Annotated in this window: 201 protein-coding genes, 3 tRNA genes, 2 pseudogenes and 1 riboswitch (2 of these 207 running past the window's edge); of the genes and pseudogenes, 67 read left to right on the top strand and 139 right to left on the bottom strand. The window is 69.5% G+C overall.

Annotation, left to right across the window (positions count from 1 at the left end; all coding sequences use genetic code 11):
- The 3 genes in view from gltB to RUR49_RS08965 are tightly spaced (at most 46 nt apart) and all read left to right on the top strand, a layout consistent with a single transcriptional unit that may run on beyond the window.
- Positions 1-4165: the 3' portion of a glutamate synthase large subunit gene (gene gltB, locus RUR49_RS08975; RefSeq protein ID WP_409146016.1), read on the top strand. The gene continues 524 nt to the left of window position 1, outside the view; the window shows 4165 of its 4689 coding nt (coding positions 525-4689); its start codon lies off the left edge, out of view; it ends in the stop codon at positions 4163-4165.
- A 46-nt stretch (positions 4166-4211) separates the two neighbouring features.
- Positions 4212-4811, top strand: a complete 600-nt coding sequence (locus RUR49_RS08970; RefSeq protein ID WP_409146015.1) for a glutathione S-transferase family protein — start codon at positions 4212-4214, stop codon at positions 4809-4811.
- 16 nt (positions 4812-4827) lie between these two features.
- Positions 4828-6255, top strand: a complete 1428-nt coding sequence (locus tag RUR49_RS08965; protein ID WP_409146014.1) for a glutamate synthase subunit beta — start codon at positions 4828-4830, stop codon at positions 6253-6255.
- Positions 6256-6262: 7 nt separating this feature from the next.
- Here RUR49_RS08965 and RUR49_RS08960 read toward each other — a convergent pair whose 3' ends face one another.
- Positions 6263-7222 (bottom strand): DMT family transporter, encoded by a 960-nt coding sequence (locus tag RUR49_RS08960; RefSeq protein ID WP_409146013.1) that lies wholly within the window; start codon positions 7220-7222, stop codon positions 6263-6265.
- Positions 7223-7442: 220 nt separating this feature from the next.
- On the opposite strand from RUR49_RS08960, the gene RUR49_RS08955 reads away from it, so the two are divergent.
- A complete protein-coding gene (locus RUR49_RS08955; protein WP_409146012.1) occupies positions 7443-8300 on the top strand; it encodes a LysR substrate-binding domain-containing protein in 858 nt (285 codons plus the stop codon).
- 96 nt (positions 8301-8396) lie between these two features.
- Positions 8397-8483: transfer RNA gene (locus tag RUR49_RS08950), tRNA-Leu, on the top strand.
- A gap of 1 nt (position 8484) precedes the next feature.
- Here RUR49_RS08950 and RUR49_RS08945 read toward each other — a convergent pair.
- On the bottom strand, positions 8485-9060 hold the full coding sequence (locus RUR49_RS08945) for a pyridoxamine 5'-phosphate oxidase family protein (protein ID WP_409146011.1): 576 nt from the start codon (positions 9058-9060) through the stop codon (positions 8485-8487).
- Between the two features lie 226 nt (positions 9061-9286).
- Between RUR49_RS08945 and lexA the strand changes: the two genes are divergently transcribed.
- Entirely contained in the window at positions 9287-10003 is a 717-nt protein-coding gene (gene lexA, locus RUR49_RS08940; protein WP_409146010.1) for a transcriptional repressor LexA, read from the top strand.
- Here lexA and RUR49_RS08935 read toward each other — a convergent pair.
- Entirely contained in the window at positions 9997-12267 is a 2271-nt protein-coding gene (locus RUR49_RS08935; RefSeq protein WP_409146009.1) for a ComEC/Rec2 family competence protein, read from the bottom strand. The genes lexA and RUR49_RS08935 overlap by 7 nt on opposite strands.
- A gap of 345 nt (positions 12268-12612) precedes the next feature.
- On the opposite strand from RUR49_RS08935, the gene gltX reads away from it, so the two are divergent.
- Together gltX and gltA are read left to right on the top strand one after the other, a co-directional pair.
- Positions 12613-14034 carry a glutamate--tRNA ligase gene (gene gltX, locus RUR49_RS08930; RefSeq protein WP_409146008.1) on the top strand — a complete coding sequence of 474 codons (1422 nt, stop codon included), beginning with the start codon at positions 12613-12615 and terminating at the stop codon, positions 14032-14034.
- 178 nt (positions 14035-14212) lie between these two features.
- Positions 14213-15505 carry a citrate synthase gene (gene gltA / locus RUR49_RS08925; RefSeq protein WP_409146007.1) on the top strand — a complete coding sequence of 431 codons (1293 nt, stop codon included), beginning with the start codon at positions 14213-14215 and terminating at the stop codon, positions 15503-15505.
- A gap of 13 nt (positions 15506-15518) precedes the next feature.
- Here the strand turns inward: gltA and lpxB are convergent, their stop codons facing one another.
- From lpxB to rpsB, 14 genes are all read right to left on the bottom strand, one after another.
- On the bottom strand, positions 15519-16724 hold the full coding sequence (lpxB, locus tag RUR49_RS08920; RefSeq protein ID WP_409146006.1) for a lipid-A-disaccharide synthase: 1206 nt from the start codon (positions 16722-16724) through the stop codon (positions 15519-15521).
- Entirely contained in the window at positions 16711-17580 is an 870-nt protein-coding gene (locus tag RUR49_RS08915) for an LpxI family protein (RefSeq protein WP_409146005.1), read from the bottom strand. Before RUR49_RS08915 ends, lpxB begins: the two co-directional genes overlap by 14 nt.
- Before the next feature lie 5 nt (positions 17581-17585).
- Positions 17586-18395, bottom strand: coding sequence for an acyl-ACP--UDP-N-acetylglucosamine O-acyltransferase (lpxA, locus tag RUR49_RS08910; RefSeq protein ID WP_409146004.1), 810 nt, complete (start codon positions 18393-18395; stop codon positions 17586-17588).
- Positions 18396-18418: 23 nt separating this feature from the next.
- Complete coding sequence (gene fabZ / locus RUR49_RS08905) at positions 18419-18841, bottom strand: 3-hydroxyacyl-ACP dehydratase FabZ (protein WP_409146366.1); 423 nt, start codon at positions 18839-18841, stop codon at positions 18419-18421.
- 62 nt (positions 18842-18903) lie between these two features.
- Positions 18904-19995, bottom strand: coding sequence for a UDP-3-O-(3-hydroxymyristoyl)glucosamine N-acyltransferase (lpxD, locus tag RUR49_RS08900; protein ID WP_409146003.1), 1092 nt, complete (start codon positions 19993-19995; stop codon positions 18904-18906).
- Between the two features lie 108 nt (positions 19996-20103).
- Entirely contained in the window at positions 20104-22497 is a 2394-nt protein-coding gene (gene bamA, locus RUR49_RS08895; RefSeq protein WP_409146365.1) for an outer membrane protein assembly factor BamA, read from the bottom strand.
- 192 nt (positions 22498-22689) lie between these two features.
- Complete coding sequence (rseP, locus tag RUR49_RS08890; protein WP_409146002.1) at positions 22690-23829, bottom strand: RIP metalloprotease RseP; 1140 nt, start codon at positions 23827-23829, stop codon at positions 22690-22692.
- A gap of 29 nt (positions 23830-23858) precedes the next feature.
- Positions 23859-25034 (bottom strand): 1-deoxy-D-xylulose-5-phosphate reductoisomerase, encoded by a 1176-nt coding sequence (gene dxr, locus RUR49_RS08885; protein WP_409146001.1) that lies wholly within the window; start codon positions 25032-25034, stop codon positions 23859-23861.
- 13 nt (positions 25035-25047) lie between these two features.
- Positions 25048-25881 (bottom strand): phosphatidate cytidylyltransferase, encoded by an 834-nt coding sequence (locus tag RUR49_RS08880; protein ID WP_409146000.1) that lies wholly within the window; start codon positions 25879-25881, stop codon positions 25048-25050.
- Positions 25878-26564: an isoprenyl transferase gene (locus tag RUR49_RS08875; RefSeq protein ID WP_409146364.1), complete on the bottom strand. Its 687-nt coding sequence runs from the start codon at positions 26562-26564 to the stop codon at positions 25878-25880. The genes RUR49_RS08880 and RUR49_RS08875 overlap by 4 nt, the downstream gene beginning before the upstream one ends.
- Positions 26565-26698: 134 nt before the next feature.
- Positions 26699-27259: a ribosome recycling factor gene (gene frr / locus RUR49_RS08870; protein WP_409145999.1), complete on the bottom strand. Its 561-nt coding sequence runs from the start codon at positions 27257-27259 to the stop codon at positions 26699-26701.
- Positions 27260-27388: 129 nt separating this feature from the next.
- Positions 27389-28141 carry a UMP kinase gene (gene pyrH / locus RUR49_RS08865; RefSeq protein WP_409145998.1) on the bottom strand — a complete coding sequence of 251 codons (753 nt, stop codon included), beginning with the start codon at positions 28139-28141 and terminating at the stop codon, positions 27389-27391.
- Positions 28142-28161: 20 nt separating this feature from the next.
- Entirely contained in the window at positions 28162-29082 is a 921-nt protein-coding gene (gene tsf, locus RUR49_RS08860) for a translation elongation factor Ts (RefSeq protein ID WP_409145997.1), read from the bottom strand.
- Positions 29083-29208: 126 nt separating this feature from the next.
- The gene (gene rpsB, locus RUR49_RS08855) at positions 29209-30066 is read right to left on the bottom strand and encodes a 30S ribosomal protein S2 (protein ID WP_409145996.1); all 858 of its coding nucleotides are present in this window, start codon (positions 30064-30066) and stop codon (positions 29209-29211) included.
- Positions 30067-30318: 252 nt separating this feature from the next.
- On the opposite strand from rpsB, the gene RUR49_RS08850 reads away from it, so the two are divergent.
- The 5 genes from RUR49_RS08850 to RUR49_RS08830 all read left to right on the top strand — a co-directional run bounded on the left by RUR49_RS08850 (position 30319) and on the right by RUR49_RS08830 (position 34210).
- Positions 30319-30395 (top strand) — tRNA-Val (locus tag RUR49_RS08850).
- Positions 30396-30764: 369 nt separating this feature from the next.
- The gene (locus RUR49_RS08845) at positions 30765-31838 is read left to right on the top strand and encodes a glycosyltransferase (RefSeq protein WP_409145995.1); all 1074 of its coding nucleotides are present in this window, start codon (positions 30765-30767) and stop codon (positions 31836-31838) included.
- A 46-nt stretch (positions 31839-31884) separates the two neighbouring features.
- A complete protein-coding gene (locus tag RUR49_RS08840; protein ID WP_409145994.1) occupies positions 31885-32922 on the top strand; it encodes an acyl-CoA dehydrogenase family protein in 1038 nt (345 codons plus the stop codon).
- Positions 32919-33629: a PIG-L deacetylase family protein gene (locus tag RUR49_RS08835; protein WP_409145993.1), complete on the top strand. Its 711-nt coding sequence runs from the start codon at positions 32919-32921 to the stop codon at positions 33627-33629. The genes RUR49_RS08840 and RUR49_RS08835 overlap by 4 nt, the downstream gene beginning before the upstream one ends.
- Complete coding sequence (locus RUR49_RS08830) at positions 33626-34210, top strand: class I SAM-dependent methyltransferase (protein ID WP_409145992.1); 585 nt, start codon at positions 33626-33628, stop codon at positions 34208-34210. The genes RUR49_RS08835 and RUR49_RS08830 overlap by 4 nt, the downstream gene beginning before the upstream one ends.
- A gap of 127 nt (positions 34211-34337) precedes the next feature.
- Here the strand turns inward: RUR49_RS08830 and RUR49_RS08825 are convergent, their stop codons facing one another.
- The 8 genes from RUR49_RS08825 to RUR49_RS08790 all read right to left on the bottom strand — a co-directional run bounded on the left by RUR49_RS08825 (position 34338) and on the right by RUR49_RS08790 (position 46550).
- Positions 34338-35396 (bottom strand): ABC transporter substrate-binding protein, encoded by a 1059-nt coding sequence (locus RUR49_RS08825; protein ID WP_409145991.1) that lies wholly within the window; start codon positions 35394-35396, stop codon positions 34338-34340.
- A 125-nt stretch (positions 35397-35521) separates the two neighbouring features.
- Entirely contained in the window at positions 35522-36394 is an 873-nt protein-coding gene (locus tag RUR49_RS08820; protein ID WP_409145990.1) for an ABC transporter permease, read from the bottom strand.
- Positions 36394-37131, bottom strand: a complete 738-nt coding sequence (locus tag RUR49_RS08815) for an ABC transporter ATP-binding protein (protein WP_409145989.1) — start codon at positions 37129-37131, stop codon at positions 36394-36396. Before RUR49_RS08815 ends, RUR49_RS08820 begins: the two co-directional genes overlap by 1 nt.
- Before the next feature lie 456 nt (positions 37132-37587).
- Complete coding sequence (locus RUR49_RS08810) at positions 37588-39948, bottom strand: hypothetical protein (protein WP_409145988.1); 2361 nt, start codon at positions 39946-39948, stop codon at positions 37588-37590.
- Positions 39945-42539 carry a cellulose biosynthesis cyclic di-GMP-binding regulatory protein BcsB gene (locus tag RUR49_RS08805; RefSeq protein WP_409145987.1) on the bottom strand — a complete coding sequence of 865 codons (2595 nt, stop codon included), beginning with the start codon at positions 42537-42539 and terminating at the stop codon, positions 39945-39947. Before RUR49_RS08805 ends, RUR49_RS08810 begins: the two co-directional genes overlap by 4 nt.
- Positions 42536-44713: a UDP-forming cellulose synthase catalytic subunit gene (bcsA, locus tag RUR49_RS08800; RefSeq protein WP_409145986.1), complete on the bottom strand. Its 2178-nt coding sequence runs from the start codon at positions 44711-44713 to the stop codon at positions 42536-42538. Before bcsA ends, RUR49_RS08805 begins: the two co-directional genes overlap by 4 nt.
- Before the next feature lie 52 nt (positions 44714-44765).
- A complete protein-coding gene (bcsN, locus tag RUR49_RS08795; protein WP_409145985.1) occupies positions 44766-45833 on the bottom strand; it encodes a cellulose biosynthesis protein BcsN in 1068 nt (355 codons plus the stop codon).
- Positions 45834-46043: 210 nt separating this feature from the next.
- Entirely contained in the window at positions 46044-46550 is a 507-nt protein-coding gene (locus RUR49_RS08790; RefSeq protein WP_409145984.1) for a CreA family protein, read from the bottom strand.
- Between the two features lie 101 nt (positions 46551-46651).
- Between RUR49_RS08790 and RUR49_RS08785 the strand changes: the two genes are divergently transcribed.
- Positions 46652-47104 (top strand): potassium channel family protein, encoded by a 453-nt coding sequence (locus tag RUR49_RS08785; RefSeq protein ID WP_409145983.1) that lies wholly within the window; start codon positions 46652-46654, stop codon positions 47102-47104.
- On the opposite strand, the gene RUR49_RS08780 is transcribed toward RUR49_RS08785, so the two are convergent.
- The 7 genes from RUR49_RS08780 to RUR49_RS08750 all read right to left on the bottom strand — a co-directional run bounded on the left by RUR49_RS08780 (position 47085) and on the right by RUR49_RS08750 (position 53136).
- Positions 47085-48128, bottom strand: coding sequence for a glycosyltransferase family 4 protein (locus RUR49_RS08780; RefSeq protein ID WP_409145982.1), 1044 nt, complete (start codon positions 48126-48128; stop codon positions 47085-47087). The genes RUR49_RS08785 and RUR49_RS08780 overlap by 20 nt on opposite strands.
- The gene (locus RUR49_RS08775; protein WP_409145981.1) at positions 48125-48925 is read right to left on the bottom strand and encodes a UDP-2,3-diacylglucosamine diphosphatase; all 801 of its coding nucleotides are present in this window, start codon (positions 48923-48925) and stop codon (positions 48125-48127) included. The genes RUR49_RS08780 and RUR49_RS08775 overlap by 4 nt, the downstream gene beginning before the upstream one ends.
- 152 nt (positions 48926-49077) lie before the next feature.
- On the bottom strand, positions 49078-49896 hold the full coding sequence (thiD, locus tag RUR49_RS08770; RefSeq protein ID WP_409145980.1) for a bifunctional hydroxymethylpyrimidine kinase/phosphomethylpyrimidine kinase: 819 nt from the start codon (positions 49894-49896) through the stop codon (positions 49078-49080).
- Positions 49893-50633 carry a thiamine phosphate synthase gene (gene thiE / locus RUR49_RS08765; RefSeq protein WP_409145979.1) on the bottom strand — a complete coding sequence of 247 codons (741 nt, stop codon included), beginning with the start codon at positions 50631-50633 and terminating at the stop codon, positions 49893-49895. Before thiE ends, thiD begins: the two co-directional genes overlap by 4 nt.
- Positions 50622-50724: riboswitch (TPP riboswitch) on the bottom strand. Its footprint overlaps the gene before it by 12 nt.
- A gap of 79 nt (positions 50725-50803) precedes the next feature.
- The gene (locus RUR49_RS08760; RefSeq protein WP_409145978.1) at positions 50804-51694 is read right to left on the bottom strand and encodes a sigma-70 family RNA polymerase sigma factor; all 891 of its coding nucleotides are present in this window, start codon (positions 51692-51694) and stop codon (positions 50804-50806) included.
- Complete coding sequence (locus RUR49_RS08755) at positions 51691-52149, bottom strand: carboxymuconolactone decarboxylase family protein (protein ID WP_409145977.1); 459 nt, start codon at positions 52147-52149, stop codon at positions 51691-51693. The genes RUR49_RS08760 and RUR49_RS08755 overlap by 4 nt, the downstream gene beginning before the upstream one ends.
- Before the next feature lie 174 nt (positions 52150-52323).
- On the bottom strand, positions 52324-53136 hold the full coding sequence (locus RUR49_RS08750; RefSeq protein ID WP_409145976.1) for a hypothetical protein: 813 nt from the start codon (positions 53134-53136) through the stop codon (positions 52324-52326).
- Between the two features lie 256 nt (positions 53137-53392).
- Between RUR49_RS08750 and RUR49_RS08745 the strand changes: the two genes are divergently transcribed.
- A complete protein-coding gene (locus tag RUR49_RS08745; protein WP_409145975.1) occupies positions 53393-53629 on the top strand; it encodes an Lrp/AsnC ligand binding domain-containing protein in 237 nt (78 codons plus the stop codon).
- A 14-nt stretch (positions 53630-53643) separates the two neighbouring features.
- Here the strand turns inward: RUR49_RS08745 and RUR49_RS08740 are convergent, their stop codons facing one another.
- Positions 53644-54174: a hypothetical protein gene (locus tag RUR49_RS08740; protein WP_409145974.1), complete on the bottom strand. Its 531-nt coding sequence runs from the start codon at positions 54172-54174 to the stop codon at positions 53644-53646.
- Positions 54175-54292: 118 nt separating this feature from the next.
- Complete coding sequence (locus tag RUR49_RS08735) at positions 54293-54706, bottom strand: Rid family hydrolase (RefSeq protein ID WP_409145973.1); 414 nt, start codon at positions 54704-54706, stop codon at positions 54293-54295.
- Positions 54707-54996: 290 nt separating this feature from the next.
- Between RUR49_RS08735 and hemA the strand changes: the two genes are divergently transcribed.
- Entirely contained in the window at positions 54997-56268 is a 1272-nt protein-coding gene (gene hemA, locus RUR49_RS08730) for a 5-aminolevulinate synthase (RefSeq protein WP_409145972.1), read from the top strand.
- Between the two features lie 104 nt (positions 56269-56372).
- On the opposite strand, the gene RUR49_RS08725 is transcribed toward hemA, so the two are convergent.
- From RUR49_RS08725 to RUR49_RS08690, 8 genes are all read right to left on the bottom strand, one after another.
- Positions 56373-56729 carry a BA14K family protein gene (locus RUR49_RS08725; protein WP_409145971.1) on the bottom strand — a complete coding sequence of 119 codons (357 nt, stop codon included), beginning with the start codon at positions 56727-56729 and terminating at the stop codon, positions 56373-56375.
- Between the two features lie 123 nt (positions 56730-56852).
- Positions 56853-57140 carry a hypothetical protein gene (locus RUR49_RS08720; protein ID WP_409145970.1) on the bottom strand — a complete coding sequence of 96 codons (288 nt, stop codon included), beginning with the start codon at positions 57138-57140 and terminating at the stop codon, positions 56853-56855.
- Between the two features lie 165 nt (positions 57141-57305).
- Complete coding sequence (locus tag RUR49_RS08715) at positions 57306-58361, bottom strand: AbrB family transcriptional regulator (RefSeq protein WP_409145969.1); 1056 nt, start codon at positions 58359-58361, stop codon at positions 57306-57308.
- Positions 58362-58392: 31 nt separating this feature from the next.
- Positions 58393-59172 (bottom strand): N-acetylmuramoyl-L-alanine amidase, encoded by a 780-nt coding sequence (locus RUR49_RS08710; RefSeq protein ID WP_409145968.1) that lies wholly within the window; start codon positions 59170-59172, stop codon positions 58393-58395.
- On the bottom strand, positions 59172-59864 hold the full coding sequence (locus RUR49_RS08705; protein ID WP_409145967.1) for a TerB family tellurite resistance protein: 693 nt from the start codon (positions 59862-59864) through the stop codon (positions 59172-59174). Before RUR49_RS08705 ends, RUR49_RS08710 begins: the two co-directional genes overlap by 1 nt.
- A gap of 25 nt (positions 59865-59889) precedes the next feature.
- A complete protein-coding gene (locus RUR49_RS08700; protein ID WP_409145966.1) occupies positions 59890-60309 on the bottom strand; it encodes an META domain-containing protein in 420 nt (139 codons plus the stop codon).
- A gap of 129 nt (positions 60310-60438) precedes the next feature.
- A complete protein-coding gene (locus RUR49_RS08695; protein WP_409145965.1) occupies positions 60439-61563 on the bottom strand; it encodes a calcium:proton antiporter in 1125 nt (374 codons plus the stop codon).
- Between the two features lie 33 nt (positions 61564-61596).
- On the bottom strand, positions 61597-62127 hold the full coding sequence (locus RUR49_RS08690) for a winged helix DNA-binding protein (RefSeq protein ID WP_409145964.1): 531 nt from the start codon (positions 62125-62127) through the stop codon (positions 61597-61599).
- A 181-nt stretch (positions 62128-62308) separates the two neighbouring features.
- Between RUR49_RS08690 and RUR49_RS08685 the strand changes: the two genes are divergently transcribed.
- The 3 genes from RUR49_RS08685 to RUR49_RS08675 all read left to right on the top strand — a co-directional run bounded on the left by RUR49_RS08685 (position 62309) and on the right by RUR49_RS08675 (position 68138).
- Complete coding sequence (locus RUR49_RS08685) at positions 62309-65935, top strand: hydantoinase B/oxoprolinase family protein (RefSeq protein WP_409146363.1); 3627 nt, start codon at positions 62309-62311, stop codon at positions 65933-65935.
- A complete protein-coding gene (locus RUR49_RS08680) occupies positions 65932-67086 on the top strand; it encodes a DUF3616 domain-containing protein (RefSeq protein ID WP_409145963.1) in 1155 nt (384 codons plus the stop codon). Before RUR49_RS08685 ends, RUR49_RS08680 begins: the two co-directional genes overlap by 4 nt.
- Before the next feature lie 164 nt (positions 67087-67250).
- A complete protein-coding gene (locus RUR49_RS08675; protein ID WP_409145962.1) occupies positions 67251-68138 on the top strand; it encodes a dienelactone hydrolase family protein in 888 nt (295 codons plus the stop codon).
- A gap of 34 nt (positions 68139-68172) precedes the next feature.
- Here the strand turns inward: RUR49_RS08675 and RUR49_RS08670 are convergent, their stop codons facing one another.
- From RUR49_RS08670 to RUR49_RS08645, 6 genes and pseudogenes are all read right to left on the bottom strand, one after another.
- Entirely contained in the window at positions 68173-69129 is a 957-nt protein-coding gene (locus RUR49_RS08670; RefSeq protein WP_409145961.1) for an isopenicillin N synthase family dioxygenase, read from the bottom strand.
- 88 nt (positions 69130-69217) lie between these two features.
- Positions 69218-69892 carry an extensin family protein gene (locus tag RUR49_RS08665; RefSeq protein WP_409145960.1) on the bottom strand — a complete coding sequence of 225 codons (675 nt, stop codon included), beginning with the start codon at positions 69890-69892 and terminating at the stop codon, positions 69218-69220.
- A 598-nt stretch (positions 69893-70490) separates the two neighbouring features.
- Positions 70491-71336 carry a LysR family transcriptional regulator gene (locus RUR49_RS08660; RefSeq protein ID WP_409145959.1) on the bottom strand — a complete coding sequence of 282 codons (846 nt, stop codon included), beginning with the start codon at positions 71334-71336 and terminating at the stop codon, positions 70491-70493.
- A 39-nt stretch (positions 71337-71375) separates the two neighbouring features.
- Positions 71376-75174: pseudogene (gene metH, locus RUR49_RS08655) on the bottom strand (methionine synthase).
- A gap of 16 nt (positions 75175-75190) precedes the next feature.
- Positions 75191-76099, bottom strand: coding sequence for a methylenetetrahydrofolate reductase [NAD(P)H] (metF, locus tag RUR49_RS08650; RefSeq protein WP_409145958.1), 909 nt, complete (start codon positions 76097-76099; stop codon positions 75191-75193).
- Positions 76096-77127: an ArsR/SmtB family transcription factor gene (locus tag RUR49_RS08645; protein WP_409145957.1), complete on the bottom strand. Its 1032-nt coding sequence runs from the start codon at positions 77125-77127 to the stop codon at positions 76096-76098. The genes metF and RUR49_RS08645 overlap by 4 nt, the downstream gene beginning before the upstream one ends.
- 184 nt (positions 77128-77311) lie before the next feature.
- Here RUR49_RS08645 and RUR49_RS08640 point away from each other — a divergent pair, with 184 nt between their 5' ends.
- The gene (locus tag RUR49_RS08640; protein ID WP_409145956.1) at positions 77312-78394 is read left to right on the top strand and encodes a Rieske 2Fe-2S domain-containing protein; all 1083 of its coding nucleotides are present in this window, start codon (positions 77312-77314) and stop codon (positions 78392-78394) included.
- A gap of 24 nt (positions 78395-78418) precedes the next feature.
- On the opposite strand, the gene RUR49_RS08635 is transcribed toward RUR49_RS08640, so the two are convergent.
- Entirely contained in the window at positions 78419-81577 is a 3159-nt protein-coding gene (locus RUR49_RS08635) for an AsmA-like C-terminal region-containing protein (protein WP_409145955.1), read from the bottom strand.
- 258 nt (positions 81578-81835) lie between these two features.
- On the opposite strand from RUR49_RS08635, the gene RUR49_RS08630 reads away from it, so the two are divergent.
- On the top strand, positions 81836-82312 hold the full coding sequence (locus RUR49_RS08630) for a peroxiredoxin (RefSeq protein WP_409145954.1): 477 nt from the start codon (positions 81836-81838) through the stop codon (positions 82310-82312).
- The gene (locus RUR49_RS08625; protein WP_409145953.1) at positions 82309-83127 is read left to right on the top strand and encodes a ferritin-like domain-containing protein; all 819 of its coding nucleotides are present in this window, start codon (positions 82309-82311) and stop codon (positions 83125-83127) included. Before RUR49_RS08630 ends, RUR49_RS08625 begins: the two co-directional genes overlap by 4 nt.
- A gap of 3 nt (positions 83128-83130) precedes the next feature.
- On the opposite strand, the gene RUR49_RS08620 is transcribed toward RUR49_RS08625, so the two are convergent.
- The 4 genes from RUR49_RS08620 to RUR49_RS08605 form a co-directional block, all read right to left on the bottom strand.
- Complete coding sequence (locus RUR49_RS08620) at positions 83131-83781, bottom strand: trypsin-like serine peptidase (protein WP_409145952.1); 651 nt, start codon at positions 83779-83781, stop codon at positions 83131-83133.
- A gap of 95 nt (positions 83782-83876) precedes the next feature.
- A protein-coding gene (gene prfB, locus RUR49_RS08615) for a peptide chain release factor 2 (protein ID WP_409145951.1) occupies positions 83877-85005 on the bottom strand; the annotation gives its coding sequence in 2 pieces (ribosomal slippage) (positions 83877-84935 and positions 84937-85005; 1128 coding nt in all).
- A 105-nt stretch (positions 85006-85110) separates the two neighbouring features.
- The gene (locus RUR49_RS08610; protein WP_409145950.1) at positions 85111-87648 is read right to left on the bottom strand and encodes a penicillin-binding protein 1A; all 2538 of its coding nucleotides are present in this window, start codon (positions 87646-87648) and stop codon (positions 85111-85113) included.
- Positions 87649-87867: 219 nt separating this feature from the next.
- Entirely contained in the window at positions 87868-89280 is a 1413-nt protein-coding gene (locus tag RUR49_RS08605) for an N-acetylmuramoyl-L-alanine amidase (RefSeq protein ID WP_409145949.1), read from the bottom strand.
- A 725-nt stretch (positions 89281-90005) separates the two neighbouring features.
- Between RUR49_RS08605 and RUR49_RS08600 the strand changes: the two genes are divergently transcribed.
- The 7 genes from RUR49_RS08600 (at position 90006) to aat (ending at position 98144) form a co-directional block, all read left to right on the top strand.
- Positions 90006-92675 (top strand): ribonuclease E/G, encoded by a 2670-nt coding sequence (locus RUR49_RS08600; protein WP_409145948.1) that lies wholly within the window; start codon positions 90006-90008, stop codon positions 92673-92675.
- A gap of 198 nt (positions 92676-92873) precedes the next feature.
- Positions 92874-94247 (top strand): M48 family metalloprotease, encoded by a 1374-nt coding sequence (locus tag RUR49_RS08595; protein WP_409145947.1) that lies wholly within the window; start codon positions 92874-92876, stop codon positions 94245-94247.
- 66 nt (positions 94248-94313) lie between these two features.
- Positions 94314-95090, top strand: a complete 777-nt coding sequence (locus RUR49_RS08590) for a DsbA family protein (protein ID WP_409145946.1) — start codon at positions 94314-94316, stop codon at positions 95088-95090.
- A 104-nt stretch (positions 95091-95194) separates the two neighbouring features.
- Positions 95195-95635 carry a type II 3-dehydroquinate dehydratase gene (gene aroQ / locus RUR49_RS08585; RefSeq protein WP_409145945.1) on the top strand — a complete coding sequence of 147 codons (441 nt, stop codon included), beginning with the start codon at positions 95195-95197 and terminating at the stop codon, positions 95633-95635.
- Positions 95636-95660: 25 nt separating this feature from the next.
- Complete coding sequence (accB, locus tag RUR49_RS08580) at positions 95661-96110, top strand: acetyl-CoA carboxylase biotin carboxyl carrier protein (RefSeq protein ID WP_409145944.1); 450 nt, start codon at positions 95661-95663, stop codon at positions 96108-96110.
- A gap of 2 nt (positions 96111-96112) precedes the next feature.
- Positions 96113-97456 carry an acetyl-CoA carboxylase biotin carboxylase subunit gene (gene accC / locus RUR49_RS08575; protein WP_409146362.1) on the top strand — a complete coding sequence of 448 codons (1344 nt, stop codon included), beginning with the start codon at positions 96113-96115 and terminating at the stop codon, positions 97454-97456.
- A 19-nt stretch (positions 97457-97475) separates the two neighbouring features.
- Entirely contained in the window at positions 97476-98144 is a 669-nt protein-coding gene (gene aat, locus RUR49_RS08570; protein WP_409145943.1) for a leucyl/phenylalanyl-tRNA--protein transferase, read from the top strand.
- On the opposite strand, the gene RUR49_RS08565 is transcribed toward aat, so the two are convergent.
- From RUR49_RS08565 to RUR49_RS08545, 5 genes are all read right to left on the bottom strand, one after another.
- Positions 98124-98747 (bottom strand): DUF2155 domain-containing protein, encoded by a 624-nt coding sequence (locus tag RUR49_RS08565; protein WP_409145942.1) that lies wholly within the window; start codon positions 98745-98747, stop codon positions 98124-98126. The two genes, aat and RUR49_RS08565, sit on opposite strands and share 21 nt — an antisense overlap.
- Positions 98748-98881: 134 nt before the next feature.
- The gene (locus RUR49_RS08560) at positions 98882-101608 is read right to left on the bottom strand and encodes a valine--tRNA ligase (RefSeq protein ID WP_409145941.1); all 2727 of its coding nucleotides are present in this window, start codon (positions 101606-101608) and stop codon (positions 98882-98884) included.
- A gap of 149 nt (positions 101609-101757) precedes the next feature.
- Positions 101758-102444, bottom strand: a complete 687-nt coding sequence (locus tag RUR49_RS08555) for a PopZ family protein (protein ID WP_409145940.1) — start codon at positions 102442-102444, stop codon at positions 101758-101760.
- 162 nt (positions 102445-102606) lie between these two features.
- On the bottom strand, positions 102607-104046 hold the full coding sequence (locus RUR49_RS08550) for a TolC family outer membrane protein (RefSeq protein WP_409146361.1): 1440 nt from the start codon (positions 104044-104046) through the stop codon (positions 102607-102609).
- 187 nt (positions 104047-104233) lie between these two features.
- Positions 104234-104896 (bottom strand): protein-L-isoaspartate O-methyltransferase family protein, encoded by a 663-nt coding sequence (locus RUR49_RS08545; RefSeq protein ID WP_409145939.1) that lies wholly within the window; start codon positions 104894-104896, stop codon positions 104234-104236.
- A gap of 202 nt (positions 104897-105098) precedes the next feature.
- Here RUR49_RS08545 and uvrA point away from each other — a divergent pair, with 202 nt between their 5' ends.
- Positions 105099-108017 carry an excinuclease ABC subunit UvrA gene (gene uvrA, locus RUR49_RS08540; RefSeq protein WP_409145938.1) on the top strand — a complete coding sequence of 973 codons (2919 nt, stop codon included), beginning with the start codon at positions 105099-105101 and terminating at the stop codon, positions 108015-108017.
- Positions 108018-108252: 235 nt separating this feature from the next.
- Positions 108253-108492 (top strand): DUF1127 domain-containing protein, encoded by a 240-nt coding sequence (locus tag RUR49_RS08535; protein WP_409145937.1) that lies wholly within the window; start codon positions 108253-108255, stop codon positions 108490-108492.
- 204 nt (positions 108493-108696) lie between these two features.
- Here RUR49_RS08535 and RUR49_RS08530 read toward each other — a convergent pair whose 3' ends face one another.
- From RUR49_RS08530 to RUR49_RS08520, 3 genes are read right to left on the bottom strand one after another with little or no spacing between them, the layout of a single operon-like run.
- Positions 108697-109866, bottom strand: a complete 1170-nt coding sequence (locus tag RUR49_RS08530) for an isovaleryl-CoA dehydrogenase (protein WP_409145936.1) — start codon at positions 109864-109866, stop codon at positions 108697-108699.
- A gap of 53 nt (positions 109867-109919) precedes the next feature.
- Positions 109920-110405, bottom strand: coding sequence for a PaaI family thioesterase (locus RUR49_RS08525; RefSeq protein WP_409145935.1), 486 nt, complete (start codon positions 110403-110405; stop codon positions 109920-109922).
- Positions 110402-111172 (bottom strand): RluA family pseudouridine synthase, encoded by a 771-nt coding sequence (locus tag RUR49_RS08520; protein WP_409145934.1) that lies wholly within the window; start codon positions 111170-111172, stop codon positions 110402-110404. Before RUR49_RS08520 ends, RUR49_RS08525 begins: the two co-directional genes overlap by 4 nt.
- 509 nt (positions 111173-111681) lie before the next feature.
- On the opposite strand from RUR49_RS08520, the gene RUR49_RS08515 reads away from it, so the two are divergent.
- Both RUR49_RS08515 and RUR49_RS08510 read left to right on the top strand, forming a co-directional pair.
- Positions 111682-119412, top strand: coding sequence for an SDR family NAD(P)-dependent oxidoreductase (locus tag RUR49_RS08515; protein ID WP_409145933.1), 7731 nt, complete (start codon positions 111682-111684; stop codon positions 119410-119412).
- Positions 119409-120797 carry an aminotransferase class I/II-fold pyridoxal phosphate-dependent enzyme gene (locus RUR49_RS08510; RefSeq protein WP_409145932.1) on the top strand — a complete coding sequence of 463 codons (1389 nt, stop codon included), beginning with the start codon at positions 119409-119411 and terminating at the stop codon, positions 120795-120797. The genes RUR49_RS08515 and RUR49_RS08510 overlap by 4 nt, the downstream gene beginning before the upstream one ends.
- Before the next feature lie 106 nt (positions 120798-120903).
- Here RUR49_RS08510 and RUR49_RS08505 read toward each other — a convergent pair whose 3' ends face one another.
- From RUR49_RS08505 to RUR49_RS08470, 8 genes are all read right to left on the bottom strand, one after another.
- Positions 120904-121932 (bottom strand): amidohydrolase family protein, encoded by a 1029-nt coding sequence (locus tag RUR49_RS08505; RefSeq protein ID WP_409145931.1) that lies wholly within the window; start codon positions 121930-121932, stop codon positions 120904-120906.
- Positions 121933-122067: 135 nt separating this feature from the next.
- The gene (locus RUR49_RS08500; protein WP_409145930.1) at positions 122068-123378 is read right to left on the bottom strand and encodes a M24 family metallopeptidase; all 1311 of its coding nucleotides are present in this window, start codon (positions 123376-123378) and stop codon (positions 122068-122070) included.
- Complete coding sequence (locus tag RUR49_RS08495) at positions 123375-124241, bottom strand: alpha/beta hydrolase (protein ID WP_409145929.1); 867 nt, start codon at positions 124239-124241, stop codon at positions 123375-123377. The genes RUR49_RS08500 and RUR49_RS08495 overlap by 4 nt, the downstream gene beginning before the upstream one ends.
- Positions 124242-124322: 81 nt before the next feature.
- On the bottom strand, positions 124323-125369 hold the full coding sequence (locus RUR49_RS08490; protein WP_409145928.1) for an ABC transporter substrate-binding protein: 1047 nt from the start codon (positions 125367-125369) through the stop codon (positions 124323-124325).
- Positions 125370-125502: 133 nt separating this feature from the next.
- Positions 125503-126363, bottom strand: a complete 861-nt coding sequence (locus RUR49_RS08485; protein WP_409145927.1) for an ABC transporter permease — start codon at positions 126361-126363, stop codon at positions 125503-125505.
- Positions 126360-127169, bottom strand: coding sequence for an ABC transporter ATP-binding protein (locus RUR49_RS08480; RefSeq protein ID WP_409145926.1), 810 nt, complete (start codon positions 127167-127169; stop codon positions 126360-126362). The genes RUR49_RS08485 and RUR49_RS08480 overlap by 4 nt, the downstream gene beginning before the upstream one ends.
- Before the next feature lie 278 nt (positions 127170-127447).
- Positions 127448-128074 carry a hypothetical protein gene (locus RUR49_RS08475; protein WP_409145925.1) on the bottom strand — a complete coding sequence of 209 codons (627 nt, stop codon included), beginning with the start codon at positions 128072-128074 and terminating at the stop codon, positions 127448-127450.
- A 43-nt stretch (positions 128075-128117) separates the two neighbouring features.
- Positions 128118-129308, bottom strand: a complete 1191-nt coding sequence (locus RUR49_RS08470) for a YbfB/YjiJ family MFS transporter (RefSeq protein ID WP_409145924.1) — start codon at positions 129306-129308, stop codon at positions 128118-128120.
- 88 nt (positions 129309-129396) lie between these two features.
- On the opposite strand from RUR49_RS08470, the gene trmFO reads away from it, so the two are divergent.
- Positions 129397-130842 carry a methylenetetrahydrofolate--tRNA-(uracil(54)-C(5))-methyltransferase (FADH(2)-oxidizing) TrmFO gene (gene trmFO / locus RUR49_RS08465; RefSeq protein ID WP_409145923.1) on the top strand — a complete coding sequence of 482 codons (1446 nt, stop codon included), beginning with the start codon at positions 129397-129399 and terminating at the stop codon, positions 130840-130842.
- An 18-nt stretch (positions 130843-130860) separates the two neighbouring features.
- Here the strand turns inward: trmFO and RUR49_RS08460 are convergent, their stop codons facing one another.
- The 8 genes from RUR49_RS08460 to RUR49_RS08425 form a co-directional block, all read right to left on the bottom strand.
- The gene (locus RUR49_RS08460) at positions 130861-131712 is read right to left on the bottom strand and encodes a phytoene/squalene synthase family protein (protein WP_409145922.1); all 852 of its coding nucleotides are present in this window, start codon (positions 131710-131712) and stop codon (positions 130861-130863) included.
- A gap of 28 nt (positions 131713-131740) precedes the next feature.
- On the bottom strand, positions 131741-132136 hold the full coding sequence (locus RUR49_RS08455; RefSeq protein ID WP_409145921.1) for an Mth938-like domain-containing protein: 396 nt from the start codon (positions 132134-132136) through the stop codon (positions 131741-131743).
- An 8-nt stretch (positions 132137-132144) separates the two neighbouring features.
- Complete coding sequence (secF, locus tag RUR49_RS08450; RefSeq protein WP_409145920.1) at positions 132145-133083, bottom strand: protein translocase subunit SecF; 939 nt, start codon at positions 133081-133083, stop codon at positions 132145-132147.
- Positions 133084-133097: 14 nt separating this feature from the next.
- A complete protein-coding gene (gene secD, locus RUR49_RS08445; protein WP_409145919.1) occupies positions 133098-134708 on the bottom strand; it encodes a protein translocase subunit SecD in 1611 nt (536 codons plus the stop codon).
- 44 nt (positions 134709-134752) lie between these two features.
- Complete coding sequence (yajC, locus tag RUR49_RS08440) at positions 134753-135091, bottom strand: preprotein translocase subunit YajC (RefSeq protein ID WP_409145918.1); 339 nt, start codon at positions 135089-135091, stop codon at positions 134753-134755.
- Positions 135092-135236: 145 nt separating this feature from the next.
- Positions 135237-136151 (bottom strand): hypothetical protein, encoded by a 915-nt coding sequence (locus tag RUR49_RS08435; RefSeq protein WP_409145917.1) that lies wholly within the window; start codon positions 136149-136151, stop codon positions 135237-135239.
- Positions 136152-136330: 179 nt separating this feature from the next.
- Positions 136331-136735 (bottom strand): c-type cytochrome, encoded by a 405-nt coding sequence (locus RUR49_RS08430; RefSeq protein ID WP_409145916.1) that lies wholly within the window; start codon positions 136733-136735, stop codon positions 136331-136333.
- A 134-nt stretch (positions 136736-136869) separates the two neighbouring features.
- A complete protein-coding gene (locus RUR49_RS08425) occupies positions 136870-137607 on the bottom strand; it encodes a cytochrome c biogenesis CcdA family protein (protein ID WP_409145915.1) in 738 nt (245 codons plus the stop codon).
- Between the two features lie 332 nt (positions 137608-137939).
- On the opposite strand from RUR49_RS08425, the gene RUR49_RS08420 reads away from it, so the two are divergent.
- A complete protein-coding gene (locus tag RUR49_RS08420) occupies positions 137940-139346 on the top strand; it encodes a DUF2865 domain-containing protein (protein ID WP_409145914.1) in 1407 nt (468 codons plus the stop codon).
- Positions 139347-139379: 33 nt separating this feature from the next.
- Here the strand turns inward: RUR49_RS08420 and RUR49_RS08415 are convergent, their stop codons facing one another.
- The 4 genes from RUR49_RS08415 to RUR49_RS08400 all read right to left on the bottom strand — a co-directional run bounded on the left by RUR49_RS08415 (position 139380) and on the right by RUR49_RS08400 (position 144007).
- Positions 139380-141047 carry an NAD+ synthase gene (locus RUR49_RS08415; RefSeq protein WP_409145913.1) on the bottom strand — a complete coding sequence of 556 codons (1668 nt, stop codon included), beginning with the start codon at positions 141045-141047 and terminating at the stop codon, positions 139380-139382.
- Positions 141048-141292: 245 nt separating this feature from the next.
- The gene (locus RUR49_RS08410; protein ID WP_409145912.1) at positions 141293-142117 is read right to left on the bottom strand and encodes a DODA-type extradiol aromatic ring-opening family dioxygenase; all 825 of its coding nucleotides are present in this window, start codon (positions 142115-142117) and stop codon (positions 141293-141295) included.
- 113 nt (positions 142118-142230) lie between these two features.
- The gene (locus RUR49_RS08405; RefSeq protein WP_409145911.1) at positions 142231-142554 is read right to left on the bottom strand and encodes a YnfA family protein; all 324 of its coding nucleotides are present in this window, start codon (positions 142552-142554) and stop codon (positions 142231-142233) included.
- 13 nt (positions 142555-142567) lie between these two features.
- Complete coding sequence (locus RUR49_RS08400) at positions 142568-144007, bottom strand: class II 3-deoxy-7-phosphoheptulonate synthase (RefSeq protein WP_409145910.1); 1440 nt, start codon at positions 144005-144007, stop codon at positions 142568-142570.
- 235 nt (positions 144008-144242) lie between these two features.
- On the opposite strand from RUR49_RS08400, the gene RUR49_RS08395 reads away from it, so the two are divergent.
- Positions 144243-144512: a hypothetical protein gene (locus RUR49_RS08395; RefSeq protein ID WP_409145909.1), complete on the top strand. Its 270-nt coding sequence runs from the start codon at positions 144243-144245 to the stop codon at positions 144510-144512.
- A gap of 88 nt (positions 144513-144600) precedes the next feature.
- On the opposite strand, the gene RUR49_RS08390 is transcribed toward RUR49_RS08395, so the two are convergent.
- The 6 genes from RUR49_RS08390 to RUR49_RS08365 form a co-directional block, all read right to left on the bottom strand.
- Positions 144601-145056, bottom strand: coding sequence for a type II toxin-antitoxin system RatA family toxin (locus tag RUR49_RS08390; RefSeq protein WP_409145908.1), 456 nt, complete (start codon positions 145054-145056; stop codon positions 144601-144603).
- Between the two features lie 2 nt (positions 145057-145058).
- Positions 145059-146051: a lipoyl synthase gene (gene lipA / locus RUR49_RS08385; protein WP_409145907.1), complete on the bottom strand. Its 993-nt coding sequence runs from the start codon at positions 146049-146051 to the stop codon at positions 145059-145061.
- A 153-nt stretch (positions 146052-146204) separates the two neighbouring features.
- Entirely contained in the window at positions 146205-146462 is a 258-nt protein-coding gene (locus RUR49_RS08380; protein ID WP_409145906.1) for a GlsB/YeaQ/YmgE family stress response membrane protein, read from the bottom strand.
- Positions 146463-146602: 140 nt separating this feature from the next.
- Positions 146603-146860: a GlsB/YeaQ/YmgE family stress response membrane protein gene (locus tag RUR49_RS08375; protein WP_409145905.1), complete on the bottom strand. Its 258-nt coding sequence runs from the start codon at positions 146858-146860 to the stop codon at positions 146603-146605.
- A gap of 173 nt (positions 146861-147033) precedes the next feature.
- On the bottom strand, positions 147034-148452 hold the full coding sequence (gene lpdA / locus RUR49_RS08370) for a dihydrolipoyl dehydrogenase (protein ID WP_409145904.1): 1419 nt from the start codon (positions 148450-148452) through the stop codon (positions 147034-147036).
- A 264-nt stretch (positions 148453-148716) separates the two neighbouring features.
- Positions 148717-149040, bottom strand: coding sequence for a hypothetical protein (locus tag RUR49_RS08365; protein ID WP_409145903.1), 324 nt, complete (start codon positions 149038-149040; stop codon positions 148717-148719).
- Positions 149041-149115: 75 nt separating this feature from the next.
- Here RUR49_RS08365 and RUR49_RS08360 point away from each other — a divergent pair, with 75 nt between their 5' ends.
- Positions 149116-149409, top strand: a complete 294-nt coding sequence (locus RUR49_RS08360) for a DUF1778 domain-containing protein (RefSeq protein WP_409145902.1) — start codon at positions 149116-149118, stop codon at positions 149407-149409.
- A 12-nt stretch (positions 149410-149421) separates the two neighbouring features.
- Entirely contained in the window at positions 149422-149943 is a 522-nt protein-coding gene (locus tag RUR49_RS08355) for a GNAT family N-acetyltransferase (RefSeq protein ID WP_409145901.1), read from the top strand.
- Between the two features lie 11 nt (positions 149944-149954).
- Here the strand turns inward: RUR49_RS08355 and RUR49_RS08350 are convergent, their stop codons facing one another.
- The 8 genes from RUR49_RS08350 to eno all read right to left on the bottom strand — a co-directional run bounded on the left by RUR49_RS08350 (position 149955) and on the right by eno (position 158327).
- Positions 149955-151421, bottom strand: coding sequence for a pyruvate dehydrogenase complex dihydrolipoamide acetyltransferase (locus RUR49_RS08350; RefSeq protein ID WP_409145900.1), 1467 nt, complete (start codon positions 151419-151421; stop codon positions 149955-149957).
- Between the two features lie 2 nt (positions 151422-151423).
- Positions 151424-151756 (bottom strand): hypothetical protein, encoded by a 333-nt coding sequence (locus tag RUR49_RS08345; RefSeq protein ID WP_409145899.1) that lies wholly within the window; start codon positions 151754-151756, stop codon positions 151424-151426.
- Positions 151757-151772: 16 nt separating this feature from the next.
- Positions 151773-153209 (bottom strand): pyruvate dehydrogenase complex E1 component subunit beta, encoded by a 1437-nt coding sequence (locus RUR49_RS08340; protein WP_409145898.1) that lies wholly within the window; start codon positions 153207-153209, stop codon positions 151773-151775.
- Between the two features lie 15 nt (positions 153210-153224).
- Entirely contained in the window at positions 153225-154181 is a 957-nt protein-coding gene (gene pdhA, locus RUR49_RS08335) for a pyruvate dehydrogenase (acetyl-transferring) E1 component subunit alpha (protein ID WP_409146360.1), read from the bottom strand.
- Positions 154182-154478: 297 nt separating this feature from the next.
- Complete coding sequence (locus tag RUR49_RS08330) at positions 154479-154856, bottom strand: FtsB family cell division protein (RefSeq protein ID WP_409145897.1); 378 nt, start codon at positions 154854-154856, stop codon at positions 154479-154481.
- 78 nt (positions 154857-154934) lie between these two features.
- Positions 154935-156731 (bottom strand): potassium/proton antiporter, encoded by a 1797-nt coding sequence (locus tag RUR49_RS08325; RefSeq protein ID WP_409145896.1) that lies wholly within the window; start codon positions 156729-156731, stop codon positions 154935-154937.
- A 123-nt stretch (positions 156732-156854) separates the two neighbouring features.
- Positions 156855-157022, bottom strand: coding sequence for a hypothetical protein (locus tag RUR49_RS08320; RefSeq protein WP_409145895.1), 168 nt, complete (start codon positions 157020-157022; stop codon positions 156855-156857).
- 21 nt (positions 157023-157043) lie between these two features.
- Positions 157044-158327, bottom strand: a complete 1284-nt coding sequence (eno, locus tag RUR49_RS08315) for a phosphopyruvate hydratase (RefSeq protein ID WP_409145894.1) — start codon at positions 158325-158327, stop codon at positions 157044-157046.
- A 259-nt stretch (positions 158328-158586) separates the two neighbouring features.
- Here eno and rpmG point away from each other — a divergent pair, with 259 nt between their 5' ends.
- A complete protein-coding gene (gene rpmG / locus RUR49_RS08310; protein WP_409145893.1) occupies positions 158587-158754 on the top strand; it encodes a 50S ribosomal protein L33 in 168 nt (55 codons plus the stop codon).
- Positions 158755-158908: 154 nt separating this feature from the next.
- Here the strand turns inward: rpmG and RUR49_RS08305 are convergent, their stop codons facing one another.
- On the bottom strand, positions 158909-159262 hold the full coding sequence (locus tag RUR49_RS08305; RefSeq protein WP_409146359.1) for a response regulator: 354 nt from the start codon (positions 159260-159262) through the stop codon (positions 158909-158911).
- Positions 159263-159591: 329 nt separating this feature from the next.
- Between RUR49_RS08305 and RUR49_RS08300 the strand changes: the two genes are divergently transcribed.
- Entirely contained in the window at positions 159592-159885 is a 294-nt protein-coding gene (locus RUR49_RS08300; protein ID WP_409145892.1) for a DUF3572 domain-containing protein, read from the top strand.
- Between the two features lie 54 nt (positions 159886-159939).
- Here the strand turns inward: RUR49_RS08300 and RUR49_RS08295 are convergent, their stop codons facing one another.
- Positions 159940-161112 carry a trypsin-like serine peptidase gene (locus RUR49_RS08295; RefSeq protein ID WP_409145891.1) on the bottom strand — a complete coding sequence of 391 codons (1173 nt, stop codon included), beginning with the start codon at positions 161110-161112 and terminating at the stop codon, positions 159940-159942.
- Between the two features lie 411 nt (positions 161113-161523).
- Here RUR49_RS08295 and RUR49_RS08290 point away from each other — a divergent pair, with 411 nt between their 5' ends.
- On the top strand, positions 161524-163653 hold the full coding sequence (locus RUR49_RS08290; protein ID WP_409145890.1) for a hypothetical protein: 2130 nt from the start codon (positions 161524-161526) through the stop codon (positions 163651-163653).
- 26 nt (positions 163654-163679) lie between these two features.
- Here RUR49_RS08290 and RUR49_RS08285 read toward each other — a convergent pair whose 3' ends face one another.
- Complete coding sequence (locus tag RUR49_RS08285) at positions 163680-164426, bottom strand: FadR/GntR family transcriptional regulator (protein WP_409145889.1); 747 nt, start codon at positions 164424-164426, stop codon at positions 163680-163682.
- 198 nt (positions 164427-164624) lie between these two features.
- On the opposite strand from RUR49_RS08285, the gene RUR49_RS08280 reads away from it, so the two are divergent.
- Both RUR49_RS08280 and RUR49_RS08275 read left to right on the top strand, forming a co-directional pair.
- On the top strand, positions 164625-165641 hold the full coding sequence (locus tag RUR49_RS08280) for an ornithine cyclodeaminase family protein (RefSeq protein ID WP_409145888.1): 1017 nt from the start codon (positions 164625-164627) through the stop codon (positions 165639-165641).
- 11 nt (positions 165642-165652) lie between these two features.
- Positions 165653-166444: pseudogene (locus tag RUR49_RS08275) on the top strand (dihydrodipicolinate synthase family protein); the annotation flags it as partial.
- A gap of 231 nt (positions 166445-166675) precedes the next feature.
- Here RUR49_RS08275 and RUR49_RS08270 read toward each other — a convergent pair.
- The gene (locus RUR49_RS08270; RefSeq protein WP_409145887.1) at positions 166676-167587 is read right to left on the bottom strand and encodes a TauD/TfdA dioxygenase family protein; all 912 of its coding nucleotides are present in this window, start codon (positions 167585-167587) and stop codon (positions 166676-166678) included.
- Positions 167588-169268: 1681 nt separating this feature from the next.
- Between RUR49_RS08270 and RUR49_RS08265 the strand changes: the two genes are divergently transcribed.
- The 6 genes from RUR49_RS08265 (at position 169269) to RUR49_RS08240 (ending at position 175839) form a co-directional block, all read left to right on the top strand.
- Positions 169269-171236: a PhoX family protein gene (locus RUR49_RS08265; RefSeq protein ID WP_409145886.1), complete on the top strand. Its 1968-nt coding sequence runs from the start codon at positions 169269-169271 to the stop codon at positions 171234-171236.
- 156 nt (positions 171237-171392) lie between these two features.
- The gene (locus RUR49_RS08260) at positions 171393-171731 is read left to right on the top strand and encodes an ArsR/SmtB family transcription factor (protein ID WP_409145885.1); all 339 of its coding nucleotides are present in this window, start codon (positions 171393-171395) and stop codon (positions 171729-171731) included.
- Between the two features lie 81 nt (positions 171732-171812).
- On the top strand, positions 171813-172580 hold the full coding sequence (gene arsH, locus RUR49_RS08255; RefSeq protein WP_409145884.1) for an arsenical resistance protein ArsH: 768 nt from the start codon (positions 171813-171815) through the stop codon (positions 172578-172580).
- Between the two features lie 95 nt (positions 172581-172675).
- Positions 172676-173383, top strand: coding sequence for an acetolactate decarboxylase (gene budA, locus RUR49_RS08250; protein ID WP_409145883.1), 708 nt, complete (start codon positions 172676-172678; stop codon positions 173381-173383).
- Between the two features lie 103 nt (positions 173384-173486).
- On the top strand, positions 173487-174707 hold the full coding sequence (locus tag RUR49_RS08245) for a TauD/TfdA family dioxygenase (RefSeq protein ID WP_409145882.1): 1221 nt from the start codon (positions 173487-173489) through the stop codon (positions 174705-174707).
- Between the two features lie 70 nt (positions 174708-174777).
- A complete protein-coding gene (locus tag RUR49_RS08240; RefSeq protein ID WP_409145881.1) occupies positions 174778-175839 on the top strand; it encodes a GlxA family transcriptional regulator in 1062 nt (353 codons plus the stop codon).
- Here RUR49_RS08240 and RUR49_RS08235 read toward each other — a convergent pair.
- Positions 175760-177544 carry a diguanylate cyclase gene (locus RUR49_RS08235; RefSeq protein WP_409145880.1) on the bottom strand — a complete coding sequence of 595 codons (1785 nt, stop codon included), beginning with the start codon at positions 177542-177544 and terminating at the stop codon, positions 175760-175762. The genes RUR49_RS08240 and RUR49_RS08235 overlap by 80 nt on opposite strands.
- Positions 177545-177780: 236 nt before the next feature.
- On the opposite strand from RUR49_RS08235, the gene RUR49_RS08230 reads away from it, so the two are divergent.
- Positions 177781-178278 (top strand): GNAT family N-acetyltransferase, encoded by a 498-nt coding sequence (locus RUR49_RS08230; RefSeq protein ID WP_409145879.1) that lies wholly within the window; start codon positions 177781-177783, stop codon positions 178276-178278.
- 48 nt (positions 178279-178326) lie between these two features.
- On the opposite strand, the gene era is transcribed toward RUR49_RS08230, so the two are convergent.
- The 7 genes from era to rpoZ form a co-directional block, all read right to left on the bottom strand.
- A complete protein-coding gene (gene era / locus RUR49_RS08225) occupies positions 178327-179262 on the bottom strand; it encodes a GTPase Era (RefSeq protein WP_409145878.1) in 936 nt (311 codons plus the stop codon).
- A complete protein-coding gene (rnc, locus tag RUR49_RS08220; protein WP_409146358.1) occupies positions 179259-179993 on the bottom strand; it encodes a ribonuclease III in 735 nt (244 codons plus the stop codon). The genes era and rnc overlap by 4 nt, the downstream gene beginning before the upstream one ends.
- Entirely contained in the window at positions 179990-180751 is a 762-nt protein-coding gene (gene lepB / locus RUR49_RS08215; RefSeq protein ID WP_409145877.1) for a signal peptidase I, read from the bottom strand. The genes rnc and lepB overlap by 4 nt, the downstream gene beginning before the upstream one ends.
- Positions 180752-180885: 134 nt before the next feature.
- Positions 180886-181302, bottom strand: coding sequence for a holo-ACP synthase (gene acpS, locus RUR49_RS08210; RefSeq protein WP_409145876.1), 417 nt, complete (start codon positions 181300-181302; stop codon positions 180886-180888).
- A 10-nt stretch (positions 181303-181312) separates the two neighbouring features.
- Entirely contained in the window at positions 181313-181894 is a 582-nt protein-coding gene (gene pyrE / locus RUR49_RS08205; protein ID WP_409145875.1) for an orotate phosphoribosyltransferase, read from the bottom strand.
- A gap of 25 nt (positions 181895-181919) precedes the next feature.
- Positions 181920-184085 carry a RelA/SpoT family protein gene (locus tag RUR49_RS08200; protein ID WP_409145874.1) on the bottom strand — a complete coding sequence of 722 codons (2166 nt, stop codon included), beginning with the start codon at positions 184083-184085 and terminating at the stop codon, positions 181920-181922.
- Positions 184086-184166: 81 nt separating this feature from the next.
- Positions 184167-184544, bottom strand: coding sequence for a DNA-directed RNA polymerase subunit omega (gene rpoZ, locus RUR49_RS08195; protein ID WP_409145873.1), 378 nt, complete (start codon positions 184542-184544; stop codon positions 184167-184169).
- Positions 184545-184782: 238 nt separating this feature from the next.
- Between rpoZ and RUR49_RS08190 the strand changes: the two genes are divergently transcribed.
- Together RUR49_RS08190 and RUR49_RS08185 are read left to right on the top strand one after the other, a co-directional pair.
- Complete coding sequence (locus RUR49_RS08190; RefSeq protein ID WP_409146357.1) at positions 184783-185379, top strand: NYN domain-containing protein; 597 nt, start codon at positions 184783-184785, stop codon at positions 185377-185379.
- A 79-nt stretch (positions 185380-185458) separates the two neighbouring features.
- On the top strand, positions 185459-186103 hold the full coding sequence (locus tag RUR49_RS08185) for a uracil-DNA glycosylase (protein WP_409145872.1): 645 nt from the start codon (positions 185459-185461) through the stop codon (positions 186101-186103).
- A gap of 204 nt (positions 186104-186307) precedes the next feature.
- Here the strand turns inward: RUR49_RS08185 and RUR49_RS08180 are convergent, their stop codons facing one another.
- The 3 genes from RUR49_RS08180 to RUR49_RS08170 all read right to left on the bottom strand — a co-directional run bounded on the left by RUR49_RS08180 (position 186308) and on the right by RUR49_RS08170 (position 189928).
- A complete protein-coding gene (locus tag RUR49_RS08180) occupies positions 186308-187456 on the bottom strand; it encodes a polysaccharide biosynthesis/export family protein (RefSeq protein ID WP_409145871.1) in 1149 nt (382 codons plus the stop codon).
- Between the two features lie 242 nt (positions 187457-187698).
- Positions 187699-189045, bottom strand: a complete 1347-nt coding sequence (locus tag RUR49_RS08175; RefSeq protein ID WP_409145870.1) for a hypothetical protein — start codon at positions 189043-189045, stop codon at positions 187699-187701.
- A complete protein-coding gene (locus RUR49_RS08170) occupies positions 189023-189928 on the bottom strand; it encodes a hypothetical protein (RefSeq protein WP_409145869.1) in 906 nt (301 codons plus the stop codon). Before RUR49_RS08170 ends, RUR49_RS08175 begins: the two co-directional genes overlap by 23 nt.
- Between RUR49_RS08170 and RUR49_RS08165 the strand changes: the two genes are divergently transcribed.
- Positions 189909-191252: a malonyl-CoA decarboxylase domain-containing protein gene (locus RUR49_RS08165; protein WP_409145868.1), complete on the top strand. Its 1344-nt coding sequence runs from the start codon at positions 189909-189911 to the stop codon at positions 191250-191252. The two genes, RUR49_RS08170 and RUR49_RS08165, sit on opposite strands and share 20 nt — an antisense overlap.
- A gap of 56 nt (positions 191253-191308) precedes the next feature.
- Complete coding sequence (locus RUR49_RS08160; protein ID WP_409145867.1) at positions 191309-191929, top strand: peptidase C15; 621 nt, start codon at positions 191309-191311, stop codon at positions 191927-191929.
- Here RUR49_RS08160 and RUR49_RS08155 read toward each other — a convergent pair.
- Complete coding sequence (locus RUR49_RS08155; RefSeq protein ID WP_409145866.1) at positions 191899-192801, bottom strand: DnaJ C-terminal domain-containing protein; 903 nt, start codon at positions 192799-192801, stop codon at positions 191899-191901. The genes RUR49_RS08160 and RUR49_RS08155 overlap by 31 nt on opposite strands.
- A gap of 125 nt (positions 192802-192926) precedes the next feature.
- A complete protein-coding gene (locus tag RUR49_RS08150) occupies positions 192927-193370 on the bottom strand; it encodes an RT0821/Lpp0805 family surface protein (protein WP_409145865.1) in 444 nt (147 codons plus the stop codon).
- 21 nt (positions 193371-193391) lie between these two features.
- On the opposite strand from RUR49_RS08150, the gene pdxH reads away from it, so the two are divergent.
- Complete coding sequence (gene pdxH, locus RUR49_RS08145) at positions 193392-194027, top strand: pyridoxamine 5'-phosphate oxidase (RefSeq protein WP_409145864.1); 636 nt, start codon at positions 193392-193394, stop codon at positions 194025-194027.
- A gap of 30 nt (positions 194028-194057) precedes the next feature.
- On the opposite strand, the gene RUR49_RS08140 is transcribed toward pdxH, so the two are convergent.
- The 3 genes from RUR49_RS08140 to RUR49_RS08130 all read right to left on the bottom strand — a co-directional run bounded on the left by RUR49_RS08140 (position 194058) and on the right by RUR49_RS08130 (position 196681).
- On the bottom strand, positions 194058-195038 hold the full coding sequence (locus RUR49_RS08140; RefSeq protein ID WP_409145863.1) for a magnesium transporter CorA family protein: 981 nt from the start codon (positions 195036-195038) through the stop codon (positions 194058-194060).
- 249 nt (positions 195039-195287) lie between these two features.
- Positions 195288-195446, bottom strand: a complete 159-nt coding sequence (locus RUR49_RS08135) for a hypothetical protein (protein WP_409145862.1) — start codon at positions 195444-195446, stop codon at positions 195288-195290.
- A 302-nt stretch (positions 195447-195748) separates the two neighbouring features.
- Positions 195749-196681, bottom strand: a complete 933-nt coding sequence (locus tag RUR49_RS08130; protein ID WP_409145861.1) for an MBL fold metallo-hydrolase — start codon at positions 196679-196681, stop codon at positions 195749-195751.
- Between the two features lie 137 nt (positions 196682-196818).
- Between RUR49_RS08130 and RUR49_RS08125 the strand changes: the two genes are divergently transcribed.
- Positions 196819-196895: transfer RNA gene (locus RUR49_RS08125), tRNA-Pro, on the top strand.
- A gap of 83 nt (positions 196896-196978) precedes the next feature.
- Here RUR49_RS08125 and RUR49_RS08120 read toward each other — a convergent pair.
- Positions 196979-198169, bottom strand: a complete 1191-nt coding sequence (locus tag RUR49_RS08120) for a pyridoxal-phosphate-dependent aminotransferase family protein (RefSeq protein ID WP_409146356.1) — start codon at positions 198167-198169, stop codon at positions 196979-196981.
- 368 nt (positions 198170-198537) lie between these two features.
- On the opposite strand from RUR49_RS08120, the gene RUR49_RS08115 reads away from it, so the two are divergent.
- Together RUR49_RS08115 and RUR49_RS08110 are read left to right on the top strand one after the other, a co-directional pair.
- Positions 198538-198753: a hypothetical protein gene (locus tag RUR49_RS08115; protein WP_409145860.1), complete on the top strand. Its 216-nt coding sequence runs from the start codon at positions 198538-198540 to the stop codon at positions 198751-198753.
- A complete protein-coding gene (locus RUR49_RS08110) occupies positions 198750-199835 on the top strand; it encodes an endonuclease/exonuclease/phosphatase family protein (protein ID WP_409145859.1) in 1086 nt (361 codons plus the stop codon). Before RUR49_RS08115 ends, RUR49_RS08110 begins: the two co-directional genes overlap by 4 nt.
- A 67-nt stretch (positions 199836-199902) precedes the next feature.
- On the opposite strand, the gene RUR49_RS08105 is transcribed toward RUR49_RS08110, so the two are convergent.
- Positions 199903-200559: a hypothetical protein gene (locus tag RUR49_RS08105; RefSeq protein ID WP_409145858.1), complete on the bottom strand. Its 657-nt coding sequence runs from the start codon at positions 200557-200559 to the stop codon at positions 199903-199905.
- 10 nt (positions 200560-200569) lie between these two features.
- Between RUR49_RS08105 and RUR49_RS08100 the strand changes: the two genes are divergently transcribed.
- Complete coding sequence (locus RUR49_RS08100; protein ID WP_409145857.1) at positions 200570-200761, top strand: hypothetical protein; 192 nt, start codon at positions 200570-200572, stop codon at positions 200759-200761.
- Positions 200762-201012: 251 nt separating this feature from the next.
- Here the strand turns inward: RUR49_RS08100 and RUR49_RS08095 are convergent, their stop codons facing one another.
- The 6 genes from RUR49_RS08095 to RUR49_RS08070 all read right to left on the bottom strand — a co-directional run bounded on the left by RUR49_RS08095 (position 201013) and on the right by RUR49_RS08070 (position 206971).
- The gene (locus tag RUR49_RS08095; protein WP_409145856.1) at positions 201013-201408 is read right to left on the bottom strand and encodes a GFA family protein; all 396 of its coding nucleotides are present in this window, start codon (positions 201406-201408) and stop codon (positions 201013-201015) included.
- Between the two features lie 80 nt (positions 201409-201488).
- Positions 201489-201959 carry a nucleoside diphosphate kinase regulator gene (gene rnk, locus RUR49_RS08090; protein WP_409145855.1) on the bottom strand — a complete coding sequence of 157 codons (471 nt, stop codon included), beginning with the start codon at positions 201957-201959 and terminating at the stop codon, positions 201489-201491.
- Positions 201956-202471, bottom strand: coding sequence for a hypothetical protein (locus RUR49_RS08085; RefSeq protein WP_409145854.1), 516 nt, complete (start codon positions 202469-202471; stop codon positions 201956-201958). Before RUR49_RS08085 ends, rnk begins: the two co-directional genes overlap by 4 nt.
- 255 nt (positions 202472-202726) lie before the next feature.
- Positions 202727-204058 (bottom strand): NAD(P)/FAD-dependent oxidoreductase, encoded by a 1332-nt coding sequence (locus RUR49_RS08080; protein ID WP_409146355.1) that lies wholly within the window; start codon positions 204056-204058, stop codon positions 202727-202729.
- Complete coding sequence (gene treZ / locus RUR49_RS08075) at positions 204058-205878, bottom strand: malto-oligosyltrehalose trehalohydrolase (RefSeq protein WP_409145853.1); 1821 nt, start codon at positions 205876-205878, stop codon at positions 204058-204060. Before treZ ends, RUR49_RS08080 begins: the two co-directional genes overlap by 1 nt.
- 226 nt (positions 205879-206104) lie before the next feature.
- Positions 206105-206971 carry a DMT family transporter gene (locus tag RUR49_RS08070; RefSeq protein WP_409145852.1) on the bottom strand — a complete coding sequence of 289 codons (867 nt, stop codon included), beginning with the start codon at positions 206969-206971 and terminating at the stop codon, positions 206105-206107.
- A 337-nt stretch (positions 206972-207308) separates the two neighbouring features.
- On the opposite strand from RUR49_RS08070, the gene RUR49_RS08065 reads away from it, so the two are divergent.
- From RUR49_RS08065 to RUR49_RS08040, 6 genes are all read left to right on the top strand, one after another.
- Positions 207309-207737: an HD domain-containing protein gene (locus RUR49_RS08065; RefSeq protein ID WP_409145851.1), complete on the top strand. Its 429-nt coding sequence runs from the start codon at positions 207309-207311 to the stop codon at positions 207735-207737.
- Positions 207738-207924: 187 nt separating this feature from the next.
- Positions 207925-209235: an EAL domain-containing protein gene (locus RUR49_RS08060; protein ID WP_409145850.1), complete on the top strand. Its 1311-nt coding sequence runs from the start codon at positions 207925-207927 to the stop codon at positions 209233-209235.
- A gap of 2 nt (positions 209236-209237) precedes the next feature.
- Positions 209238-209993, top strand: a complete 756-nt coding sequence (locus tag RUR49_RS08055) for a response regulator (protein WP_409145849.1) — start codon at positions 209238-209240, stop codon at positions 209991-209993.
- 106 nt (positions 209994-210099) lie between these two features.
- Entirely contained in the window at positions 210100-210534 is a 435-nt protein-coding gene (locus RUR49_RS08050) for a DUF1236 domain-containing protein (protein WP_409145848.1), read from the top strand.
- A gap of 96 nt (positions 210535-210630) precedes the next feature.
- Positions 210631-210876 (top strand): hypothetical protein, encoded by a 246-nt coding sequence (locus tag RUR49_RS08045; RefSeq protein WP_409145847.1) that lies wholly within the window; start codon positions 210631-210633, stop codon positions 210874-210876.
- Positions 210877-211066: 190 nt separating this feature from the next.
- Positions 211067-211447 carry a hypothetical protein gene (locus RUR49_RS08040; RefSeq protein ID WP_409145846.1) on the top strand — a complete coding sequence of 127 codons (381 nt, stop codon included), beginning with the start codon at positions 211067-211069 and terminating at the stop codon, positions 211445-211447.
- Between the two features lie 16 nt (positions 211448-211463).
- On the opposite strand, the gene RUR49_RS08035 is transcribed toward RUR49_RS08040, so the two are convergent.
- From RUR49_RS08035 to RUR49_RS08000, 8 genes are all read right to left on the bottom strand, one after another.
- Positions 211464-211883, bottom strand: a complete 420-nt coding sequence (locus RUR49_RS08035; protein ID WP_409145845.1) for a hypothetical protein — start codon at positions 211881-211883, stop codon at positions 211464-211466.
- 67 nt (positions 211884-211950) lie between these two features.
- Positions 211951-212187 (bottom strand): formate dehydrogenase subunit delta, encoded by a 237-nt coding sequence (locus tag RUR49_RS08030; RefSeq protein ID WP_409145844.1) that lies wholly within the window; start codon positions 212185-212187, stop codon positions 211951-211953.
- The gene (locus tag RUR49_RS08025) at positions 212177-213127 is read right to left on the bottom strand and encodes a formate dehydrogenase accessory sulfurtransferase FdhD (protein ID WP_409145843.1); all 951 of its coding nucleotides are present in this window, start codon (positions 213125-213127) and stop codon (positions 212177-212179) included. The genes RUR49_RS08030 and RUR49_RS08025 overlap by 11 nt, the downstream gene beginning before the upstream one ends.
- 7 nt (positions 213128-213134) lie before the next feature.
- Positions 213135-215978, bottom strand: coding sequence for a formate dehydrogenase subunit alpha (gene fdhF, locus RUR49_RS08020; protein WP_409146354.1), 2844 nt, complete (start codon positions 215976-215978; stop codon positions 213135-213137).
- 67 nt (positions 215979-216045) lie between these two features.
- On the bottom strand, positions 216046-217671 hold the full coding sequence (locus tag RUR49_RS08015; RefSeq protein WP_409145842.1) for a formate dehydrogenase beta subunit: 1626 nt from the start codon (positions 217669-217671) through the stop codon (positions 216046-216048).
- Positions 217668-218102 (bottom strand): formate dehydrogenase subunit gamma, encoded by a 435-nt coding sequence (locus RUR49_RS08010; protein ID WP_409146353.1) that lies wholly within the window; start codon positions 218100-218102, stop codon positions 217668-217670. The genes RUR49_RS08015 and RUR49_RS08010 overlap by 4 nt, the downstream gene beginning before the upstream one ends.
- 606 nt (positions 218103-218708) lie before the next feature.
- Positions 218709-219608: a LysR family transcriptional regulator gene (locus tag RUR49_RS08005; RefSeq protein WP_409145841.1), complete on the bottom strand. Its 900-nt coding sequence runs from the start codon at positions 219606-219608 to the stop codon at positions 218709-218711.
- Between the two features lie 148 nt (positions 219609-219756).
- A complete protein-coding gene (locus tag RUR49_RS08000) occupies positions 219757-220947 on the bottom strand; it encodes a reverse transcriptase domain-containing protein (protein ID WP_409146352.1) in 1191 nt (396 codons plus the stop codon).
- A gap of 640 nt (positions 220948-221587) precedes the next feature.
- Between RUR49_RS08000 and RUR49_RS07995 the strand changes: the two genes are divergently transcribed.
- A complete protein-coding gene (locus RUR49_RS07995) occupies positions 221588-222499 on the top strand; it encodes a GNAT family N-acetyltransferase (protein ID WP_409145840.1) in 912 nt (303 codons plus the stop codon).
- Positions 222500-222510: 11 nt separating this feature from the next.
- On the opposite strand, the gene RUR49_RS07990 is transcribed toward RUR49_RS07995, so the two are convergent.
- The 8 genes from RUR49_RS07990 to RUR49_RS07955 form a co-directional block, all read right to left on the bottom strand.
- The gene (locus RUR49_RS07990) at positions 222511-222909 is read right to left on the bottom strand and encodes a type II toxin-antitoxin system VapC family toxin (protein WP_409145839.1); all 399 of its coding nucleotides are present in this window, start codon (positions 222907-222909) and stop codon (positions 222511-222513) included.
- Entirely contained in the window at positions 222906-223157 is a 252-nt protein-coding gene (locus RUR49_RS07985; protein WP_409145838.1) for an AbrB/MazE/SpoVT family DNA-binding domain-containing protein, read from the bottom strand. The genes RUR49_RS07990 and RUR49_RS07985 overlap by 4 nt, the downstream gene beginning before the upstream one ends.
- 65 nt (positions 223158-223222) lie before the next feature.
- On the bottom strand, positions 223223-223540 hold the full coding sequence (gene sugE, locus RUR49_RS07980; RefSeq protein ID WP_409145837.1) for a quaternary ammonium compound efflux SMR transporter SugE: 318 nt from the start codon (positions 223538-223540) through the stop codon (positions 223223-223225).
- Between the two features lie 97 nt (positions 223541-223637).
- Positions 223638-224435: a histidinol-phosphatase gene (hisN, locus tag RUR49_RS07975; protein ID WP_409145836.1), complete on the bottom strand. Its 798-nt coding sequence runs from the start codon at positions 224433-224435 to the stop codon at positions 223638-223640.
- 92 nt (positions 224436-224527) lie between these two features.
- Entirely contained in the window at positions 224528-225157 is a 630-nt protein-coding gene (locus RUR49_RS07970) for an ABC-type transport auxiliary lipoprotein family protein (protein ID WP_409145835.1), read from the bottom strand.
- A gap of 26 nt (positions 225158-225183) precedes the next feature.
- Entirely contained in the window at positions 225184-226845 is a 1662-nt protein-coding gene (locus RUR49_RS07965; protein WP_409145834.1) for an MlaD family protein, read from the bottom strand.
- A gap of 15 nt (positions 226846-226860) precedes the next feature.
- The gene (locus RUR49_RS07960; protein ID WP_409145833.1) at positions 226861-227682 is read right to left on the bottom strand and encodes an ABC transporter ATP-binding protein; all 822 of its coding nucleotides are present in this window, start codon (positions 227680-227682) and stop codon (positions 226861-226863) included.
- Complete coding sequence (locus RUR49_RS07955; RefSeq protein WP_409145832.1) at positions 227679-228824, bottom strand: ABC transporter permease; 1146 nt, start codon at positions 228822-228824, stop codon at positions 227679-227681. The genes RUR49_RS07960 and RUR49_RS07955 overlap by 4 nt, the downstream gene beginning before the upstream one ends.
- Before the next feature lie 166 nt (positions 228825-228990).
- On the opposite strand from RUR49_RS07955, the gene dgcN reads away from it, so the two are divergent.
- Positions 228991-229237 carry the 5' portion of an N-acetyltransferase DgcN gene (dgcN, locus tag RUR49_RS07950; protein WP_409145831.1) on the top strand. It continues 764 nt past the right edge of the window, so 247 of the gene's 1011 nt are visible here — the first part of the coding sequence; its start codon is at positions 228991-228993; its stop codon lies off the right edge, out of view.

Genomic DNA, 229237 nt, shown 5'->3' with positions numbered 1-229237 from the left:
GGGCGCCCACATCGCCGACGCCGACGAGTTCGAGCGCCGCCTCTACGTGCTGCGCAAGGTGATCTCGAACGCCATCTTCACCGGCATCGGCTTCAGCGACACCGACTTCTACGTCGTGTCGCTCAGCTGCCGCACGCTCGTCTACAAGGGCATGCTGATGTCCTGGCAGGTGGGCAGGTACTACCGCGACCTGTCGGACCCGGCGTTAGCCTCGGCGATGGCGCTCGTCCACCAGCGCTTCTCGACCAACACCTTCCCGTCGTGGAAGCTCGCCCATCCCTACCGGATGGTCGCCCACAACGGCGAGATCAACACGGTGCGCGGCAACGTCAACTGGATGGCGGCGCGCCAGGCCTCGGTCGATTCCGAGCTGTTCGGCAACGACATCTCGAAGCTGTGGCCGATCTCCTACGAGGGGCAGTCGGACACCGCCTGCTTCGACAACGCCCTCGAATTCCTCGTGCAGGGCGGCTACTCGCTCGCTCACGCGGTGATGATGCTCATCCCCGAAGCGTGGGCCGGCAACCCGCTGATGAGCGAGGAGCGGCGCGCCTTCTACGAGTATCACGCGGCGCTGATGGAGCCGTGGGACGGGCCGGCGGCCGTCGTCTTCACCGACGGCCGGCAGATCGGCGCGACGCTCGACCGCAACGGCCTGCGTCCGGCGCGCTATCTCGTCACCGAGGATGGCCTCGTGATGATGGCGTCCGAGATGGGCGTGCTGCCGATCCCGCAGGACAAGATCGTCACCAAGTGGCGGCTGCAGCCGGGCAAGATGCTCCTCATCGACCTCGAGGAGGGGCGCATCGTTTCCGACGAGGAGATCAAGTCCTCGCTCGCCCGCGCCAACCCCTACAAGCAGTGGCTCGCCCGCACCCAGATGGTGCTGGAGGACCTGCCGGGCGTCGCTGCCCGGCCGGCGCGGGGCGACGTGCCGCTGCTCGATCGCCAGCAGGCGTTCGGCTACACCCAGGAAGACCTGAAGCTCCTGATGTCGCCGATGGCCGTCACCGGCCAGGAGGCGGTCGGCTCGATGGGCACCGACACGCCGATCTCGGCGCTCTCGGACCGTCCGAAGCTGCTCTACACCTACTTCAAGCAGAACTTCGCGCAGGTGACGAACCCGCCGATCGACCCGATCCGCGAGGAGCTCGTGATGAGCCTCGTCTCGTTCATCGGGCCGCGGCCGAACCTGTTCGACCTCAAGGGCCTGTCGAAGCGCAAGCGCCTGGAAGTGCGCCAGCCGATCCTCACCAACGAGGACCTGGAGAAGATCCGGGCGATCGGCGACATCGAGGACAACCACTTCCAGACCAAGACGCTGGACACGACCTACCTCGCCTCCCGCGGCCCGGGCGGCATGGAGGACGCGCTCGAGCGGCTGTGCGAGCGCGCGGAAGCGGCCGTGCACGGCGGCTACAACATCATCATCCTGTCGGACCGCATGGTCGGGCCGGACCGGGTGCCGATCCCGGCCCTGCTCGCCACCGCCGGCGTGCACCACCACCTGATCCGCAAGGGCCTGCGCACCTCCGTCGGGCTCGTGGTGGAGTCCGGCGAGCCGCGCGAGGTGCACCACTTCTGCGTGCTGGCCGGCTACGGCGCCGAGGCGATCAACCCCTATCTCGCCTTCGAGACGCTGGTCGCCATCCACGACAGCTTCCCGGAGGAGGTCGACGAGCACGAGGTCGTGCACCGCTACATCAAGTCGATCGACAAGGGCATCCTCAAGGTGATGTCCAAGATGGGCATCTCCACCTACCAGTCCTACTGCGGCGCGCAGATCTTCGACGCCGTCGGGCTGTCGTCGGCCTTCGTCAACAAGTACTTCTTCGGCACCGCCACCCTCATCGAGGGCGTTGGCCTGCACGAGGTCGCCGAGGAGACGGTGCGCCGCCACGCGTCCGCCTTCGGCGACGACCCGGTGCTGCGCCGCACGCTGGAGATCGGCGGCGAGTACGCCTACCGCCTGCGCGGCGAGGCGCACATGTGGCAGCCGGACACCATCGCGCAGCTGCAGCACGCGGTGCGCACCGACTCCGCCGAGACGTTTGCCGAGTACACCCGCCTCGTCGACCAGGAGGCCGGCCGCTACACCATCCGCGGCATGTTCCGCCTGAAGAGCGCGGCGGAAGCCGGGCGGGCACCCGTGGCGCTCGACGAGGTCGAGCCGGCTTCGGCGATCGTCAAGCGCTTCGCCACCGGCGCGATGTCGTTCGGGTCGATCTCGCGCGAGGCGCACACGACGCTGGCGATCGCCATGAACCGCATCGGCGGGCGCTCCAACACCGGCGAGGGCGGCGAGGAGGCGGAACGCTTCATCCCGCTTCCGAACGGCGACTCCATGCGCTCATCGATCAAGCAGGTGGCGTCGGGCCGCTTCGGCGTCACGGCGGAATATCTGGTCAACGCCGATCAGATCCAGATCAAGATGGCGCAGGGCGCGAAGCCCGGCGAAGGCGGCCAGTTGCCCGGCCACAAGGTCGACGCGACCATCGCCAAGGTGCGCCACTCAACCCCCGGCGTCGGCCTGATCTCGCCGCCGCCGCACCACGACATCTACTCGATCGAGGATCTGGCGCAGCTGATCTTTGACCTGAAGAACGTCAACGAAACCGCTGATATCGCGGTGAAGCTCGTCTCCGAAGTGGGTGTCGGCACGGTCGCCGCCGGCGTTGCCAAGGCGCGCGCCGACCACATCACCATCTCCGGCTTCGAGGGCGGCACGGGTGCCTCCCCCCTCACCTCGCTGAAGCACGCCGGCAGCCCGTGGGAGATGGGCCTCGCCGAGGCGCACCAGACGCTCGTCCTGAACGGCCTGCGCTCGCGGGTCGGCCTGCAGGTCGACGGTGGCCTGCGCACCGGGCGCGACGTCGTCATCGGCGCGCTGCTCGGCGCCGACGAGTTTGGCTTCGCCACCGCGCCGCTGATCGCCGCCGGCTGCCTGATGATGCGCAAGTGCCACCTCAACACCTGCCCGGTCGGCATCGCCACCCAGGACCCGGTGCTGCGCAAGCGCTTCAAGGGCACGCCGGAGCACGTCGTCAACTTCTTCTTCTTCGTGGCGGAGGAGGTGCGCGTGCTCATGGCCGAGATGGGCTTCCGCACCGTCGCCGAGATGGTCGGCCAGACCCAGATGCTCGACCAGGAGAAGCTGGTCGAGCACTGGAAGGCGGCCGGCCTCGACGCCTCCCGGCTGTTCATGAAGCCGGATGTGGCGCCGGAAGAGCTTCATCACACGACGAAGCAGAACCACCCGATCGCCGACGTGCTCGACCGCAAGCTGATCGCGCAGGCGATGCCGGCTCTCGAGCACCGACATCCGGTGCAGATCGAAGCCCGGATCACCAACGTCGACCGCTCCGCCGGCGCCATGTTGTCGGGCGAGGTCGCCCGCCGCTTCGGCGGCGCAGGGTTGCCGGATGACACCATCCACGTCTCGCTGACCGGCACCGCCGGCCAGGCGTTCGGGGCATGGCTCGCGAAGGGCATCACCCTCGATCTCGTCGGCGAGGCGAACGACTATGTCGGCAAGGGCCTGTCGGGCGGCCAGATCATCGTGCGGCCACCGGCGGAAGCCAAGATCGTGCCGGAGAAGTCGATCATCGTCGGCAACACGGTGCTCTATGGCGCCACCGAGGGCGAGTGCTACTTCCACGGCGTCGCCGGCGAGCGCTTCGCGGTCCGCAACTCCGGGGCGATCGCCGTCGTCGAGGGCTGCGGCGACCACGGCTGCGAGTACATGACCGGCGGCCTCGTCGTCGTCATCGGCGAGACCGGGCGCAACTTCGCCGCCGGCATGTCGGGTGGCGTCGCCTACGTGCTCGACGAGGACGGCTCGTTTGGGTCGCGCTGCAACCTCGCGATGGTCGACCTCGAGCCGGTGCTGGAAGAAGAGGACCTGCTCGAGCGCCTGCATCACCACGGCGGCGACATCGAGCACAAGGGGCGCGTCGACCTCTCGGCCGACATGACGGAGCACGACGACGAGCGGCTCTACCAGCTGGTCGAGAACCACCACCGCTACACCGGCTCGCTGCGGGCGAAGGCGATCCTCGACGGTTGGGACCACTACCGTCCGAAGTTCGTCAAGGTGATGCCGGTCGAGTACCGGCGCGCCATCATGGAGATGCAGCGCCAGCGCCTCGGCCTCGCTGCGGAGTGATCCGCCGCCGGGGCCGCAACGCGAAAGAGGTGGGCGAGCGATGGTGATGCGCGTCTATGGCGACCGCAGATCGGGGAACTGCCTGAAGGTCGCCTACACGGCCGACCGTCTGGGGATCGGCTACGACTGGACCGACGTGGATCTCTCCAAAGGGGAGACGCGGACGGAGGCGTTCCTGACGATGAATCCGGCCGGTCAGGTGCCGGTCGTCGTGCTCGACGACGGCCGTCCCCTCGCCCAGTCGAACGCCATCATCCGCTACCTCGCCCGTGACAGCGCGCTGCTGCCGGCGGACGCCTACGAGCAGGCGAAGGTCGACGAGTTGCTGTTCTGGGAGCAGTACAGCCACGAGCCCTATGTCGCGGTGTGCCGGTACCACATGGTCTATCTCGGGCGCACCGCTGCCGAGCGGGATGCCGACAAGGTGGCGCGCGGGGAGAAGGCCATCGACTTCCTGGAGCGGGCACTGACGGGCCGGACGTGGCTGGTCGGCGACCATATGTCGGTCGCCGACATCTCGCTTCTCGCCTATACCCGCCTCGCGCCGGAGGGCGGCTTCGACCTGTCGGCCCGGCCGGCGGTGACAGACTGGATCGCGCGGTGCGAGGCCGAACTCGGCCTTTCCCCGCTCGCGCACGCGGCCTGAGGATACGGGACGAACGATGGGCAAGGTGACCGGCTTCCTGGAGATCGACCGCCAGGAGCAGAAGTATCAGCCGGCTTCCGACCGGATCCGGCACTATCGCGAGTTCGTGCTGCCGCTGCCGCAGGCGGAGGTGGAGCGGCAGGCGATGCGCTGCATGGATTGCGGCATCCCGTTCTGCCATGGGCCGACGGGCTGCCCGGTGCACAACCAGATCCCCGACTGGAACGACCTGATCCAGGCCGGCGACTGGCAGGAAGCGTCGCGCAACCTGCACTCCACCAACAACTTCCCGGAGTTCACCGGCCGCATCTGCCCCGCCCCGTGCGAGGAGGCGTGCACGCTCAACCTCGAAAACGTCCCGGTCGCGATCAAGACGATCGAGCAGGCGATCGCCGACAAGGCGTGGGAGGCGGGCTGGGTCGTCCCCGAAGCGTCGCCGCACCGCACCGGAAAGCGCGTCGCCGTCGTCGGCTCCGGGCCGGCGGGCATGGCGGCCGCCCAGCAGCTCGCCCGCGCCGGCCACGAGGTGCACGTCTTCGAGCGCGAGCCGAAGGCGGGCGGCCTGCTGCGCTACGGCATCCCCGACTTCAAGATGGAGAAGCACCACATCGACCGCCGCGTCGTGCAGATGCAGGCGGAGGGCGTGCACTTCCACTATGGCGTCGACATCGGGCGGAACGCCAAGCTCCAGACGCTCATCAACGACCACGACGCGGTGCTGCTGGCCACCGGAGCCGAGCGGCCTCGCGAGGCGGGGTTGCCGGGATCGGACCTCAAGGGCGTGCAGTTCGCCATGCCCTATCTCGTGCAGCAGAACCGCCGACTCGGCGGCGAGCCCGTGCGCGAGGAGCCGGTGCTCGCCTACGGCAAGCACGTCGTCGTCATCGGCGGCGGCGACACGGCGTCCGACTGCGTCGGCACCGCCTTCCGCCAGGGCGCCATCCGCGTCACCCAGCTCGACATCCGCCCGATGCCGCCGGCACGGGAAGACAAGCTGCGGATCTGGCCGTACTGGCCGACGAAGTTCCGGACATCGTCGAGCCAGGCCGAGGGCGCCGAGCGCGAGTTCTCCGCCGCGACGCTCGGCATCATCGGCGAGAAGGGCCGCGTCACGCACGTGCAGTGCGCCCGTGTCGACGAGAGCCGCCGGCCGATCTCCGGCACGGAGTTCTTGATCCGCGCCGACCTCGTGATGATCGCCATCGGCTTCGCCGGGCCCCTCCTTGATACCTACGTGGCCGAGATGGGCGACGGCCTGAAGCTCGACAAGCGGACGAACGTCGCCGCCAACACCGACGACTACCGCACGTCTGTCGACAAGCTTTTCGCCGCCGGCGACGGCCGCCGCGGCCAGTCGCTGGTGGTGTGGGCGATCCGCGAGGGCCGGCAGGCCGCACGCGCTATCGACGAGGCGCTGATGGGCGCGTCGACGCTGCCGCGCTGAGGCCGGCTCACGTCTCCGGCTTCGCCGCGGCGCGGCGCGGCCAGCCGCGGGTGACCAGCCAGATGCCGGCGGCGATCGGCACGATGCCGAGGAGATCAAGCGGCACCACCGGCTCGGCGAGAATCAGCCAGCCGAACAGCAGGCCGAGCGGCGGCGTCAGGAATTGCAGCGCGCTGGCGCTCGTCGCCGAGCTGCGGCCGAGCAGGAAGAACCACACCGCGTAGCAGCCGACCGAAACGGCGAGCACCAGCCACAGGAAGCCACCGACCAGTCCGGGCGTCAGCCGCACCGTCGACCAGTCGTCGAGCAGCAGCGCGGCCGGCAGGGTCATCAGGCCACCGAACAGGCACTGCAGCCCGTTGCCGACCCACAGCCCGCCGCCCGGCGCGAGCTTCTTGTAGGCGAGCGTGCCGGCGACGAGCGAGAAGAGGCCGAGCACAACCAGCAGGGTGCCCAGCGGGTCCTCGCCACCGATGCCCGCGCTTCCCATCAGCCGCGAGCGCAGCACCAGCGCCACGCCGGCGAGGCCGAGCAGCAGGCCGACAACCTTCACCACCGTCAGCCGCTCGCCGAGCACCGGCCAGGCGAACGCCGCGACGAGCAGCGGACCGGCGCTGATGATGACGGCGGCAAAGGCCGAGGTGACGGTAGTGAGGCCGGTCCAGCTCAGGCCGAGATAGACGGCGTTGTTGAGGGCGCCGAGGATGGCGAGCGAGACCACGTCCCGCCGCGTCAGCCGCGGCCGGCCGGCCAGCGCCCAGGCGACGGCGACCATCAGCGCCCCGGCAACGAGGAAGCGGACGGTGAGCAGCGTCAGCGGCGGGCAGTCGACCAGCGCGATCTTGGCCGCGGCGAAGGCCGAACTCCACAGCACGCAGAAAAGCGCGATCAGCGCCGTCATGACGAGGCGGGAGGGGCCGCGGGCGGCAGCGGCGACGGATCGCGGGACGGGGCTGGAGATCGTCACAGAGGGCACCGCGGGGCACGAGACAGGAGATGGCGGGACCGTCGGTCGGCTCGCGCCGGCGGCAGCCCCCGCGTCCAAGAGAGACGACATCGCGACAACGCCCAGGATCGAGGATTCGGAGGCTGCTGGAACGAGCATTCCGAACCGTAGGCGCCTCGCCTCCTATTGGGAAATTCAATGTTTCGATCTAATCTAGTGGCGTCCCGAATGGGAGGCCATCGTGCTCGATCTCGATCTTCTGCGCTCCTTCGTCTCGGTCGTCGACTCCGGCGGCTTCACACGGGCCGGCGAGCGGGTGCACCGGACGCAATCCACCGTCAGCCAGCAGATCCGCCGGCTCGAGGAGGCGGTGGGTCGGCCGCTGTTCCACCGCGAGGGGCGCGCCGTGCGCCTGACCGAGGACGGCGAGCGCCTGATCGGCTACGCGCGCCGGCTGTTGTCGCTCGCCGCCGAGGCCCGCGCCGCCGTCGGTCGCGAGCCGCGCGTCGAGGTGGTGCGGCTCGGCGTGCCCGACGACTTCGCCGTCGAGCCGCTGACGGACGCGGTGGCGGCGTTCTCGCGAGCCCGACCGGGCTGTCGCCTGTCAGTGCGCTGCGCGCTCTCGGTCGACCTCGTCGCGGGGCTCGAGGCGGACGAGTACGACGTGGTGCTGGCAAAGCGCGATCCCGGCGCCGGTCCGGCGCTCGCCGTCTGGGCGGAGCGGCTCGTCTGGATCGCCAGCGCCGACCACCCGCTGCCCGTCGACCCGCTGCCGCTCGTCGCCTTCCCCCACGGCTGCGTCTACCGCACGCGCGCCGTCCACGCGCTGGAGCGCTCGGGGCGCGACTGGCGGATCGCCTACGAGAGCCCGAACCTGATGGGCATCCAGGTGGCGATCGCCGGCGGCCTCGGCGTGGCGCTCTTGGAGGAGCGGGCCGTGCGTGCCGGCCACCGCGTGCTCGGCCGCGCCGACGGCATGCCCGACGTGCCCGCGACGGAACTCGCCCTGATGGTGCGCAAGGACGCCGGTTCGGCCGCCACCGACCTCGCCGCGGCGCTCGTCCGCTTCTGTGCCGAGACGGTGCCGAAGGCAGCCTGAGCGGCAGCGGCTGAGGTTCACGGTTGTCGGCGGCCGCACCCAGCCCCTAATGTGCGCGCTGCCCGGGCGCACCTTGCCAAGGTGCCCTCCCCGGCTGCGGACGTGGCGAAACCGGTAGACGCAAGGGACTTAAAATCCCTCGGGGCTTGCTCCGTGCGGGTTCGACCCCCGCCGTCCGCACCACTCACTCGGCCGGAACCGCCACCTCGTCCGAGGGCCAGCCGGTGGGCAAGCCATCGATGCTGACGGTGTTTTCGGCGCGGCGGTAGGCCTCGAGGCCCTCCTCGCCCTTCGCCTCGGCCCAGCGGGTCAATGACGGACGCTCGTCGACATAGTCGAACAGCGGCACGCCGAAGCCGCACGAGGTTTGGACGAGATCGACGGACAGCACGACGATCTGGCGCGCGCCCACCGGCTCGCGGCCGTCGAACGCGCCGGCAAGGAGGTCATCATAACCCGCCGTGCCGCGGCGCAGGACCTCGCCGGCACCGTAGAGGCGCATGATCAGCGGCGGCCCCTCGAAGGCGCACAGCATGATCGTCAGGCGGCCGTCGGCGAGCATGTGGGCCGACGTCTCGTTGCCGCTGCCGGTGCAGTCGAGATAGGCGACCCGGTTCGGTCCGAGCACACGCAGCGACGCCGCGTCCTTCGGCGACAGGTTGATGCGGCTTCCCCGCGCCGCCGAGGCGGTGAAGAAGATGCGCTGCCGCTCGATGAAGTCGCGGTGCTGCTTGCCGATTTCGGCGAACTGCTTGGCCATGGCGTGTTCTCCTGCCGCCGACGCTCGGGGCCGCGGACGGGCAGGCTAGTCCCGGCAGCGCGCCGCCCGCAACCACGGACGGTGCTTCGGCAACAGCGGCATGGGCTTGGCGCTGCGGCAACCGAATATTCACCCTTGAGGAACACAACTAGAACGGATAGCTTGTGTTCGTGATTTGTACGCGATTCGAGGTCGCGGTACCGACGAGGGGGCGCGGGAGACGACGATGCTCACACGCAAGCAGTACGAGCTGCTGATGTTCATCCACGAGCGCCTCAAGGAGAGCGGCGTGCCGCCCTCGTTCGAGGAGATGAAGGACGCGCTCGACCTGCGTTCGAAGTCGGGCATCCACCGGCTGATCACGGCTCTGGAAGAGCGTGGCTTCCTGCGCCGGCTGCCGAACCGGGCGCGGGCGCTCGAGGTGATCCGGCTGCCCGAATCGGTCGCCAGTGGACCGGCTTCGACACGGGCCCGTGGCTTCACCCCGAGCGTCATCGACGGCGACGGGCCGCGCATCCGCCCGGCCGAGCCACGCCCGGCGGCAGCGGGCGAGACGGCGGGCGGCGTCAGCATCCCGGTGATGGGCCGCATCGCCGCCGGTGTGCCGATCGAGGCCATTCAGACCCACACCCATTCGATCACCGTGCCGGTGGAACTCGCCGGCGCCGGCGAGCACTTCGCCCTCGAGGTGCGCGGCGATTCGATGGTCGAGGCCGGCATCTTCGATGGCGACACCGTGGTGATCCGGCGCACCGACGCGGCGACGACCGGCGACATCGTCGTGGCACTGGTCGACGACGAGGAGGCGACGCTGAAGCGGCTGCGCCGCAAGGGCGCCTCGATCGCGCTCGAGGCCGCCAACCCGGCCTACGAGACGCGCATCTTCGGGCCCGACCGCATCCGCATCCAGGGCCGGCTGGTGGCACTGCTGCGCCGCTACTGATCCTCGCCGCCGCCTCGCGCGGCGGCCGTCACCTCGCGGTGCCGCGGCGCCGAGGGGTTCTCTCCAACGGCATCGCCGGTCCGCGACCACGGTCGCCCGTTGGTGCCGGCCGTGACGGGGTCGCTGAGACCGCCGGGCACGGCGGCGTCGAGCATCACCGCGATGGCACCGGTCCGGGCGAGCGTCGAACGGTCGATATAGAGCTGGGGGCCAAGACAGCCGGCGGGCCGCGGCACCGGCGCCACCACGACGGTGGCGGACCGACAGTCCTCGACGAGGGCAACGCCCCTCGTCACGACGGCGACCGTGAGATCGCCGTCCCCGAGCGGCAGCACGCACCCGAGATCGTCGCAGCGGGTGGGTGGGGCGGTGGTGGCCTTGGCGTCTCGGGGGTCGGCATCGGCGGCGAGCCAGGCGCGGACGGTGTAGGCGGACCTGTCGGCGGCGACGACGGCGAGCCTGCCGTCCGGCCCCCGCGCCGCGACAGCGCGGCCATCGCCTGAAACCAGCAGATCCGGGCGGGCGCCGGTCGTCGCCAGGGCGAGACCCGCCAGCAGCGGCAGCACCGCAAGCCGCCGCCACGGCGCTAGCGAGATCGCCACCCACAGCAGCGCCGCCACCATGAGCAGGACGGCGACGAGCGGCACCCGGCCGATCATCGCGCTGTCGCCCGTCCAGGCGGTCGTCGTCTCGGCGACGGCGAACATCCAGCCGAGGCCGATTCCCATCGGCCAGAGGGCCAGTTGCTCCAGCCCGAACGGCAGCAGCACCAGCGCCAGCACGCCGAACGGCATCACCAGCACCGAGACCGCCGGCATCGCCGCGAGGTTGGCGAGCAGGCCGAGTGGCGCACCGCGGTGGAAGTGGTAGGCGGCGATCGGTGCGGTGGCGAGGCCGGCGATCAGCGACGTTGCGGCCAGGCCTGCCACCCCGAACAGAACTGCCCGCCCCAGCCACATCGCCGTGCCGCGCCGCGGCGACGTCGTCTCGCCGCGCTCCCGGCTGCCCCACCACTCGTAGGCGGCGACAAGCGCGATCACTGCGGCGAACGACATCTGGAACCCGGCCCCGAGCACGGCACTCGGCTCCAGTGCCATGACGACCAGCGCCGCCACAGCAACGGTGCGCAAGGAGATTGCCGGCCGGTCGACGAGGACCGCGATGAGGGCCACGGCCATCGTCACGTAGGCGCGCTGCGTCGCGACCTCCGCCCCGGAGATGACGAGGTAGAAGGTCGCCGCGATGAGGGCCACCACCGCCGCCCAGGCCTTGATCGGCCGCGTCAGGGCGAGCGCCGGGATTGCCGCGAGCAGGGCCCGCACCACCCAGAAGACGGTGCCGGCAACGAGCACCATGTGGAGTCCCGAGATCGACAGCACGTGGGCGAGGCCGGACACTCGCATCGCTTCCTCGATGCTCTCCGGGATTCCGCCGCGGTCGCCGACCAGAAGCGCCGCGGCGACCTCCCCGCGCGGCCCCGGCAGCGCCGCACGCAGGCGCTCGGCGATGGTGTGGCGGACCTCCGCCACGGCGCGCGCGGGCGCGAGCGACCAGGGCACGGCACCGAGATCGATGATTTGCGGCCGCCCATAGGCAAAGCCGCTGGCGCCAATGCCGTCGAGGTAGGCTGAGCGGGCGGGGTTCCAGCCGCCCGGCATGTCGGGACCGCGCGGCGGCTCGAGGCGCGCGGTGAGCGACACGCCGTCGCCCGGCAGCAGGCTCGCTGCTCCGGCGGCGGTGACGGTGATGCGCCGCGGCAGGCGGGCGGCCGGCACCCGCTCGATCGTGACCGGTCGGATCGTCAGGCGCGCCCGGCCGCCGGTGCGGCGCTCGACGCGCTCGACGAAGCCGTTGACTTCGGCCGTGCGGGCGCGGTCGAGCGTCGGGGCGGCGACCAGCGTGACTTCGAGCTTTGCCGCGGTCGCACCGGCGCAGAGGGCGGCGGCGAGCGCCAGCGCGGGGAACGCCAACGTCCGTTCGCGCGTCCGCCAGGCCGCGAGCAGGCACGCGAGGGCCAGTCCCGCGAGGGCCCACAGCGCCGGTTCCCGCGGCAGCGCGAAATAGGCGGCGACACCCGCGGCGACCATGACCGGCACCCAGAGGAAGCCCCGGCCGGCGGCCCGGTCGTGGGCAGCGAAGCCGGCGAGCGCCTCGCCGGTCGCGCGCAGGCGTGCCGCGAGCGGCGGCGGTGGCGCGCCGAAGCCGGCAGCAGCGCGGTGGCGCGTGCCGGCCGGCGGCTCTCTCGCACGGGTCTCCGGCCACATGGCCGCGCCCTCCCCCGAGGGGCCAGCGAGCAACCGGGGGGCTCGCCCGCGCAGTTCGATTGCGGGGTGGTCCTTTCTGGTACCCCGCGCAACGATCCCGCCGCGCCGGCTGCGCACCCCGTCTCGTCGATCGACGATCCGGAGGCTCCTTTCGCAGACTTGGGATCGGCCCGCCCGCATGGTACACGAGCGCCCGAACGGTACCAGCCGGCCACACCGAAAGGTGGACACCGGCGTGCCGCCGCAATCATCGCGTCGGATCGTCACCCGAGCCAGAACCGGCCTGCGGCTCCCCGCCTGGCGACGGTGGCGATCGTGATGCCGCTCCGGTCTCGAGAGGTCCGAATGTCCGAGCCCGTCGTCACCCGCTTCGCCCCTTCGCCCACCGGCTTCCTGCACATCGGCGGGGCGCGCACGGCGCTGTTCAACTGGCTCTATGCCCGCCACACCGGCGGCACGATGCTGCTGCGCATCGAGGACACCGACCGTGAGCGCTCGACCGACTCTGCCATCACGGCGATCCTCGAGGGGCTCACCTGGCTCGGCATCGACTGGACCGGCGAGCCGGTGTTCCAGTTCGCCCGCGCCGCCCGCCACCGCGAGATCGCCGAAGGGCTCGTCGCCGCCGGCAGCGCCTACCGTTGCTATGCGTCGCCGGCGGAGCTGACGGAGATGCGCGAGCTCGCCCGTGCCGAGGGCCGGCCGCCGCGCTACGACGGCCGCTGGCGCGATCGCGACCCGTCCGAGGCGCCGGCAGCCGTCAAGCCGGTGATCCGCATCAAGTCGCCGCTCGCCGGCGACACGCCCGTCGACGACCAGGTGCAGGGCCGCGTCGTGTTCCCCAACAAGGATCTCGACGATTTCGTCATCCTGCGCTCGGACGGCACGCCCACCTACATGCTGTCGGTGGTGGTGGACGACCACGACATGGGCGTCACCCACATCATCCGCGGCGACGACCATCTGACGAACGGTGCCCGCCAGACGATCCTCTATCAGGCGCTGGGCTGGCGCGTTCCGGTGATGGCGCACATTCCGCTGATCCATGGGCCGGACGGGACCAAGCTGTCGAAGCGCCATGGCGCCCTTGGCGTCGAGGCCTACCGGGCGATGGGCTATCTGCCGGCGGCGCTGCGCAACTATCTCGTCAAGCTCGGCTGGAGCCACGGCGACGCCGACGTGATGTCGACCGAGGACATGGTCGCCTGGTTCGACCTCGCCGCGGTCGGCCGGTCGCCGTCGCGCTTCGACTATGCCAAGCTCGAGAACCTCAACGGCATCTACCTCCGCGCCGCGGAGCCCGCGGAGGTTCTGGCCGCGCTGGTTTCAGCCCTCCCCTGGCTCGACGGCGCCGACGATCTGCGGGCGGCCTGGTCGCCGGCGCTGGAGGCGAAGCTGCTGGACGCCATGCCGGGCCTGAAGGAGCGCGCCAAGACCCTCGTCGAGCTCGTCGACAACGCCCGCTATCTCTGGGCCGTGCGCCCCCTCGCCCTCGACGCCAAGGCGAGCGACCTGCTCGACGCCGACACCCGCTCGATGCTGGCCGCCCTCGCGGAGCGGCTTGCTGCGGCGGAGGCCTGGGACGCCGGCTCGACGGAGGCGGTGGTGCGGGCCTTCGCGGACGAGAAGGGCCTGAAGCTCGGAAAGGTGGCGCAGCCGTTGCGTGCTGCGGTGACCGGCCGGACGACCTCGCCGGGCATCTTCGACGTGCTGGCGGTGGTAGGCCGGGAGGAGAGCCTGTCGCGGATCGCCGACCTCGCAGCGTAATACCGTCGGCGCTTGCGGCGGTGCGTCAAATGGGATACCCCACCCTCCTCAGGGTCCCAAGCTAACGCGCACCTCCCACCGAGCCTCAAAAGAACACAATAATCTTGGCGCCCCACGGCACGCTCGGACGCTCGCAGCCACGGACCTTCATCGACACGGCTCTGAAGGGGCGAGCGACATGAGCGAAAAGACCGCGAAGCTCAGCATCGGCAACAAGAACTTCGACCTGACGGTGCGACCGGGCTCCATCGGGCCGGACGTCGTCGACATTTCCAAGTTCTACGCCGAAACCGGGATGTTCACCTACGACCCGGGCTTCACGTCGACCGCTTCCTGCGAATCCGAGATCACCTACATCGACGGCGACAAGGGCATCCTGCTCTATCGCGGCTATCCGATCGAGCAGCTCGCCGAGCACGGCGACTTCCTCGAGACCTGCTACCTGCTGCTCTATGGCGAGCTGCCGACGGCGGCGCAAAAGGCCGACTTCGTCAATCGTGTGACCTATCACACGATGATCCACGAGCAGATGACGCGGTTCTTCTCCGGCTTCCGCCGCGACGCGCACCCGATGGCGGTGATGGTCGGCGTCGTCGGCGCGCTGTCGGCATTCTATCACGACTCCACCGACATCGCCGATCCGCAGCAGCGGATGATCGCCTCGCTGCGCATGATCGCCAAGATGCCGACGATCGCTGCCGCAGCCTACAAGTACTCGGTCGGCCAGCCGTTCATCTACCCGCGCAACGAGCTCGACTTCTCGTCGAACTTCCTCAACATGTGCTTCGCAGTTCCGTGCGAGGAGTACAAGATCAACCCGGTGATGGCGCGCGCCATGGACCGGATCTTCATCCTGCACGCGGATCACGAGCAGAACGCTTCGACCTCGACGGTGCGTCTGGCGGGCTCCTCCGGCGCCAATCCGTTCGCCTGCATCGCGGCCGGCATCGCCTGCCTGTGGGGCCCCGCTCACGGCGGCGCCAACGAGGCGGCGCTGAACATGCTGCAGGAGATCGGCACGCCTGATCGCATCCCTGAGTTTATCGCCCGCGCCAAGGACAAGAACGACCCGTTCCGCCTGATGGGCTTCGGTCACCGCGTCTACAAGAACTACGACCCGCGCGCCCGCATCATGCAGAAGACCTGTCATGAAGTGCTGGCCGAGCTCGGCCACCGTGACGACCCGCTGCTGCAGGTGGCCGTCGAGCTCGAGCGCTATGCGCTGAACGACGAGTACTTCATCGAGAAGAAGCTCTACCCGAACATCGATTTCTATTCGGGCATCACGCTCCGGGCGCTCGGCTTCCCGACGACGATGTTCACCGTGCTGTTCGCACTGGCGCGCACCGTCGGCTGGATCGCGCAGTGGAAGGAGATGGTCGAGGACCCGTCGCAGAAGATCGGCCGTCCGCGCCAGCTCTACACCGGCGCCGTGCAGCGGGACTATGTCCCGATCATGCAGCGCCGCTGATCAGAGCCGCAGATCAGGCTTGCCGGGGCTTCGCCCCGGCAACCTCGAGGACAGCCTCCGCCGCGCTGACGCTCGGCGGACGGCCGTCCGGGAGCCGCATGGCTTCATCGAGGCGCGAGAACGCCGCGAGTTGCGATGCCCGCTCCGGGCTGTTGGCCAGCAGCGGCGCGAGTGCGGCCGCGAGCTTGGCCGACGCGGCATCGTCGTCGAGGTACTCCGGCACCGCGTTCTCGCCGATGATGATGTTCGGCAGCACCATCGAGCTGACGCGGGCGATCCGTACGACGCGGTTGAGCCGCTTCAGCGACCGGTAGATGGCGTCGAGCCGGTAGGCGACGACCATCGGCACACCCGCGAGCGCGAGTTCCAGGCTGACGGTTCCCGATGCAGCGAGTGCGGCGTGCGCCCGCCGGAAGGCGGCGTGCTTCTCCCCCTCGGTGACGACGATCGCCGGCGCCACCGGCCACGAACGTGTCCGCTGGCGGATCTCGTCGGCGAGATGCGGCACGGCGGGCAGCACGACCTCGCACGGTCCCACGTGCTCCACCACGGCGGCGACGGCGGCGCCGAAGTCGTCGATTAGGCGACGAACCTCGCTGCGCCGGCTGCCCGGCAGCACGAGCAGCAGCGGCGGCCCCTCCCCCAGCGGTCGCCGCTCTCCCGCACCCGGCCGCAGCACGCCGATGCGTTCCAGGAGCGGGTGACCGACATAGACGCACGGCGGGCCGCCCAGGTGGGCGTGGACCTCCGGTTCGAACGGCAGGATCGCCAGCAGTCGATCGACGAAGGCCGCCATCTTGCGCGCACGCCCCTGCCGCCAGGCCCAGACGGACGGGCTGACATAGCCGACGATCGGGATTGCGGGCGCGAGCTTGCGGATGCGGCGCCCGACACGATGGGTGAAGTCCGGGCTGTCGATCAGCACCACCACGTCAGGCCGCGCGACGACGGCGGCCTCGACCGTCTGGCGGATGCGCTCGATGAGCGTCGGCAGCCGTCCGATGACCTCCGTCATCCCCATGACGGCGATGTCCTGGAGCGGAAAGAGCGAAACCTGGCCGGCCGCCGCGAGCCGCTCGCCGCCGACGCCCGACAGAACGACCGGGCGGTCCGTGATCGCCCGCAGCGACGCTACGAGGGCGGCCCCGAGCTGGTCGCCGGATTCCTCGCCGGCCACGATGAAGACATTCAGCGGAGTGGTGGCGTCAGGCGCGGTCATGATGACCGCCGGTCTCGACCCCGACGACGAAGATGCCGGCCGCATCCGCTGCCGCGCGGGTTTCCTGCCGGCGGACCACGAGGACCCGGCCGCTTTCGGCGGCGATGCCAGCGAGCCCCGCATCGGCGGCGCGGCGGACCGTTTCCGGGCCGATCACGGGAAGATCGACGCGCCGATCCTGCTGGGGCTTCGACGCCTTGACCAGGACGCCGTGCGCATCGCGCGCGATACGGCCGGCATTGCGGACCGACCGGTAGCGATCGATCAGCGCGTCTGTGCCCTCCGCTCCCTCGATGGCGACGATGCGCCCGCCGGCGACGATGGCCGCCTGTCCGACGTCGAAGGGGCCGAGCGCCGCCAGCAACGACAGTCCGCGCCCGATGTCGGCGCGGTGGGCACTATCCGGTGACCGGCGTCCGATCGGACCCAGCGCGAGCACGAGCGCGGGCGCCACGTCGAGGACCGAGAGGACGCGCAGCCCTTCGCTTTCGAGGAGACCAATGACGCGCCGCAAAAGCCCGTCATCCCCGCCGGAGAGGGCGGCGAGAATCTTGGGCAGGCGGCGAACGGTGCCGAAGTCCGAGGCGACGGAGCGAAAGTCCGGCCTGCGGACGACGCCCCCGACGAGGAGGAGGTCCCGACAATGCTCAGCTGCGAGGAGATCGAGGAGGCGCCCGACCTGGCCCCACTCGACCCACTGGGCGCCCAGAGCCTCGATGGCCTCATCGGCCTCGCCTCGGATGCCCACCATGACGACCCTGCGACCAGCGGCGCTTGCCGCCTCGGCGACCTCGAGCGGCAGAGTGCCGCCGCCCGCCAGGATCGCGAGGGGCTCGTCGGCCGTCCGGGACGCCACGTCGCTCAGGCGTCCGCGGCGCTCAGGGGCGTACAGACGGATCGGTCGCCACCACTGCGAAGGAACGCGACGACCCCCTGCACGAGGGCTTCGTCCTCGAACGACCGGGCGACGTCGTCGACCCGCTCGGCGAGCGTCCCCTCATCGGCGAAGAGCATCCGGTAGGCCTTGCGCAGGGCATGGATCTGCTCGCGCGGAAAAGCATGGCGCTTCAGCCCGACGATGTTAAGGCCGGCCAGTCGCGCGCGGTTGCCGATCGCCATGCCGAAGGGGATGAGATCGTGCTCGAGGCCCGACATGCCGCCGAGGAAGGCATGGCGTCCGATGCGGACATACTGGTGGACCGCCGAGCCGCCGCCGAGAATGGCGTTGTCCTCGACCTGGACGTGGCCACCGAGGACGACGTTGTTGACGAGGAGCACCCCATTGCCGAGGCGGCAGTCGTGCGCGACATGGGCCCCGGCGAGGATGAGGCAGCGTTCGCCGATGGAGGTCAGCATGCCGCCCGACTCGGTGCCGGGATTGATGGTGACGTGCTCGCGCATCACCGTGTCGGCCCCGATGACGAGGCGGCTCGGTTCGCCGCGGTACTTCATGTCCTGCGGCGGCTGGCCGATGCTGGCGAAGGGGAAGACGCGGCAGCGCGCGCCGAGCGTGGTGTGGCCCCCGACGACGACGTGGGACTCGAGCACAACGCCCTCGCCCAGAACGACGTTCGGGCCGACGATGCAATAGGGACCGACGCGAGCGCCCGCGCCAACGACGGCGCCGTCGGAGATGATCGCGGTCGGGTGAATTTCGGCGGTGGCGACCATGGCTCCGGCTTCAGGGTGCGCGGTCATTGATCGACCAACATGGCGCTGATCTCGGCTTCCGCCACCTTGGTGCCGGAAACCTTAGCCTCGGCGCGGAAGCGCCAGATGTTCATGCGGCGCTGGACCTTGCGGACGTGGAACTCGACGGTATCGCCGGGGACGACCGGGCGACGGAACTTCGCCTTGTCGATCGTCATGAAGTAGACGAGAGACGGCGGCACACCCTTTCCGCGTGACGCCACGCAGAGGGCACCCGCCGTCTGCGCCATGCCCTCGATGAGGAGCACGCCCGGCATGATCGGCTTGCCGGGGAAATGACCGGCGAAATGCGGCTCGTTGAACGTGACGTTCTTGATGCCGATACCGGCATCGTCGCCGTCCATGTCGATGATGCGGTCGACCATGAGAAAGGGGTAGCGGTGCGGCAGCAATTCCAGCACGCGCATGATGTCCGCCGACTCCAGCGTGCGACCGTCGCTCGAACCGGTTTTCACCTCGTCTTCCACCTTCACGCCTTCGGCTCCTCGTCCAAACCACGTTCGGCCGACGCGGCCGGATCCGACTTCGACCGGCGCTCGCGACCGAGCCCAGTCAGCGCCCGCATCTCGCCCATCCACTGGCGGATCGGCTTTGCCGGCGTTCCCACCCATCGCTCGCCGGCGGGGATATCATCGGCGACGTTGCTGCCGCCAGCGACCTGTGCGCCCTTGCCGATCCGCAGATGCCCCGACAACCCCACCTTGCCGGCGAGCACCACATAGTCTTCGAGCACCGTGGAGCCGGAGACCCCCGCATGCGCAACGATGACACAGTGCCGGCCGATGACGACGTTGTGGCCGATCTGGACCTGATTGTCGATCTTCGTTCCCTGCCCGATCACCGTGTCCCGGTTGGCGCCGCGGTCGATCGTCGTGTTGGCACCGATCTCGACGTCGTCCTGGATGACGACGCGGCCGACCTGCGGCACCTTCTGGTGCCCCTGCGGGCCCATCGCAAAGCCGAAACCGTCCTGACCGATGCGGACCCCGGGGTGGATGATCACGCGGTCGCCGATCAGAGCGTGCTGGACGGTCGATCCGGAGCCGATGTGGCCGCCGCGGCCGATGCGGACGTGCGACCCGACGACGGCGGTGGCGGAGACGACGGTGCCGGCGCCGATCTCGACGTGCGGGCCGATCACCGCCCCCGCCTCAACGACCACGCCCGGCTCGAGGCGCGCACTGGCGTCGATGTGCGCCGCAGGCGAGATGCCCATTCCGCCGACGATGCCCGGCGGCCGCAAGGCATCGGGGTAGAGAAGGCCCACCACCGTCGCGAAGGCACGATAGGGCGCGGCCGCCTCGATTACGGCGCAGGAGGCCGGCACACGGGCGGCGAACTTGGCGGCGCAGATGACCGCCCCGGCCCGCGTTTCCGTCAGCCCGCTCAGATACTTCGGGTTGTCGATGAAGGTGATGTCCGACGCAGCGGCGCCGTCCAGAGGCGCCACCCCGCGGATGACGCGGTCGGCATCGCCGCGTGTCAGCTGCCCCGCAATGGCGCTGGCGATCTCCGCCAAGGACAGACCTGCCGGTACTGGAAAGAATTCCGGCTCAGCCATCGAGTCCTGCCATCGCCGGGGGCTCACCTGATCCCTGCCGCACCGACCCGCATGACCGCGGGCCGGTGGCACGGCCGGGTGGTCCGGCCCGCCAGGAAGCGGCCGTCCTCAGAAGCGCGTGCCGCCACCGAGCCGGAACACCTGCTCCTTGTCGTACTTGTTCGACGTGATCGGCCACGCGAAGTCGGCGCGAATCGGTCCGAACGGCGACTTCCAGCCGAAACCGAAACCGGCCGTCCAGCGGATTTCGGCGTCGTTGGTGCCCCGCAACCGGACCGGGCGGTTCTGGGGCTTTCCGTTGCCTCTGGTGTACCAGCGCGAACTCTTGTCGGTGTCGAAGAGCGTTCCAGCATCCGAGAAGACGGCACCGCTGAAGCCGAGCTCCGACGGAACATACGGAAGCGGGAAAACACCCTCGACAGAGCCCACGACGTAGGCCCGACCGCCGAGCGCGTCGCTGTACTTGACCTTGCCGTTGTTCTTGTACCGGGTGTCGCGCGGGCCGATACCGTCGGACTGGAAGCCACGGATCTGCTGTCCGCCGATATAGAACTGATCCGGAACCTGAACGCGCTCGCCAATGCCCGTAACATAGCCGGCCTCGCCTCTCAGCATGCCGACAAGGCCCCAGTCCGGCATCAACTCGCGATAATAACGCCCCGCGACCTTGTTCCGCAGATACGACACGTCGCCGCCAACGCCGGCATATTCCTGAGTGAAGGAACCAAAAATGCCCGCGCGAGGATCGACCAGGTTATCCAACGTATTGTACGTCAGCTCGTAACCGATGAGCGACGTGAACCGTTCGCCTTCATCCTGCAGGATGGCGATAGACGTATCTTTACGCCACCTCTGCGCAAGAGTGATGTCCCGGCTTTCGATATTGTTGAAAACCTTGAACGTGAGAGCTTCGGTGATCGGGAACGCGAAGCGAATTCCGCCGCCGTACTCGCTCTCGTCGTAGGGACGGTAGCTGTTGCGCTGGGACTCGCGGACGTAGAGGTCGAAGCCCGCGGCGATGCGGCGACCGAGGAAATAGGGTTCGGTGAACGAGAACTCACCGATCTGCTGGTTCTCGCCACCACCGATCATGGCGCGCACGTACTGGCCACGGCCCAGGAAGTTCTTCTCGGTGATGGAGATGTCGCCGATGATGCCGTCGGAGGTCGAGTAGCCGACACCGAACGAGACCTCGCCCGTCGACTGCTCCTCGACGTTCACGAGCACGACGACCCGATCAGGCGCGCTGCCCGGCTCGGAGGTGATCCGGACCGTCTTGAAGAAGCCAAGGTTGTTGAGGCGGCGCTCGGCCCGGTCGATCAGGATGCGGTTGTAGGCATCGCCTTCGACGACATCGAACTCGCGGCGGATGACGTAGTCGCGGGTGCGCGTGTTGCCCTGCACCTCGATGCGCTCGATGTAGACGCGCGGGCCCTCGTCCACCGTGTAGGCGATGGAGATCGTGTGGTTCTCGTAGTCGCGATCCCCGCGCGGCCGCACCTGGGCGAAGGCGTAGCCGAGGCGCGAGGCCTCGATCGTCAGGGCCTCGAGGGACTTCTCCACCTCCGCCGCGGAATAGACCGCGCCAGGCGAGGTCGTCACGACGGACCGGAGCTTCTCGGGATCGAGAGCGGCGAGCGTCGTGTCGACGGAGATGTCGCCGAACTTGTACTGCTCACCCTCTTCGACGGTGAAGGTGATGAAGAAGATGTTCCGCTCGCGGTCGAGGTCGGCGACTGCCGAGATGATGCGGAAATCGGCATAGCCGTTGTTGTAGTAGAATCGGCGCAGCAACTCCTGATCCGCCGCCAAGCGATCCGGATCGTAGTTGTCGGTGGTGCGCAGGAAGCTCAGAAGACCCGACTCGCGGGTGCGGATCACATCACGCAGGCGGCCGTCGCTGAACGACTGATTGCCGATGAAGGTGATCCGTGAAACGCCGGTCTTGTCGCCCTCGTTGATCTCGAAGACGAGGTCGACGCGGTTCTGCGGCAGCTCGATGATCTTCGGATCGACCGTGGCGCGGAAACGGCCGTTCTGCCGATAGGAATCGAGGATGCGCTGCACGTCGTTCTGCACGCTGGCGCGCGTCAGCACGGAGCGCGGCTTCGATTCGATCGTGCCGGTCAGCGTCTCGTCGGAGATACGGCGATTGCCCTCGAAGGAGATCCGGTTGATGACCGGGTTTTCCTTGACGGTGACGACGAGGGAGGAACCGCGCTGAGAAATCTGGACGTCGGCGAACAGACCGGTCGCGTAGAGCGCCCGGATGGATTCGTCGATGTCGGCAGGGCCGAACTGGCGGCCCGGCTTGATCGAGACATAGGTCCGCACCGTCTCGGCGTCGACGCGGATGTTGCCGTCGACGACAATGGTGGAGACCGTCGCAGCCTGAACGGCAACGATCGGCAGCACGGATGTGGTGAGGGCCGTCGCCGACAGGGCGGCAACAATGGCGCCACGGACAAGGGCACGCTCGAAGACGGTCGCCAAACTACGCATGGGGACTTGAGGTCCTCTCGTCTTCCAAGGCCGCGTTACGCGGCATGCCGGTCCGCACGCCGTCGGAAACAGCGTACTGCGTGGCAATGCCATTGGAGGGTATTGCAGGGATTATCCGGAGTGGCAAGCCGATGAACCCCCTTCAGAAAGCGATCGCTGGCGGGCGTTGCGAATGCGCCACGGCCGCTCCACTCATGCCGGCCATACGTGAAGAATGTCATTCCATGTGGCGAAAATCATGAGCAAAAGCACCAGTGTCAGTCCGATCCGGAAGCCAACGTCCTGCGCCCTCTCGCTCAGCGGCCGGCCGCGGGCAGCCTCGATGCCGTAGTAGACGAGGTGGCCACCATCCAGCATCGGAATGGGCATAAGGTTAAGGAGGCCTATACTCACCGACAGCACCGCGGTCAGATTGAGCAGGGCGACGAAGCCGAGCGTCGCGACCTGCCCTGAAATCTGCGCGACGCGAATCGGTCCACCCAGCTGATCGGCGGGCTCCCGGCCGGTCACGACGTCGACGAGATAGTCGACGGTGCGGGTGACGACGTACCAGGTCTCCTTGACGCCCTCGACCACGGCCGCTGGCGGCGAGAAGCTCTCGGTCCGCACGTCCTCGCCGCTGGTGTCCCGGCGGATGCCGAGCACGCCGATGCGGTGGACGTTGCCGAAGCGATCGGTGATCTCGCTCAGCCGGGGGGTCACGGGCAGTTCGACCTCCGCGCCGTCCCGGTCGACAGTGACCTGCAGTTCGTCGTCTGCGTGCGCACTGACGATTCGCTGAACGTCGGAGAATGAAGCGATCGGCTCGCCGTCGATGGAGCGGATGATGTCGCCGACCTGGAATCCGGCCTGTTCCGCAACGCTGCCCGGCTCCATCGAATCGACGCGGGCCTCGGTGATCGGCCGGCCGAAGGATGCGAACAGCACCGCGAAGATCACGATGGTCAGGAGGAAATTGGCGATCGGGCCGGCCGCGACGACCGCGGCGCGCGCCCAGACGGGCTTGGCGGCGAAGCTCGTGCGCCTCTCGTCCTGGCTCATCGCGGCGAGGCGCTCGCGGCTCGGGACGCTCGCGGCGTTGTCGTCGCCAGCGAACTTGACGTAGCCACCAAGCGGGATGGCGGCGAGCCGCCAACGGGTGCCGTGGCGATCGTTCCGCCCGAACAGCTCCGGGCCGAAGCCGACCGAGAACACGTCGACCTTCACGCCGCACCAGCGCGCGACCAGGAAGTGCCCGAGCTCATGGAAGAACACGACGACGGTCAGCACGAACAGGAACGGGATCGCGTAGCCCAAAAAGCCGGACCCTAGTCCGGTTACCCACTCGAGCATCCTGCCCTCCTGCTACGCCCGATGCGGCTTTAGGGCCGCAATGCGGCAACCGTGTGCACGCTCTCGTCGGCGAGTCGTCGCGCCCCCGCATCGAGCGCGAAGACCGCTTCGAGAGAGGTGGGCTCCTGCAGCATGCCGAGCGCGTCGGACCGCTCGATGACGGTCTCCACGATCCGCGCGATGTCGAGGAAACCGATGCGGCCTTCCAGGAAGGCCGCCACCGCCACCTCGTTGGCGCCGTTCAGCGCCGTCGTCGTCCCTTGCCGTCGCCGAAGGGCAGCCATCGCAAGCCCCAGCGCCGGGAACCGGGCACGATCCGGCGCCTCGAACGTCAGGGTCCCGATTGCCGCGAGGTCCAGCCGTCCGACGGGCGTCGCCATCCGCTCCGGCCAACCGAGACAATAGGCGATCGGCGTGCGCATGTCGGGTTTGCCGAGTTGCGCCAACATCGAACCGTCGGCGTAGGCCACCAGGCCGTGCACGAGCGACTGGGGGTGGACGACGACGTCGATACGGTCGGCCACCTCCGGAAACAGCAGGCTCGCCTCGATCACCTCGAGGCCCTTGTTCATCAGCGTGGCGGAATCGATGGTGATCTTCGCGCCCATCGACCAGTTCGGATGCTTCAGCGCCTGCGCGGCCGTCGCCCGTTCCATCTCCTCCATCGTCCAGGTGCGGAACGGGCCGCCGGACGCGGTCAGGAGGATGGTGTCGACCATCGCCAGATTGCGTTGCTCCAGCACCTGGTAGATGGCGTTGTGCTCGGAATCGACGGGTAGCACCCGCGCCCCATGCCGGGCGGCCTCCTGCAGGAAGAGCTCGCCGGCACAGACGAGGCATTCCTTGTTTGCGAGCGCGATGGTGCTGCCGGTGCGGGCAGCGGCGAGGGTCGGCGCCAGACCGGCAGCGCCGGTGATCGCCGCCATCACCATGTCGACGGGACGGGTGGCCGCCTCGAGAACGGCCGCCTCGCCGGCGGCGGAGGCGATCCCGGTGCCCGCGAGCGCATCCCGCAGGGCCGGACCGGCGGCCGCATCCGCGACCACCGCGATCTCGGCGCGCACCGCCTTGGCCGCCTCGGCGAGTTCCTGCGGCCGGCTGCCACCGACGAGGGCGACGACCTGAAACCGCTCGGGCGCGCGCGCCACGAGGTCGAGCGTCGACCGCCCGATCGATCCGGTGGCGCCGAGAACCGAGAGACGCATGTGCCAGGCCCCGTCAGATGGCCGGCGCGAACGCCGGCACCGCGCCGAAGGCGAGGCACAGGAGCCCCGCTGCGACAGCCGCCACCAGCAGCCCGTCGACCCGGTCCATGACGCCACCGTGTCCTGGAATGAGTTTGCCCGAGTCCTTGACGCCGAAGCGCCGCTTGATGGCGGATTCCGCCAGATCGCCAATCTGCGAGACGATCGACAGGATCGCCGCGACGGCCAGAGCGGGCATCAGAGCGCCCCCCGCGATCGTTGCGACGATCCCACCCGCCAGTACGCCGCCGACCAGCCCGCAGATCGCACCCGACCACGTTTTTCCAGGAGACACCCGCGGCCACAGCTTCGCCCCGCCGATGGCGCGGCCACCGAAATAGGCGACGCTGTCCGTCGCCCATACGACGACCATCAGCGCCAGGATCATCCACAGCCCGCCCGGAAGGTCGCGTACAGCCACGAGCGCAACCGCCGGGATCCCGGCGTAGCCGATCCCCAGCGCCGGCCAGACCCAGTTGGCCAGATGATTGCGATGGAAGAAGGCGACGACGGCCGCCCCGGCGATAAGGATCAGGGCCGCGACCACAGGCTGCCCGGCCGCCATGGCGAGCGGTGCAGCGCCAGCGGCGACGGCTGTGATCGTCGCGGCGGGATCGAGCCCTCTGGCGCGCCGGGGGCGGTGCGGCGTCGTCACCGCCCACCATTCCAGCATCACGATCGCCGCGACGACCGCGACAAGGCCCGCGAACAGTAGCCCGCCCAGCCACACCGCGACGAGGACGATCGGTGCCAGCACGAGCGCCGAAGCGGCGCGGCGGACGAGATCCCCTTGGCCCGCGCGCTTCACCCGCCGACCCGCGCCGAGAGGCCGCCAAACCGGCGGTCACGGCCGAGATACTCGGCGACGGCAGCATCGAAGGCCGCCGCGTCGAAGTCCGGCCAGTAGGTGGGCAGGAAGACGAGCTCGCTGTAGGCCGACTGCCACAGCAGGAAGTTCGATATGCGCAGCTCGCCGCTCGTGCGGATGAGCATGTCGGGCGCCGGTAGCCCCGCGGTATCGAGACGGTCGGCGAACATCGCCTCGGTGATCTCCGCCGGCGCGAGCCGGCCGGCCGCCACGTCCTCGGCGATCCTGCGCGCCGCACGCACGATCTCGTTGCGGCCGCCGTAGTTGAAGGCGATGACGAGATCCAGACCGTCGTTGGAGGCCGTCGTGCGCTCCGCCTCGTCGAGAAGCGCGTCAATGGAGGGGTCGAGGCCGGCGCGTTCCCCGATGACGCGGACGCGGACGTTCGCGTCGCGCAGTTCCGCGAGGTCGCGTCGCACGAAAAGGCGTAGCAGCCCCATCAGGGTGCTGACCTCGTCGGGGGGACGCGACCAGTTCTCCGAGGAGAAGCTGAACAGGGTGAGGATCTCGACACCACGGTCGGCGGCATGGCGCACGGTGCGCCGGAGCGCCTCGACGCCCTGACGATGGCCTTCACTGCGCGGCAACCCGCGGGCCCGCGCCCAGCGGCCGTTGCCGTCCATGATGATGGCGACGTGCTTCGGCCAGTCCCGTTCGGGGCCGGTCGGTGCGAGAGCGAGCGACTGATCGTGGCCTGCGGCCAAGTAAGGGCTCCTACCGACCGAGGCGGTCGCCACGCTCCCCTCGGGAACCGAGGTCAGACCTGGCTGATCTCGTGTTCCTTCTGGGCCACAATATGATCGATGTCGGCGATGGCGCCATCGGTGAGCTTCTGGACCTTGTCCGAGAGCGTCCGGTGGTCGTCCTGGCTGACCTTGCCGTCCTTCTCGAGCTTCTTCAGCGTCTCCATGCCGTCGCGGCGGACGTGACGGACGGCGATGCGGGCGCTCTCGGCGTACTTGTGCGCGACCTTGACGAGCTCCTGCCGACGCTCGGCGTTGAGCTCCGGGATCGGAATCCGCATCGACGTGCCTTCGACGACAGGGTTGAGGCCGAGGCTCGATTCGCGGATGGCGCGCTCGACCGCACCCGCCATCGAGCGGTCCCACACCTGCACCGTGATCAGGCGCGGCTCGGGCACGGACACCGTCGCGAGCTGGCTCAGCGGCATCGTTCCGCCATAGGCTTCGACGGTGATCGGCTCGAGCATCGAGGAGGAGGCGCGGCCGGTTCGCAATCCGCTGAGCTCACCCTTCAGCGACTGGATGGCGCCCTGCATGCGGCGATTGAGGTCATCGAGATCGTAGACGCCGCTCATGGTGTCGTCCTCTCGCGGGCCGTCTTCTGAGAGACGGGCTTCATGGCTGCAATGGAATCGCGGTGGAAGAACTCCGCCGCCGTCGGTGGGTCACCCGGTCCCCGGACGCGCGATGCCCAGCGGACCGGCTCATCCGGTCACGACAGTCGCACGGCCGGCGCCGCGCAGAACGTCGACGAACTCCCCCGGCTCCTTGATCGAGAACACGATTACAGGAATGCCGTTGTCGCGGGCAAGGGCGATCGCCGCGGCGTCCATGACGGCGAGGTCGCGCGCCAGCACTTCCTGGTGGGTCAGTGTCTCGTAACGCACGGCAGCCGGATCGTTGCGGGGATCGGCCGAATAGATGCCGTCGACATTGGTGCCCTTCATCAGGGCGTCGCAGCCAAGTTCGGCCGCCCGCAGCGCCGCCGCGGAATCAGTCGTGAAGAAGGGGTTGCCGGTGCCGCCAGCAAACAGCACGACGCGGCCGGCATCCATGTGCTCGACCGCGGCGCGCTGGGTGAAGGTCTCACAGATCGCCGGGACGACGAGGGCCGACAGCACCACGCACGGAACGCCGCGATGAACGAGCGCCGCCTTCATGGCGAGGCAGTTCATCACGGTGGCGAGCATGCCCATGTGGTCGCCGGCGACGCGGTCACCACCGTCGGCGGCGATCTTCGCGCCGCGCACGAAGTTGCCACCGCCGACGACGAGGCCGATGCGGGCGCCGAGGCGGACACCCTCGGCGACCTCGGAGGCGATCCGGTCGAGGACCGCCGGATCGATGCCGAAGCCCCGGCTGCCCATCAGGGCCTCGCCGGAAACCTTCAGCAGCACCTTGTGCCAGCGCAGGCCAGTTGCGCCGGCGGCCGTCTCGCGCTTCTCAGCGTCCGCCATGACGCGGCTCCCGCCGGCGCTCAGCGGGTGCCGGCGGCCGCGGCCACCTCGGCGGCGAAGTCCGAGGTCTCCTTCTCGACGCCCTCGCCGAGCGCGAACCGCACGAAGCCCGTGAGCTTCACCGGCGCACCGACCTGGCCCTCGGTCTCCTTCAGCACCTGGGCGACCGTCTTCGAGCCGTCGTGCACGAAGGGCTGCTCGAGCAGGCAGACCTCCTTGAAGTAGGTCTTGAGGCCGGACTCGGCGATCTTGTCCTGCACGTTGGCGGGCTTGCCCTGGTGCTTCTCGAGCAGGATCGCCTTCTCCCGCTCGATGGTCGCCGGGTCGATGCCGGACGCGTCGACGGCGACGGGGTTCGTCGCAGCAACGTGCATGGCGATCTTGCGGGCGACGTCGGCGAGCGGCTCGACCTTGCCGGTTGATTCGAGGGCAACGAGCACGCCGATCTTGCCGAGGCCGTCGGCCGTCGAGCCGTGCATGTAGCTGCCGACGACACCGGCGCTGACCGAGAGCATCGCCGAGCGGCGGAAGTTCATGTTCTCGCCGATGGTGGCGATCGCCTCGCGCACTTCGTCGTCGACCGAGTGGCCCTTGCCCGGATACCCGGCCGCGGCCGTCGCGTCGCGATCGCCACCGTTGGCGAGAGCGACCCCGGCGATCGTGCGCACGAGCGTCTGGAAGGCCTCGTTGCGGGCGACGAAGTCGGTCTCGGAGTTGACCTCCACCACGGCAGCGCGCGGACCGTCGGACGCAATACCGACGAGGCCCTCGGCGGCGACGCGGCCGGCCTTCTTGGCGGCCTTCGACAGGCCCTTCTTGCGCAGCCAGTCGATCGCCTGCTCGACGTCGCCGGCGGTCTCGGTGAGGGCTGCCTTGCAGTCCATCATGCCCGCGCCGGTCTTCTCGCGGAGCTCCTTCACCATCGTCGCGGAAATGTTCATGGCTCGCCTCTTCGGGGCTCTGTGGTGCTACCGGCAGTGCCGGCATGGCGACACGCAAACGCGGGCCTATGGCCCGCGCCGCGTGCGCCGTGATGGTCGTCCGGGGCCGAGACCCCGGCGGATCGATCAGTTCGCGGCGGCGACCGCCGGCTCCTGCTCCGGCGTCTCGCCGAAGGCCTCGGCCAGTTCGGCCACCTCCTCGGCGGGAGCCTCGGCCGCAACTTCCTCTTCCGGCAGCAGCGCCGGCTCGACGAGAACTTCCTCGGCGGCGCCGACGTCGATGCCCATCGAACCCTGCGAACGCGACAGGCCGTCGATCGCGGCGCGCGCGATCAGGTCGCAGTAAAGGGCGATGGCGCGGCCGGCGTCGTCGTTGCCCGGCACCGGATAGGTGATGCCGTCGGGGTTGCTGTTCGAATCGAGGATCGCCACGACCGGAATGCCGAGGCGGCGGGCCTCGTCGATCGCGATCGCCTCGCGGTTGGTGTCGATCACGAAGATGAGGTCGGGGATGCCGCCCATCTCCTTGATGCCGCCGAGGTTGCGCTCGAGCTTGTCGCGCTCGCGGCTGAGGTTCAGGCGCTCCTTCTTGGTGAGACCCTGCTGGTCACCGGAGAGCAGCTCCTCGAGCTTGCGCAGGCGCTGGATCGACAGCGAGATCGTCTTCCAGTTCGTCAGCATGCCGCCGAGCCAGCGCGCGTTGACGAAGTACTGGGCCGAGCGACGGGCGCCGTCGGCCACCGACTCGGTCGCCTGGCGCTTCGTGCCGACGAGCAGCACGCGGCCGCCGTTGGCGACGGTGTCGCTCACCGCCTTCAGCGCCTGGTGCAGCATCGGCACCGTCTGCGCGAGGTCGATGATGTGGATGTTGTTGCGGGCCCCGAACAGGTAGGGCGCCATCTTCGGGTTCCAGCGGTGGGTCTGGTGGCCGAAGTGGACACCGGCCTCAAGCAGCTGGCGCATCGTGAAATCGGGCAGAGACATGGCTCTGGTGTTCCTTTACCGGTTGTGCCTCCGCGGGTCGTGACGGCGGCCCGGACGGCCGCTTGGTGCACCGGTTGGATGTCGGCCGCGAGCAGCCGATACCCTGATCCCGCGTGTGGAATGGCGCGGGATATACGCGCCCGCACCGCCGAGCGCAAGGCGACCGGCAGAACGGCGGCCAGCGGCGCGCGATCGCATCCTCCGAGGCGCGGCCTTGCCTGCCGGGGAGGAAACTTCTAATCGAAGCCGCGCGGGCGGTTAGCTCAGCTGGTCAGAGCACCTGGCTTACACCCAGGGGGTCGGGGGTTCGAACCCCTCACCGCCCACCAGTCCCCGACCCACCTCGCTTGGCGTCACGCCGCCGCTTGCTGGCACGCTGTCCGGCAGCTCTGTCCTGCGGCCAGGGGGCCGGGAACCGAACGCCCACCTGCAGCATCATTCCGCCGCCGATGCCCGGAGCACGTTCCAAGTCTCCGCTTTCAGCAAAAGCAATCGACCGCCTATTACTTCAACCCGCGACCGATTTCGACGCGCGGTGCCGCATCGAGACAGCAAAACTCGCCGCGCGGAACCTGTGTGGCTGATAGGGCGTTGGGCTACGCTCATCAGCAGGGCGACGTCTCACCCTCCGATCAGGCGAGACAGGCGCGAATGCGAGGTGGGTCTCATCGGCAGTACCAGCGCGCGGAATCCGAATCTTGGAAAAGCCCCGTCTGCTTCACCCCGTGGTGGCGGTTCCGGCTCGCAACGAGGCCGAGCGCCTTCCCGCCCTCCTGCAGTCCCTGGCGCAACAGACCTGGCTGCGCCAGGGCCGGCAGTTGACTGTCGTCATTGTCCTCAACAACTGCGCGGACGCCTCCGCCGCGGTGCTGCACGAAGCCGGCCGCCGTCATCCAGACCTCGACGTGGTGGGGGTGGACGTCGCGTTCGCGGCCGCCGACGCGCACGTCGGATCGGCGCGCCGCATGGCCCTCGAGACCGCCTGGGCGACGACGGGCTTCTCGGCCTCCGCGGTGCTGATCACCACCGACGCTGACGCGCGTCCGACCGCCGATTGGGTGGACGCAAACCTCCGGGCGATCGCGGACGGCGCCGACCTAGTGGGCGGTCACATCATCGGCGATCCCGATGAGGAAGCCCGTCTCGGTCCGGCCTTTCTGCGCCTGTCGGCGAAGCATCTGCAGTACGCCGCGATCGCCGATCGGCTGGCAGCGCTCGTCGATCCTCTCCCCCACGATCCCCTGCCTCGCCACTGCGACCATACCGGCGCGAGCCTCGCCGTTCTCGGTCCGGTCTATGCCGCCGTGGGCGGGATGCCGCCGCTCCCGTTTCGCGAGGATCTCGCCTTCGTCAGCCGCGTCCGGGCCGCCGGCTACCGGCTGCGCCATGCACCAGATGTCCGCGTGCAGGTGTCTGCGCGTCTCGAGGGGCGCGCCCCCGGCGGCATGGCAGATTGCCTGCGCCATTGGGTGTCTGAAGCGGGATCGCAGCAACCGCATCTCGTCGAAGCGCCGGACAGCATCATGTGGCGGTTGCAGAGGCGGCGCGCCATCCGCGACCTCGCGACAGCCGACCCCACGACACGCCGGCAGGTGATGCACGAGCTGGGCCTTCCCGAAATCACGCGTGTTGGTGAGCCGGAGATCGCAGCCCTGTTGGAACGCGTGGTCCCTGACGAGCCGGATGCGGCCGCGACGGTTCCGGTGGACGTGGCGATTGCCGCGATCGAGCGGATCATCGCAATGACCGAGGGCCAGCGTCTTGCAGCATGATCTGAGCTCCCCCCGCGCCGACGAAGTCGCCAGCAAGGCGGCCGCCATGGATGCCGCCGAACGGGACGCCGACGGCGGCTTTCCCGATGCTGCCTTCCGGGAGTTGCGGCGGCTCGGCCTCATCGCCGCGCCGCCGCTGCGTCCCAATGAGATCGGCAGACTTCTGACGCTGCTCGCCGCCGTCGGCCGGGGCGACCTCAGCGTCGGCCGCATCTACGAGGGCCACGTCAACGCGCTGTTCCTGTGTGCGCAGTTCGGCACACCGTCGCAGCGGGCCGAAGTCGACGACCTCGCCCGCGCCGGGCATCTGTTCGGCGTCTGGAACACGGACCTGCCCTCCAACCCTGTGTTGATCGAGAACGGCCGCCTCTCCGGCAGCAAGACCTTCTCGACCGGCGTGGACGGCCTCAGCCGGGCACTGATCACCGCCCCGGCCGATGGCGGGCGACTGATGCTGCTGGTACCGCTCGACGATCGACCCGTCGATCGCAGCTGGTGGCAGCCGCTCGGGATGCGAGCGTCAGGTAGTCACGTCGTCGACTTCACAGGCCTTGCGGTTGAACCCGAATGGGTGATCGGCGGCCCTGACGACTACGTGCGCCCACCCTGGTTCGGTGCCGGCGCCATCCGATTCGCCGCGGTGCAGGTCGGCGGCATGCACGCCGTGTTCGACACCGCGCTGGAGCATCTGTCGCGCACCGGCCGCGCCGCCGATCCGTTCCAAAGCCACCGCATCGCGCGCATGGGCGTCGCCTTGCAGTCCGGCTATCACTGGCTCGACACCGCGGCCGCGGCCTGGCGCGACGCAGCAGCGACCCCCGCCGCAACGAACGCCGGGGAGACGGCGATCGCCGTTGCCAATGCCAGCCGCACCGCCATCGAGGCCGCCGCTCTGGCGGTGCTGGAGGACGCCGAGCGCGCCGTCGGCGCGGCGGGCATGATCGCACCGCACCCGCTCGAGCGGCGCATGCGAGACCTGCGGACCTACCTGCGGCAGCCCAACCCCGACGGCGCGATGACAGCCCTCGGCGGGGCCATTGCACGCGGCGAATGGCGCCCCGGTTCCACCGGTTCAACACGATGATCCCGGCCGTCATCGACCCGCTCGCCGCGCGCAGGGTTCTCGTCGTCGCCCCGCATCCGGACGACGAGACGCTCGGATGCGGCGGCCTGATCGCCCGGCTGGTGGCGGTCGGCAGCGTCGTTCACACCGTCTTTCTGACGGATGGTGGCGCCTCGCATCGCGCCTCGCGCACGTGGCCGAGGCCGCGTCTCGCCGCCTTGCGCGAGCACGAGGCAATCGAGGCGCTGACGGCCCTCGGCGCCGGCGACAGCCCACGCACCTTTCTGCGCCTGAACGATGCCGCGATGCCCATGTCGGGGTCAGCAGCTTGGATAGCCGCACGAGACATGATTGCCGGGGTCGCCGCCGCCCTGATGCCGGATCTCGCCATCCTGCCGTGGCGGCGTGACCCGCATTGCGACCACCGCGACGGATGGCATCTGGCCCGGGAGGCCCTCCGGCAGGCCGACCTCGACCCGCCGATTCTCGAATATGCCATCTGGCTGGACGAGCTCGGCGCGCCCGAGGACTTCCCCCTCGCGGGGGAGGTACAGGCGATCCACGTCGATATCGGGGTCGCGGCAGAGGCGAAGCGGGCCGCACTCGCGGCGCATCGCTCGCAGACCACCGACCTCATCGACGACGATCCGGCGGCCTTCCGCCTGCGTCCCGCCACCATCGAGCGTCTGACCGGCGGGACGGAGCGCTTCTGGCGTGTGACCCCATGAAGCCGATCGACCCCGACGGGTTCGAGCGCCTGTTCCGCACCTCGATCGACCCCTGGAACTACCGGAGTTCGCGGTTCGAGGCCCACAAGCGCCGCGTCCTGCTGCGGGCGTGCGGTACCCGGCTCTACGGTCGCGGGCTCGAGCTTGCGTGCGCGAACGGTGAGACGACACTGCGTCTCGCCGACCGCTGCCTGCGGCTGACCGCCGTCGATGCCTCGCCCACCGCCATCGCCGAGGCCCGCCGGCGGACCCAGGAGCACCCGTCGGTGAGTGTCGGCGTTTCCAGGCTGCCCGACGAGATGCCCCGCGGTCCCTTCGACCTCATCGTCGCCTCCGAGATCGTCTACTACCTGACCCCAAACGACCTCCGACTGCTGATCCCGAAGATCGCAGCCGCCCTGGCGCCCGGCGGACGGGTGGTCGTGCTCCATCACCTCCGCCGCTTCGACGACGCGGCACAGATGCCGGCGCTGGCGCAGGCAGCGGTCCGCCGCGAACTGGCGCGGTCGATGCGGCTCGTCTTCGCGGAGCGCCGCAGCCGGTTCGAAGCCGTCGCCTTCGAGGCGCCGCGAGGGCGGTGACGTTTGCAACGGCTCGTCGCCACCGACAGCTGACGGAACGTCCCCAAAAACGAAACGAGGCCCGCCGCTCTCGCGACGGGCCTCGATCGTGTCACCGGCGGTCAGACCACCGGATGCACCGCAGACCTCAGATCGAGGCCGGGCGCTTCGGCAGGCCGAGGGCCTCCTGGGCGGCCCACGTGTACTTGAAGTCGACGTACTTGCGCCAATCGACGTTCTCCGGAACCTCGCCGGTGATGGCGATTTCCGCCATGAAGCGGTCCATCGCCTCGGCGCTCTCGAAGCCGCCGTCCGGGCTGATCTGGTCGAGCTCGACCTGGTAGAGATCCTCGAAGCTCGCGGGGATCTCGTAGCCGAGGTCGCGCATGGCCTGATAGGCCTTCTGCTTGTTCTCCGGCTTGAAGAGCCACTGGCGGGCCTTGAGGTCGGCCAGCGTGAACGCGTAGGCCGCGTCCTCGTTCGCCTCGAGCCAGCCGCCCATGGCGCCGAAGGCCTCCTGCGGCGCAATGGCGAGCTCTTCGATCAGGAACTTGCCACCGGCTTCCTCGAGCGCCTTGCGGTGCCGCGGGAAGACGCTGGCGCCCTGCACGGTGCCGGCGAGGAGCGCGCCGAGACGGCCGTCCGAACCACCCGACGACGGCACGAAGTTGACGTCGCTCTCCTGCAGGCCGAGCTTCGCCACGAGCTGCTTCTGGACCCAGGTGTTGCGGCCGGCGAGACCACCACCGGTGATGTTCTTGCCCTTCAGGTCCTCGGCGGTGTTGATGCCGGGGGCGACGCCCATGATCCACCACTCGCTGTGGCGATAGATCGAGATGATCTTGATCGGCAGGCCGCTCGCCACGCCGGCGCCGACGAACACCGAGGTGTCGCCGTGGGTGATGTCGAGGCTGCCGCCGATCAGGCCCGGCATGTACTCTTCGGAGAGCGTGATATCGAACTCTTCGATGCCGTGCTCCTGGAAGTAGCCGAGCGCCTGAGCGAGGCGAACCGACCACTGCGCGGCGTAGTTCGGATTGAAGTCGCCGAACCGGATTGCCTTCAGGTTCGACTTGATGTTCTCGATGCTGGGCGTCTGCGCGCCGACCTTACCCGGCAGCGTCGAGGCGGCGATCATGGTGCCGAACACGCCCATCGCGCCGAGCTTCAGGACGTCGCGGCGGGGCAGTGTGATCTTGTGCTTCATCTTGGCGTACTCCCCAGGGATGATATTTGAACGCGGGCTTTCGCGCGTCTTTCAAAAGGCACTTCTTCTTCTGTGCTCGACCGCGTCGTGCGCGGTCGAGCCTTCTTGGCAGTTACCTGACCGCGTCAGACGCGATCGAGGCGGCGCCATGGAGCGACGTAGGCTTCGAGCCAGCGCGTGAAGTTGATCAGCGACAGCGACACGATCACGAGCAACATCAGCACCGCATACATCAGCGACGAGTTGAACGTGTCTGCCGCACGCTGGATCAGGTAGCCGAGGCCGCGCGAGCCGCCGAAGATCTCGGCGATGACGACGCCGATGAGGCCACGGCCGATACCCTGCTGGATGCCCGAGATGATGAAGGGCAGCGTGTAGGGGAACACTACCTTGCGATAGAGGTCCCACTTGCTCGCGCCGAAGACGCGCGCAGCGGAAAGCAGCGACTTCTCCGTCGTCTTCACGCCGGCCCAGGCGTTGATGATGATCGGAAACACGGCCGACAGCACGATGATGGTGATCTGCATCTTCATCGTGAAGCCGAGGAAGAGGATGAACAGCGGCACCAGAGCGATACGCGGCAGCGAGGCGAGTGCCCAGATGTAGGGGCTGAGGATCGTCTCGACGGCCCGGTTTCCACCCATCAGCAGACCGGCCGGGATGCCAATCACGCACGCGATCGCGAGCCCGGTGAACAACGTGGTCATCGAGTAGCCGAGGTGATCGAGAATGCTGCCGGAGATAACGGAGCCCGGCGGCGCAGTGGTCGTCATGCCGACATAGAGCGTCTCGAACATGCCCGACGCAGTCGGCAGGAAGAGCGGGCTGATCGCACCGGAGCGGGCGAACAGCTCCCAGATGATGAAGAAGCACGTCAGGTTGATGGCGGTAATGAACCAGGACCCCCAGCGCCGCCAGAACTCGGCGAATGTCCACTGGGCGTCGGTGTACCGGCCAGAATCGGCCGGCGGGGTGGCAGATGAACTCTGGACCGTCATCACTTTCCTCCGCGGGCGGCCTGCAGCGCCTCGTCCTTCACGAGACGCCAGATGTGCTCACGTAGCTCGCCGTATTCGGGAAGCGCCTTCACGTCGTAGCTGAAGCGCGGGCGCGGCAGGTTCACCGGAACGATCTCTTTGATCTGTCCGGGCCGGTAGGAGATCACCACGACGCGATCGCCGAGCATCACCGCTTCGTCGATCGAATGGGTAATGAAGACGACCGTCTGGCGCGTCTCGGTAACGAACCGCTCGAGTTCGCTCTGCATCGCCTCGCGCGTCATCGCATCGATGGCGGCGAAGGGCTCGTCGGCAAGCAGGATGTCCGGCTCAGTCACCAGCGCCCGGGCGATGCCGACGCGCTGCTTCATGCCGCCCGACAGTTCGTAGGGGAACGACTTCTCGAAGCCGTTGAGGTCGACGAGCTTCAGATAGCGGCGGACTCGCTCGTCCATCTGCTCCTTCGACAGCCCGAGGTTCTTGAGCTCGAACGGCATCCGGACGTTGGCTTCGACGGTGCGCCAGGGCATCAGCGCATAGTCCTGGAACACCATCGCGCGGTCCGGCCCGGGCCCTGAGACGGGCTTGCCGTTGACTTCGACGCTGCCCTCCCACGGCTGCACGATGCCGGCGATCGCGTTGATGAACGTGGTCTTGCCACAGCCCGACGGACCGACGAGCACGACGAACTCGCCCTTGTTCACCGTCAGCGTAATATTCTTGAGGGCTGTCAGCAACTTGCGCTCGCGGTGCAAGCTGTAACCGATCGTCAGGTTCTCTGCGACGATGACGGGTTGCGCAGACGCACTTTGCGCGCCCGGTTCTGTTGCGGAGATCGTATTCGCCAATGCCATTGCGCAGCCTTCCTGAAGGCGGACATTCCACACACTCGAGGGAGAATGTTGCAAGCCGTCGCCGCGTGCGGCGCGCCGTCTCCTCCCTGCGGAACCCGTTCTGACGACGGGCTTAACTGCACTGACAGTATTCTCGTAGCATGGTCGGGTCAAGCAATCGTTTGCATAACCCGGGAGAGCACCAGCCGCGATAGCGAAGACAACCCCGACTTGCAGAAATCGGCCCAATAATCAGATGGTTCGAACGCGTCACCGATGCTCGACGGCCGCTGCCCCCAGTGATCCGGCCATTTTGCACATCCCGCGCGAAAACACGAACACGCGCCGAACCGGCGCGCTCTACTGGTCTCGGAAGCTGCGCGGCGTCATCCGGAGATTGACGGTGTTGAGGGCGCGGCGCGTCGCCGGTGTCGGGGCGACGGCATCGACCGCCTCGAACATCTGGCGCGCCGAGATGAAGTCCCCCATCTCGTAGTGCGACCAGCCGCGGAGCATCATCAGGTCGTTCTGTTCGGGCGCCAGCGCCCGGCGCTGGTCGAGCGCCTCGAGCGCCTGGGTGAATTTTCCACGCTGATAGGCGTCAGTGGCCACCTGGGTGACGAGACTGGTCTCGATCTGGTGGCGACGGGTCGCGTCCAGCGGCGCCCGGGCCGCCGCGAGCGCCGCATCGCGCGTCAGCCCCATGCGCAGGTATGCGAGGGCCGCGCCGAAGGCGGCTTCACCACCGCCGGCTTGCGAGAAGGCCTGGGCCGCCTCGAAGGGCCTGTCCTGCTCCATCAGGCACCAGCCAGCCGCGAGCGTGCCCGCCCCTGCCCCGCCGCAGCCGATGCCCTGTGTCCGGCGTGGTCCCGGGCCAGCGCCATCGGCGGTGTCTCCGAGCATCATCCCGCCGCCTTGCGATCCGGAGGATTCGCCCGCAGCTGGCGATACGAGCCGAAGCGCTTCGTCGGCGGGCGGGCGCCGCCGGGCGGCGCGGTCGTCGGCGAGGCCGAGCTCGCGCAGGATCGATTCGGCTTCCGCCGACATCGGCACGCGGCCGGGCGCCGTCGCGATCGCCCGACCGCCTGTTCCGCCGCGCTGAGCGGTACCCTGGGCAGCGCCCTGGACGTAGAGTTCGGGCAGGCGCGGAAACGTCGCGACCCATGTCCGCAACACGTCCTGGAACCCCGCACCGTCGTCGAGCGCACGATAGGCAAGGCCGAGCCCGTACGCGGCGACCTCGGAGGGGTGCCACTCGAGCGACGCCGAGAACCAGTCAGCCGCGACCTCCGCCTGGCCGGCGTTGTAGGCGTACCAGCCGAGAGCCTGGGCGCCGAGCGGCGAGCGCTGCTCTGCGACGGTTTGCGAGAAGCGGTCGAGCAGCGGCTGTTCGATGCGTGCGGTGTCGTCCGTCGTCAGGGCCGTCGTGATCGCCGTGAGATAGGCGGCCATGTTCTCCCGGGCGGCGTTGCGCCACTCGAAGGCCACCGGCTCCGCCTCGATCTGGCGGCCGAGGTCCTGCATCGCCAGCACGTAACCCTCGGCTGCCTTGGCGCCGCCGCCCCGCTGCAGCGCATACAGGAACCATCCGGTGGCGCCCTGCGCATCGCCGTGACGGTAGGCATAGAAGCCGAGCAGCAGCGCGTCGTTGGCCCCGCCCTCCCCCTGTGCCGCGGTGGCGAGACGGGCGAGCGCGTCCGGTGGCGCCGTCTGGGACGGGTCGTCGTTGGCAGCCGATACCTGCCGGCGGGCGATTTCCAGCCTGACGACGTCGAAGGCCGGATCGGATGCCGGTGGATCGACGGCACGCGCGAGCAACGCCTCGACGCGGGCGAGCGGCAGGAAATCGAGGGCCTTCTGGAGGGCCGCCACCTTCGGAGCCGCACCCGGACAATTCTCGACGATGTAGGTCTCAGCGTCGACGGCACGCTGCTCGCTGCCGGTGCGGGCGAACGCCTCGGCGACCCGCCAGAGCACCTCGATGTTGTCGCACGTCAGCATCGCCGGCGCGCTGTCAGCGATGGCGAGGACCGTCTCCCACTGCTCGACGTCGGCGGCATTGAGCAGCCTCTGGCGCTCTCCAACCTGGTCGAGCGCCGCGACCAGATCGGCGGGGGGCGTCCAGCCGGGCTCGGCCTCCTGGCGGTCGGCGATGGCCTTGCGGGCGGCGGCATAGTCGCCGGCGCCGTAGAGGTCCCAGATCGGCTGGACGTCGCTCGGCATCGGGGCGTTGGGATCGAACAGGTTCGCCGGCGGCTCCCAGTTCGGATAGAGCCGATGCAGGCGCTGCATCTCGGCCTGAGCCCGCCGCGTGTCGCCTTGCTGCAGGAAGTAGCGCAACGCGCTGTCATCGACTTCGGGATCGGCCGTCGCCGACGTAGCGGATTGCGCCGATGCGGGTGCAACTGCCGGCTGGGCGGGCGTCGGCGGTGCTGCGGGCGGCGCGGGGGCGGCGGCTGCATCGGCGGCGCCAACCGCTGCCGACGTGGACTGACGCTGCGGGACGATCAGCGGACCTTGCGCGACGACACTGTCCACGGCCTCGGGCCGGGAATTCGCGGCCGGGGCGCCGGCGTCCGTTGCCCGCCCGACGGCGTGGGCGACGAGCACCGTGGCGGCGGTCGCCACGGCGACGGCCGCACCGACGAGCACGCCGATCCTGGCGCGGTGCGAGGCTGGGACGGCCGGCATCGGCTGCGGACTGCGCTCCTTCCCGCTCACGGCTCGGCCTTCCTGCCGAGCCGGCGCAAGAACATCCAACTCGTCACGCCGACGCACAAGATCATCACCGCCACCACCCACACATAAACGGCGATGTTGATCGAGAACCAGTTGGCCGAAACCAGCCGGACGTTGGCGAGCGAGAAGGGCTGGGTCGCCATGTCGACGACGGCGGCGGGAGGATAGGTCGCGACGGCTCCGGTCGCCTCGTCGTAGATCGCCGTCGCGCCGGCGAGCCGCAGCCAGGTGGTCGGTGCCGTCACCACGGCGGTGGCGGTCGCCAGGGCGGCGTCGTTCGCGCCAGTCAGGAGCGTCCAGGGAGCGGGTGCGGCGTCCGCCCAGAAGAATGATCGCCAAGTCGGCGGGGAGGCCGGGGCTTGTGCCAGCGCGAGCGAGCTGCGGGGCGACAGCCGCACCGGCCCGCCACCGCGACCGACGCTGCCGAACACGGCCGTCGCCTCGTTCAGCCACTGCCGGATCCATTGCAGCACATCACTGGTGGCGTCGTCGCCGACCTGCCGCCGCCACTGGTCGTAGAGGGCACGGGTGCGCTCGGGATTGCCGATGTCGATCGGCGGACCGGCGGGTCCGGCCGTGGGCGAGGCCGGCTGCAACTGTTCGAGCCGCCGCATCGCATCGGCGAACGCCCCCGACGCCGCCGGTGCCGTCTGTGACTGGGACGGTGTGCGAACGACGGCGGTCCGCCAGGACTCGATCGCCAGCGACAGGCCGGTGGCCGTCACCACCGAAGGCGGCACCTCGGCCGCGGTCGCGACGATGAGGGCGGGGCGCCCCGCGAGTCCCGCCTCGTCGGGCACCACCTCCGCTAGCAACGGCTTTCCCGTGTCGACGGAGAGGCGCGCCAGCAGCGTCGCCGCCGCCGGCGCGGCCGCAGCACTTCCGCCGAGATAGACCGCCAGCGGCCGGTCACGGCTGATCCCGTAGGGGAACGCGTCGGCGGAAAACGCTGCCAGATTGGGCCACGAGCCGAACCGTGCGAACTCCGGCACCTCGAAGACGCTGGAATCGAACAGTACGAAGCGGTCCTCCCCCGTCCCCGACATGCCGGGCGGGCACTCGAGGTCCGACTGCGTCACCAGCACGGTCTCGAGTTCGATGCGGTTGTAGCCCGGACGGAAGAACTGCATGGGCACGTTGATGCGGCGCTTGTCGAACAGCCCGCCCCGCGTCGTCGCGAGCCGCAGGCTGAGCGCCACCTGACCGTTGACGCGGATGTTGATGACGCTGCCGGGGCCTACCTCCTCGGTGAAGGCGGCATCGAGACGAAGCCTCGCCGTACCGCTGCTCGCCCCGTAGAAGTCCGCCGGCAGCAGGAAACTGAAGCTCTCGGCGAAGCGACGTCCGGAGACCTCCTGCGTGCGCAGTCCGAGTTCGGCGAAGCTGCGCGCCTCGCCACCGTCGAACTCAACCACCTCCGGGAAGCGCCAGTGACCCGGCCCTTCGCCGGGATAGACGGCGTCGGCAGCGGTCGCCCGCAGGCGCTCGATGGCGGTCTGCACGTCGGCGGGTGACGGACCGCTGACGACGAGCGTCGGAACGCCGGTGGCGGGGTCGGAGGCGAAGGCGACCGTCGGCCCCTTCTCCGCCTCGACCGCCCCGACGGTGGTGAACGGCAGGATCGCGATGGCCGTGCCGACAACGACGGCGAGCCGGCCCGGCGATCGCCGGCCGGGGCGGTCGCCGGCGCCGGGCTCGACCACCGGATGACCGAACCGGCCGAGCACCGCGGCGGCGCTGGTCACCGCGGCGACGGACGCGAAGCGGGCTCCGAACGGCCCCTCCTGGAAGGGGCCGAGCAATACGAGGCTGGTGGAGCCGGTGTCGGAGACCCCGACCGCCGGCAGGTCGGCGAGGCCGGACAGCGCCACCGGGCCGCCCTCGAAGCTGAAGCCGGTGGTCGCCGGCTGCAGCAGCGACCAGAGCTCGAATGTCGCCGCGACGGAGCAGTCGACCCGGTGGCGCTGCTCGACCGCGATGCGCACCCTGTTCGGTCCGGCCCGTAAGACGCCCATCGGCAGGCGCGTCTGGTAGCGCCGGACGCGGCCGGCCGAGGTGATCGGCTCGGCCATCACGGGTTCGCCGTTGACCGTCACGGTCAGCCGTGACGCCTCCGGCATCACCACCACCGCCGACAGCATGCCGACCGACAGCGTTGCCGGCCGGGCGGCCTCGGCAGCGCTGAGGTAGACGGTCTCCGTCACCGAGGCGTTCTCGCCCGAGAGGCTGATGTCGGGAGCAGAGAGGATCGGTCGGTCGACGGCGACGCTGCCGCTCGCAGCCGCCGGCGGCGGGGCCGGTGCCGCAGCGGCAGGAGCAGCCGGCTGCGCCGGCTGCGTCGGTGGGGCCGCGGGCTCGCCGCTGCGCATCTGAAATGGTGCGACCCGGGTGCCCGAGGGAGTGGAGGGGGCGGCGGGAGCGGCTGGCGGGGCAGCGGGAGTGGCGGCCGGGGGCGCACCGCCGGCTCCGCCGTCTCGGGGCGGCCACGGCATCTGGGCGGCGGCGACCACCGTTGCCGCCAGCAGCATCGCCGCGGCGAGCCCGACAGTCGGTCGGCGCCAGCCTCCCCTCATGCCACCCGCCTCCTTTCGGCGCGGCGGGAGGCGCGGGTGCGGTAGATGTAGCTGATGCCGCGGATGGCGTGCACGGCGGACGTGAAGATGACGAACAGCGTGCCGCGAATCACCCCGACCTCGACGCGCCGCTTGATCAGCAGGGCCTGCCAGCGGGCGGAATCCGAGAAGACGAGGTCGGCGAGCAGCCGGTCATGCACCGGTTCGGTCGGGTCGGAGCTGCAGCCGAGCTGGACGTCGCCGTTGCTCATCAGGCCGACGTCGCGCACGACGATCGGCATGCGGTCCGACGGCAGCGGCTTCGACGGCGTGAAGCGAAGCTCGCACCGCGAGCCCGAGGCGATGTTGCCAATGCCGCCACGCTTCACGAGCAGGCGCACGCCGGACATCGAGCCGTCCTCGATCATCACCGGCACGGTCGTCTCGCCGACGATCAGCTCGCCCGGACGAGAAACGTCGACGCGCGGCGCCTGCCGAAGGTTGCGCCGCTCAGCGACCACGCCGAGGGCGGAACCGGCTAGAAGGAGGTTGAACAGGTTCCAGCCGCCGACGACGAGCGTAACGTCGTTCGACAGCGGCTCCGTCACGACACGCCACACGGTGGCGACGAGGCCTGCCACCAGAAGCGCGAAGATGCCGTAGAAGGGCCAGCCGAGCGACGAGATCTGATCCCGGTCCGTGGTCTGGCCCTTGTCCGTCACCTTGAAGACGGGACGTCGCGGGCTGCCGATCACCGACAGCACTGCGCGGCCGAGATAGACGGACTGGAGATATTCGTAGATCTCCGACATCCACGGCCAGCGGAACTTCCCGTACAGCGCGTTCTGCATCAACAGGTTAATGATGATGTAGACCAGCGTATAGGCGAAGAACTCATATCCGCTCGTATCGAAGATCTGCAGTCCAAAAAACAGATACAGAAGCGGCGAAAACAGGAACGCCGCCCTCGAGAACGGAAACAGCCAGTAGAGCAGGCTGGACATGTAGCAGATGCGCTGCGGGAAGGAGAGGCCGCGCTTGAACATCGGGTTCTTCAGGATCATGACCTGCGTCATGCCCTGCGCCCAGCGAGAGCGCTGGGTGATGAAGCTGGTGTAGGTCTCGGGCTGGAGGCCGGCGACAAGCGGTTTCTCGACATAGACGCTCGTCCAGCCGCGCGAGTGCAGCTCGAGGGCCGTCTCACAATCCTCGGTGATCGAGAGGCCCGAGAAGCCATTGCTCTCCCGCAAGGCTTCTCGCCGGAGCACTGCCGCCGAGCCGCAGAAGAACGACGCGTTCCACTTGTCGAGTCCGCGCTGGACCATCCCGTAGAACTGGTCGTTCTCGGAGGCCATGCGGTTGAAGGTGTTGAGGTTGTACTCGACCGGGTCGGGATTGATGAAGAAGTGCGGCGTCTGCACGAGAAAGAGCTTCTTCTCGCGCTTGAAGAAGCCCACCGTCTCGGTGAGAAAGTCGCTGGTCGGCGCGTGGTCGGCATCGAAGACGGCGACGAGTTCCCCGTTCGTGACACCGAGCGCGGCATTGAGGTTGCCGGCCTTGGCGTGCTCATTGCGGGCACGCGTCAGGTAGACCGCGCCGAGACCCGTAGCGAGTGCGGTCAGTTCCTCACGCCGCTCCCTCGCGGCTTCCGCCTCGAAGCGGTTGGTGGAGTTGCACTTCTGCTCGGTGCCGCCGTCGTCGAGCAGGTAGACCGTCAGCTTGCCGTCCGGGTAGTCCATCCCCTTGGCGGCGGCGACGGTCATCGCCAGCAGCGCCTTCTCCTCGTTGTAGGTGGGAATGAAGACGTCCACCGTCGGCAGGTCTTCGTCCGACAGCCGGGGTGCCGGCGGGCGCTTCAGCGGGTCGGAGACGACGAACAGCGAGATCGCCAGGATGCCGACGCTGTACATCTCGGCGACGTAGAGGATCATGCCGGGGATGAAGTTGGCGAGCGGCTCGACGGGGGGCAGCGACGAGGTGGTGCGCCAATAGACATAGCGCAGCACGACGGCAGTTCCGAAGGCGAGGAAGATCGAGCGCCACAGCCCCATCGGCCGGAACATCTTGATGATGGCGATGGCGGCGATCGCCACCAGCCCGACCGCCAGATGCGTCGCCATGCTGATCGGCTGGGCAAGCAGCCCGATCAGCAGCACCGAGCTGGTGATCCACAGAAGCGCCCAGACGACCGTCATCGCGCCCTCCCCGCCCCGTGCCGACGGACGCCGGAGATCATCGCCGACGCGATCACGGCGACGCCCTCGGGGCGGCCGGGACGACGGTGGATGGCGCCGGTGCCGCCGGTGCCGGCGAGGCCGGGACAACCTGGCGGACCGGCTGCTGTCCGGCCCCCGGCGCCGGCGGAACCGTCGAGCTCGGCTGCGGCGACGGCGAAGCGGCGGGCGATGCCTCGCTCAACGCCGGCGGCATGCCGAGTTCGGTCGGCGCCGACGTCGGGCTGGACGGCCGCACCATCGTCGGCTGCGCCACCGGCGTGGGCAGCCGGTCGGAGGGCTGCCGCACCGTGCGGACGGGCGCCTGGGTCGCCTCGGGCCGCCGTGTCGTCCGTGGCGGCGCCGCGACGACGGGGGCAATGCCGACCGGCGGCGGAGCAGCGGCTGCGGCCCGCGAAGCGGCGGCCTGGTCGGTCAGCGGATTGATCGATACGCCGCGCTGGCCGATTTCCGGATCGGCGGGCGGCGGCGTGCCGAAGGGGTTCCAGTTCGGATTGGGAAGGGTGGCGACGAAGGCGAAGCCGTACATCACCGCCAGCAATTGCGCGTCCGTCACGCCGCGGCGGCAGAGCCGCAGCCTGAGACTGATCTCCCCGCGCGCGCTCGGCTCCTGGAAGATGTTGCGCTGGGCGTGGATGCGCTGCCACGCATAGAGGCAGCGGCCGTTGGCGTTGCCGCCGAAGGCGAAGCCGAAGGGGCCGTAGCTGTTCTGGGCATAGTCCGGCGAGATCGCCATCGGCAGCGGGATCTTGCGCCGCATCTCCGCGCCGATCTCGGTCAGGGTGCCGGTGTCCCGCTTCAGGTTGCCGGCATCGGGCGGCGCCTTCAGCGGACCGTAGAAGGTGACGTCGATCGTGTTCTCGCCGGAAACGCTGCCGTCGGTCTGCAGGATGATCGTCTGCCGGACCGCGTTGCGGTAGGTGCGCTGGATCACGCCGATGACGGTCGGCCCACCCACCGGCGGCGCGACGAAGGCAGCTTCCGGCCCGAGCATCCGGTCCTGCGCGAGGGCGATCGGCTCGACCCGCTCGCCGTAGGGCGCCATGACGCAGCCGGCCAGCGACAGTGCACTTACGAGCACGACCGTTCCGCCGCGCATCCGGGGCCAAAACTGCAACACCATACGCCCCATCCGGCGCCCCTGCCCATCGCCCTTAACCGAACGTTAGGCACATTGGCGGAGGTTGAGGGGTTGCGTAAAGCACCCAGCCGGGGCGCTCAAGCGCGCATGCGGGCCAGCGGGAAAATATCCCCTGTCACTTTGCCGGCATCCGCCCGAGCGACTGCGCTCTCAGTCGACGAAGTCGGCGCAGCGCGGCGCCGGCGCGGCGCCCCAGGGCATGATCGGCACCGACGAGGTCGAGTTCTTCGGGCTGCCCTCGATGATGCGGTCGGAGTAGACGAGGTAGACCAGCACGTTCCGCTTCGTGTCGCAGCCGCGCACGATCTGCATCCGCTTGAAGACGAGCGAGCGTCGCTGGCTGAACACCTCCTCGCCCTGCTCGAACTTCTCCTTGAACGTGATCGGGCCGGTCTGACGGCAGGCGAGCGAGATGTCGGAGACCTCCTCGGCCAGGCCGAACATGCCCTTGTACCCGCCGATGTAAGGCAGCGTGTAGTGGCAGGCGACGCCCTCGATCGCGGGATCGTCGATGCCGTAGACGACGAGCTTGGCGTCTGGCGAGAGCATCCGCCAGACCGTCGTCTTCTCGAAGATCTCGTCCGGCCCCTGGGCCAGGGCGGGGGACGCAAGAAAGAGGGACAAGGCGGTGGCGGCGGCGAGGCGGAGGATGGACATCGGCGATCCTTCGTGAAATGGCGTCCGGCATCGATATAGGAAGCGGACGGCGCAGTTGCGACGGACGCGGGCGGCCCTCGTCGGGCCGGCGGGGGGTGAGCATGATCCCGGTTCTCATCGGCACGCTCGCGTGCCTGATCGCGGTCGCCATTCATACGACCGTGGTCAGCGCGGTGATCGTCGCCTCGCCCCGGCTCGCCCGGGATGCCACGCGACACCGCTTCTTTCGTATCGTCCGTACGGTCCTGCCGTCGGCCATCACCCTGCTCGTCGCCCACATGCTCGAGATCATCGTCTGGGCGTCGATCTACAAGCTGCTCGGCGTCACCGCCGACGGCGACGCGTCCTTCTACTTCGCCTTCGTCAACTACACGACGCTCGGCTACGGCGACGTGCTGCCGACGTCCGAATGGCGCCTGCTCGGGCCGATGGCGGCCTGCTGCGGCATCCTGCTGTTCGGGTTGTCGACGGCGGCGCTTTTCGAGGTGCTCCGCCAGACGGCGCTGACCGTCGAGACGGTGGACGAGGCCGCGTCTACTCGGCCGCGGCCCTGAGCGGCAGATCGGGCAGTTCGTGGCCGATCGCCGCCAGCATGTTCTCGAGGAAATTGCGGGCCGAAGCCTCCCACGAGAAGCCCAGCGCATAGGCCCGGCAGCGGGAGCGGGGAATCTCGAGCGCCGCCAGCGCCGCCTTGCGCAGGTCGTTGTCGAGCACGCCCGTGCGGCTGTCGCCGATGACGTCGATCGGCCCCATCACCGGGAAGGCCGCCACCGGAACGCCGCTCGCCAGCGCCTCGATGACGACATTGCCGAACGTGTCGGTGAGGCTCGGGAACACGAAGACGTCGAGCGAGGTGAAATGCTCGGCGAGCTCGCGGCCGACCTTTGCGCCGGTGAAGACGACGTCCGGGAAGCGGCGCTGCAGATCCGCGACGGCCGGCCCGTCACCGACCACGACCTTCGAGCCCGGCAGGTCGAGCTCGAGGAAGGCCGAGAGGTTCTTCTCGATGGCGACCCGGCCGACATAGCCGAAGATCGGCCGCGGCAGGTCCAGGACCCGGCGGTGATCCGGGTTGAACAGGCTGTGGTCGACGCCCCTGTTCCAGCGCACGAGGTTGGTGAAGCCACGAGCCGCCAGGTCGCGCTCCAGCGTCGGCGTCGCCACCATGCAGGCGGCCGCCGCGCCGTGGAAATAGCGCATCCACGCATACGTCCAGTCTAGCGGCACGGGAATGCGGGCCGCGACGTACTCGGGAAATCGGGTGTGATAGCTCGTCGTGAAACGGACGCCGTTCCGCACGCACCAGCGCCGGGCGAGCACGCCGAGCGGGCCCTCCGTCGCGATGTGGATGAGCTCGGCGCCAGAATCACGAAGCCTGCCGTACACGGACCACGGCGTGGCCAGCGCCAGCCGGATCTCCGGGTAGGTCGGACAGGGGATCGTCTTGTAGTCCGCCGGGGTGAGCGTCTCGCAGGCGACACCGAACGTCTCGAGCTCCTCGAGCGTGCGCTCGAGCGTCCTGACGACGCCGTTGATCTGCGGGTGCCAGGCGTCACTGACGAGCAGGAGTCGGCTCATGCGGCGGCGCGTGCGCCGGGGGCTGCGACGGGGACGAGGCTCCGGGAAGAGCTCGCCCAGTAGACGAGCTCAAGCGTTCCATCATGGGATTCGATCACAGCGGTGCAGCTCTCCACCCAGTCGCCGGTGTTGATGTAACTCACACCGCCGAGGTCGTGCAAAGCGGCATGATGGATGTGGCCGCACACCACCCCGTCGACGGCCCGCCGTCGCGCCTCGGCCGACAAGGCATCCTCGAACTTCCCGATGAAGTTCACCGCGTTCTTCACCTTCAGCTTCGCCCAGGCGGAGAGCGACCAGTAGGTGAGGCCGATCTTGCGCCGGCCCACATTGAGCCAGGTATTCATTCCGAGGGCGGCAGTGTAGGCCCAATCCCCGAGGAATGCGAGCCACTTGGCGTGTCGGACGACGATGTCGAACTGATCGCCGTGGATGACCAGGAGCCGTCGGCCGTCGGCCGTCTCGTGGATGGTCGAATCGACAACCTCGACGCCGCCGAAATGCGTGCCGAGATAATCCCGCAGGAACTCGTCGTGATTGCCCGGGACGTAGACGACCCGGGCGCCCTTGCGCGCCTTGCGCAAGAGCTTCTGCACGACGTCGTTGTGTTCCTGCGGCCAGTACCACGCCCGCCTGAGGCGCCAGCCGTCAATGATGTCGCCGACGAGGTAGATCGTCTCGGCATCATGATGGCGCAGGAAGTCGAGCAGCAGGTGCGCCTGGCAGCCTCGTGTCCCCAAATGCACGTCGGACAGGAAGATGGTGCGGCACAGACGCGTGGGAGCGTCGTCGCTCATGGCTGGAACCTTGCTCGCGCCGGCCGACCTGGCAGCCGCCGCCACCGGAGGGCAGATTCGGCGGAACGAGCGGTCCGGAACAACTTCGCCGGCGCGCTCGGCCGCCGAGAGACACGATTCCGATTTCAGGATTGTGACGAGGTTCCCGGCTGTCAGGCGGGCCAGTGCGCATGGAAGTGGTGCACGGGGCCGTGGCCGCGGCCGATCGTCAGCCGGTCCGCCGCGGCGATGGCGGCGGCGATGAAGCGCTTGCCCTCGCCCACGGCCTCCTCCAGGGCGGCGCCCTTGGCGAGCCCGGCCGTGATCGCCGAGGACAGGGTGCAGCCGGTGCCGTGGGTGTTGCGGGTCGCGATCCGCGGCGCCCGGAACCAGACCGGATCGCGGCCCGACTGAACGAGCACGTCGGCCGATTCGTCGCCCGTGGCGTGGCCGCCCTTGACCAGCACGGCCGCCGGCCCGAGATCGAGGAGCGCCGTCCCCTGCGCCACCATCTCGGCCTCGTCAACCGCCGGCGAACGCCCAAGCAGCCGGGCGGCCTCGAAGAGGTTCGGGGTGATCAGCAGCGCCATCGGGAAGAGCCGCCGCGTCAGCACCGCCACCGCCGCGTCGGCGATCAGCGGGTCGCCCGAGGCTGCCACCATCACCGGGTCGAGGACGATGGGCGGCCCGGCCCAGGCCTCCAGCCCGCTGGCCACCGCCTCGATGACCGCCGGTTGCGACAGCATGCCGATCTTCACCGCCGCGACGGCGAGGTCCGAGAAGACCGAATCCATCTGCGCGCGAACGAACGCCGGCGGGATCTCCTGGATCGCCTGCACGCCGGTGGTGTTCTGGGCCACCAGCGCGGTGACGACGGTGGCGCCATAGACACCGAGGGCAGAGAAGGTCTTGAGGTCGGCCTGCAGGCCGGCGCCCGCCGTCGGGTCGGTGCCGGCGATGGAGAGCGCGATCGGCGTCGTCGGAACAGTCATGCGGAGGCCTCGGCACGGGCAGCATCGACGGCGCGGCGGAGCGCTCTCGTGGCAGCTGCAGGATCGGGTGCGGCACAGACTGCGGAGATGACGGCGACACCGTCCATCCCCGCGGCGATGACGGCGCCGGCATTTTCCGCGGTGATGCCGGAGATGGCGCCGACGGGCATCGCCCTCACGCGCCGGCGGACGGTCGCGGCGATCTCGGCAATGCCGGCGACGCCGATCGGCGGCGGTGCGTCCGCCTTGCTGCCGGTGGCGAAGGCGCACTGGCCGCAGACATAGTCGAGGAGGTCGAGTTCGGCCGCCTCTGCCTCGGCGACGGAGTTCAGGCTGAGGCCGAGGATGGCGTCGGGACCGAGCAGCCGGCGCGCGTCGGCGACGGCCATGTCGTCCTGGCCGACATGCGCACCGTCGGCGCCGGCGGCGAGCGCCACGTCGATGCGATCATTGACGACGAGCGGCACGCCCGAGCCCGCCAGCACGGCGAGGAGCGCCCGCGTCGTCTCGACCATTTCGCCGGTGGATGCGTGCTTGTCGCGGTACTGCAGGAGGGTGGCGCCGCCCGCCACCGCGGCGCGGGCGATGTCGGTCAGCGGCCGACCGTTCGAGGCCGACGGGTCCAGGACAATGTAGACCGAGTGGTCGACGCTGCGGCGCGCGCGAGCCCCGGCCGGCAGAGGCGAACCACCCGGACCAGCGGTTCTCGACAGTGTCTGTGCGAGGTGAGCAGCCATCCCATTCCCTCCGCCGGAATGACCCGGTTCAGGTTCGAGGGGTTGGTCGCGCACGACCTCTCAGCCCGGACGGGCACCCCCATGAGGAGGCGGCACCGTAGCCGCGGCGGCAGGCGGATGTCAAAGCGCTGAACCAGGGCCAACGCCCCCGATGCGACCCGCGTCGACCTCTACGGCGGCGGCACGTGCGAGAGCTTGTCGGGGTTGCGGACGACGTGGATGGCGGTGATCAGGCCGTCCTCGATCTCGAAGGCGGTGGTCTGCAGGGTGCCGTCCGCGTGGCGCGTTACATAGCCCGGCAGGCCGTTGATCCGCGCCTCGCGGACGACGCCCGGTCCGAGCGGCGCGCGGGCGAGCCGGCTGAAGAAGCGCGCCACCGCCTCGCGGCCGACGAGCGGATCCTTCACCGCCGAGGCGCGCCCTCCACCATCGGCGGTGAGCACGACGGAGGCGGCCAGCACCTGCGAGAGCGCCGATGCGTCGCCGCTGTCGGCGGCCGCGCGGAAGGCGCGCGCGATGCGCTCGCTCTCTTCCGTCGGCACGGGGAAACGCGGCCGCTCGGAGCGGACATTGCGGCGGGCGCGGGTCGCGAGCTGGCGGCAGGTCGCCGGCGATCGTCCCAGCGTCGCGGCAATCTCGTCGAAGCTCGCATCGAAGATGTCGTGCAGCAGGAAGGCGGCACGCTCCAGCGGCGACAGCCGCTCGAGCGCCAGCATCAGCGCGACCGACAGGTCGAGGGCTGCATCCTCCGCGTCTCCGCCGCCGAAGGCATCGGCCTCGAGCACGGGCTCGGGCAGCCACGAGCCGACATAGGTCTCCCGCCGCGCCCGCGCCGACTTCAGCCGGTCGAGGCAGAGCCGGGTGACGACGCGCGACAGGAAGGCGCCGGCATCGTCCACCGCGGCCCGGTCGGCTCCGTGCCAGCGGAGGAACGCGTCCTGGACGACGTCCTCGGCATCGGCGACCGAGCCCAGCATGCGGTAGGCAAGGCCGCGCAGCCGGCGCCGGTGCGGCTCGAAGCCATCCGCCGGCGCCGACGACGGGGGCAACGTGGCGTTCACGCCGCACTGCGCTCCTCGACCGGATGCACGGCACGAACGCCGACGTTGAGCCGGTTCCAGCCGTTGATCGCGACGATCAGCATGGACAGGCGAACGATCTCGGCCTCCGAGAAGTGGCGGGTGAGCTCGTCGTAGACATCATCGGGCACGCCTGACTCCGGGAGACGCGTCAGCGCCTCGGTCCACGCCAGCGCCGCGCGCTCGCTGTCGCTGAAGAGCGGCGATTCCCGCCAGGCGCTGAGGAGATAGAGCCGCTGCTCGCTCTCACCGTGCTTGCGTGCATCGCGGGCGTGCATATCGAGGCAGAACGCACAGCCGTTCAGCTGCGAGGCCCGCATCTTCACGAGCTCCATCAGCGATGTCGGGAGGCCGCTCGCCCGGACATAGGTCTCGAGGCCCATCATGGCCTTGATGGCGTCGGGGGCGGATTTGAACAGGTCGATACGGGGGGTCATCGTCGTCCTCTCGTTGCCCGGATGAGCCCGGGTTCGGAGACAGGACGAGACAGACCGACGAGGTGTGACACCGATCCGCAAAAATGTTGCCGACCGTCCACGTCGGCGCGGCCGCGGGTCGCGGCCGACCTCAGACCATGCCGACGGGCAGCAACCACCCATCAGCCTCGTCGATCAGTAATATTCCTCTTCCGAAGTGCCGCGGTAGAGGTTCATGATAGTGTTGCGCGTCCCGACCGAGCCAGCGAGCGTCTCGGTGCCGTGCCAGCTCTTCTTGCCCTTGCGATTGTTGACCGCAAAGGCGTATCCGGTGTTCGGCAGGAACTCGAACTTCTTGAACTTCTTCAGCGAGCGGCGCGTCAGCTTGGCGATGAGCGAGCCGTCTTCCTCATAGAGAACGGTGCCGATGTCGCGCTGGCTCTCGTCAGGCGGCAGATAGATCTGCATCGTGACGATCTTCTCGAGACCGTCGGTGTGCGGCTTGATGCGGTAGCCCTCGGTGTCACGCAGGAGCGTGCAGCGCGGCCAGGCCTGGATGTCGCCGACCTTCGCAGGCGTCGTGTCGAAGCGCAGCGCGATGTCGGTGGCGAGCTTGCGGAAGACCGCCTGCTTCAGCTCCGGCGAGGTCAGGATTTCCGTCATCTCGCGCCAGAACTGCTTCAGTCCCGGCGGCAGGGTGTCGAGGGCCTCGCGCGACAGGAAGAAGCGGTCGCGCGTGCTCTCGCCGTTCGGCCGGCGCCAACGCTCGATGTTGATGGGCGAGTAGACCGACTTCTCCGGCAGGCTCGCGAGGATGTCGCGGTAGAAGTCGGCGGGGAACAGCTCCCGCGCGTAGAAATACGAGAACGGGTGGTCGCTCGATTCCGCCTTGTCGACGGCCGCCACCATGTGGGCGATGACCCGGCGCTGGCGCTCGGTGAGCGAGCGGGGCATCGGCACGACGACGGACGAGGACGCGGCGGCGGCGTTCATGGCAGGGGACGGCATCGGATCGGCTCCGGGTCTGTGGGCGTTGCGCTCGTCCAGCCACTGGAAGTCCGCGGCCCGGACGATCCGCCTTTCCTCTCTTTTGCGCGCGTCGGGGGGTGGATGGCAAGAGTCCGCAACAGATGCGAGTGAAAATCAGAAGCGCCTCTTTCCCCACCCCTCCCCGGACGGGCCTTGCCTCTTGCTCCTTGGGCGGGCTTCCGGTTCAGTCCGATCGATTGCAGCGGCCCCGCTCCGGGGCGTGCCGGAGTTGCCCATGAAGCCCTTCTTCATTCTGGTCAAATGCCAGCTCGGCAAGGCCTACGACGTCGCCAACCGCATCGCCGACGCCGAGATCGCCTCCGAGGTCTACTCGACGGCCGGCGACTACGACCTGCTGGTGAAGATCTATGTCGAGGAGACCGCCGACATCGGCCACTTCATCGCCGAGAAGGTCCACACCATCGACGGCATCCAGGACACCAAGACGATCGTGACGTTCAAGGCGTTCTGAATGGCTCCGGGACGTCACCCGTCCGCGAGAGGCAAAAGCGTAGCGTGCCTGATCGGGAGCGAGCAGGCCGTGATGAAGCGTGTGACGGCGGCCTTGGCTCCTGTCACATTGCCGTTCACCGCGACAAGGACGCCGGCTGCTTCACTTGATATTTCCACATGGACAGATCGTTTCGCATCATGAATGTCATCGATCATGTGCAAGGCGAACGCCATACTCTCAGAGACAAACACAAACGTGTCAGCACTTGGTCGGCGTAATCTGGCGTCACTCCCCACGTCGTAGCCGCCGTCCGTCTTCATGGTGAAGTTGTATTTCTTTCCAGGAGATGCATTAATCGATTTTCCCTTGTAAACAAAGGAAAACGACAGAACACCAGAAGATGTGCATGTTCCCAGAATATATGCACTGGTTGATAGCACCCCACGCAACGACGCCTTCTGGCTCCCAGCGCTGCCGTCTTTTTCGACCGAGGTGGTCCAATCGCCACGTGCAATGCCAGTCGAGAGCATTACCAAGATTAGGATACACACTGGCAATCGCATGCTTCCCCTCCGCCGCAGCGAGCTGAATACCAACCCGTAGCGCAACCTACAGTCGCGTCAAGCCGGAGAAGATGAAGGGCAGATGCGACGCGGGTTGGCTCACCGCGGCACCGCCCTTTCACCCGGCGATTACCGCCATCGCCTCCACCTCGTAGACCGCACCCGGGATCGCCAGCGCGGGCACGGCGACGGTTGTGCTGGCGGGCGGGTTGGCGAGGTTGACGTAGCGGTCGCGCACGGCGCGGTAGGTGGCGAGGTCGCCGGCGATGTCGACGAGGTAGTTGTTGAGCTTGACGACGTCGGTGAAGCTCGCCCCCACCGCCTCGAGCGCGCGCTTGACGTTTTCGAAGGCGGCGACCGCCTGCCCCTCGAAGTCCGCGGGCATCGTGCCGTCCGGGCGGAAGCCGATCTGGCCTGCGATCATGATGAGCCGCGCCGGCCCACGCACGTCGACGACGAGCGAATAGCCGCCCGGCCAGGCGATGCCCTCTGGATTGCTGAACGTGATCGGGGACGGGGCAGTGCTGGACATCGGTGCGGCTCCTTGCGGTGGCGCCCGACTATGGCAGGCCGGCGCCGCAGGGCAACGGTTCCGGCGAGCCGACGCGCCCCGTCCGTCCGTCGCTGCACCGGTTCCTTCCTGGAACTGATCCAGCGCAATGCCGCCCGCAGCCGGACGGTCATTCTCCGCCCTCGCCACGGCGCGGCAATGCGTGCTTTCGACAAGCCGGCCGTCGGACGCTAGATTTGGCGCAGGTCGAAGGGTGTGGCGCGGGGGTGTGGTCGAGACGGGCGCGGCCGCGTGCAGGTGGAAACGGACGAATGAACTACAACTCGGTGTTCGAGACGGCGCTGACGGCGCTGAAGGACGAGAAGCGCTACCGCGTCTTCGCCGACATCGAGCGGATCGCCGGGCGCTTTCCGCACGCTCTGATGCGGCGTGACGGCGAGACCCGCGACATCGTCGTATGGTGCTCGAACGACTATCTCGGCATGGGCCAGCATCCGGCCGTCGTCGGCGCCCTCAAGGAGGCCGCCGACCGGATGGGCGCCGGCGCCGGCGGCACCCGCAACATCTCGGGCACCAACCACCCGCTGGTCGAGCTCGAGGCCGAGCTTGCCGACCTGCACGGCAAGGAAGCCGCTCTCACCTTCACGTCCGGGTTCGTCTCCAACGAGGCGGCGATCTCGACGATCGCCCGTCTGCTGCCGGACTGCCTGATCCTCTCCGACCAGCTCAACCACGCCTCGATGATCGCCGGCGTGAAGAGCTCCGGTGCCGCCAAGCAGCTGTTTCGCCACAACGACGTCGAGCATCTCGAGTCGCTGCTGAAGGCGGCCGGCCGCGAGCGGGCGAAGCTGATCGTCTTCGAGTCGGTCTATTCGATGGACGGCGACGTGGCGCCGATCGCCCGCATCGCCGACCTCGCCGAGAAATACGGCGCGATGACCTACATCGACGAGGTGCATGCGGTCGGCATGTACGGCCCGCGCGGCGCCGGCATCTGCGAGCGCGACGACGTGATGGACCGCATCGACGTCATCGAGGGCACGATGGCGAAGGCCATCGGCGTGCTCGGCGGCTATATCGCCGGCCGGCGTTCGGTCATCGACGCCGTGCGCTCCTACGCGCCAGGCTTCATCTTCACCACGGCACTGCCACCGGCTCTCGCCGCTGCGGCGACGGCCTCGATTCGCCACCTCAAGGGGTCGTGGCGCGAGCGCGCCGGACAGCGCCGCCAGGTCCGGCACACGAAGGAGGCGCTGGCCGCCGCCGGCCTGCCGGTGATGCCGTCGGACACCCACATCGTGCCGCTGTTCGTCGGCGACGCCGAGCTGTGCAAGGCGGCGAGCGACCGCCTGCTGGAGCGGCACGGCATCTACATCCAGCCGATCAACTACCCGACGGTGCCGCGCGGCACGGAGCGGCTGCGCATCACGCCGACGCCCTTCCACGACGACGCCCTCGTCGAGGCCCTGCGCGAGGCTCTGGTCGAGGTCTGGACGGCGCTCGGTCTGCCTCTCGGCGGCAGCGTCACCGTCCGGGAAACGGCCCTCGTTCCCTACTCCATCTTCCGGGCAGCCGGCGGCTGAAACGCCCAGCTCTCGGCCGTGACTCAAACAGGCCGCCGAGCGCCTCGGCGGCCTGTCCCACTTCACGTCGGCGCTCCTCGTTCGCAGCGCCCGATTCTGCCGCGTCAGCGGCAGACGACTGTCTTCTGAACCGTCACATTGCGCCGCTGCACCGGATCCCACGCCTTGACCTTGCGCACGCCGCAGTTGGAGCGATAGGCGGGCGGGCGGTAGTAGACGCGCGGCGCAGGGGCGACGTAGGCGCCACGTGGCGCGACGTACACGCCGCGAGGCGCGTAGTAGCCGGGCTGCGACGCCGCCGCGCCGACGATCGCGCCGGCGGCGAAGCCGGCCGCAGCCCCGGCTGCGATCTTCGCATCGCGATTGTTGTGCCACCGGTCCGCGAACGCCGGTGAGACGAACGAGGCGACCGCCAGTGCTGCGGCAAGGCCGGCGACAGCGGATTTCCGGGCGATGGACATCTCAGGTCCTCCTTCGTTGGTCGGCTGGGAAACGTGTCCCGCAGCGCATCGTTCCAACTGGGAAGTCCCGCCCTCTGCCGAAGAGCGAACCGCAATCGCGAAAAAACCAGCAAGTATCGGCGGTCAGCGCGCGCAGACGGTGACGATTTCCACGTGGGCCGGATTCGTCGGGGACTGCACCCGCTCGCGTACGCAGACCACCCGTCCGTCACGCTCCCGGTTCGGGTAGACGCCGGGCGGCAGACCACCCGGAAGGCTCCCCTTGCGCGCGGTGTTCAGAGCCACCTCGTCGGAGAGCTGAAGGGCCTGGAGCGCGACGTCGCGCTGCGTGCGACCGTTCTCGGCGAAGGCGGGAGACGCGGACAAAACGGCGACGAGCGCAATCAGCAGGCACTTCGGTATCGACATCATGCTCCCCTTCCCCGGGTCGCCGCGCGCAGATCCGCGAACGGCGGTACGCTTGCTCTCCCCTCGCCGGTCGCCGCTCCCGGCGAGGCTCAGCCATCCATGCCGCATCGGCCCGAATCGGGCAACGGTGGTCGGAGTGTTCAACTCACCGGAGACTTTGAGCCGCGGTCACGTGCGGCCGATGCCGGCGAGGCGGGCCGCCAGCGGCAGCGTCAGGGCGATGATGACGAAGCGCGCCAGTTGGTGCGTGGCGACGAAGGCCGGGTCGATGCCGAGCAGCAGCGACAACACGATCATCGCCTCGAGGCCCCCCGGCGCGAAGGCGAGCAGCGCCTGACCGAGGCTGGTATCGGTCAGTGCCACGACGGCGAGCGCAGCCACCACGGACACCGCGACGCTGACGGCGAGCCCGCCGAGCGAGGCGCCCGCCAGCGCCAGGAGCGTCCGCGGTGTCGTGCCCGCGAACCGTGCCCCGATCACGACGCCGAGGGCCACGAACGAAGGCACCGTGAGCCACCACGGCAGCCCGGTCGAGACGAGCCCGGAGCCGTGGGCGGCCGCACTGGCGAAGAACGCCCCGGTGAGCAGGCCAGCCGGCACACGCACCTTCGCCGCGAGGATGCCGGCGAGCGCGCAGCCGCCGATCAGCGCGAGGATCTCGCCGAGGCCGCCGACGGGCGGCAGTTGCGGCGGCACCACCTCCTGGACGCTGCCGATGACGAGCGGCAGCACCGCCACCAGCGCGAAGACGCGGATGCTCTGCGCCGTCGCCACCTTCGGCAGGTCGGCGCGCGAGGTGACGGCGAGCGCGAGCACATAGGACAGCGCGCCCGGTATCGCGGCGAAGAAGGCGCTTTCCCGGTCCCAGCCGGAGACGCGGCGGAAGTAGAGGAAGCCGGCGGCGATCACCGCTGCGATGAACACCACCAGCACCGCCAGCGAGACCGGCCAGTGGATCGCCCGCTCCAGCGCCTGCGGCGTCACGCCGGTGCCCATCGAGACGCCGAGGAGCACGAAGGCGACGTCGCGAAGGCGCCCCGGCAGACCGATGGGAAAGCCGGCGATCGCCGCGGCGGAGACAGCGACCGCCGAGCCGGCGAGCCAGGCGGCGGGCAGGCCAGCGAGGTGCGCGAGGCCGCCGCCCGCCGCGGCGATCGCCAGCGACAGGACGGTGGTGCGGATGGCGGCGGCAGCCGGGGGCAAGGCGGCGGGTGGCGTTCTCACGCTGCGCCTATACACGCCGCCGGCGGTGCCGTCAGGCCCGCATCGCGCCGCCGGTCGCCACGGCCGGAAGTGCGTCCGACAGCCGCTTCAGCGTCACCAGCGTCGAGCGGTCGGCGACGCCGTCGACCCGCGCCGGACGGAAGTGGCGCTGGAAGGCGGTCACGACGGTTTCGGTGCGCTGGTCGAAGACGCCGGTGAGCGGCAGGCCGTAGCCATAATGCGCCAGCATCGCCTGCAGCGCCGCCACCGGCTGCCCCTCGTCGCCCCGCTTGAACGCGAGGCCGGGCGTGATCGCCTCAGGCTCCACCCATTGCCCGACGCCGGCGGCCGCGAGGCGGTCCCACGGGAACAGCTCGCCCGGATCCTGCTTGCGATCGGGCGCGACGTCGGAGTGGGCGAGCACGCGCTGCGGCGGGATGTGCCAGCGCGCGAGGACGCCGCGCGCCAGCGCCGTCACCGTCGCGATCTGGGCGTCGGGGAACGCGCGGTAGCCGTGCTCGTGGCCGGGATTGACGATCTCGACCCCGATCGAGGCGGAGTTGATGTCGGTGGCGCCCGCCCAGAAGGAGACGCCGGCATGGTGGGCGCGCCGGTCCTCCTCGACGAGCCGGTAGAGCGTGCCGTCCTCGTCGACGACGTAGTGGGACGATACCTTGGCGACGGGATCGCAGAGCCGCTCCAACGCCGCCGCGGCCGACGGCATCCCCGTGTAGTGCAGGAGCAGGATCGACGGCGCGACGCCGTCGGCCCGCGGCCCCTGGTTCGGCGACGGCAGGTCGATCATCGGCGGGGTGTCGTCGGGCGACGCCATCACAGTCCTCGCTCTGTTGAGATCTGCGCCCAGGCGGCGTTGACGACGGCGAGGCGGTCGTTGGCGATGCGCACGAATTCCGCCGGGACGCCGCGGGCGATCAGCATGTCGGGATGCAGCGACCGGACGAGTTCGCGGTGGCGCGCCTTCAACGTGACCGGATCGGCGTCCGGCGAGATGCCGAGGACGACGTACGGATCGTCGGGATCCTGCACGAAGTGCGCCTTGATGCGGCGGAACGCCGTCGGTGACACCTGGAAGAGCTCGGAGACCCGCTCGAGGAACACGAGCTCGCTCTCGTGCAGCCAGCCGTCCGCGGCGGCGATGAGGAAGAGCCCTTCGAGGACGTCCTCGCGCACCGTTGGCTCGTCGGCGAACAGGGCGCCGATGCGGCGGGCGTAGGTCTCGTAGCCGGCGATGTCGGCCTGTGCGAGGGCGAACAGGCGGCGCACCGACGGCTCCTCGCCCGGCGCCACCGAGAAGTAGCGGCGGAAGGCGGCGACCTCGTCGTTCGTCACCTTGCCGTCGACCCGCGCCATCTTCGCCGACAGCGCCACCACCGCGACGGTGAAGGCGACGCCGCGCCGCTGCTCGCTGGTGCCGAGCACCGCGGCCACCAGCCGGTCGAGCAGGCCGGCGCTGCCTGCGCCGACGGCCTGCAGCACCTGGGCGATGCGGGACCAGATCGTCATGGGTTGCGACGCCGGCGTGCTGGCGTCAGGGCGCGCGCGGGCCGAGCAACAGCTCGGTTCCGGCGTTGCCGTCGCCCATGAGTGCGAGGCGCCCCTCGACACGCTGGTCGGCCCGCCGCGTGGTGCCGAGCGCGCGCATCATCGCCACCTCGCGCCGCATCTCGACCTCCGGGCAGCCGCGCCGTGTCATCCGCAGCGGCAGGATGGTCACGCCCGCTCCGCGCGCCTCGTAGCGACCGGAGAAGGAGTTGCAGCCGGTGGAGCCGGAGACCGCGCCATCCACTGTGAAGGTGACGGTGAGGCCTGCCTCGGCCGCGATCGCCTCGTTGCCGATGGCCAGCACCGACCAGTCACCGACAACGGCCGGCGCCTGCGCCTGTGCGGGGCAGCAGAGGGCACCGGCGATCAGCGCAGCGGCGGTCACGGCCGTCAATCGGCGTCGCATGGAAGGCTCCGTTCGACCCGCGCGGGCGTTCGCCGGGCCCCCTCTCATAGACCGAACCGCGCGCGGCCGCGACCCGGCGGGCGACGTGAAGGGCAACGGGCGGATCTGCCGGCAAGGCTCGGGGCAGGCTCACGGGTCGAAGATCAGCACCACGTAGACGAGGAACAGCACGAGGTGGACGGCACCGAGCAGGACGTTGGTGCGGCCGCTCGAAAAGGTGAGCAGACTGGCTGCCAGCGTCAGGATGAGAAGCACCTGCTCCTGCGGATCGATGCCGAGCTCGACCTGCTGCCCGAGGATGAGCGCCACGACGAGCACCGCCGGGACCGTCAGTCCGATCGTCGCCAGCGCCGATCCGAGGCCGATGTTGACGGCGCGCTGGAGCTCATTGGCGAGCGCCGCCCGCAAGGCACCGGCACCCTCCGGCGTCAGCACGAGGATGGCGATGAGCAGGCCGACGAGATCGGGCGGCGCCCCGGCCGCCTCGACGGCGCGCTCGACGAACAGCGAGAACTCGTGGGCCAGGAAGACGATCGGCACGAGCAGCATGACGAGAAGCGCGATGTGGGCACCGAGCGGCAGCGCCTCCGGCTCGTCGTGTGACCGTGCCGGAGGTGAGTCTGCCGACGTCGGCTCCTCCGGGCCGGCCAGTGGCGGCTCCGCGAAATAGGCAGCATGCCGGACCGTCTGGATGCCGAGGAAGCAGCCGTAGAGCAGCAGCGTCAGCACCGCCGTCATCACCGCCTGAACCGTCGACAGTGTCGGCCCCGGCGTCGTGACCGTGTGGTTCGGCAGCACCAGTGCGATCACCGACAGCGGGATAATGACGGCCAGAAAGGCGCGCGCGCTTTCGAAGTTGTAGCTCTGCTCCCGGTGCCGCAGCCCGCCCAGCAACAGCGACAGCCCGGCGATGCCGTTGAGGGTGATCATCACGACGGCGAGCACCGTGTCGCGCGCCAGCGTCGCCGAGCCACCGCCGATCATGACGGCGGCGATGAAGGAGACCTCGATCACCGTCACCGACAGTGTCAGCACCAGGGTGCCGTAGGGCTCGCCGAGACGGTGGGCGATCGCCTCGGCGTGGCGGACGACACCGAAGGCGCCGGCGAGGATCGCCGCGAACAGCCAGAGGAAGAAGATCGTGCCGAGCCACAGCGGCACGGCGCGGTCGAGCCATGCCTCGCCGAACACGGCGAACAGGGCGGCCGTCACCCAGACCAGACCGAGCGGCCACTCCCTGCCGAGCCTGATCAAGCGCCCCTCCCCGCTTGCCGCGATCCGGCCGACTCACATCGCGGCGGCGGCCCTGGCTGCCTGATCGTACTGGCCCGAGAGAGCGCGGAGAAGCGCGGCGAGCTTCGACATTTCGGCTGCGTCGAGCCCCGTCTCTACCACCGAGGCGACGAGCAGACCCTCGCGGATCGAGCGGTAGGCGCGGCTCGCCTCCTCTCCGGCCGCGGTGATCGCGACGGTCTTCTCCTTGCCGCGGCGGCCGGAGCGCACGAGCCCCTGCGCCTCGAGCTTCTTCAGCGCATAGGTGACGGTATGGGTGTCCTCGATCGCGAGCACCAGGCAGAGGTCGGCCAGCGTCTTCGGCCGCTCGCGGTGGTGGACCTGGTGGAGAACCAGCACCTCCAGCGGCGACAGGCCCGGCACGCCAGCCGCGGCCATGCCCCGCACCATCCAGCGATGGAAGGCGTGGTTGGCCATCGTCAGTGCGAATTCGAGCTCCGACAGCGGCGGCAACCGGCCATCGGCGAGATGGGCCGCCGAGACGACGGGGCCGACGACGCCACGATCCACTGTTGGGTCCGTCATTCTCGCTGCCTCCGCGCCGCACGCCCTCTCCACGGCGAGCTCTCGCGCAAATTATCGACAAATTCTCGATGACAGGCTAGGGCTGATCGCAGACGGCAGGACGGAGTGTGGCCCGATGACCGCGACGGATCCCGCAGACGCGCCCATTCCGGAACCGACGGTGGATGCTCGGGCGGCCGACATGGGCCGCTGGAGCTTCTGGATCGACCGCGGCGGCACGTTCACCGACATCGTCGCCCGCCGCCCCGATGGCACCATCGATGCCGCCAAGCTGCTCTCGGAGAACCAGGAAGCCTATGCGGACGCCGCGCTGGAAGGCATCCGCCGCTTCCTCGGCGTGCCGCCCGACGCGCCGATCCCCGCCGATCGCATAGACGCCGTCAAGATGGGGACCACCGTCGCGACCAACGCACTGCTCGAGCGCAAGGGCGAGCGGACGCTGCTCGTCGTCACCTCCGGCTTCCGCGACGCGCTCCGCATCGGCTACCAGGCGCGCCCGGACATTTTCGCCAAGCGCGTGGTGAAGCCCGAGATGCTCTACGAGAGCGTCGTCGAGGTGGCCGAGCGGGTCCGGGCCGACGGCTCCGTCGAGCACGCGCCCGACCTGACGCTCGTCCGGCACGATCTCGAACGGGCGTTCGCGACCGGCATCCGCTCGGTCGCCATCGTCTTCATGCACGCCTACGCCTTCCCGGCGCACGAGAAGCTCGTCGCGGCGCTCGCCCGCTCGATCGGCTTCGCGCAGGTGTCGACGAGCCACGAGGTCTCGCCGCTGATGAAGTTCGTTGGCCGCGGCGACACCACCGTGGCGGACGCCTACCTGTCGCCCATCCTGCGCCGCTATGTCGACCGCGTCGCCGCCGATCTCGGCGCGTCGGACGGGAGAACGGCGGGTGACGGACCGCGGCTGATGTTCATGATGTCGTCCGGCGGTCTTACCGCGGCGAGCCTGTTCCAGGGGCGCGACGCCATCCTGTCGGGCCCCGCCGGCGGTGTCGTCGGCGCCGTCGAGACGTCGCTGATCGCCGGCGCCGACCGCGTCATCGGCTTCGACATGGGCGGCACCTCGACCGACGTGTCCCACTATGCCGGCGAATACGAGCGCGCCTTCGATACCGAGGTCGCCGGCGTCCGCCTGCGCGCGCCGATGATGCGCATCCACACGGTGGCCGCCGGCGGCGGCTCCATCCTTCATTTCGACGCCGGCCGCTTCCGCGTCGGCCCGGATTCGGCAGGCGCCGACCCCGGCCCGCGGGCCTACCGGCGCGGCGGCCCGCTGACGGTGACGGACGCCAACGTCATGGTCGGCAAGCTGGTGCCGGCGCAGTTCCCGGCGATCTTCGGCCCCGACCAGGCGCAGCCGCTCGACGCCGACGCCGTCCGCGCCGGCTTCGAGGCACTCGCCACCGAAGTCGGCGGCGGCCGGTCGCCGGAGGAGATCGCCGAGGGCTTCCTCACCATCGCCAACGAGAACATGGCAAATGCGATCAAGAAGATCTCCGTTGCCCGCGGCCACGATGTCTCGTCCTACACGCTTGCCTGCTTCGGCGGCGCCGGAGGCCAGCACGCCTGCCGCGTCGCCGACCGCCTGGCGATGACGCGGGTGCTCCTGCACCCGCTATCGGGCGTGCTGTCGGCCTACGGCATGGGTCTCGCGGACGTACGCGCCACCCGGACGCGCACCATCGCCCGCCCGCTCGACGCCGCCGGGCATGCCGAGATCCGCACCCAGGCGGCCGTGCTGGCGGCAGAAACCGGGATTGAGCTCGAACGCCAGGGCATCGCGCCGTCGGACGTTGAGACCGAGATCCGGGTGCATCTGCGCTACGCCGGCACCGACACCCCCATCCCCGTTCCGTTGGCCGAGCCCGAGACAATGGCGGCAGCGTTCGCGGCTGCCCACAGGCGCCAGTTCGGCTTCGTCTTCGACGGCCGCGCGGTGTTCGCCGAGGCGGTCGAGGCGGAGAGCCGCGGCGGTGGCGCCGGGCGCGAGGAGCCGGTCCACGCGACGGTCGAAGGCCCCGCACCAGCGGCTGGCACCACGGCGATCTTCACCGACGGCGCGTGGCACGAGGCCGCGCTCCACCGTCGCGAGGACGTCCGACCGGGCCAGACGATCGACGGTCCGGCGCTGCTCGTCGAGCCGCACCAGACGATCGTCATCGAGCCCGGCTGGCGGGCGCGGATCACCGTCCACGACCACGTCGAGCTCACCCGGGTCGTGCCGCTGCCGGCACGCACCGCCGTCGGCACCGAAGCCGACCCGGTGATGCTGGAGGTCTTCAACAACCTCTTCATGGCGATCGCCGAGCAGATGGGCGTCACCCTGCAGAACACCGCCTACTCGGTGAACATCAAGGAACGCCTCGACTTCTCCTGTGCCGTCTTCGACGCCGAAGGCCAGCTCGTCGCCAATGCCCCGCACATGCCGGTGCATCTCGGCTCGATGGACAGCTCGGTCGAGACGATCATCCGGCTGAACGAGGGGCACATCCGGCCCGGCGACGTCTTCGCCCTCAACGCCCCCTATAACGGCGGCACCCACCTGCCCGACATCACCGTCGTCACACCCGTCTTCGGCGACGACGGCACGGAACTGCGGTTCTGGGTGGCGAGCCGTGGCCACCACGCCGACATCGGCGGCACGGCCCCTGGCTCCATGACTCCCCGCGCGACGACGGTGGAAGAGGAAGGGGTCCTCATCGACAATTTCAAGATTGTCGATCAAGGCACTGCGAAGGAAGATGAATTCGTCGAGCTCCTGACACTCCATCGTTACCCGGTTCGCAACGTCCAGCAGAACCTTGCGGACCTGCGGGCGCAGGTGGCGGCGAACGAGCGCGGGGTGCACGAACTCGGAAAGATGGTGGCGGAGTTCGGCATCGACGTCGTCCGCGCCTACATGAACCACGTCCAGGACAACGCCGAGGAGAGCGTTCGCCGCGTCCTCGACGCCCTGCACGATTCCTCCTTCACGGTGGAGACCGATCAGGGCGCCGTCATCCGTGTCGCCATCACCGTCGACCGCGAGCGGCGCGAGGCGACGGTCGACTTCACCGGCACGAGCCTGCAGCAGCCGAACAACTTCAACGCCCCCGAGCCGGTGACGCGGGCGGCCGTGCTTTACTGCTTCCGCGTCATGGTGGACGGCGACATCCCGATGAACGCCGGCTGCCTGAAGCCGATCCGCATCGTCATCCCCGACGGGTGCATGCTGAAGCCGCGCTACCCGGCCGCTGTCGTGGCCGGCAATGTCGAGACGAGCCAGCAGGTGACCAACGCGATCTTCGGTGCCCTCGGCGCGATGGCGGCGAGCCAGGGCTCGATGAACAACCTCACCTTTGGCAACGACCGCTACCAGTACTACGAGACGATCTGCTCCGGCACGCCCGCCGGCCCGGGCTTCGACGGCTCCGACGGGGTCCACACCCACATGACCAACTCGCGCCTCACCGACCCGGAGATCCTGGAGTTCCGCTTCCCGGTGCTGCTCGAGGACTTCCATATCCGGGCGGGGTCCGGCGGGCGCGGCCGCTGGCGCTCCGGCGACGGCACCAGCCGCACCATCCGCTTCCTCGAGACGATGGATTGCGCAATCCTCTCGTCGCACCGCCGCGTCCGTCCGCACGGGCTCGCCGGCGGCGAGCCGGGCGAACTCGGCCGCACGCTGGTACGGCGGCGCAACGGGCGCATCGAGGAGCTCGAGGGCTGCGACCAGACGGTCGTTGAGGCCGGCGAGTCGGTGACGGTCGTGACACCCACCGGCGGCGGTTACGGCCCCGCTGACGAGAGGGAGACCGACGCGTGACTTCCCCCGCGCGGCGCACCCTGCCCCGCATCGGCCAGATCGCACTGGAGTTCAGCGCCCCGGACGGAGACGGCGAGCCCCCGCGCGAGCACCTGTCGTGCGTCGTTGCGTCGGCGGACGGCCGGACGCTCTGGCTCGCCTCGGACGAGACAGCCACGGTCGAGCGCCTCACGCTGTCGGACGAGGGCACGCACTTCGCTGCCCATGAGAGGGTACCCCTGCGCGACCGCCTCGGCCTGCCGGGTGCCGACGACGAGGAGGCCGACATCGAGGGCCTCGCGCTGCGTCACGGCTACCTCTGGGTCGCCGGGTCGCACAGCCTGGCGCGCCGACGGCCGAAGAAGGCCGATGACGCCGAAGCGGCGCTGTCCCGGCTGACCAACGTGAAGCTCGAGGCAAACCGCTTTCTGTTCGGCCGCATCCCGCTCGCGAAGGGCGACGGCAATGCCGCCCAACTCGCCGACAAGGTGAAGACCGACGAGGGCGGCAAGCTGCGTGCGGGACGACTGTCGATCGCCGAGAAGCAGAAGCATCTGAAGGCGGCGGCCACCCGCAGCGCCTTGTCGGCCGCCGTCTGCGCGGACGAGCACTTCGGCCCGTTCATGGAGGTGCCGGCCAAGGAGAACGGCTTCGACGTCGAGGGCATCGTCGTGCTGGACGATCGCATCTTCCTCGGCCTGCGCGGCCCCGTGCTGCGTGGGCACGCGACCGTCCTCGAGATCGCCGTCGCGGAGGGCAAGCGGGGCTCTCTCGCGCTTGCTCCGGTCGGAGAAGACGGCGCCGTCTACCGCAAGCACTTCCTCGGCCTCGACGGGCTCGGCATCCGCTCGCTGATGCCGCACGGGGACGACATCCTCATCCTCGCCGGCCCGACCATGGACCTCGACGGGCCGGTGCGGATCTATCGCTGGCGCCAGGCGGCATCGAGCAGCGCCCCGCGGGCCGCCGGCGTCTACGGGGGCGAGGACGTCGCCTATCTCGGCGACCTCCCGTTCGGCGATGGCGACGATCACGCCGAGGGCATGACGATGCTGAGATTGCCCGGCTCCAGCGTCGCGCACCTGCTCGTCGTCTATGACGGCCCGGCCGCGGACCGACGGCGCGGCGCCCATGGCGTGCTGGCCGATCTCTTCGCCCTCCCCGGCTCCTGAACCTGAACACACCGCCACGGCGTGACGTCGATCACAGCCGCGAGATCGCCCGTGCGGCACAAGGGCGCCGCACTCGCCGACCGGCGTCGCGCGTGGCAGGCTGACCGATCAGTCGCCACCGCGGACCGCCGCACAGTGGCGGGGCGGCTGACGGGGTTATCGACATGCACCGCCTTTCGACCATTGCCGCCCTTGCGGCCGCCTTCGCGTTCGCCACACCGGCCATCGCCGCCGATGCGCGGTCACCGGACACGACGCTGAGCTTCAAGAGCGCCGACGGCAAGACGACGCTCACGGGCTATTTCTGGAACGCCAAGCGGGCCGGCGCGCGTCCTGCCGTCGTGCTGATGCACGGTTGCGGCGGCGCCTATTCCTCCGGCGCCGATTCCTTCGACGCCGCCACCGTCGCCTCCCAGTACCGCGAATGGGGCGGCCGCCTGTCGGCGGCCGGCTACGGCGTGCTCCTCGTCGACAGCTTCGGCCCGCGCGGCCACGGTGGCGGCGTCTGCGACATCCCCTACGAGGATCGTCCGGCGAAGCTGAACGAGGTGACAGTGCGGCCGCTCGACGCCATCGGCGCCCTGCAGGCACTGCGCAAGCAGGACCGCGTCCGCCAGCGGCCGGTGGCACTGGTGGGCTTCTCCAACGGCGGTAGTGCCGTGCTGTCCACCGTCGCCAAGACCGGCCCCACGGTGTGGAAGAAGAACGCCGCCAAGCCGTCGCCCTGGTTCGCCGGCACCGCCGCCTTCTATCCAGGCTGCGGCCTGCAGGGCGACTTCAACGGCGAATGGGAACCGACGATCCCGACTCACCTTTTTGTCGGCACCGCCGACACCACGACCCCACCCTCGCCGACGTGCGATGCCCGCTACACCGAGGCGCTCGAGCGCCAGGCGCCGGCGATGATGGCGACCTATCTCGGTGCGACCCACGGCTTCGACCGGGCCTCGTCGGGGAAGACGGACTTCGCCAGGGCGGCCAATGCCGCCGCCAAGGCGTCGGCCCTCGCTACTATGGACACGTTGTTGCGAAGCTGGCTGAGGAAACCCTGACGAAGTCTTTGAAAAGTCGGGATTTCGTGACGACTCAGGCTGTCTTCTGGCGAAAGGCATAGGTCGCGTCGAGGCGCTCCGACAGATAGTCGCCGGCGCTGATCGGGGGATAGCGGGCGGGCCTCGTCGGCGACACGCATCCGGGCAGCACCGCCACCTCGGCGTCCGGGTTGGCGTCGAGGAAGAACGCCACCGACGTGCGCTCCCGCTCCGGCGGCCGCACCCGGTGCGGTGTCGAGACATAGACGTCGTTCGTCCAGCGCATCAGGCAGTCGCCGATGTTGCAGACGAAGGTGCCGGGGATGTGCGGCGCGTCGATCCAGCGGCCGTCGCGCGTGCGCACCTCCAGACCGGCGACGCCGTCGACCATCAGGAGCGTGAGATTGCCGTAGTCGGTGTGCTCGCCGGCGCCCGCCTGACCCTCCGCGATTATCGCCGGCCGTGGCGGATAGTGCAGCAGCCGCAGGATCGCAGCCGGCCGCTCGAGCGCGGGGGCGAAGAAGTCCTCCGGCAGTCCGAGGTCGATCGCGAAGCCGCGGTGCAGGCGGCAACCGAGGTCGAGCACGGCGTCGTAGTAGGCGAGCATGGTGGCGCGGAAATCGCCATCGTCGGGCCACTGGTTGAGCCCGCGAAACGGCCGGCCCGCCGCCACCTCCGGATCGTCCGGCGGCAGTTCCAGGCCGATGTTGAAGGCCTCTTTCAGGTCGGCCGGCTTGCTCGGGTCGAGGCTCTCGCCGCCGAGCCCGACATAGCCGCGGTTGAACGGCGACTGCTCGATCGACAGCTCCGCCTTCTCGGTGACCGGACGGCCGAAGAACACATTCGCCTGCGCGAACACGGCTTCCAGCGTAGCGGGCGCGATGCCGTGGCCGGCGACGTAGAAGAAGCCGATGCCGCGGCACGCCTGGCCGATCTCGGCGGCGACGCGGCGTCGGTCCGCTTCGTCCGCAGAGGCGAGCGGTGAGACGTCGATGACGGGAATGGTGTCCATGCTCGCTTTTCCCAGAGGTTTCGGCGACGGCGGCGCATGCAGTTTGCGCGCCAGCGCGTGACCCGGCCACGCCCCCGGCCGCGGCGCCTCAGCGGCAGTAGCGGTAGGTGTTCTTGCGGACGTGGCGGGCGAGATCGAGGTGCAGGTGGTCGCGGTGGGCCCGGTCACCCTCGGGACCGATGACGGTGGTGAAGCGGTCACAGGCCCCGCGGTGGACGGCGCGCAGGAAGCGACCCTCCTCCACGGTGCCCCACCAGCCACCTTCGACGGTGATGCGGCGCCCGTCGGCAAGGGTGAAGGAGGAGATGTCGAGGGCGTTCGCGAAGGAGTGCTCCGACAGCGGGCCCTTGCTCGAGCCGTTGCGGCCGCGGCAGACATAGGATCCGGCGTTGCCGACCTCGACGACGGGCTGCCCGAAGTACTGCAGGGCGGCCGGCTGCACCGTCTGGGCGAACCATCGCTCGGTCGAGACCACCATCGGGCAGTCGAGGGTGGCCGGTGTCGAGAAGGCGACGCGCCCGCCGAGCGCCGCTGACATCACGAACGCGCGGTCGGCGCCGCAGATGCCGGGGCCATCGACGGCCCGGCGCGGGCGCACGAAGGCCGTCGGCTGGACGAGGCCCGAGCGCATGCACGCCGCGGACGCCTGGGCGCGCCAGGCTTCGCGCGGTTCGCTGCCGCGGTAGCCGAAGAAGCCGCACCCGGCCAGCGCGGCCGAGAGCAGCGCGACGGCGGCGAAGCGCAGTGCGAGGCGGCGTTCCATGCCCGCACCATCGCGCCCCTCTTCCGAACCGGGCGTTAACGCGCAGACGACCGTTGCAGGCGGATTGGCGGCCGAGAGGCCCCTGGTCCTCGCCGACGCCTTTGGCCGCCTTTCCCCACTTTATGGCGAGTCTCGGCACTTCCACCGGCTGGCAGAACGGCGTTCCCCGAATGCCCGCTGAGGCGGGAGATTTTTTCGCGGCAGCCGCCATTCTGGCTGACCTAAGCGATTGCGCCAGTAACACGACTTACTCTATCGTCATTACAAAGCCGCTCGAATTGTGCGGCGCACAACGTTTGGTCGGTTCCCACGGACGGCGAACAGGGTTACCTTTTCGTTAGGTAGGGCACCTGCAGGAGGCGACGATGACTATCGGCAAGAGCCTCAACGTGTTCCTCGTCACCGCGGCGTTCGTGTTCATCGGAGCGATCGCCGTCGGCCTGTTCTGAGTCCGCCGTGCACTGAAACGGCGTCGACCTGTCCGGCATCACTCGCCGTCGAGGCGAGCGCCTTGGTTTTGTAGCGTCATCTCGTACTGGGTCTGGGAACCGCGGGCTCGCCCCGGACGCGTGATCGTACGCCTCAGGTGCGCCCGAGGTCAGGCGTCGCTGAGGTGGACGGCCGATAAAGCCTCGTCCACCCAGCGTTGGGCGGCCGCGAGCGGTGGCGCGGGCGCCGAATCGGCTGGCAGCGCAAGCCAGATCTCGTGGGCGAAGACGACGTCCGACACAGGATGCACGGCCGGCTCTCGACGTCCGATGAAGACGGGCAGAGGCGATCGTCCCACCCCTTTCGTCACCGCCACGAGGGCCGTCGACCACTCGGCGACGCGCACCGAAACCTTCGCTCGTGACACGTTGTCGGCCATCCAGCGGGTGTGCGGCATCGGCTCCTCGCGCGGTAGCAGGCCGACCCATTCCTCACAGTCCGGACGGGCGGCGGGGGCGTAGACCCGGAACGGCATGACGGCGACACGGCGCACGACCAGTCCCTCGTCCTCCGGCCGCGATTCGTGTAGCGCCAGGTCGCAGTCCGCGGCGAGAAGGCTGCCTGCGGGACGCGCCGCAAGGTCGACCTTCAGGCCCGGATAGCGGCGTGACAGGCCGCCCAGCGCCGGCGCCAGGACATGGTCGATCAGCAAGGGCGTCGCGGCGATGCGAACCGTCGTCTCGGCGATGGCATTTGCCGCGGCGAGCGCGACACGGGCCGCGGTAACCGCCTCGTCGACCTGGGCGAGGCGGCTGACGAAGACTTCACCGGCAGGGGTCGGCACCAGCCGGCCCCCCCTGCGCATGAACAGCTTCACCGCCGCGGCTTGCTCGAGGCGCGCGATGCGCCGGGAAATGGTCGCCTGATCGAGGCCGAGGGCGGCGGCCGCACGCTCCTGCGTCCCGGTCCGCCAGACTTCCAGCACCGTCTCGAAGTCGTCCCATCGCACCTTCATGCGATGAAGCATAGACTTCATGCTGAAATGCGTAAATGCCTATTCAGCGGCCTGGCGCATCCGCAGGGGATCGTATGCGAGGATCGGGGCGAGCCAGCGCTCCGCCTCTTCCACCGGCCAGCCCTTGCGGACGGCATAATCCTCGATCTGGTCGCGCTCGATCTTGCCGACGCCGAAATAGTGGCTCTCGGGGCGGGCGAAGTACAGACCGGAGACCGACGATGCCGGCCACATCGCGCAACTCTCCGTGAGGCGGATGCCGATGGCGCTTTCCGCATCGAGGAGGCGGAACAACGTCCGCTTCTCGGTGTGGTCGGGCTGCGCCGGATAGCCGGGCGCCGGGCGGATGCCCTGGTAGCCTTCGGCGATCATTTCGGCGTTGGTCAGTGTCTCATCCGGGGCATAGCCCCAGAGTTCGCGCCGCACCTTGGCGTGCAGGGCCTCGGCGAAGGCCTCGGCGAGTCTGTCCGCCAGCGATTGCGAGAGGATCTTCGAATAGTCGTCGTTGGCGCGCGCAAAGCGCTCTGCGACGACATCCTCGCCGAAGCCGGTCGAAACGGCGAAGCCGCCGACATAGTCGGCGACGCCCGCCGAAACCGGAGCGACGAAGTCCGACAGAGCGGCGTTGCCGCGGTCGCTCGCCCGCGCCATCTGCTGGCGCAGTGTGTGCAGCGTCGCGAGCCGCTCCCGCCGCTCCTCGTCGGCATAGAGGACAATGTCGTCGCCGTCGGCGGCCGCCGGCCAGAAGCCGACGACGGCCCGCGGCGTCAGCCAGTCCTCTGCGACCATCTGGGTCAGCATCGCCCGCGCGTCGGCGTAAAGCGCCCGCGCCGCCTCGCCCACCTTGGCGTCCTCGAACAGCAGCGGATAGGTCCCCTTGATCTCCCAGGCGGAGAAGAACGGCGTCCAGTCGATGAAGTCGACGAGATCGGCGAGCCGCCAGTCGTCGATGACCCGCGTGCCGAGGAAGCTCGGCCGCACCATCGGCTTCGTCGCATCGAGCTTGATGCGCTTTTCCCGCGCTGCCTCGATCGACAGCCGCCGGCGGTCGGCCTGGCCGCGGGCGTGCACCTCGGCAATGTTGGCGTACTCGGCCTTCACCTCGCCGAAGAAGGCGGTCCGGTCCGACATCAGCCGCGAGACGACGCCGACGGCGCGGCTCGCGTCCGTGACATAGACGGACTGGCCGCGCTGGTAGTTCGGATGGATCTTCACCGCCGTATGGATGCGGCTCGTCGTGGCGCCCCCGATCAGAAGCGGCATGTCGAAGCCCTCGCGCTCCATCTCGGCGGCGACGTGGCACATCTCGTCGAGCGACGGCGTGATCAGACCGGAAAGCCCGATGATGTCGACGTTCTCGTTGCGCGCCGTTTCCAGGATGCGGGTCGACGACACCATCACGCCGAGGTCGATCACCTCGAAATTGTTGCACTGCAGGACGACGCCGACGATGTTCTTGCCGATGTCGTGGACGTCGCCCTTCACCGTGGCGAGCAGCACCTTGCCGGCGGCTGACCGCTGGTCGAGGCCGGAGAGGCGCTTTTCCTCCTCCATGAACGGCATCAGGTAGGCGACCGCCTGCTTCATCACGCGGGCCGACTTGACCACCTGCGGCAGGAACATCTTGCCGGCGCCGAACAGGTCGCCGACGACGTTCATCCCGGCCATCAGCGGCCCCTCGATGACGTGCAGCGGCCGCTCGACGGTCAGGCGCGCCTCCTCCGTATCGACCTCGATGAACTCGGTGATGCCGGCGACGAGCGCATGCTCGAGGCGCTTGGCGACAGGCCAGGAGCGCCAGGCCGCATCGACCTCCTTCTTCTGGACGCCGTCGCCCTTGAAGCGCGCCGCCGCATCGACGAGGCGCTCGGTGGAATCCTTGCGGCGGTTGAGGACGACGTCCTCGCAGAGCTCGCGCAGTTCGGGGTCGATGTCGTCGTAGACCGTCAGCTGGCCGGCGTTGACGATACCCATGTCCATGCCGGCGGCAATCGCGTGGTAGAGGAACACCGAGTGCATCGCCGCGCGCACCGGCTCGTTGCCGCGGAACGAGAACGACAGGTTGGAGACGCCGCCGGAGACGTGCGCGCCGGGCAGGTTCTCGCGGATCCAGCGCGTCGCATTGATGAAGTCGACGCCGTAGTTGTCGTGCTCCTCGATGCCCGTGGCCACCGCGAAGATGTTCGGGTCGAAGATGATGTCCTCGGGCGGGAACCCGACCTCGTTGACGAGGATGTCGTAGGAGCGCCGGCAGATCTCGATCTTGCGCTGGTAGGTGTCGGCCTGGCCCTTCTCGTCGAAGGCCATGACGACGACGGCCGCGCCGTAGCGCAGCACGCGCCGCGCCGCCTCGCGGAAGGCTTCCTCGCCCTCCTTCATCGAGATCGAGTTGACGATGCCCTTGCCCTGCAGGCATTTCAGCCCGGCCTCGATGACCGACCACTTCGACGAATCGACCATCACCGGCACGCGGGCGATGTCCGGCTCGGCGGCGACGAGGTTGAGGAAGGTCACCATCGCCTGCTCGGAATCGAGCAGGCCCTCGTCCATGTTGACGTCGATGATCTGGGCGCCGTTCTCGACCTGCTCGCGCGCCACCTCGAGGGCGGTGCCGTAGTCACCCTCCTTGATCAGCTTGCGGAACCGCGCCGAGCCCGTGACGTTGGTGCGCTCGCCGATATTGATGAACGTGGCCGTGCGGGTCATTCCGGCGAGCCTTTGAGATCAGACGGGGTCTTGGGGAGGCGGAACGCGCGAGCGCTCACGCCGCGAAGGGCTCGAGGCCGGCGAGGCGGAGGCGGTGGTCGGCCTTCGGGACTAGCCGCGGGGGCTTGCCCTGAACTGCCGCGGCGATCGCCGCGATGTGGTCGGGCGTGGTGCCGCAGCAGCCGCCGACGATGTTGACGAGCCCAGCGTCGGCGAACTCGCCTATGAGGGCCGCGGTCGCCGCCGGGCTCTCGTCGTACTCGCCGAACTCGTTCGGCAGGCCGGCATTCGGATAGGCGCAGACGAGAGTGTCGGCGACGCGCGAAAGCTCCGCGATATGGGCGCGCATCTCCTTGGCGCCGAGCGCGCAGTTGAGGCCGATCGAGAAAGGCCGACCGTGCCGGACGGAGTACCAGAACGCCGTCGGCGTCTGGCCCGACAGGGTGCGGCCCGACAGGTCGGTGATGGTGCCCGACACCATCACCGGGAGCCGGAAGCCGACCTCTTCGAAAACCTCCTCGATGGCGAACAGCGCCGCCTTGGCGTTCAGCGTGTCGAAGACGGTCTCGACGAGGATGAGATCCGCCCCACCGTCAACCAGCCCCCTCGCCGCCTCGCCATAGGCGATGCGCAGATCGTCGAAACTGACGGCGCGGAAGCCGGGATTGTTGACGTCCGGCGAGATCGAGGCGGTGCGGTTGGTCGGGCCGATGGCGCCGGCGACGAAGCGCGGACGCGACGGATCGCGCGCGGTGACGGCGTCGGCGACCTCGCGGGCGAGCCTCGCGCCCTCGAAGTTGAGCTCGTAGGCGAGCGCCTGCATGCCGTAGTCGGCCATGGCGATGGTCGTCGAGGAGAAGGTGTTGGTTTCCACCACGTCGGCGCCGGCCTCGAAATAGGCGGTGTGGACGGCGCGGATCGCATCTGGCTGCGTCAGGCTGAGCAGGTCGTTGTTGCCCTTCACGTCGCTCGGCCAGTCGGCGAAGCGGCTGCCGCGGAAGTCGCCTTCCGAGAACTTGTAGCGCTGCAGCATCGTGCCCATCGCGCCGTCGATCACAAGGATGCGGCGGGCGGCGATCTCATTGAGCGTTGCAGTCGCGCGCGACGCGGCGGCGGCACGGGGATGGGTCATCGTCGTCTCCTGCGCCTCAGGCTGCGGCCGCCACGCTGTCCGGCCTGAGGCCGAGCAGGTGGCAGATGGCGTAGACGAGGTCGGCTCGGTTCAGCGTGTAGAAGTGGAAGTCGGTGACGCCACGGTCGACGAGGTCCATCACCTGCTCGGCCGAAACGGCGGCCGAGACGAGTTGCCGGGTGGCAGCGTCGGCCTCCAGCCCTTCGAAGCGGCGGCGCACCCAGTCCGGCACCGTCGCGCCGCAGCGCTCGGCGAAGCGGGTGACCTGCGCGAGGCTCAGCACCGGCATGATGCCGGCGACGATGGGGATGTCGATGCCGGCATTGCGGGCCCGCTCGACATAGGCATCGTAGAGATCGTTGTCGAAGAAGAACTGCGTTATCGCCCGAGTCGCGCCGGCATCGACCTTGCGCTTCAGCGCGTCGATTTCCGTCGCCCAGTCGGGGCTCTCGGGATGGCGCTCCGGATAGGCGGACACCGAGACCTCGAAGTCGGCGATGCGGCGCACGCCAGCGACGAGTTCATCCGAGAAGGCATAGCCGTCAGGATGGGGCGTGTAGCGCGCACCGACGCCCTCGGGTGGATCGCCGCGCAGCGCCACGATGTGGCGCACGCCCGCCTCCCAGTAGGAACGGACGACAGCGTCGACCTCGTCGCGGCTCGCCGCCACGCACGTCAGGTGCGCGGCCGGCTTCAGCGGCGTCTCGCGGATCAGCCGCTCGACGGTGGCGTGCGTGCGCTCGCGCGTCGAGCCGCCCGCCCCATAGGTGACGGAGACGAAGCTCGGCGACAGCGGGGAGAGCCGCCCGATCGAATCCCACAGACGCCGCTCCATATCCTCGGAGGTCGGCGGAAAGAACTCGAACGAGACGCGGAACGGCGCTTCGCCGCCGGCGCGGCTGAGGCGGGTGATCGGGTTCGTCATGCCGTCGTCTCCAGGCGTCGGGTCTTGTCGCCGGCGACCTCGAAGCGCGGGTCGCGGGCGAGCCAAAGCGTCACGGTGAGTTGCCCGTCCGATCCGGCGGGGGGCGCGAGATCCTCGATGCGCACGACGTCGAGGCCGGCAGACCGCAGCCACCCCTCCACCTGCTCGTGCGAGAAGCCGAGCCGGCGGTGGGCGTGCTCGGCGCGCAGGAACTCGAGGTCGTGCGGCGCGAAGTCGACGACGAGCAACCGCCCGCCTGGACGGACGGCGCGCGCGGCTTCCGCGACGGCGCGGGCCGGATCCTCGAGGAAGTGCAGCACCTGGTGGATCGCGACGACGTCGAAGCTGCCGTGCGGCACCGCGAGCGCATAGACGTCGCCGTGGCGGACCTGGACGTTCGTCACGCCGTTGTTGTCGAGATTGGCGCGGGCCACCGCCAGCATCGGCTGGCTGGCGTCGATGCCGACGCCGCGCTCGTAGAGGTCGGCGAAGAGCTCCAGCATCCGCCCGGTGCCGGTGCCGAGGTCGAGAAAGCTGCCGAAGGGGCGTGTGCCGACGGCCCTGCGAATGGCTGCCTCGACCGCATCTTCCGGAACGTGCAGGGAGCGCAGGCGGTCCCACGAGGCGGCGTTCGCGGCAAAATAGGAGGCCGCCGTCTCGGCATGGGCACGCTTCACCGCCTCCAGCCGCTGCCGGTCCCGACTGAGCACGCTGTCGGCCGTATCGAGTCTCTGGACGAGCGTCGCGCCCAGCGCGCCAGCCGCATCGTCTTCGGCGAGGCGGTAGTAGGCCCAGGCCCCTTCGGGGTACCGGCGGACGACACCGGCCTCGACGAGCAGCTTCAGGTGGCGCGAGATGCGCGGCTGGCTCTGCCCGAGGATGGCGGTGAGGTCCTTGACGGTGAGATCGCTCGCCGCCAACAGGGCGAGGATGCGCAGGCGCGACGGCTCACCCGCCGCCTTCAGGCAGGCGACCAGCGGGTCGAGGGCGAGCGGCGCGTCCTTCGTCAAGTTCGGGCTCCAATCCATATAAAGATATGTTTATCTCTTTCGGAAACGTCGTTCAAGGGCTGACGCCTTCTGAACGTATCGTGATCGACCCTCCAGCAGCGGCGGGGCCGATTGACCGGCGGACGCCGGCGCGGCCAGATGCGTGGGCGCCGCCCGCCGGGGTGCCGAGCCGGCGAGCCCGATAGCCGCGGGGGGAACCGAAATGACCGAGGCGAACTGGACCGACGTCGGCAGCGTCGAAGAGCTCGCGGCCAAACCAGTGTCGGCGGTCAAGGCGGCCACCACCAGGCTCGCGGTGTCCTGCCGCGACGGCGTCTTCGGCGCCGTCTCCAACGCCTGCAATCACGTCGGCGGGCCGCTCGGCGAGGGCACCCTCGACGGTGACTATGTCGTCTGCCCCTGGCACCAGTGGAAGTTCCACCGCGTCACCGGCCGCGGCGAGCCGGGGTTCGAGGCGGACCAGGTCCCGGCCTATCCGGTGCGTGTCGAGGCGGGACGGGTTCTCGTCGACGTCGCCGCCGGCACGCCGCGCACGAAGTCACCTCATGAGCCGCACCCGCTGGAGCGGCCCGTCGTTCGCGCCCCCGGTCCAATCCGGGTCCTCGGTCTGTCGACCACCGCGATGGACGGGGGTGCGCCCCGCTATTCGGGGTCCGACGACCTCCTCGCCTCGGCCCTCGCCGCCGCCGCGGCGGACGGGTGCGAGACACAGCTGATCCGCCTGAACGACCTCTCCTTCGAGGCCTGCAAGGGCTACTATTCGAAGGCGGCGCACGCCTGCACGTGGCCGTGTTCCGTCACTCAGATGCGCCCCGAAGACGGTCTGACGCCGGTCTACGAGGCGCTCGTGCACTGGTGCGACGCCGTCCTCGTCGCGACCCCCATCCGCTGGGGTCAGGCGAGTTCGCTCTATTTCCGCATGGCCGAGCGACTCAACACCATCCAGAACCAGGTGACGATCCGCAACCGGGTGCTGATCCGCAACAAGGTCGCCGCCTTCATCATCGTCGGCGGCCAGGACAACGTGCAGGGCGTGGCGGGCCAGATGCTCGGCTTCTTCGCCGAGCTCGGCTTCCATTTCCCGCAGTTTCCTTATGTCGCCCACTCCCGCGGCTGGACGGCGGAGGACATGCAGAACAACGTCACAGCGGTGAAGAACTCCCGCCCGCTCCACGCCGGCGCCGGCGAACTGGCGGTGCGTGCCGCCGAACTCGCCCGCCGTCTCCTCGATGCCGAGGCCCGCGACCACGTCGCCCGCGGCGGCCGCAAGGCTCAGCCGGTCTGAGATCCGGCGAGGCGGCCGTCCGCCTCACTGGTACTCGAAGATCCGCCGGAAGATGCCCGGGGTGATCGACGAGATCGGATTGAAGGAGAGGGCCGGGTCGGCGATCGGCCCGTCGAGCTTGAAGGTGATGCCGAACAGGCCGCCGTCCCGCCCGCCGCCGAGGATCTCGCCGAGCACGGGAATGCGGCCGAACAGGTTGTTGATCGCGAAGATCGGGATGTAGGTCCCGGAGATCGAGATTCGGCCGGTATCGAGGCGCACGGTGCCGGTGGCGGTGCCGCCCGATCCGGGCCCGCGCAGGACCGCATCCTCGATCGAAAGCACGCCACCGGCGAGGCGGAAGTCGAGCGTCAGGCGATCGAAGCTCGTCGCCGATGCGGGAATCTGCGTCTGGCCGCCGCCATTGCCGCCATTGCGACCGCTGCGTCCACCACGGCTCTGGGCGGCCGTCTCGATCAGGCGTGCGAGCTTGGGATCCTCGACGATCTGGAACTCGCGGATGGAGGCACGCCCCTGCGTTCCCCCCTCCGTCATCCTCGCCTCGACCGTCCCTCGCCCGCCGCGCATCTTGCCGTAGTAGTCGAGGAATCGCAGGAGGCCACCGGCGTCACCGGACGTCACCGAGAGGGTGCGGGCGTCACCGTCCGGCTTGAGGGCGATCTGCATGTCGGCGCCGCCGATGCGCCCTGAGACGGTGACGCTGCGGGGACCACTTCCCTGCACGCGCGCCTTGGCGCGCAGACCGTCGATGCTGACGCCGTTGTAGCCGATAAGCCGCTCGAGCTGGGCGTCGACCTCGATCGGCATCGCCAGCTTGTCCTTACCGCCCTTTTCGGCCGCCCCCATCTGCTTGATCAGCCCGCGACCATCGAAGCGGGCGCCGCGGACCGTGATCGCGTAGGCGCCACCCTTGCCGCGCTGCACGTCCACCGATGCGCTGTCACCGGGACGCAGCGAGAAGGTCCCGAACGTCGCCGCGGTGAGGCCGCCCTTGGCATCGAGCGAAGCGGAGCCTGCGACGCGCACACCCTCGGACTGGAAGACGAGGTCACGGATGTCCTTGGCGCCGTCACGGCCAACCAAGCGGAACGTGGCGTCGGCCGCCACCCCGGCCCCCTTCGTCCAGCCGATTCCCGGGATCGTCAGGCTCGCCTTGGTGAGATCGACGATGATCGACTGGCCGTCCGCACCCGCGTCGGCGACCTCGACGGATATTGCCCCCTGCAGGATTCCGTCGAAACCCGGCGCCTGCGCCTTGAGCTCCTTTTCCGACAGCGTGAACGTCACGCCGCGCGTCGCTGCCCCGCCGCCCGAAGGCTGCACGACGTCGATGTTGGCTCGGATGCCGTCGATGACCGCTGTCCCCTTGGCCGACATTGTCGCCTTGTCGGCGACGATCGCGAGGTTGGCGTCGGCGATGCGGTGCCCGTCGATCGGCGTCGTGGAGGCGACGTCGCGCAGCGTCGCGTTCAGCGTCCAGGTCAGCTGGCTCATGTCGAGCCGTGCATCCATCGGGCCGTGCACCGAGAGCTCAGCCCGCGCCTCGCCGGACAGCGCCGCGGGATCGATCTTCAGCGCCGACATCGCGCGCATCGGGTCCGAATTGGCCAAGGACGCGAGTGCCGCAGCGGAACCGCTGATCGTTGCGGTGGTGGTGGTGACGAGCGGCTGGATGCGTAACTCGTCCACCGTGACCTTGGCCGGAGCCACCGTGGCGTCGCCGCCGACGGATGCGGCGAGCGTTCCTCTGGTCACGTCGACGGCCAGCGTCGGCCCGAGGATGTGACCTTGCCCGGCCGCTGCCGTCAGCGGCGGCAGGGACCCGACCATCCGCAGGGCACCGCCCTCGAAGCCGAATCGGATGTCCGCCGGCGGCTGGCCGGGCTCGCTGGTCATCGGGTCCGGATCGAGGTCGAGGGGGCCAAGGTCGACGTCGATGGTGCCGCTGACGAGGCGCCCGGCGAGGACGTTCTGGATCATCCACATGCGCGCCGGCGGCACGACCGGTCGCGGCCAGACGCGGATGAAAGTTCCGAAGTCGGTCGGAGACGTCACCTGAAAGAGCAGCCGGACCTTCGGCCCGCCTGGCCCCAGCACGATGCGACCCGAGCCTGCACCGCTTCCCGTTGCGGCCTTCACCTCGACGCGGTCGAGAGTGATGACGATGGTGCGCGGATCGAAGCTGCCGTCGGCCACGGCCGATTCGATCTCGACCGGCGTGCCGGGCACGTCGGGCGGCGCGAGAATGGCGCGCGGCATCGTCAACTGGAAGCGCCAGAGCGGGTCGGTTGCTGATGCGGCCGTCAGGGTACCGGCGATCAGCAACTGCCAGCCGTCGAACTCGAGCGGCGACGGATTGAGGGCGAAGTCATTGGTCTGCGGCCGCCAGACGAGGTTGGCCTGGGCCCGCGCGAGCTCGACCGAGGGCGCGTTCCGGACCGCGATCTGGCCGGGTCCCACATCCACGGTGAGCGAGGCTGCCGAAGCGCGTCCCTCGGAGCCGAATTCGGCGATGATTCCGGCCCCGACGACGAGATCGGGTGACACCAGCTGGGTCCCGAGCACCTCGGCGATGCCGATACCGTCGATCGAGGCGGCGAACCGCGTGCCGGCCGGCGTCGGGCTCCGCGAGATCGCGCCGGTCCACTTGCCGGTCCCGACCTGAGCCTCGGCCCGCACCTCGACGGACCCGCTGCCGGCCGCCTCCGCCCGGACGGACACCGCAGCCATCTCGAGCGCCGGCAACGGGTCGGGTCGGTCGAGGCGGACCCGGCCGTCATGCACCTCGATCAGTTCGACACCGTTCTGGGCCGCGACAAGCGCAACTCGTCCGAGTCGCTCGTCGATGTTCTCGAGCAGTTCGATCGGCTCCGGCTGGCCGAACTCCCCCGGCTGCAGAGGCGCGAGATCGACCGACGGACCCTCGATGATGAGCGCGTGGACGCGGACGCGCTGGCTGATCACCAGCGCATCGGCGTCGATGTCGATGACGATCGAGGGAACCTCGGCTTTCCCCGTCGGACCCTCGAGGCGGATGTCGTCGAGCTCGAGCACGATCCCCATCGACTGGCGCCACGAGAGCGACGCCGTGCCGACGCTGGCGGTTCCCTCGGCGCCGACGAGCGTCTGCAGGATCGACTGCGCCTCCCGGGCCGCCATGGCGATGCCGATCGGTGCCATCATCAGCCGGATGGCGATACCGGCAACGGCGAGGACCAGGAGTACGGCGATGATCGCGCAGGACCACGCGATGCGGCGTCCCCGCCGTCGCCGGCGTTTTGGGGCAACTGCGTGAGCCGGGCGCTGCTCCGCCAGGTCCCCCGGCGCGTCGTCGTGGGGTTGCGTCGGCGTCATCGCGGCTGCAGAAATCCGCCGCCGTTCACCTTGCGTATCGGCACCGCGGATGGTTCAAACGCCCCCTGAAAACCCAAGGACGCCCAGATGACCGCCATCGTGGAAGGCACGGCCGCTCCCGATTTTTCGCTGCCAACCGACGACGGCGGCGCGTTCCGACTTTCCGATCATAGAGGTAGTCCGGTCGTGGTCTACTTCTACCCCAAGGACGACACGTCCGGCTGCACGCGCGAGGCGGTCGACTTCACGCAGCTCGGCGGTGATTTCAAGGCCGCCGGGGCCGTGGTCGTCGGAATTTCCCCGGATTCGGTCGCGAGCCACAAGAAGTTCCGCGCCAAGCACGAACTCAGCGTCGTGCTCGCCGCCGACGAGGCGAAGGAGACGCTCGAGCGCTACGGCGTGTGGGCGGAAAAGTCGATGTACGGCCGCAAGTACATGGGCGTCGAGCGGACCACCGTGCTGATCGATGGGGCCGGCAAGGTCGCCCGCGTGTGGAGCAAGGTGAAGGTGCCGGGCCACGCCGAGGAGGTGCTCGCCGCCGTGAAGGGGTTGGCGAAGGCTTGACCACTCCCCCGCCGTCGCTCGCCGCTGCGGCGCGCACGATCGTCGCAACCGTCGATCCCGCGGGCAAGGTGGAGATGGCGACAGAGGTGGCCGCGTTTTGGCGCGCCCACCGGCTCTCCCTCGTCCGGCCCACCCTCGATCCCCCCGTCCCGGACCGCCCGGGGCGGCCGCCGCGGCCCTTGCTGCTGGCGCCGCGCGACATGCCGAAGCGCTCCGGCTCCGCAAGCGGCCGCATCGCCTACCTGCACGCCATCGCCCATATCGAGCTCAACGCGATCGACCTTGCCTGGGACATCGTCGGCCGCTTCGCCGATGCCGGCATGCCGCGCTCGTTCTATGACGACTGGGTGCGCGTCGGCGTCGAGGAGGCCGGACATTTCCGCCTGCTCGCCGCCCGGCTCGCCGACCTCGGCGCCGCCTATGGCGACCTGCCGGCCCACGACGGCTTCTGGCAGGCGGCCGCGGAGACCGGTCATTCCCTCGCCGCGCGGCTGGCGATCGTGCCACTGGTGCTCGAGGCGCGCGGCCTCGACGTCACGCCCTCGCTGATCGCCAAGGCGCAGGCCGAGGGGGACGTGGCGACGGCCGACATCCTGAAGACCATCTACGAGGACGAGAAGGGCCACGTCGCCGTCGGGGCGAAGTGGTTCCGCTTCCTCTGCGACCGCGAGCGCACCGCGCCGGAGCCACGCTTCCACGCGCTCGTGCGCCGCCATTTCCGCAGCCCCCTGAAGCCGCCCTTCAACGATCGCGCCCGATCGGAAGCCGGCCTGACGCCGGGCTTCTACCGCCCGCTCGAGACGATCCGCACCTGAATCTCAGGGGCTCGGCGCTGACGCCGCTTCGAGCTCGATCGCGGCGGCATCCACCGCCAGTGTGCGCAGCGTCCCCTCGTGGCGCTGGCGGGCGACCTGCAGGCCGAGCACCATCCCGGGGTCGTCCGCGGACAGCAGCGGGCCGCCGGAATATCCGTCCGGGGCAACGCAATCGGTGGCAAGCACAGCGGCGTCCTGCGGCACATGGCCGGTGACGAGGCAGTTCGCCAGCACGGTCGGGACGTAGGGCCGCCCCCGTCCGTACCCGACCGCCACCAGGCGCGTCCCGGTCGCCGCCGGCTCGCGCGCCAGCCGCAGCGGCACGATCGTCGGTGGTGCCGGCTCCGCCAAAACGATGACGGCATAGTCGGCTCCGACCGTCCCCTCCCCGGGCCGGTAGCCGTCAGCGACACGGTAGGAAGCGGCGCGGCCGTGGAAGAGATAGTCGCCGCGCGCGAAGCCGAGCAGGACGTGGATCGCCTCGGCCCTGAGGAACACCCCCGTTCGATCGTTGAAGACGCAGTGGGCGGCCGTCACGACGCGATCGGGCGCCACCAGCACGCCGGTGCAGCTGCCGCCGACGCTGTTGTTGACGCGGCCGATCGAGGACCACGGCGGGGCCGTCGCATCGACCGTCTCGCCGACAGCCGGCACGACAGCCTCGCGCGCCGATCCGGGTGCGCCGGCCATTCCCGCCGCGGCGATCGCAAGGACCGCGGCGGCTGAAACGAGCGGGCGCCGGGGCGTCCTCAATCGACGTCCGAGATCGCCTTGGTCTCGCCGCTGACGCGCTGGGCGAGCGCCGCCTCCATGAAGGCGTCGAGGTCGCCGTTCAGCACCGCCTGGGTGTTGCTGGTCTCGACGCCCGTCCGCAGGTCCTTCACCATCTGATAGGGCTGCAGCACGTAGGAGCGGATCTGGTGGCCCCAGCCGATGTCGGACTTGGTGGCCTCCGTCGCCATCGCCGCCTCCTCGCGCTTTTTCAGCTCGAGTTCGTAAAGGCGGGCGCGCAGCATCTTCCAGGCGGTCGCGCGGTTCTTGTGCTGGGAACGCTCGTTCTGGCAGGCGACCGCGATGCCGGTCGGCAGATGCGTGATGCGCACGGCCGAATCGGTCGTGTTGATGTGCTGACCGCCCGAGCCGGAGGCGCGGTAGGTGTCGATGCGGCAGTCGCTCTCGTTCACCTCGATCTCGATGGTGTCGTCGACCACCGGATAGACCCAGACGCTGGCGAAGCTCGTCTGCCGCCGCGCGTTGGCGTCGAACGGCGAGATGCGCACGAGCCTGTGCACGCCTGACTCGGTCTTCAGCCAGCCGTAGGCGGCTTCGCCCTTGACCTGGATCGTCGCGGACTTCACGCCGGCCTGCTCGCCGGCGTTCTCCTCGATGAGTTCCACCGACAGGCCGTGCTGCTCGGCCCAGCGCGTGTACATGCGCAGGAGCATGAGAGCCCAGTCCTGGCTCTCCGTGCCACCGGCGCCGGCGTGCACCTCGAGGAAGCTGTCGTTACCGTCGGCCTCGCCGGAAAGCAGCGCATCGACCTGCCGCTTGGCGAGGTCGGCCCGGAGCTGCCGCAGGATGTTCTCGGCATCGGTGACGACCGAAGCCTCCCCCTCCTCCTCGCCCATCGCGATGAGGTCGACGGCGTCCTGCGTCTCCCGCTCGAGCTGCTCGACGGCACCGATCTGGCGATCGAGGCGCTGCCGCTCGGTCATCAGCTTCTGTGCGCGCTCCGGGTCGTCCCAGAGCGACGGGGACTCGGCGGCGGCGTTCAGTTCGGCGAGGCGGATCTTGGCGCGATCCCAGTCAAAGATGCCTCCTCAGCAGGCTGATCGCCTGCTGGATCTCGTCGACGATCGACTCGATCTCTGCGCGCATGAAGAACCTTCTTGCGACCGATGGGTGGATGGATGGCGGACGCGGTCGCGCCGCCGGCAGCCGCCGGCGCCGAAGCGCCAGGCGGCCGTGCTCAGTGGTGCGTGCTCAGTAAAGGCCGCCGGTGCCGGAGTAAACCGCCCGCTCGGCCTCCGGCGACACCCGCCGGTTCTGCCCGCCGCCTTCGCCCGTGTAGGAGAAGTCGCTGACGATCGAAACGCCCTCCCCCGGAGCCGTGCCCGGCTTAAACGCCTCGATGACGACGTTGCCGCCGCTGCCCGATACGCGCTGCCCGGACGTGCGGTCGATCGGCACGAGCTTGATGCCCTCGGGGATGCGGAAGGCGACCGACGGCTTGTCGGCGAGCGCCTCCTTCATGAACTCGGTGAAGATTGGCGCCGCCAGGACACCGCCGGTCGCCCCCTTGCCCATCGGCTGGGGCTGGTCGAAGCCGATGAAGACGCCGGCGACGAGATCCGGCGTGTACCCGACGAACCAGGCATCCTTCTCCTCGTTCGTCGTGCCGGTCTTGCCGGCGATCGGCTTGCCGACCTGCTTCACGACGGTCGCCGTGCCACGCTGGACGACGCCCTCCATCATCGAGGTGATCTGGTAGGCACTCATCGGGTCGAGCACCTGCTCGGACTCGTCGATCAGGGTCGGCTCCGGCTGCTCGGCCCAAGTCTCGGCCACGCAGCCTTCGCAGATGCGCGCGTCATGCTTGTAGATGGTGTTGCCGTAGCGGTCCTGGATGCGGTCGATCAGCGTGGGCACGATCTTCTTGCCGCCGTTGGCGATGATCGCATAGGCCGAGGTGAGCCGCAGCACCGTCGTCTCGCCGGCGCCCAGCGCCATCGGCAGGTAGGGCAGCAGGTCGTCGTAGATGCCGAAGCGCTTGGAGTACTCCGCCACCAGCGGCATGCCCATGTCCTTGGCGAGCCGAACCGTCATCAGGTTGCGCGAGCGCTCGATGCCGAGGCGCAGTGTCGAAGGACCGCCGTACTTGCCGCCGTAGTTCTTCGGCGACCAGACGCGGCCCATGCCGTCGGCGATCGAGATCGGCCCGTCGACGATGACGCTCGCCGGCGTGTAGCCGTTGTCGAGCGCCGCCGCGTAGACGAACGGCTTGTAGGAGGAGCCGGGCTGCCGCCACGCCTGGGTGGCGCGGTTGAATTCGCTGTCGCCGTAGGAGAAGCCACCGACCAGCGCCAGCACGCGGCCGGTGTGGGGGTCCATCACCACCATGGCGCCCGAGATGTTCGGTACCTGACGCAGCCGCCAGATGTCCTCGCCCTCCTCCGGCACCTTCTCGACGTAGACGACGTCGCCCGGCGACACGGCCTGCGACATCTTGTTGATGCCGGCATAGGTGAACTGGTTCGGCGGCACGCGCCCGGACGGCCGTCCGACGAGCTTCTGCGGATCGGTGCGGTAGAGCATCCGCCGCTTCCATGACATCGTCGACAGCGTCACCCGGCCGGTATCGCGCTCGCTGGCGATGGCGCCGGACACCTCGACGTTAGGGCGCAAGCCGATGACCGCGTCCTGGTCGGACACCGACAGCACCACGGCGAGGCGCCACTCCGGCACGTCGATCAGCGGCGGCACCTTGGAGAGCGGGATACCCCAGTCACCGGTGGCGAGATCGACGCGCTCGACCGGGCCGCGCCACGAGCCGCGCTGCACGTCGAACTTCATCAGGCCGGCGTTGAGGTTCTTGCGCGCCAGCACCTGCAGCTTCGGGTCGAGCGTCGCCCGCACCGACATGCCACCGCCATAGAGGCCGCTCTCGCCGTAGAGCTGGTAGATGCGCCGGCGCACTTCCTCGGCGAAGTAATCGGTGGCGACGAGGTGCGGCCCGGTGTGGCGCGGCGTGACGCGCAGCGGCTCGGCTCGCGCCGCATCGGCGGTCGCCTTGTCGATGACGCCGTCCTCCTCCATCCGGTCGATCACCCAGTTGCGCCGCTCGATGGCGCGGTCGGGGAAGCGGAACGGATGGTAGTTGTTCGGCGCCTTCGGCAGCGCCGCCATGTAGGCGGCCTCGGCGACGGTCAGCTCGTGCACCGACTTGTCGAAATAGACGAGGGAGGCCGCGGCGACGCCATAGGCGCCAAGGCCCAGATAGATGTCGTTGAGGTAGAGTTCGAGGATCTTGTCCTTGGTGAACGCCGCCTCCATCCGCATCGACAGGATGGCTTCCTTGATCTTGCGGTCGACGGTCGGATCGTTGGTCAGAAGAAAGTTCTTGGCGACCTGCTGAGTGATGGTCGACGCACCGACCGGCCGGCGACCGGAGCCGCGGTTGCGGACGTTGGTGACGATGGCGCGGATGATGCCCGACGGATCGATGCCGTTGTGCTGGTAGAAGTTCTTGTCCTCGGCCGACAGGAACGCCTGCTTGATGAGGTCAGGAACCGCCTGGATCGGCAGGAACAGGCGGCGCTCCACGGCATACTCGGCGACGAGGCTGCCGTCGGCGGCGTGCACGCGGGTCATCACCGGCGGCTCGTATTTGCGCAGCGCCGTGTAGTCCGGCAGGTCGGAGCCCATCGAACTCACATACCAGGCGACACCGGCGGCGCCGATCAGCGCGAACACGGATCCGATCCCGAACAGGTATCCGATCGTGCGAAGAAGAAACGTCATCGCGTCAACTCGCGCTTCGAGGCCGGCGGCCAACTCGCTTCACGCCGGACGCCCGCGGGGGGGCATCCGATCACGTCATTCCGGCGCAGCGATCACGACCGTCTCGACCGCTTTCCGCAATCCGACCGCCGCATGCCTCACCGACCCGTTGCCCCAGCGCGTCAGTTACGACGCGGCCCTTTCGGAGGCAACCCCGCACCATCGGGGAGACAGCCCGGCTCACCGCGCAGCGGCCAGATCTCCCCCCTCGCCCGCCGGTCCGCGGACCGGGGCCGCGTCGTTCGCCGGAACTCCGCTCCCGACGACGACACTCTCCCCGTCCAGGGCCGGAGACGGTGCTTCGACAGCAGCAGCCCCGGCGCCGGATGCGGCGAGCCGCGGCTCGAAGAAGCCGCGAATCGCCTGAACCATCGCCTCGGCCGTGCCGTCGCGCCATTCCTCGGACAGCATCAGGGCTTCATCGTGGCGGTTGGTCATGTAACCGAGTTCCACCAGCACCGACGGCACGTCGTGGGCTCGCAGGACCCGGAAGCCGGCGTAGCGGTGAGGGTTCGAATTGAGCTTGGTGTGCCCCGCGATCGACGAGATCATCGCCTCCGCGGCCCGGTGCGACATCGTCTTGGTCTCGCGGCGGGCGAGGTCGATGAGGATGTCGGTGACATCGTCGGAGGTTTCGTCGAGATCGACGCCGGCGATCACGTCCGAGCGGTTCTCCTGCGCGGCAATGGCGGCCGCGTCGGCATCGGAGGCGCGCTCGGAGACGGTGTAGACGGTCGCGCCGCGAACATAGGACTGCGGCGCAGCGTCGGCGTGAATGGACACGAAGAGGTCGGCCGCGACCTGACGGGCGAACGCCGTGCGGTCGTCGAGGGCGATGAACACATCGTCGTCGCGCGTCAGCCGCACCTCGAACAGCCCCGTCGACTCGAGCTTGCGCTTGAGAAGGCTCGAGAAATCGAGGGTGATGTTCTTCTCCAGCGTGCCGTGCACACCGGCGGCACCGGTGTCGATGCCGCCGTGCCCGGCATCGAGCACGATCAGCGGCCGAACGCGGGCCTGGCGGAGGGCGGCTGCCGCCGCGCCGCCGTCGCTCTCTCGCGGCGTCGTGCGGGCGTCCCTCGCCCGCGTTGCCTCCGCCACGAAGGCCACTTCGTCGACGGCGACGAGGTCGATCACCAGCCGCGCCGGCTGCGCATCGACGGGGGGCAGCACGAACGCCTTGTCCACCGCGGCCGCACGCGCGAGGTCGATGACGACGCGCGACTTGCCGACGGCGAGAAGGCCGTAGCGCCAGGACGCGACGAGGCCACGGCCCTGACGGCCGGCTTCCGGACCAAGGGCGAAGCGCATCTGCGGAAGGTCGATCACGATCCGGTGTGGATCGGCGAGCGGAAACACCGCGAACCCGACCTCCGAGGTGAGGTCGACGACGAAACGGGTGCGCATCGCATCGCCAGCGATCCGCGCCGTCGTCGCGACGAGTTCTCTCGCCTCGGGTGGCGGCGTTGGCTCGCCGGCGTCGAAGGCCGTCGTTTGCCGTGCCTCCACACCGCCATTGTCCTGGCCCGCGACCCGGCTTGTTGCCGTCGCAGCGAGAATCACCAGGGCCAGAAATGCGAGGGTGCGCAGCATGCCAGTCCGCTGTCGGCGATCGGTGCCGTCGTCCGTTGATCGTTCATACCCGATAGGCGCACCCGCGTTAACCGCCGGTTGACCGGCTGTGGCTGCTATCCGGAGACGGCGCGCCGAACCGCCGTGCTTGCCAACGCAAACACCTGTTCGTAAATAGAGACGGTTGCGTAGGATGCACTTCACCTCTGCGCACCGATCCGCGACACGCGGCTCCGGTTCCGCAATCCGGTCGATTGATCGGTTCGCCCTTCCGGGTCGCCCCTCGCGCCCATTCTCCGCCGCGGATGACCGCCGGGCCAGCCACTCCTTCCGGAATGTTCCGGTAAGGATCTCGGACCAGCGGGCCGCGCTCCCAGCGACGGCCCCTTGCCGTCAGTCGCGGAGCGATCATCCCGTCGGACCGCCGACGGTGCGCCGCGAACCCGTTCGCCTGCACTGCAACGATAGCTGCCGCGGCACCCCTTCGGTGCACGGCGCCCCTGGGGAGAACGAGCGCCACGCTCGCTTTGTACTGGACGAATGACGCGCCGCCCAAGCCCGCTCCACGCACCCGAGCTGCCAGCCATCGCTGGCCGGCTCGCGTGGGCGACGCGCGCGCCCCGTCCGGTCTCCCCGCCCCCACACCATCCAGGATCCCGTCCCGGGATCGCCCCTAGAGCCGGCCCGCCGCGTGGCTGCACGCTCACATGCGTGCACAGCGGCCGCGGCCGTGGAGACTTCCCCCCATGGCAAACAAGATGCTCGTCGATGCAACCCACCCGGAAGAGACCCGGGTGGTCGTGGTTCGCGGTAGCCGCGTCGAAGAGTTCGATTTCGAATCCGCAACCCGCAAGCCGCTCCGCGGCAACATTTATCTAGCGAAGGTAACGCGGGTCGAACCGTCGCTGCAGGCCGCCTTCATCGAGTACGGCGGCAACCGCCACGGCTTCCTCGCCTTCAGCGAAATCCACCCCGACTATTACCAGATCCCCTTCGCCGACCGTCAGGCGCTCCTCGAGCAGGAAGCGGAAGACGAGCGGTCAGCCGCCGACGACCACCACGACATGCCCGAGGCCGCCGAGTCCGGCCCCATGGCCGAGGACACCCACGCCGAGCGCACCTCCGAGGCCGACACCAGCGACGACGGCGGCACCGTCGAATCCGTCGAGACGAGCGAGTCGGTCGAATCCGTCGGCGCCGAGGACGCGCTCGAGGAGGTGCCCGAGCGGCGCCCGCAGCGGATGCGTCGCTCCTACAAGATTCAGGAAGTGATCAAGCGCCGGCAGGTCATGCTGGTGCAGGTCGTCAAGGAGGAGCGCGGCAACAAGGGTGCGGCGCTCACCACCTACCTCTCGCTCGCCGGCCGCTATGCCGTGCTGATGCCGAACACCGCCCGTGGCGGTGGCATCAGCCGCAAGATCACCTCGGCTGCCGACCGCAAGCGCCTGAAGCAGATCGCCACCGACCTCGAGGTGCCGGAGGGCATGGGCGTCATCCTGCGCACAGCCGGCGCCAATCGCACCAAGGTCGAGGTCAAGCGCGACTTCGAATACCTGCTGCGTCTGTGGGAGAGCGTCCGCGAGCTGACGTTGCAGTCGGTAGCGCCGACGCTCGTCTACGAGGAAGGCAGCCTGATCAAGCGGTCGATCCGCGATCTCTACAACAAGGACATCGACGAAGTCATCGTCGCCGGCGACGACGGCTACCGTGAGGCGAAGGACTTCATGCGCATGCTCATGCCGAGCCATGCCAAGAACGTCCAGCCCTACCGGGAAGCCTCGCCGATCTTCACGCGTTTCGGCGTCGAGGCGCAGCTCGACGCGATGTTCTCGCCGCAGGTGACGCTGAAGTCCGGCGGCTATCTGGTGCTGCACCAGACCGAGGCGCTGGTCTCCGTCGACGTCAACTCCGGCCGGTCGACGCGCGAGCACAACATCGAGGACACCGCCCTCCAGACGAACCTTGAAGCCGCCGACGAGGTGGCGCGCCAGCTTCGGCTGCGCGATCTCGCGGGCCTCATCGTCATCGACTTCATCGACATGGAGGAGAAGCGCAACAACCGCGCCGTCGAGAAGCGCCTGAAGGAGGCCCTGCGCACCGACCGGGCGCGCATCCAGGTCGGCCGCATCTCCCACTTCGGCCTGATGGAGATGTCGCGCCAGCGCATCCGCACCGGCGTCGTCGAGAGCTCCACCCAGGTCTGCCCGCACTGCTTCGGCACCGGCGTCGTGCGCTCCACCGAGTCGGTCGCCCTGCACGTTCTGCGCGTCATCGAGGACGTGCTCTTGAAGAGCGCCGCCAACAACCTGCACGTCCGCTGCCGAACGTCCGTCGCCCTCTACATCCTCAACCAGAAGCGCCGCCACCTCGCCGACATCGAGGGGCGTTTCGGCGTGACCATCACCATCGCCGCGGACGAGAGCCTCGGCACGCAGTTGCACGCCATCGAGAAGGGCGAGCCGGCGACGCGCCCGGTGCAGGCGCCGACGCGCCCGGCCGACAGCTTCGTGAAGGTCGATTCGATCGAGCCGGAAGACGAGGACGTCGACGTCGAGGAAGACGAGGAGCAGGTCGAGGAGGCTGTCGCCGAGACGACCCGTCCCGAGCGGCCGCAACACCAGCCATCGCAGCCGCGGCAGGCTGCCGCGACGGCAGAGGGCGAGGCACCGCGTCGCCGCCGCCGTCGCCGTCGGCGGCGGGGCGGCGACCAGAACGGCAACGGCAACGGCAATGGTAATGGCGACCGTTCCGATCACGCCGAACACGATGAGCAGCATGAGGCGGATGGCGGCAACGACGCCCCCGAGATGACGGAGGGCACGTCCGCTCCCGACACCGCACCGTCGCCGTGGGCCCAGCCCGCAGCAGAGGCAGCCGCAGACGCCGAGGCCCCGCAGGCCGACGCGCAGGCGAGCAAGACCGGTGCCGCCGAGGCGTCGTCGTCCGGCGAGGAGCCCCCCACTGACGCCACCGAGGGCGATAGCGGTGAAGACAAGCGCCGGCGCCGCCGTGGTCGCCGTGGCGGCCGCCGCCGGGCCGAGGACGAGAGCGCAGCCGAGGAGGCGGTGAGCACCGACGGGGCCGCCGTCGAGACCACTGACGCCGAAGCCACCGCTTCCGAGACCACCGTCCACGAGACGGCCGCGGCGGAGCCGCAGCCGGAGCAGGCGGAAACGCCCGCCGCCGAGCCGACGTCCCAGGTCGAGCCGGTTGCGGCTGCTGCGGAAACGCCGGAGACGGAGAGTGTCGAGGCGCAGCCGGAACCGGCGGCACCGGTGGAGGCGGCCGCGCCACAGCCGGCCGAAAGCGCCCCCGCGGTTGCCACCCCCGAGCCCGTCGCCGCCCAGCCGGCCCCCGAGCCGGACGACGGCCGCCCGAAGCGGTCCGGCTGGTGGCAGCGGCGCTCGTTCTTCTGAGCGGGCACGAGCGTCAGAGCGGCGAGCATCAATGCCGGCTCTCCCCCACCGGGAGGGCCGGCATTGTCGCGGGAACGCCGTGCTACCGCCGCATTTCCTCTCTTCGGTGCTCGCGGCGACGCAGCGAGGTGCGAAGACGAGGCGCGGATGGGGGTAGATCGCCTTTTCCGGCGATGGCGCACGGCCTGTAGCAGCCTCTTGAAGGCTCGCCGGACCGGTTTCGCCGGTGCCGTGCTTTCGGCCATCGCCGCTGCGAACCTCATCGCGGTACCGGCGCACGCACAATCCGGCTCGATTCCCCTCGTGCGCGACGCCGAGACCGAGGGCCTGTTGCGTGACTATCTCGCGCCGATCCTGAAGGCGGCCGGATTGCCGGGCGGCACCACAGAGGTCGTGCTCATCAACAAGCGTGACTTCAACGCCTTCGTCGTCGACAGCCGCCGCATCTTCATCAATGTCGGGGTCATCACCGCCTCGGACACGCCGAACGAGGTGATCGGCGTCCTCGCGCACGAGACCGGCCACATCGCCGGCGGCCACCTGGTGCGCATGCGGGACGCAATGGCCAAGGCGCAGGTGATGGCGGCGATCGGCATGATCCTCGGCATCGGCGCCATGGCCGCCGGGGCGGGCACCGGCAGCGGCGAAATGAGCCAGGCCGGCATCGGCATCGCGGGTGCCGGCATGCAGACCGCCCAGCGCAGCTTCCTCGCCTACCAGCGCGGCGAGGAGGAGTCGGCCGACCGCGCAGCCCTGAAGTATCTCGAGAAAACGAAGCAGTCCGCCAAGGGGATGATTCGTGTCTTCGAGCGCTTCGCCGATCAGCAGTTGCTGTCGGCGCGGTTCGCCGACCCCTATGCCCAGAGCCACCCGATGCCGCGCGACCGCATCGCGCAGCTGGAGGAGCGAGCCCGCAAGAGCCCCTTTTTCGATGCGGTCGACCCGCCCGCCTTGCAGGCCCGCCATGATCTGGTGCGCGCCAAGCTGATCGCCTTCACGGAGGCGCCCGCCGCGGTCGCGCGCCGCTATCCGGCCGCCGACCAGAGCCTGCCGGCGCAGTATGCTCGCGCCGTGCTCGCCCACCGCATGCGAGACCTGCAGGGCACCCAGCGCCAGCTCGACGCGCTGATCAAGGCGCAGCCGAACAACGCCTTCTTCTGGGAACTGAAGGGGCAGACGCTCCTGGAGAACGGCCGCCCGAAGGAGGCGGTCACGGCGCTGCGCAAGGCGGTGTCGCTGGCGCCGAACGCTCCGCTCATCCGCACCATGCTCGGCGAGGCGATGGTCGCATCCGGCGACCGGAAGCTCGCTGACGAGGCCGTGGGGCAGCTGAACCGCGGGCTCGCAACCGACACGCTCGGCGGCTTCTCCTATCGCCAGCTCGCCACCGCCTATGCCCAGCGCGGCGAGATCGGCATGGCCGACCTCGCCACCGCCCGCGGCCTGATGGCGGAGGGCAATGTCGATGCCGCCCGCCGCTACGCCGCGCGCGCCCAGACGAAGTTGAAGCCCGGCTCCCCCGCCTGGCTTCAAGCCGACGACATCGTGTCGTATAAGCCGCCCAAGCCCTGATCTCGCGCAGAGCCGGCACGGTCCCCGGTCTCTGCATTTCATTTTGGACCGACGGAAGACTTCATCATGCGCGCATTCATGGCCGCCGTCGGCGCCATCGTCCTGGCCGCCGGCGCGGCACTCTCTCTCGCCGGACCCGCGGCCTCGCAGACCGCCGATACGCCCGCGCCTCTCGACCGCGCGGGTGTCGAGACCATCGTGCGCGAATATCTGCTGGCCAACCCGGAGATCCTGCAGGAGGCCTTCGCTGCGCTCGAGCGCAAGCAGGCTGCCGAGCAGGAGGCGCAGCGTGTCGCCGCGATCACCGAGCAGCGCGACATCATCTTCAATTCGACCCGTCAGGTCGTTCTCGGCAACGTCGACGGCGACGTCACCCTCGTCGAGTTCTTCGATTACAACTGCGGCTACTGCAAGCGCGCGATGGGTGACCTCGTGCGCCTCCTGAAGGAACACCCCGACTTGCGCGTCGTCCTGAAGGAGTTCCCGGTGCTCGGCCGCGGTTCCACGGAGGCGGCACAGGTCGCGATCGCCGTCAACGAGGTCGCCCCCGAGCGCTATCTCGACTTCCACATCGCGCTTCTCAGCCACGAGGGCCCGATCGACCGCGCCGCGGCCCTCGACGTCGTCGAGAAGCTCGGCCTGCCGCTCGACAAGATCTCCGAGGTGATGGCCGGCCCGATCGTCTCCGAGACCATCGAGGAGGTCTACGGCCTCGCCAATGCACTCGGCATCAACGGCACGCCGTCCTACGTCATCGGCGACAAGGTCCTCGTCGGCGCTGTCGGCTACGACACCCTCGCTGCCGATGTGGAGGACGCATGCTCCGGGACGACCAGTTGCTGATCGGTCGTTCACACGACGTCCGCAAGCCCCTATAAGCGGCGCACCCGAGGGCGGCCCACCGGGCCGCGCCTCGCGTTCTGCCCAGACAACAAGCGCGGCTTCGGATGGCTATACCGGTCCTCGTCCTCAACGGCCCCAACCTCAACCTGCTCGGCTTGCGTGAGCCGGGCATCTACGGCAGCGCAACGCTTGCCGACATCGAGGAGCTCTGCCGCCTCACCGGCGAGCGACTCGACCTCGAGGTGGACTTCCGGCAGTCGAACCACGAGGGCGAGCTGGTCGACTTCATCCATGCCGCCCGCACGACGGCGCGGGGCATCGCGATCAACGCGGGCGCCTATACCCACACGTCGATCGCTCTCCATGACGCGATCCGCGCCGTGGCGCTGCCGACCGTCGAGTTGCATCTTTCAAATGTGCACGCTCGCGAAAGCTTTCGTCACCATTCTTACCTCGCACCGGCTGCGACGGGCGTGATTTGCGGGTTCGGTCCCCGCAGCTACGTGCTCGCGCTGGAAGCGCTCGCCGGCATTCTCGCCGGCTGACCAGCGCCGACTGACAGAGAGATCCATGTCCAACGCCAAGCCAACCATCGATTCGGCCCTCATTCGCGAGCTCGCGGACCTCCTGAAGGAGACCGAGCTCACCGAGATCGAAGTCGAGCAGCCGAACCTGCGCATCCGCGTTTCCCGTGCCGCGCCGGCGGCCTCCGCGGCGGTGACCGTTCCCGTCGCCACCGCAGCGCCCGTGGCACTCGCCCCCGTCGAGGTCGACGCGCACCATCACCCCGGCGCGGTCAAGTCGCCGATGGTCGGCACCGCCTATCGCGGCCCCGAGCCGACGGCGAAGCCCTTCGTCGAGGTCGGCGACCGTGTCGCCGCCGGCCAGACCCTGCTCATCGTCGAGGCGATGAAGACCATGAACCAGATCCCGGCCCCGCGGGCCGGCACGGTGACCGCGATCCTCGTCGAGGACGGCCAGCCCGTGGAATACGGCGAGCCGCTGGTCATCCTCGAATGACGATGTTCTCGAAGATCCTCATCGCCAATCGGGGCGAGATCGCGCTTCGCGTCCTGCGCGCCTGCAAGGAGCTCGGCATCGCCACCGTGGCGGTCCACTCCACGGCCGATGCCGACGCCATGCACGTGCGCCTTGCCGACGAGAGCGTCTGCATCGGCCCGCCGCCCGCCCGCGACAGCTACCTCAACATCCCCTCCCTGCTGGCGGCGTGCGAGATCACCGGCGCCGACGCGGTCCACCCGGGCTACGGCTTCCTGTCGGAGAACGCCCGCTTCGCCGACATCCTCGCGGCCCACGGCGTCGCCTTCATCGGTCCCTCGCCCGAACACATCCGCATCATGGGCGACAAGATCGAGGCGAAGCGCACGGCGATGCAGCTCGGCATCCCGGTCGTTCCCGGCTCCGACGGTGCGGTCACGTCCGAGGTCGAGGCACGCCGCATCGCCGCCGACATCGGCTATCCAGTGCTGATCAAGGCCTCGGCCGGCGGCGGCGGCCGCGGCATGAAGGTGGCGCACACGCCCGAAGACCTCGAGGTCGCCCTGGGCACGGCCCGCTCCGAAGCGAAGGCCGCGTTCGGCGACGACGCCGTCTACATCGAGAAGTACCTCGCCAAGCCCCGCCACATCGAAATCCAGGTCCTCGGCGACGGCAACGGCAACGCCGTCCACCTCGGCGAACGCGACTGCTCTTTGCAGCGTCGCCACCAGAAGGTCTGGGAAGAGGCATTGTCGCCGGCTCTCAACGAGAGCCAGCGACAGGAGATCGGCGAGACGGTGGCAGCCGCCATGCGCAAGCTGCGCTATTCCGGCGCCGGCACGGTCGAGTTCCTCTACGAGGACGGCGAGTTCTACTTCATCGAGATGAACACGCGGCTGCAGGTCGAGCACCCGGTCACGGAGATGATCACCGGCATCGACATCGTCAACGAGCAGATCCGCGTCGCCTCCGGCTCGCCGCTGTCGATGCGCCAGTCCGACATCACCTTCAACGGCCACGCCATCGAGTGCCGCATCAACGCCGAGGACCCGCGTACCTTCGCCCCCTCCCCCGGCCGGATCTCCTACTTCCATCCGCCCGGCGGCCTCGGGGTGCGCGTCGATTCCGGCGTCTATCAGGGCTATGTGATCCCGCCCTACTATGACAGCCTGATCGGCAAGCTGATCGTACACGGCCGCAACCGCGTCGAGTGCATGATGCGGCTCAGGCGCTGCCTCGACGAGTTCGTCGTCGACGGCATTCGCTCGACGATCCCACTGTTCAGGGCCCTCGTCGACGATCCGGACATCGCCAACGGCGTATACGACATTCACTGGCTGGAGAACTGGCTCGGCTCTCACGATTGACGGGCCACGGCGGAAGGCGATGACCGGCAAGAACGACGTCGTCCTCGAGATCACGCCGCAGGTGCTGCTGAAGGCCTATGCCTGCGGCATCTTCCCGATGGCCGAATCGGCCGACGATCCGGGGCTCTACTGGATCGAGCCGGACCGGCGCGGCATCATTCCGCTCGACCGCTTCCACATCCCGCAGCGGCTGGCGCGAACCGTGCGCTCCGACCGGTTCGAGATCCGCGTCGACCACGACTTCGCCGGCGTCATGGAAGGATGCGCGGCGCCCGTGCCGGGCCGGCGGAAGACCTGGATCAACACCCGCATCCGCCGCCTCTACGGCGACCTGCACGCCATCGGCCACGGCCACTCGATCGAGGCGTGGCGAGACGGCCGCCTCGTCGGCGGTCTCTACGGCGTGCGGCTGGGCAAGGCCTTCTTCGGCGAGAGCATGTTCAGCCGCGAGCGCGACGCATCGAAGGTGGCGCTGGTGCATCTCGTGGCCCGGCTCGTCGCCGGCGGCTTCACGCTGCTCGACACCCAGTTCGTCACCGACCACCTCGCCCGCTTCGGCGCGCTCGAGATCGGGCGGCGCGACTATCAGCGCATGCTGGACGTTGCTCTCGACGGCTTCGGCGACTTCACGCGCGCACCGCGCACGCTCACCGGCAACGAGGCGCTCTCAATCCTCGGGAGCGTCTGAATCCGGGCCTGGCGAATCGGCCACCGGCGCGTCGGTGCTCGGCGGAATGATCAGCGGCTTCGGCAGCGGCAGCGGGAACCAGCCGGGCGGCCGCTCGATCAGTTCCACCTCGTCTTCCGAGAAGCGCGACATGTCGAAGCCTTCCGGCGGCGCCACGTCGGACGAGGCGCGGCAGTCGGTCAGCCAGACATCGTAGATCGCGTGATCGACGGCGTTGAGCCCGGGGCTCGCAGCGAACATCCAGCCGGTGAAGATGCGCTGGATGCGGTTGTCGAGCGTGATCTCGTCGACCTCGACGAAGCCGTCCGTCTGAGGCGTCTCCGAGGAGGGTCGCGAGTAGCAGACGCGCGGCGTCACGCGCAGGGCGCCGAACTGCACCGTCTCGTCGATGTAGACGTCGAAGGCGATGATTCGGCCGGTGATCTTGTCGAGACCGGCGAACACCGCGACCGCGTTCGAGAGCTTGGTGTCGCGCGGAGGCGCCGGCGCGGCGGCCTCCGGCTCGGGCGGAATTTCGACGACCTGGGCCGCCGCCGGGCTCAGGGCACCCGCGGCCGCCAAGAGAACACCGGCGAACCGCCCTGCCGCGCTGAGACTTGCCATCGAAACCCGTCGGTGGAACGCCGGGGCGGCCGATCTGGCCTCCCCTCGGCGCCGCTTTAGCACTGCGACCCGGCAGAGAAAAGGCGCATCGGCCGGACGCGCCCGGAATCCGGTGCCCACCGCCCCACCATCGCTCAGGTGAGACGGTCGAGAGCCTCGACCACCTTGGCGCGGCGCTGCAGGGCCTCTTCCCGCTTCTCGCGTTCGCCCTCGACGACTTCCTCGGGGGCGCGTGCGATGAAGTCGGGCTTCGAGAGCTTGGCATCGATGCGCGCCACGTCGCTGTCTATCTTGGCGAGTTCCTTCTCGAGCCGCGTCCGCTCCGCCGCGAGGTCGATGATGCCGGCGAGCGGCAGGCAGGCAACGGTCGCGCCGATGACGATCTGCGCCGACTGCGGCGGCGCCGCCTCAGCCAGTTCGATCGCCTCGATGCGTGCCAGGCGCTTGATCTCAGCGTCGTTCGCGGCGAGCCGCCGGCGCGTCTCGGCGTCGGCCCCGACGACGACGAGGGGCACCATCGCCGCGCCCGGCACGTTGGTCTCGACGCGCACGGAGCGGATGGCGCTGATCAGGTCGATCAGCCAGTTCACCTCGGCGGCCGCCGCATCGTCACCGCCGGTGACGGCCGGCCATGGCGCGTGGGCGAGAAGGCCATGATCACGCAACGGGCCCGCCTCGCCGGTGCGCATCCACAGCTCCTCGGTGACGAAGGGCATGAACGGATGCAGCACCGCGAAGATCTGGTCGAGCGCCCAGGCGGTGACAGCCCGGATCTCGTCCTTCTCGGCCCCGTCGGCGCCGAGCAGCGTCGGCTTGGCGAGCTCGACGAACCAGTCGCAGAAGGTGTTCCAGGTGAAACGGTAGACGGCACCGGCGGCGTCGTTGAACCGGAACGCCTCGAGCGCCGCCGTCACCTCGGCCGTCGCCTTGCCGGTCTCGGCGACGATCCAGCGCGCCAGCGTCGTCTTCGCCGTCGACGGGTCGAAGCCGTCGACGCGGACGCAGCCGTTCATCTCGGCGAAGCGCGCCGCATTCCAGAGCTTCGTGGCAAACGAGCGGTAGCCCGACACCCGTGCCGTCGACAGCTTGATGTCGCGCCCCTGCGCGGCCATCGCGGCGAGCGTGAAGCGCAGCGCGTCGGCGCCGTATTCCGACATCAGGTCGAGCGGGTCGATGACGTTGCCCTTCGACTTCGACATCTTTGCGCCCTTCTCGTCGCGGACGAGGGCGTGGATGTAGACGGTGTCGAACGGCACTTCCTTCATGAAGTGCAGCCCCGCCATCATCATGCGGGCAACCCAGAAGAAGATGATGTCGAAGCCGGTGACGAGCACCGAGGTCGGATAGTAGCGGGCGAGTTCCGGCGTCTCGTCGGGCCAGCCGAGGGTCGAGAACGGCCACAACGCCGAGGAGAACCAGGTGTCGAGGACGTCCTCGTCGCGCGTCAGTGGCGTCGGCTGGCCGAACTTCTTCTCGGCCTGAGCGAGCGCCTCGGCCTCGCTGCGGGCAACGAAGCAGCTGCCGTCCGCGGCGTACCACGCCGGGATCTGGTGACCCCACCAGAGCTGCCGGGAGACGCACCACGGCTGGATGTTCTCCATCCACTCGAAGTAGGTCTTCTCCCAGTTCTTCGGCACGAAAACGGTGCGGTCGGCGCGCACCGCATCGATCGCCGGCTTCGCCAGCGTCTTGGCGTCGACGTACCACTGGTCGGTCAGGAACGGCTCGATGACGACGTTCGAGCGGTCGCCGTGCGGCACGGCGTGGGTGTGGTCCTCAATCTTCTCGAGGAGGCCCCGCGCCTCCATCATCTCGACGATCGCGGCGCGCGCCTTGAAGCGGTCGACGCCGTGCAGGGCGAGCGCCTCGGTGAGGTCGCTCGAGACCGGCAGTCCGGCGAGGAACGCCTCGTTGCCGTCGAGCGCCATCCGCGCCTCGGCGTCGAGCACCGAGATCAGCGGCAGGCTGTGCCGTCGGCCGACCTCGAAGTCGTTGAAGTCGTGCGCCGGCGTGATCTTCACCGCGCCGGTGCCCTTCTCGGGATCGGAATACTCGTCGGCGACGATCGGGATAGGACGGCCGACGAGCGGCAGAACGACGTGCGCCCGGCCCTCCACCAGCGCCGAATAGCGCTCGTCCTCGGGGTGCACGGCGACGGCCGTGTCACCCAGCATCGTCTCCGGCCGCGTCGTCGCGACGACGACGAAGCTCGACGGATCTTCGGCCGAGAACGTCCGCCCCTCGATCGGATAGCGGAAGTGCCAGAGCTTGCCCTTCACCTCGACCGGGATGACCTCGAGGTCGGAGATCGCCGTCTGGAACTTCGGATCCCAGTTGACGAGGCGCTTGTCGCGATAGATCAGCCCCTGCTCGTAGAGGGTGACGAAGACCTCGAGGACAGCCTTCGACAGGCCCTCGTCCATGGTGAAGCGCTCGCGGCTCCAGTCGCAGGAGGCGCCGAGGCGCTTCAGCTGGTTCTGGATCGATCCGCCCGACTGCTCCTTCCAGGCCCAGACGCGACGGACGAACGCCTCGCGCCCGAGGCCGCGCCGGGTCTCGCCACTCTCGGCGAGCTGACGCTCCACCACCATCTGCGTGGCGATGCCGGCGTGGTCCATGCCCGGCTGCCACAGCACGTCGCGCCCGCGCATCCGCTCGAACCGGCACAGCACGTCCTGCAGGGTATTGTTGAGCGCATGGCCCATGTGCAGGGAGCCGGTGACGTTCGGCGGCGGGATGACGATCGTGAACGGCTTCGCGCCCGGCTTCGCGCCGGCTCCGGCGGCGAAGGCGTTATTGTCGTCCCATAGCGTGGAAATGCGCGGCTCGATCGCGGCCGCGTCGTAGGTCTTGTCAAGCATCTCGAATTCTTGATCTAGCGTGCGTCAGGCGGTGCAAGTGCCCGCAACGGATGGCGCGAGTCAACCGCCGCGGCCGCGCCGTCGGCCGTCACGATCACGGGTGCCCGGCATTGGCGCGGCGTGGCTGAATCCGGCGCAGTCGGGGACGCTCAGCGCTCTCCGCGCGAAATCCGGTCGATCTCCTGCTTGACCATGCGCTCCACCATGCGCGGCAGGTTCTGGTCGAGCCAGGTCCGCAGCATCGGCCTGAGCAGGTCGCGGACGAGATCCTCGAGCGTGCGCGGGTTCTGCGAGAGGATGGTGCGCGACAGCGTCTCGAAGGACGCACCGACGGAGCCGTTCGCCTGATCCGACAACAGCTTGTCCTCCTCCCGGCTGTCGGCGGAGGGGCGGGCGGAGGCCTCCGCCGATCCGCGCGGAGCCGCCTCCGGGCGTACCGCCGAGACCGTGGCGCGCTGCTGTTCCGACATCCTCGTCTCCACCTTCTGCTCCGTCGCGATGAGAGCGACATCCTCGGGCCCGGCGGCGAGCCCGTCAACGAACCGGCGACCGACCCGCCGCTCGAGCGGCTCCGGCTCGGGTGTCACGGCAGCAGCCGCGACGGCGGTCCGAACCGTCTCACCGAGGACGGCCGCGACCTGAGCCGCCATCCAGTCTTCCGTGTCGCTCGCGTCGTTCGGATCGCCGGCGGCAGAGGTCACCGGGGCGGCTGCGGACGAGGGAGAAGCGAAATCCGGCGTCGCAGGTCCCGCCGCGCCGCCATCGGCGATCATGCGGTGGATAGAGGCCAGGATCTCGTCCATCGTCTGGTCACGCATGGCGCTCGCAGCCGGCATCGTTCCCCCTCCGCGCAAAAATCGGCGTTGCCGCCACTCCCCTCGAATCGCACGTTCCCGAGGGATGGTACCGGTGCCGGGCTTCGACGGGAATTCGGCATGTCGAAACGGGCACCGCCGTCGACGCGGCGGCGCCCTCTAGACTGTGGATGGAAGCAAGCCTCAGCGGCCGTCCGGCGTGCGCAGGCCGTACCACTGGTCGCGCACCGCTTCATAGTGCTGGCGCGGCTTGTAGATCGGTACCGGCAGCTTCAGCGCCTCGGCGTTGAGGCGGCCGACAGCCTGGATGAGGGCGTAGAGAGCCACCACCTTGTTGCGCTCGGCGAAGACCAGCGTCGTCTGGGCGTCGATCAACAGGCTCTGCTGCTGCAGGACGTCGAGGGTAGTGGCCTGGCCGACCCGCTGTTCCTCGACGACACCGTTGACGGCGAGCTGGTTGGCGACAACGGCGGTGCGGGCCGAATTGATCGCAGCCTCCGCCGCATCGAGCTGATACCAGGCGGAGACGACCTGCGAGCGCACGTTGTCGCGGTTGAGGTCGACCTGGATGCGGGCGCCACCGAGGTCTTCCTTGGCCTGGCGCACCTGTGAGGAGACGAGGCCGCCCTGGTAGATCGGCACCGTCATGTTGAGCTGGACGGAGGCGGTGTCGGTGTAGCGCGGCGATCCCACGGAAACGCCGCCATAGGTGTAGTCACGGTTCAGCCCGGCCTGCAGGTCGACCTGCGGCAGCGTCTGGCCCTCCAGCGCCTTCACGTTGAAGATCGCCACGTCGACGTTGTGCACGGTCGCGAGGATCGCCGGATGTTCCTTCTGGGCCAGCGTCAGCGCCGCGTCGAGCGCCTTCGGCCGGACCTTGTCGCCGACGGGCTGGAGGACGAGCCTCTTCGCCTCGAGGCCGGTGATGGCGCGGAACTGGGCGCGCGCGGTCTGCACGTCGGCGCGGGCGGACGCGAGGTCGGCTTCCGCCTGGGCCTCGCTGGCCTGTGCCTGGGCGACGTCGGTCTGGGTGCCCTCGCCGACCTGGAAGCGGTCCTGCGAGGCCTTCACCTGCTCCGACAGGAACTTCAGGTTCGCTTCCTGCAGCCGGACCAGCGCGAGGTTCTGGATGACGTCGACGAAGGCGGTCACCGCGTCGAGCATGATGCCCTGCTCGGAATCGCGGAGGACCTCGCGCTCGGCAAGCACGGACGACTCCGCCGACCGGACAGAGTTCTGCGTCTGGAAGCCACGGAAGATCGGCTGCACCAGGTTGATGCCGATCGAAACCGGATAGGTGCCCGTGCCTCCCCTGCTCTGGGTCCGGGTCTTGGAGGTGACGAGCCGGCTGTTGGTGCCGACCGCGCCCGCCGACACCGTGCCGTTGATCTGCGGCCGGTAGTTCGACAGCGCCTGGGGAACGCCTTCGTCGACAGCCCGCAGCTGGGCCCGGGCGGCGTTGAGCGACGGATTGTTCATGTAGGCGGCAGCGAGCGCATCGGTGAGGGTCTGCGCGGAGGCGCCGACGGGCGCGATCGCCATCGAGAACACGGCAGCGAGCAGGAAACCACTGCGCCGGTGCGAGCGTTTCAGATCTGTCGAACGAACGGCTTCGAGAACCACAGCCAACTCCTCGATTCTCCGCTCCGGACGACGTGCAGCGCGACGGCCGTGCGGCGTCCGGGCCGTTTACGCGGCCTTAACCTATAGGCTGGTTCAGGCCTTGGACAAAGACGCGGAGTGGCTCTCCGCGACGCCGGGAGGCGACCTGCGGCGCGAATGCAACAGGCGGGCAGACGGCACCACCAGATCAGAAGACGAAGGTCGGCGCCGGCTCGAAACCGGGCAGCGGCTTGGCCGCGGCGTTGAAGGCAAAGCGTCCGCCTGCTCCGGTGGCAGAGCGCACATAGAGCCGCGCTGTAGCGGCCCCTCCGAGACCCTCGACAACGGCGAGCCTGCCCCCGTCGCGCAGCTGGTCGGTGAGGCCGGCGGCACTGGTCTGCGTCGCACCCGCGACGATGATGGCGTCATAGGGCGCCTCCGCCGGCCATCCCTTCTCGAGCGGCCCCACGACCACGGCCGCGCTGTCCACCTGAAGACGCGCCAGCCGGTCGGCCGCGGTCCTTGCGAGATCGGGATCACATTCCAGCATCACGACGGAACCAGCGAGACGAGCGAGCACCGCCGCCTCGTAGCCGCTCGCCCCGCCGATCAGCAGCACGACGTCGTCGGGGCCGATCTCGGCGAGCTGCACCAGCTTCCCGAAGGTCGCGGGACGCATCAGGAAGCGGCGGCCGTCGCTCGATTCGACCGGCAGGTCGTCGTCGATGTAGGCGAGCGCCGCCCGTGACGCCGGCACGAACGATTCGCGCGGCACGGCGCCCATCGCCTTCAGCAGCTCGTGATCGGTCACGTCGTTGGTGCGCAACTGGCAGTCGACCATCTTGCGCCGCGCGTCCGCATAGTCGGCCATGCTCTCGTCCCCGTTGCCGGTCGTGCTCGAAGTCCTGCCCAAGCCTGACCGACCGAATATCGGCCACCGCCGCGACGCGCAAGCGGCGACGTCGCCGCGGCGGGGGTGCTTGCTTTGTTCCGTTCGTCGCTTACCTTTACGGACCGCTGACCGGCCCTGCTGAGGGCGATCCGCCTCCCACTCGTCTACAGGACCGCTCCGCATGGCCGATCCGCACGGCTCGTCCGCCGCCGCCACCGCTGGAAAACGCATCTCCATCCGGGGGGCGCGCGAGCACAATCTGAAGAACGTCGACCTCGACGTGCCCCGCGACGCGCTGGTCGTGTTCACCGGCCTGTCGGGCTCGGGCAAATCCTCGCTCGCCTTCGACACCATCTATGCCGAGGGCCAGCGCCGCTACGTCGAGAGCCTGTCGGCCTACGCGCGCCAGTTCCTCGAGATGATGCAGAAGCCCGACGTCGATCAGATCGAGGGCCTGTCGCCAGCGATCTCGATCGAGCAGAAGACGACCTCGCGCAATCCCCGCTCGACCGTCGGCACCGTCACCGAGATCTACGACTACATGCGCCTGCTGTGGGCACGCGTCGGCGTACCGCATTCACCGGCAACCGGGCTGCCGATCGAGAGCCAGACCGTCTCGCAGATGGTCGACAAGGTTCTGGCGCTGCCTGAGGGCACGCGGCTCTATTTGCTCGCCCCGATCGTCCGCGGCCGCAAGGGCGAGTACCGCAAGGAACTCGCCGACCTTCAGAAGAAGGGCTTCCAGCGCGTCAAGGTCGATGGCGCCTACCACGAGATCGACGAGACGCCGGCCCTCGACAAGAAGCTCAAGCACGACATCGACGTGGTCGTGGATCGCCTGGTGGTCCGTCCCGACATCGCCGGCCGTCTCGCCGACAGCCTGGAGACGGCGCTCAGGCTCGCCGACGGCATTGCCGTCGCCGAGATGGCCGACGCCAAGGGCGCCGACGGCGAGCCGCAGCGCATCCTGTTCTCCGAGAAGTTCGCCTGCCCGGTCTCCGGCTTCACCATCGCCGAGATCGAGCCGCGGCTGTTCTCCTTCAACAGCCCGCACGGCGCCTGCCCGAAATGCGACGGCCTCGGCACCACCCTCGAGTTCGAGCCGGACCTCGTCGTGCCGGACGCGTCGCTGTCGCTCTCCGACGGAGCCGTGCTGCCGTGGGCGCGCACCGGCAATACCTCCCCCTACTACGCCCAGGCGCTGCAGGCGATCTGCCGACACTTCAAGGTGTCGATGGCGACGCCCTGGCGCGAGTTGCCGGAGACCGTGCGCGACGCCATCCTCTATGGCTCGAAGGGCCAGCCGATCACCTTCGTCTATGACGACGGGCTGAAGGCCTACGAGACGCGCAAGCCGTTCGAGGGCGTGATCGGCAACATCCAGCGCCGCTGGCACGAGACCGAATCGCAGTGGGTGCGCGAGGAGCTGTCGCGCTACCAGTCCGACCATCCCTGCGAGGCCTGCAACGGCTTCCGGCTGAAACCAGAATCGCTCGCGGTCAAGGTCGCCGGCCACCACATCGGCGAGGCCGGCGTGCTTTCGATCCGCGCCGCGCACGAGTGGTTCGACGCGCTTCCCGACCGGCTCACCCCGAAGCAGATGGAGATCGCCGGCCGCATCCTGAAGGAGATCAGGGAGCGCCTGGTCTTCCTCGTCGACGTCGGCCTCGACTACCTGACGCTCGGGCGCGGCTCCGGCACGCTGTCGGGCGGCGAAAGCCAGCGCATCCGCCTCGCCTCACAGATCGGCTCGGGCCTGACCGGCGTCCTCTATGTTCTCGACGAGCCGTCGATCGGCCTGCACCAGCGCGACAATGCCCGCCTCATCGAGACGCTGAAGCGCCTGCGCGACCTCGGCAACACGGTCATCGTCGTCGAGCACGACGAGGACGCCATCCTCGCCGCCGACTATGTCGTCGACGTCGGACCCGGTGCCGGCGTCCACGGCGGCCGCATCGTCTCCGCCGGTACGCCGGCCGAGGTGATGGCCGACCCGGCCTCCCTCACGGGCCGCTATCTCACCGGCGAGCTCGACGTTCCGGTGCCGGCGAAGCGGCGGGCGCTGAAGAAGGGGCGGTCGCTGCGGATCTTCGGGGCTCGCGGCAACAATCTGAAGAAGGTCGACGCGGAGATCCCGCTCGGCACCTTCACCTGCGTCACCGGTGTTTCCGGCGGCGGCAAGTCGACCCTCCTGATCGACACGGTGTTCCGCGCTGCCGCCCGGCGCCTCAACGGCGCCCGCGAGGCCCCCGCCCCGCACGACCGCATCGAGGGCTTCGAGTACCTCGACAAGGTCATCGACATCGACCAGTCGCCGATCGGCCGCACGCCGCGCTCCAACCCGGCCACCTACACCGGCGCCTTCACGCCGATCCGCGACTGGTTCTCCGGCCTGCCGGAGGCGAAGGCGCGGGGCTACGAGCCGGGCCGCTTCTCCTTCAACGTCAAGGGCGGGCGTTGCGAGGCGTGCCAGGGCGACGGCGTCATCAAGATCGAGATGCACTTCCTGCCGGACGTCTACGTCACCTGCGACGTCTGCAAGGGCCGCCGCTACAACCGCGAGACCCTCGACGTCGCCTTCAAGGGCAAGTCGATCGCCGACGTGCTCGACATGACGGTCGACGAGGGTGTCGAGTTCTTCGCAGCGGTGCCGGCGGTGCGCGACAAGCTCGAGACTCTGAAGCGCGTCGGGCTCGGCTACATCAAGGTCGGCCAGCAGGCGACGACGCTGTCGGGCGGCGAGGCGCAGCGCGTCAAGCTCGCCAAGGAGCTGTCGAAGCGGGCGACCGGCCGGACGCTCTACATCCTCGACGAACCGACGACGGGCCTGCACTTCCACGACGTGGCAAAGCTGCTCGAGGTGCTGCACGAGCTCGTCGACCAGGGCAACACGGTCATCGTCATCGAGCACAATCTCGAGGTCATCAAGACGGCGGACTGGGTGGTCGACCTCGGCCCGGAGGGCGGCGACGGCGGCGGCGAGATCGTCGCGGCCGGTCGGCCGGAGGACATCGTCCGCGCGCCGCGCAGCCACACCGGACGCTACCTCGCCGAGTTGCTCACCAGGCGGCCTCGACGGGGCGCCGTGGCCGCCGAGTAGCGCCCACTTCTTTTGCACTGCAGCGTAAGCGGGGCGGCGCCGTCAGACAGCGCCGCCCTTCATCATTTTTTAGGGTATTGCTGGAGTTGGCGGCCTTCGGGCGCCTGCCGACAAATGTGGCCGACGGCGCCTCTGCCGTCCGAATGGGCACACTGCTGCTGCTTTGCACAATTGGCAGGGCAGCCATGCGCAGCCGCCTCTGCCTCAATCGAAAGCAGTCGCCTATCTACGCGTCATGCCGAACGCAGCGCGGCGCCCCGGTCGTAAAACCGGCCGGCGGGTGCCCTGCAAACCCGGCGACGGACGCAAAACCTCTGGTGTTGAAATGATCGACTCTCTCGTGAAAAGCTATCGCTCCTGGCGGAAGTATCGCTCCACTTATGAGGAGCTGATGAAGCTCTCCAGCCGTGAGCTCGACGACCTGGGAATCACCCGGGCCGAGATCCCGAACATTGCGCGCCGCGTCGCGCACTGATCGGATCGACTGAAGAAGATCTAGAATCCACGGGCCGCGGCGATCCCCTCCCCCGCGGCGGCCCTGGCTCGGCCGGAACGGTTCCCCTCCCCTCGTTCCGGATCCGAAAGTGACGCCCGCCGGGATCCCCTCCCCCTCGGCGGGCGTCCGCTTTTTCAGGCCCCGCTCGGGCCGCCGCCGCGGCAGCAGCGCCCCGACGCGCGCTCAGGCGGTCTTGCCGAACAATTCCCGCCCGATCAGCATCCGCCGGATCTCGCTCGTCCCCGCGCCGATCTCGTAGAGCTTGGCGTCGCGCAGGAAGCGGCCGGTCGGGTAGTCGTTGATGTAGCCGTTGCCGCCGAGGCACTGGATCGCGTCGAGCGCCACCTGTGTCGCCTTTTCGGCGGCGTAGAGGATCGCGCCGGCCGCGTCCTCGCGCGTCGTGCGACCGCGGTCGCAGGCCTTCGCCACGGCATAGACGTAGGATCGGCAGGCGTTCAGCGTCACGTACATGTCGGCGAGCTTGCCCTGCATCAGCTGGAAGGTGCCGATCGGCTGGCCGAACTGCTTGCGCTCGTGGACGTAGGGCAGCACCACGTCGAGGCAGGCCTGCATGATTCCGAGGGGCCCGGCCGCGAGCACCGCTCGCTCGTAATCGAGCCCGGACATCAGCACCCGCACCCCGCCGTCCACCGTCCCGAGCACATTCTCCTCCGGCACCTCGCAGTCCTCGAACACGAGTTCGCAGGTGTCTGAGCCGCGCATGCCGAGCTTGTCGAGCTTCTGCGCGGTCGTGAAACCAGGCATGCCTTTCTCGATCAGGAAGGCGGTGATGCCGCGCGGGCCGGCATCCGGGTTCGTCTTGGCGTAGACCACCAGCGTCTCGGCGATCGGGCCGTTGGTGATCCACATCTTCGAGCCGTTCAGCACGTAGCGGTCGCGGCGGCGGTCGGCTCGTGTGCGCATCGATACGACATCGGACCCGGCCCCCGGCTCCGACATCGCCAGCGCGCCGACGTGCTCGCCGGAGATCAGCTTCGGCAGATAGCGTTGCTTCTGCTCAGCGGTGCCGTTGCGCCGGAGCTGGTTGATGCACAAGTTCGAGTGGGCGCCATAGGAGAGGCCGACCGAGGCCGAGGCCCGGCTCACCTCTTCCATGGCGATGCAGTGCTCGAGATAGCCGAGCCCGGAGCCGCCATCCTCCTCTTCGACGGTGATGCCGTGCAGCCCCAGCGCCCCCATCTCAGGCCACAGATGCCGTGGGAACGTGTTGCTGCGGTCGACCTCGTCGGCGATCGGGGCGATCCGGTCGGCGGCGAAGCTGCGGACGGTCTCGCGCAGCATGTCGGCGGTCTCGCCGAGAGCAAAATCGAAGCCCGGCAGATCGTTGCGCATCGCTCACCCTCCTCGCGGCCCGGCGCCGGCGACCCCGCCGTTCCGCCGCTGTCTCAGTCCTGGAACCCGTCGACGCTCATCATCGTCAGGAGCGCCGTCGCCACCTCCGTCACCCGCTCGCCGTCGACAGTCTCGACGTCGGCCCGGCACACCGTCAGGGTCCGGCCCGGCCGGATGACCCGTCCGTGCGCCACCAGCCGCTCGCCGCGCGCGGGCGCGATGAAGTTGAGCTTGAACTCCACCGACAGCACACCGACCTCCGGCCGCATCATCGACAGGGCGGCGTAGCCTGCGGCCGTGTCGGCGAGCGTCGCGATCAGGCCGCCGTGGAAGAAGCCGTGCTGCTGCGTCAGCGCCTCGGCATGGCGGACCGACAGCGTCACGTGCCCGGGGGCGAGTTCGTCGATCACCGCCCCGCAGTGTCTCAGGAACCCCTGGCGGACGAAACTGTCGCGGACGCGGCGCTCGTAGTCGGGGTCGCGCGCGACGAAGGTGCGGCGTTCCCCCGGCCCCATCCCGGCGCCCTCGTCAAGAATCATCCCTCCGCTCCCCCGCTCGTGCCCGCCTGGCCCGCCGCGGCCTCGTCTCCGGCGCGATGGCCGCACAGCGCGAGCGCGGCCTTCATGTGAGCCGGCACGGGGGCCGTCACCGTCACTGCCGGACGCGCGCCAAGCGCCGGCAGCCGGATGGTGCGGGCGAGGAGCTGGAGGCGAGCCCCGTTCGCCGGCGCCCGCCCATAGATCGGATCTCCGAGGATCGGGAAGCCCGCATGGGCGGTGTGCGCCCGCAACTGGTGTGTCCGGCCGGTCACCGGCACGAGTTCGAGCCAGGCGACGCCGGGGCCTCGCCCCAGCACCGTCCACCGTGTCTCCGAGGCCTGCCCGTCGGCGGACACCATCATGAACCAGCCACGGTGCTCGTCGCGCTTGGCGAGCGGGGCATCGATGGTGCCGGCCTCCTCCGCCGGGCCGCCACGCACCACCGCCCAGTAGGCCTTCGAGACGGTGCCGCCGGCGAACTGCCGGCCGAGGGCGGCGAGCGCCCGGCGGCTGCGCCCGAGCACGAGGCAGCCGGCGGTGTCCTTGTCCAGCCGATGGGCGAGACCCGGCCGCTCCGGCAGGCCGAACCGGAGGGCCTCGAACCCGTCCTCCAGCACCGGCCCGCCCTTCGGTCCCTTGTGCACCGGCACGCCCGCCGGCTTGTCGAGCACGAGCACGTCATCGTCGCGATACAGGATGCGCTCCGGCAGACCGAGGTCGTCCGAGGCGTTCGTCGAGGCGCTGGATCGGGGTGCAGTCCGCGGCATAAGGGACTGTGTGGCGCCGCGCGCGGCGGGACGCAAGCGCCGGCGCGGACCCGATCGCCTGCGCGCTGCTGTCCCTGCTCGCGCCCCGCGGGGGTGCGCGGCGGCGACGGGCGACGCAGCTGGCCGCGTTGCGAGGCGGACGACCGATTCGCGGCGAGCCCCTGCAATCGTCCGGACATTGCGCGAAGCTGGTCCGAACGAGCCAAACTGCCGTTTCGCTTGATCAATTCCGATTGCAGTTCCGTTGCATTCGGTGAGCACGCCGCATTTCTGCGTCGGGGAGCTGCCATTCTTAGAGAAAGCCGGAAAAACAACGGGAGTGCGGCTGCGCTGACGCCCTTCGAGCCTCCCGCAAGCCCCCCGAAGCGGCGCCGCTAGAGCCCGAATCGAGCTCTCGAAACGCCTTCCTCGTAACTCAATTTTTCTATTTCTCTCAAATATTTACGAAGCAAACGTGCGATCCGGCGTCGGGCTTGGCTCGTTCCTTGCGCACCCCCGATCGATACAGTATGAGCAGCTTTCGGGGCTGGAGTGGATCCTCGACGACCCGTACCGACTCGGGAACGACCGACGCCTTCGCAGTCGCCGGTTGGTCGCTGCAAGACTTCAAGTGGTGCCAGTACCGCCGACCGGACCAGAGACGATGCGTTACGACGGACCCGATGGCTGAAACCTTCGACGATATCGCAATACTCGGCTACGCCTGCCGCCTCCCGTCATCGGCAAACGCCTCCGCGTTCTGGGAGGTTCTGGCCGAGGGACGCTGCGTCGTGTCCGAAGTTTCCGGAGACCGATGGGCGCGTGAGCGCTTCGGTCACCCGGACCGCAGCGCCCCCGGCAAGACCTACACCTGGGCCGCCGGCCAGATCGACGACGTCTGGGGCTTCGACCCGGGCTTCTTCGGCATCTCGCCCCGCGAGGCCGTGCAGATCGATCCGCAGCAGCGCCTTCTGCTGCAGGTGACGTGGGAGGCCCTCGAGCACGCGGGCCTGCCGCCGAGCAAGCTCGCCGGCAGCCGGACCGGCGTCTATGTCGGCGCCTCCTCGCTCGACTACGGCAACCAGTTCCTGTTCGACCCGGCGGCCGCCGACGTCCAGCTGATGACCGGCAACACGCTGTCGATCGTCTCCAACCGCATTTCCTATGTACTCGACCTGCGCGGGCCGAGCTTCACCGTCGACACAGCCTGCTCCTCGTCGCTCGTCGCCCTGCACGAGGCGCTGGAGGCGATCCGCACCGGCCGTATCGACACCGCTGTCGTCGGTGGCGTGAACCTGCTCCTCAGCCCGCTGCCGTTCGTCGGCTTCGCGCGGGCGTCGATGCTCTCGCCGTCCGGCCTCTGCCGCGCCTTCGACGCCGACGGCGACGGCTATGTCCGCTCCGAAGGAGCGGCGGTGCTGGTTCTGCGCTCGGCGAACGCCGCCCGCGCCAACGGCGACGCCATCCGCGGCCTCATCGTCGGGTCCGGCATCAACGCCGACGGACGCACCGTCGGCCTGTCGCTGCCGTCGAGCGAATCCCAGGCGGATCTGCTCGAGGAGGTCTACAGCCGCTTCGAGATCACCCCCGATTCCGTCGCCTTCATCGAGGCGCACGGTACCGGTACGCGCGTCGGCGATCCCGCCGAGGCGATGGCGCTCGGCGAGATCATCGGCAAGCGGCGCAAGTCGCCGCTGCTGCTCGGCTCGGTGAAGACGAACGTCGGCCACCTCGAGCCGGCTTCCGGCCTGGTCGGGCTCCTGAAGGCACAGCTCGCCCTCGAGAACGACCTGCTGCCGCCGTCGCTCCACTTCAACACGCCGAACCCCGACATTCCGTTCGCCGCCCTCAATCTCGAGGTGGTGACGCACGCCCGTCCGCTGCCGCGCGGGTCGGCGCCGCGCTATGCCGGCGTCAACTCCTTCGGCTTCGGCGGCGCCAACGCCCATGTCGTGCTGCGCGACGCCGATCCGGTCCCGGCCGGCCGCTCGCCGGTGGCCGACGCCGCCGCCCCGCTCGTCGTTTCGGCGCAGACGCGCGAGGCGCTGGCGGAGCTCGCCAAGCGCTATCGCGACCGCATCGAGGAAGCCGACGAGACGCAGGCGGCCCGCATCGTCAACGCCGCGGCCTATACCCGCGACAGGCTCGAGCACCGGGCGGTCTTCCTCGGCCGCACCAAGGCCGAGCGCCTCGCCGCCATCGACGGCTACCTCGGCGGCACCGCCCATCCGGCCGTCGCCGATGGCCGCGCCATCGCGCGTGGCTCGCAGGTCGCCTTCCTGTTCTCCGGCAATGGCGCGCAGTGGCCCGGCATGGGCCGCTCCGCCTATCAGGCCGACCGTGACTTCCGCCTCGCCTTCGACCGCATCGACCGCGTCTTCATGGGCATCGCCGGCTGGTCGCTGCTGACCGCGCTGTTCTCGCCCGAGCTCGACGCCGAGATCGAGCGCACCGAGATCGCCCAGCCGCTGCTGTTTGCCATCCAGGTGGCGCTCGCCGAGGCACTCGCCCGGCGCGGCGTCACGCCGGCGGCCGTCGCCGGCCACAGCGTCGGCGAAGTGGCCGCTGCCTGCGTCAGCGGCGCCCTGACGCTCGACCAGGGCGTGCGCGTCATCCACGCCCGCTCCACCCACCAGGAAGTCACCCGCCACCTCGGCGGCATGGCCGCCCTGTTGATGCCGGCCGAGCAGGCCGCCGCCGCGATCGCCGATCCACGCTTTGCCGGCATCGAGATCGCCGCGATCAACAGCCCGCGCAGCATCACGATCTCCGGGCCGAGCGAGCTTCTCGACGTCTTCGCCAAGCACGCGCGCAAGCAGCGCTGGGCCCTGAAGCGCCTCGACCTCGACTATCCCTTCCACTGCGCCCTCGTCGAGCCGATCCGTGATCCGCTCGTCGGCGCCCTGTCGGGCCTCGCGCCTCGCGCCGGCCGCGTGCCCTTCATCTCCACCGTCACCGGGGCGGAGACGCCCGGCACGGGCCTCGACGCCGAGTACTGGTGGCAGAACGTCCGCCGGCCGGTTCGTTTCGAGGCGGGCGTGCGCACGCTCGCCGGCATGGGTTACCGCCTGTTCCTGGAGATCGGCCCGCGCCCGGTGCTGACCGGCTACGTCAACGACATCCTGCGCACCATGGACGTCGCGGCGAACGTGCTGAGCTCGCTCGATCGTGGTGACGACAAGCCCGACGTCGTCGGCCTCATCGCCGCCTCGGTGCTCGCAGCCGGCGGCTCCGTCGACGAAGCCGCGATGTTCGGCCCACGCGTCGTCCCCTCCTCCGATCTGCCGACCTATCCGTGGCAGAACAAGCCCTACCGCATCGAAACGACGTCGGAGGCGATCGGCGCCATTTCCGGGCGACCGCACGCGCTGCTCGGCGCGCGCCTGCGCCGCGAATCCGTCGAGTGGTTCAACCACATCGACAGCGCCCTGGTGCCTTGGCTCGCCGACCACAAGGTCGAGGATTCCGTGGTGCTGCCGGCCGCCGGCTTCGCGGAGATGGCGCTGTCCGCGGCGCGGTCGTGGCTCGGCGTGCAGGCCGTCGAACTGGCCGACTTCGACGTCGTCGCCCCACTGATCGTCGAGGCGGATGCCGCCCGCGAGACGATGGTCCGCATCTCCCCGGACGACCACGTCATCGAGATCGTCAGCCGCAGCCGCCTCACCACCGACGACTGGACGATCCACGCCCGCGGCGCCATCACCCGCTCGCCCGGCCTGCCGGACGTGACGGCGCCGGCGCCGACAGAGGGCGGGCGCCGCGTCACGGCCGACCGTCTCTACAAGCTCACCGAGCGCTTCGGCCTGCGCTATGGCCCGGTGTTCCGCCGCGCCCACGCGGTCGTCATCGAATCCGACAGCGTCGCCACCGTCGAGCTCGCCCCGCCGGATCCGGCCACCGCCAATGCCGGCTTCGCCCTCGATCCGACGCTGCTCGACGCCTGCTTCCATGGCCTGTTCGCGCTGCTCGACGGCCGTGCGGGACTGGACGGCCGCGATGGTTCCACGGTGCTGCCGGTCCGCTTCGGGTCGCTGCGCATTGCCGCCGCCGGCAAGACGCCGACGTCGGCACGCCTGGTCGTGACGCGCGCATCGGTGCGCTCGGTCACCGCCCGCATCGAGATGTTCGACGCCGGCGGTGCCCTGGTCGCCGTCCTCGACGGCGCGCGCTTCCAGCGCGTCAAGCTGACGACTGCAGACCGCCCCGACGACCTCGCCTACCGCGTGCTGCCGAAGCGCCTCGTCTCCCGCGACGGTGTCGATCCGTTCGCCACCGTCTGGCCGGCCGGGCCGGAAGTCGCCCTGCGCACGCTCGGTCTCATCACCGACGAGGCGCCGGAGCTCGAGGAAGGCGCCCTTCTGGTCGAAGCCGCCGCGCGCTCGGCTGCTGTCGAGGCGCTGCGCCCGCTGCTCGCGGGTGGAGAGCCGGTGACGCTCGACGCCATGGTGCAGTCCGGGCGGCTCGCCGAGGACGCCCGCTCGCTGGCGGCCGGCCTGCTGATCGCCCTCGAGGAGTACGGCATCGTCGGCGAGACCGACGAGGGCTGGGCGATCGAGGACGACACGGATCTTCCCGACGTCTCCCACATCGTCCGCACGCTGATCGCCGAGCATCCCGACCGTATCGCCGAGGCAACGCTCGCGGCCCGGCTACCGGTGGTGCTGGCCGAGCGCCTCGCCGGCGGCCTCGTGGAAAGCGCGGACGACGTCTTCTCGAGCGGCACGCTCGACCACCTCGCCACGGCCTCGCCAATGGCGCGGCCGCTCGGCGACGCCATCGGTGCGCTCGCCGCCACCATCGCCTCCGCCTGGCCCGAGGGCGCGCCGCTGCGCATGCTCGCCGCCGGCGCCCACGACGTCGACCTGCTGCGCCGCCTGATCGCCCTCGTCGACCCGGCCTACATGTCGGTCACCGTCACCGACCCGAGCGGCAGCGTGCTCGAGCGTGCCCGCCTTCGCCTCGGCGACGGCACCGGCGCCCGCTTCGCGCCGATCGCCGACATCGGCACCGAGAGCAACGCCTACGACCTGGTGCTGTCGGCCGGCCGCCTCACGCACTTCGCGCCCGAAGGACTGTCGGCGCTCGCCCGTGCAGCAGCGCCGGGTGGCCGCCTCGTCGCCATCGAACTGTCGCCGACCATCGTGCTCGACGCGATCTGCGGCGTCGGTGCCGACTGGTGGCGCACGGGGCTGTCCGCCGATCAGGGCATCGGCCGCAATGCCACCGCCGACGAGTGGAAGACCACGCTCGCTGACGCCGGCTTTGCCGCCGTCACCGCGCTGCCGCTCGCCAGCGACCTCACCGACGCCCTCGTGCTCTGCGCCGATTGCACCGCCGCGTCCGTCGAGGCGCCGGCCGCCGAGACGCTCGGACGCGTCGTCGTGATCGCTGATGCGGAAGGACCGGGACGCTCGCTCGCCGATGCCGTCGCCACCGCGATGCGCTCGCGTGGCCGCACCGTCACCCTCGCCGTCGTCGACGGCGCGGTCGAGGCCGGCGACATCGACGTCGTCGCGCTCGACCTCGCCCGCTCCACCGACGCGGGCGTGCTTGACGAGCTGATGCGCGGCGAGGGCCGCTGCGACCTCGTGTTCGCGCTCGGCGCCGCCGACGACCGCGTGCCGCTCGCCGCCATCACCCGCCGCCTCGACCGTCTCGGCACGCTGCTCGTCAAGATCGCCGAGGCCCGGCCGCGCCTCTGGGTGCTGGCGCCCGGCGCCGCCCAGTCGATCGCCGGCGGTCCCGGTCATCGCCCGTCCCAGGCGGCCGCCTGGGGCTTCGGCCGCGTCGCGCTCAACGAGTTCCCGGACGTCGAGCTCCGCCTCATCGACCCGGCGCCGTCGCTGCAGCCCGGCGAGATGGCGGTGCGCATCGCTTCCGAGATCGCCGACCCGATCGCCGAGCGCGAGATCGTCCTCGACGCCAACCGCCGCACCGGCCTGCGCATCGAGCGCGGCGGCGTGATCGCCGACGCCGGCGAGGAAACGGGCGGCGCCGAGCCGGCCTTCGTCCTCGAGACGACGCGCGTCGGCATCGACGGCCTCGCCTGGGTGCGGCGTGCGCGTCGCGTTCCTGGCCCCGGCGAGATCGAGTTCGCCGTCGACGCCGCCGGCCTCAATTTCCGCGACGTCATGTGGTCGCTCGGCCTCCTGCCCGAGGAGGCGCTGGAGGACGGCTTCGCCGGCCCGACCATCGGCATGGAGTGCTCCGGCACGATCGTCCGCGTCGGCCCTGGCGTCACGCGCTGCGCCGTCGGCGACCGCATCATCGCCTTCGCCCCGGCCTGCTTCGCGACCCACGTCACCGTGGCCGAGCGTGCCGTGGCGCCGATGCCCTCCTCCGTCGCCCCGGAGGCGGCCGCGACGATCCCCGTCGCCTTCCTCACCGCCTACTACTCGCTCGTCGAGCTCGCCCGCATCGACGAGGGCGAGACGGTGCTCATCCACGGCGGCGCCGGCGGCGTCGGCCTCGCGGCGCTGCAAATCGCCAAGTGGCGTGGCGCGACCGTCATCGCCACCGCCGGCTCGCCGGAGAAGCGAGCGCTGCTGCTCGCGCTCGGCGCCGACCACGTCCTCAACTCGCGCGGCCTCGAGTTCGCCGACGAGGTGATGGCAATCACGGGCGGCGTCGGCGTCGACGCGGTGCTGAACTCGCTTGCCGGCGAAGCCATGGAGCGCAGCCTGGCGGTGGTGAAGCCGTTCGGCCGCTTCCTCGAACTCGGCAAGCGCGACTACTACGCCAACACCCGCATCGCGCTCCGCCCGTTCCGCCGCAACGTCTCCTATTTCGGCATCGACGCCGACCAGCTCCTGATGAACAAGCCGGCGCTCGCCAACCGGATGTTTGCTGATCTGGTGCGGCTGTTTGAGGACGGCACGCTGACGCCGCTTCCCTATCGCCGCTTCGAGGCCGATGCGGTCGGAGAGGCGTTCCGGCTGATGCAGCAGTCCGGCCACGTCGGCAAGATCGTCGTTGTGCCTCCGCCCGTCGGCGCGATCCGCGCGGAGAAGCCAGTCGGCGTGCAGATCCGCCCCGACCGGACATACCTCGTCGCCGGTGGCGTGGGCGGCTTCGGCCTCGAGGCCGCGCGCTGGCTCGCCGGCCGCGGCGCCCGCAGCCTGGTGCTGGCGAGCCGCTCCGGCAAGCTCGACCCGGCGGCGACGGAGCGCGTCGAAGCCCTGCGCGCATCCGGCTGTTCGGTCCGCGTCGCCGCCTGCGACCTCGTCGACGCTAGCGCCGTGGACCGGCTGGTCGCGTCGCTCGCCGCCGCGCCGGCGCCGCTCGGCGGTGTCCTGCACACGGCCATGGTGCTCGACGACGCCTTGATCCAGAACCTCGACGCCGACCGCATCGGCTCTGTGCTCGCCCCGAAGATCACCGGCGCCGACAATCTCGACACCGCCACCGCCGACCTGCCCCTCGACTTCTTCGTGATGTTCTCCTCGGCCACGACGCTCGTCGGCAATCCTGGCCAGGCGAACTACGTCGCGGCGAACGCCTATCTCGAGGCTCTGGCGCGTCGCCGTCGCGCCGCCGGCCGGCCAGCCCTGGCCGTCGCGTGGGGCGCGATCGCCGATGCGGGCTACCTCGCCCGCAACCAGGAGGTCAGCGCGCTGCTGTCGCGCAAGCTCGGCCGCCACGCGCTCACCGCCGAGGAGGCGCTCGACGGGCTCGGTCGCCTGCTGGCGCTCGATCCCGCTGATCCGGCGCTGGCGATGGTCGGCTACGGCCGCATCGACTGGGCGGCGGCCCGCAAGGACCTCGCGCTCCTCGCCACGCCGCTCGCCGAGCGCATCGCGGTCGGCGGCGGCGACGCCGAGACGGGCAGCGCCTCGGTCGACCTCAAGGCGCTCGTCGAAGGCATGGACGCCGACCGCGCCATCGAGACGGTATCGCGGCTGCTCGCCGGCGAGATCGCCCGCATCCTGCGGCTGCCGGCCGACGAGATCGACCGGCACCGTCCGCTCGCCGCCATCGGCATGGATTCGCTGATGGCGCTGGAACTGCGCATGGCGGCCGAGCAGCGCATGGGCATCGACATCCCGCTGATGTCCCTTGCCAACGGTGCCACGCTGACCGACATCTCCCGTCGCATTCTCGCCCGTATCGGGGGCGAGGACTTCGACAGCAACCTCGGCGAAGACGCCGAATCGCTGGCCAAGAGCCATGTCGGCGACAGCGACGCTGAAAGCCCCGACGCGGCTGCCATCGCCAGCGCCGTCGAGGAGCACAGCCGGAAGATCAGGAAGATCATCGGATGAGTCGCGGACGCGGTATCGACGGACTTTCGGGGACGGACAAGGACAAGCTGCTGGCCGGCGTGCGCGCCACGCGCAAGGCCGCCAAGGGTCGGCGGCCGACGGAACTCGCAGCCGTTCGCGACGCCAAACGCCGCACCGCGTTCGACTTCGGCGAGCTTCAGCCCGTGCGGCAGATGCGCATGCAGCGCGCCGCCGCCGATCTGCTCGGCATCGAGAACCCCTACTTCCGCTCGCACGCCGGCATCGCGGGCAACCGCACCACGATCGGCAACCGCGAGTACGTCAACTTCTCCTCCTACGACTATCTCGGCCTCAACGGCCATCCGGCCGTGATCGACGCCGCCAAGTCGGCCATCGACCAGTACGGCGTCTCGGTGTCTGCGAGCCGACTCGTCGCCGGCGAGCGGCCGATCCACCGCGATCTCGAGCGCGGCCTCGCCGAGTTCCTCGGCGTCGAGGACTGCGTGGTGATGGTGTCCGGCCACGCCACCAACGTCACCACCATCGGCCACCTGCTCGGCCCGAAGGACCTCGTCCTCTACGACGCTCTGATCCACAACAGCGTCACCGAGGGTGCGCGCCTGTCGGGCGCGACGCGCCGGACGTTTCCGCACAACGACCTCGACGCGCTCGAGGACATGCTCACCCAGATGCGCGACCGTGCCGAGCGGGTGCTGATCGTCGTCGAGGGTCTCTACTCGATGGACGGCGACATGCCGGACCTGCCGCGTCTGCTGTCGATCAAGCGCCGCTTCGACGCCTGGCTGATGGTCGACGAGGCGCACTCCCTCGGCGTCCTCGGCGCCACCGGCCGCGGCCTCGCTGAACATTGGGATGTCGACCCGAACGAGGTCGAGATCTGGATGGGCACGCTGTCGAAGACGCTCTGCGGCTGCGGCGGCTACATCGCCGGCTCGACGACCCTGATCGAATACCTGAAGCTCTCCGCCCCAGGCTTCCTGTATTCCGTCGGCATGCCGGGCGCCGTCGCCGCGGCGGCCAAGGTCTGTCTCGACCTCCTCGAGCGGGAGCCGGAACGGGTCGCGCGCATCCGCGAGAACGGCCAGCGCTTCGTCGCCCGCGCCCGCGAGCGCGGCCTCGATGTCGGTCCGAGTGCCGGCTACTGCGTCGTGCCGGTGATCGTCGGCGAATCCGTCAGCGCCGCGATGCTGTCGCAGCGCCTGCACGATGCCGGCGTCAACGCCCTGCCGATCATCTTCCCGGCCGTTGCCGAGCGCTCTGCGCGCCTGCGCTTCTTCATCACCGCCGCCCACACCGACGAGGAGATCGACACGACCGTCGACCTCACCGCCGAGGCGCTGGCCGAGGTGCGGGCCGCCGGGTCGCAGTTGAAGAAGCTCGTCGGCGACCGCGTCCGCTCATAAGCGGCGCACGCTCCTTTCGACCAGCGAAAACAAACGGCCGGCCCATCGATGGTGGGCCGGCCGTCTTGTTTCTGGCGTCAAGGCGCGGGCGCAGACGCGCCGGTTCTCACCGTGCCTCGACGGCTGCGATCAGTCGGGCGGCGTTGCCCTCGAGCACGGCCTGGGTATCGTCCTCAGGCAGCTCCGCCTCGCGCACCGTCGTCAGCGGGTCGGGATCGGCCATGTCGAACGGATAGTCCGTCCCCATCACCACTTGCCCGGCCGGAACCTCGCCATAGAGGAATCGCAGGCCCGAGGCCGAGTGCGTGACGGTGTCGATGACGAAGCGTCGGAAGGAATCCTCGACGCTGCCCTTCAGCGCGCCCTTGGTCTCCGGTCGGATGGCATGTCCCCGCTTCAGACGGCCGAGGTTGTAGGGCAGGAAGCCGCCGCCGTGGACGAGCAGGATCGTCAGGTCCGGATGGCGCTCCATCACGCCGCCGAAGATCAAATGCGCGCCGGCAATCGCCGTCTCCAGCGGATTGAGCACCAGGTTCTGCATGTAGAAGCGGGAATACGCCCCGACGGGCGGGCCCTGCGGCGGGTGCAGCATGACGATGGCGCCGAGCTTCTCGGCCTCGGCCCAGAACGGCTCCAGCTTCGGATCATCGAGGAAGAGCTCTGCGGTCGGCGTGGTCGAGGCCTCGACGCCGAGCAGGCCATGCACCGTCATGGCGCGGCGCAGCGCCTCGACGGCGACCTCGGGGTGATGCAGCGGCACGCCGCCGAAGCCGCGGAAGCGGTCCGGATGCGCACGGACGATGGCGGCGATCTCGGCGTTCGTCGCCTCGACCACCCAGGCGGCGTCTTCCGCACCGAGGCCGAGGCCGCAGAGCTGCACCCACGGCGACAGGATCTGCACGGCGACGCCCTGCTTCTCCATGTCGGCGAGGCGCAGCGCCATGTCGGTCATCGCCGGCATCAGCGGCGGGTTGACGACGCGGCCGCCGAGCACGACGCGCCGCCGCCCGCCCTCGGCCTGCTCGACCCGGAAGTTCTCCCGCTCACCCGCCTCGAAGCGCGCCAGCAGCGATTCCGGCACGATGTGGGCATGGACGTCGATCGGGCCGCTGCGCAGCGGCGGAAGCGCGCTCATCGGGCTCTCCCCACGTCGTGACGGAGGGCGAGGCAATCGTTTCTGCTGATGTCGTGTCGCAAGGGTGGTCCTTCCGCGTGGGAACTTGAGTGGCGAACAGAGAGTAATGGGCCCATCAGGCCGGCCAGCGAGGCCTCAGGCGCCGCGACCCGCGACGACGAGCTCGAGCGGGAACTCGTCGACGCACTCGCTGCCCGTCTCGGTGACGATGAAGGTGTGGCCAACGAACATGCCGAGCATGCCATCCGCCGAGATCGGGTTCGGCTCGGCCATGATCACCATGCCCGGCTTCATGATCTCCTCGAACGGCTCGACGTCGATGTGATCGGCATAGACGTGCGGCCCGTCGGTGACGAGGTCGATGCCGTGGCAGTGCACCGGGCGCGACTGCACCCCCTTCTCGCGGAAGAACTGGCCGGCGATGCGCAGCGCGTCCACCGGATTGCCCGGCTTGATCTCGGCGGCCATCTTCACGAAGCCGGGCTTGGCGATCTCGTCCCAGAAGCGGCGGATCGGCTCGAGCGGCTCGCCCACGCAGATCGGCGAGCCGACCTGGGCGCTGTAGCCGCGGTAGCCGGCGGCGAGCTCCATCAGGATCAAGTCGCCATCCTCGATCTTCCGCCACGACGGCCGCGGATTGCCGAACACCTGCGCCGGATCGGACATCGGCGTCGTGCCGATGATCAGGAAGTCGATGTCGCCACCGCCCTCGAGGATCGCCGCACCCGCCGCGGCCCGCAGCTCGTACTCATGCACGCCCGGCCGGGCCCGCGCCGCGATGGCGTTCATGGCGTTGGTGCAGAGCACGCCCGCCTTGCGCACGCAGTCGAGCTCCTCGGCGCTGTGGATCGACAGCAGCTCGTGCATCCACCCCTCGGTGAAGACGATCTCCGCATCCGGCAGCTTCTCGCGCAGCACGTTGAACTGGTTGACGGGCAGGTAGTCGCCGTGGCGCGGGTCGATCTCCAGCAGGCCGATCCGGCCCTTCCCGAGCCCCAGCTCCTGGATCCGCTCGACCATCACCTCGGCGTACCTGCCGTTGCGGCTATGGCGGACGTCGGAGATCGCCGCTGCCGTCACCCGCCGCACCGCCTCCGCATGGGTGCCCCCCATGGCGTAGACGAGCGTCGGATCACCCTCCAGCGGCACCACGAGATAGGCCGCCAAGGCGTGCCATTCCCAGTGGCCGGTCAGCCACAACATGCCGCCGCCGAAGCTCCAGTGGCTCGGGCCGCCCGGCACGATGGCGACGTCGATCTTCGCGTCCCGCATCTTGTCCCGGAACAGCTTGTAGCGGCGCGCGTATTCGGCCGCCGAGAACTGCTCGTAGACCGCCTCGCGGAAATAGGGCGTGCCCGACATGGCGCCGAAGCTCGGGCCGTGGTCGAGCTTGTGGCGGACGTCCTCCCAGGCCTTCAGGCCAGGCTTCGGGGCGATGATGGTCATGCGTCGTCTCCTTGAGCGATTGTCGGTTGGCCAGCGGCGGCGGGACGAAGCGTCCGAGCCAGCCAGTCGACCACCGCGTCGGTCACTGCGGCCTCGCGGCCGACATAGAAATGGTTGCAGTTGGCGAGGATTCGGGCCTCCGACGGGCCGCCGGCGCGGGCGGCGAAGCGCTCTGCCGGATAGAGGTCGGCCGGCTCCTCGTCGCCGACGATGAACAGCGACGGGCAACGGATCTCCGGGGCGAGCGCGAGGACGTCCGGCAGTTGCGTCATCCGGTCGATGAAGCTCTCCGCCGTGGTGACGTACCACCAGCCCGGCATCAGCATCAGGTCCTGACCCCGCCCCGCATCGACCAGCGCCTGGGCGTGGGCCGAAAGTTCGGCGAACCGATTGCCGGCAAGCAGGCCGATGCTGCTCGACCGGCGCATCTGGTCGGCGCCGCCATGTGCCGACAACAGCACCAGGGCGGGCGTCTCGGGATGGTCGGCGACATGCTGCACCGCCAGCATGCCGCCGTTCGAGTGGCCGATGATCACCGGGGCCGCGAAGCCTCGCTCGGCCATCCAGCGCGCGGCGATGCGATTGTCCTCGATCGCCTCCGCCGTCTTCTGGAAGGCGGCGCCTTCGGCGGCGCGGCTGTTGCGGATGCTCATGATGTCGTGGCCGCGCCGGTTGAAGGCGAGGCAGGCGTATCCCATCGCCGTCAGCGCCGGCGGCAGAAACCGCGGCGCGCCGGTGTAGAAGTTCATCGTGTTGCCGTGGAAAAGCAGCACTCCGCCGGCGGTGGCGCCGCCGTCCGGCTCATGGAACGCCCCGTCGAGCGGCGTGGTGTCCGTCTCGATCGTGACCAGTTGCGTCCGCATCGTCCCCCTCGCTGCCCCATCCCCCGAGACGGCGCCGCCCGGCCCTTTCGGGGCCGGGCGGACCGTCCGATCACTATCGACTCAGAGCTTGCACTCGCCGATCTCGATCGGCCCGCCCACCTTGGCCAGCGCGTCGGCGCTGATCGAAAGGTCTGCGAGTTGTTCGAAGGTCGGCTTCTTGGCCTCTTCGACGTCGCCGTTGCGGACCGAGTTCTCGATCGACCACTCGGCGCGGGCCTTGTCGAAGCCAGTATTGACGGTCCACACGCAGTTGTCCGTCAGATACGTCCAAGCATACTCAACCGCCTCGGGCGGCTTCTCCGTTGCCTCGATGATGATCGGCAGGACCTTCTCCTTGTCCGTATACATCATCCGGCTCGCTTCCGTCATCGCAGCCGCCATGTTGACGAGTGTCTCACGGTTCTCGGCGATGAAGCTGTCACTGGCGCCGTAAACGTTGAACACGTAGTCCGGCATCATGTCCGCGAGCTGCACCAGCACGTGTGCGCCGGGCTTCTTCTCCTGGGCGATGAAGACGTCCTCGGGATGCAGCGCGACGCCGTCGAGCTGACCTGTCAGAAGGCCCGGCAGCCGGCCGGCGGTGCCCTGCGAGATGAACTGCACGTCGTCGACGGACATGCCGTTCTTGTCGAGAATCTCGCGCGCCATCCGCCAGTTGAAGCCGCCGACGCCGCCGCCGGCCGCGCTCAGCCGCTTGCCCTTCAGGTCCTGCGGCGTCTTGATCTCCTCGACGACGAAGTAGGCCTGCGGCATGCGCGGGGCGAGCGCCCAGAACTGCTTCGCCCGCATGCCGTTGCCGATGGCGACCTCGTTGATGCTGCCGACCGCCGTCCCCTGCGCAACGGCGGTGGTCGCCGTCGCCGACTGGCCGCCCTCGAAGTGCATCAGCGTGGCGTCGACGCAGTATTTCTCGAAGAGGCCGAGCGCCTTGGCGACGTGCGGCGTGGTGTGCACGACGTTCGGCGGTACGACGGCGATGCCGATGTTGATCGGCAGCATCTTCTCGCACTTCTGGTCCTGAGCGCTCGCCGTGCCGGCCAGAGCGAGGATGGCTGCGCCACCGAGCGCCGCCGACGTCATCCAATGGTGCAGACGTTTGCCCGACATTGTGTGTCTCCTCCTGGCGATCCGCTGATCGCGCCCGTCCGTTCTTCGCGGCTCCGGGGTCTTCGCTCCGGCGGCCCGTGCGGCCACCATCGGGGCGAGAGCCGCGCCGTGGGGCGGCGCGGCCTCGCCGTCGTCAGTCGCGCTGCTGCGCCGTCCAGGGCGCCACCCGCCGTTCCAGCAAGCGCAGCAGGCCGGTCATCGTGACCCCGAGGACTCCGAGCGTCATGATCGGCACGAACATCTTGTCTACTTGGTAGGTCGAGGCGGTGCGCACGATCAGGTAGCCGATGCCGGAGATCGCCGTGTAGAGGTCGGCCAGCACCATGCCGATCAGACCGCGGCCGACCGCCAGCCGCAGCCCCGTCACGATGAACGGCAGCGCCGCCGGCAGCACGATGTTGAACCAGAGCTGGCCCTCGCCGCAGCGGAACGCCTTGCCGACCTCGAGAAGTTTAGGGTCGACGTTCTTCACGCCCTGGTAGGTGTTGATCACCATCGGGAAGAAGGCGAACAGGAACAGGATGACGACCTTGGCAGCTGTGTCGAAGCCCGCCCACAGCACGATCAACGGCACCAGCGCCACCGTCGGCGTCGAGTAGAGGAAGGTGACGTACATATCGAGCGCGACGTCGAGGATCCAGAAGCGGGCGAGCATCAGGCCAAGGAAGATGCCGGCAACCGCCGCCAGGAACAGGCCGATCAGCATGACCTGCAGGCTCGGCCACAGGTAGTGCCAGAGTTCACCGGAGCCGATCATCACCACCGCCGCGTTGAAGACGGCGATCGGGGTCGTGAACAGGATAGGATCGATCTGCGCACCGAAGACCTGCCAGGCCGTCAGCACGACCACCAGCGAGACGACGCGGATGACGAGCTTCTGGTAGCCGAGCTTGCGGCGGCGCAGTTCGGCGACGCGCTTGGCCTGGTCCTGCTCGGCCCGGGCATCCGAGATCGCTGTCTGTCGGGCCGAGACGGCCTGGGCGTGGTCGCTCATGCAGCCCTCCCTTCCAGCGCCGGCGGACGTGCTTTGAGCTGGTGCCAAATGTGGTTGCGGAACTCGGCGAAGCGCGGGTCCGTTCGGATGGCCTCGACGTCACGCGGCCAGCCGAACGGCATCTCCAGGACCTCGATGATCCGCCCTGGCCGGGCACTCATTACTGCGATGCGATCGCCGAGCAGGATCGCCTCATCAATGGAATGGGTGATGAACACCATCGTCTTGCGCTCGTCGGGGCGTTCCATCAGCTGCAGCAGTTCCTCCTGCAGCGTCTCGCGGGTCTGCGCGTCGAGGGCAGCGAACGGCTCGTCCATCAAGAGGATGGAGGGGTTCATGGCGAGCGCCCGCACCAACCCGACGCGCTGCTGCATGCCGCCCGACAGCTGGTAGGGGTAGTGCTTCTCGAAACCGGTGAGGCCGGCGAGCTCCAGATAGTGGCCGACGCGCTCGCGGATCTCAGCGGCCGGCGTGCGCCGCATCGCAAGCCCGAATGCGGCGTTGTCGTAGACGGTCTTCCACGGCAGCAGGCCGAAGTGCTGGAACACCATGGCGACGCCGTCCGGCGGACCGGTGACGGGCTTCCCTTGCACGAGCAGCGAGCCGGAGCTGATGTCGGTGAGGCCGGCGATACAGCGCAAGAACGTGGTCTTCCCGCAGCCGCTCGGCCCAACGATGCACAGGATCTCGTTGGCCTGGATGGCGATCGACAGCTGATGGAAGGCCACGACTGCACCATCGAGGAACAGCTTGCTGGCACCATCGGCAACGATCGCCGGCTTGCCGGTGTCGACCGTGGGCTCCATGCGGACACCTTCTTCCCTATCGCCCGACCGCTTGGCTATTTTTGTATGCGATCGTTTGCACAGGAATACTCCTCTCGCATGCCGGGCGAGTCAAGCCAACTTCGGGTCTGAGCGCTCGAGTTGTATGACAGCCAGCAATCCAGCACCCGGCGGCCTGAAGGGCAAGCGCGGCCGCGGGGCAGGTAGCCCTTCGACAGTCGTGCAGGGAGTTTCGCGCTGGCGTCCCGCGGGCAGCATCCGCCCCCTCGACGGCGCACCGTCTGCGTCGCGCGGCTGCCTCAGTCCCGCCAGGGGTAGGAGGCGAACCAGCGCTGCAGCGTCATCACGTCGGGCTTCACGCCGTTCGCCTGCGGCCAGGAATCGACCGCCCACGGCTTGCCGGTGGTGTCGTCGACGACGACGGCGGTGGCGTGCGGATAGCGCCCGTCGAGGAAGAACCCGCGCGCCACCGGCGAGGCGACCGTGTGATGGCGCAGCAGCTTCCACGATTGCAGCAGCAGCAGGTAGCTCGTCGTGTTGGTGGACTCGTCGATGCAGTCCATCTGGCCCGGCACGCCGGCGTTCCACAGGTCGAGACCGCCGACGTCGCCACCGGAGCCGACCGGCCCGGCGACGCGCCGCTCGAACCACGAGATCGCCTCGGCGATCGCCCTGCGCTCCGCCGCCGGCGATGCGGTGCCTGCCTTCATGATGCGTGTGAGCTTGGCACGGTCGGCGGCCGTGACGGTCACCGGCGTCCGGATGGCGCAGCCGAAGGCGTGGCAGACGAAGATGCGATCGCCGGACGGCGGCGTGCCGCCGTGCGCCCGGTACCAGGAAAGCGGCTGGCCGACGTGCTGGCCCGCGCAGCCAGCCACCAGCGCCGCCACGACAACGGCGCAGCCGAGTCTGCTGCGCAGGCTCATCCGCAGGCTTCCCCCTGTCGCGTCACGCCTCTGGTCCGACGAATCACGGGCGCTCCGGGGAAGCGGAGACCGGTTTCTGCAGCAACGCAACCACCGCCGCGAGCGCCATCAGCGCCCCGGACACCGTCAGTCCCGCATCGAGGCCGCCGAAGCGGTCGCTGACGACGCCAGCGAGCCAGGGTCCGATCGTCTGGCCGACGCCGAAGGCGACGGTGAACACCGCGATGCCCGCCGGCCACCCGACCGGCGCCACGCCCTTGCGCACCAGCGACGTCGTCGCCGCCACGACGGACAGCATGGCGACGCCGGTGAACAGCGCCGAGGCGAACACGCCGATGAGCCCGCCGACGATCGACAGTCCGACCCCGGTCGCCATCATCGCGCACAGGACGGCCATCGCCCGCCCGTCGTCCGCCCGGTCGAGCAGCCGCTGCCAGATCCACGGACCCGGGAAGCTCGCGACCGCAAGGCAGACCCAGAATGCAGTCACGACCGCTGCCGACGCGCCGTCGGCGACAAGGTCGGCGACGACGAAGGTGAGGTAGCCGATCATGCCGAGCGCGTAGACGAAGTAGCTCGCCAGCGCCGGCACGAAGCGCGCCATCCCGGGTCGGGTGACCGTTCCCGGCGCCGCACGTGCGGGCGCCGGGACTTGCCGCGCCGCCAGCACGAACGCCGGCGTCAGCACCGCCGCTGCGACCGCGGCGGCTACCCAGCCCCAGCGCCAGAGGTCCGGGCGATCGTCGACGAGACCCGGCAGCAGCAATCCGGCGATCGCCATGCCGACGCCGGGTCCGACATAGAACAGGCCGATCAAGAGGCCGCGGCTTCCGGGCCGCTCGGCGGCGAGCCGCGCCGCCATAACGCCTCCGGCGACGAACACGAAGGCGCCCGACAGCCCCGGCAGGAAGCGCAGCACACACAAGGCGAGGAAATCGCTGACGAGGCCGGTTGCCGCCGTCGTCGCCACCGTCACGACGAGGCCGATGACCGCCGTGCGGCGGGCGCCGAAGCGGCCGATCGCGGCCGCCGAGAGCAGCGCTCCGACGAGATAGCCAAGGGCGTTGGCAGCATTGGCGAGGCCGGCCTGGGAATAGCTCCAGCCGAGGTCGCCCTGCATCGCCGGCACCAGCAGGCCGTAGCCGAAACGGGCGATGCCGAGCGCCACCGCCGGGCCGGCGGCGAGGCCGAGCGCCGTGGCAACCTCTCGTGCCGCTTCCCGTCGCTCCGCCACACTGCTCTCCCGACACCGCGGCTCTCGCCACCACGGCGTTGCCGGCCCGGCCGTTGACGCTCACCGGGCGGCGATCCATACCACGGCCATGAACACCGATGCCCCGAAGACCAGCTCCGACCCGCGCCGTCCTGTCCACATCGTCGGCGGCGGCCTCGCCGGCTGCGAGGCGGCCTGGCAGCTCGCCCGCCGCGGCGTTCCGGTCGTGCTGCACGAGATGCGGCCGGTGCGGATGACCGATGCCCACCACACCGACCGCCTCGCCGAGCTCGTCTGCTCGAACTCCTTCCGGTCCGACGACGCCGAGACCAACGCCGTCGGGCTGCTGCACGCCGAGCTCCGCCTCGCCGAATCGCTGGTGATGGCCGCGGCCGACCGCAACCAGGTGCCGGCCGGCGGCGCGCTCGCCGTCGACCGCGAGGGCTTCGCCGCCGCCGTCACCGCCGCGATCGAGGCAGAGCCCCTCGTCACCATCCGTCGCGAGGAAGTGACCGAGTTGCCGCCGGAGGATGCCGACCTGGCGATCGTCGCCACCGGCCCGCTGACGTCGGGTGCGCTCGCCCGCGCCATCAGCGCCCTCACCGGCACCGACCAGCTCGCCTTCTTCGACGCCATCGCGCCGATCGTCCACCGCGACACCATCGACTTCGACACCGTCTGGTTCCAGTCCCGCTACGACAAGGCGGGACCCGGCGGAACCGGCGCCGACTACCTGAACTGCCCGATGGACCGCGAGACCTACGACGCGTTCATCGCGGCGCTGGTCTCGGCCGAGGTGACGTCGTTCAAGGAATGGGAGGCGTCCACCCCCTACTTCGATGGCTGCCTGCCGATCGAGGAGATGGCGGCGCGCGGGCCGGAGACGCTGCGCCACGGCCCGATGAAGCCATTCGGCCTCACCAACCCGCGCATGCCGCAGCCGAAACCCTACGCCGTGGTGCAGCTTCGCCAGGACAACGCCCTCGGCACGCTCTTCAACATCGTCGGCTTCCAGACCAAGCTGAAATATGCCGAGCAGGTGCGCATCTTCCGGATGATCCCGGGGCTCGAGAAAGCCGAGTTCGCCCGCCTCGGCGGCCTGCACCGCAACACCTTCCTGAACTCCCCCGCCCTCCTCGACGGCACGCTGGCGCTGAAGGCGGACGGGCGGATCCGCTTCGCCGGCCAGATCACCGGCTGTGAGGGCTATGTCGAATCGGCCGCGATGGGCCTGCTCGCCGGCCGCTTCGCCGCCGCCGAGCGGCTCGGCCAGCCGGTGAGCCCGCCGCCGGCGACGACGGCGATCGGCGCCCTCCTCGCCCACATCACCGGCGGCCACCTCGGCGCCGAGGAAGGCGGCCGGCGGACGTTCCAGCCGATGAACGTCAACTTCGGGCTGTTCCCGCCGATCGAGGCCCCAACGTCCGAGGGCGGCGTGCGGCTGCGCGGCACAGCGAAGTCTGTCGCCCGCAAGCGCGCCATGAGCGCCCGTGCCCTCGTCGACGCTCGCGCCTGGCTCGGCCTTGGTGAGACGGCCGCAGCGGCCGCGGAGTAGCCCGGCCGGTCGCGACCCTCAGAGCCGCCGCGACGGCGCCCGGGCGACCCGCCAGAGGCGCCATTGATCGCGGAGCGGTGAAGGCGCCAGCACCGTCTTGAACGGATCGCGCCCCGGACGCGTCAGGGACGCGAGACGGCCGCGCAGCGGCGCGAGGTGCAGGAAGGCCGGCAGCACCGCCGGCGCGACGTCCGCGAGCCCCGCGCGCACCGCGTCGAGGTGCGACCGCGCCGCATCCGCGAGTTCGGCGAGAGTCGCCGCCAGCGCCGGGGTTGCGCGCCCGGCGAGAAGGTCGGCCACATCGGCGCCCTGCCGGTCCAGCACGTCGAGCGGCAGCTGGCAGCGCCCGCGCGCAGCCTGCACAGGCATCTCTGCGATCGTCCGCACGAGCGTCTCCGCGACGCCGGCGTGACCGGCGATCGTCCCGGTCCCGGGGTCCTGGCCCTCGGCGAGCACGATCGCCGCGAGCTGCGTCAGCGTGCCGTCGGTCTCGCCGGCATAGCCCTCGAGGTCGGTCAGCGTCGCGAAAGGGTCGTCATAGAGGGTGAGGCGGCGCGCCTCGACGGTGTGCACGAGGGCGGCGAGCGGCAGATGCCAGCGCTGCGCCGCGGCGCGGACGCCGTCGAGCACCGGGTTCCCGCTCGCCGGCTCCGCCGGACCGGCCGACAGCCCGTCGTGCCACCACTGCAGGCGGATCTCGCCGAGCATCGGTTCGCGCACGACGTCGCGAACGCGCGCGGTCTCGCCGCCGAAGGCCGCGAGCGCGAACAGGGCCGGTCGCGCCGGCGCGGGCGCGAACAGCGCCGCGAGGTAGCGATCCCGGTCGAGGGCGCGGGCAGTGTCTCGATTGGCGTCGGGGGGCTCGCTCATGCCGCAGGAGATAGGGGGCCGGTGCCGGTCAGTCGACGGGCAACAGCGCGGCGCCGACGGCGCGGTCCTCCGCGAGCAGGATGTTGTAGGTGCGGATCGCGGCCCCGGTGTCGAGCGCCTCCAGCCGGAGCCCGACCTCCTTCAGGCGCCAGCGCAGCCAGTCCGGCGCTGCGGCGAGCACCGCCCCCGTCCCGAGCACCAGGAGCTCGAAGCCCGCCGCCTCGGCGACGACGCGGTCGAAGTCCCGCTCCGACAGATCGCCGAACGGACCCGGCACCCAGCCGTGGATGCCGCTCGGCAGGCAGAGCACGCCGCCTTTGTGCGACATGCCGGCGAAGCGGAAGCCACCGCCGCCATAGGCATCGATCGGTGCGCGGCCCGGAAAGTGGGCGTCGCGCGGCGTGGCGTCGCGAAGCCCCTTCATCGCGCAGGTCAGGTGGCCGTGGCGGACTTGGACGTTTCGTCCGCCGCCGGCTTCGACGGCCGCAGGCCGAACAGGATCAGCGCCGGCGCGGCGACGAAGATCGACGAGAACGTGCCGACAATGATTCCCCAGATCATCGCCAGGACGAACGAGCTGATCACCTCGCCGCCGAAGACATAGAGCGACGTCAGGGCGAGCAGCGTCGTCACCGCGGTGATCGTCGTGCGCGACAGCGTGTCGTTGATCGACATGTCGATCAGCTCGCGAAGCGGCATCTTCTTGTATTTTCGGAGATTCTCACGGATTCGATCATAGACGACGACGGTGTCGTTGAGCGAATAGCCGAGAATGGTGAGGATCGCCGCGATACTCGACAGGCTGAAATCGAGCTGGAGGGCGGCGAACAGGCCGATCGTCATGATGACGTCGTGCGCCGTCGTCAGCACCGCGCCGACAGCATACTGCCACTCGAAGCGGAGCCACAGGTAGACGAGAATACCGAGGAGCGCGACGCCGACGCCGATGACACCGTTGCGGGCGAGCTCGGCAGAGACGCGCGGGCCGACCACCTCGGTGCGGCGGAAATCGACGCTGTCGCCGAAGGTGTCCTGCACCAGCGCAATCACCCGCTGCTGCGCCTCGTCGCCGCCCTCCTGGCGCTGCACGCGGATCAGCACGTCGTCCGGCGCGCCGAACTCGACAACCTGCACGTCACCGAGGTTCAGCGCATCGAGGGTGGTTCGGATCTCGCCGATATCGGCCGGGCCGTCCTTCGTCTTGATCTCGATGACGGTGCCGCCCTGGAAATCGATGCCGTAGTTGAGGCCCACGGTAAAAAACAAGGCGATCGAGATGACGGTCGCGACGATCGTCAGCGGCACGGTCACCACCGTCCACCGCATGAACGGCACTTTTGTGTTCGCCGGGAAAAGCCGGATCAGGCCCATCTGCGAGACTCCGGTCAGATCGGAATGGCGGTCGGGCGGGTGCGGCGCACCCACACCGCCACCATCAGGCGGGTCACCAGGAAGGCGGTGAAGATCGTCGTCAGGATGCCGATGGCGAGCGTCACCGCGAAGCCTCTGACCGGGCCGGAGCCGAGATAGAACAGCACCACGGCGGCAATCAGCGTCGTGATGTTGGCATCCAGGATGGTGGCGAGGGCGCGCGTGAAGCCGGTGTCGATCGACGAGATCGCGGAGCGTCCCGCCCGCGCCTCCTCCCGGATGCGCTCGTAGATAAGCACGTTCGAATCCACCGCCATGCCGATCGTCAGCACGATCCCCGCGATGCCCGGCAACGTCAGCGTCGCCCCGAGCAGCGACATCACGCCGAGGATCAGCACCACGTTGACGACGACGGCAATGTCGGCGAGCACGCCGAGGAAACCGTAGACGGCGATCATGAAGATGATCACCGCGATCGCTCCGACGATGGCGGCGATGACGCCGGCGCGGATCGAGTCGGCACCGAGACCGGGGCCGACGGTGCGCTCCTCGAGGATCGTCAGGCGTGCCGGCAGCGCGCCGGCCCTGAGCAGGATCGACAGATCGTTCGCCGTTTCGACCGTAAAGCTGCCCGAGATCTGCCCGGCGCCGCCGGTGATCGGCTCGCGGATGACCGGCGCCGAGATCACCTCGTCGTCGAGCACGATGGCGAACGGGCGGCCGACGTTCTGGGCCGTCACGGTCCCGAACTTGCGCGCGCCGGTCGTCGACAGGCGGAAAGACACCACCGGCTCGTTGGTGTTGCTGTCGAAGCTCGGCTGCGCGTCGATGAGATCCTCGCCGGTCAAGAGCGGCGTCTCTTCGACGATGTAGGGCTGCGGCGGATCGTCGACAGAGTTGAGCAGGATCGTGCCGGGCGGCGACCGCCCCTGCAGCGCGTCCGACATCGACGAAGTGACGTCGACGAGATGGAAGGTCAGGGCCGCCGTCTGGCCGATCAGCGCCTTCAGGCGCCCCGGATCCTGGAGCCCCGGCGCCTCGACGAGGATGCGGTCCTCGCCCTCGCGCTGGATGCTCGGCTCCGTGGTGCCGAGTTCGTCGACGCGGCGGCGGATCACCTCGATCGACTGGTCGACGATCGAGCGGACCCGCTGCGCCATGCCGTCTTCTGTGAAGGTGAACCGGGCGACACCGTCGGTGCCCATGGCGACGGCGAACTCGTCGACGGGCGAACCACCCATCAGCGTCGAGGTCAGCGGGTTGCGCAATTCCTCGAGGCGCTGCCGGGCGTCCTCGAATCGCTCGCTGTCACGAATGCGGACCTGCACAGCGTCGCCCTGGACGCCGAGGCCGGTGTAGCCGATGCGCGGCTCCCGGCGGAGCGTGTCGCGGATTTCGCCCACCAGCGTCCGCAGCCGCTTCTGCTCGTAGTCCTTGCGGTCGACCTCGTAGAGCAGATAGGCGCCGCCCTGGAGGTCGAGGCCGAGCACGATCTGCCGCTTCGGCAGGAAGGGCGGCCACTCGGCGACCGTCGAAGCCGGGAAGAAGTTCGGCAGCATCGCGGCGAACCCGGCCAGAATGACGGCGAGGATTGCGACGATCTTCCAGCGGGCGAAATAGAGCATGGCCTGGCTTTGTCTCTCCGCCGGCGACCGGCGCGTCGGGTACGTCAGGCGTTGTCGTTGACCGGTTCGCCCTTGGCGCGCACCTCGGTGATGGTCGAGCGGATGACGCGCACGCGCACGCCCTCGGCGACCTCGAGCTGCAGTTCGGTGTCGTCGACGACCTTGGCCACCTTGCCGATCAGGCCGCCCGAGGTCACGACGGTGTCGCCGCGGCGGATGTTCTTCACCAGCTCCTGGTGCTGCTTCATGCGCTGGCGCTGCGGCCGCAGGATCAGGAAGTACATGATCGCAAAGATCGCGACGAACGGCAGCAGCGACATCAGAATGTCGGTGCCACCGCCCATTCCGCCGGGCGCCTGCGCGAAGGCTTCGGTTACGAACATCGGGCGTCCTCGTTCCTCGGGTCTTGGCCGCCGGCGGCCAGATCCAGTGTGTCTGTTTTCCCCGGCGCGCAGGCCTTGGAAGCGGCGCGGACTATAGCCACCGCCCCTCGCATTGCAAGCCGACGATCGGGCCGCGCGCCGCCCTTTACGGCGCGGACGCGGCGAGCGCGCGCGCCGCCGTCAGGACGGGGCCGTCGAGGGCGATCGCGACCGTCTGGCTGCCCGTCTTCTCGTTGAACGGCGCCCCTTCGAGCCGCTTGTTGCGCCACGGGCCGGTCGCCACCGTGATGGCCCGCAGCATCAGCTGGCCGCCGATGCGCGTCATGTTCATTCCGCCCGAGGAGGATCCGGTAGCGTCGCAGTCGGTGCGCAACTGCGACGGCGCCGACGGCGAAGCGGACGGCACCACGCGCCGCACCGTGCAGCCCTGGACGACCGGGATCCCCTTGTCGACCTCGCGCGCCATGCCGGCCGGGTGGGCGGTGACGACGATCAGCGCCTCGCCGGCACGGGCCGGCGACACAGCGACCGGAAACGGCACCGCCCGCGGCACGGGCTCCATCAGGCGGACCACCACGAAGTCCTCGGCCGATCCCGCCTTCGGGAGCTTCGCCCCTAATCGCACCGCCCCGGAGGACAGGTCGAGATCCGTGTAGAAGGGCTCCGGGTCCTGGGTACGGAAGAAGCACTTCGAGCGTGGGCGGCCATTGGGCTCGAACAGGACGTGCGCCACCGTCACCACCTGGCGGTCGGTGAGGAAGAGCATTCCCGACACCATCGACGGCGGGTTGGACAGGCAGCCGACGAAGCCGGAGACGCGGCGGATGCGGGCGATCTCGGCGGACGACAGCCCAAGGCCCGGCCCGAGTTCCAGCAAGGAACCACGGTCGTCGCTGCCGTCGATGATGTTGATGGGGGTAAACAGCGGCCCGGGCAGCGCCCGCTCTGAGCCGTGGGTCGTGGGGTTAGCGCTCGCCGCGCCGCTGGTCGTGGCGAGCGTCGACGCTCCGTGCGCGACGCCCGATCCGGTTGCGAAGACGAGCGCCGCGATCGCCGTCACGACGCACCTTCGCAAGCCCGCTCTCCTCTGGCTCCTGGCCCGCCGTACGGGCCCGCGGAAACCGCGTTCTCCCGCCGTCAACCGGCGCCCGCCGAAAGGGCGTTGCCCCCTGTGCAGGCTGATCCGGCCTTCCCCGAGGGCGGCGCCGCCCGTGGGCGACGCCGCCCTTCCGGACCGTCCTACTGCTTCTCGCCGGCAGCGTTGAACTGCGAGAGATAGGCGATCACGTCGGCGCGCTCTTCCGGCTTGCGGAGGCCGGCGAACGCCATCTTGCCACCCGGGATGATCTTCTTCGGCGCCTCGAGATAGGCGTCGAGCGTCGCGACATCCCACATCTTGCCCTCGGCCTTGCCGGCGAGAAGCGGCTTGGAGAAGGCATAGCCCTCGACGTGGCCCCAGGGCCCACCGACGACGCCGTTCAGCGGCGGGCCGACCTTCGCCTTCGCGTCCGGGCCCACGGCGTGGCAGGCAGCACACTTCTTGAAGACGGTCTCACCCTTGGCCGGATCGCCGTCCGCCCAGGCCGAAGATGCCGCCACCATCGCAATCGCGGCACCGAGTGCCGCTCCGATCCTTATCCGCATCGACCGTCTCCTCTCCATGTCTCGGCTCCGGACGCGCCGGCCCCCGCCCCACGCTTGTCCGCCTGGAGCTGTTCTAGGGGAGCGAAAGGTGTCGGCAATGCCGTCGGCGCGCAAGTGGCGAACCGCCGCGCCTCTCAACCGATCAAACCGAGGGCGGGGAAGGTCTCCAGCAGCCAGAACGACAGCGCCGTCATCTGTCCGGTCAGGAACAGCACGCCGGTGACGACCAGCAGGCCACCCATCGTCTTCTCGACCGTGCCGAGGTGGCGCTTGAAGCGGTTCATGAAGCGGATGAACGGCCCCGACGCCGCAGCGGCGACGAGGAATGGCACCCCGAGCCCGAGGGCGTAGACGGCGAGCAGCAGCCCGCCGGTGCCGACGCTGTCGGAACTGCCCGCCACCGCCAGCACCGCGGCGAGGACCGGACCGATGCACGGCGTCCAACCGAAGGCGAAAGCGAGCCCGAGCACGTAGGCACCGAGCAGGCCCGGCGGCTTGTGCTGGACAGTCACGCGCGCCTCGCGGCTGATCAGGCCGATGCGAAAGACGCCGAGGAAGTGCAGCCCCATGACGATGATGACGACGCCGGCGACGATCGACAGCGTCGGCAGGTGGGCCGCGAGCATGCGGCCGAGCAGCGAGGCGGTGAGGCCGAGGGTGACGAATACGGTCGAGAAGCCGAGCACGAAGGCCGCGGCCGCCGCCAGCGTCCGTCGCACCGCCGTCCGGTCGCCCTCCCCGGCCGTCAGGGAGTCGAGGGATGTCCCGGCGACATAGCAGAGGTAGGGCGGCACCAGCGGCAGCACGCAGGGCGAGGCGAACGACAGGAGGCCGGCGAGAAGAACGCCGCCGAGCGTAACGTTGAAGTCCATCGGGTCCCCGTGCGCCTGCCGGCCGTTGCGCCACCACTACGACGGCCGGGCCGCCCCGGCCAGTGACCGCGGCAGCGCACCCCGGACGGTGCGGACGCCGCGACCACGGTCACGGTTCTTGCCGATCGAAAGTGGCTTAACCACGTCTCACGCACGCGTCACGGTGGGGTGATAGGGGAGCGGAAGCGGCTTGATCCGACCGGGGCGACGTAATAGGCCTTTGAGTGTCGACGGATCAGGGATGCCGCCTTGCTGGCGGCAGGAAGCGTCCGCGCCGGACCCGGCGTTCGCCTGATGTTGCGACCGGGGGCGAGGACCAGAGGGCCTCGACGATGTGGAAGACGGGTAGCGTTCTGGTCGCGGCGACGGTCGCCGGCTTCCTGCTGACCGCGGGTCCGGTACGCGCGCAAAGCTGCGCCGACCTGCAGTCGCAGCTCAATGCGGTGTCCGGCGGCGGCGGCGGCAACCTCGCAGCGGCGCGCAAGCGTCTCGCCACACTGCAGCGCCAATCGAAGGCCAACGGCTGCCAGGGCTCCAACAGCATGGGCCGGCCGCGGGCCTGTGCCGGCATCGACTCCACCATCCGAACTGTTTCCGGCCAGATCGCCGCCATCGAAGCGCGCGGCGGCGCCGGTGACCAGAATCGCCGCAAGCGCATTCAGGCGCAGATGGCCAAGCAGAAGTGCGGTCAGGCCGCTCCGGCCCGGCAGCAGCAGGCCCGGCCGGCAGCGCCGGCACCCGCCCAGGCCGCACCCGAGCGCAGCGGCGGGCGGCCCGACTACGTCGTGCAGAACAACCGCATCGTCTCGACGAAGCGCACCGAGGGCGGCGGGCTGTTGTCGCTGCTGTTCGGCGGCGGCCGGGCGGCGGATCCGCGCGGCCTGGCGGCCGCCGGCACCGAGGCGACGACCGTCCGTCTGCAGCCGGGAGCAGCGACGACCGGGCGCACTGGCGAGCGGCCGGCGACCGAGACCGACGGGAAGGTCACCTACGCCCGCCATTTCTTCGGCGGCGGGTCCTACCGGACCCTCTGCGTGCGCTCGTGCGATGGCTACTATTTCCCGATCAGCACGGTGACGACGCGTGGCAACTTCGCCCGCGACGACGCCGTCTGCCAGTCGCTGTGCCCGCAGGCGGCGCTCTACGCCCACTCCTCCGGCTCGGAGTCGGAGAACATGTACCGGGTCGCCGACGGCCGCTCCTACAAGGAGCTCGAGACCGCCTTCGTCTACCGCAAGACCTACAATCCGTCGTGCTCCTGCACCTTCGAGGCGAAGATGATCGTCACGGCCGACGGTCAGGAACTGATCGACGTCGAGGGCTCGCGCGCCGCCTACTCGCCGGCGATCACCTCCGACGCCGCCGCCGCCATCGACGGCCTCACGATCGCCGGCGGCGTCGGCAGCGAGATCACGGCGGTCGTGGCCGAGCCGGCGATCATCGAGGGCGACGCATCGGACCTGCCGGCTGCCATCGACGCGAGCGCAGCCGGGCCGGCCGCGCTGATCAAGATCACCACGACCGCATCGCCGTCGCCGGCCGCCGTCCTTTCCGAGGCACAGCCCACCGCTGACCCGATCGCGGCGACTGCAGTCCACTCCGACGATGCTGCCGCCGAGGTACTCTTCACACCGGCGGCGTCGACGGCGACCGCGCCCCGCGGCGCGCCGATCCCGGCGAGCACGCCGGAGCCTCTGCGCGTCCGCACCATCGGGCCGGAGTTTCTCCAGAGCCCGTGATTTTCCGCACCCGCGGCTCGCGCCGCGCGGCTGCTAGGCGGGATCGCGGAAGCGGTTGGTGATCGGATAGCGGCGGTCGCGGCCGAAGTTGCGCTTCGTCACCTTGACGCCCGGGGCGGCCTGCCGGCGCTTGTATTCCGCGAGCGTCAGCAGCCGCTCGACGCGCCGCACCGTCGCCTCGTCGAAGCCTTCCGCGACGATCTCAGCGACGCTGCGCTCGCGCTCCACCAGCCGCTCCAGCACCGCATCGAGGACGTCGTAGGGTGGCAGAGAATCCTGGTCGGTCTGGTTCTCGCGCAACTCCGCCGTCGGTGCCTTCGTCAGGATGCGCTCGGGGATGACGACGCCGCCCGGCCCCATCGCGTCGGCCGGTTTCCAGGCATTGCGCAGTGCCGAGAGACGGTAGACCTCGGTCTTGTAGAGGTCCTTGATCGGATTGAAGCCGCCGTTCATGTCGCCGTAGAGGGTGGCGTAGCCGACCGACATCTCCGACTTGTTGCCGGTGGTCACCACCATCGGACCGAGCTTGTTGGAGATCGCCATCAACAGCGTGCCGCGCGCCCGCGACTGCAGGTTCTCCTCGGCCACCCCGCGCGCCATTCCGGCGAACAGCGGCGCGAGCGCCGCCTCGAACGCCTCGACCACCGCCCCGATCGGGACGCTGTCGTAGCGCACGCCCAAGGCGTCGGCGCACGCCGCGGCATCGTCGAGGCTGTCGCAGGAGGTGAAGCGGTAGGGCAGCATCACGCACTGCACCCGCTCCGGCCCGAGGGCGTCGACCGCGAGCGCCGCGCAGATTGCCGAGTCGATGCCGCCCGACAGGCCGAGGACCACGCCCGGAAAGCCGTTCTTGTTGACATAGTCGCGCAGCCCCAGCATGCAGGCGCGGTAGTCGGCGCGCTCGCCGTCGTCGCGCACCGCCTTCGGCCCGTCGGCGCAACGCCAGCCGTCGGCAGTCCGAAGCCACTCGGTCAGCACCACCGCCGTCTCGAACGCCGGCAAGGCGACCGCCAGCGCGTGATCGGCGTTCAGCACATAGGACGCGCCGTCGAAGACGAGCTCGTCCTGGCCGCCGACCTGATTGACGTAGACGAGCGGCAGGCCGCTCTCGGCGATGCGGGCCGCCGCCACGTTCGCCCGCTCGTCATAGACGGTGCGCCGGTAGGGCGAGCCGTTGGGGACGACGAGGATCTCCGCCCCGGTCTCGCTCAGGCACTCGACGACGTCCGGGCTCCAGATGTCCTCGCACACCGGCACCCCGAGCCGCACGCCGCGAACCATGACTGGTCCGGGCAGCGGACCGGCTGCGAAGACCCGCTTCTCGTCGAAGACGCCGTAATTCGGCAGGTCCACCTTGAAGCGCACCGCCTCGACACGGCCGCCGTCGAGCACTGCTACGGCGTTGTAGACTTCTCCGCCCTCCGCCCAGGGCGTGCCGACGATCACCGCCGGCCCGCCGTCCGCCGTGTCGGCCGCGAGGTCCTCGGTCGCCCGCCGGCAGGCGTCCTGGAAGGACGGGCGCAGCACGAGGTCCTCCGGCGGATAGCCGGCGAGAAAGAGCTCGGTGAAGACGATCACGTCCGCCCCCGCGGCGGCAGCCTCCGCTCGCGCCGACCGCGCGAGCGCGAGGTTGCCGGCGACGTCGCCGACGGTCGGGTTCAACTGGGCGAGCGCGAGGCGGAGCGTATCGGGAGTGGGCATGCGTTCCGTCTAGCGCGGCGGCGCGGCGGCGGCAACGGGACACGTCCCTCCCCTGCCAGGGGGAGGGACAGACCGCGCAGCGGTCAGGGTGGGGCCTGTGAGATCACGGGCTCGACCTCGATTGGCGTCGCACTCCGGAATGACGGGCCCCACCCTGGCGACCTGCGGTCGCCTGTCCCTCCCCCTGGCAGGGGAGGGACGGATGTCGAGCCAGATCCAGCTTCCGCGTCCAAAGTCTGCAGCCCTCACGCCGCCGCCGCGCGCGTCTCCGCCTTCGGCCACCAGGCGTAGGCGTCCATCATCAGCGAACCGTGCTGTCCGGAGGTGTGGATGCGCTCAGGCCGCGCCCCCTCCCCCGCCGCGCCGAGGGCGACGTAGAGGGGCAGCAGGTGGTCGTCGTGGGGATGGTTGCGGACCGCCTCCGGCGCCTGCCGCCGGTAGTCCGTCAGCGCCGCCACGTCGTTCGCGGCGATCCTGTCCGCGAACCAGTCGGCGAAACTCGTGGCCCAGGCATCGATCGGCCCCTCGAGCGGGCGGAAGCCGCCGCGGCGCCGGTCGAAGACCTCGCCGAGATTGTGGGTCAGCGATCCTGAGCCGATCACCAGCACGTCCTCGGCGGCGAGACCCGCCAGCGCTCGCCCGACGGCGAGGTGATGGGCGGGATCGGCGTTAGGCTGAATCGACACCTGCACGACCGGGATGTCGGCGTCCGGATACATCAGCGCGAGCGGGATCCAGGTGCCGTGGTCGTATCCGCGCTTCGGCGCAACCCGCGGACCGAGCCCCGCCGCCTGCAGGCGCTCAGCCACCGTCATCGCGAGGCTGGGCTCGCCCGGCGCCGGGTATACGATCTCGAACAGCCGCGGGTCGAAGTTGCCGAAGTCGTAGATCATCTCCGGCGCCGGGTCGGTGACGACCACCGGCATCGGCGTCTCGAAGTGTGCCGAGGCCACGACGATCGCCTTCGGACGCGGCAGGCTCCGGCCGAGGTCGAGCAGGAACCGCCGCGCCGGCGAATCCTGCAGGGCGATCATCGGCGAGCCGTGGGAGAGGAAGAGCGTCGGCAGCATGGCCAGACTCCGGATTGGATACTGGCACAGAGATAATCGCGCGCGCCCGGCGCTGCGAGGTCGCCCTGGCTGAACAATCCGTCCGCCGGTGCCGAACGGCCCGGCTGCGCCGGTCAGCCGCGCGGGCCCCAGAGAATGACGAACGTTCCCGCCACTGCGAGTGCTGCTCCGGTGACGTCCCAGCGGTCCGGCATCCGCCCCTCGGCGAGCCACAGCCAGAGCAGCGCCGCGGCGATGTAGATGCCGCCATAGGCGGCATAGGCGCGGCCGGCGAAGTCGGTCTCGACACGCGTCAACGCGAAGGCAAACAGTGCCAGCGCCAGCGCACCGGGCATAAGCCACCAGGGCGACCGGTCGAGCCTGAGCACGGCCCAGGCCGCAAAGCAGCCGGCGATCTCGGCGACGGCGGCGACGACGAACCAGGCGATCGTCGTCACCGCCCCGTCGGCCTCAGCCGACCGCGACGGCCGGCGCGTGGCGGCGCCGGTCCTCGCGCTCCTTCTTGAGGTTCTCGGCGATCAGGAAGGCGAGCTCGATCGCCTGCTCGGCGTTGAGGCGCGGATCGCAATGCGAGTGATAGCGATCCTGCAGGTCTTCCGCCGTGATCGCCCGCGCGCCGCCGGTGCACTCGGTGACGTTCTTGCCCGTCATCTCGATGTGCACGCCGCCGGCGTGGGTGCCCTCGGCGCGGTGGACGGCGAAGAAGCCCTCGACCTCGCGCAGGATGCGGTCGAACGGCCGCGTCTTGTAGCCGTTCATCGACACCGTGTTGCCGTGCATCGGATCGCACGACCAAACTACCGTCCGGCCCTCGCGCTCCACCGCCCGGATCAGCCGCGGCAGGTGCTCGAGCACCTTGTCGGCGCCGAAGCGGGCGATCAGCGTCAGCCGGCCCGGCTCGTTGTCGGGATTGAGCAGGTCGATCAGGCGGATCAGCCCGTCCGGCTCGAGGCTCGGGCCGCACTTCAGGCCGAGCGGGTTCTTGACGCCGCGGCAGAACTCGACGTGAGCGTGGTCCGGCTGGCGGGTGCGGTCGCCCACCCACAGCATGTGGCCCGACGTGGCGTACCAGTCGCCGCTCGTCGAATCGACGCGGGTCAGAGCCTGCTCGTAGCCGAGCAGCAGCGCCTCGTGGCTGGTGTAGAGGTCGGTCGAGCGCAGCTGCGCCACCGAATCCGAGCTGACGCCGCAGGCGCGCATGAAGGCGAGCGACTCGGTGATGCGGTCGGCGATCGTCTGGTAGCGGTGGCTCTGCGGACTGTCCTTGACGAAGCCGAGCATCCACTGGTGCACGTAGTCGAGGTTGGCGTAGCCGCCCTGGGCGAAGGCGCGCAGAAGGTTCAGCGTCGCCGCCGACTGCCGGTACGCCATCTCCATGCGCTGCGGATCGGGGTAGCGCCCCTCCGGCGTGAAGGCGATGTCGTTGACGATGTCGCCGCGATAGGCGGGCAGCTCGACATCGCCCTGCTTCTCGTTCGGCGACGAGCGCGGCTTGGCGAACTGGCCGGCGATGCGGCCGACCTTCACCACCGGCTGCGCCGCCGCATAGGTCAGCACCACCGCCATCTGCAGGAAGACGCGGAAGAAGTCGCGGATGTTGTCGGCGTGATGCTCGGCGAAGGATTCGGCGCAGTCGCCGCCCTGCAGCAGGAAGCCCTCACCGGCGGCGACGCTCGCGAGCTCCGCCTTCAGCTTGCGCGCCTCGCCGGCGAACACCAGCGGCGGATAGCTCGAAAGCCGCGCCTCGACGGCGGCGAGCGCCGCCGGGTCCTGGTAGTCCGGCACCTGCTGGATCGGCAGCGAGCGCCACGTGGTGGGGTTCCACGCCGGCTGGCGCGTCGCGCCGCCCTGCCCCGCCACCGGCTTCACCGGGCTCGCCTTGTTGATCATCGTCGCATTCCTCGATGGCATTCGCCACGCGCGGCGAGGCCGGGCATGGGTGGCGGGCGTTATACACACCGATTACGGCCCGCGCCACCACGCCGCACAGGACCTTTCAAGCCCAGCGAATAGGCAACCGTTCGATCTGCATATTCTTTGATCTTCAATGATTTAGGGCGCCCCGTGGGGAACGTGGACGCGACAGCAGGCGTTGATTGGGTGCGGGGCTTGAGGAGGATGGACCATGACGAACCAGAACCCGGACCAGCGTCGCGACCAGCAGGGTGGCCAGGATCAGCGCAGCGGCCAGCAGAGCCAGCAGCCGGGCCAGCAGCCCGGGCGCGACAACCAGCAGGGCGGCCAGGGTGGCCAGCAGGGCGGCCAGGACCAGCGCGGTGGCCAGCAGAGCCAGCAGCCCGGTCAGGCCGGCCGGGATCACCAGCAGGGCGGCCAGCCCGGCACCGAGCAGAACCGCCACCTCGACACCGAGCAGCAGCGCGACCGTCAGCGCTGATCAGCCCCACGACGTTCGGCAGAGCCCCGGGCCATCGGCCCGGGGCTTTTGCGTTTGCGCCCAAGCCTTCTCGCGGTCAGCGTTCGCCTCAGGCCCGTCCGTAGACCTCGTCCGCCCGCGCCTCGAAGGCCTCGGCGAAGCGGCGGAACGCCTGCTCGAACACCGCCCCCATGATCGCCGCCAGCGCCCGGTTCTGGAACTCGTAGGAGATGTAGAACACCACCTCGCTGTGGCGCTCGTCGATCGGGTGGAAGCGCCAGCGGTTCTCGAGGTGGCGGATCGGTCCGTCGAGATAGGTCACGTCGATCTGCTGCTTGAGCGGATCGAGCACCACGCGGGAGGTGAACGTCTCGCGGAAGACCTTGTAGGCCACCGTCATGTCGGCGACGACGATCTCCGTGCCGTCGTCCTGGCGCTTGCGGCCGCGCACCACCAGCGACTGGCAGAGCGGCACGAAGCGCGGATAGCTTTCCACATCCGCGACGAGGGCGAACATCTCGTTGGCCGCATGGGAGACGCGGCGTTTCGTTTCGAAGCGTGGCACGATCAGGCGTGCGCCGCGACCGTCTGGGGCGCGGTCGTCCCCAGCCGCGCAAGCCGCGCCGCCTTCAGGCGCTCGAAGTCCTCGCCCGCATGGTGCGAGGAGCGCGTCAGCGGGCTCGACGACACCATCAGGAAACCCTTCGTGTAGGCGACGGTCTCGTAGCCCTTGAACTCGTCGGGCGTGACGAACTTGATGACGGCGTGGTGCTTGCGCGTCGGCTGCAGGTACTGGCCGATCGTCAGGAAATCGACCTCCGCCGTCCGCAGGTCGTCCATCAGCTGCAGCACCTCGTTCCGCTCCTCGCCGAGCCCGACCATGATGCCGGACTTGGTGAAGATCGTCGGATCGAGCTCCTTCACCCGCTGCAACAACCGGATCGAGTGGAAGTAGCGCGCACCGGGGCGGACGGTCAGGTAGTTCGAGGCGACCGTCTCGAGGTTGTGGTTGAAGACGTCGGGCTTCGCCGCCACGACCACCTCGAGCGCTCCCGCCTTGCGCAGGAAGTCCGGCGTCAGGATTTCGATCGTCGTACCCGGCGCAGCAGCGCGGATCTCGCGGATCACGGCCGCGAAGTGGGCCGCCCCGCCGTCGGCGAGATCGTCGCGGTCAACCGAGGTGATCACGACGTGGGCGAGGCCGAGCTTCGCCACCGAGTCGCCGACCTTCGCCGGCTCGGCCGGGTCGAGCGGCCCGGGCATCCCGGTGCGCACGTTGCAGAAGGCACAGGCGCGCGTGCAGGTGTCGCCCATGATCATGAAGGTGGCGTGCCGCTTCGACCAGCACTCGCCGATGTTCGGGCAGCCGGCCTCCTCACAGACGGTGACGAGGCCGTGCTCCTTGACGATGTCGTGCGTTTCCTTGAACGCAGCCGACCCCGGCGCGCGAACGCGAATCCAGTCCGGCTTGCGCAACAGCGGCGCGTCGGGCCGGTGCGCTTTTTCCGGATGGCGCGGGCGGGCGCTCGCGCCGCTGACGGTGTCGAGGACGGTGACCATGCGGGGAAAGCCTCCTGTCACCGGTGTCTTAGCGTCGGTGGGGCGGTCCGTCGAGGGTGGCGGCGGCATGGCTGTCGCGCAGAGGGCGCAACAGCTGATGCACACCCCGGGCCGGGGCGAGCCGCCGCGCCAGCGCGGCGGAGTGTTGCCGTTTCACTTCCGCCAGATCAGCCCGACGATGAACAGCAGCACGATCGCGCCGATCGTCGAGATGATCAAGCTCGGCACGAAGCCCGAACCGAGGGGCGAAGACGTGAAGACGTTCTCGAGCAGGAATTTGCCGATCACCGAGCCGATCAGGCCGACGATCAGGTTGGTGATCAGCCCGTGCGAGCGGCTCATCACCCGCTCCGCGATCCACCCGGCCAGAATGCCGATGATGATCGTCAGAAACCAGCCCACACCAACCATGTCCTGCTCCCGTTGTACCTAGACCGCTCGGGCGCCTCGCCCGCCGCGACCCGCTATATGGTGATTATCTCGCAGCGCCGCGACGGGGGCCGCCCGCCGCAACGCGCCGGCCGGGCCCGTCGTTCCCGCCGGCGCAGTTGTCAGGCGATGATGCGCGCGATGACCACGACGATGATCGCGCCGATCGCCGCGACGACGATCTGGTCGATGATCGGGTTGCCGAGATTGAGCTTGATGCCGGTCAACCGCACCAGGATGCCGCCGACGATCGAGCCGAGCAGGCCCCAGAGGATGTAGCTGAAGATGCCGCCGCCGCCGACAATGAAACTCGCGAGCCATCCGGCGATCAAACCGATGATCACCCAGACGACGATATCCTTGACCTGGATCGACCCCATTCTGCCCTCCCGCTCCCGAACCGGGTGGCAGGCTCCGATGGGGGCCCGCCGTTTCCATTCACATCAACATCGGCGACCCCGCGCAAGCCGGTCCTTGCAGGATCGACGAGTGCGCCTCCGCGCGGCGATCCCGACTTCGGATGCGGAGCCGTGTTTGGTTGCCGAAACCTGCCTCAGGCGTGGATCACCTTGCCGTACGCATCAAGCACGCTCTCGTGCATCGTCTCCGACAGGGTCGGGTGCGGGAAGACGGCGTGCATCAGCTCGGCCTCCGTCGTCTCGCAGTTCATCGCCACGACGAAGCCCTGGATGAGCTCGGTGACCTCGGCACCGACCATGTGGGCACCGATGAGTTCGCCGGTGTCGGCGTCGAAGATCGTCTTGACGAGGCCCTCCGGCTCGCCGAGCGCGATCGCCTTGCCGTTGCCGATGAACGGGAAGCGGCCGACCTTCAGCTTGCGGCCGGTCTCCTTCGCCTTCGCCTCCGTCAGGCCGACGGACGCGATCTGCGGCGTGCAGTAGGTGCAGCCGGGGATCTTCGCCTTCTCCAACGGGTGCGGGTGCAGGCCCTTGATCGCCTCGATGCAGACGACGCCCTCATGCTCGGCCTTGTGGGCGAGCATCGGCGGGCCGGCGACGTCGCCGATCGCATAGACGCCCGCGACATTGGTGCGGCCGAAGCCGTCGGTGACGATGCAGCCACGGTCGGTCTTGACGCCGAGCGCCTCGAGGCCGAGGCCCTCGATGTTGCCGACGACGCCGACGGCCGAGATCACCCGGTCGACCGTCATCGTCTGGGTCTTGCCGTCCTTCGTCTCGATCGTCGCGGTGACGTCGTTTCCGCCCTTCTTCAGGCCCGTCACCTTCGCCTCGGTGAGGATCTTGATGCCCTGCTTCTCGAAGCGCTTGCGGGCGTGGGCGGCGATCTCGGCGTCCTCGACGGGCAGGATCTGCGGCAGCACCTCGACCACCGTCACGTCGGCGCCCATCGTCCGGTAGAAGGACGCGAACTCGATGCCGATTGCGCCCGAGCCGACGACCAGCAGCGACTTCGGCATCGCGTCCGGCACCATCGCCTCGAAATAGGTCCAGACAAGCTTCTTGTCGGGCTCCAGCCCCGGCAGCACGCGCGGCCGCGCGCCGGTGGAAACGATGACGTGCTTGCCGGTGTAGGTGCCCGCGCCAAGCGCCCCCTTCGGTGCCCCGTCGGCCGCCGCCACCGTCACCTTGCCGCCGCCGGCGAGCGTGGCGGAGCCCCAGATCACGTCGATCTTGTTCTTCTTCATCAGGAAGCCGACGCCGGTGTTGAGCTGCGCCGAGACGCCGCGCGAGCGCTTCACCACCGCGCCGATGTCGAAGCCGATGCCGCTCGCCGACAGCCCGTAGTCCTTGGCGTGCTGCATGTAGTGGTAGATCTCGGCCGAGCGCAGCAGCGCCTTGGTCGGGATGCAACCCCAGTTGAGGCAGATGCCGCCCAAGTGCTTGTTCTCGACGATCGCCGTCTTGAAGCCGAGCTGGGCGGCGCGGATCGCGGTGACGTAGCCGCCGGGACCGGCGCCGATGACGATGACGTCGTAGGAAGTGTCGGCCATGGCTCGGATCGTTTCCTCTTCAGGGCTCGCACCGCTCTGCGGCAGCGCGTCACAAACCTATAGGTTGGCGGCGAAATCTCCAGCGACCGTGCGCGCGGGACTGGTCTGCACGGCGGGCGGGACCGAGAGCGGACGGCACCGCCACCGCCCGGGGAACGGGTTGTGCAAACGTTCGCACGCTGCATGAGTGCCGTGTCGCGCGACGGCGGTCAAGGCTGCGAGCGTTCAAGCGGCTCTTGCCGTGCTGTCGCGGTGTCCACCGGCTCAAGGGCAACTCAGGGCGCCGACGCGGACGTCGAACTGCCGAGGCCCCGGCATCGGTTCGCCATTCGGCGGCGCGTCGGTGATCGCGACCTCCAGCGTGCAGCCGCCCGCCTTCACCACATAGGCATCCGGCCCGACCGCCTCGATCGCCTCGATCGGCCCCCTCGCCTCGAGCTTCTCGGCTACGGCGGCATGGCCGGCGATCGCCTGCATCTCGGTGACCCGCTGCCAGTAGGGCGAGAGGACGGCGTGGGCGGGCGTGACGGTCGAACAGACGCCGATCCACATGGCCACTGCCATCGCAGGCACCACGATCTTCCTCATCCATTCCCCCAGCGTTGAGCCGTAGCGCAAATTGCGCTACGTTCGCACCGTTCACCCTTCGAGGCCCGACGCACAATGACCGCCGCCCAGAGCAAGAAGGACCATCCCCTGTCGATGCGCCTGCCGGAGGCGGATATCGCGCTCATCGATCGGGCGGCAGGCCTGCGTGGCCGGTCGAGAACCGAGTTCGTTCGCGACGCGGCGGTGCGTGCTGCAGAGGAGGTGCTGCTCGACACCGCGCTGATCCGCATGAGCCCGGAGAACTTCGCTGCGTTTCGCGCTTCGATCGAGGGGCCGGCCAAGGTTGTTCCCGAACTCGTCGAGGTGTTGAGCCGCCGCCCCCCCTGGGCGAGCCGGAACGACGATTGAAGAGTTCCGGCGGTGGACCTTTCCACCCCTGAGGCACTCACTGCCGATCACGACGTTGCCCCCTTCTCCTGTGGCAAGCCCGCCCTCGACCACTGGCTGAAGACGCGCGCGCTCTCGAACCAGCAGCGCGGCTTCACGGCCGTCGTCGTCGTCCACGATCAGGGCCGCGTCGTCGGCTTCTATGGTCTCGCGCCGACCGCAGTCGTTGCTGACAGCCTGCCCCGCGCGATCCGCACGGGTCAGCCGCCCGAACCCGTTCCGTGTCTCTTGCTCGGCCAACTCGCCACCGATCTCGAATGGGCTGGACGCGGCGTCGGCTCCGGCTTGCTCGCTCACGCCCTCGGTCGGTGCGCCGCCGCGGCGGAGCTGATCGGCGGCCGCGCACTGCTCGTTCGCGCCATCGACGAAGAGGCCGCCGCCTTCTGGCGCCGCAAGTCCTTTGTCCCCACACGGCACGATGCGATGCTGCTTGTGAGGTCACTGGAAGACGTCAGGGTGTCGATCGGCGCTGTCCGCTCGACCCAAGTCCGCTGATTGCCCCCCACTCACACCAGCATCGCCATCGGCTTCTCGATCAGCGTCCTGAACGCCGCCAAGAGCTCCGCCCCGAGGGCGCCGTCCACCGCGCGGTGGTCGGTCGACAGCGTCGCCGACATCACGGTGCCGACGACGATCTGGTCGCCCTTCACCACCGGCCGCTTCTCGCCCGCGCCGACGGCGAGGATCGTCGCGTGCGGCGGGTTGATGACGGCGGCAAAGTCCTTCACGCCGAACATGCCGAGGTTCGACACCGCCGTGGAGCCGCCCTGGTACTCCTCGGGCTTCAGCTTGCGGGCGCGGGCCCGCGCGGCGAAGTCCTTCATCTCGTTGGCGATCACCGACAGCGTCTTGAGGTCGGCATCGCGCACCACTGGCGTGATCAGTCCGCCGGGGATCGAGACGGCGACGCCGACGTCGGCGACCTTGTGCTTCAGCATGCCGCCGTCGGTCCACGACACGTTGGCGTCCGGCACGCGCTTCAGCGCGAGCGCGAGCGCCTTGATGACGAAGTCGTTGACCGAGACCTTGTAGGCCGGCTTGCCGTCGACCTCGGGGGCCGCCGCATTGACCTCTTCACGCAGCTTCAGCAGCGCGTCGAGCGAAACGTCGACCGTCAGGTAGAAGTGCGGGATCGTCAGCTTCGATTCCATCAACCGGCGCGCGATCACCTTGCGCATGGAATCGTGCGGCACGACCTCGTAGCTGCCCGGCTTGAACAGCTTCATCACCGCCTCGTCGGACGCACCCGTCGGCAGCGCCATCGGCGCGGCAGCGGGCGCCGATCCGGCGCCTGCTTGCGGAGGCGCAGCCGGGGCTGCCGCCGCGGGCGCCTTCGCGCCGCCGGAAGCGACCGCCGCCTCGATGTCGCTCTTCACGACGCGGCCATGCGGCCCGGAGCCCGCGACGGCCGAGAGCGCGATGCCGGCATCCTTGGCGAGACGGCGGGCGAGCGGCGAGGCGAACACGCGCTCGCCGTCGTGGCCGTTCTTGGCGGCAGAGCCCGTGGCCGCCCCCCCTCCGACCGCGCTCCGCGCGGCCACCTCCCCCGCGAGGGGGGAGGGTTTTGCTGTGGCATCTGTTGAAGGTCCAGCGGACGTCGCACCTTGCTGGACCCCGGCAGGGGACGAACCCTCCCCCCTCGCGGGGGAGGGCTGGGAGGGGGGGGCCGCGGGCGCGGGCGCCGCTTTGGCACCACCGCCGGCAGCACCCTTCCCACCCCCCGCCTTCTCGCCATCGGCGAGCAGCGTTGCGATCGGCTGGTTGACCGGCACGTCGGCGGTGCCCTCGGCGACGAGAAGCTCGCCGACGGTGCCCTCGTCGACGGCTTCCACTTCCATCGTCGCCTTGTCGGTCTCGATCTCGGCGACGACGTCGCCCGACGACACCTTGTCGCCCGGCTTGACGTGCCACTTGGCGAGGTTGCCCTTCTCCATGGTCGGAGACAGCGCGGGCATCAGGATCTCGATCGGCACCGTCAGGCGCTCCCCTTCTTGATCTGCAGGCTCCACCAGCGGCGGGCGAGCCCCAGTCCGAGTCCGGTCGATATGAACACGAAGAACAGGTAGCGCGCCCACTCCTCGATGATCTGCTCGACCCTTTCGTTTTCCGTCACCCTGGCGATATCGAAGTAGATGGTCAAAATGCTGAGGCTCGTCAGCAGAAACGAGACGAGGTCGAGGCGGGCCAGGAGCACGTCCGCCTCGGCGATGCGCCCTGCCCTCACCCGCGCCCTGAGCGTCGCCGACGCCCAGACGAGACAGATCATCCCCATCACCGGCCCGACCGAAAAGATCGCCCAAGCCGGCATCGGGGCCTCCGCGCGCTTACCGGTACGTCACCGCCCGCACGGCCTCGATCACCTCGCCGACGTTCGGCAAGGCGAGCTTCTCGAGGTTGGCGGCGTAGGGCATCGGCACGTCCTTGCCGGTCACCTTCAGCACCGGCGCGTCGAGCCAGTCGAAGGCGAGTTCCATCATCTTCGAGGCGATCTCCGAGCCGATCGAGCAGACCGGGAAGCCCTCCTCCACCGTGACGCAGCGACCGGTCTTCTTCACCGAGGCGACCACCGTCTCGATGTCCATCGGGCGGATGGTGCGAAGGTCGATCACCTCGCAGTCGATGCCCATCTCGGCCAGCGCCTCGGCGGCCTTCGTCGTGTAGGTCATGCCGATGCCGAAGGAGACGAGCGTCACGTCCTTGCCGGGCCGGGCGATGCGCGCCTTGCCGATCGGCAGCACGAAGTCGTCGAGCTTCGGCACCTGGAACGACTGGCCGTAGAGGATCTCGTTCTCCAGGAAGACGATGGGGTTCGGGCTGCGGATCGACGCCTTCAAGAGGCCCTTGGCGTCGGCGGCCGAATAGGGCTGCACCACCGTCAGGCCGGGGATCGCCGCATACCAGGCGGCATAGTCCTGGCTGTGCTGGGCGGCGACGCGGGCGGCGGCACCGTTCGGGCCGCGGAAGACGATCGGACAGGTAATCTGCCCGCCCGACATGTAGTGGGTCTTCGCCGCCGAATTGATGATGTGGTCGATCGCCTGCATGGCGAAGTTGAACGTCATGAACTCGACGATCGGCTTCAGCCCCGCCATCGCCGCACCGGCCGCGAGGCCGGCGAAGCCGTGCTCGGTGATCGGCGTGTCGATGACGCGACGCTCGCCGAATTCCTGCAGCAGCCCCTGGGTGATCTTGTAGGCGCCCTGGTACTCGGCCACCTCCTCACCCATGACGAAGACGTCGCCGTCGCGGCGCATCTCCTCGGCCATGGCGTCGCGCAGCGCCTCGCGCACCGTCATCGTCACCATCTCGGTGCCCTCGGGCACGTCGGGATCGGCGGCGGGCTCGGCCGACTTCGGCTGGGCCGGCACTGTGCCGCCGGCGGCCGGCGCGACGTCCTTTGCGGCCGGGGCCGCGTCCGCAGCGGCTTCCTTCGGCGGCGGCGCGACGGCCGCGTCGCCGGCGGGCTTCGCATCGGCCTTCGCCTCAGGCTTGGCTGCAGCCACGTCGCCGGGCTTCTCGTCCTCGCCGATGAGCATGGCGATCGGCGTGTTGACCTTCACGCCCTCGGTGCCGGCCGGAACCAGGATCTTGCCCATCCGGCCCTCGTCGACCGCCTCGACCTCCATCGTCGCCTTGTCGGTCTCGATCTCGGCGATCACCTCGCCGGGGGCGACCATGTCACCCTCGGACTTCATCCACTTGGCGAGCTTGCCCTCTTCCATCGTGGGAGAGAGCGCCGGCATCAGGATCTCGATCGGCATCGCGGTTCCCTTTGCTCAGCGTACGATGTCGGTCCAGAGCTCGGACGGGTCCGGCTCCGGATCGTGCTGGGAGAATTCCGCCGCCTCGTTGACGATGTCGCGGACCTCCTTGTCGATCGCCTTCAGCGCGTCTTCGTCGGCCCAAGAGTTGGCCAGAATGCGCTGGCGGACCTGCTCGATCGGGTCGTGCTCGGCCCGCATCTTGTCGACTTCCTCGCGCGTCCGGTACTTAGCCGGGTCCGACATCGAGTGGCCGCGGTAGCGGTAGGTCAGCATCTCCAAGATGTAGGGGCCTTCGCCGGAGCGGGCGTGGGCGACGGCACGCATCGCAGCCTCGCGCACGGCCCGCACATCCATGCCGTCGACCGCCTCGCCGGGGATGTCGAAGGACCGGCCGCGGTGGCAGAGGTCGGTCGTCGAGGAGGCGCGGTTGACGCTCGTCCCCATGCCGTACTTGTTGTTCTCGATGACGTAGACCACCGGCAGGCGCCAGAGCTTCGCCATGTTGAAGCTCTCGTAGACCTGGCCCTGGTTGGCCGCGCCGTCGCCGAAATAGGTGACGGAGACGTTGTCGTTGCCGCGGTACTTGTTGGCGAAGGCGAGGCCGGTGCCGAGCGACACCTGCGCGCCGACGATGCCGTGGCCGCCGAAGAAGCCCTTCTCGACGCTGAACATGTGCATCGAGCCGCCCTTGCCCTTCGAGTAGCCGCCGCGCCGGCCGGTCAGTTCGGCCATGACGCCCTTCGGGTCCATCTCGCAGGCGAGCATGTGGCCGTGGTCGCGGTAGCCGGTGATCACCTCGTCGCCCGGCTTCAGCGCCATCTGCACGCCGGTGACGACGGCTTCCTGGCCGATGTAGAGGTGGCAGAAGCCGCCGATCAGGCCCATGCCGTAGAGCTGGCCGGCCTTTTCCTCGAAGCGGCGGATGAGCAGCATCTCGCGATAGGCGGCGAGTTCCTCCGCCTTCGTCATCGGCGCCGGGCCGTTGCCGGCGGGCGTGGCCGATCCGTTCGACGCCTTGGTCTCGTCCGCGGCCTTGCCGCGGCCGCTGGACTTCGCCGATCGGGTGGCGGTCGCGGCTTTCGCCGCCATGCCGCGGGCGCCCGATTTCGCTGCCGTCTGGCGCTTTTGCGCCGCGGCTTTGTCGTCTGCGGCCATGTGTCCTCCCGCGAGCGTACTTTTCTGGGCCGCGGGAACCTTAGCCGACCGGGAGCGGCAATGGAAAGCGCGCACGCCGGCCGTCAGGCCCGCGCAACGAGCAATTCACTTTCAACGGGAGAGAAAGGATGGGTCCTGACTGTTGCCGATGGAGGCGACCGGCAGGGCCGCGCGCTCCGACCCGCGGAACACCACGATCTCGTCGGGATGGGCGTAGCCGAGCTGCATCCGGGCGCGCTCGTCGGCGAGATCGGCGTCGATCTTGTCCGGGCGCAGCAGCTGCACGCGCGCCTCGAGATGCTTGCGCTCCACGACGAGCGCGGCGTGGGTCGCCTGCAGGGCCTTCTTCTCCGCTGCCATCACCTCGCGGGCGCGCATGCCGAGGTCGCCGTTGACGAGGTGATAGGCGAAATAGGCCAGCACCGCGACGAGCACGGCCGGCAGGACGAGCTTGCCGAGGAAGGAGCTTCTGCGCTGGCGGGTCGCCATGGCTGGGTGGTTCCGTTCGGATCGCGCACGCCGCCGCCGGGCGAGCGGCAGCGGTACCGCACTCTCGCGCAGCCATGCTTAAGGAAGCGTTTTTCCGCCGGCGTGCACGCCGACGAGCCGTCCGAGGCGGCTCAGCCGGCTCGGCCGTGGCGGCGCCGGCGGCGGGGCGTCCGGATCGACCAGAACGAGGCCGACCTCGGCGACCTGCCCGTCGCGCAGCGTCCGCGCCAGCAGCCGCGCACCGCCGAGCTCGACGGTGTCGCCCTCCGCCACGGCGCCCTCGAAGCGGCGGTCGAACAGCGCTGCGACGGTGAGGTCCGCCTCCTCCTCGGGGACGGCGCCGCCATAGAGCGCCGCCACCACCGCCACCTTGGCCCCGGCGTCGATCGGCAGGATCGGCAGCTCGCGCGCCGCCCGGCCGCTCTCATCGGCGGAGAACAGCCGGTCGAGGTCGGCGGCACGGTCGGGCGGCGCCAGGAAGTAGGCGTAGTCGCCGGCGACCGGCGGGCCCGAGGCGGCCGGGTCGAACACCTGGCCGGCGCGGATGACGAACACCGGCCGAGCCCACCGCGGCACCATCGACGGGTCGACGACGGCGCTGTCGGCCGTCACCGGGTAGCCGATCACCTCGTGGGCGAACTGGCCCGGCAGGTCGATCTCGACCCGGTGAACCGGCCGCGCCACGCCGGGCATTGCGAGGCCGAGCCGGCGGGCGAGCGGCGTCAGCGTCCACCCCTGCACCATCAGCGAGGCGAGCACGACGACGAAGGTGGTGTTGAAGATGAGCTCCGCGCCGGGGATGCCGACCAGCATCGGGATCGTCGCGAGGAAGATCGACACCGCCCCGCGCAACCCCACCCAGCCGACGAACACCTGTTCGCGCCACGGGATGCGGAACGGCGTCAGGCAGAGGAGGACGGCGAGCGGCCGCGCGATCAGCGTCAGCACCGCCGCCACCGCAAGCGCGGGCAGGAGCAGCGGCAGCAGCTTCGACGGCGTCACCAGCAGGCCGAGCAGCATGAACATGGCGATCTGGCAGAGCCACGTCGCCGCGTCGTGGAAGTTCGCCACGCTCGCCGAGGCGCGCATCGGCCGGCTGCCGACGGCGAGACCGGCGAGATAGACGGCGAGGAAGCCAGACCCCTCGAGCACGGCGGCGAGCGAAAACACGGCGAGCGCCGCAGCGATGACGAAGATCGGGTGCAGCCCGCCCGGCAGGTCGACCCGGTTGAGTAGCATGCGGATGGCTGCCCCGCCGACGAGCCCGATGGCGGTGCCGAGCACCGCCTGGCTGAACAGCAGCCACAGCGTCTCGAAGCCGGGCCGGCCGTGCGCGAGGATGATCTCGACGATGAGCAGCGTCAGGAACACCGCGACGGGGTCGTTTGTGCCCGATTCGACCTCGAGGATGGCGTTGACGCGGGCGCGCAGCTTGAGGCCGCCGGCTCGCACCAGGAAGAACACCGCCGCCGCGTCGGTCGACGACACCACCGCGCCGAGCAGCAGCGCCGTCAGCGGGTCGAGGCCGAGCATCAGCCAGGCCGCCCCGCCGACGACGGCGCCCGTCACCACGACACCGATCGTCGCCAGCAGGATCGCCGGCGCCAGCGCCCGCCGCACACCGGTGTGGCGGGCGCGCAGCCCGCCGTCGAACAGGATGATGGCGAGCGAGATCGAGCCGACGACATAGGTGAGCTGGTAGTCGGCGAACGCCACGCCGCCCGGGCCGTCCTCGCCGACCAGCATGCCGACGACCAGGAAGACGAGCAGCAGCGGCGCCCCGAAGCGCTGCGCCACGAGGCTCGACAGCACGCCGACGAGCATCAGCCCGGCGACGAACAGGATGAAGGCGTTCGGAGCGACGAGCTGCTCCACGGCGGGCTCGTCCTTTCATGGCAGGAGGTCCGGACAAGTGCCGGATTTGCCATGAGAATGCGCCGCCGGCGGGGCGAAGCCAACCGGCGGCGGGAGAACGTGGTGAAGAGCCGCGGACAGCCTCTACTGAGGCGGCTTCAGCGCGTGCGGAAGAAAGACGGGCTTTCCCCGCCATTCGACGTTCACGTCAGCGCCGAGCGGAAGCGGCGGCGGCGGCACCCGCGACCGCGCCTCCAGCGCTGTCGTCAGCGCGAGTTCCAGAAGCAGCAAGATGACGGTGAGCGTCGACACTGGACCCGCCGCAGCCGCCGATCAGCCCGCGAGCGCCTTCAGCGCCGCCCGGCCGGCATAGCGGCCCGACGGGCCGAGTTCCTGCTCGATGCGCAGGAGCTGGTTGTACTTGGCGAGCCGGTCGGAGCGGGCGAGCGAGCCGGTCTTGATCTGCCCGCAGTTGGTGGCCACCGCCAGGTCGGCGATGGTCGCGTCCTCGGTCTCGCCGGAGCGATGCGACATCACTGCCCGGTAGCCGGCCTTGTGGGCCATCTCGACGGCTTCCAGCGTCTCGGTGAGCGAGCCGATCTGGTTGACCTTGACGAGGATGGCGTTGCCGACGCCCTTGGCGATGCCGTCCGACAGCCGCGCCGTGTTGGTGACGAACAGGTCGTCGCCGACGAGCTGGCAGGTCGCGCCGATCTTGTCGGTCAGCAGCTTCCAGCCGTCCCAGTCGTCCTCGGACATGCCGTCCTCGATCGAGACGATCGGGTAGTCGGCCGCGAGCGAAGCGAGGTACTGCACCTGCTTCTTGATCTCCCGCGTCTTGCGCTCGCCGCCATAGACGTAGGCGCCGTCCTTGAAGAACTCGGTGGCGGCGCAGTCGAGCGCCAGCATCACGTCCTCGCCCGGCTTGAAGCCGGCCGTCTCGATCGCCGTCATGACGAAGTCGAGCGCCGCCTTCGCCGACGGCAGGTTCGGGGCGAAGCCGCCCTCGTCGCCGACGTTGGTGTTGTGGCCGGCCTGCTTCAGCGCCTTCTTCAGGGTGTGGAAGATTTCCGCCCCGGTGCGCAGCGCCTCGGAGAAGCTCTCCGCGCCGACCGGCATGATCATGAATTCCTGGAAGTCGATCGGGTTGTCGGCGTGCACGCCGCCGTTGATGATGTTCATCATCGGCACCGGCAGCGTCCGCGCCGCCGTGCCGCCGACATAGCGGTAGAGCGGCAGGCCGGCCGCATCGGCCGCCGCCTTGGCGACGGCGAGCGACACGCCGAGGATGGCGTTGGCGCCGAGCCGGCTCTTGTTCGGCGTGCCGTCGAGCTCGATCATTGCGCGGTCGATGGCGATCTGCTCCTCGGCGTCGCGGCCGCCGATGGCGTCGAAGATCTCGCCGTTGACGGCGTCGACTGCCTTCTGCACGCCCTTGCCGAGGTAGCGCTCGCCGCCGTCGCGCAGTTCCACCGCCTCGTGGGCACCCGTCGAGGCGCCCGACGGCACGGCGGCACGGCCGCGCGAGCCGTCCTCCAGCACGACGTCGACCTCCACCGTCGGGTTGCCGCGGCTGTCGAGGATCTCGCGGCCGATGATGTCGATGATGGCGGTCATGGCAGCCTCACTGTCAGCGTCGAGGATGGGCGCCGAAGTGCGCCACGGAATGGGGCGCCGGCCCCGGCCGGCCGGCTCGCGGCGTCACATAGCCGAACTCGCCGGAGGCGCCTAGGGGCGGCAGCGTTTCGACAGGCCCGGCGCCCCGCCGCGCTTGACTTTCCAGCCCCGCTCGGCCAGTGATGCCGGCAATTCAGGGATCGGCATCGACGACGCCTCGCACGTCGCGGGCGATGCTGTTGTCGCAGGGATCAGAGACATGGCCAAGGCCAACACCATCAAGATCAAGCTCGTGTCGACCGCCGACACCGGTTACTTCTACGTGACGAAGAAGAACTCGCGCACGATGACCGACAAGATGACCAAGAAGAAATACGACCCGGTCGCCAAGAAGCACGTCGAGTTCAAGGAATCCAAGATCAAGTGAGCCGCGGCGGCCGCACGGCCGCCGGCATCACCACGGTCTTCACGCCCCGCCTCGGCGGGGCGTTTTGATTCCAGGCCCCCGGCTCGATACGAGGCGCCCTGCCGGGGCAGACGCCCGCCGGATACGGGACCCGCGACGGCGCCGTCAGAGTGGCTCAGCCCTCCAGGAAGCCGCGAATCGTCTCGAGGAACTTCGCCACCGAGATCGGTTTCGACATGTAGGCCTCGCAGCCGCCGGCGCGGATGCGCTCCTCGTCGCCCTTCATGGCGAAGGCAGTGACGGCGACCACCGGGATGTGGCGCAGCTCCGGATCGCGCTTGATACGCTGCGTCACCTCGAGGCCGGACACCTCCGGCAGCTGGATGTCCATGACGATCAGGTCCGGCCGCTCGGCGCGTGCAAGATCGTACGCCTCGCGGCCGAGGCGGCACTGCAGCGTGCGGTAGCCCTGCGCCTCGAGGAGGTCGTGGAAGAGCTTCATGTTGAGCTCGTTGTCCTCGACGATCATCACCGTCTTGGGACGGCTGCCTCCCGTCGCCGGTCCGTCGTCGTCGGGACTGCTGCTCTCGGCCCGTCGGCCCGCCTCGTCGCTCTCGGCCATCGCTCGTCCCGCTCGTCCGCGTGCGGACTTCCCGCCCGGCGCGAACCGGGCCACACTCGCGCCGCGACGATCGACGTCGCCGCGCGCCACGCGCACCGCCGGCCGCGTCGAAGGAAGACGCGGCCGCCACCGGCACGTCGGCACAGTCGTCCGAACGGAGGGGCCATGCAAGTCGGGCGGGACGAACGCCACGTTCGGATCGGGAGTGCGGGCCGGGTGACGAAGGGCGGGCCGCGATGAGGCCGGGCAAGGCACCGCCGATGAACCGCGAGGCTGCCGAATCGCTCGGCGTCGACGCTCTCGTCTTCCTGGCCGACGACGAGGACCGGCTCGACCGCTTCCTCGCCCTCACCGGCCTCGCGCCGGGCGACCTGCGCGGACTGTCGACGTCGCCCGGCTTCCTCGCCGGCGTGCTCGACCACCTGATGAGCGACGAGCGCCTGCTCGTCGCCTTCGCCGAGGAGCACCGCCTCGACCCGACGACGATCGCCCGCGCCAGCGCGCTGTTGAACGGCGGATACGAGGGCTGAGCGTGCCGATGGTCGCCCGCGCGAGGATCGCGCGGGCCGGACCGGCGGCGCGCCTCAGCAGCGGGTCGGGTAGTCCCGGCAGGCAGCGTCCATCAGGAACTTGATGTTGCCCGACGTGAACGGCGACGCGCCCTGCACCTTCACAGTCGTGTCGACATAGCCCCAGCTCGTCACGCCGACGACGACGTTGCGGCCCGCTTCGAAGCCGACCGAGGTGCCGTTCAGCACCGGCGCGACGCCGAGGTTGACCACCCACGGCCCGCCGCTCGAGCCGCCGGTCATCAGCGAGCCGATCAGCTGGTTGCCGGCGAGGTTGGCGCGGACGACGCCCATCGAAGCGTTGCGTTGCATCAGGTTGCCGCCGTCGAGCGTGGCGGGATAGCCGAGCTGGTCGATTTGGCTCGCCCCCGTGCCGTAGCCGAAGCCGTCATAGCCGTAGCCGAACCAGCCGGTGGTCGTGCCGGGCAGCTTGTTGCGCTGTGGCACCACAACCAGCAGGGCGACGTCGTTCTGGCAGACCACGCCGGCGGCGGCGCAGGCATCGCTGCCGTCGAAGTAGCTGGTCAGGAGATAGACCCGCTCCGCCTTCCAGCGGCCGAACGGCGCCTTGCCGTTGTCGAAGGCCGGGACGAACTCGAAGCTGCTGTAGAGCGTCCGCGTCCCGAAGGAGGCGACGCAGTGGGCGGCCGTCAGCACGACGCCCTTCCCCACCATCGCCCCCGAGCACCACGCCGACGAGGCACCGACCCGGAAGAACAACCGGCCAGCGGCGCTGAACGGAAACTGCACCTGCGCCGTCGAGTTCGACGCGCCTGTCCGGACACGACTCGTTGTGAAGGGCATGAGCCCCGTGCCGAAGTCCTGCGGCGCGGACGCATCGGGGATGCTCATGCGGGTGGTCGGCAGGCGCAGGGCCTCGACCCCGGCATCGGCCGGGTCGCCGGCGCGTCCGGGCACAAGACCTGGGGCGCGGCCCGGCACCTGTCCCGGCCGGCCGATCGGCGCAGCGGCGTCCGCAATCGCGCCCTGCAGCGTCGGCAGCGCGAGTGCCAGCGGCGGCAGTGGCAGCGGCAGCGGTTTCGCCGATGCGTCTTCGCTCGGCCGGTGCGTCTGGGCGACCGGCCGGCGCGTGATGTCTGCCGCCGAGGCTTCGATCGCGCCGACGACGACAAGCGGGGCGAGCAGGGAAAGACGTCCCGCCAAGGTGAACTTCGACAACGACTTCATCACGATCCGTCCCGGCAACCGCTCTTCGAGCATCAGTCAGCAACCACGCCGCACAGCTAGCGCCCGCAACTGCGCGCGAGCAAACGAAGATCATTCCGGTTTCCATGTCGATTTGGGATGGATCATAACGATGTGGACCCACGTCTCGCAGTTCGCCACGGGGATCGGAACGACAATCCCCGGCCGGCGCCATGACCCGGCACACTTCTGAATTGCGTGATGCAGCGGGTGACGCCGACGTGTTAGGTTGGCGTTCCGCTGTTGCACAGCGCGAGAGTCAGCGCTGGGCAACGAAAGGTCGCTTTGGCCGCACGGCCCGGTGAACGTCGCGTAGGGAAAAGTCTAGCCGGGGAGCGAGGAATGGCACCAATGCAAAAAGCGTGGGTCGCCCGTGTGGATACCCGGTCCGCGGTGATCGTCGCCGCGGCGTTTGGCGCCGCACTCGCCTTGGCGGCGCCTGTTTTTGCCGCACCACAACCGTTCAGTGTGGAGTTCGCGCCCGAGTCCCGCCCCTGTTGCTACCACCGCTCCGGCAACGGCGACAACACGCCGGACGACACCCCGTTGATGCGCGGCGTGACCGTCGCCGGATCAGAGCTGACGTTCGACCTGCTCGGCCCGGACGACGACGTCATCCTACCCCTCGGCAGTACGACGGCGGGCAGCGACGGCCGCTTCCGCTTCCAGTATCCGCAGCTCGAGAACGGGCTGCTTCGTGTACGTGCGACGGTTTGGGAACCGGAGGCTCAAAGAAGGCGCAAGCACCTCCTGAGTTTCACCGTGGATACCGTGCCACCTGCCACTCCGCCGGACGTCTTCGCGCTCGGCCCCAAGCTCGAGCAGCCGGCGCCAGCCAAGACGGCAACGGATGCGCTGGAAGTCGTCTTCACGTTTCGACCCAGCGAGGAACCCGATGCCGGCCCCATGCTGCTGTTTCGCGACGGCGAGGCGGTCCGCCCCCAGTGGGTGATCGGTGGGCGGTCCGTTCGAGTGCAGCTTCCCGAGAACGAGACCCACACCTACCGGATGGCGCACGTCGACTGGGCCGGTAACGTCGGGCCGGCCTCGAAGCCGATCACCATCACTCAGGAAATATCGCGCACCGCCATCGACACCGTCGACGTCAAGAGCCTGCGCAGGAGCGAAGGCCTGACGATCCTGCGCGCCACCCCTCGCAAGCCCTATTCGCTCGGACAGCTCGCCTCGGCCGCCGGCGACTTCAATGGCGACGGTGTGGACGACGTCGCGGTTGCGGCGCGGGAGAGCTACGTCGCCGTCGTTTACGGCGACAAGCGCAAGAAGCTCGCCGACGTCGTCGACGTCGCCTCCCTCGATGGCCGCAATGGAATGCGCATCCTCTCAGACGTGGAACACGTGGCAGGCGGGGGCGATTTCAATGGCGACGGCATCGACGATCTTGTGCTCGGTGGCGGCGACGGACACGTTCGTGTCGTCTTCGGTGCGGCGGGCAACAGGAAGTTCGTGACGCTGGACGAGCCGGACAAGCGGCTCGGCCTCGTCGTCGAGCATCGCTGGTCCAGCGACAGCTTCGCGTTCGTCGTCGAGGGATTCGGCCAGACCGTCGCGATGCTGGGCGATGTCAATGGCGACGGCGTCGACGACATTGGCATCGGTGCCCGTGGCCAGATCTACCAATGCTGCACCGAGGACCACCGCCGGCCCGGACTGGCCTTCGTCGTCTTCGGGCGCCGCGACGGCCGCTTTCCGGCCGTGCTCAACGTCAAGGACCTCGATGGCAAGAACGGTTTCCGCATTGACGGCGCTGCCAAGAGCGACCTCGCCGGAGAGCTCGTCGCCGCGGCCGGAGACGTCAATGGCGATGGTCTTGCCGACTTCCTCGTGGGAGCCCCGGGATCAAAGCCCGACGGCCGGAAGGCGGCGGGGACGCTCTACGTTGTGTTCGGCAGCAAGAAGGGTTTCCCCCGCCGCCTGGCGCTGGGGGACCTCGATGGTCGTGACGGTTTTGCCATTCCCGGGGTGTTGCCGGGCGACCGACTGGGACGGAAACAGTGGGGGCTGGCCTCCGCCGCCGGCGCCGGAGATGTGAATGGCGACGGCGTCGACGACATCGTCCTGACGGCTGAAGACGAGGACGCCGCTCGAACCGCATTCGTCGTCTTCGGGCGGAAGAGCAAAAAGGTTTCCCGCCGGTTCGATCTCAAGGCGCTCGACGGATCGAACGGCTTTCGGGCTCGGATGAGTTCCGGTGAGGTGGCAGGTGTCGGCGACGCCAACGGCGACGGCATCGACGACGTGATGTTCGGAGGCGGATCGGAACCGCTGAGCGGCTACCTCCTGCTCGGCCAGCGCAAGCGCTTCCCGAAGCTCGTCGAGTTCGACCGAACGGACCAGGTGTCGGTCATCCGCATCACCGGCCTCGACAGTCCGGGCCCGGTTTCCGCGGCCGGCGATCTGGACGACGACGGGCGCGACGACATCCTGCTTGGTGCTCCCAAGCTGAAGGACGACCTCCCCGACGGCGGTGGCTACGTGCTGTTCGGGCAGGACTGGAACCGGTAGCGGCAGACGGCAGACCGCCCTGCCGCTCAACCGTACTCGCTGCCCGAAGACGCCGAAGCATTCGCCCTGTCGTGCCCGGCCGCGTGCGTCGCGATGCGCTGCCAGGCGCTGTCGAGGTGGGCGCGCATCGCTGCTCGTGCGGCGGTGGGGTCGCCGGCGCGGATCGCCTCGACCACCCTGCCGTGCTCCGCCTCCACCGCCAGCTTGCGGGCGAGGAAATCGCCCTCTCTCTCCGGCGACGGCTTCATCGCCGTCGCCAGGAAGGCGGAGATCAACTCGAGCACCCGCAGGAAGTAGTCGTTGTGGGCGGCGCGGGCGACGGCGAAGTGGAAGGCGAGATCCTCGGCCACCCCGTCGCGCGCGGCGGCGCGCTGGAGCGCCATCGCTTCACCGAGCGCGTCGAGGTCGGCCGCCGTACGCCGCACCGCCGCGAGTTCCGCCGCGCCCGATTCCAGGTGGCCACGCAGCTCGAAGATCTGCCGGACCTCATCGAGCGAGCCCGTCTCCCAGCGCGACACCCTGAGCGCCGGCGGGCGCGGGTCGTGGCTCGTGTAGAGGCCGCTGCCACGGCGCGATTCGACCAGCCCGCTCGCCTTCAGCTGCGCCAGCGCCTCGCGCAGCACCGGCCGGCTGACGCCGAGGCGTGCGGCGAGGTCGTGCTCCGACGGCAGGCGTGAGCCGGGCGGCAGGCCGCCACCACGCAGCCAGGTCTGCAGCGAGGCGACGACAGTATCGGTGAGGTTCTCGCGCGGCTTCGGCGGTTCGAGGTGCATCGTCGGCTTCCGGATCGGCACCGCAACTTGTCTTACAACTCTGCGGGCGGTAGATTTGTCGTCACCGTACCATCGTTCGGTTGGGCCCGCTCTAGGGTCCGATCGCCGCCGGTGGCCGGCCGGTGGGGGGGGGGGGGACAAAGTCGTGTCGCGACAGGATCGAGTGGCGGCGGCAGCGCCGGCCCGCAGGAGTTCGCCGTGACGGAGGCCGGCGGCGTGCCGCTCTACGTGCCGACGGACGTCGTCGAGCAGGTGCTCGCCTGGCCGGAAATGGTGGAGCGTCTCCGCGCCGCCTATGCCGCAGACGTTTCCGATGCGGCCAACCCGCCGCGCGTCGTCGCCCGCGGCGACAAGACGTGGTTCCGGGCGCTCGCCTCGGCGCCGGCCACCTCGCGCTACATGGGTGCGAAGGTGTTCGGCATGTCGCGGGAACGCGCGGTCAGCTACGTCGTGGCGCTGATGGACCAGCAGGAGGGCGGTTTCGCCGGCTTCGTCGACGCCTACCGCGTCACCGCCTGCCGCACCGGCGCAACCTCGGCCGTCGCCGTCGACAAGCTGGCGACGCCGGGTCCGAAGTCGCTCGCCGTGCTGGGCAGCGGCACCGAGGCGACCTCGCACGCCCTCGCCTTCGCCGCTGTCCGGCCGCTGACCGGGATCACCGTCTTCTCGCCGACGCCGGCGAACCGGGAGGCGCTCGCCGCCCGCCTGTCGCGCGAACTCGGCGTCCCCGCCCGCGCCGCGTCTTCGCCCGAAGAGGCGGTGGCTGGTGCCGACATCGTCGCGGCGTGCGCGCGGGCGAAGGGCGAGGTGCCGATCCTGCACGGCGACTGGCTCCGGCCCGGGACCGTCGTCGTGTCGATCGGCTCCACATTGCCGGAGCAGCGCGAGATCGACGTCAGCGTGGTCGAGGCGTGCGACCTCATCGTCTGCGACATGGTCGAGGAGGTCGTCGAGGAGACCGGCGACATGATCGCCGCCGCGGTCGCGGGCCTCGACTTCCACGGCAAGCTCGGCACCCTCAACGACCTCGTGCGCGGCCGGCTCGACGAGCGCGTCGCCAAGGCGCGGCTGCCGATGTTCAAGTCCGTCGGCTCGGCGATCCAGGACATCGTCATCGCGGAACTGGCCTTCGAGAAGGCCGTCGAGCAAGGCCTCGCCTTGCCGTTTCCCGCCCCCATCCACGTCAAGCGGCCAAAGCCGCCCGCCAAGCCCTGAGGACCGAACCGATGCCGAGCTACAGGAAGTCCGAGGCGCGCGAGTGGGCGAAGGCGAATCTCGTCGGCTGCTCGAACGTCGTCATCCCCTCCTACACCGCCGACCTGAAGGCCCTGAACGAGGCGGGCATCCGCCACGACATCCGCAAGGTCATCGAGTTCGGCTTCTCAGGCACGCTGCTCGTCTCCGAGGTGGCGATCACCCTCGAGGAATACCGCCAGTTCTTCGAGTGGGCGAACGACGAGGCGGCCGGCCGCATCCACCTCATCCACCACGCCATGTTCAACACGCTGGCGGAGAACATCGAGGCGGCCAAGATCGCCGAAGAGAACGGCGCCGAGCTGGTGCTGCTCTGCTATCCTGTCAACTTCTACGCCGAGAATGACGAGGACATCTACCGCTACACCAAGGCGTTCTGCGACAACACGAACCTCGCGGTGATGCTGTTCCAGGTGCCGCACTGGGGTTTCCAGCGCGTGCACGGCTCCGACATCCGCGCCTCGCTGCTGCGCCGCCTCATCGACGACTGCCCGAACCTTTCCGCCATCAAGGCCGAAGGCGGCATGCCCTCGATCATGGGTTTCGTCGAATGCCACCGCCTGTTCGGCAAGGAGGTGGTCATCTCCAATCCGCTCGAGAAGGACATGATCCCGCTCGCGCAGCTGGTTCCGATCCAGTATTCCGGCACCAGCAACACCGAATATTTCGGCGCGACGATCCCGGCCATCCACAAGATGCTGCAGGACGGGAAATACGACGAGGCGACGGATCTCTACTGGAAGATCAATCCGGCCCGCAAGGCGAACGCAGCGGCAAGCGCCTCCAATGCGCAGACCGGGGTGATCAACCGGCTGCAGTGGAAGTACCAGGGGTGGCTCGCCGGCATGAACGGCGGGCCGCTGCGGCAACCCTCGGCCCGTCTCCTCGACGTCACCGCGGCGCAGCTCAGGAACGGCCTCGTCCGCTCCGGCCTGCCGGTCACCGAGGATCACGACCGGCAGTTCTTCATCGGCCGCCATCCCGCCCCGCCCGCTTCAGAACGGCCGGTCGCCGCGGATGGTGATGCGGTGCATGACGCGGCGCTCGGTGTAGTCCGAGACCGCGTAGTGCTGCGTCACGCGGTTGTCCCAGACGGCGAGATCGCCCTTCCGCCAGCGGAAGCGGACCTGGAACTCCGGCACGCGGGTGTGCTCGAACAGGTAGCCGAGCACCGCGTCGCTCTCCTTGCGGGAGACGCCGAGGAGGCGCTCGGTGAAGCCCTCGTTGATGAACAGCGCCTTGCGGCCGGTGACAGGATGGGTGCGCACGACGGGATGCTCTGCCGGTGGTAGCGCCTGCAACTCCTGCAGCCGCTTGCGGCCCTTCTCGTCCTTCCAGAGGTTGGAGCGGATGTCGTCGCCGAACGCCTTGATGGTGCGGTGCTCGGCCTGCATGCCCTCGAGATAGGCCTTCATCTTGTCCGACAGCGCGTCGTAGGCGGCGTAGCCGCTCGCCCAGATGGTATCGCCGCCGGCCGACGGCGCCTCGAGGCAGTAGAGCACCGAGCCCATCGTCGGCATGGCCCGGCCGGAGAAGTCGGAGTGCCAGAGCTCCTGGGTATTGTAGGGCCGCCGGCCGCCGCCGAAGGCGAGAACGTCGATCTCGGGAAAAGCCTCATCCTTGTCGAAGGAGGATTCGTTCGCCGGCTGCGGCTCGCCGAACAGGCGGGAGAAGGCTGAGAGCTCAGCGTTCGTCAGGGTCTGGTCGTGGAAGAAGACGACCTGATGGGTGTGCAGGGCGTCGAGGATGTCCTGCTTCTCGTCCGCCGACAGCGGCTTCGAGAGATCGACGCCGAAGAGATCGGCGCCGATCGCCGGCGTCGTCGGGCGCACGACGAGGCCTGAGCAGAAGTGCGGCGGCGCGTCGATCGGGGCAGTGGGGCTCGCGGCAGAGCTCGCAGCAGTCATGGGCGTTTCCTTCCCTGAGGTCCTCGGCGCCTTGGCGGCGTCGTTGTTCTGAGCGGCGCCAGGGCGGGCGCCGCGGAAGGGTGCATCATCCTCGTGCCCGCCGCCGCCGGCACCCCGACGGCGTGCAACGCTGCGGGGCTGGCGATGGAACGATGGGTTGAAGCGGGCGGGACCTTGCCGATGTGGCCCACCCTCCCCCTGTGGGAGGGTCGGGCCGCGTAAGCGGACCGGGGAGGGCCGTCGGCGGCGACAGCCGACGGCGGGCGGCGGTTCGGCAGTCGCCAACGCCGTACCGCCGCGCTCGCGCGCGGCGGCCCCCTCCGGCGGGCTTCGCCCGCCACCTCCCCCACGAGGGGGGAGGGGGCGCGCGCTTCGGGCGCATGCGTGGAAAACCGCGTCGCATTTGCTGCCGCTGTCCACCAAGCTCTTCCACCCCGGCAAAACACCGCCACCCCCGCACGGTCTCCCGCCGGGGTTTTGGCCGTGGTCTCCCCCTCCGGTGGAGGGGACGGGGCGCCGAAAGGCGCAATCCGTAGTGGTGGCGGCGGATCGCTCCGCCGCAGGGTGCCTTGCGGCACCCGCGCCTCTCGGCGCCCCGTATCTGCGGTGTTGCCTGGGTCCCGGTGCTCCCCCTGGCGGTCTGCGGGCCGGCGCGCTTTCCTCGCCTAAGTCGCCGCAGGCGCTACTCCCTGGCGCCCCGTTGCCGGTGACGCTGCCTCCGCCCTCGCGGAGGCCCGGGACGCCGCTCGTGGTGGCGGCGGGAGGCTTTACCCACGATCCCCCCGGGGAAGGAGTTTGCGCGTCTTCTCCAGCCGCGGGTCACCGCCGTCCACCCCGCGGGCACCGGTACGCCCCCGGCTGCGCCCCTGCGAGTGGACGAGGGAGAGTGTGGATGGGGATGGTGTCCGTTTCAAGGGTTTTATTCCTATTGCGGGGGCTGGGGGCGGGTCTTTCGGCAGTCGGCAGTGGGCAGTGGGAAGTGGGAAGTGGGAAGTGAAAATTGGGCAGCGGCGTTTGCGGCGGTCCCACCCTCCCCCTGTGGGAGGGTCGGACCGCGGAGCGGTCCGGGGAGGGCCGCCGGCGGCGTCAGCCGACGGCGGGCGGCGGTTCGGCAGTCTCCGGCGCCGTACCGCCGCGCGTTGCGCGGCGGCCCCCTCCGGCGGGCTTTGCCCGCCACCCCGGATCAAGTCCGGGGCAGGCTCTCCCCCACGAGGCGGGAGGGAAACGCACGCCTCCCCTCGGCCGTCATCCCGGACCAGCGAGGCGGAGCCGAGCGCCTGATCCGGGAGCCAGGAGACGACACGTCGCGCGGGACGCGCGACGCCAAAGCCGCGCCTGCGGCGCGGAGTCTGACGCTGGGCCCCGGATCGGCGCTCGCCTTCGGCTCGCTTGTCCGGGGTGACGATTGAGGGCGGCGGCAGAGGCTGACGGCGTCCGTCCCTTCGCGGGCGCGTGACACAACAACAACGGATTTAACACCTCAATATCCGCCACAACATCCAGACGATAATCACTGAATTCCCGCCTGTGACCCGCCTAAACAAAAATTGTTCAGTAGAAATGCCCCTTCATAATTCCGTCATGTCATCCAACCGTCAGACTGGAACCATATCAGTTCGAGCCTAGCAGCGGCGAATGCTGAGCCGCGCAAGCTTCTTCTGATTGTGGTGGAGTCCGAACGATGACCGAGAACCCGAACGCGTGGTCGGCTGAGGCCCTCGAGGCGAATGACGACGTGGCGTCGAACGCCTCGTCCAACCCGACGATGGGCGACATCATCGCGGTCCGCATGTCGCGTCGCGACATCCTGCGCGGCTCGCTCGCGGTCTCGGCGATCGCCGCCACCGTCTCGCCGCTGGCGCTCGCCGCTGGCCGCGCCGAGGCGGCCGAGATGCCGGCCGGCTCCACCTTCAACTTCGCCGAGATCGAGGCCGGCGTCGACGAGACCCATCACATCGCCAAGGGCCACTCGGCCGACATCCTGATCCGCTGGGGCGACCCGGTGCTGCCGGGGGCGCCGAAGTTCGACCCGCAGGCGCAGTCGGCCGCCAAGCAGGCGCAGCAGTTCGGCTACAACTGCGACTTCGTCGGCTACGTGCCGATCGACGGCGCCGACGACCGTGGCCTGCTCTGCATCAACCACGAATACACCGAGCCGGACATCATGTTCCCCGGCTATGTCGACCTCGCGTCCCAGACGAAGGAACAGGCCGACATCGAGATCGCCGCACACGGTGGCTCGATCGTCGAGATCAAGCGGGCGAGCAGCGGCAAGTGGCGGGTAATCCGCGCCTCCGCCTTCAACCGCCGCATCACCGCCGCCACCCCGATGACCTTCACCGGCCCGGCGGCCGGCAGCGACCGGCTGAAGACCTCGGCCGACACGACCGGCCTCAACGTCCTCGGCATGCTCAACAACTGCGCCGGCGCGATGACGCCCTGGGGCACCTGGCTGACCTGCGAGGAGAACTTCAACGGCTACTTCGGCGGCACGCTGCCGGTCGATCATCCCGAGGCGGCGAACCACCGCCGCTACGGGGTCTCCGGCACGACCTTCTACGCCTGGAGCCGCTTCTACCAGCGCTTCGACCTCGGCCAGGAGCCGAACGAGCCGAACCGCTTCGGCTGGGTGGTCGAGATCGACCCGTTCGATCCGAATTCGGTGCCGAAGAAGCGCACGGCGCTCGGCCGCTTCAAGCACGAGGGCGCCGCCAACATCATCAACAAGGACGGCCGCTTCGTCGTCTACCAGGGTGACGATCAGGCGTTCGACTACGTCTACCGCTTCGTCACCGAGGCGAAGGTCGACCGCACGAATACCGCCAACAACCTCGACATTCTCGACGAGGGCACGCTGTTCGTCGCGAAGTTCCGCGAGGACGGCACCGGCCGCTGGCTGCCGCTCATCTTCGGCAAGGGACCGCTGACGCCGGAGAACGGCTTCAATTCCCAGGCCGACGTGCTGATCGAGACGCGCCGCGCCGCCGACCTGCTCGGCGCCACCAAGATGGACCGGCCGGAGGACATGGAAGCCAATCCGGTGACCAACAAGGTCTACCTGATGCTGACCAACAACAACTCCCGCACGGCCGAGCAGACCGACGCGGCCAACCCGCGCGCCCGCAACGCCTTCGGCCACGTCATCGAGATCACCCCGGCCGACGGCGACAACCACGCCCGTCCCGAGTTCACCTGGGACATCCTGCTGCGCTGCGGCGATCCGGCGATCGCCGAGGTCGGCGCCACCTTCAACGCCGCCACCAGCGAGAACGGCTGGTTCGGCATGCCCGACAACTGCGCGGTCGACCACATGGGCCGGCTGTGGATCACCACCGACGGCAACAGCCTGTCGGCGACCGGCCGCGCCGATGGCGTCTGGGCGATCGAGACGGAGGGTGAGCTCCGCGGCACCTCGCGGCACTTCTTCCGCGTGCCGGTGGGTGCCGAGATGTGCGGCCCCTACTTCACGCCGGACGACCGCACGCTCTTCCTCGCCGTACAGCATCCGGGCTCCGGCGGCGGCTCGACCTTCGAGGCGCCGACCACCCGCTGGCCGGACTTCAAGGACGGCATCCCGCCCCGCCCGTCGGTGCTGGCGGTGACGAAGAACAACGGCGGGCCGATCGGCGGCAAGCCGCGCCAGGCCTGATCCGACGCATCGATCGTCGGTCTTTTGCGGCCCGGGGCGCTTTCGCGCTCCGGGCCGTGTCGTTTCGGGGATGGTCTGCTCGCCTGGGCCTGGTGTTAATTCGGTATCCCTAGAAATACCGTTGACAGCCTCGTGCCGGCCGCCGATGGTGCGGCCATGAACATCGACGATGTCGCCGGCCGCCTGGAGGCGCTCGGCAATCCGACGCGGCTCAGGATCTACCGGGCGCTGGTGCGGGCCGGCGACAGCGGCCTGACGGTCGGCCGCCTGCAAGCGGAGGTGGGCATCGCCGCCTCGACGCTGTCGCATCACCTTCAGAAGCTCGTGCTCGTCGGGCTGGTGACGCAGGAGCGGCGGGCGACGACGCTGATCTGCCGGGCCGACTACCCGATGCTGTCCTCCGTCATCGCCGCCCTCGTCGAGGAATGCTGCGCCGGCCTGCCGGACGGCGAGCGCGACGACCGCCGCGCGGCGCTGTGGAGCGGCTGCCGGTGAGCGCGGCCCCTGCCCTGCCCGCAGTCCCCTTCCCGCTCACCTTCCCGCACACCTTCCCGCTCCTGGCCGTGGAGACCGCAGATGGCTTTGAGAGAGGTCGCCGACCTCGACGTGTTCCCGGCGCTCGACCGGCGCGTACTGGAAACCCGCCCAGCCGCCACACTTGCCGACCCGCTCGGTCATCCGGCGCGCATCCTGCTGCTCTACGGCTCGCTGCGCGACCGCTCCTATTCGCGCCTCGTCGTCGAGGAGTGCGCCCGCCTCTTGACGCTGTTCGGCGCGGAGCCGCGCATCTTCGACCCGTCGGAGCTGCCGCTGCCCGACCAGGTGAAGGGCGACGACCACCCCGCCGTCCGCGAGCTTCGGGCGCTGTCGATGTGGTCGGAGGGGCACGTCTGGTGCAGCCCGGAGCGGCACGGCGCCATCTCGGCGGTGATGAAGGCGCAGATCGACCACCTGCCGCTGAACAGCGGCGGCATGCGGCCGACGCAGGGGCGGACGCTCGCCGTGATGCAGGTCTCGGGCGGCTCGCAGTCGTTCAACGCCGTCAACACGCTCCGGCTGCTTGGGCGCTGGATGCGGATGGTGACGATCCCCAACCAGTCCTCCGTCGCCAAGGCCTTCCAGGAGTTCGACGAGAGCGGGCGGATGAAGCCGTCGAGCTACTACGACCGCATCGTCGACGTGATGGAGGAACTGGTCCGCTTCACCGTGCTGCTCCGGCCGCACACGGACCTCCTCACCGAGCGCTATTCGGAGCGGCGCGAGGCGCTGGCGAAGGCGGACGCGGCGGCCGCCGCAGACCTCTCGGCGATCGCCACGGCGCACCAGCGCGTCGGCGCCGGCTGAGAGCGCTGCTGGGAACGGCGGCGGCTGGCGCCCACGCGGCGCGTCGGCTACGGAGGTGGGGTCGCGAGCCGAACCCGCCTGCCGGAGCCCCGCCGATGCCCCCTCGCCCGCCGGTCTACCTCTCCGCCCCGATCGCCGCCCTGGTGGAGGGCATTCTCCGCGAGGACACCACGATCGGCACCGTGCGCGCCCACGGCGACCACGGTATCGGCACCTTCAACGACCTCGACGGCGAGATGGTGCTGATCGACAACGTCGTCTACCGGCTGAGGCCCGAGGGTGGCGCCGACGTCATCGGCGACGAGGTGCAGACGCCGTTCGCCTGCTCGACCTTCTTCCACGGCGACACCGAGGAGCGGCTGGCCGACCCGATCGCCGGGGACGACTTCGAGCACCACCTCGCCTCGATGCTGCCGTCGAAGAACCTCGTCTACGCGGTCCGGATCGACGGGCACTTCGACCACGTGCGGGCCCGCTCGGTGCCGAAGCAGGCGAACTACCGGCCGCTCGTCGAGGTGGCGAAGATCCAGACGGTGTTCGAGTTCTCCGACATCGCGGGCTCGATGGTCGGGTTCTGGACGCCGTCCTTCCTGCAGTCGGTGCACGTGCCGGGCTTCCACCTGCACTTCATCTCGGCCGACCGGACGCGCGGCGGCCACGTGCTCGGCATCGCCAGCCGCGACGTGGTCGTGCGGCTGCAGCACGCGCCGAAGGTGGAACTCGGGCTGCCGCTGACGCTCGATTTCCTGACGATGGAGCAGACGCGCGACGTCGATGCCGACGTGGCGAGCGCCGAGCGCTGAGGCGGACGTCGCTTTTCGTTATGGACGTGTCGCCCGGCGCCATGCGGTGAGGCGAGCACGGCCTCACCCTCGGGGCACACCGACGCCCTGGGGAGGGATCGCTATGTCCGCCGCTGCCGCTGCCGCCGCTTCCACCGCCCTCGCCGAGCCGCCCGTGGCGGTGGAGACCGTCGCCGACTGGCGGCCCTTCGTCACCCGCCACCAGATCATGGCGGCGCGGCGAGAGGGCGACGACGTCGTCGTCGCCTGGAGCGACGGGCGGCAGAGCCCCTACGATACGCTGTGGCTGCGCGACAACTGCCCGTGCACGACGTGCGTCAATCCGGTGACGCGCGAGCAGGTGTTCGAGATCACGGCGGTGCCGGAGGATCTCGCACCGGATCGCATCGATGCGGCGCCGGGGCGGATCACGGTGCACTGGGCGGACGGGCACGTCTCGCCGTTCGAGGCGGGCTTCCTGCGCGTGCACGCCTATGACGACGCCTCGCGGGCGGAGCGGCGGCGCGTCAAGCGGCCGTGGCGGGCGGAGCGGCTTTCGGCGATCCCGACGTTCTCCTGGGCCGAGGTGACCGGTAGCGACCGCGGCCTGCTCGCCTGGCTGACGGCGCTCGAGGCGGAGGGCCTGACGAAGATGGTCGGCGTGCCGACGGAGCCGGGCACGGTCGGGCGCATCGCCAACCTGATCTCGTTCATGCGCGAGACCAACTTCGGCATCATCTTCGACGTGATGACGAAGCCGGAGGCCGACAGCAACGCCTACACGTCGCTGCAGCTGCCCTTCCACACCGACCTGCCGACGCGCGAGTTGCAGCCGGGCGTGCAGTTCCTGCACTGCCTCGTCAACGATGCCACGGGAGGCGAGAGCCAGTTCGTCGACGGCTTCGCGGTGGCGCAGGCTCTGCGCGAGGAGGACCCGGCGCTGTTCGAGATCCTGTCGACGACGCCGGTCGAGTTCCGCAACAAGGCGCGGCGCTCCGACTATCGCTGCCGGGCGCCGGTGATCGGGCTCGATACCGAGGGCGAGGTCTCGGAGGTGCGGGTGGCGAACTTCCTGCGCGCCCCATTCGAGCTGCCGGCGGCCGAGATGCGGCCGTTCTACCGGGCCTACCGGCGCTTATCGGAGCTCACCACCGACCCACGCTTCCTGGTGGAGACGCGCCTCGACGCCGGCGAGATGTGGACGTTCGACAACCGCCGCGTCCTGCACGCCCGCGCCGAATTCGACCCGACCTCCGGGAACCGCCACTTCCAGGGCTGCTATCTCGACCGCGACGAACTGCTGTCGCGCATCCGCGTGCTGGAGCGCGAGGTCGGAGCGGGCTGAGCGGCATTGCAGAAAGCGACGCTGCCGTCGCATTCTGTAGCGGTGGGCAAGGGCGGCGGGGGGCCGCGGGATGTTTCAGGCTTTCGAGGGTGACGGTCCGGAGCCGATCGGCTTCCTCTTGGTGCCGCGCTTCTCGATGATGGCGGTGACCTCGGCGATCGAGCCGCTGCGCGTCGCCAACCGGCTCGCCGGGCGGACGCTGTTCTCCTGGCACCTCTATTCGCCCGATGGCGCGCCGGTGCCGGCCTCGAACGGACTGCCGATCGTCGTCGACGCGGCAATCGAGGCGTTTGCCGGCGTGCCGACGCTGGTCGTCTGCCCGAGCTTCGACCCGCAGCTGTTCGAGACGAAACCGCTGCTGGCGGCGCTGCGGCGGATCGCGCGCGGGGGCGTGACGATGGTGGCCGTCGACACCGGCGCGCATTTCCTGGCGCGGGCGGGGCTTCTCGACGGCGTCCGGGTAACGATGCATTGGGAGGCGGTGCCGGGCTTCCGCGAGGAGTTTCCCGGCATCGAGGTGTCGGAGGAGCTCTACGAGATCGCCGGGCGGGTGGTGACGTGCGCCGGCGGGACCGCGGCGCTCGACATGATGCTCGAGATGATCCGCCGGAAGCACGGCGAGGCGCTCGCGGTGGCGGTGTCGGAGCAGTTCATCCACGACCGCATCCGCGACCGCGCCTCGGCGCAGCGGTTGCCGCTCGCAAGCCGCCTCGGCACCGGCAACGGCAAGGTGGTGCGGGCTGTGGCGATGATGGAGGCGGCACTGGAGCGGCCGGTGGCGACGCAGGCGCTCGCGGCCCGTCTCGGTGTCACCGCCCGCCAGCTCGAGCGCCTGTTCCGCGGCCATCTCGGCACGACGCCCGGCCACCACTATCTCGGGCTGCGGCTCGCCCGCGCCCGCCAACTGCTGCAGCAGACGGAGATGACGATCTCAGAGATCGCCGTGGCAACGGGGTTCTCGTCGGCATCCAGCCTGTCGCGCGCCTACCGCGGCCGCTTCGCGGTGCCACCCCGCCTCGACCGCCGACTTGCGCCCCGATCTCCGGCTGCGACTAGTGCTGGGGCTGCGCGTCGGCCGGAAGCCGAGGCTCGAGCTGGGACTGCGGCGCGTGCCGGACCGGGTCGTACATGACGAGGCGGTTGCGGCCACCCGACTTGGCCGAATAGAGCGCTGCGTCCGCCTTGGCGGCGGAGACGTCGATGCCGTGGGAGACGTCGACCATGCAGGCGCCGATGCTGACGGTGACGGTGACCTCGCCGCCATCGTCCAGGGCGACCGGCGTGCGGCGGATCGCGACCAGCAGGCGCTCGGCGAAGCGGGAGAGCGCGAACTCGTCGCATTCCGACACCAGCACGACGAACTCGTCGCCTCCCCACCGGCCGCAAATGTCCTGACGGCGCATCGAGCGGGTGATGCGCCGGGCGACCTCCGTCAGGGCGCGATCACCGGCGAGATGGCCGCGACTGTCGTTGATCTCCTTGAGGGCGTCGAGGTCGACCAGGAGCAGGCCGAGGTCGGTGCCGTTGCGACCGGCCCAGCTGCGTTCCGCCTCCACCGCCTGCTCGAAGCCGCGGCGGTTCAGCACGTCGGTCAGCGGGTCGAGATTGGCGAGGCGCTCGAGCTGCTCGGTGCGCTCCTCGACCATGCGCTCGAGCGTCTTCTTCTGGTCGAGCACCGCCGCCGCCATCGCGGCGAAGGCCTCCGAAAGCCGGCCGATCTCGTCGCGTCCGCCGTCGGGAACGACGGTGACGGCATCGCCGGATCGAAGCCTGCGCACCGCTCCCTCGAGCCGGGCGAGCCGGTCGAGGACCTGGCGCTTGAAGAGCAGCGTGACGAGCACGGCGGCGATGGCGAGCATGGCGGCGAGCAGCGCGCCGATCGGCAGGAACAGCCGCCGGTCGATGATGGTGTCGATGTCCATCAGCGTGACGTTGAACCAGCCGATCTCTCCGAGGTAGCCGACTCCGGCCAGCATCGGCTGGCCTTCGACGGTGAGGAAGGCGGAGCGGACCGGCACACGGCCGCTCTTCACGTCCGCCATCATCGCCACGAGGGTCTGGCGGTCGGCCTCGTCGTCGAGCTGCAGGAAGATCGTCTTCTTCGCCTTGGTGTCCTTGGTCAGGCTGTGGAAGTCGACCATGTCCGGGTCGCGGTGCGCCTGGATGGCGCCGCTGTCGTCGACGAACAGGCTCTGCACGCCCGTCTGCGGGATCGCGACGACATCGCGGATGAAGGCGGTGAGGTCGATGCCGGTGCCGACGACGCCGAGCACCTCGCCGCCGACGCGAACGATGCAGTTCACCCACACCTTGGTGACGCGGATGTTGTCATCGTGGTCGACATTGAGCTGACAGGTCGGCTCGCGGGCGATGGTGCTGAAATACCAGCCGTCGCGCGGGTTGGAGCGGTCGATCCGGTACCGGAGCTCCTGGCCCGTGTAGGTGCCGTCGCGGTCGTTGAAGTAGTAGTCGCCCGTGCCGTTCATGACGAGGAAGACGCTGCCGTCGGCGAAGGCCTGACGGTAGTGCTCCATCTCGGCGAGGCCGCGCGCCCGAACGGCCGGGTCGTTCTCGTTCTGCGCCCAGGCGACGATCGCGGGAGAGCGGGCGAGTGTCTCGGCGAGCGAGGCTTCGCGGAACAGGGTTTCCAGGCCGCGGTATCGGTCGAACAGGATCTGCTTCTCGGCGAACAGGGTGCCGAGCGTCATGGTCGTCCTGCCGATGATCCAGTCGAAGGCGACATAGGCCGGAACGGAAACGCCCACGAAGACCGCCAGGATCAGCAGGAAGACACGAGTCTTCAGGCTGCTCGCCACCGCGCCGCGCATGCCGCTCATCGTCCGGCCGCCACCGCCGCCAATGGCGCCACCCGTTGTGGGCGACGTCCGTCGGCGGCACCGATCGCGCCCGGCGACACCTGCCGGCCGCCGGTCCAATTCATCGGAAAGCTCCCCGCTCCACCCTTGTCAGCGCCGACTTACACAAGTCTTAGTTGAATTCAAGTTCGCCGCCCGGTTATGACTATGGCGGTAGACACGACAAGAGGCAACGCCACATGCCCTCGGGGGAGGTTGTGGTTCGGGCCGCGGAGCCGGGGGACGAGGGCGCCATCGCCGACACCCTTGCCCGCGCGTTCGACCGGGACGACGAAACGGTGCTGGTGCGACGGCTCCAGGACGGGGGGACCGCGGTCGTTTCGCTGGTCGCGGAGGTCGGCGGCGTGGTCGTCGGCCACGCGCTGGTGAGCCGCGTCGAGGCCCGCATCGACGGCCGCAGGATCGAGGTGATGGCACTGGCACCGGTGTGTGTGCGGCCGACCCACCGGCGCCGGGGTATCGGCACCCGCCTGGTCGAGGCCGCGATCGGGCGCGCGGCCGACGCCGGCGCCGAGGCGGTGATCGTCAGGGGGGACGCCGACTTCCACGGCCGCTTCGGCTTCTCCGAGGGTCGGGCGCGAGTGTTCGTCACCAGCCGGTCCGGCGACGCCCTGCAGGCTCTCGAGATCGTTCCGGGCGCCCTGTCGGGGGAAAGTGGCACCGTGGACTTTCCACGCACCCGCACCGACGCCTGAACGCCCTGCCCCGTTTCCCGCGCGGAGGTCGCGCCGCCGTGCGCCGGGCTAGTCGTGGAAGTCGAGACCCATCTCGCGGTAGCGCTCGGGATCGTCGGCCCAGGCGCCGCGCACCTTGACGAACAGGAAGAGATGGACGGGTCGCTCGACGATGCCGGCGATCTCCTGGCGGGCGGCCGAGGAGATCGCCTTGATCGTCTCGCCGCCGTTGCCGATGACGATCTTCTTCTGGCTGTCGCGCTCGACATAGATCGTCTGCTCGATGCGGACGGAGCCGCCGCGCAGCTCCTTCCACTGCTCCGTCTCGACGTGCGCCTCGTAGGGCAGCTCGTCGTGCAGGCGCATCATCAGCTTCTCCCGCGTCACCTCGGCGGCGAGCTGGCGCAGCGGAATGTCGGATACCTGGTCCTCGGGATAGAGCCAGGGACCGGCCGGCACGGCACCGGAGAGATAGCCGAGGAAGTCCTTCAGGCCATCGCCCGTGAGGGCCGACACCATGAAGGTGCGATCGAACGGGATGCGGGCGTTCGCATCGGCCGCGAGCGCCAGCAGCGAGTCGCGACGGACGAGGTCGATCTTGTTCAGCACCAGGAGCTTCGGCAGCTTCACCTCGGCGAGGACGTCGAACAGCGCCGCCGCCTCGTCGTCGATGCCCTTGCGGGCGTCGATCAGCACGGCGACGAGATCGGCGTCCTTGGCGCCGCCCCAGGCGGTCGTCACCATGGCGCGGTCGAGCCGGCGTCGCGGGCGGAAGATGCCCGGTGTGTCGACGAAGACGATCTGCGCGTCGCCTTCCAGCGCGATGCCGCGCACCAGCGCCCGCGTCGTCTGCACCTTGTGGGTGACGATCGACACCTTGGTGCCGACGAGGGCGTTGACGAGGGTCGACTTGCCGGCGTTCGGCGCGCCGATCAGGGCGACGAAGCCGCAGCGGGTGGCCCGGGGAGCGCCTGCGTCCTCGGCCGGAACGTTGTCTTCACTCACTCGGGTGCCTCCGTCGGGGGCCAGATGCCTTCGCGCACGAGAAGGGCGGTGGCGGCGCCCTGCTCGGCCTCCCGCTTGGAGCGGCCGAGCCCTTCGGCCGGATCGAGGCCGTCGACGCGCACCATCACGGTGAAGCGTGGCGCATGGTCGGGGCCGCTTCGGTCGACGGCCTCGTAGGCGGGCGCGGCCAGGCTGCGGCCCTGGGCCCATTCCTGCAAGGTCGTCTTGGCGTCGCGCCGCCCGGCGAGGAAGCCGAGCATGCGCGGGCGCCAGTAGCGGTCGACGAGCGCGGTGGCCGCCGCGAAGCCGCCGTCGAGATAGACGGCCGCCAGCACCGATTCACAGACGTCGCCGAGAATGGCGGTCTTGCGGCGGCCGCCGGCCTGGGCCTCACCCGCCCCGATCCGGACGGCGCGGTCGAGACCAAGCTCGATGGCGACGTCGGCGCAGGTCTCGCGGCGGACGAGGTGGTTCAGGCGCCGGGCGAGTTCGCCCTCGTCGGCGGCGGGAAAGGCCTCGAGAAGCATGGTGGCGACGGCGATGCCGAGCACGCGGTCGCCGAGGAACTCGAGGCGCTGGTAGCTGTCGCGGGCGACGTCGCTGACGCCGGCGGCGCTGGCGTGCGTCAGCGCGAGGTCGAGGAGGGTCGCATCGGCGAAGACGTGCCCGAGCCGGGCCTCGAGCGCGGCCCGCGCCGGGAGCGCCGTCGCCGCTTCGCCACCGGCGTTCAAAGCGGGTCGAAGATGCGGTTCCAGCGCACCGTCCACGGCCACAGCCAGACCTTCCACAGCGGCTCACCCTCGGCGACGGAGAAGAAGATCACCTGCGCCTTGCCGACGAGGTTCTCGAACGGGACGTAGCCGACGCCGTCGAGGTAACGGCTGTCCTTCGAGTTGTCGCGGTTGTCGCCCATCATGAAATAGTGGCCGGCCGGCACCTTGTAGACCGGCGTGTCGTCGTAGAGGTCGCCGCTGCCGTATTCCAGCGTGTCGTAGGAGACGCCGTTCGGCAGCGTCTCGAGGAAGCGCGCCGTGCGGCGCTCGACGCCATACTGGTCGACCTCGACGAAGTCGGCGATGCGCTCGCGCTTCACTGCCGTGCCGTTGATATGCAGCACGCCGCCGATCATCTGGATGGAATCGCCCGGCAGGCCGACGACGCGCTTGATGTAATCGGTCGAGTTGTCGGTCGGCAGCTTGAAGACGACGACGTCGCCCCGCTCCGGCTCGGCCGCCCAGACACGGCCATTCAAGGGCACGATGCCGAAGGGGAAGGAGTAGCGGCTGTAGCCGTAGGAGAACTTCGAGACGAACAGGTAGTCGCCGATCAAGAGCGTGTTCATCATCGAGCCGGACGGAATGTTGAACGGCTGGAACAGGAACGTGCGGATCACCAGTGCCAGCAGCAGCGCCTGCACGACGACCTTGACGATTTCGGAGAAACCGCCCTGCTTGCCCGCCTTCACGCTCTCCGCCTTGTCGCTCGCCACCACCGTCTCGCTCTCGCTGGAATGTCGCGGGGCACCGGGTCTACGGGGCGCGCCGTCGGGTGAGGTCTAGATAGAGGGTCGCCGGCGCCCGCGCAACGCGCGGGCGGATATCACCGGCCTGCCGCGGGACGGGATCAGGCCGGGCGCACCCAGTCGGCGGGCCAGGCGGAGATGACGACGAAGGCCTGGGCCATCGGCCAGTCGTCGGTCATCGTGAGATCGATGCGGGCGACGAACCCGGGCGGCGTCATGGCCGCGAGACGCGCCGCGGCACCGCCGGCGAGCACCAGCGTCGGCTTGCCGCTCTTCTCGTTGACGACGCCCATCTCCCGCCAGGCGACCCCCATGCGGATGCCGGAGCCGAGCGCCTTCGAGCACGCCTCCTTGGCGGCGAAGCGCTTGGCATAGGAGGCGGCGCGGGTGGCGCGCGGGTCGGACTTCGACCGCTCCACCTCGGTGAATACGCGATTGGTGAAACGCTCGCCGAAACGGGCGAGCGTCTTCTCGACGCGGCGGATGTCGATGAGGTCGGTGCCGATGCCGATGATCATGGGCAGCCCCTCAGGCGAGGCCGCGGCTACCGGGCTTCACCGCCGGGATGGCAGCGAGCTCGGGTGGCAGCGCGTCGGGGGCATAGGCGGGCACCTTGTACTCGCAGAGCGCTACCAGCGGCACGCCGACGTCCGCCTCGCCGGCGGAGCGGTCGATCAAGCAGGCGCAGGCGACCACCTCGGCCCCGAGCGCGGTGATGGCGGCGACCGTCTCGCGGCTCGACAGGCCCGTGGTGACGATGTCCTCGACGATGACGACGCGGGCGCCGGGCTCGATCTCGAAGCGGCGCAGGCGGAACTCGCCGCCCTCGCGCTCGACCCAGACGGCGGGGATACCGAGGTGGCGGGCCGTCTCGTAGCCGGGGATAAGGCCGCCCAGCGCCGGCGAGACGACGTAGTCGATGCGGCCGGGCACGGCGGCGCGGATCTTGTCGGCGAGCGCCCGGCAGAGCTTCTCGGTCTGGCGCGGGTACATGAACACCCGCGCCTTCTGCAGGAACACCGGGCTGCGCAGCCCCGAGCTCAGGATGAAGTGGCCCTCGAGCACGGCGCCGCACTCGCGGAACACGTCGATCACCTCGTCACGCGTCATCTGTCCTCTCTCGCCGTCCAGGATTTCAGCCGTTCACGCGCGACACGGTGGAGACGGTCGGGCGGGCACGCAACTGCGCGATGATGCGGTTGAGGTGCTTCAGGTCGAACACTTCCAGGTCGATCGCCATCTCGTGGGCGTCCTCGCCCTTCCGGATCATCTTGATGTTGTCGATGTTGCCGTCGTTCTCGCCGATCACCTGGGCGATGCCGGCGAGCGAGCCGGGCTCGTTGATCGATTCGACGATGATCTGCGCCGGGAAGCGCTCGTCGGCGTCGGGCTCGACGTCCCAGCGCACGTCGACCCAGCGGTCCGGCTCGTCGTCGAAGGCCTTCAGGGCGGGCGACTGGATCGGGTAGATCGTCACCCCCTCCCCCGGCGTCAGGATGCCGACGATGCGGTCGCCGGGCAGCGCGCCGCCGTTCGGGGCGAAGCGGACCGGCAGGTCGCCCTTGAGGCCGCGGATCGGGATCGACGGGCGCTCGGTGGTCGTGCGGCGACGGGGCGGCGGCGGGCGGCGGGAACCGTTGGTGCCGGCGCCGCCGGCGGCGTCCGGGTCGACGGCGCGCAGCACGTCCTCGGAGCGCGCCTCGCCGCGGCCGACGGCGGTGAGCAGGTCGAGCACCGAGGGCTGGCCGAGGCGCTGCAGCGCCGGCTCGAGCACCTCGAGGGAAAAGGGCTTGCCGGCGCGCTCGAAGGCGCGCTCGAGAATGTGGCGGCCGAGCCCGCCATACTGGCGGCGCACCGCCTCGCGGGTGGCGCGGCGGATCGCCGACTTCGCCTTGCCGGTGACGGCGATCGATTCCCAAGCCGCCGGCGGCGTCTGCGCCTTCGAACGGATGATCTCGACCTCGTCGCCGTTCGCGAGCTCCGTGACGAGCGGCATGATCCGGCCGTTGATCTTGGCGCCCACGCAGGTGTTGCCGACGTCAGTGTGGACGGCGTAGGCGAAGTCGATGGCGGTGGCGCCGCGCGGCAGCGCGATCAGCATGCCCTTCGGGGTGAAGCAGAACACCTGGTCGTGGAAGAGTTCGAGCTTGGTGTGCTCGAGAAATTCCTCGGGCGTGTCGCCCTCGCTCAGCATGTCGATGGTGCGGCGCAGCCAGGCGTAGGCGCGGCTTTCCTGGGTCAGCCGGACGATGTTGCGCCCGCCCCCCTCGCCGTCCTTGTAGAGGGCGTGGGCGGCGATGCCGTACTCGGCGACCCGGTTCATCTCGGCGGTGCGGATCTGCAACTCGACGCGCTGCCGGCTCGGGCCGACGACGGTGGTGTGCAGCGAGCGATAGTCGTTCTGCTTCGGCGTCGAGATGTAGTCCTTGAATCGGCCCGGCACGCTCGGCCACGTCGTGTGGACGATACCGAGTGCCCGGTAGCAGTCCTCGAGCTGCGGCACGATCACGCGGAAGCCGTAGAGGTCGGAGAGCTGTTCGAAGGCGACCGACTTCCTCTGCATCTTGGCGAAGATCGAGTAGGGCCGCTTGCGCCGGCCGTAGACCTCGGCGGCGATGCCGCGCTCGACGAGGCGGCGCTTCAGCTCGGTCTCGATCTCGCCGCTGAGGCCGTGGCTGCGCTCGCCGAGACGGGCGAGCCGCTCGGAGATGGTGGCGTAGGCATCCGGATTGAGGTTGCGGAAGGAGAGGTCTTCCAGCTCGTCGCGCAGGTCCTGCATGCCCATGCGCCCGGCCAGTGGCGCATAGATCTCCATCGTCTCCTCGGCGACGGCGGCGCGCTTCTCCGGCGGCACGTACTGCAGCGTGCGCATGTTGTGGAGGCGGTCGGCGAGCTTGACGAGCAGCACGCGCACGTCGTCGGCGACGGCCAGCAGCAGCTTGCGGAAGTTCTCCGCCTGCTTGGCGCGCCGGGTGACGAGGTCGAGGCGGCGGATCTTGGTGAGACCGTCGACCAGCTTGCCGATCTCGACGCCGAAGACGGTGTCGATCTCGGTGCGGGTGGCGTCGGTGTCCTCGATGGTGTCGTGCAGCAGGCCGACGGCGATCGAGGCGTCGTCGAGGCGCAGATCGGTGAGGATCGCGGCGACCTCGAGCGGGTGCGAGATGTACGGATCACCGGAGGCACGCTTCTGCGTGCCGTGCTTCTGCATGGCGTAGACGTACGCCTTGTTGAGCAGCGCCTCGTCGGTGTTCGGGTTGTAGCGCGTCACCCGCTCGACGAGTTCGTACTGACGCATCATCCCCGCAACGCCTTTTCCGCGCCGCCGAGCGCCGCTGGCCGATGCCCCGCGGCGTCAGGAACGCGGCGGCGACCCGACGCGTCAGATATCGTCCGTCTTCTCCGGCGGCACCAGCCCCTCGAGGCCCTTCAGCAGCTCTTCTTCCGACATCCGGTCGAAGGCGATGTCGCCGTCGTCGGCACCGTCGGCGGCCGTGATCGCGGCGACCGGCTCCGGCTCGGGCTCGTCGACCTCGACGTACTTCTGCAGGGAGTGGATCAGGTCTTCCTTCAGATCGTCCGGGACGATCGTGGAATCGGCGATCTCGCGCAGGGCGACGACCGGATTCTTGTCGTTGTCGCGATCGATGGTGAGGGCCGAGCCGCTGGCGATCATGCGAGCACGATGGCTCGCGAGCATCACGAGCTCGAACCTGTTCTCAACCTTGTCGATGCAATCCTCGACGGTCACGCGGGCCATCGGTTGACTCCGTTTCGGGGGGATGAGTAATCCTCTTAGGTGGCGCGCGGCAGAATGGCAAGGTCCGCGTCGTGCGCCGGTTTTCGGACAGCGGTCCGCGGATGTGATCGGTGGGAGCACCAGCGGGGGCGAAGCTCCGATCCAGACGTCGTGCGACGGCTTTCCGTTGTTCCCCCGAACCCTATCTTTTCGCGCTATCGCCCGTATATTTGCCTCCGGACCCCTGGAAAACGCCAAGATGTTTGACCCTAGAGAAAAGATCGCACTTTTCATTGACGGCGCCAATCTTCACGCGACGGCACGCTCCCTGAATTTCGACATCGATTACAAGAGGCTCCTTGAGGAGTTCAAGTCCAGGGGCTATCTTCTGCGCGCCTACTATTATACGGCGTTGGTCGAAGATCAGGAATACTCGTCGATCCGGCCGCTGATCGATTGGCTGGACTACAACGGCTACAAGGTGGTGACGAAGCCGGTGCGCGAATTCGTCGACCAGTCCGGCCGCCGCAAGATCAAGGGCAACATGGACATCGAGCTTGTCGTCGATGCCATGCAGATCGCCGAGCAGTGCGACCACATCGTGCTGTTCTCCGGCGACGGCGATTTCCGGCCGCTGGTGGAGGCGATCCAGCGGCGTGGCCGCAAGGTCAGCGTCGTCTCGACGCTGGCGACGCAGCCGCCGATGATCGCCGACGAACTGCGCCGCCAGGCCGACCACTTCATCGAACTCGCGACGCTCTCCTCGCGGATCGGCCGTGACCCGGCGGAACGGGCCGCGCGGCAGGCCGAGCGGTTCGAACGGCAGGCGCGCGAGTCCGTCCCCGCCGCAGACTGATGCGGAGCGCAGGGATGAAGGCGGTCCGCCGCACGCAGCGGCGGGCCATCACAAGTCCGTGTCGCGCGCCGGCGCCGGCATGAGCGTCGTCGAGCCGGGGCGCGACTGCCCGCTCTGTCCGCGGCTGGTGGCGTTCCGCCTCGAGGCCCGCGCCAAGGAGCCCGACTGGTTCAATGCGCCGGTGCCGACCTTCGGCAGCGACACGGCGCGGCTTCTGATCGTCGGGCTCGCCCCGGGTCTGCGCGGGGCGAACCGCACGGGGCGCCCGTTCACCGGCGACTATGCCGGCGAGCTCCTCTACGCCACCCTGACCACCTTCGGCTTCGCCCGCGGCGACTATCGCGCCGATCCAGGCGACGGCCTCAGCCTCGTCGACACGGCGATCACCAACGCGGTGCGCTGCGTGCCGCCGCAGAACAAGCCGACGGGCGACGAGATCCGCACCTGCCGCCACTACCTCGCGGCGACCATCGCCGCCATGCCGCGGCTGACGGCGATCGTCGCGCTCGGACGGATCGCCCACGACAGTGTCGCCTCCGCCCTCGCCCTGCGGCGGGCGGGCGTGCCGTTCGGACACGGTGCGGAGCACGAGATCGGCGGGGGCCGCCGCCTCTACGACAGCTATCACTGCAGCCGCTACAACACGAACACGGGCGTGCTGACGCCGGCGATGTTCGAGGCGGTGTTCGCCCGCATCGCCGCGCACCTGCGCACGCTGGACTGAAGGGCGTCGAGGCCAGGGAGCGTCGGGAGGATCGACCCTGGCGATCCGGCCGGCGGCGAACCAGGCACAGACCGCGTGGGCAGCCCCTGTCAGGCGCCGAGATCCGGCGCATTCCCGAAACGGCGCCTGTCCAGGAAAGATGCCGATGCATCGACGGCCCGTGGGCCGCCGTGCGCCCGTCCCCGGAAGGACGGGCGGCCGGGCTCAGTTGCCGAGGCGGTCGAACCGGTACCAGGTGTCCGCGAGGTTGCGGGTGGCCATCGTCACGCCCTGCACGACCTTCAGGAACTTCAGGAGGTCCACGGTCGGGCTGTTGGCGATGTAGACGAGGTCCTTGTCCTGGATCTCGATGAAGCGCGCCAGGAAGAAGGACGACGGATTGGTGAGGTCGAGGCGGTACACGACCGGCACGCGGTAGCCCGGACGGATGAGCTTGCTATCCGGCCGCAGCTTGGCTGCGGTCGCCGATGTCTCGTAGCGGAACAGGAAGACGCCGCCGGGGTCGGCGGTGTTGTCGTCGAGGCCGCCGGCGCGCGCGAGCGCCTCGGCGAGCGTCACCGCGCGGGCGTCGAACTTGAACAGCTCGGTGGCGCGGGCGGCGCCGAACACCGTGAACGTCCGCGGGAAGTTCGCCACCATGATGGTGTCGTCGGCCTTCAGGTAGACGTTGTTCTGCGGGATCTCGAACAGGTCATCGAGGAGCACGGCGCCGGTCTGGCCGCCGCGCTTCAAAAGCACCAGCGTGTCGTAGGTCGGGAACTTCGAGCCGCCCGCCTGGGCGACGAGATCGAGCACCCGCGTGCCGTTCGGCGTGATCGGGAAGCGGCCGGGCGAGCCGACGTCGCCGAAGACGACGACGCTGTTCGTCAGGTTGGAGGAGACGACCACCTGCACCTGCGGCTGGATCGCCTTGTCGGCGAGTGCCTGCTGGATTGCGATGCGGACGGACTCCACCGTCGACCCGGCGGCGCGGACGCGGCCCACATAGGGGACGAAGATGGTACCGCTCTCGTCGACGACGGAGTGCAGCGTGTTGTTCTTGCCGGCGTCGCTGGAGAACAGCCCGTTCGGCCCGGCCTCCCAGATGTTCACCGTCACCGTGTCGCCGACGCCGATGCGCTGCACCGTCGAGGCGGATGGTATGGAGAACCGCTCCTGGAACTCGCGCGAGCGGACCTTGCCGACGATCTCGGCGACCGTCGGGTCGATGTCGACGACGAGATAGCTCTCGTCCTGCGGCTCGGCGACGGCCTTCGTCTCGATCGCGACCGCAGACGGGCCGCGACCGGGCAAATCTGAGCATCCAGCCACGAACGCGGCGAGGAGCAGCACGGAAATCTTGAACGCAGTCATGCCGTCGCGCGAGTCGACCAAACGGAAGCGTTGCTTAGCACCAGCCCATTCCTTCCGCCATCGCCGATCCCGCCGCAGGGGCAGAGTATCCTCCACCGTGGCGGCGCGAGTGACGTTTGTATCACACACGGTAAACGCCGCCTTTCCGGGGAGGGCGGCAGACGAGAATATTCGCGGCCGAGCCGGCCGCGGCAGAACACCGGCAGCCGGCCGGGTCGCCCCGGCCGGCGAGCGTGACGCCATTAGACGAAGTGGTCGCGCACGCCGGCGATGATGATCGAGAAGATACCCCAGACGATCAGGCACACACCGAACACGACGGCGGTCCACCGCAGCCCCTGCGGATAGAGCGCCTCCTCGGCCGACCGGGGCGAGACGAAGACCGCGAGGTAGCGCTGCTTGCGGTCGGCCTCCAGGCGCGCCCCTTCGAGGGAAGCGAGCGAGGACACATAGGCGCGCTCGGCGAACTCCCGCTCGGTGAGAAGCTCCTCATAGCGGGTGAGCCGCTGCGTAAGGGCGGTGCCGGTGGTCCCGCCCCGTTCGAGTGCCACCTTCTGGCGCTCGACGTCGGCCTGCTTGCGTACGGCGGCCAGCTGGCTCTCGAGCTGCACGACGGGCGGCGCCGAGGCCGACATCGTCTGGCGCAGGGCGTTCAGCTGCGATTCGATGCCCGTAGCCTGCCCTTCGAGCTGCGTGATGACGCCCTGCTGGGCGGCGGCGGCGGCGGCCGGATCGATCTCCGACTCGCTGCCGCGGAAGGTGGCGATCATCGCCCGCGCCAGCCGCAGGCGCTGCTCCGACTTGGCGACCTCGGCGCGCGATTCCCGCAAAGAATCGTCACGCGCCCGGCGGGACAGTTCGTTGACGAGACGCTCGCTCGCAGCCAGCACGTTTTCGGCGACCAGTTGTGCGTCCTCCGGCCGGAAGGCGCGCACCGTCAATGTGACGACGCCGCTGAACGTGTCGAACTCGGTCGAGATCATCGTCCTCATGTAGTCGACGAAGTCCTCGATCGGCTTCGTCGGGTCAAATCGGTAGTAAAAATCCGCCTCGGGACGATCGTAGATCTCACGCAGGTTGATGCGCTTGTCGAGTTCTTCGATGAGGTCGCGGGAGTGGATGTAGCTGAGGATGATGTAGGTGTCGGCCGTCTCGCTGGAGGCGGTGGTGGCGAAGAGACCGAGCATGTCCGCCGGGCCGGCGGCGCCGGCCGGCCCGCGCACCGCGAACTGGCTGACGGTCGAGTACTGGCTCGTCGCCAGGAACATGTAGAACAGCGCCGTCAACAGCGTCGGCACGACGACGGCGATCACGAAGGACGTGATGCCGAAGGCGCTGTCGGCCATGCGCGGCAGTACCGCACCGATGGGACGACGGGCCGGCTCCTCGCTCTCGGCCGGCTCGGGATCCGTGCGCGGCTCAAGCTCGCGGCCGCGATCGGTGTGCGGCTGCAACTCCCCGCGCGACCGTTCGGCCCGCATGTCGAGGTCGAGCGGCACGACGCGGTCGTCGTCGCCGTCATAGGCGACGAGCGAACGAGACCGCCGGCCTTTGCGGCCGTTCGCTCTAGAAGAGCGCGTTTCGCTCATCGTCGCCCTCGTCCTCGGTTTCGTCCTCGAGATCGTCCATGTCGGGTTCGGACGGCTTCTCGTTGAATGCAGCGACGGCCGCGGCGACGCTCATCATCCGCAGCTTCCCATCTTCCAGAATCGCGCCCATCTCATGGCAGGGATGGATGAACTTCACCTTATTGGTGATCTGGATGAGATCGGCGGTGCGCAGCCGCTCCGCCAGCGCCGCTTCCCAGCGGGCCCTGAATTCCTTGTTCGAAATCACCACTGATTTGTCAAGGATGTAGCAGTCGAACTCGATAGCCAGCACGAGCGCCAGCGGGAAGTACCGCTTCTGGTCGGGGGGCAGGTTGCTCATCGGCTGGTCGTATTCTTTGCCGATCCCGAGCATCTCGCGGATGAACTCGGAGACACTGCGCGTGCTCTCTCCATAGAGGCGGGCGATGAACAGCGCGTTCTCCCGCATGCTGAAGTCAGTGGAGATGTGACCAGCGAAGTTCATTGGCCACGACATCTGCACGTTGCGGGAGATCTGGCCGATGCGCGGATTCTCCATCCCCGTGAGAAGCCGGATCAGCGGCTTGATGCCGCTGTCGCGATTGCCGAGAACGACGGTGTTGCGGCCACGCGGGAAGGTGGCCGACATGTCGTCGAAAATCTTGACGGTGCGGCCGCGCTCCTTGATGCGCAGCGTCACGCCGTTGAGGGTGAAGTTCGGGCGCTGGGCCTCCGGTCCGAGATCGATGCGACGAGGATGCGCGGCGACGGACGCCGACCTTCCCGTCATGGTGTCGATGTTGACCATTGTCACCCGTGAGTGCGCGCCCCCGAGCCGGCGCCGCCGGGTTCCGGCATAGCGCATTTTCGCGAAGGAGCCCACTGTGAACACCTCCTTCTTCAACGAGTTGCTCACGGCGGTGGCAGAGCGCGGGCGCGCCCTGATCGAGCCCCGACGCGAGCGGCGGGACGGCACGCGCACCTTGCCGGCGCTCGTCGCCGCCCTGCTCTCGGAGCGCGGAGAGGCCTCGGGCGCGGCGATCGCCGCCGACATCCTCGCCACCTACCGCGGCCTCGACGCCGAAGGTCGGGCGGCGGCTTTCCGGCTGATGCGCGACGAGCTCGGCGCCGATCCCGACGCCCTGCGGGCGGCGGCGAACGCCTATCTCGAAGAGCCGACGGAGGGTGCCGTCGGCGCGCTCTATGACGCCGCGACGCCGCGCCGGCTCGAGCTCCTGCGCCGCCTCAACCTCGCCCCCGAGGGAACCCGCGCCCTCGTCGACATGCGCGCCGACCTTCTGGCCGAGCTCGCCTCCGACCGCAGCCTCTCCGGCGTCGACCGCGACTTCGAGCGCCTCTTCGACGTCTGGTTCAACCGCGGCTTCCTGGTGCTGCGCCGCATCGACTGGTCGAGCCCCGCCTCGGTGCTGAGCCAGATCATCGCCTACGAGGCGGTGCACGAGATCCACGACTGGGACGATCTCAGGCGCCGCATCGATCCGCCCGACCGGCGCTGCTACGCCTTCTTCCACCCCGCGCTCGTCGACGAGCCGCTGATCTTCGTCGAGGTGGCGCTGACCCGGTCGATCCCGGAGGCGATCGGGCCCATCCTGGCGGCCGAGCGGGAGACCGTGCCGCCGGGCGAGGCGACGACGGCGGTGTTCTACTCGATCTCAAACTGCCAGGTCGGGCTGCGCGGCGTCTCCTTCGGCAGCTTCCTGCTGAAGCAGGTGGTCGAGGAGCTGGCGCGCGACTTGCCGGGTCTGAAGAGCTTCGTGACGCTGTCGCCCGTGCCGGGCTTCGCCGCCTGGCTCGCCGGCGTGGCGGCGGACGCGGACCACCCCCTCGCCGAACCGGCGGCGCGGGCGGTGGCGGCGCTGGGCGAGCCGGACTGGCAGCTCGGGCCGAATGCTGCGGCTCTCGGCAAGACGGTGCTGCCGCTCGCCGCCCACTATTTCCTGCGCGAGCGCAGCGCCGGCGGCCGGCCACTCGACCCCGTCGCCCGCTTCCACCTCGGCAACGGCGCGCGGCTCGAGCGCCTCGACTGGCTCGCCGATCCGTCGCCGAAGGGGCTCGAGCAGTCGCACGGGCTGATGGTGAACTATCTCTACGAGCGCAGCGAGATCGAGGCCAACCACGAGGCCTATGCGCGCACCGGCAAGGTCGCCGCCGCCCCGGGGGTGAGCCGCCTGCTGCGCTCCCTGCCTTCACCGCAGCCGGCCGCATGAGAGCGGGGCAACGGCCGTCGGTCCGGCAGAATGGCCGTGCGGGGACCGGCACGCCTGTGCTGGTCACCGGCTTCGGCCCGTTCCCCGGCGTGCCGGTGAACCCGTCGGAGGCGATCGTCGCGCGGCTCGGTACGGTCGTGGGCGCGCGGCTGGTGCGTCGGCGGCTCGAGACCACCTGGGACGGCCTGCCGGTGCTCGACGGGCTCCTCGCCAGCGTCCGCGTCGCGGTCCACGTCGGCGTGGCGCCGCGGTCGCAGCGGCTGCGCATCGAGACGACCGCCGTCGACGGGCGCGACCGCGCACCGGACGCGGACGGGCGGCTGCCCGACGCCGCGGCGGACCGGCCGGGCGCCGTTCGCCGCAGCCGCGCCGTCGCGTCGCCGCTGGTGGCGGCGGCCCGGCGCGCCGGCGTGCCGGCGGCGGTCTCCGGCGATGCCGGGCGCTATCTCTGCAATGCCCTCTATTTCCGCTCGCTCACGGCCGCCCGCGGGGCGACGCGGCCGCATCTCGCGGTGTTCGTGCACGTACCGCCGCCGGCCCTGCAGCACGGGCGGCGGCTCGGCGACCTGACGGCGGCGGTCGCGGCGGTGATCGCCGCTCTCCTCGTCCAGACCCGGCCGCCGCGGCCGAAGCCGCGGGCGTCTCGTCAGCCGAAGTCGCGGTCGCGGGCGCTGTAGCGGCCGGCCGCCCGCCAGGCCTCCATAACCGCGTCGAGGCGCGGGTCGCCCTCGGCGGGCAGCACGATGCGGACGGTGGCGAGCAGGTCGCCGCGGCCGCCCTCGCGCGTCGGCAGGCCTTTCTCGCGCAGCCGGAAGGTGCGGCCGCCCGATGTGTTCGGCGGAATGCGCAACTCGACCGCGCCCTCGAGCGTCGGCACGCGCACGCGGGCTCCGAGCACCGCCTCGTCGAGCGTCACCGGCAGGTCGAGGCGGACGTCCTGGCCCTCGACGGTGAAGCGCCGGTGCGGCGCGAACTCGACGGTGATGATGGCGTCGCCGGCGGCACCGCCGTGGTGACCGGGCTCGCCCTGGCCGCGCAGCCGCACCCGCTCGCCCGGCTCGACGCCCCGCGGCAGCGTCACCTCGAGGGTGCGCCCGCCCGGCAGCGAGACGCGCGGCCTGGCGCCGGCGGCGATCTCCTCCAGCGTCGCGGTGACGGTGCCGACGACGTCGGCGCCGCGCTCGGGCGGCCGTCGGCCGGCCCGCCCGCGAGCACCGAGGATCTCCGACAGGATGTCGTCGATGTCGCCGCGGCCGCCGCGGAAGTTGAAGCCGCCGTCGGCGGCGCCGAAGCCGGCGTCGCTGCGGCCGAAGCCGTAGTTGCGCGGCTTGCCGTCGGCGTCGATGGCGCCGCGGTCGAACTGCTCGCGGCGGGCGCGGTCGCCGAGGATCTCGTAGGCGGCGCTCGCCTCGGCGAAGCGCTCCTTCGCCTTCGGATCGTCCTGGTTGCGATCGGGGTGAAGATTCTTGGCGAGCCGGCGGAAGGCGGACTTGATCTCCGCCTCGCTCGCCGATCGCTTCACGCCGAGAATGTCGTAAGGGTCGCGCATCCACACTCCCCGCCCGCACCCCCAACGGGTACGGCAGATCCAGCGCGATGCATATGGGAAGTCGGGGGCCAACAGGAAGCCCCGATCGCGTCGGTGCTTTCGCAGGGCTGTCGGGAAACGGTCGCTCAGCCGCCGGCGACGGCGGGCGCCAGGCCCTCGACGGCGAAGCTGCCGGCCGCATCGCGGCAGGCGATGCCGGAGAGCGCCCGCACGCCGTCGACGGCATTGACGACGGTGGCGAAGGCCCGGCAGTCGTCGCCGCCGGGGCCGGCCACCACCCGCACCGAGGAGATGCGGCCCTGGCTGCCCGATTCGACGTTGGCCCACACGAGATCGCCGGAGCGCGGATGGGGCGTCGAGAGGGCGCTGCCGATGGCGACGAGGTCGTCGCTCGACAGGCCGCCGAGGCCGGGCAAGGACGACTGGGCGGTGGCGGCGGTCGCCTCCAGCGCCTGCGGCGGCAGGGTGATGCCGGCGCAGGCCGAGACCGTCACCGCCGACGCGACGACGAGCGTCACCGCCAGCGACTGGCGGCCCCCCCTGACAACGCTATAACTGGCTTCCCGCACGATCGGCTTCCCGGACGCACCATGGCCCCCGACCAAGACCCTTCCACGCAGGTGTTAACGACTGGTGACTTCACCGACGCCGACGACCCTTTGCGGCTGTTCGACGCCTGGCTTTCCGACGCCGCGGCGAGCGAACCGAACGATCCGAACGCCATGGCGCTCGCGACCGTCGACCCCGACGGCTTGCCGAACGTGCGCATGGTGCTGCTGAAGGGCCTCGATACCGGCTTCGTCTTCTACACGAACTTCGAGAGCGCCAAGGGCCGCGAGATCCTCGCCTCCCACAAGGCGGCGCTGTGCTTCCACTGGAAGAGCCTGCGCCGGCAGGTGCGGGTGCGCGGGCCGGTGGCGGTGGTCGACGACGCCGAGGCCGACGCCTACTACGCTTCGCGGCCGCGCGGCTCGCGCATCGGCGCCTGGGCGTCGAAGCAGTCGCGGCCGCTCGAGGGCCGCTTCGCGCTGGAGGCGGAGGTGGCGCGGACCACCGCCCGCTACGGCATCGGCGAGATCCCGCGGCCGGCGCACTGGTCGGGCTTCCGCCTGACGCCGGTTTCGATCGAGTTCTGGCATGACCGCCCGTTCCGCCTGCACGACCGGGTGCAGTTCACCCGCCAGGCTGCGGGCGAGCCGTGGTCGAAGGCGCGCCTCTATCCGTGAGGCGGGCGCCGGCCCGCCGCCGAGGGCTGCTCAGAGCCAGTGCTTCAGGCGGAACAGGCCGTAGCTGAGGGCCGCCGAACCGGCCATCAGGGACAGAGCGAAGGGGTAGCCGAGAACCCACTTGAGCTCCGGCATCACATCGAAGTTCATGCCGTAGATCGAAGCGATCAGCGTCGGCGGCATGAACACGACCGCCAGCACCGAGAAGATCTTGACGATGGCGCTCTGGTCGAGATTGACAAGACCGAGAACGGCGTCGAGCAGGAAGTTGATCTTCCCGTCGAGCGACGAGCCGTGATCGGCGAGCGCCTTGACGTCGCGCGTCATCATCTTGAACGTTTCGTTGTCGGCCGGCGTGAACCCGGCCGTCTCGATGTGCTGCGAGAGGAAGAGCAGCAGGCGCGACTGCGAGGTGAGGCTCTCCATCGTGCGGTTGGTGAGCATGCCCTGGCGGCCGATGCGACGGATCACCTCGTGGAAGTCGGTGGCGCCGCGGCGGTCGGACATGTGCTCGTCGAACACGGTGCGCGAGAGCGTGTCGATGTCGGCGGCGATGTGCTCGAGGATGTCGGCGGTGCGGTCGATCACCGAATCGAACAGCGTCAGGAAGACGTGCTGGCCGCTGACGCAGTGGCTACCGGCGCGCTGCATGCGCGACACCGCGATCGGGAAGGACTTCGGCTCGTCGAAGCGAACGGTGACGAGGCGCTTGCCGGCGAGGATGAACGTCACCGGCGTCGTGCCGGGGCGCCCCTCGGTGATGCCGCACAAAAGCGTGGCGGTGAGGTAGACGGCACCGTTCTCCGCATAGAGGCGGCTCGACGGCTCGATCTCCTGCATGTCCTCGCGGGCCGGCATCTCGACGCCGACGAGGGCTTCGGCGCGCGCGGCCTCCTCGCCCGTCGGCGCGACGAGATCGATCCACACCGCATCGCGCGGGATCGGCCCGAGGGCAGCACTCGGCTCCCGCCGCTCCAGGCGCTCGTCGCCCGCGACGTAGTATGTGATCATCGCCCCTCCAGTCCGCCACAGCCGAGCCGCCCGGCCTCCACTGAAGGCATCGGCGCGCGCGTCCGGTCAAGCCGGCCGGTGCGGAAATGCACCGGCACGGCCGATCACCCGGTGCCCCGGGGGCGATGTCGGGACGATGACGGCATCTGGAGGCGGGACTTCGGAAGCGAAAGCGGGTCCGGCGCTCCTCCGCACCCATCCGCCCTTGCAGGCCCTGTCGTCACTCAGGCCCCGGAGGCCGCTTTTGGCTCAGCGCCGCTGGGGCGTCGCTTCGGTCTTGCCGGTCCGCCGCGGCGTGCACAGCGCCGCCGCCGTGATCGCGCCGATCGCCACCGGCTTGTAGTGCTGCTGCAAGTTGGGCCGTCGCTCTCGCGGCTCCGCCTGGTCGCTGCTCGGGCTCTGGCTCATCTGGGGCGCCCGGGTGCCCCGCTGCTGACTGTACATGTCCCACTCTCTCGGCTCGTCCGACCATTCGGCGGCTAGAGCCCGCACTTACGGTTCGAACACGTCGGCCCTGTGTTCCGTTCTGCGGCGCATCGTCGAATGCGCCGCCACGTCTTTTTCTGCAGGGTTCGACACGACGAGATAACGCTTGACCGTCAATTGCGGCAAGAACAGGAAAGACACAATTTCGTCACTGAGGCGCCGTTCACGCTTCTTTACCGAATGATAACTTTTAGTGAAGTGTGACCGGCGGCACAGACGCAGCACTATTCCTGCGGGCCGAGGTGGAGCGGGGACAGCGGCCGGTAGCAGGCGGTAAGCGTCGGCAGTGGATCGGCGGCGACGAGGCCGCGGCCGGCGAGATCCTCGAGATGGGCGAGCACCGACAGCCCAGCCGCCGGCTCCAGCGCCGGATCGAGCCCGACATAGACGGCCCGGACGATGGCCGGGATCGTCTCGTCGCCCGCGGCGAGGCGCTCGCGAATCGCACGCTCGCGTCCCCGGCGATGGGCGGCGAGCGCCGCCACGTAGGCCGGGGCGTCCGTGACGGCGCCACCGTGTCCGGGCAGGTAGGCGCGCTCCGGCCGCGCCGCGAGGCGGGCGAGCGAGGCCATGTAGTCGGCCATGGCGCCATCGGGCGGCGCGACGATGGAGGTCGACCACGCCATCACGTGATCGCCGGAGAACAGCCACGCCTCGCCATCGAGGGCGAAGGCGAGGTGGTTGCCGGTGTGGCCAGGAGTCGCGACCGCCGTCAGGGTGAATCCCTCGCCCTCGACCACCGCGCCGTCGGGCAGCGCGATGTCCGGCACGAAGTCGGTGTCGCCGCCGGCGTCGAGGCGGGCGGTCTCGTCGGGGCGCGGCGGACGGGCGGGATGGTGCGGCCCGGCGGCGAGCCGCGGCGCGCCGGTGGCCTTCGCTAGCGCCGCCGCACCCGGCGAGTGGTCGCGATGCGTGTGAGTGACGAGGATGTGGGAAACGCGGGCGCCGCCGATCGCAGCGAGGAGCGCGGCGAGATGGCGCGGGTCGTCCGGCCCGGGGTCGATGACGGCGAGCGAGCCGGCATCGCCGACGAGATAGGTGTTGGTGCCGTGGAAGGTGAACGGGCCCGGATTCTGCGCCGTGATCCGGCGCACGCGCGGCGCCACCGGTACGGCTTTGCCCCACTGCGGCTCGAAGGCGCGATCGTGCTCGAGCATCGCCCTTCCCTCCCCAGCCGCGGCTACTGGCCGCTGCATTCGCCACCGGTCCGCACCCGACCGCACGGTCACGTTCGCTCTCGCCGCAAAGACGCCTTGCGGCCCCCCGGAGGCCCCGTTATAAGCACGCCGCACATCGGAGTGTAGCGCAGCCTGGTAGCGCACCTCGTTCGGGACGAGGGGGTCGCAGGTTCAAATCCTGCCACTCCGACCAATCTTTCCCGAGACTTAGCCGCAAGGGCGAACCCGCGAGGGTGGACGCTCGCGGCTGCGACCCCAACCGGCGAAACGCTCAGCTCAGGCAGCCGGCGCGAAGTGGCGGGCGAGCGCGGCTGTCGCGGCCTCGAGACCGCCTTTGCCATGCGGCAGTCCGAGCGCCCTCAGCGCGACTTCCGTGGCGCCCAGGGTGCCCAGCACCATCGGCGCGTTGGCGTAGCCCATGTGGGCGATGCGGAATGCCATCCCCGTGAGCTCGCCGATGCCCGAGCCGAGGACCACGCCGAGGTTCTCGCGGGTGAAGTCGCGCAGACGTTCCGGGTCGAAGCCCGGCGTCAGGATCGTCGTCACCGCGGCCGACCGCTCGGCAGGCTCGAGGATGTTGAAGGCAAGCGCGCCCTGCTCCGCCCAGACCGCGACGGCGGCCTGCACCGCGTCGGCCAGGGCGACGTGGCGGGCCCAGGCGTTCTCGAGGCCCTCCTCGAAGAGAAGCTCCAGCGCCGTGCGCAGGCCGAACAGCATGTGCTCCGGCGCCGTGCCGCAGAACTTACGATAGTTTTCCGGCAGGTCGCGCGCCGTCCAGTCCCAGTAGGCGGTACGTAGGCCAGCCGTTGCGTGAGCCACCTTCGCCCGGGTCCCCGCGCCCACGAACGAGAGCCCGGGCGTCATCATCAAGCCCTTCTGCGAGCACGTCACCGCGACGTCGACTCCCCACCGGTCCATCTCGAACGGCATGCAGCCGATCGAGGCGATGCCGTCGACCATCAGCAGGGCCGGGTGGCTTGCGGCGTCCATCGCCGACCGGATCGCCGGGATGTCGTTGACGACGCCCGACGCCGTGTCGATCTGGACGACCAGGATCGCCTTGATGGCGTGCGTCGCATCCGCCTTCAGGCGCGCCTCGACGGCGGCCGGGTCGACGGCGCGGCGCCAGTCGCCGTGCAGGATCTCGACCGCGAGCCCGAGCATGTCGCCCTGCTCGCCCCACCCCTTCGCGAATCGCCCGCTTTCGAGGACGAGGACGCGGTCGCCGCGCGACAGGGTGTTCGTCAGCGCGGCTTCCCACGCGCCGTGGCCATTGGCGATGTAGATGTAGGTCGAGCCCTCGGTCCGGAAGACGGCCTTGAGGTCCTGCAGGCACTGCTGCGTCGTCTCGAGGAGATCGTCCGCATAGATATCGACGGCGGGCCGGTGCATCGACCGCAGCACGACCTCGGGCACGTTGGTGGGGCCCGGTATGGACAGGAACTCACGGCCCCGCGCGAGCGGCACCCCGCGTGCGCCGACCGGCGATACCCGGCTCGAAGCTCCATCGTTCTGCATCAGTGACAAGGCTCTCGCTTGAAGGGACCGGCGTTGCGCTGATTCCAGCTATGCAGAGAACCCGCCGGCGCCACAACACGGCTCTCGCTCGCAGCCTTCGGGAAGCGAGGCGATGGCGCTTTCGGTCCTGATGCGCACCGCCAGTTCCGGTGCCTCGCGACCGGACCCCCGGCAAGCTCACACTCGCGGTTCGCAAGCCCCCTTACCTACCCAACCTGGGTGGCCACTTCGGGCATGCCGGGCTGTCGGGGCATTGTTCCCGGTGTTTCCTGAAACGGATCGCTCCCGGCGGCGTTTGCCTTCTGACGAAGGGGACCATGTCGACACGATCCACATCCTTGCTGGTGCTGCTCGCCTGCCTTGCGGCGCTTCTCGTCGTGCCCGACGTCCTGCTGATCGTCTTCGCCGGAATCCTCCTCGCGGTGCTTCTCCACGGTGGCGGCCATCTGATCGCCGCCCGGCTCGGGGTCGCCGACGGATGGGGCGTCGGGCTCTTTCTGCTCGGGCGGGCATCGCGGAGCCCATTCGGATGAGGCGCGCGTCGATCCGATGGGTCGGACGGGGTGCGGCGCTCGTCTGCCTGATGATGGTGACCGCCACGGCGCTGGCCCTGATCGAGACCGACGTGTGGTGGATCCGCGTCCTCGACTTTCCGCGCCTGCAGATCGCCGTCGTGCTGGCGGTCGCGCTCGTGGCGTTCTGGTGGGCCGGCGCGCGTGACGCTTTCGCCGGCGTCATCGCCATCGCCTCCCTCGCCGCCCTCGGGTGGCAGGTGTTGATGATCGCGCCCTACACGGCCGTGTGGCCGCGGCAGATGCTCGCCGCCACGGCCTGTCCCGAGGGTGCGCGCGTGCGCTTCCTGATGGCGAACGTCCTGCAGGACAATCGTGGTTCACAGGCCGTGCTGCAGCTCGTCCGCGATACCGATCCGGATGTCGTGCTGCTGACGGAGATCGACCAGTGGTGGGCGGACGAGATGGCGGGCCTGACGGCCTCCCACCCGCAGACCATCCTCGAGCCGCGCTCCAACACCTACGGGATGGGGCTCTATTCCCGCCTTCCCCTGCAGGACGGCGCGGTGCGCTACCTCCTCGAAGACGACATCCCCTCGATCCGCACGCGCGTGGCGCTGCCGGACGGGACCATCTTCACCGTTTGGGGCGTGCACCCGGCGCCGCCGCGGCCGGGCGACGACACCGACGAGCGCGACGCCGAGCTCCTCATCGTCGCCAAGGAAGCGGCGGAGGCGTCCGGGCCGGCTGTCGTCGCGGGCGATCTCAACGACGTCGCCTGGTCGTCGACGACGACGCTCTTCCAGAAGATCAGCGGCCTGATCGACCCCCGCATCGGCCGCGGCCTCTACGCCACCTTCAACGCCAACTGGCCCCTGATGAAGTGGCCGCTCGACCACTTGTTCGCCTCGACCGAATGGACGCTCGGCGAATTCCGCCGCCTGCCCGACATCGGCTCCGACCATTTCCCGATGCTCGTCGAGCTCTGCCACCAGCCGCAGGCCGCGGCCGTGCAGGAGCCCGTCGAGCCGGAGCCTGGGGATGCCGAAGAGGCGCAGGAACACATCGGCGAAGGTCGCGAAGCCGCGACGGAGGACCCGTGAGCGGGCCGGCATAGATCGGGCGCCGGGGCCGGCGACACGGCCGGCCCCGAGCTGGCTCGTGTGGCGCTCAGAAGCCGCCGACGGGGAGCTTGCCGCAGAACTTCTGCTGCTGCTCCGTGGTCGGGAGGTCACCGCCCGCCTTGGTGACGAACGTGGTGCCCGGCGGCACCGGCAGCGCCGACAACACGTCCTCGCCGATCGGGCAATGGCAGGTGGCGAGGGTCACGGTCGTCCCGTCCTCGCTGGTCACCGTTCTCACCTTGTCGCAGGCGAAGCTCCAGCAGTTGACGAACTGGTCGGTGGGAGCAACCTGCGCGTTGCAGGCGTCGTTGACGACGGCGGCGTGATAGTTCCAGCCGTAGACCTTCTGCGGGAAGGTCGTGACGGTCGAGTAAAGCGACCAGACGCCGTTCTTCGGCGGCTTGCAGGAGCCCTGCATGTTGCCGCCGGTGACGTTGGCGAAGGCGCCCGTGTCGCCCGCGGGCAGCACGGGACAGGTGCATTCGGCCTCGGGGAAGTTGCGCGTGCCGCCCTCGGGCGTGTTGACGGCGATCTTCTTGCCCGTCGCCTTGCAGGTCGAGGCGGCGCAGAGCGCATAAGGCGTGTTCTTGCAGAGCTTGATCTCGGTGTTCGACTTGCCCGCCGCACGACTTTCACCCGGCGCGAATGCGAGAACAGGCAGCACGGCCATCACAGCCACCGCAAACAACTTCAACAACTTCATGAATACCCCCATGCAGACTGATCTTCAGACTTCAGTCAACACCTTGATCTTACTTGGCGAACCCGTCAGGCGTCAACAACACGTGAATGCATCGCATGGAGATATCTGCACCATTCTGGAAGATGAAGGTGCCAGTCTGGAACTATTGGAAGTGAATCCGGGGGATGGTCCGCGTCCGGCGACGCTGCCGTTGGCCGGGTAGGCCTGATGGTCGTCATCACGGCAGGGCGAGAAGCGGCGTTCGCGGAAGCGACGCTCATAAAAATGGCCCGGTCCCTTGCGGGAGCCGGGCCGAAGGTCTTCGCAGAGGGCAAACTCGCGAACGTCACCGAACGGGCGTCGCAGCGGAAGGTTCCGCATCGACGGTGACGAAACGAAGATTTTTTCTCGGACATGCGACCCAGCCGGCGCGAGACCGTGGCGGCGGATCGTTGCACCCGATCGAAGTGGGCTTCAGTCCTCGGTCCGGCTCTCCGGGTCGTCGCGGTCGCGGTCGTAGTGGTGGGCGAGCGGGAACGGCGGCAGCCAGGCTTCGCGGCGCACCGTCCAGCTCTCGTAGGTCGGGCGGAACTGGTCGGGCGCGTCGAGGGAGCCGAGGTTGATCTCGATCTCGTCGCCGGTTCGCGCGAACACCGGCGACCCGCACCGCGGACAGAAGAAGCGGCCGGCATAGGACCGCGTCTCGCCCTCGACCGTCACCGCGTCCTCGGGGTAGATCGCCGAGGCGTGGAAGAGCGCGCCGTGATGCTTGCGGCAATCGAGGCAATGGCAAAGCCCGACCCGCCAGGGGCGACCCGTCGCCACATAGCGCACGCCGCCGCACAGGCAGCCACCGGAGACCTGGTCCACGCCCCTCTCCTCTCCTGAGACGGCCGCCCCCAAACGGGGCGGGCCGTGACGATCATCCGCCACCCGTCGGCTCCCTGCCATCAGCTCCCTGCCGTCGCCCGCACGTCCTCGTTGGCCGGAGCGGCGGGCGGCTCGCGTCCGACATCGGTGACGACGAGATCGCGCGCCGCCCCCGTGCGCGTCAGCCAGCGCATGCGCTGACCGGCCGACAGGCCGACGAGGGCGGCGCCGATCGGCGTCAGCACCGAAACGCGGCCGGCGGCGATGTCGGCCTCCTCGGGATAGACGAGTTGCACGGTGCGGCTCTGCTCGGTCGAGCGGTCGGTATAGGTGACCCACGTGCCGATGTTGACCGCGTCGCGCGGGAACTTCGCCGACGGCACGACGCGGGCCCGCTCGATCTCGCCGAGGAGGAACGTCGCCACGTCCGGCATGCGATCGAGCGCCACCTCGGCGAGGTGGGCCAGCCGATCCGCGTGAGCGGCGTCGACGACGATTGCCGGCAGGGCGCGCGCCCGGCCGGTCCGATGTTCGGTCTGCTTCGCGGTCATGGCCATACCTCCCGGTCGCTGCCTCGGTTGTCGTTGGCCGGCGACACCGCGGGCAGCGGCCGTGTGCTCGACTGATAGAGAACGCCGTGGATGGTCAGGCGTTCGATGGTGCCATCGTGGCGGGGCACGCCGGTCTCGGCGCCCTCGCGCATGCCGAAGGCGGCGATGCCGAGGCGCGTGCGGAGCGCGATGCGGCCGAGCGGGGCCGCCTCCTCGTCCCACGGGGCGAGCACGGCCGATTCGACGGGCCGGTCGCCGAGGCCGAAGGCGAAGCGGGTGCCGAGGCCGACACGGTCGTGCGGGCGGTCCGCAGCGGCGAAGACGCGGGCGAGGGCGAGCTTGGCCCGGGCGACGGCCGTCACCCAGGGGTCATGGCGGGCGGCGTGGTCGAGCCAGGCGGCCAGCGCCGCGCGGTCCTCCTGCGCCAGGGCGCACGCGGCGGCGGCGTGCCCGATCTCGGGGTCGAGGGGCGGAAAGCCGCGCCGGGCGCGGTCGAAATCAACAGGACGCATGACAGCCTCCAGGGCGCGACCCACCGCAATCGCGGGGGGCGCCGTGCCAGAACGTGGGTGCTTGGAGGTTCCCCGAGCCGGGGCGAAGCGGAACGCGCGCGCCTGGCCCGGGGCTAGGCGCCTTCGATAGTCTGACCCGCGTGAAGCAGGTCTCGGGCGAAGGGGCGCGCGTTCATCGGGCCAGCATAGCCGGTCGGCGGCGGAAACGCCAATCGCCGGCCACCGCGGCACCGCCGGGCGAGTGTCGGGATCCGGTCAGTCGTTCGGCGGCACGGAGGGCGCGGCGACCTTCATCTCGCCGTCCGGCGCCTCGACGCGGTCGAGCGTGATCAGGCGCGAGCGGCGCTGGTAGGTGAGGTAGTTCCACACCCAGTCGAAGGCGACGCCGAGGCGGTTGCGGGTTCCGATCAGGAAGTAGACGTGGACGAGGCTCCAGAACAGCCAGCCGATCGTGCCGGTCAGTTCGAGCCGGGAGAGCTTCACCACCGCCGAGCGGCGGCCGATGGTGGCGAGGTCGCCCTGGTGGCGGTAGCGGAACGGCGCCGGCGCCGGCCGCCCGGCGACGCGGGCGCGGATGACCTCGGCGACGTACTCGCCCATCTGCTTGGCGGCCGGCGCGATGCCGGGAACCCGCTCGCCGTTCTCGTCCTGGACAGCGGCGGTGTCGCCGATGACGAAGACGGCGGGATCGTCCGCCAGCGACAGGTCGGGCCCGACCTCGACCCGACCGGACTTGTCGTGCGCCGCACCGAGCCAACGGGCGGCCGGCGAGGCAGCGACGCCCGCCGCCCAGATCACCGTGTCGGTGCCGATGACGGTGTCGCGGGTCCGGACGCAGTCGTCGTCGATCGCCTCCACCGGGTCGCCGGTCACGATCTCGACGCCCCTGCGCGCCAGCACGCGCGCCGCATAGGCCGACAGGTGCTCGGGAAGAGCCGGCAGCAGCCGCGGCCCGGCTTCGATCAGCAGGATCCGCGCGTGCTGCGGGTCGATGCGGCGGAAATCGAGCGGCAATGAATGGCGCGCGAGCTCGGAGATCGCGCCCGCGAGTTCGACCCCGGTCGGTCCGCCGCCGACGATGACGAAGGTCAGGAGCCGGCGCTGCTCGTCGGGATCGGTCGCCACCTCCGCCCGCTCGAAGGCGAGCAGCAGCCGGCGGCGGATATAGGCGGCATCCTCGATCGTCTTCAGGCCCGGGGCGAAGCGCGACCACTCGGGGTGGCCGAGATAGGAGTGCGTCGCACCGGTCGCGATCACGAGATAGTCGTAAGGCCACGATGCCGGTCCCGCATGCACCACCCGGTTCGCGCGGTCGATCCCGGTCACCTCGGCGAGTTGCACGGTGGTGTTCGGCTGCGCGCCGACGATGCCGCGGATCGGCCAGGCGACGTCGGAGGACGTCAGGGTGGCCGTGGCGACCTGGTAGAGCAGCGGCTGGAAGCAGTGATGGTTCTGCCTGTCGACCAGCGTCAGGTCGACGTCGGCGCGCCGGAGGCCCTTGGCGACCTCGATGCCGGCAAAGCCGCCACCGATGACGACGACGCGCGGCCGGCCGGGGTGGAGATCGTGTGCGCGCGGCGCGGACATCATGCCGTGACCGACCAGCGAACCGCCCATGGCCCCCGCCGCCCCTCCCCGTCACCGGGGCCCTCCTGCCAGATGACCCGGCCCGGCAGCGGCGGGAAGCCGTCCACCGTGCGTGCCGACAGGTTCGCGTGCAATGTCAGATCGGACCCGTCCGCGAGCGTCCAGGCGACGACGACGGCGCCCTCCCCCAGGACCTCGTAGCGGCCCGCCGAAGCCCCGCCTCCCCTCAGCCGCGGCACAACTTCGCTTTGCCGCAGCCTCAGCAGCCGCTGGTAGAAGGCCAGCCACTCCCGGTGCGGCTCGCGCTCCGGCTCGCTCCAGTCGAGCTTGGCAGCGAGAAAGGTCGCTTCGGCCGCGGGGTCGGGGATCGTCTCCCGAATCTTCGGGTCGCGGAAGGCCGGGAAGCGTTCGAACTCGCGGCGACGCCCCTCACGGACCTTCTCGGCAAGGTCCCCCTCGAAGCCGACGAAGAAGGGAAAAGGCCGCGCCGTGCCCCACTCCTCACCCATGAACAGCATCGGAATCTGCGGCAGGAGCAGATAGACGGCGGCTGCCGCCCGCACCGCCTCCGGGCTCGCCAGCACCGCGATGCGCTCGCCGGTCGCCCGGTTGCCGATCTGGTCGTGGTTCTGCAGGAAGGCGATGAAGGCAGTGGGCGGAAGCCCGGCGCTCGGCTCGCCGCGAGGCGAGCCGCGATAGGCCATTTCCTCGCCCTGGAATGCGAACCCTTCAGCCAGCGCCCGCCCGAGGAGGTCGGTCCGTGCGAGGTAGTCGGCATAGTAGCCGTGCCCCTCCTCGGTGAGGGCGGTGTGCAGGACGTGGTGGACGTCGTCATTCCACTGGGCCGTATAGGCGCCCGGCGTGACGGCGATCGGGTCAAGCCGCGAGGCCTCGTTCTCCTCGTTCTCCAGGATGAGATGGATCGGCCGCGAGGTCACCGCCGCACGGATTCGGTCGGCGAGCTCCACCAGGATCTCCGGGGTGCTGTCGTCGAGGATGCCGTGCACCGCGTCGAGCCGCAGGCCATCGAAATGGTACTCCTGCAGCCAGTAGAGCGCGTTCTGGATGACGAACTGGCGGATCCAGTGGCTTCCCTCGCCATCGAAGTTGATGGCCGGTCCCCACGGCGTCGTGTGGCGGTCGGTGAACAGCGGCGCATAGAGCGGCAGGAAGTTCGCCTCCGGCCCGAGGTGATTGTAGACGACGTCGAGGAACACCATCAGGCCGAGCCGGTGGGCGGCGTCGACGAAGGCCTTGAGGTCTTCCGGCCGCCCGTAGGCGGAGTCCGGGGCGAAGAGGAGCACGCCGTCGTAGCCCCAGTTGCGGCGCCCGGGAAAGTCGGCGACCGGCATGATCTGGACGGCGGTGATGCCGAGCTCGGCAAGATGGGGAAGCTTCCCGGCCGCCTCCGCGAACGTGCCGCCGGGCGTGAACGCCCCGACGTGCAGTTCGTAGATCACGGCCTCCTCCCACGGCCGCCCGCGCCAGTCGCCGTCCGTCCAGGCAAAGGCGGCGGGATCGACGACCTCGCTCGCCCCGAAGGCGTCGTCGGGCTGGAAGCGGGAGGCGGGATCGGGCACCTGCAGGCCGTCCGGCAGCAGGAAGCCATAGCGCAGGCCGGCGCCGCCCGGCACGCGGGCCGTGTGCCAGCCGTCCTCCGCAGCCTGCATCTCCAGCGGCGCGCCGTCGTCGACCACGAGCCGCACCGGCCGGATGGCGGGCGCCCACAGCCGAAACTCGACAACTCCGTCACGGCAGACGGTGCCGAAGCTCATCGGCTCGCTGGGCACGAAGGGTCGCGGACGGGGTTGATGCTGCATTCGCTTCAGTCTCGCCAAAGGGGTCGGGGCCGCGCGCCGGCTGACCAGTGGTGCAGAGATTGGGGACGGGTCGACCTCCTCCAACACCCCACCGCCGCAGGTTGTTCCGACGGCGGGCACTGGTCGCCGGGATCGGTACCGAGACGGGCGCCGGCCCGACGGTCGTTCCCGACGATGCAGGGATCAGGCCGGCTGGCGTCCGGTGCGGCGCGCAGCCAGTCGCGCGCTACGCTCCAGGGCGTGTGCCGATCCGGCTCGCGGTGATGCCGGCGACGGTGGCGCCCAGCACGACGGCCATGCCGGCGAGTTGCAGGGCCGAGAAGCGATCGCCGACGACGACCGCGCCGAGGATCGTCGCGACCACCGGGGTGAGCAGGCCGAGGAAGGCGACGACGGCGCCGAGGCGGGTGATGCCGCGCACCCAGACCCAGTAGGCGAGCGCGGTCCCGACGAGGACGAGGTACCCCATGCCGACGAGGTTTTCCGTCGTCGGTACCGGCGGCGCGCCCTCGATCGCCACGGCGAGCGGCACCAGGAGCAGGCCGCCGAGGGCGAGCTGCCACGCGGCAAGCTGCAGCGGCGTGCCGAGGCGGCCCCACTTGGCGATGAGCACCGTGCCGAGCGCCATCGACAGGGCCGCGCACAGCGCCGCCCCGACGCCGACGAGGTCAAGCGTGTCGGTCGGCGCCATCACGAGGAGCGCCACGCCGGCGACGCCGATCGCCGCCGCCACGACCTGCAGCACGGTTGGTCGCCGCTGCAGGATCGCCCAGGCGAGAAAGGCGACGATCAGCGGCTGCGTGGCGCCGAGGGTGGCGGCGAGCCCCGCCGGCAGTCGTGCCGCGCCGACGAACAGGAAGCCGAAGAACAGGCCGATGTTGAAGAGGCCGACCGCGGCGAGTGGCAGCACGGCGCGGCGCGGCGGCAGCCCTGCGCCCAACAGCATCAGGAGCACGCCAGCCGGCAGGGCACGGAAGGCGGAGACGAGCAGCGGATAGTCGGTCGGCAGCAGCTGCGTGAACACCACGTAGGTGCTGCCCCACAGCGCCGGCGCGAGCGCCGTCGTCAACACCAGAAGACCGCGCCCACCCAAATCCGTTCCTCGCGCCCCGCCGAATCCGATCGGCGCGGACCCTACGGTGCGCGAACCGGCGGGGGAAATGACTTGAAGTGATCCGTGGCAGGCGCAGCGGTGATCGTGCCGACCTCCGCTCGATGGGCCGAGACAGCCGCCACCCGGACCCAAGCTTCGCGACAGCCGGCACCTTCACAAAGACGGGCTGTCGAGAAGGGCCATCACGTCCCGCGTTGCGACGTCGCTTCTGCTCCGACGCCAGCATGGGCGGGCTGCGCGTGGGCATCGCCGGCCGGCGGCCCGCATCCACGCCGTTCGCCAAACTGCTGCCACGCCGGCGGGCGATGCTCTGGCCATGCCGACCCTGGAACGCGCCATCACCATCGCCTGCGAGGCCCACAAGGGCCAAGTGGACAAGGCGGACGAGCCCTACATCCTGCACGTGCTGCGCGTCGTGCTGGGGGTGGAGGGTGCGGACGAACAGATCGTCGCGGCCTTGCACGACGTCGTCGAGAAGAACCCGCAGTGGACGCTCGAGCGCATCGCGGTCGAGAGCTTCCCGCCGGAGATCGTCGAGGCCGTCGACGCACTGACGCGCCGCCCGGAGGAGAGCGAAGAGGCCTTCCTCGCCCGCGCCACGTCTGATCCGCTCGCCCAGGCGGTGAAGCGGGCCGACCTCGCCGACAATCTGGCCCAGATCCGGCGACGCGATGCCGGCAGAGGCGACGCTGAGCGCGAGGCGCACTATCGCGCCACCCTGGCGCGTCTCGGCACGGCGGCCTGAACCGCCACGTCCACGGCGCACCCCAGCGCCACCGCAACTGCCTGGAATTTAGGCCATTCCCGCCCGGTTGCGGCGCGGATTGGCGCAAAAAGTCGCCGATCGGTCCCGATACGGAACGGTTCGGGCCTGTTTCCTACGCGATCGACCACTACTTTCGGACCGATCGCGGCGCCGTGATCGCGGCGCCGTGATCGACTGCGTCGACGTGGCTGCCGATGTGGGGCGCGACGCGCCCATCGTGGGGACGATGATGGCCATCCCGAATTCAGAACGAGCGCCCCGCCGGGGTCTGCGGGTCGGCATCATCGATGACGACCATGCGCTGGCGAGCGAGTTGGGCGATGTCCTGCGGGCAACCGGGCACATGGCGGAAGAGATTCCGGCGGCCACGCTCGCCCACGCGCTTTCCTGGTCCGACCAGGACGTCGTGATCCTCGACGTGGTGATGCCGGGTGTCGACGGCCTGGACGTGCTCGACAAGCTCTCCCGTTGCGGACGCCCCCCCGCCGTCATCCTGATGAGCGGCCATGGCGAGGCGGTGCTGCGGGGGGCGGCAGAGGCCGCACGGCGCAGCGGGCTGACGGTCGTTGGCGGCCTCGCCAAGCCGTTCCAGTTCGAGGAACTCGACCGTCTCATCGAAGGCGCACGTGCGCCGCCCGAACCTCCGGCGGCCGCGACCCCGGGTCCGTTCGCGATCCGGTCGGCCGTGGCGAGGGCGATCGCCGACGGCACCCTGGCGATCAACTTCCAGCCCGTCCTCCACGCCGACAGTTTTGCCTTCGCGGGAGCGGAGGCTCTCCTGCAAGGCGTGTTGCCGGGGCTGCCACCCGTACCACCGGCGAGGATCGTCGAGGCGGTCGCCGCCGACGATGACCTGCTCGCCGCCCTGTCGTGGGTGGTCGTGCGGCAGGCGGCGGAGGCGGCCCGGTGCTGGACCCTAGCCGGCTACCAGGGACCCGTCGCCGTCAACATGCCGGCGAGCGTCCTGCGGGATCCGGAGGCCGTCGAGATGCTCCAGCTCATCGTCGGCGGCGCCGGCCTCAAGCCCGGGCAGATGGCCCTCGAACTCATCGAGGAGAACGTCTACGACGGAGCGGCCACGACGCTTGCCACGCTCGTGAAGCTTCGCGTCGCGGGCTTCGGCCTTCTCCTCGACGATGTCGGCCGCCGGGAAAGTGGTCTGACCCAGCTCTCGGCGCTGCCGGTGACGGGGCTCAAGATCGATATCGAGCTGTTGCGCGCCGCTCGCAGCTGGGAGAAGCCCCGCTTCATCTTCGCAGCGCTGGCAAGGCTCGGCGCAGACCTCGGCCTGACGGTCACGGCGGAAGGCGTGGAGACCCGCGCCGATGCCGAATTTGCCCGCAATCAAGGCGCGACCCACCTTCAGGGTTATCTGTTCGCACGGAAGCTGCCGCTGGATGATCTGATGGCGGCCCTGCCGCACCTGCAGTCGGCCGCCGGGGCGGCGGCCACAGGACGGCCGGTGGTCCTCGCTTAGCGATGCTGGCAAACCCGTTTCGAACTCTCATTGTCGATGACGACACCGACCTTCTCGAGGAGCTCTCGGAGGGTCTCAGGCTCGAAGGCCTTGCGGTGTCGACGTGCACCTCCGGTCAGCAGGCGCTGCAGCTCATCGCCACGCAACCCGACATCCGCGTCCTCGTCACCGACCTCGCGATGCCGGAGATGGGCGGTATCGAGCTGCTGCGACGCCTGGCGACACGCAAGGTCAGCCCGGGCGTGAAGGCGATCGTCCTCACCGGCGAGGCGACACTCGACGGGGTGATCGACGCGATGCGGCTGAAGGTCTCCGAGTTCCTGTACAAGCCGGTGACGGCGGACGAGCTCGCTTCGGCGGTGCGGCGGGCGGCCGGCACCCGCCACGACGCCGTCGACCCATCTGCCGCGGCAACCGCACCGACGGGTGCCGATCCGTTCGCGAGCAGGCTCGACCTCCTCCTCGGACTGTACGAGGACCGCAAGGCGGCCTTCGGGGCCGAGCTCTTCCACAATCACCGCTGGGACCTGCTGCTGAGGCTGGCCGCATCACCGGAGGCCGGAGCCGTGCCGCTGCGCGATCTCGCCCTGCCATTCAGGAAGACCCCGCGCGCCGTCCGTCGCTGCCTCCGCGACCTCACCGCGGCCGGTCTCGTCGAGGAGGCACCGGCGGGGGACCGGCGGCGGCGTGCCTTCCGGCTGACGGCCGAGGGCCGGCGCCAGACCACCGCGTTCCTCGCCCGCCTCGCCGCGCGTTGAGGCCGGCCAGACCGGCGATGGCGCGCCGGACAAGGGGGGACGGCTGCCGGACTGCCCGCGGAACCCTCACCGTGCGGGATCGTTGGGACCGCACAGGAGGAATTCCATGCGATACCAGACGACGACCCTGATGGCGGCCCTCGCCGCGCTCGCCCTGGCGACGGCACCGGCTACCGCGCAGAACGCCGGCGATCCGACCGATGCCGGCCGTGGGACGGGCTCGACCCAGACTGACGCCACCAGTCCCGCCCCCGACCCTCGCAGCGACCAGCCGGGCCGCTCGCAGATGCTCGCACCAGAGGAGATGGAGCAGATCGCCCGCATCCTTCTCGCGGACGGCGCGCCGATCGAGAGCACCGGAATCGATGACGTTCGCCCCGGGGCCGTCATCCCGCGGACGACGGTGATGAGGCCGGTGCCGGCCGAGGTGGTGGAGATTGCGCCGGGCTACGCCGGCTACAGCTTCGTGGCTCTCCAGGGACAGATCTGCATCGTCGACCCGCAGACGCTGGTGATCATCGCGGTCCTGCCAGCCGCCTGACCACGGCATCCCGGCCGCCGCGGCGCCGTGTCCGGTGGACCGGCGCCGCCGGCGCGTGCAAGCAGACGGCAGCGGACGCAGCCGGACGACCCGACGATGACGCAGCACACCTCGCGCCTTGCAAACTGGCTCTGGCGAGCCGCCTACCTGATGTGGCCGCTCACCTACGCGATCCTGGTCTACGACGACCTCACCCACCACGAGACGTGGCACCAGCGGCTGATGCCGATCTTCACGCTGGACGTGCTGTTCGCGCTGTTGTGGCCGGGCATCTGGGTCTACTGGATCATCCAGGGGTTTTTGCAGCACGCGACGGCCCTGAGCCGCCTGCTGGGGTTCTGAGGCGGGAGACGAGCGGCCTTCGGGCGGAGGCGGTCGATCGGCGCATTCGGATAGGGTCGCGCACGGGGCGCCTGCCTGCCCGAACCAGAATCGTCGCCAAGCCTGCACCCGTCGCCAAGCCCCCAGCCAGCGTCTACAATGCGGGAGCACGCGCGGCGGGGGCGACATGCGGCAACGAACTTTCCTTCTGGTGACACGCACTCTGTCGGCGGCGCTCCTCGTCGCGATGGCGTTCGTGCCCGATGGCCCGGCCGCATCGGCCGCCGGCGCGGACCCCGCGCAACCGTCGATCATCACGGCGTCGTCGCCGGCCGAGTTGCAGGAGAAGTTCTGCGCCGCTGACGCGACGACCGAGCACGTGCTGGTGCTGCCGGCGGCGATGTTCGTCGACAGCGAGGAGCTGATCTGCCCGGTCGGGCCCTACAAGCTCTACCGCATCCTCGAGCACAACGATCCGGACGACTTTGAATACTACCTCGACCCGCCCTTCGGCACGACGGGTCGCCTCGGCTGCGACGGCAAGGGCGGACGGGACATGAAGTTCGTGGCGGTGAATTGCCGGCCGGAGTGAGGGCGGACGAAAGGCGTCAGACTTCGTGCGCCGCCCCGGAAGCCAACGGACCGCTGCGCGCGCTGGCGGCCCAGCCAGGCTTGGCGCCCGGCCAGATTCTGCCGATCAGATCGCCGCGCAGAAAGATCTCCACGACGACGTCGTGTTCGCGGTCATTGAGCCACCGGAACGAGACATCAGAGGGGTCGCACGCAGGGGCTGGGTGAGCCAGAGTGCGAACGTAGCGCGCCGGGTTGAGGAAGGGAGCGGCCGACACGTCGTGCCATTCCGGTTCAAGTGGCGTGGCGGCGCGGTTGTAGAGCCAGACGTCCGCGATGATCTGGTCCGAGCTGTCCATCAGGTAAGCGTAGGCAACGCGCCCGTTGTCTTCGAAATCCACGCTCAGACCGAAACCAGGGTTCGTCTCGGTATGGAAAACGCCTGCTTCATCCGTCATTTGCATGGTCTTGGTTCAATCGGCCCGCATCGCCTTGCAGACAACCTATCAAAACCCTGCGAGCCCCTTAAGCCCCCGCCTCCACAGACAGCCGCTCCACTGCCTTCTTCACCAGCGGGTCGAGCCCCTCGCCGCCGGTTGCACCGTGGGCGATGATGGCGCTGCGCATGCGCGGGTCCCAGAAATCGTCGAGGTGCTTGGCGATCGCCGTCACCGCCGTCTCGTCGGCGTCCGGCCCGTGGCCCTGGTGGGCGAAGAAGGTGCCGATCTGGTTGGCCATGCGGACGAGCTTGTCAGGCGACATGAGAGGCCTTTGCGAGGGGCGCGGCTGGTGACGAAACGGGCGACGACTCGGCCTCGTCGCCGGGCGGCGCGAAGCCGGCGATGCGGCGGGCATGGGTGAAGACCTCGAACTCGCCGCCGCGGGCGATGCCGATGAGGGTCATGCCGGCCGCCTCCGCAGCGCGGATGGCGAGCGCGGTCGGCGCCGAGACGGCGACGAGCACGCCGCAGCCGGCGACCGCCGTCTTCTGAACCATCTCGACGGACAGGCGGCTCGTCACGACGATCGCACCGGCGGCAGCCGCGATGCCCTCGCGCGCGAGCGCCCCGACGAGCTTGTCGAGGGCGTTGTGGCGGCCGACGTCCTCACGTAGCGCCAAGAGCCCACCACCGGCGGACCCGGAGCCCGGCGACGAGCCGGCGGACGACGGGCCGCCCGACGTCTGGCCGGACTTGGCCGGGCGCCAGAAGCCGGCCGCGTGGGCGGCGCGCGTCTCGCGGCCGAGCACCTGGGCGGGGGCGATCGCAGCCACCGCCGCGGCGATCTCGGCGGGCGTCAGCACGAGCGAAGCCGACACCGGCGGAACACTCCGCATCGCTTCCTCGAGGCTCTCGATGCCACAGAGGCCGCAGCCGACGGGCCCGGCCATCCGCCGCCGCCGCTCGGCGAGACGGGCCATGCGGTGCTCGGCGATCCAGAGCCGCAGTTCGATGCCGATCTCGAGATCGGCCACCTCGATGCTCTCGACGTCGGCAGCCCGCTCGATGATGCCCTCGGTCAGGGCGAAGCCGACGGCGAAGTCCTCGAGGTCGGCCGGCGTCGCCATCATCACGGCATGGCCGGAGCCGTTGAAGGTCAGCGCGACGGCCGTCTCCTCCGGCACCCGCCGGGTGCCGAAGCCGAGTGCGCCGGTGCGGTCGAGCGCGAGGCGGGGAACGTCGACGGAGACCGGCCGCGTCACGCCCTGCTCACTCCGCCGCTTCGGGCAGCGCAATGCGCCGGCTCGCGTCGGACAGTTCCTTGTAGTGGCGCTGCCACTCGCTCGGGCCGTTCGACGGCGAGATCTGCACCGCCGTCACCTTGTATTCCGGGCAGTTGGTCGCCCAGTCGGAATAGTCGGTGGTGATGACGTTCGCCTGCGTCTCCGGATGGTGGAAGGTGGTGTAGACGACGCCCGGCGCGACGCGATCGGTGACGGTGGCGCGCAGCGAGGTCGAGCCGGAGCGGCTGTCGAGCTTCACCCAGTCGCCGTCGCGGACGCCGCGCGCCTCGGCGTCGTGCGGGTGGATCTCCAGCAGGTCCTCGCCGTGCCAGGCGACGTTCTCGGTGCGCCGCGTCTGCGCGCCGACATTGTACTGGCTGAGGATGCGGCCCGTGGTCAGAAGCAGCGGGAAGCGTGGCCCGATGCGCTCCTCGGTCGGCACGTATTCGGTCAGCATGAACTTGCCGCTGCCCCGGACGAAGTGGTCGACGTGCATGATCGGCGTGCCCTCGGGCGCTGCCGCATTGCACGGCCACTGCACCGAGCCCAACTCGTCGAGCTTGGCATAGGAGACGTCGCGGAAGGACGGCGTCATGGCGGCGATCTCGTCCATGATCTCGGACGGATGCTTGTAGTCCATGCGGTAGCCGAGCGCGTTCGACAGCGCCATCGTCGCTTCCCAGTCGGCGAGGCCCGCCTTCGGCGCCATCACCTTGCGGATGCGCTGGATGCGCCGCTCGGCGTTGGTGAAGGTGCCGTCCTTTTCGAGGAAGGTCGCGCCCGGCAGGAAGACGTGGGCGAAGTTCGCTGTCTCGTTGAGGAACAGGTCCTGCACGACGAGGCACTCGAGCGCCTCCATGCCGGCGACCACGTGCTTGGTGTCCGGGTCGGACTGCACGATGTCCTCGCCCTGCACGTACATGCCCTTGAAGGTGCCCTCGACGGCGGCGTCGAACATGTTGGGGATGCGCAGGCCCGGCTCCTCCTGCAGGGCGACGCCCCACAGCTTCTCGAAGGTCTCGCGGGTGGCGTCGTCGGAGACGTGGCGGTAGCCGGTGAACTCGTGCGGGAACGAGCCCATGTCGCAGGCGCCCTGCACGTTGTTCTGGCCGCGCAGCGGGTTCACGCCGACGCCGCGGCGGCCGAGGTTGCCGGTGGCCATGGCGAGGTTCGCCATCGCCATCACCATCGTCGTGCCCTGGGAATGCTCGGTGACGCCGAGGCCGTAATAGATGGCGCCGTTGCCGCCCTTGGCGAAGAGCCGCGCCGCGCCGCGCACCAGCGCCGCGTCGACGCCGGTGAACTGGGCGACCGCCTCCGGGCTGTTGCGCTCCTCCGCCACGAACTCCGCCCAGGCCGAGAAGTCGGCGAGGTCGCAGCGCTCCCGCACGAAGGCTTCATCCACGAGACCCTCGGTGACGATGACGTGGGCGAGCGCGTTCGCCACGGCGACGTTGGTGCCGGGACGAAGCGGCAGGTGGTAGTCGGCCTCGATGTGGGCCGAGCGCACCATGTCGGTGCGGCGCGGATCGATGACGATGAGCTTGGCGCCGTCGCGCAGGCGCTTCTTCATGCGCGAGGCGAACACCGGATGGCCGTCGGTCGGGTTGGCGCCGATGATCATGACGACGTCCGTCTCCTCGACGGAATCGAAGTCCTGGGTGCCGGCGGAGGTGCCGAAGGCGGTCTTCAGGCCATAGCCGGTCGGCGAGTGGCAGACGCGGGCGCAGGTGTCGACGTTGTTGTTGCCGAAGCCGGCGCGGATCAGCTTCTGGACGAGGTAGGTCTCCTCGTTGGTGCAGCGCGAGGAGGTGATGCCGCCGACGGCGTTGCGGCCATACTTGTCCTGGATGCGGCGGAACTCGGACGCCGCATGGCCGATCGCCTCCTCCCACGACACCTCCCGCCAGGGGTCGGTGATCTTGGCGCGGATCATCGGCTTGGTGATGCGGTCGCGGTGGCTGGCATAGCCCCAGGCGAAGCGGCCCTTGACGCACGAGTGGCCGCGGTTCGCCTTGCCGTCCTTGTAGGGCACCATGCGCACGACCTCGTCGCCGCGCATCTCCGCCTTGAACGAACAGCCGACGCCGCAATAGGCACAGGTGGTGACGACGGAGTGCTCGGGCTGGCCGATCTCGATCAGCGACTTCTCCGACAGCGTCGCCGTCGGGCAGGCCTGCACGCAGGCGCCGCACGACACGCACTCGCTCTCGAAGAAGCTCTCGTGCATGCCGGCCGAGACGTGGCTGTCGAAGCCGCGGTGCTCGATCGTCAGCGCGAAGGTGCCCTGCACCTCCTCGCAGGCGCGCACGCAGCGCGAGCAGACGATGCACTTCGACGGGTCGAAGGTGAAGTAGGGGTTCGATTCGTCCTTCGGCTGGCCGAGGTGGTTGTCGCCGGCATAGCCGTAGCGGACGTCGCGCAGGCCGACGGCGCCGGCCATGTCCTGCAGCTCGCAGTCGCCGTTCGCGGCACACGTCAGGCAGTCGAGGGGGTGGTCGGAGATGTAGAGCTCCATGACGCCCTTGCGCAGCTTCTTCAGCCGCGGCGTCTGGGTCTTCACCACCATGCCGGCCGCGACCGGCGTCGTGCACGATGCCGGCGTGCCGTTGCGGCCCTCGATCTCGACCAGGCAGAGCCGGCAGGAGCCGAAGCTCTCCAGCATGTCGGTGGCGCAGAGCTTCGGCACCGAGACGCCGGCCATCTTCGAGGCCCGCATGATCGAGGTGCCCTCGGGCACCGTCACCGCGAAACCGTCGACCGTCAGCGTCACCGTCTTCTCGGACTTGGCGGCCGGCGTGCCGTAGTCGACCTCCTCGATCAGCGCCATCGGCGGCTGGTGGTGGTCGTCGCCCGCATGGGGATCGAACTCGTGGCGGTCCATGATCGGGCCCTCCTCACTCGGCCGCGGCGGCGAGCGCCGGGCGGTCGAAGTCTTCGGGGAAATGGCGGACGGCGCTCATCACCGGATAGGGGGTGAAGCCGCCGAGGGCGCACAGCGAGCCGAACTTCATCGTCTCGCAGAGGTCGGCGACGAGCGTCAGGTTGGCGGAGGCGTCCTCGCCGGCGACGATGCGGTCGATCACCTCGACGCCGCGCGTCGAGCCGATGCGGCAGGGGGTGCACTTGCCGCAGGATTCGATGGCGCAGAACTCGAAGGCGAAGCGCGCCTGCGCCGCCATGTCGACGCTGTCGTCGAACACCACCACGCCGCCGTGACCGACGAGGCCGTCGCGGGCGGCGAACGCCTCGTAGTCGAACGGCGTGTCGAACAGGGCGCGCGGGAAGTAAGCCCCGAGCGGCCCGCCGACCTGCACGGCCCGCACCGGCCGGCCGCTGATCGTGCCGCCGCCGATGTCGTCGACGAGCTCGCCCAGTGTGACGCCGAAGGCGGTCTCGAACAGGCCGCCGTGCTTGAGGTTACCGGCGAGCTGGATCGGCATCGTGCCGCGCGACCGGCCCATGCCGAAGTCGCGGTAGAAGGCGCCGCCGCGGGCGAGCACGGTCGGCACGGTGGCGAGCGAGACGAGGTTGTTGATGACCGTCGGCCGCCCGAACAGGCCCTTGTGGGCCGGCAGCGGCGGCTTCGGCCGCACCGTGCCACGCTTGCCCTCGAGGCTTTCGAGCAGCGCCGTCTCCTCGCCGCAGACATAGGCACCGGCGCCGACGCGCACTTCCATGTCGAAGGCGTGGGCCGAGCCCAGCACGGAGACGCCGAGCACGTTGGCGCGCCGGGCGATCTCGATCGCCGCATTCAGCGTGCGGATGGCGTGCGGGTATTCCGAGCGGACGTAGACGTAGCCCTTGGTGGCACCGACCGCGATGCCGGCGATCGCCATGCCTTCGACCAGGGCGAAGGGGTCGCCCTCCATGATCATGCGGTCGGCGAAGGTGCCACTGTCCCCCTCGTCGGCATTGCAGACGATGTACTTCTGGCCGGGGGGCGTGTCGGCGACGGTCTTCCACTTGATGCCGGTCGGGAAGCCGGCGCCGCCGCGGCCGCGCAGGCCGGACGCCGTCACTTCTTCCACGATCTTGGCCGGGCCTATCTCGATCGCCCGGGCAAGGCCCGCGAGCCCGGCCCCGGCCTCGCCGCCGTGCGCCTTGTAGTCGGCGAGCGACAGGGGATCGACGATGCCGCAGCGGGCGAAGGTGAGCCGCGTCTGGCGCTTCAGCCAGGGGATCTCCTCGGTCGGCCCGAGCGCCAGCGGCCCGCCGGCGGTGCCGTCGAACAGGCCGTCGGCGACCAGCCCCGCCACGTCGGCGGGCGCCACCGGGCCGTAGGCGACGCGGCCGGCGTTGGTCGCCACCTCCACCATCGGTTCCAGCCAGAACAGGCCGCGCGAGCCGTTGCGGACGATCTCCACCGTCCGGCCCGCCGCAGCGGCGGCCGCCGCGATCGCCGTCGCAACGCCGTCGGCGCCGACGGCGATCGCCGCCATGTCGCAGGGCACGTAGATCCGGACGGCGGCGGAGGTCGCGGACGGGGTCATTCCGGCGGGGTTCATGTCCGGCACGCTCATGTCGCCATCACCCCGGTCACGACGCCGTCGAGGCGGGCGGCGTCCAGACGGCCGATCGGCGCGCCGTCCAGCAGCGCGGCCGGCGCGGTGGCGCAAAGGCCGAGGCAGTAGACCGCCTCCACCGTCAGCCGCCCGTCCGGCGTCGTGCCGCCCCAGTCGAGGCCGAGTTTCGCGAGCACGTCGCGGTGCAGCGCCGCGCCGCCGACGGACTGGCAGGCCTCGGCCCGGCAGAGCTTCAGGACGTGGCGGCCGGCCGGCTCGGCCCGGTAGTCGTGGTAAAAGGTGACGACGCCATGCACCTCGGCGCGGGAGAGGTTGAGCGCGTGGGCGATCAGGGGCTTCGCCGCCTCCGGCACGCAGCCGAAGTGCTCCTGCAGGGCGTGCAGGATCGGCAGCAGGGCGCCGGGAACGCCGTCGAAGCCGGCGATGATGGTGCGCGCCTCGGCCTCGTCCCACGGCGCATGGCGGCTGGCAACGCGGCCGGTGGCGGGACCGGCACCCGCACCGTGGCCGGCTCCGCCGCCGGCAGAGGTGGCACCGGGTGCGGCGTGAGCGGCACCACCGCGCCCAAGGGTGGGGCTGGGGGCCGTGGAGAGGCTGGTCATCTCGGCGTCGCTTCCTCGTCTCCCGCCCGGTCGGCACGGAACGGCGTCCCGTCCCAACCGGAAAGCCCGGGTCACGCGGGGCTCTCATGCCACCGCGCCCCGGCAGTCTTGATTGGTTCGAATCTAGGCCCGCGCGAGCCATGGGTTCAAGCGGGCGTCCGGCGTGCCGCGATAGAAGACGTCTATCGTTGGGGATGCCACCGAACCTCCCTATGGGGTCATTCCCGGCCTTGTGCCGGGAACCCATGCGAGGCCAGCCGGCGGCACGACGGGAGGCTGTCTTCGCCGCGAGGTATGGGTTCCCGGGACAAGCCCGGGAATGACTATGGAGAGGGCGGAGGATCGGCGCTCGGCTGCGCCTCGCTTGTCCGGGATGACGACGGAGGGGTGAGCGACCCCCGCCCGCTCTAACCCACCTTGATGCCCCGCCCCCTACCCCGCCGTCTCCAGCGCCTCCGACAGGCGCCGCGCCTCCGTGAGCAGCGCCGCCGCCATCGCCGTCGCCGGCTCGCGGACCGGCACGATCAGGCCGATGGTGTGGACGGCCTCGGGCTCGGTGATCGGGATCGACTTCACCTCCGCGTCGACCAGCAGCGTCGCGGCGAGGCGCTCCGGCAGTACGGTGGCAAGGCCCCCCGCCCGCACGTGGGCGGCGAGCACGATGACCGAGTTCGATTCGAGGATCGGGTCGGGCTCGGAGCCAGCGCCGCGCAGCAGCCGGTCGACGATGCGGCGGTTCTGCATGTCGGGCGGCAAAAGCCCGAGCGGCACCTCGCCGACCTCCCGCCAGGTGACGGTGGCGCGGTCGCCGAGCGGGCCGTCGGCGGTCGTCAGCAGCCGGTAGCGCTCGCGGTAGAGCGGCACCGTGCGCGAGCGGCCGACCGGCTCGTTGTCGAGATAGGAGAGCCCCGCCTCGATCTCGAGGTTTTCGAGCAGCGTCAGGATCTCCTCCGACGTGCGCGAATAGACGGTGAAGCGCAGGCCCGGATGGCGGGCGCGCAGCGGCGCCGTCAGCGCCGGGACGAAGCCGACCGCCGTCGGCACGACGCCGAGACGGAGGTGCCCGGTCAGGCCCTGGCGCAGCGCGGCGACGTCCTGGCGCATGGCGCGGCTGTCGGCGACGATGCGCCGGCCCCATTCGAGCACCCGCTCGCCCTCGGGCGTGAAGCCGATGAAGCGGCTGCCGCGCTGCACGAGCATGACGCCGAGCTGGTCCTCGAGGCTGCGCACGCCGGCCGACAGCGTCGGCTGCGTCACCCCGCACGCCTCCGCCGCCCGGCCGAAGTGCCGCTCGCGCGAGAGGGCGAGGAGGAATTCGAGCTTGTCGATCAAGGGCGCGGTCCCCCGGGCGATGCCGCCCGGGAAAGGGTTGTAAGGGGTCGGGGCGGCGGCGTCACGCGGTGGGGTGGGGCTGGACGCAATCTAAGGCCAAGGTGGACCGGGAGTCTCTCACTCGGCTCCACAGCACGCCATCAAGCTCTCAATATTCAAGAAGCGAATAATATCCTGGAGGCTTAATATTAGACAGGCCGTACCGAAAATAATACTTTCTCGCAACTCGCCAACTCCTCACAAAGCTGGGAAGCTGCGCATTTGCCGGCAGACTAGGATAACTATACCAAGTGCCTTCTATCAACTTTTTTCTCGACAGCTTTGGCAAGGTCACACCAAAATTGGACTTCAGTACTTTCAAACGCTCGGCATGAGCGCGCTCTATAACATTCACCAACCATCCATCCAGCACCCTCAATTGCTGCATGTCGGTGACGAGCGGAAAAAAGGCCATCAGCCCTCGTACATGAGGAGGCGGCTTGTCATCGTCCAAGAACTCCGAAATCTGCGACTCATGCAATCCTCCATATATATATTTACGAATCTCATTTAGACAAGTCAGTAAATCCCAATCAAAAAACCCAGGACCAACTCTGCTTCTACTGAATTTCCCTGAACTTCCGCGCCGGTGAAGGAAAAGGTGCTTATGAATGATACTTGAGATTCGTGATTTTATACGAGCCATCGATCTTCTAGGAAGACAGACGCCTTCTCCAGTAAATCTATGCCCGAGATAGTCGATGAAGTTAATGGTATCGAGTTTATCGCCATCACCAACATCGAGAAAGAAAGTTCGCCTTTCCCTCTCTGGCCCTCCGCCAAGGAGCATTATCCCCGGCGATTTTTTGTAATTAATCTGCAATCCCGCTGCATTACAATGATGCCTAAAGGCAGAAGCGATTGCGGTTGCATCTGTGTAACTGTGCGCAACGGCAACTACATCGTCTGCGAACCTAAAAAACGAACCATTGAGACGCTCAAGCCATAAATCCAGCACATGGGCCGCTATGTTTGATAAAAACAACGACAAAGAACTTCCCTGAGGAACCCCCTTATCACGAATGTCAAATGATCCTTTTTCATATGTCGTGATATGCGCAAATCTGTGAGACATGAATGATCTAATTGCGGATCTTTCGGCAGCAGTGAGCAGAAAGAGTCTTTTTTCTAGAATTATTTTGGTTAGATAAGAGTGATCTATTGTATCAAAGTATTTTGAGAAATCGTATTGAATGATATAGGATTTTGGGGACTCAAGTGATCGAGACAGATTGACAACTGCATCAAAAACATTCTGATCAGGTCGATAAGCATAGCTAAATCTCGAGAATAGCGATATATTTCTTTTAGTTGCCGCCCTGTGTACAACATTGGCAGCGCCGAGTCAGGCACCGAAAATGCCATGATCTTGCGTGAAGTGCCGTCTGCTTTTGGCAAATCGAATTGAATTGCGGGGACAGGTGTGTAGGAGTCTGCTTGGAGCTTTCTCCAAATAGTTTTGCTTATGTACTTGGCATGGGTGATGCAATAGCAGGGATCAAAATGCGGGTGGAACCGCCACCACGTCGGAGCAGACGTCGAGGGCAGGCCAGCGGTTTCACCTGTTCGCTTATTGTATCGGTCTGCATTCTTTAACGCGACGGCGTTCGACGCTTTAATACCATTCAGTACAGAGCGTGCCTTCCGGACGATCGCTTCTTCAATTAACTCTTGCACCCAGATCTCCCCCCGTGGAACTGCCCCCGTGTCTCCACGAGGGCAGTCACCACAGATGGAGAGTCAGGGATTCGTTTTGCGGTTGGCGAAGAGCCCTGCAGGGCTCAACTGCAAAGTAATTTCCCAACCGTGGCTAGCGCGACACGCGCATGAGATAAGTCACCACCATCCGGCTGCCGCGTCAATAGTCTTGTTTGTGCAGAGTATGTAACTTGGGAGCACTGCCTCCCTAGGAATCTCCAATTCTTCGCGCCAGAGCCACCATGCCCCCCTCCCCCCTCCACATCCGCCTCATGCTTCCCGCCGAAGTCCCCCTCGCCGTCGACTGGGCGGCCGGCGAAGGCTGGAACCCCGGGCTCGAGGATGCCGGGCCGTTCGCCGCAGCCGATCCGGACGGGTTCCTGATCGGCACCATCGATGGCGAGCCGGTCGCGACGATCTCGCTGGTCGGGGCAGGCCCGGCGTTCGGCTTCCTCGGCTTCTACATCGTCGCCCCGGCCTTCCGCGGCCGCGGGCACGGGCTCGCGATCTGGAACGCCGCGCTCGCGCGCCGGCCGTTCACCACCATCGGGCTCGACGGCGTCGTCGATCAGCAGCCGAGCTACCGGAAATCCGGTTTCGTGCTCGTCCACCGCAACGTCCGCTACGGCGGCCGGGTCGACCCGGCGGCGCTGCTGACGATGGACGGGGCCGTCGCCGGCGGGCTGGGGTCCGCAGCCGCCCTGCCCGCCCCCGGCGGCGGCGTCATCCTGGCCGTCGACGCCGCCCTCGCCCCGGCGGTCATCGCCTACGACCGGCCGTTCTACCCGGCCGACCGCTCGGCCTTCCTCTCGGCCTGGCTCGCGCCGACGGCGACGCGACAGGGGCTGGCGCTGGTGCGCGACGGCGCGGTCGTCGGCTATGGCGTCGCCCGGCGCTGCCGCACGGGCGCCAAGATCGGGCCGCTGTTTGCCGACGACGAGGCCGGCGCCGAGGCGCTGTTCCGGGCGCTGGCGGGGCGGTTCCCGGAGGGCGATATCTTCCTCGACCCGCCGGAGCCGCACGCCGCGGCCACCGCACTCGCCCGCCGTTTCGGGCTTTCGCCCGTCTTCGAGACCGCCCGCATGTACCGCGGCCCCGCCCCGGACCTGCCGCTGGCGCGCACCTATGGGATAACGACGTTCGAGCTCGGGTGAGGTGAGTGACTTCAGGCCGGCAGGCGCGCGGCGATGCCGTTCGCCTGCAGCGAGTCGACCGCCTTGCGGTCGAAAGAAAGGAAGACGTCTCCGCCGAGCCAGGCACCCTCGTGAGCGATGACGCCGTCCGCGAAGTCGCCGCCAGCGGCCAGGATCGCCAGGCCCGCTTCGGCGGCGGCCCGATCGACGGCGACATTCTCCGCGCTCACCAGCCGGCGGACCGCCTCGTGGACGTCATTCGGCGACAGCCTGTAGGCGCGCGTCAGCACCCACACGAACTCGCAGAGCGCCGGCAGGGTCAGCGCGACGGTCTCGGCCGTTGCAAGGGCGTCGCGGGCGAGGCGCCCCTGAGCCGGATCATCGTCGACGACGGCGCGCACCAGAATGTTGGTGTCGGCCGTCAGCCTCATCGCCGCCCGGCCCAGCCGTCGGCGGCAGCCTCGCCGATCTCCTCGATGGTCAGGCTGATGCCCCCGGGCCGCTTGAACATGCCGAAGGCCTCGGTGATCGAGCCTTTCGGCCGGACCGCCCGCAGCGCCACGGATCCGTCCGGCAGGACGTCGAAGGTGATCTTGTCGCCGGGTCCGACGCCGAGGTGCCGCAGCACGTCCTTGCGCAGAGTCACCTGGCCCTTGGACGTGATCGTCAGTTCACCCATCGGAACCTCCTTCCATCCCAACGAAAGTAAGGGCCTTATGCCTTACTGACAAGGGCGGCCCTCCCTCACGGCGAGGCGAGCTTCAGCCCGACGAGGCCAATGAGGATCAGCGCGATCGAGCCGATGCGCAGGAGGTCGGTGCTTTCGCCGAGATAGAGGATGCCGAAGAGCACCGTGCCCATGGCGCCGATGCCGGTCCAGACGGCATAGCCGGTGCCGAGCGGGATGGTGCGCAGCGCCAGCGCCAACAGAAAGATAGAGGCCGCCATCGCGGCGGCCGTCCCCAGCGACGGCCACAACCTGGTGAAACCCTCGGTGTACTTGAGCCCGACCGCCCAGCCGACCTCGAAGAGGCCCGCGACGAAGAGGATGAGCCACGCCATGAACGACGCTCCCGGTTCCGGGGGCCGTCCCCTCGGGTGTGGAGAATGCGCCGGGTCGTCCCGGCTCCCGCGAGCCTCGACGACGGCGGCGCCAGCGTCAATCCGGAACCCGACAGTCGAGCAGCGTCAGCGCGGCTTCCAGCAGGCGCTCGGTGGCGGCGGCGACGACGCGGCCGCCCTTCGTCGCCGGGCCGCCCTCCCAGGTGGCGACGACGCCGCCGGCGCCCTCGATGATCGGGATGAGCGGGGCGATGTCGTAGATCTCGAGGCTCGCCTCGACGACGAGGTCGACCTGGCCGGCGGCGAGCATGCAGTAGGCGTAGCAGTCGGCGCCGTAGCGCACGAGGCGGGCCTTCTCGGCGACCCGGCCGAAGCGGGCGAGGTCGTCGCCCTCGAACATCGCCGGCGCCGTCGTCATCAGCGTCGCCTCCTGCAGCGAGCGGTCCTGGCGCACCTTCAGGGCCGAGCGGGCGGTGCCGCGGCGCCATTCGGCGTGGTCGCCGTCGCCGAGGAAGACCTCGCCCATGTAGGGCTGGGACATCATGCCGACCGCCGGGCGGCCGCCGTCGACGCGGCCGACGAGCGTGCCCCACAGCGGGATCCCGGTCAGGAAGGAGCGGGTGCCGTCGATCGGATCGATCACCCAGATGCGGTCGGCCGTGCCGCGCTCGGTGCCGAACTCCTCGCCGATGATGCCGTCGCGCGGATAGGCGGAGCGCAGGATGGCGCGGATCGCCTCCTCGGCCGTGCGGTCGGCGACGGTGACGGGGTCGTACTGGCCACGGCTGCCCTTGTCGTCGGCCGCCACCGAGGTGCGGAAGTGCGGCAGCACCACCTGCCCCGCCTCCGCCGCGATCTCCGCCAGGAGATCGAAATCCGCCGCACCGCTGCCCATGCCCACGCCCCAGAATGCCCGCGTCAAAAATGAATGGATGTCCGATCGGACCCGCCCGCACCGGGCCCCGCGATCAGGCTGCGCCGATGACGTCAGATCTCCGCCACCACCCAGCGGATCAGGTCGTCCAGCACCTGCTTGAGGGCGACGTCCATCGCCGCCACGGCACTGTCGACGCCGTCGCCGGAGGAGCGCGCCTCGGCACGGAAGACGCGCGAGGCGACGACGCGGCCGTTGCGGTCGTCGAGGATCTTGGCGGCGATCTCGATGACGGCCGTCGGCGCGCCGCCGCTCTCGAGCTGGAAGTTCCGGATCTCGATCGGCAGCTGATAGTTGATCAGCAGGCCCTCGCCGGGGAAGCCGACGGCGTGGACGCGGCCGGTGTCCTCGAAGGACTGGACGATGCGCGTCTGCAGCACCCGCGGCAGCCGGTCCGCCCACTGCACCCGGCCGTAGTAGCTGATCGTCTGGGCCGACGGCTTGACGGCGATCGAGTTCGTGTTGAGAGCCTGAAGCGCTCGCGGTTCCGGCACGAGGATCTGCACGCCGGCGCGGGCGCGGCCGGTGCCGGCCTCCGTCGCCGTGGCGGTGAGGTCGTAGATCGCCGTGGTGGCGGCGCTGCCGCCGCCGCAGCCGGCGACCGCCAGCGCCACGAGCATCAATGCGAGCGCGCGCACGCCGCCGCGCCGCTCGTCCGCTCGCTGCTCGAAGCCTGCTCGCACGCTCTGCCCTTCCCTGTTCACGGCCGTCAGCGCCGCTGCGGCTGGTAGGTCGGCTGGCCGGAGCCGCCGTAGATGACGCGGCTCGGGTCGCGCTCGAGGGAGTTCACCGCGGCCTCAATCGCCGACAGCGTCTGGCGCGCCTGCTGGATCGTTGCCGCGAGGTCGGAGAGGCCGGTGCTCGAGAAGCGCGACAGGCCGCCGGCGATCTGGCCGGCGCTCGGCTCGAAGCTCTCGAACACCGAGCGGATGGCGCGCGCCGCCCCGGTCGCCTCGGAGACGAGGCCCTGGCCGTCGCCCTCCACCATCGTCTCGACCTTGTCGATCAAGCCGGCGATGCGCGACGAGGCGGCGTTCAGCTTCTCGACCATCTCGCGCGCCTGGTTGGCGATGACGTCGACGTTGCCGGTCTGGGCCTCGACGTCGGCGGCGAACTTGCGCGCCGATTCCGCCGCCGCCCGCACGTCCGCGACGATGACGTCGATGTCGCCGCCCTTGGTGGCGAGGTTGGCGCTGAGCGTCTCGACGTTCTGCACGATCGAGGACACCCGCGTGGGATCGACGGCCTCGAGGATCTGCGCGAGATCCGCGACCGCCGGCGACAGGCTGGAGGCGAGCGCGTCGATTCGGTCGGTGGCGGTGCGCACGTTGGTGATGATGACGTCGAGGTCGTCGCCGCGGTCGGCGATGCGGGTGGCGATGGCATCGATCGAGGCGGTGGCGCCGCGGGCACTGTCGATGAACGCCTCGATCGCCGGCATCTGCCCGGCGAAGCCGGCGGCGATGGTGTCGACGTTGGTGACGATGGTGCCGATGCGCTCGGACGGGATCGCGGCGATCAGCCGGTCGACCTCGGCGAGGCTGTTGTTCAGACCCGACGTGAACTCGCCGAGACGCCCCGCCGCCTCCTGAACGACCCGCACCACTTCCTGAACGTCATTGCCCACGCCGCTGAGATCATTGGAGAACGAGACGGCGTTATCGACGATGGTGCGGACCGCCTGCGGCTCCACTTCGAGCACCAGAGCCTCGACGCGGGTGACAATGCCCTCGAGCCGGTTCGACAGGTCGGCGATCGTCTGCGCCGCCTGGCCGACGTCGGAGAACATCGTCCGCACCTCGTCGGAATTGGCGGCGAGCGCAGAGGTGAACTCGTTGACGTTCTGCAGCGTCTGCGCGACTGCCGGTGCGTTGTCGGTGACGAGCTTCTCGATCTCGCTGAAGGTGGTGTCCGCCTTGCCGAGGATGTCGCGCGCACCCTTCAGGATGTCCTCGAAGGCGGAGCGGTCTGCCGCGATCAGCGGTACTTCCTCGTCCTCGAACAGCGAGGGCGCGTTCGGCGTGCCGCCCGTGAGGGACACATAGGCGATGCCGGTGAGGCCGGAGAAGCCGAGTTCGGCGCGGGTGTCCTTCTTCAGCGGTGCGGCCGGGTCGACCATCGTCGTCGCCTGCACGGCCGTGGAGCCCTCGCCGGCAAAGCGCAGGCGGGTCACCTCACCGATGCGGATGCCGTTGAAATAGACCGCGCCGCCGACCGCGAGACCGGTCACCGAGCCCGGAAAGAGGATGTCGACCGCGGTGCGGTTGGTGATCGAGCGGGAGGAATACAGCCAGTAGACGAAGCCGAAGGCGCCCGCGAGCACCATCAGCACGAACACCCCGACGGCCACGTAGTTCGCGCGCGTCTCCATGCCGTCGGCCGCTCCTTACGCTTTGATCGTCGCGGCCAGACGGCCGCCGCGGACGCCGCGGAAGTAGGAGCGGACCCAGGGATGATCAAACGCCAGCATCTCTTGGAGAGTTCCAGCCACAAGAACGCGCTTTTCGCCGAGGACGGCTATTCGATCGCACACCGAGTAGAGGCTGTCGAGGTCGTGCGTCACCATGTAGACGGTGAGGCCGAGGGTATCGCGCAACTTCGCGATGAGATCGTCGAAGTCGGCGGCGCCGATCGGGTCCAGGCCGGACGTCGGCTCGTCGAGGAAGACGAGGTCGGGGTCGAGGGCGAGCGCGCGCGCCAGTCCGGCGCGCTTGATCATGCCGCCGGAGAGCTCGGAGGGGTACTTCTCGGCCGCGTCGCGGGCGAGGCCGACCATCTCGATCTTGAGGAGCGCGATCTCGTCCATCAGCCGCGGGCTGATGTCGAGGTGCTCGCGCATCGGCACCTGCACGTTCTGCTTCACCGTCAGGCCGGAAAACAGCGCACCCATCTGGAAGAGCACGCCCCACCGCCGCTCGACCTTGGCGCGCTCGCGGTCGTTGAGCGAATCGAGGTCCTTGCCGAACACCTCGATGGTGCCGCCCTGCTTCTGCACGAGCCCGAGGATGGTGCGCATCAGCACCGACTTGCCGGTGCCGGAGCCGCCGACGAAGCCGAGAACCTCGCCGCGGTAGATGTCGAGGTCGAGCCCGTCGAGCACCGTCTTGGTGCCGAAGCGCACGGTGATGCCGCGGGCGCGGATGATCGCCTCGCGCTCGTTGGCAAGCGGTTCAGCGGGGGGCTTGGGGGCGGTCTTGTCCGGGCTCATATGCCGACCGTCGCGAAGAACACGGCGAAAATGCCGTCGACGACGATCACCATGAAGATCGCCTTCACCACCGAGGTGGTGGTCTGCCGGCCGAGCGATTCGGCACTGCCCTCGACCTTCATGCCTTCGACGCAGGCGACAAGACCGATGATCAGCGCCATGAACGGCGCCTTGACGATACCGATCATGAACGTCTCGAGGTCGATGGCGTCGAGGAGCTGGATCATGAAGGCGTCGGGTGACAGTCCGACGTAGGTGATCGCCACGATCATCGCCCCGAACAGCGCCGCCATGTCGGAGATGAAGGTCAGCGCCGGCAGCGCCAGCATCAGGGCGATCAGCCGGGGGATGATCAGCACCTCGAGCGGCCGCACGCCCATGACGGTGAGGGCGTCGATCTCCTCACGCATCTTCATCGAGCCGATCTCGGCGGTGAAGGCGCTGCCGGAGCGGCCGGCGAACATGATGGCCGTCAGCAGCACGCCGAGTTCGCGCAGCGCCAGCACGCCGACGAGGTCGACGACGAAGACGTCGGCGCCGAAGCGGCGGAGATAGAACGCACCCTGCTGGGCGACGATGGCGCCGATCAGGGTCGACATCAGCACCATGATCGGCACCGCGCCGCGCCCGGTGGTGTCGATGTGATATAGGATCGAGTTCCAGCGCAGCCGCGAGGGATGGGCGAGGCAGCCGATAAGGCCGACGGTGAAGGCACCGAGAACGTTGAGGACCGCGACGACGTCCTCGCCGATCAGCACCGACCGGCGGCCGACGATCTCCGGGATGCGCGTCCACGTCCATGGCTGCCGTCGTGGCGCCCACGGCTCGGGAACGTGGCTCTCGACCTCCGTGATGAGGGTGCGGCGATTCTCCGGCAGCCCCGTCAGTTCGACGCGCGCCCCGGCAAATTCCAGCGATGCGCGCAGGCGATGCAGCAGCCAGGAGCCGGCGGTGTCGAGCTCCGTGACCTGCGACAGGTCCATGACGACGCGGCGCTTCTGGCCGAGCTGCACGCCGTCGACGAGCTTTTCCGCAGCCCGGCCGGTCGTCAGATGCCAGGCACCCGCCGCCACCAGGCGTACTTCGTCGCCCGTGTCCTCGACGTCGAGCCGGGGCGCGTCGTCGGCTTGCGTCCGGCTCATCACCACCGCTTTCGGTCTCTTGTCGCTCGCCCCACTTGAAGCCTATTACTTGGTCGGCGCCGCACCGTCGAGGGATCGCGGCGCCCGTGGGAGGCTCGCCCACGTTGAAGCACCTTCCGCCACCCCCTCCCTGCGGCCGTATCGACGAACAACGGGGCGCTCCCTGATGGACATTCCACGTCCCTATCTAATCTTTCTCGGCGACGTGCCGGACGCGCTCGCTGCCAAGACCGGCCTCGGCGTCGTCGACTGGCGTCGCGACTGGTGCGTCGGTCAGTGGCGGCTGCCGGGATGCAAGGCCGACGCCAAGCTCACCGACATGGAGGCCGCCGAGGCCGCCGCCAAGGGTGCGAAGACGATGGTCGTCGGCGCGGTCAATGCCGGCGGCGTGCTGCCGGAGCACTGGGTCGATT

Origin of the sequence: Pseudoxanthobacter sp. M-2 (genome assembly GCF_046156265.1) — a bacterium.
GTDB lineage: Bacteria > Pseudomonadota > Alphaproteobacteria > Rhizobiales > Segnochrobactraceae > CAMDHY01.
Note: the sequence above shows the minus strand (reverse complement) of the source record. Positions and strands in the feature narration are given on the sequence as shown.

Excerpts from the sequence above, each read along its gene's own strand:
- RUR49_RS08490 (WP_409145928.1), bottom strand. The coding sequence starts at position 125,369 with ATGTCGGGCAAACGTCTGCACCATTGGATGACGTCGGCGGCGCTCGGT.
- RUR49_RS08460 (WP_409145922.1), bottom strand. The coding sequence starts at position 131,712 with ATGAGCGAGCCCCCCGACGCCAATCGAGACACTGCCCGCGCCCTCGAC.
- RUR49_RS08565 (WP_409145942.1), bottom strand. The coding sequence starts at position 98,747 with ATGGCAAGTCTCAGCGCGGCAGGGCGGTTCGCCGGTGTTCTCTTGGCG.
- RUR49_RS08690 (WP_409145964.1), bottom strand. The coding sequence starts at position 62,127 with ATGACGGACCCAACAGTGGATCGTGGCGTCGTCGGCCCCGTCGTCTCG.
- lpdA (WP_409145904.1), bottom strand. The coding sequence starts at position 148,452 with ATGGCCGACACTTCCTACGACGTCATCGTCATCGGCGCCGGTCCCGGC.
- RUR49_RS08700 (WP_409145966.1), bottom strand. The coding sequence starts at position 60,309 with ATGCGACGCCGATTGACGGCCGTGACCGCCGCTGCGCTGATCGCCGGT.
- RUR49_RS08640 (WP_409145956.1), top strand. The coding sequence starts at position 77,312 with ATGACCGAGGCGAACTGGACCGACGTCGGCAGCGTCGAAGAGCTCGCG.
- sugE (WP_409145837.1), bottom strand. The coding sequence starts at position 223,540 with ATGGCGTGGCTCATCCTCTTCGTCGCGGGCCTCTTCGAGGTCGGCTGG.
- fabZ (WP_409146366.1), bottom strand. The coding sequence starts at position 18,841 with ATGCGCGTGCTGGAATTGCTGCCGCACCGCTACCCCTTTCTCATGGTC.
- RUR49_RS08245 (WP_409145882.1), top strand. The coding sequence starts at position 173,487 with ATGTCCGCCGCTGCCGCTGCCGCCGCTTCCACCGCCCTCGCCGAGCCG.
- RUR49_RS08410 (WP_409145912.1), bottom strand. The coding sequence starts at position 142,117 with ATGCTGCCGACGCTCTTCCTCTCCCACGGCTCGCCGATGATCGCCCTG.
- acpS (WP_409145876.1), bottom strand. The coding sequence starts at position 181,302 with ATGATCATCGGCATCGGCACCGACCTCATCGACATCCGCCGCGTCGAG.
- thiE (WP_409145979.1), bottom strand. The coding sequence starts at position 50,633 with ATGGCTGCTCACCTCGCACAGACACTGTCGAGAACCGCTGGTCCGGGT.
- RUR49_RS08295 (WP_409145891.1), bottom strand. The coding sequence starts at position 161,112 with ATGAAGTCGTTGTCGAAGTTCACCTTGGCGGGACGTCTTTCCCTGCTC.
- RUR49_RS08635 (WP_409145955.1), bottom strand. The coding sequence starts at position 81,577 with ATGATGGCACCGATCGGCATCGCCATGGCGGCCCGGGAGGCGCAGTCG.
- RUR49_RS08135 (WP_409145862.1), bottom strand. The coding sequence starts at position 195,446 with ATGAGCCAGAGCCCGAGCAGCGACCAGGCGGAGCCGCGAGAGCGACGG.
- frr (WP_409145999.1), bottom strand. The coding sequence starts at position 27,259 with ATGAGCGGCGTCTACGATCTCGATGACCTCAATCGCCGCATGCAGGGC.
- lipA (WP_409145907.1), bottom strand. The coding sequence starts at position 146,051 with ATGGTCACCGTCCTCGACACCGTCAGCGGCGCGAGCGCCCGCCCGCGC.
- lpxB (WP_409146006.1), bottom strand. The coding sequence starts at position 16,724 with ATGACCGCGCCTGACGCCACCACTCCGCTGAATGTCTTCATCGTGGCC.
- RUR49_RS08100 (WP_409145857.1), top strand. The coding sequence starts at position 200,570 with ATGCAGACTGATCTTCAGACTTCAGTCAACACCTTGATCTTACTTGGC.
- gltA (WP_409146007.1), top strand. The coding sequence starts at position 14,213 with ATGAGCGAAAAGACCGCGAAGCTCAGCATCGGCAACAAGAACTTCGAC.
- pyrH (WP_409145998.1), bottom strand. The coding sequence starts at position 28,141 with ATGGCGGACGCTGAGAAGCGCGAGACGGCCGCCGGCGCAACTGGCCTG.
- RUR49_RS08740 (WP_409145974.1), bottom strand. The coding sequence starts at position 54,174 with ATGCGATTGCCAGTGTGTATCCTAATCTTGGTAATGCTCTCGACTGGC.
- RUR49_RS08790 (WP_409145984.1), bottom strand. The coding sequence starts at position 46,550 with ATGTCCATCCTCCGCCTCGCCGCCGCCACCGCCTTGTCCCTCTTTCTT.
- RUR49_RS08260 (WP_409145885.1), top strand. The coding sequence starts at position 171,393 with ATGAACATCGACGATGTCGCCGGCCGCCTGGAGGCGCTCGGCAATCCG.
- RUR49_RS08365 (WP_409145903.1), bottom strand. The coding sequence starts at position 149,040 with ATGAGGAAGATCGTGGTGCCTGCGATGGCAGTGGCCATGTGGATCGGC.
- RUR49_RS08495 (WP_409145929.1), bottom strand. The coding sequence starts at position 124,241 with ATGCGGACGCAACTGGTCACGATCGAGACGGACACCACGCCGCTCGAC.
- RUR49_RS08055 (WP_409145849.1), top strand. The coding sequence starts at position 209,238 with ATGCTGGCAAACCCGTTTCGAACTCTCATTGTCGATGACGACACCGAC.
- rpmG (WP_409145893.1), top strand. The coding sequence starts at position 158,587 with ATGGCCAAGGCCAACACCATCAAGATCAAGCTCGTGTCGACCGCCGAC.
- RUR49_RS08775 (WP_409145981.1), bottom strand. The coding sequence starts at position 48,925 with ATGAGCGACGACGCTCCCACGCGTCTGTGCCGCACCATCTTCCTGTCC.
- rpoZ (WP_409145873.1), bottom strand. The coding sequence starts at position 184,544 with ATGGCCCGCGTGACCGTCGAGGATTGCATCGACAAGGTTGAGAACAGG.
- trmFO (WP_409145923.1), top strand. The coding sequence starts at position 129,397 with ATGAACACCGATGCCCCGAAGACCAGCTCCGACCCGCGCCGTCCTGTC.
- RUR49_RS08300 (WP_409145892.1), top strand. The coding sequence starts at position 159,592 with ATGAGGCCGGGCAAGGCACCGCCGATGAACCGCGAGGCTGCCGAATCG.
- lexA (WP_409146010.1), top strand. The coding sequence starts at position 9,287 with ATGCTCACACGCAAGCAGTACGAGCTGCTGATGTTCATCCACGAGCGC.
- RUR49_RS08180 (WP_409145871.1), bottom strand. The coding sequence starts at position 187,456 with ATGACTGCGTTCAAGATTTCCGTGCTGCTCCTCGCCGCGTTCGTGGCT.
- RUR49_RS08175 (WP_409145870.1), bottom strand. The coding sequence starts at position 189,045 with ATGAGCGAAACGCGCTCTTCTAGAGCGAACGGCCGCAAAGGCCGGCGG.
- RUR49_RS08805 (WP_409145987.1), bottom strand. The coding sequence starts at position 42,539 with ATGAGGGGAGGCTGGCGCCGACCGACTGTCGGGCTCGCCGCGGCGATG.
- RUR49_RS08395 (WP_409145909.1), top strand. The coding sequence starts at position 144,243 with ATGACGAACCAGAACCCGGACCAGCGTCGCGACCAGCAGGGTGGCCAG.
- RUR49_RS08065 (WP_409145851.1), top strand. The coding sequence starts at position 207,309 with ATGCCGACCCTGGAACGCGCCATCACCATCGCCTGCGAGGCCCACAAG.
- RUR49_RS08080 (WP_409146355.1), bottom strand. The coding sequence starts at position 204,058 with ATGTCCGCGCCGCGCGCACACGATCTCCACCCCGGCCGGCCGCGCGTC.
- RUR49_RS08685 (WP_409146363.1), top strand. The coding sequence starts at position 62,309 with ATGGGCCGCTGGAGCTTCTGGATCGACCGCGGCGGCACGTTCACCGAC.
- RUR49_RS08420 (WP_409145914.1), top strand. The coding sequence starts at position 137,940 with ATGTGGAAGACGGGTAGCGTTCTGGTCGCGGCGACGGTCGCCGGCTTC.
- secF (WP_409145920.1), bottom strand. The coding sequence starts at position 133,083 with ATGGGCCTGATCCGGCTTTTCCCGGCGAACACAAAAGTGCCGTTCATG.
- budA (WP_409145883.1), top strand. The coding sequence starts at position 172,676 with ATGCCCCCTCGCCCGCCGGTCTACCTCTCCGCCCCGATCGCCGCCCTG.
- aroQ (WP_409145945.1), top strand. The coding sequence starts at position 95,195 with ATGGCTATACCGGTCCTCGTCCTCAACGGCCCCAACCTCAACCTGCTC.
- gltX (WP_409146008.1), top strand. The coding sequence starts at position 12,613 with ATGTCCGAGCCCGTCGTCACCCGCTTCGCCCCTTCGCCCACCGGCTTC.
- RUR49_RS08185 (WP_409145872.1), top strand. The coding sequence starts at position 185,459 with ATGAGCGTCGTCGAGCCGGGGCGCGACTGCCCGCTCTGTCCGCGGCTG.
- RUR49_RS08045 (WP_409145847.1), top strand. The coding sequence starts at position 210,631 with ATGACGCAGCACACCTCGCGCCTTGCAAACTGGCTCTGGCGAGCCGCC.
- RUR49_RS08340 (WP_409145898.1), bottom strand. The coding sequence starts at position 153,209 with ATGCCGATCGAGATCCTGATGCCGGCGCTCTCTCCCACGATGGAAGAG.
- RUR49_RS08035 (WP_409145845.1), bottom strand. The coding sequence starts at position 211,883 with ATGACGGATGAAGCAGGCGTTTTCCATACCGAGACGAACCCTGGTTTC.
- rpsB (WP_409145996.1), bottom strand. The coding sequence starts at position 30,066 with ATGTCTCTGCCCGATTTCACGATGCGCCAGCTGCTTGAGGCCGGTGTC.
- rseP (WP_409146002.1), bottom strand. The coding sequence starts at position 23,829 with ATGCTCGAGTGGGTAACCGGACTAGGGTCCGGCTTTTTGGGCTACGCG.
- hisN (WP_409145836.1), bottom strand. The coding sequence starts at position 224,435 with ATGGGCAGCGGTGCGGCGGATTTCGATCTCCTGGCGGAGATCGCGGCG.
- RUR49_RS08720 (WP_409145970.1), bottom strand. The coding sequence starts at position 57,140 with ATGATGTCGATACCGAAGTGCCTGCTGATTGCGCTCGTCGCCGTTTTG.
- RUR49_RS08265 (WP_409145886.1), top strand. The coding sequence starts at position 169,269 with ATGACCGAGAACCCGAACGCGTGGTCGGCTGAGGCCCTCGAGGCGAAT.
- RUR49_RS08380 (WP_409145906.1), bottom strand. The coding sequence starts at position 146,462 with ATGGTTGGTGTGGGCTGGTTTCTGACGATCATCATCGGCATTCTGGCC.
- RUR49_RS08105 (WP_409145858.1), bottom strand. The coding sequence starts at position 200,559 with ATGAAGTTGTTGAAGTTGTTTGCGGTGGCTGTGATGGCCGTGCTGCCT.
- RUR49_RS08200 (WP_409145874.1), bottom strand. The coding sequence starts at position 184,085 with ATGATGCGTCAGTACGAACTCGTCGAGCGGGTGACGCGCTACAACCCG.
- RUR49_RS08660 (WP_409145959.1), bottom strand. The coding sequence starts at position 71,336 with ATGAAGGTGCGATGGGACGACTTCGAGACGGTGCTGGAAGTCTGGCGG.
- pyrE (WP_409145875.1), bottom strand. The coding sequence starts at position 181,894 with ATGACGCGTGACGAGGTGATCGACGTGTTCCGCGAGTGCGGCGCCGTG.
- yajC (WP_409145918.1), bottom strand. The coding sequence starts at position 135,091 with ATGTTCGTAACCGAAGCCTTCGCGCAGGCGCCCGGCGGAATGGGCGGT.
- RUR49_RS08530 (WP_409145936.1), bottom strand. The coding sequence starts at position 109,866 with ATGCGCAACGATCTGCCGGGCTTCGATTTTGCTCTCGGCGAGACCGCC.
- RUR49_RS08555 (WP_409145940.1), bottom strand. The coding sequence starts at position 102,444 with ATGCCGGCTGCGAGCGCCATGCGTGACCAGACGATGGACGAGATCCTG.
- RUR49_RS08345 (WP_409145899.1), bottom strand. The coding sequence starts at position 151,756 with ATGCCGGCTTGGGCGATCTTTTCGGTCGGGCCGGTGATGGGGATGATC.
- fdhF (WP_409146354.1), bottom strand. The coding sequence starts at position 215,978 with ATGGCGCTGATCGAGGAGGTCGACTACGGCACGCCGGCCGCCAAGTCC.
- RUR49_RS08400 (WP_409145910.1), bottom strand. The coding sequence starts at position 144,007 with ATGATCAACAAGGCGAGCCCGGTGAAGCCGGTGGCGGGGCAGGGCGGC.
- RUR49_RS08670 (WP_409145961.1), bottom strand. The coding sequence starts at position 69,129 with ATGGACACCATTCCCGTCATCGACGTCTCACCGCTCGCCTCTGCGGAC.
- pdhA (WP_409146360.1), bottom strand. The coding sequence starts at position 154,181 with ATGACGAAGGCGGAGGAACTCGCCGCCTATCGCGAGATGCTGCTCATC.
- accC (WP_409146362.1), top strand. The coding sequence starts at position 96,113 with ATGTTCTCGAAGATCCTCATCGCCAATCGGGGCGAGATCGCGCTTCGC.
- RUR49_RS08110 (WP_409145859.1), top strand. The coding sequence starts at position 198,750 with ATGAGGCGCGCGTCGATCCGATGGGTCGGACGGGGTGCGGCGCTCGTC.
- RUR49_RS08725 (WP_409145971.1), bottom strand. The coding sequence starts at position 56,729 with ATGTCCATCGCCCGGAAATCCGCTGTCGCCGGCCTTGCCGCAGCACTG.
- RUR49_RS08820 (WP_409145990.1), bottom strand. The coding sequence starts at position 36,394 with ATGACGGTCCAGAGTTCATCTGCCACCCCGCCGGCCGATTCTGGCCGG.
- RUR49_RS08085 (WP_409145854.1), bottom strand. The coding sequence starts at position 202,471 with ATGCGTCCTGTTGATTTCGACCGCGCCCGGCGCGGCTTTCCGCCCCTC.
- hemA (WP_409145972.1), top strand. The coding sequence starts at position 54,997 with ATGAACTACAACTCGGTGTTCGAGACGGCGCTGACGGCGCTGAAGGAC.
- RUR49_RS08285 (WP_409145889.1), bottom strand. The coding sequence starts at position 164,426 with ATGCACCTCGAACCGCCGAAGCCGCGCGAGAACCTCACCGATACTGTC.
- RUR49_RS08735 (WP_409145973.1), bottom strand. The coding sequence starts at position 54,706 with ATGTCCAGCACTGCCCCGTCCCCGATCACGTTCAGCAATCCAGAGGGC.
- RUR49_RS08190 (WP_409146357.1), top strand. The coding sequence starts at position 184,783 with ATGTTTGACCCTAGAGAAAAGATCGCACTTTTCATTGACGGCGCCAAT.
- RUR49_RS07955 (WP_409145832.1), bottom strand. The coding sequence starts at position 228,824 with ATGAGCCGGACGCAAGCCGACGACGCGCCCCGGCTCGACGTCGAGGAC.
- RUR49_RS07960 (WP_409145833.1), bottom strand. The coding sequence starts at position 227,682 with ATGAGCCCGGACAAGACCGCCCCCAAGCCCCCCGCTGAACCGCTTGCC.
- RUR49_RS08600 (WP_409145948.1), top strand. The coding sequence starts at position 90,006 with ATGGCAAACAAGATGCTCGTCGATGCAACCCACCCGGAAGAGACCCGG.
- RUR49_RS08665 (WP_409145960.1), bottom strand. The coding sequence starts at position 69,892 with ATGGAACGCCGCCTCGCACTGCGCTTCGCCGCCGTCGCGCTGCTCTCG.
- uvrA (WP_409145938.1), top strand. The coding sequence starts at position 105,099 with ATGGCCGATCCGCACGGCTCGTCCGCCGCCGCCACCGCTGGAAAACGC.
- accB (WP_409145944.1), top strand. The coding sequence starts at position 95,661 with ATGTCCAACGCCAAGCCAACCATCGATTCGGCCCTCATTCGCGAGCTC.
- RUR49_RS08235 (WP_409145880.1), bottom strand. The coding sequence starts at position 177,544 with ATGAGCGGCATGCGCGGCGCGGTGGCGAGCAGCCTGAAGACTCGTGTC.
- RUR49_RS08360 (WP_409145902.1), top strand. The coding sequence starts at position 149,116 with ATGACCGCCGCCCAGAGCAAGAAGGACCATCCCCTGTCGATGCGCCTG.
- RUR49_RS08485 (WP_409145927.1), bottom strand. The coding sequence starts at position 126,363 with ATGAGCGACCACGCCCAGGCCGTCTCGGCCCGACAGACAGCGATCTCG.
- RUR49_RS08590 (WP_409145946.1), top strand. The coding sequence starts at position 94,314 with ATGCGCGCATTCATGGCCGCCGTCGGCGCCATCGTCCTGGCCGCCGGC.
- RUR49_RS08430 (WP_409145916.1), bottom strand. The coding sequence starts at position 136,735 with ATGCGGATAAGGATCGGAGCGGCACTCGGTGCCGCGATTGCGATGGTG.
- RUR49_RS08545 (WP_409145939.1), bottom strand. The coding sequence starts at position 104,896 with ATGGCCGACTATGCGGACGCGCGGCGCAAGATGGTCGACTGCCAGTTG.
- RUR49_RS08030 (WP_409145844.1), bottom strand. The coding sequence starts at position 212,187 with ATGTCGCCTGACAAGCTCGTCCGCATGGCCAACCAGATCGGCACCTTC.
- RUR49_RS08520 (WP_409145934.1), bottom strand. The coding sequence starts at position 111,172 with ATGCCGCGGACTGCACCCCGATCCAGCGCCTCGACGAACGCCTCGGAC.
- rnk (WP_409145855.1), bottom strand. The coding sequence starts at position 201,959 with ATGACCGCGAAGCAGACCGAACATCGGACCGGCCGGGCGCGCGCCCTG.
- RUR49_RS08475 (WP_409145925.1), bottom strand. The coding sequence starts at position 128,074 with ATGAGCCTGCGCAGCAGACTCGGCTGCGCCGTTGTCGTGGCGGCGCTG.
- RUR49_RS08525 (WP_409145935.1), bottom strand. The coding sequence starts at position 110,405 with ATGATTCTTGACGAGGGCGCCGGGATGGGGCCGGGGGAACGCCGCACC.
- secD (WP_409145919.1), bottom strand. The coding sequence starts at position 134,708 with ATGCTCTATTTCGCCCGCTGGAAGATCGTCGCAATCCTCGCCGTCATT.
- RUR49_RS08050 (WP_409145848.1), top strand. The coding sequence starts at position 210,100 with ATGCGATACCAGACGACGACCCTGATGGCGGCCCTCGCCGCGCTCGCC.
- bcsA (WP_409145986.1), bottom strand. The coding sequence starts at position 44,713 with ATGACGGTCGTCTGGGCGCTTCTGTGGATCACCAGCTCGGTGCTGCTG.
- RUR49_RS08710 (WP_409145968.1), bottom strand. The coding sequence starts at position 59,172 with ATGGCGTCGCCCGACGACACCCCGCCGATGATCGACCTGCCGTCGCCG.
- RUR49_RS08115 (WP_409145860.1), top strand. The coding sequence starts at position 198,538 with ATGTCGACACGATCCACATCCTTGCTGGTGCTGCTCGCCTGCCTTGCG.
- RUR49_RS08825 (WP_409145991.1), bottom strand. The coding sequence starts at position 35,396 with ATGAAGCACAAGATCACACTGCCCCGCCGCGACGTCCTGAAGCTCGGC.
- thiD (WP_409145980.1), bottom strand. The coding sequence starts at position 49,896 with ATGACTGTTCCGACGACGCCGATCGCGCTCTCCATCGCCGGCACCGAC.
- RUR49_RS08480 (WP_409145926.1), bottom strand. The coding sequence starts at position 127,169 with ATGGAGCCCACGGTCGACACCGGCAAGCCGGCGATCGTTGCCGATGGT.
- RUR49_RS08610 (WP_409145950.1), bottom strand. The coding sequence starts at position 87,648 with ATGACGTTTCTTCTTCGCACGATCGGATACCTGTTCGGGATCGGATCC.
- RUR49_RS08500 (WP_409145930.1), bottom strand. The coding sequence starts at position 123,378 with ATGACCATCATCGCCCCGAAGCCTGGCCTGAAGGCCTGGGAGGACGTC.
- bamA (WP_409146365.1), bottom strand. The coding sequence starts at position 22,497 with ATGCGTAGTTTGGCGACCGTCTTCGAGCGTGCCCTTGTCCGTGGCGCC.
- lpxA (WP_409146004.1), bottom strand. The coding sequence starts at position 18,395 with ATGGTCGCCACCGCCGAAATTCACCCGACCGCGATCATCTCCGACGGC.
- RUR49_RS08415 (WP_409145913.1), bottom strand. The coding sequence starts at position 141,047 with ATGCCCACTCCCGATACGCTCCGCCTCGCGCTCGCCCAGTTGAACCCG.
- RUR49_RS08970 (WP_409146015.1), top strand. The coding sequence starts at position 4,212 with ATGCGCGTCTATGGCGACCGCAGATCGGGGAACTGCCTGAAGGTCGCC.
- RUR49_RS08705 (WP_409145967.1), bottom strand. The coding sequence starts at position 59,864 with ATGACGATCTGGTCCCGCATCGCCCAGGTGCTGCAGGCCGTCGGCGCA.
- pdxH (WP_409145864.1), top strand. The coding sequence starts at position 193,392 with ATGGCCCCCGACCAAGACCCTTCCACGCAGGTGTTAACGACTGGTGAC.
- RUR49_RS08675 (WP_409145962.1), top strand. The coding sequence starts at position 67,251 with ATGCACCGCCTTTCGACCATTGCCGCCCTTGCGGCCGCCTTCGCGTTC.
- tsf (WP_409145997.1), bottom strand. The coding sequence starts at position 29,082 with ATGAACATTTCCGCGACGATGGTGAAGGAGCTCCGCGAGAAGACCGGC.
- RUR49_RS08375 (WP_409145905.1), bottom strand. The coding sequence starts at position 146,860 with ATGGGGTCGATCCAGGTCAAGGATATCGTCGTCTGGGTGATCATCGGT.
- RUR49_RS08945 (WP_409146011.1), bottom strand. The coding sequence starts at position 9,060 with ATGGCCAAGCAGTTCGCCGAAATCGGCAAGCAGCACCGCGACTTCATC.
- eno (WP_409145894.1), bottom strand. The coding sequence starts at position 158,327 with ATGACCGCCATCATCGACATCATCGGCCGCGAGATCCTCGACAGCCGC.
- RUR49_RS08130 (WP_409145861.1), bottom strand. The coding sequence starts at position 196,681 with ATGCTCGAGCACGATCGCGCCTTCGAGCCGCAGTGGGGCAAAGCCGTA.
- RUR49_RS08510 (WP_409145932.1), top strand. The coding sequence starts at position 119,409 with ATGAGTCGCGGACGCGGTATCGACGGACTTTCGGGGACGGACAAGGAC.
- RUR49_RS07985 (WP_409145838.1), bottom strand. The coding sequence starts at position 223,157 with ATGGGTGAACTGACGATCACGTCCAAGGGCCAGGTGACTCTGCGCAAG.
- RUR49_RS08140 (WP_409145863.1), bottom strand. The coding sequence starts at position 195,038 with ATGATCACATACTACGTCGCGGGCGACGAGCGCCTGGAGCGGCGGGAG.
- aat (WP_409145943.1), top strand. The coding sequence starts at position 97,476 with ATGACCGGCAAGAACGACGTCGTCCTCGAGATCACGCCGCAGGTGCTG.
- RUR49_RS08875 (WP_409146364.1), bottom strand. The coding sequence starts at position 26,564 with ATGGACGGCAACGGCCGCTGGGCGCGGGCCCGCGGGTTGCCGCGCAGT.
- RUR49_RS07995 (WP_409145840.1), top strand. The coding sequence starts at position 221,588 with ATGCCCCCCTCCCCCCTCCACATCCGCCTCATGCTTCCCGCCGAAGTC.
- RUR49_RS08645 (WP_409145957.1), bottom strand. The coding sequence starts at position 77,127 with ATGGATTGGAGCCCGAACTTGACGAAGGACGCGCCGCTCGCCCTCGAC.
- RUR49_RS07965 (WP_409145834.1), bottom strand. The coding sequence starts at position 226,845 with ATGGAGACGCGCGCGAACTACGTGGCCGTCGGGGTGTTCGTGCTGATG.
- RUR49_RS08840 (WP_409145994.1), top strand. The coding sequence starts at position 31,885 with ATGGATGCCGCCGAACGGGACGCCGACGGCGGCTTTCCCGATGCTGCC.
- RUR49_RS08330 (WP_409145897.1), bottom strand. The coding sequence starts at position 154,856 with ATGGCGACCCGCCAGCGCAGAAGCTCCTTCCTCGGCAAGCTCGTCCTG.
- arsH (WP_409145884.1), top strand. The coding sequence starts at position 171,813 with ATGGCTTTGAGAGAGGTCGCCGACCTCGACGTGTTCCCGGCGCTCGAC.
- RUR49_RS08605 (WP_409145949.1), bottom strand. The coding sequence starts at position 89,280 with ATGCTGCGCACCCTCGCATTTCTGGCCCTGGTGATTCTCGCTGCGACG.
- RUR49_RS08965 (WP_409146014.1), top strand. The coding sequence starts at position 4,828 with ATGGGCAAGGTGACCGGCTTCCTGGAGATCGACCGCCAGGAGCAGAAG.
- RUR49_RS08155 (WP_409145866.1), bottom strand. The coding sequence starts at position 192,801 with ATGCGCGACCCTTACGACATTCTCGGCGTGAAGCGATCGGCGAGCGAG.
- lpxD (WP_409146003.1), bottom strand. The coding sequence starts at position 19,995 with ATGGCTGAGCCGGAATTCTTTCCAGTACCGGCAGGTCTGTCCTTGGCG.
- RUR49_RS08830 (WP_409145992.1), top strand. The coding sequence starts at position 33,626 with ATGAAGCCGATCGACCCCGACGGGTTCGAGCGCCTGTTCCGCACCTCG.
- RUR49_RS08745 (WP_409145975.1), top strand. The coding sequence starts at position 53,393 with ATGAAGCCCTTCTTCATTCTGGTCAAATGCCAGCTCGGCAAGGCCTAC.
- metF (WP_409145958.1), bottom strand. The coding sequence starts at position 76,099 with ATGACGAACCCGATCACCCGCCTCAGCCGCGCCGGCGGCGAAGCGCCG.
- RUR49_RS07990 (WP_409145839.1), bottom strand. The coding sequence starts at position 222,909 with ATGAGGCTGACGGCCGACACCAACATTCTGGTGCGCGCCGTCGTCGAC.
- RUR49_RS08305 (WP_409146359.1), bottom strand. The coding sequence starts at position 159,262 with ATGATCGTCGAGGACAACGAGCTCAACATGAAGCTCTTCCACGACCTC.
- RUR49_RS08935 (WP_409146009.1), bottom strand. The coding sequence starts at position 12,267 with ATGTGGCCGGAGACCCGTGCGAGAGAGCCGCCGGCCGGCACGCGCCAC.
- RUR49_RS08560 (WP_409145941.1), bottom strand. The coding sequence starts at position 101,608 with ATGCTTGACAAGACCTACGACGCGGCCGCGATCGAGCCGCGCATTTCC.
- RUR49_RS08535 (WP_409145937.1), top strand. The coding sequence starts at position 108,253 with ATGCCGAACGCAGCGCGGCGCCCCGGTCGTAAAACCGGCCGGCGGGTG.
- RUR49_RS08505 (WP_409145931.1), bottom strand. The coding sequence starts at position 121,932 with ATGAGCGCGCTTCCGCCGCTGCGCAGCGGCCCGATCGACGTCCATGCC.
- RUR49_RS08630 (WP_409145954.1), top strand. The coding sequence starts at position 81,836 with ATGACCGCCATCGTGGAAGGCACGGCCGCTCCCGATTTTTCGCTGCCA.
- RUR49_RS08015 (WP_409145842.1), bottom strand. The coding sequence starts at position 217,671 with ATGAGCGTGCCGGACATGAACCCCGCCGGAATGACCCCGTCCGCGACC.
- RUR49_RS08455 (WP_409145921.1), bottom strand. The coding sequence starts at position 132,136 with ATGAAGGGGCTTCGCGACGCCACGCCGCGCGACGCCCACTTTCCGGGC.
- dxr (WP_409146001.1), bottom strand. The coding sequence starts at position 25,034 with ATGCGTCTCTCGGTTCTCGGCGCCACCGGATCGATCGGGCGGTCGACG.
- RUR49_RS08785 (WP_409145983.1), top strand. The coding sequence starts at position 46,652 with ATGATCCCGGTTCTCATCGGCACGCTCGCGTGCCTGATCGCGGTCGCC.
- RUR49_RS08780 (WP_409145982.1), bottom strand. The coding sequence starts at position 48,128 with ATGAGCCGACTCCTGCTCGTCAGTGACGCCTGGCACCCGCAGATCAAC.
- RUR49_RS08755 (WP_409145977.1), bottom strand. The coding sequence starts at position 52,149 with ATGACCCCCCGTATCGACCTGTTCAAATCCGCCCCCGACGCCATCAAG.
- RUR49_RS08270 (WP_409145887.1), bottom strand. The coding sequence starts at position 167,587 with ATGACTGCTGCGAGCTCTGCCGCGAGCCCCACTGCCCCGATCGACGCG.
- RUR49_RS08515 (WP_409145933.1), top strand. The coding sequence starts at position 111,682 with ATGAGCAGCTTTCGGGGCTGGAGTGGATCCTCGACGACCCGTACCGAC.
- RUR49_RS08425 (WP_409145915.1), bottom strand. The coding sequence starts at position 137,607 with ATGGACTTCAACGTTACGCTCGGCGGCGTTCTTCTCGCCGGCCTCCTG.
- RUR49_RS08240 (WP_409145881.1), top strand. The coding sequence starts at position 174,778 with ATGTTTCAGGCTTTCGAGGGTGACGGTCCGGAGCCGATCGGCTTCCTC.
- RUR49_RS08835 (WP_409145993.1), top strand. The coding sequence starts at position 32,919 with ATGATCCCGGCCGTCATCGACCCGCTCGCCGCGCGCAGGGTTCTCGTC.
- RUR49_RS08750 (WP_409145976.1), bottom strand. The coding sequence starts at position 53,136 with ATGCCGTCCCCTGCCATGAACGCCGCCGCCGCGTCCTCGTCCGTCGTC.
- treZ (WP_409145853.1), bottom strand. The coding sequence starts at position 205,878 with ATGCAGCATCAACCCCGTCCGCGACCCTTCGTGCCCAGCGAGCCGATG.